This is a genomic window from Enterobacter cloacae complex sp. P12RS (assembly GCF_014895875.1).
Classification (GTDB): Bacteria; Pseudomonadota; Gammaproteobacteria; order Enterobacterales; family Enterobacteriaceae; genus Enterobacter; species Enterobacter bugandensis.
In genome coordinates, this window is record NZ_JADBQO010000007.1 from 55444 (window position 1) to 281115 (window position 225672).

At 56.1% G+C, this 225672-nt stretch carries 228 protein-coding genes, 2 tRNA genes, 1 other RNA gene, 3 pseudogenes and 1 other annotated feature (2 of these 235 cut by a window edge); of the genes and pseudogenes, 113 read left to right on the forward strand and 121 right to left on the reverse strand.

Annotation, left to right across the window (positions count from 1 at the left end; all coding sequences use genetic code 11):
• On the forward strand, nucleotides 1-196 hold the end of the coding sequence (locus IM284_RS03180) for a DNA topoisomerase III (protein ID WP_047368337.1). 1712 nt of this gene lie to the left of the window's left edge; only the last 196 of its 1908 coding nucleotides appear in the window; its start codon lies beyond the left edge, outside the window; the stop codon is at nucleotides 194-196.
• Nucleotides 197-255: 59 nt separating this feature from the next.
• On the opposite strand, the gene gdhA is transcribed toward IM284_RS03180, so the two are convergent.
• A complete protein-coding gene (gene gdhA / locus IM284_RS03185; RefSeq protein WP_047368338.1) occupies nucleotides 256-1599 on the reverse strand; it encodes an NADP-specific glutamate dehydrogenase in 1344 nt (447 codons plus the stop codon).
• Nucleotides 1600-1826: 227 nt separating this feature from the next.
• On the opposite strand from gdhA, the gene IM284_RS03190 reads away from it, so the two are divergent.
• Nucleotides 1827-2099: a YnjH family protein gene (locus IM284_RS03190; protein WP_028012780.1), complete on the forward strand. Its 273-nt coding sequence runs from the start codon at nucleotides 1827-1829 to the stop codon at nucleotides 2097-2099.
• Here the strand turns inward: IM284_RS03190 and IM284_RS03195 are convergent.
• Complete coding sequence (locus tag IM284_RS03195) at nucleotides 2059-2475, reverse strand: pyrimidine (deoxy)nucleoside triphosphate diphosphatase (RefSeq protein ID WP_047368339.1); 417 nt, start codon at nucleotides 2473-2475, stop codon at nucleotides 2059-2061. The two genes, IM284_RS03190 and IM284_RS03195, sit on opposite strands and share 41 nt — an antisense overlap.
• 75 nt (nucleotides 2476-2550) lie before the next feature.
• Here IM284_RS03195 and IM284_RS03200 point away from each other — a divergent pair, with 75 nt between their 5' ends.
• Both IM284_RS03200 and IM284_RS03205 read left to right on the forward strand, forming a co-directional pair.
• The gene (locus tag IM284_RS03200; RefSeq protein WP_047368340.1) at nucleotides 2551-3120 is read left to right on the forward strand and encodes a carboxymuconolactone decarboxylase family protein; all 570 of its coding nucleotides are present in this window, start codon (nucleotides 2551-2553) and stop codon (nucleotides 3118-3120) included.
• Nucleotides 3113-3730, forward strand: a complete 618-nt coding sequence (locus tag IM284_RS03205; RefSeq protein ID WP_045261600.1) for a CDP-alcohol phosphatidyltransferase family protein — start codon at nucleotides 3113-3115, stop codon at nucleotides 3728-3730. The genes IM284_RS03200 and IM284_RS03205 overlap by 8 nt, the downstream gene beginning before the upstream one ends.
• On the opposite strand, the gene IM284_RS03210 is transcribed toward IM284_RS03205, so the two are convergent.
• From IM284_RS03210 to xthA, 6 genes are all read right to left on the reverse strand, one after another.
• On the reverse strand, nucleotides 3727-5034 hold the full coding sequence (locus IM284_RS03210) for a sulfurtransferase (protein WP_047368341.1): 1308 nt from the start codon (nucleotides 5032-5034) through the stop codon (nucleotides 3727-3729). The genes IM284_RS03205 and IM284_RS03210 overlap by 4 nt on opposite strands.
• Before the next feature lie 73 nt (nucleotides 5035-5107).
• Nucleotides 5108-5728 carry an ATP-binding cassette domain-containing protein gene (locus IM284_RS03215; RefSeq protein WP_047368342.1) on the reverse strand — a complete coding sequence of 207 codons (621 nt, stop codon included), beginning with the start codon at nucleotides 5726-5728 and terminating at the stop codon, nucleotides 5108-5110.
• Nucleotides 5728-7257: a thiamine ABC transporter permease gene (locus IM284_RS03220; RefSeq protein WP_045261597.1), complete on the reverse strand. Its 1530-nt coding sequence runs from the start codon at nucleotides 7255-7257 to the stop codon at nucleotides 5728-5730. The genes IM284_RS03215 and IM284_RS03220 overlap by 1 nt, the downstream gene beginning before the upstream one ends.
• Nucleotides 7230-8390: an ABC transporter substrate-binding protein gene (locus tag IM284_RS03225; protein ID WP_370552114.1), complete on the reverse strand. Its 1161-nt coding sequence runs from the start codon at nucleotides 8388-8390 to the stop codon at nucleotides 7230-7232. Before IM284_RS03225 ends, IM284_RS03220 begins: the two co-directional genes overlap by 28 nt.
• A gap of 15 nt (nucleotides 8391-8405) precedes the next feature.
• Nucleotides 8406-9089, reverse strand: coding sequence for a TVP38/TMEM64 family protein (locus IM284_RS03230; RefSeq protein ID WP_028012788.1), 684 nt, complete (start codon nucleotides 9087-9089; stop codon nucleotides 8406-8408).
• 6 nt (nucleotides 9090-9095) lie between these two features.
• Nucleotides 9096-9902: an exodeoxyribonuclease III gene (gene xthA / locus IM284_RS03235; RefSeq protein WP_032644863.1), complete on the reverse strand. Its 807-nt coding sequence runs from the start codon at nucleotides 9900-9902 to the stop codon at nucleotides 9096-9098.
• A gap of 433 nt (nucleotides 9903-10335) precedes the next feature.
• On the opposite strand from xthA, the gene IM284_RS03240 reads away from it, so the two are divergent.
• The 7 genes from IM284_RS03240 to ves all read left to right on the forward strand — a co-directional run bounded on the left by IM284_RS03240 (nucleotide 10336) and on the right by ves (nucleotide 18046).
• Nucleotides 10336-11556 carry an aspartate aminotransferase family protein gene (locus tag IM284_RS03240; protein ID WP_047368344.1) on the forward strand — a complete coding sequence of 407 codons (1221 nt, stop codon included), beginning with the start codon at nucleotides 10336-10338 and terminating at the stop codon, nucleotides 11554-11556.
• Complete coding sequence (gene astA / locus IM284_RS03245; protein WP_041910463.1) at nucleotides 11553-12587, forward strand: arginine N-succinyltransferase; 1035 nt, start codon at nucleotides 11553-11555, stop codon at nucleotides 12585-12587. The genes IM284_RS03240 and astA overlap by 4 nt, the downstream gene beginning before the upstream one ends.
• The gene (gene astD, locus IM284_RS03250) at nucleotides 12584-14071 is read left to right on the forward strand and encodes a succinylglutamate-semialdehyde dehydrogenase (RefSeq protein WP_047368345.1); all 1488 of its coding nucleotides are present in this window, start codon (nucleotides 12584-12586) and stop codon (nucleotides 14069-14071) included. The genes astA and astD overlap by 4 nt, the downstream gene beginning before the upstream one ends.
• The gene (astB, locus tag IM284_RS03255; RefSeq protein ID WP_047368346.1) at nucleotides 14058-15383 is read left to right on the forward strand and encodes an N-succinylarginine dihydrolase; all 1326 of its coding nucleotides are present in this window, start codon (nucleotides 14058-14060) and stop codon (nucleotides 15381-15383) included. Before astD ends, astB begins: the two co-directional genes overlap by 14 nt.
• 10 nt (nucleotides 15384-15393) lie before the next feature.
• On the forward strand, nucleotides 15394-16359 hold the full coding sequence (gene astE, locus IM284_RS03260) for a succinylglutamate desuccinylase (RefSeq protein WP_047368347.1): 966 nt from the start codon (nucleotides 15394-15396) through the stop codon (nucleotides 16357-16359).
• 337 nt (nucleotides 16360-16696) lie between these two features.
• On the forward strand, nucleotides 16697-17191 hold the full coding sequence (spy, locus tag IM284_RS03265) for an ATP-independent periplasmic protein-refolding chaperone Spy (protein WP_028012795.1): 495 nt from the start codon (nucleotides 16697-16699) through the stop codon (nucleotides 17189-17191).
• A gap of 297 nt (nucleotides 17192-17488) precedes the next feature.
• Nucleotides 17489-18046 (forward strand): environmental stress-induced protein Ves, encoded by a 558-nt coding sequence (gene ves, locus IM284_RS03270; RefSeq protein ID WP_041910459.1) that lies wholly within the window; start codon nucleotides 17489-17491, stop codon nucleotides 18044-18046.
• Here ves and cho read toward each other — a convergent pair.
• Together cho and nadE are read right to left on the reverse strand one after the other, a co-directional pair.
• Complete coding sequence (gene cho, locus IM284_RS03275; protein WP_032644984.1) at nucleotides 18024-18902, reverse strand: excinuclease Cho; 879 nt, start codon at nucleotides 18900-18902, stop codon at nucleotides 18024-18026. The two genes, ves and cho, sit on opposite strands and share 23 nt — an antisense overlap.
• Nucleotides 18903-19023: 121 nt before the next feature.
• Entirely contained in the window at nucleotides 19024-19848 is an 825-nt protein-coding gene (gene nadE, locus IM284_RS03280) for an ammonia-dependent NAD(+) synthetase (protein ID WP_028012798.1), read from the reverse strand.
• A gap of 232 nt (nucleotides 19849-20080) precedes the next feature.
• Between nadE and osmE the strand changes: the two genes are divergently transcribed.
• From osmE to chbG, 7 genes are all read left to right on the forward strand, one after another.
• Nucleotides 20081-20425, forward strand: a complete 345-nt coding sequence (gene osmE, locus IM284_RS03285; RefSeq protein ID WP_003857836.1) for an osmotically-inducible lipoprotein OsmE — start codon at nucleotides 20081-20083, stop codon at nucleotides 20423-20425.
• A gap of 282 nt (nucleotides 20426-20707) precedes the next feature.
• Nucleotides 20708-21025: a PTS N,N'-diacetylchitobiose transporter subunit IIB gene (gene chbB, locus IM284_RS03290; RefSeq protein ID WP_014883474.1), complete on the forward strand. Its 318-nt coding sequence runs from the start codon at nucleotides 20708-20710 to the stop codon at nucleotides 21023-21025.
• 80 nt (nucleotides 21026-21105) lie between these two features.
• A complete protein-coding gene (gene chbC, locus IM284_RS03295; RefSeq protein WP_047368348.1) occupies nucleotides 21106-22464 on the forward strand; it encodes a PTS N,N'-diacetylchitobiose transporter subunit IIC in 1359 nt (452 codons plus the stop codon).
• A gap of 47 nt (nucleotides 22465-22511) precedes the next feature.
• Nucleotides 22512-22859: a PTS N,N'-diacetylchitobiose transporter subunit IIA gene (gene chbA, locus IM284_RS03300; protein WP_028012800.1), complete on the forward strand. Its 348-nt coding sequence runs from the start codon at nucleotides 22512-22514 to the stop codon at nucleotides 22857-22859.
• Between the two features lie 5 nt (nucleotides 22860-22864).
• On the forward strand, nucleotides 22865-23707 hold the full coding sequence (chbR, locus tag IM284_RS03305; RefSeq protein ID WP_028012801.1) for a transcriptional regulator ChbR: 843 nt from the start codon (nucleotides 22865-22867) through the stop codon (nucleotides 23705-23707).
• 109 nt (nucleotides 23708-23816) lie between these two features.
• Nucleotides 23817-25172 carry a 6-phospho-beta-glucosidase gene (locus IM284_RS03310; RefSeq protein ID WP_028012802.1) on the forward strand — a complete coding sequence of 452 codons (1356 nt, stop codon included), beginning with the start codon at nucleotides 23817-23819 and terminating at the stop codon, nucleotides 25170-25172.
• An 11-nt stretch (nucleotides 25173-25183) separates the two neighbouring features.
• Complete coding sequence (chbG, locus tag IM284_RS03315; protein ID WP_047368349.1) at nucleotides 25184-25933, forward strand: chitin disaccharide deacetylase; 750 nt, start codon at nucleotides 25184-25186, stop codon at nucleotides 25931-25933.
• A gap of 110 nt (nucleotides 25934-26043) precedes the next feature.
• Here the strand turns inward: chbG and katE are convergent, their stop codons facing one another.
• Nucleotides 26044-28293 carry a catalase HPII gene (katE, locus tag IM284_RS03320; protein ID WP_047368350.1) on the reverse strand — a complete coding sequence of 750 codons (2250 nt, stop codon included), beginning with the start codon at nucleotides 28291-28293 and terminating at the stop codon, nucleotides 26044-26046.
• A gap of 167 nt (nucleotides 28294-28460) precedes the next feature.
• Here katE and cedA point away from each other — a divergent pair, with 167 nt between their 5' ends.
• Nucleotides 28461-28736: a cell division activator CedA gene (gene cedA, locus IM284_RS03325; protein ID WP_223239595.1), complete on the forward strand. Its 276-nt coding sequence runs from the start codon at nucleotides 28461-28463 to the stop codon at nucleotides 28734-28736.
• Between the two features lie 48 nt (nucleotides 28737-28784).
• On the opposite strand, the gene IM284_RS03330 is transcribed toward cedA, so the two are convergent.
• The 4 genes from IM284_RS03330 to hxpB all read right to left on the reverse strand — a co-directional run bounded on the left by IM284_RS03330 (nucleotide 28785) and on the right by hxpB (nucleotide 32551).
• A complete protein-coding gene (locus IM284_RS03330) occupies nucleotides 28785-30176 on the reverse strand; it encodes an L-cystine transporter (protein ID WP_047368351.1) in 1392 nt (463 codons plus the stop codon).
• Nucleotides 30177-30305: 129 nt separating this feature from the next.
• Entirely contained in the window at nucleotides 30306-30896 is a 591-nt protein-coding gene (locus IM284_RS03335; protein ID WP_032644865.1) for a metal-dependent hydrolase, read from the reverse strand.
• 94 nt (nucleotides 30897-30990) lie between these two features.
• Nucleotides 30991-31752, reverse strand: a complete 762-nt coding sequence (kduD, locus tag IM284_RS03340) for a 2-dehydro-3-deoxy-D-gluconate 5-dehydrogenase KduD (protein ID WP_047368352.1) — start codon at nucleotides 31750-31752, stop codon at nucleotides 30991-30993.
• A gap of 127 nt (nucleotides 31753-31879) precedes the next feature.
• Complete coding sequence (gene hxpB, locus IM284_RS03345; RefSeq protein ID WP_047368353.1) at nucleotides 31880-32551, reverse strand: hexitol phosphatase HxpB; 672 nt, start codon at nucleotides 32549-32551, stop codon at nucleotides 31880-31882.
• 147 nt (nucleotides 32552-32698) lie between these two features.
• Between hxpB and IM284_RS03350 the strand changes: the two genes are divergently transcribed.
• Nucleotides 32699-33235: a YniB family protein gene (locus IM284_RS03350; protein WP_045261585.1), complete on the forward strand. Its 537-nt coding sequence runs from the start codon at nucleotides 32699-32701 to the stop codon at nucleotides 33233-33235.
• Nucleotides 33236-33271: 36 nt separating this feature from the next.
• On the opposite strand, the gene IM284_RS03355 is transcribed toward IM284_RS03350, so the two are convergent.
• The 3 genes from IM284_RS03355 to pfkB all read right to left on the reverse strand — a co-directional run bounded on the left by IM284_RS03355 (nucleotide 33272) and on the right by pfkB (nucleotide 35566).
• Entirely contained in the window at nucleotides 33272-34132 is an 861-nt protein-coding gene (locus IM284_RS03355; RefSeq protein WP_041910453.1) for a fructosamine kinase family protein, read from the reverse strand.
• Nucleotides 34133-34237: 105 nt separating this feature from the next.
• A complete protein-coding gene (ghoS, locus tag IM284_RS03360; RefSeq protein ID WP_047368354.1) occupies nucleotides 34238-34528 on the reverse strand; it encodes a type V toxin-antitoxin system endoribonuclease antitoxin GhoS in 291 nt (96 codons plus the stop codon).
• A 105-nt stretch (nucleotides 34529-34633) separates the two neighbouring features.
• The gene (gene pfkB, locus IM284_RS03365; protein ID WP_041910452.1) at nucleotides 34634-35566 is read right to left on the reverse strand and encodes a 6-phosphofructokinase II; all 933 of its coding nucleotides are present in this window, start codon (nucleotides 35564-35566) and stop codon (nucleotides 34634-34636) included.
• A gap of 296 nt (nucleotides 35567-35862) precedes the next feature.
• Between pfkB and IM284_RS03370 the strand changes: the two genes are divergently transcribed.
• Entirely contained in the window at nucleotides 35863-36621 is a 759-nt protein-coding gene (locus IM284_RS03370; protein ID WP_047368355.1) for a YdiY family protein, read from the forward strand.
• Between the two features lie 101 nt (nucleotides 36622-36722).
• Here IM284_RS03370 and yniD read toward each other — a convergent pair whose 3' ends face one another.
• Together yniD and yncL are read right to left on the reverse strand one after the other, a co-directional pair.
• Nucleotides 36723-36830: a small membrane protein YniD gene (yniD, locus tag IM284_RS03375; RefSeq protein ID WP_088205299.1), complete on the reverse strand. Its 108-nt coding sequence runs from the start codon at nucleotides 36828-36830 to the stop codon at nucleotides 36723-36725.
• A 97-nt stretch (nucleotides 36831-36927) separates the two neighbouring features.
• Nucleotides 36928-37020 (reverse strand): stress response membrane protein YncL, encoded by a 93-nt coding sequence (gene yncL, locus IM284_RS03380; protein WP_071787459.1) that lies wholly within the window; start codon nucleotides 37018-37020, stop codon nucleotides 36928-36930.
• A 322-nt stretch (nucleotides 37021-37342) separates the two neighbouring features.
• Here yncL and thrS point away from each other — a divergent pair, with 322 nt between their 5' ends.
• From thrS to selO, 14 genes are all read left to right on the forward strand, one after another.
• Entirely contained in the window at nucleotides 37343-39271 is a 1929-nt protein-coding gene (gene thrS, locus IM284_RS03385) for a threonine--tRNA ligase (RefSeq protein ID WP_047368356.1), read from the forward strand.
• A gap of 3 nt (nucleotides 39272-39274) precedes the next feature.
• A complete protein-coding gene (gene infC / locus IM284_RS03390; protein WP_023616141.1) occupies nucleotides 39275-39817 on the forward strand; it encodes a translation initiation factor IF-3 in 543 nt (180 codons plus the stop codon).
• Between the two features lie 97 nt (nucleotides 39818-39914).
• Nucleotides 39915-40112 (forward strand): 50S ribosomal protein L35, encoded by a 198-nt coding sequence (rpmI, locus tag IM284_RS03395; protein ID WP_003030583.1) that lies wholly within the window; start codon nucleotides 39915-39917, stop codon nucleotides 40110-40112.
• Nucleotides 40113-40162: 50 nt separating this feature from the next.
• Nucleotides 40163-40519, forward strand: a complete 357-nt coding sequence (gene rplT / locus IM284_RS03400; protein ID WP_000124850.1) for a 50S ribosomal protein L20 — start codon at nucleotides 40163-40165, stop codon at nucleotides 40517-40519.
• Nucleotides 40520-40636: 117 nt separating this feature from the next.
• Nucleotides 40637-40761: a sequence feature (Phe leader region), on the forward strand.
• Entirely contained in the window at nucleotides 40642-40686 is a 45-nt protein-coding gene (gene pheM / locus IM284_RS03405) for a pheST operon leader peptide PheM (protein ID WP_001386830.1), read from the forward strand. (Overlaps the previous feature by 45 nt.)
• 62 nt (nucleotides 40762-40823) lie before the next feature.
• A complete protein-coding gene (gene pheS, locus IM284_RS03410) occupies nucleotides 40824-41807 on the forward strand; it encodes a phenylalanine--tRNA ligase subunit alpha (RefSeq protein ID WP_010426091.1) in 984 nt (327 codons plus the stop codon).
• A 15-nt stretch (nucleotides 41808-41822) separates the two neighbouring features.
• Complete coding sequence (gene pheT / locus IM284_RS03415) at nucleotides 41823-44210, forward strand: phenylalanine--tRNA ligase subunit beta (protein WP_028012816.1); 2388 nt, start codon at nucleotides 41823-41825, stop codon at nucleotides 44208-44210.
• 4 nt (nucleotides 44211-44214) lie between these two features.
• Nucleotides 44215-44514, forward strand: coding sequence for an integration host factor subunit alpha (gene ihfA, locus IM284_RS03420; protein WP_003857805.1), 300 nt, complete (start codon nucleotides 44215-44217; stop codon nucleotides 44512-44514).
• 102 nt (nucleotides 44515-44616) lie between these two features.
• Entirely contained in the window at nucleotides 44617-45597 is a 981-nt protein-coding gene (btuC, locus tag IM284_RS03425; protein ID WP_045630141.1) for a vitamin B12 ABC transporter permease BtuC, read from the forward strand.
• Between the two features lie 22 nt (nucleotides 45598-45619).
• Nucleotides 45620-46171, forward strand: a complete 552-nt coding sequence (locus tag IM284_RS03430; RefSeq protein WP_047368357.1) for a glutathione peroxidase — start codon at nucleotides 45620-45622, stop codon at nucleotides 46169-46171.
• A complete protein-coding gene (gene btuD, locus IM284_RS03435; protein ID WP_047368358.1) occupies nucleotides 46171-46926 on the forward strand; it encodes a vitamin B12 ABC transporter ATP-binding protein BtuD in 756 nt (251 codons plus the stop codon). The genes IM284_RS03430 and btuD overlap by 1 nt, the downstream gene beginning before the upstream one ends.
• 74 nt (nucleotides 46927-47000) lie before the next feature.
• On the forward strand, nucleotides 47001-47465 hold the full coding sequence (locus tag IM284_RS03440; protein ID WP_028012820.1) for a C40 family peptidase: 465 nt from the start codon (nucleotides 47001-47003) through the stop codon (nucleotides 47463-47465).
• A 291-nt stretch (nucleotides 47466-47756) separates the two neighbouring features.
• Entirely contained in the window at nucleotides 47757-48473 is a 717-nt protein-coding gene (locus tag IM284_RS03445; protein WP_028012821.1) for an EAL domain-containing protein, read from the forward strand.
• 61 nt (nucleotides 48474-48534) lie between these two features.
• On the forward strand, nucleotides 48535-49977 hold the full coding sequence (gene selO, locus IM284_RS03450) for a protein adenylyltransferase SelO (RefSeq protein ID WP_047368359.1): 1443 nt from the start codon (nucleotides 48535-48537) through the stop codon (nucleotides 49975-49977).
• 43 nt (nucleotides 49978-50020) lie between these two features.
• Here selO and IM284_RS03455 read toward each other — a convergent pair whose 3' ends face one another.
• From IM284_RS03455 to IM284_RS03475, 5 genes are read right to left on the reverse strand one after another with little or no spacing between them, the layout of a single operon-like run.
• A complete protein-coding gene (locus IM284_RS03455) occupies nucleotides 50021-50791 on the reverse strand; it encodes a 3-hydroxybutyrate dehydrogenase (RefSeq protein WP_047368360.1) in 771 nt (256 codons plus the stop codon).
• Between the two features lie 10 nt (nucleotides 50792-50801).
• Nucleotides 50802-52196: a GntP family permease gene (locus IM284_RS03460; RefSeq protein ID WP_205623772.1), complete on the reverse strand. Its 1395-nt coding sequence runs from the start codon at nucleotides 52194-52196 to the stop codon at nucleotides 50802-50804.
• A gap of 41 nt (nucleotides 52197-52237) precedes the next feature.
• A complete protein-coding gene (locus IM284_RS03465) occupies nucleotides 52238-53419 on the reverse strand; it encodes an acetyl-CoA C-acetyltransferase (RefSeq protein ID WP_047368361.1) in 1182 nt (393 codons plus the stop codon).
• Between the two features lie 9 nt (nucleotides 53420-53428).
• On the reverse strand, nucleotides 53429-54085 hold the full coding sequence (locus IM284_RS03470; RefSeq protein ID WP_041910432.1) for a CoA transferase subunit B: 657 nt from the start codon (nucleotides 54083-54085) through the stop codon (nucleotides 53429-53431).
• A gap of 2 nt (nucleotides 54086-54087) precedes the next feature.
• Nucleotides 54088-54795: a CoA transferase subunit A gene (locus tag IM284_RS03475; RefSeq protein ID WP_047368362.1), complete on the reverse strand. Its 708-nt coding sequence runs from the start codon at nucleotides 54793-54795 to the stop codon at nucleotides 54088-54090.
• Nucleotides 54796-54935: 140 nt separating this feature from the next.
• Here IM284_RS03475 and IM284_RS03480 point away from each other — a divergent pair, with 140 nt between their 5' ends.
• Nucleotides 54936-55859: a LysR family transcriptional regulator gene (locus IM284_RS03480; RefSeq protein ID WP_032644866.1), complete on the forward strand. Its 924-nt coding sequence runs from the start codon at nucleotides 54936-54938 to the stop codon at nucleotides 55857-55859.
• Here IM284_RS03480 and IM284_RS03485 read toward each other — a convergent pair.
• The 8 genes from IM284_RS03485 to IM284_RS03520 form a co-directional block, all read right to left on the reverse strand.
• Nucleotides 55826-56605, reverse strand: a complete 780-nt coding sequence (locus IM284_RS03485; protein WP_041910427.1) for a heme ABC transporter ATP-binding protein — start codon at nucleotides 56603-56605, stop codon at nucleotides 55826-55828. The genes IM284_RS03480 and IM284_RS03485 overlap by 34 nt on opposite strands.
• Nucleotides 56598-57590 carry an iron ABC transporter permease gene (locus IM284_RS03490; RefSeq protein WP_047368363.1) on the reverse strand — a complete coding sequence of 331 codons (993 nt, stop codon included), beginning with the start codon at nucleotides 57588-57590 and terminating at the stop codon, nucleotides 56598-56600. Before IM284_RS03490 ends, IM284_RS03485 begins: the two co-directional genes overlap by 8 nt.
• Nucleotides 57590-58411, reverse strand: a complete 822-nt coding sequence (locus IM284_RS03495; RefSeq protein WP_047368364.1) for a hemin ABC transporter substrate-binding protein — start codon at nucleotides 58409-58411, stop codon at nucleotides 57590-57592. Before IM284_RS03495 ends, IM284_RS03490 begins: the two co-directional genes overlap by 1 nt.
• Complete coding sequence (locus IM284_RS03500) at nucleotides 58408-59436, reverse strand: hemin-degrading factor (RefSeq protein WP_047368365.1); 1029 nt, start codon at nucleotides 59434-59436, stop codon at nucleotides 58408-58410. The genes IM284_RS03495 and IM284_RS03500 overlap by 4 nt, the downstream gene beginning before the upstream one ends.
• A gap of 35 nt (nucleotides 59437-59471) precedes the next feature.
• On the reverse strand, nucleotides 59472-61454 hold the full coding sequence (locus IM284_RS03505) for a TonB-dependent hemoglobin/transferrin/lactoferrin family receptor (RefSeq protein ID WP_047368366.1): 1983 nt from the start codon (nucleotides 61452-61454) through the stop codon (nucleotides 59472-59474).
• Nucleotides 61455-61526: 72 nt separating this feature from the next.
• Nucleotides 61527-61715, reverse strand: a complete 189-nt coding sequence (gene hemP / locus IM284_RS03510) for a hemin uptake protein HemP (protein WP_028012833.1) — start codon at nucleotides 61713-61715, stop codon at nucleotides 61527-61529.
• A 212-nt stretch (nucleotides 61716-61927) separates the two neighbouring features.
• Entirely contained in the window at nucleotides 61928-62974 is a 1047-nt protein-coding gene (gene aroH / locus IM284_RS03515; protein ID WP_028012834.1) for a 3-deoxy-7-phosphoheptulonate synthase AroH, read from the reverse strand.
• A gap of 152 nt (nucleotides 62975-63126) precedes the next feature.
• Nucleotides 63127-63960 carry a pyruvate, water dikinase regulatory protein gene (locus IM284_RS03520; RefSeq protein WP_028012835.1) on the reverse strand — a complete coding sequence of 278 codons (834 nt, stop codon included), beginning with the start codon at nucleotides 63958-63960 and terminating at the stop codon, nucleotides 63127-63129.
• Between the two features lie 335 nt (nucleotides 63961-64295).
• Between IM284_RS03520 and ppsA the strand changes: the two genes are divergently transcribed.
• The 3 genes from ppsA to IM284_RS03535 all read left to right on the forward strand — a co-directional run bounded on the left by ppsA (nucleotide 64296) and on the right by IM284_RS03535 (nucleotide 70688).
• Nucleotides 64296-66674: a phosphoenolpyruvate synthase gene (gene ppsA, locus IM284_RS03525; RefSeq protein ID WP_028012836.1), complete on the forward strand. Its 2379-nt coding sequence runs from the start codon at nucleotides 64296-64298 to the stop codon at nucleotides 66672-66674.
• A gap of 234 nt (nucleotides 66675-66908) precedes the next feature.
• Nucleotides 66909-68309: an MFS transporter gene (locus tag IM284_RS03530; protein WP_045261569.1), complete on the forward strand. Its 1401-nt coding sequence runs from the start codon at nucleotides 66909-66911 to the stop codon at nucleotides 68307-68309.
• Nucleotides 68310-68312: 3 nt separating this feature from the next.
• Nucleotides 68313-70688, forward strand: coding sequence for a glycoside hydrolase family 3 N-terminal domain-containing protein (locus IM284_RS03535; protein ID WP_047368367.1), 2376 nt, complete (start codon nucleotides 68313-68315; stop codon nucleotides 70686-70688).
• 5 nt (nucleotides 70689-70693) lie between these two features.
• Here IM284_RS03535 and rprA read toward each other — a convergent pair.
• Nucleotides 70694-70801, reverse strand: an RNA gene (gene rprA / locus IM284_RS03540) — antisense sRNA RprA.
• Nucleotides 70802-71010: 209 nt separating this feature from the next.
• Nucleotides 71011-72126, reverse strand: a complete 1116-nt coding sequence (ydiK, locus tag IM284_RS03545; RefSeq protein ID WP_041910407.1) for an AI-2E family transporter YdiK — start codon at nucleotides 72124-72126, stop codon at nucleotides 71011-71013.
• Between the two features lie 198 nt (nucleotides 72127-72324).
• Between ydiK and IM284_RS03550 the strand changes: the two genes are divergently transcribed.
• From IM284_RS03550 to IM284_RS03560, 3 genes are all read left to right on the forward strand, one after another.
• Nucleotides 72325-75381, forward strand: a complete 3057-nt coding sequence (locus IM284_RS03550; RefSeq protein WP_047368368.1) for an FAD-binding and (Fe-S)-binding domain-containing protein — start codon at nucleotides 72325-72327, stop codon at nucleotides 75379-75381.
• Complete coding sequence (menI, locus tag IM284_RS03555) at nucleotides 75378-75788, forward strand: 1,4-dihydroxy-2-naphthoyl-CoA hydrolase (RefSeq protein ID WP_028012841.1); 411 nt, start codon at nucleotides 75378-75380, stop codon at nucleotides 75786-75788. Before IM284_RS03550 ends, menI begins: the two co-directional genes overlap by 4 nt.
• Nucleotides 75789-75873: 85 nt before the next feature.
• Nucleotides 75874-76068, forward strand: coding sequence for a YdiH family protein (locus IM284_RS03560; RefSeq protein WP_003857766.1), 195 nt, complete (start codon nucleotides 75874-75876; stop codon nucleotides 76066-76068).
• Between the two features lie 50 nt (nucleotides 76069-76118).
• On the opposite strand, the gene IM284_RS03565 is transcribed toward IM284_RS03560, so the two are convergent.
• Together IM284_RS03565 and IM284_RS03570 are read right to left on the reverse strand one after the other, a co-directional pair.
• Nucleotides 76119-76748, reverse strand: coding sequence for a helix-turn-helix domain-containing protein (locus IM284_RS03565; RefSeq protein WP_047368369.1), 630 nt, complete (start codon nucleotides 76746-76748; stop codon nucleotides 76119-76121).
• Nucleotides 76749-76825: 77 nt separating this feature from the next.
• Complete coding sequence (locus tag IM284_RS03570; protein ID WP_028012843.1) at nucleotides 76826-77485, reverse strand: winged helix-turn-helix transcriptional regulator; 660 nt, start codon at nucleotides 77483-77485, stop codon at nucleotides 76826-76828.
• A 422-nt stretch (nucleotides 77486-77907) separates the two neighbouring features.
• On the opposite strand from IM284_RS03570, the gene IM284_RS03575 reads away from it, so the two are divergent.
• Genes IM284_RS03575 through IM284_RS03600 form a run of 6 tightly spaced genes read left to right on the forward strand, consistent with a single transcriptional unit; the run spans nucleotide 77908 to nucleotide 83915 of the window.
• A complete protein-coding gene (locus tag IM284_RS03575; RefSeq protein WP_047368370.1) occupies nucleotides 77908-78438 on the forward strand; it encodes a fimbrial protein in 531 nt (176 codons plus the stop codon).
• 57 nt (nucleotides 78439-78495) lie between these two features.
• Nucleotides 78496-79173: a molecular chaperone gene (locus IM284_RS03580; protein WP_193055726.1), complete on the forward strand. Its 678-nt coding sequence runs from the start codon at nucleotides 78496-78498 to the stop codon at nucleotides 79171-79173.
• 42 nt (nucleotides 79174-79215) lie between these two features.
• On the forward strand, nucleotides 79216-81759 hold the full coding sequence (locus tag IM284_RS03585) for a fimbria/pilus outer membrane usher protein (protein ID WP_063438346.1): 2544 nt from the start codon (nucleotides 79216-79218) through the stop codon (nucleotides 81757-81759).
• A 1-nt stretch (nucleotide 81760) separates the two neighbouring features.
• On the forward strand, nucleotides 81761-82708 hold the full coding sequence (locus IM284_RS03590; RefSeq protein WP_047368373.1) for a fimbrial protein: 948 nt from the start codon (nucleotides 81761-81763) through the stop codon (nucleotides 82706-82708).
• 11 nt (nucleotides 82709-82719) lie between these two features.
• Complete coding sequence (locus IM284_RS03595; RefSeq protein ID WP_047368374.1) at nucleotides 82720-83232, forward strand: fimbrial protein; 513 nt, start codon at nucleotides 82720-82722, stop codon at nucleotides 83230-83232.
• Between the two features lie 41 nt (nucleotides 83233-83273).
• Nucleotides 83274-83915 (forward strand): LuxR C-terminal-related transcriptional regulator, encoded by a 642-nt coding sequence (locus IM284_RS03600; protein ID WP_047368375.1) that lies wholly within the window; start codon nucleotides 83274-83276, stop codon nucleotides 83913-83915.
• A gap of 15 nt (nucleotides 83916-83930) precedes the next feature.
• On the opposite strand, the gene IM284_RS03605 is transcribed toward IM284_RS03600, so the two are convergent.
• Together IM284_RS03605 and IM284_RS03610 are read right to left on the reverse strand one after the other, a co-directional pair.
• Nucleotides 83931-84569 (reverse strand): helix-turn-helix domain-containing protein, encoded by a 639-nt coding sequence (locus IM284_RS03605; protein ID WP_080461416.1) that lies wholly within the window; start codon nucleotides 84567-84569, stop codon nucleotides 83931-83933.
• Between the two features lie 87 nt (nucleotides 84570-84656).
• Entirely contained in the window at nucleotides 84657-85319 is a 663-nt protein-coding gene (locus IM284_RS03610; protein WP_047368376.1) for a winged helix-turn-helix transcriptional regulator, read from the reverse strand.
• A 405-nt stretch (nucleotides 85320-85724) separates the two neighbouring features.
• On the opposite strand from IM284_RS03610, the gene IM284_RS03615 reads away from it, so the two are divergent.
• The 8 genes from IM284_RS03615 (at nucleotide 85725) to IM284_RS03650 (ending at nucleotide 92918) form a co-directional block, all read left to right on the forward strand.
• Nucleotides 85725-86243, forward strand: coding sequence for a fimbrial protein (locus IM284_RS03615; protein WP_047368377.1), 519 nt, complete (start codon nucleotides 85725-85727; stop codon nucleotides 86241-86243).
• A 61-nt stretch (nucleotides 86244-86304) separates the two neighbouring features.
• Nucleotides 86305-86982 (forward strand): molecular chaperone, encoded by a 678-nt coding sequence (locus IM284_RS03620; RefSeq protein WP_028012853.1) that lies wholly within the window; start codon nucleotides 86305-86307, stop codon nucleotides 86980-86982.
• A gap of 40 nt (nucleotides 86983-87022) precedes the next feature.
• On the forward strand, nucleotides 87023-89563 hold the full coding sequence (locus IM284_RS03625) for a fimbria/pilus outer membrane usher protein (RefSeq protein ID WP_226838531.1): 2541 nt from the start codon (nucleotides 87023-87025) through the stop codon (nucleotides 89561-89563).
• A gap of 8 nt (nucleotides 89564-89571) precedes the next feature.
• Complete coding sequence (locus IM284_RS03630) at nucleotides 89572-90495, forward strand: fimbrial protein (protein WP_072058753.1); 924 nt, start codon at nucleotides 89572-89574, stop codon at nucleotides 90493-90495.
• 10 nt (nucleotides 90496-90505) lie between these two features.
• Nucleotides 90506-91015, forward strand: coding sequence for a fimbrial protein (locus IM284_RS03635; RefSeq protein ID WP_126326128.1), 510 nt, complete (start codon nucleotides 90506-90508; stop codon nucleotides 91013-91015).
• 12 nt (nucleotides 91016-91027) lie between these two features.
• Complete coding sequence (locus tag IM284_RS03640) at nucleotides 91028-91537, forward strand: fimbrial protein (RefSeq protein WP_047368379.1); 510 nt, start codon at nucleotides 91028-91030, stop codon at nucleotides 91535-91537.
• Nucleotides 91538-91579: 42 nt separating this feature from the next.
• Nucleotides 91580-92266 (forward strand): EAL domain-containing protein, encoded by a 687-nt coding sequence (locus IM284_RS03645; RefSeq protein ID WP_047368380.1) that lies wholly within the window; start codon nucleotides 91580-91582, stop codon nucleotides 92264-92266.
• A gap of 10 nt (nucleotides 92267-92276) precedes the next feature.
• Complete coding sequence (locus tag IM284_RS03650) at nucleotides 92277-92918, forward strand: LuxR C-terminal-related transcriptional regulator (protein ID WP_047368381.1); 642 nt, start codon at nucleotides 92277-92279, stop codon at nucleotides 92916-92918.
• Nucleotides 92919-92985: 67 nt separating this feature from the next.
• Here the strand turns inward: IM284_RS03650 and fdhF are convergent, their stop codons facing one another.
• From fdhF to ycgZ, 4 genes are all read right to left on the reverse strand, one after another.
• On the reverse strand, nucleotides 92986-95136 hold the full coding sequence (gene fdhF / locus IM284_RS03655) for a formate dehydrogenase subunit alpha (protein ID WP_047368382.1): 2151 nt from the start codon (nucleotides 95134-95136) through the stop codon (nucleotides 92986-92988).
• 184 nt (nucleotides 95137-95320) lie between these two features.
• Nucleotides 95321-95599 carry a biofilm development regulator YmgB/AriR family protein gene (locus IM284_RS03660; protein ID WP_047368383.1) on the reverse strand — a complete coding sequence of 93 codons (279 nt, stop codon included), beginning with the start codon at nucleotides 95597-95599 and terminating at the stop codon, nucleotides 95321-95323.
• A gap of 29 nt (nucleotides 95600-95628) precedes the next feature.
• Nucleotides 95629-95949 carry a hypothetical protein gene (locus IM284_RS03665; RefSeq protein ID WP_047368384.1) on the reverse strand — a complete coding sequence of 107 codons (321 nt, stop codon included), beginning with the start codon at nucleotides 95947-95949 and terminating at the stop codon, nucleotides 95629-95631.
• A gap of 4 nt (nucleotides 95950-95953) precedes the next feature.
• Nucleotides 95954-96193: a regulatory protein YcgZ gene (ycgZ, locus tag IM284_RS03670; protein ID WP_028012861.1), complete on the reverse strand. Its 240-nt coding sequence runs from the start codon at nucleotides 96191-96193 to the stop codon at nucleotides 95954-95956.
• Between the two features lie 340 nt (nucleotides 96194-96533).
• Here ycgZ and IM284_RS03675 point away from each other — a divergent pair, with 340 nt between their 5' ends.
• The 9 genes from IM284_RS03675 to IM284_RS03715 all read left to right on the forward strand — a co-directional run bounded on the left by IM284_RS03675 (nucleotide 96534) and on the right by IM284_RS03715 (nucleotide 105612).
• Nucleotides 96534-97754 carry a diguanylate phosphodiesterase gene (locus tag IM284_RS03675; protein WP_047368385.1) on the forward strand — a complete coding sequence of 407 codons (1221 nt, stop codon included), beginning with the start codon at nucleotides 96534-96536 and terminating at the stop codon, nucleotides 97752-97754.
• Between the two features lie 188 nt (nucleotides 97755-97942).
• Nucleotides 97943-98671: a MerR family transcriptional regulator gene (locus IM284_RS03680; RefSeq protein ID WP_047368386.1), complete on the forward strand. Its 729-nt coding sequence runs from the start codon at nucleotides 97943-97945 to the stop codon at nucleotides 98669-98671.
• Nucleotides 98672-98984: 313 nt separating this feature from the next.
• Complete coding sequence (gene sufA, locus IM284_RS03685) at nucleotides 98985-99353, forward strand: Fe-S cluster assembly scaffold SufA (RefSeq protein ID WP_041910386.1); 369 nt, start codon at nucleotides 98985-98987, stop codon at nucleotides 99351-99353.
• Between the two features lie 8 nt (nucleotides 99354-99361).
• Entirely contained in the window at nucleotides 99362-100852 is a 1491-nt protein-coding gene (gene sufB / locus IM284_RS03690) for a Fe-S cluster assembly protein SufB (protein ID WP_028012865.1), read from the forward strand.
• Nucleotides 100853-100861: 9 nt separating this feature from the next.
• A complete protein-coding gene (sufC, locus tag IM284_RS03695) occupies nucleotides 100862-101608 on the forward strand; it encodes a Fe-S cluster assembly ATPase SufC (RefSeq protein ID WP_193055727.1) in 747 nt (248 codons plus the stop codon).
• Nucleotides 101583-102854: a Fe-S cluster assembly protein SufD gene (gene sufD, locus IM284_RS03700; protein WP_047368388.1), complete on the forward strand. Its 1272-nt coding sequence runs from the start codon at nucleotides 101583-101585 to the stop codon at nucleotides 102852-102854. Before sufC ends, sufD begins: the two co-directional genes overlap by 26 nt.
• Nucleotides 102851-104071 carry a cysteine desulfurase SufS gene (sufS, locus tag IM284_RS03705; protein WP_028012868.1) on the forward strand — a complete coding sequence of 407 codons (1221 nt, stop codon included), beginning with the start codon at nucleotides 102851-102853 and terminating at the stop codon, nucleotides 104069-104071. The genes sufD and sufS overlap by 4 nt, the downstream gene beginning before the upstream one ends.
• A gap of 13 nt (nucleotides 104072-104084) precedes the next feature.
• The gene (gene sufE, locus IM284_RS03710) at nucleotides 104085-104501 is read left to right on the forward strand and encodes a cysteine desulfuration protein SufE (RefSeq protein WP_047368389.1); all 417 of its coding nucleotides are present in this window, start codon (nucleotides 104085-104087) and stop codon (nucleotides 104499-104501) included.
• 97 nt (nucleotides 104502-104598) lie between these two features.
• Nucleotides 104599-105612: a L,D-transpeptidase family protein gene (locus IM284_RS03715; protein WP_193055728.1), complete on the forward strand. Its 1014-nt coding sequence runs from the start codon at nucleotides 104599-104601 to the stop codon at nucleotides 105610-105612.
• Between the two features lie 60 nt (nucleotides 105613-105672).
• On the opposite strand, the gene lpp is transcribed toward IM284_RS03715, so the two are convergent.
• The 4 genes from lpp to IM284_RS03735 form a co-directional block, all read right to left on the reverse strand.
• Nucleotides 105673-105909, reverse strand: a complete 237-nt coding sequence (gene lpp, locus IM284_RS03720; protein ID WP_001082307.1) for a murein lipoprotein Lpp — start codon at nucleotides 105907-105909, stop codon at nucleotides 105673-105675.
• 309 nt (nucleotides 105910-106218) lie between these two features.
• Nucleotides 106219-107631, reverse strand: a complete 1413-nt coding sequence (gene pykF, locus IM284_RS03725; protein WP_047368390.1) for a pyruvate kinase PykF — start codon at nucleotides 107629-107631, stop codon at nucleotides 106219-106221.
• Nucleotides 107632-108008: 377 nt separating this feature from the next.
• Complete coding sequence (locus IM284_RS03730) at nucleotides 108009-109154, reverse strand: PLP-dependent aspartate aminotransferase family protein (RefSeq protein ID WP_047368391.1); 1146 nt, start codon at nucleotides 109152-109154, stop codon at nucleotides 108009-108011.
• An 11-nt stretch (nucleotides 109155-109165) separates the two neighbouring features.
• Entirely contained in the window at nucleotides 109166-110536 is a 1371-nt protein-coding gene (locus IM284_RS03735) for a cystathionine beta-synthase (protein WP_047368392.1), read from the reverse strand.
• 400 nt (nucleotides 110537-110936) lie between these two features.
• Between IM284_RS03735 and IM284_RS03740 the strand changes: the two genes are divergently transcribed.
• From IM284_RS03740 to fumD, 4 genes are all read left to right on the forward strand, one after another.
• Complete coding sequence (locus IM284_RS03740) at nucleotides 110937-111959, forward strand: methionine ABC transporter ATP-binding protein (protein WP_047368393.1); 1023 nt, start codon at nucleotides 110937-110939, stop codon at nucleotides 111957-111959.
• Nucleotides 111952-112620 (forward strand): methionine ABC transporter permease, encoded by a 669-nt coding sequence (locus tag IM284_RS03745; RefSeq protein ID WP_028012874.1) that lies wholly within the window; start codon nucleotides 111952-111954, stop codon nucleotides 112618-112620. The genes IM284_RS03740 and IM284_RS03745 overlap by 8 nt, the downstream gene beginning before the upstream one ends.
• 23 nt (nucleotides 112621-112643) lie before the next feature.
• Complete coding sequence (locus IM284_RS03750; protein WP_028012875.1) at nucleotides 112644-113456, forward strand: MetQ/NlpA family ABC transporter substrate-binding protein; 813 nt, start codon at nucleotides 112644-112646, stop codon at nucleotides 113454-113456.
• Between the two features lie 110 nt (nucleotides 113457-113566).
• Nucleotides 113567-113776: a fumarate hydratase FumD gene (fumD, locus tag IM284_RS03755; protein WP_028012876.1), complete on the forward strand. Its 210-nt coding sequence runs from the start codon at nucleotides 113567-113569 to the stop codon at nucleotides 113774-113776.
• Here fumD and IM284_RS03760 read toward each other — a convergent pair.
• The 4 genes from IM284_RS03760 to IM284_RS03775 are packed head-to-tail and all read right to left on the reverse strand — an operon-like array spanning nucleotide 113757 to nucleotide 116821.
• Nucleotides 113757-114443 (reverse strand): amino acid ABC transporter permease, encoded by a 687-nt coding sequence (locus IM284_RS03760; RefSeq protein WP_047368394.1) that lies wholly within the window; start codon nucleotides 114441-114443, stop codon nucleotides 113757-113759. The genes fumD and IM284_RS03760 overlap by 20 nt on opposite strands.
• Nucleotides 114427-115173: an amino acid ABC transporter permease gene (locus IM284_RS03765; protein ID WP_047368395.1), complete on the reverse strand. Its 747-nt coding sequence runs from the start codon at nucleotides 115171-115173 to the stop codon at nucleotides 114427-114429. Before IM284_RS03765 ends, IM284_RS03760 begins: the two co-directional genes overlap by 17 nt.
• On the reverse strand, nucleotides 115173-115988 hold the full coding sequence (locus tag IM284_RS03770) for an amino acid ABC transporter ATP-binding protein (RefSeq protein WP_047368396.1): 816 nt from the start codon (nucleotides 115986-115988) through the stop codon (nucleotides 115173-115175). The genes IM284_RS03765 and IM284_RS03770 overlap by 1 nt, the downstream gene beginning before the upstream one ends.
• 2 nt (nucleotides 115989-115990) lie before the next feature.
• Nucleotides 115991-116821 (reverse strand): ABC transporter substrate-binding protein, encoded by an 831-nt coding sequence (locus IM284_RS03775; RefSeq protein WP_047368757.1) that lies wholly within the window; start codon nucleotides 116819-116821, stop codon nucleotides 115991-115993.
• A gap of 241 nt (nucleotides 116822-117062) precedes the next feature.
• On the opposite strand from IM284_RS03775, the gene IM284_RS03780 reads away from it, so the two are divergent.
• From IM284_RS03780 to IM284_RS03800, 5 genes are all read left to right on the forward strand, one after another.
• Nucleotides 117063-117230: a hypothetical protein gene (locus IM284_RS03780; protein ID WP_048338863.1), complete on the forward strand. Its 168-nt coding sequence runs from the start codon at nucleotides 117063-117065 to the stop codon at nucleotides 117228-117230.
• A gap of 143 nt (nucleotides 117231-117373) precedes the next feature.
• A complete protein-coding gene (locus IM284_RS03785; protein ID WP_047368397.1) occupies nucleotides 117374-118780 on the forward strand; it encodes a DUF1996 domain-containing protein in 1407 nt (468 codons plus the stop codon).
• Nucleotides 118781-118871: 91 nt separating this feature from the next.
• Complete coding sequence (locus IM284_RS03790; protein WP_226838533.1) at nucleotides 118872-120182, forward strand: sensor histidine kinase; 1311 nt, start codon at nucleotides 118872-118874, stop codon at nucleotides 120180-120182.
• Nucleotides 120175-120786 (forward strand): response regulator transcription factor, encoded by a 612-nt coding sequence (locus tag IM284_RS03795; protein WP_047368399.1) that lies wholly within the window; start codon nucleotides 120175-120177, stop codon nucleotides 120784-120786. The genes IM284_RS03790 and IM284_RS03795 overlap by 8 nt, the downstream gene beginning before the upstream one ends.
• A gap of 90 nt (nucleotides 120787-120876) precedes the next feature.
• Complete coding sequence (locus IM284_RS03800; RefSeq protein ID WP_193055729.1) at nucleotides 120877-121356, forward strand: heme-binding protein; 480 nt, start codon at nucleotides 120877-120879, stop codon at nucleotides 121354-121356.
• Between the two features lie 36 nt (nucleotides 121357-121392).
• Here the strand turns inward: IM284_RS03800 and IM284_RS03805 are convergent, their stop codons facing one another.
• Nucleotides 121393-121533: a hypothetical protein gene (locus IM284_RS03805; protein WP_003857665.1), complete on the reverse strand. Its 141-nt coding sequence runs from the start codon at nucleotides 121531-121533 to the stop codon at nucleotides 121393-121395.
• A gap of 125 nt (nucleotides 121534-121658) precedes the next feature.
• Between IM284_RS03805 and IM284_RS03810 the strand changes: the two genes are divergently transcribed.
• Nucleotides 121659-122441, forward strand: a complete 783-nt coding sequence (locus IM284_RS03810; protein ID WP_047368401.1) for an MBL fold metallo-hydrolase — start codon at nucleotides 121659-121661, stop codon at nucleotides 122439-122441.
• Nucleotides 122442-122513: 72 nt separating this feature from the next.
• Entirely contained in the window at nucleotides 122514-123149 is a 636-nt protein-coding gene (locus IM284_RS03815) for a carbonic anhydrase (protein WP_028012884.1), read from the forward strand.
• Nucleotides 123150-123177: 28 nt separating this feature from the next.
• On the opposite strand, the gene IM284_RS03820 is transcribed toward IM284_RS03815, so the two are convergent.
• The 4 genes from IM284_RS03820 to mdtK all read right to left on the reverse strand — a co-directional run bounded on the left by IM284_RS03820 (nucleotide 123178) and on the right by mdtK (nucleotide 126577).
• Complete coding sequence (locus IM284_RS03820) at nucleotides 123178-124773, reverse strand: FAD-NAD(P)-binding protein (RefSeq protein ID WP_047368402.1); 1596 nt, start codon at nucleotides 124771-124773, stop codon at nucleotides 123178-123180.
• A gap of 119 nt (nucleotides 124774-124892) precedes the next feature.
• Nucleotides 124893-124969: transfer RNA gene (locus tag IM284_RS03825), tRNA-Val, on the reverse strand.
• 4 nt (nucleotides 124970-124973) lie between these two features.
• A tRNA-Val gene (locus IM284_RS03830) sits at nucleotides 124974-125050 on the reverse strand.
• A 153-nt stretch (nucleotides 125051-125203) separates the two neighbouring features.
• A complete protein-coding gene (mdtK, locus tag IM284_RS03835) occupies nucleotides 125204-126577 on the reverse strand; it encodes an MdtK family multidrug efflux MATE transporter (RefSeq protein ID WP_047368403.1) in 1374 nt (457 codons plus the stop codon).
• A gap of 225 nt (nucleotides 126578-126802) precedes the next feature.
• Between mdtK and IM284_RS03840 the strand changes: the two genes are divergently transcribed.
• Nucleotides 126803-127444, forward strand: a complete 642-nt coding sequence (locus IM284_RS03840; RefSeq protein WP_028012887.1) for a riboflavin synthase — start codon at nucleotides 126803-126805, stop codon at nucleotides 127442-127444.
• A gap of 31 nt (nucleotides 127445-127475) precedes the next feature.
• Here IM284_RS03840 and cfa read toward each other — a convergent pair whose 3' ends face one another.
• Together cfa and punC are read right to left on the reverse strand one after the other, a co-directional pair.
• Nucleotides 127476-128624 (reverse strand): cyclopropane fatty acyl phospholipid synthase, encoded by a 1149-nt coding sequence (gene cfa / locus IM284_RS03845; protein ID WP_028012888.1) that lies wholly within the window; start codon nucleotides 128622-128624, stop codon nucleotides 127476-127478.
• A 297-nt stretch (nucleotides 128625-128921) separates the two neighbouring features.
• Nucleotides 128922-130112, reverse strand: a complete 1191-nt coding sequence (punC, locus tag IM284_RS03850) for a purine nucleoside transporter PunC (protein WP_047368404.1) — start codon at nucleotides 130110-130112, stop codon at nucleotides 128922-128924.
• A 114-nt stretch (nucleotides 130113-130226) separates the two neighbouring features.
• Here punC and punR point away from each other — a divergent pair, with 114 nt between their 5' ends.
• Nucleotides 130227-131138, forward strand: a complete 912-nt coding sequence (gene punR / locus IM284_RS03855) for a DNA-binding transcriptional activator PunR (RefSeq protein WP_047368405.1) — start codon at nucleotides 130227-130229, stop codon at nucleotides 131136-131138.
• Between the two features lie 17 nt (nucleotides 131139-131155).
• Here the strand turns inward: punR and purR are convergent, their stop codons facing one another.
• On the reverse strand, nucleotides 131156-132181 hold the full coding sequence (purR, locus tag IM284_RS03860) for an HTH-type transcriptional repressor PurR (RefSeq protein ID WP_008500597.1): 1026 nt from the start codon (nucleotides 132179-132181) through the stop codon (nucleotides 131156-131158).
• 297 nt (nucleotides 132182-132478) lie between these two features.
• Here purR and IM284_RS03865 point away from each other — a divergent pair, with 297 nt between their 5' ends.
• Complete coding sequence (locus tag IM284_RS03865; RefSeq protein ID WP_020688313.1) at nucleotides 132479-132568, forward strand: YnhF family membrane protein; 90 nt, start codon at nucleotides 132479-132481, stop codon at nucleotides 132566-132568.
• Between the two features lie 163 nt (nucleotides 132569-132731).
• Nucleotides 132732-133898 carry an MFS transporter gene (locus IM284_RS03870; protein ID WP_047368406.1) on the forward strand — a complete coding sequence of 389 codons (1167 nt, stop codon included), beginning with the start codon at nucleotides 132732-132734 and terminating at the stop codon, nucleotides 133896-133898.
• Nucleotides 133899-133935: 37 nt separating this feature from the next.
• On the opposite strand, the gene sodB is transcribed toward IM284_RS03870, so the two are convergent.
• On the reverse strand, nucleotides 133936-134517 hold the full coding sequence (gene sodB / locus IM284_RS03875) for a superoxide dismutase [Fe] (protein ID WP_028012892.1): 582 nt from the start codon (nucleotides 134515-134517) through the stop codon (nucleotides 133936-133938).
• 121 nt (nucleotides 134518-134638) lie between these two features.
• Nucleotides 134639-135412: a C40 family peptidase gene (locus IM284_RS03880; protein WP_047368407.1), complete on the reverse strand. Its 774-nt coding sequence runs from the start codon at nucleotides 135410-135412 to the stop codon at nucleotides 134639-134641.
• 338 nt (nucleotides 135413-135750) lie between these two features.
• Between IM284_RS03880 and grxD the strand changes: the two genes are divergently transcribed.
• Nucleotides 135751-136098 (forward strand): monothiol glutaredoxin 4, encoded by a 348-nt coding sequence (gene grxD, locus IM284_RS03885; RefSeq protein ID WP_003832760.1) that lies wholly within the window; start codon nucleotides 135751-135753, stop codon nucleotides 136096-136098.
• Between the two features lie 44 nt (nucleotides 136099-136142).
• Here the strand turns inward: grxD and rnt are convergent, their stop codons facing one another.
• The 5 genes from rnt to eptA all read right to left on the reverse strand — a co-directional run bounded on the left by rnt (nucleotide 136143) and on the right by eptA (nucleotide 140814).
• Nucleotides 136143-136793: a ribonuclease T gene (gene rnt, locus IM284_RS03890; RefSeq protein ID WP_028012894.1), complete on the reverse strand. Its 651-nt coding sequence runs from the start codon at nucleotides 136791-136793 to the stop codon at nucleotides 136143-136145.
• A gap of 95 nt (nucleotides 136794-136888) precedes the next feature.
• A complete protein-coding gene (gene gloA, locus IM284_RS03895) occupies nucleotides 136889-137296 on the reverse strand; it encodes a lactoylglutathione lyase (RefSeq protein ID WP_013096923.1) in 408 nt (135 codons plus the stop codon).
• Nucleotides 137297-137396: 100 nt separating this feature from the next.
• Nucleotides 137397-138494 carry an alkene reductase gene (locus IM284_RS03900; RefSeq protein ID WP_028012895.1) on the reverse strand — a complete coding sequence of 366 codons (1098 nt, stop codon included), beginning with the start codon at nucleotides 138492-138494 and terminating at the stop codon, nucleotides 137397-137399.
• Nucleotides 138495-138547: 53 nt separating this feature from the next.
• Nucleotides 138548-139147 (reverse strand): TetR/AcrR family transcriptional regulator, encoded by a 600-nt coding sequence (locus IM284_RS03905; protein WP_047368408.1) that lies wholly within the window; start codon nucleotides 139145-139147, stop codon nucleotides 138548-138550.
• Between the two features lie 41 nt (nucleotides 139148-139188).
• On the reverse strand, nucleotides 139189-140814 hold the full coding sequence (gene eptA / locus IM284_RS03910) for a phosphoethanolamine transferase EptA (RefSeq protein ID WP_193055730.1): 1626 nt from the start codon (nucleotides 140812-140814) through the stop codon (nucleotides 139189-139191).
• A 147-nt stretch (nucleotides 140815-140961) separates the two neighbouring features.
• Here eptA and IM284_RS03915 point away from each other — a divergent pair, with 147 nt between their 5' ends.
• The 3 genes from IM284_RS03915 (at nucleotide 140962) to sodC (ending at nucleotide 142745) form a co-directional block, all read left to right on the forward strand.
• Nucleotides 140962-141201, forward strand: a complete 240-nt coding sequence (locus IM284_RS03915) for a DUF1289 domain-containing protein (RefSeq protein ID WP_047368410.1) — start codon at nucleotides 140962-140964, stop codon at nucleotides 141199-141201.
• Between the two features lie 48 nt (nucleotides 141202-141249).
• Nucleotides 141250-142146: an aldo/keto reductase family oxidoreductase gene (locus tag IM284_RS03920; RefSeq protein WP_193055731.1), complete on the forward strand. Its 897-nt coding sequence runs from the start codon at nucleotides 141250-141252 to the stop codon at nucleotides 142144-142146.
• Between the two features lie 80 nt (nucleotides 142147-142226).
• On the forward strand, nucleotides 142227-142745 hold the full coding sequence (gene sodC / locus IM284_RS03925; RefSeq protein WP_028012900.1) for a superoxide dismutase [Cu-Zn] SodC: 519 nt from the start codon (nucleotides 142227-142229) through the stop codon (nucleotides 142743-142745).
• Here sodC and IM284_RS03930 read toward each other — a convergent pair.
• From IM284_RS03930 to IM284_RS03940, 3 genes are read right to left on the reverse strand one after another with little or no spacing between them, the layout of a single operon-like run.
• Nucleotides 142724-144757 (reverse strand): FUSC family protein, encoded by a 2034-nt coding sequence (locus IM284_RS03930; RefSeq protein ID WP_047368412.1) that lies wholly within the window; start codon nucleotides 144755-144757, stop codon nucleotides 142724-142726. The two genes, sodC and IM284_RS03930, sit on opposite strands and share 22 nt — an antisense overlap.
• On the reverse strand, nucleotides 144757-145617 hold the full coding sequence (locus IM284_RS03935; RefSeq protein ID WP_047365383.1) for an HlyD family secretion protein: 861 nt from the start codon (nucleotides 145615-145617) through the stop codon (nucleotides 144757-144759). The genes IM284_RS03930 and IM284_RS03935 overlap by 1 nt, the downstream gene beginning before the upstream one ends.
• Before the next feature lie 2 nt (nucleotides 145618-145619).
• Nucleotides 145620-145856, reverse strand: coding sequence for a DUF1656 domain-containing protein (locus IM284_RS03940; protein ID WP_028012903.1), 237 nt, complete (start codon nucleotides 145854-145856; stop codon nucleotides 145620-145622).
• Nucleotides 145857-146042: 186 nt separating this feature from the next.
• Here IM284_RS03940 and slyA point away from each other — a divergent pair, with 186 nt between their 5' ends.
• On the forward strand, nucleotides 146043-146483 hold the full coding sequence (gene slyA / locus IM284_RS03945) for a transcriptional regulator SlyA (protein WP_028012904.1): 441 nt from the start codon (nucleotides 146043-146045) through the stop codon (nucleotides 146481-146483).
• Between the two features lie 37 nt (nucleotides 146484-146520).
• On the opposite strand, the gene IM284_RS03950 is transcribed toward slyA, so the two are convergent.
• Complete coding sequence (locus tag IM284_RS03950; RefSeq protein WP_047368413.1) at nucleotides 146521-147882, reverse strand: GGDEF domain-containing protein; 1362 nt, start codon at nucleotides 147880-147882, stop codon at nucleotides 146521-146523.
• A 196-nt stretch (nucleotides 147883-148078) separates the two neighbouring features.
• The gene (gene slyB / locus IM284_RS03955) at nucleotides 148079-148546 is read right to left on the reverse strand and encodes an outer membrane lipoprotein SlyB (RefSeq protein ID WP_028012906.1); all 468 of its coding nucleotides are present in this window, start codon (nucleotides 148544-148546) and stop codon (nucleotides 148079-148081) included.
• Between the two features lie 255 nt (nucleotides 148547-148801).
• Here slyB and anmK point away from each other — a divergent pair, with 255 nt between their 5' ends.
• The 5 genes from anmK to pdxY all read left to right on the forward strand — a co-directional run bounded on the left by anmK (nucleotide 148802) and on the right by pdxY (nucleotide 153384).
• Nucleotides 148802-149926 carry an anhydro-N-acetylmuramic acid kinase gene (gene anmK, locus IM284_RS03960; RefSeq protein WP_028012907.1) on the forward strand — a complete coding sequence of 375 codons (1125 nt, stop codon included), beginning with the start codon at nucleotides 148802-148804 and terminating at the stop codon, nucleotides 149924-149926.
• A 93-nt stretch (nucleotides 149927-150019) separates the two neighbouring features.
• Nucleotides 150020-150343, forward strand: coding sequence for a C-type lysozyme inhibitor (mliC, locus tag IM284_RS03965; protein ID WP_028012908.1), 324 nt, complete (start codon nucleotides 150020-150022; stop codon nucleotides 150341-150343).
• A 57-nt stretch (nucleotides 150344-150400) separates the two neighbouring features.
• Nucleotides 150401-151057 (forward strand): pyridoxamine 5'-phosphate oxidase, encoded by a 657-nt coding sequence (pdxH, locus tag IM284_RS03970; RefSeq protein ID WP_028012909.1) that lies wholly within the window; start codon nucleotides 150401-150403, stop codon nucleotides 151055-151057.
• Nucleotides 151058-151182: 125 nt separating this feature from the next.
• Complete coding sequence (gene tyrS, locus IM284_RS03975; RefSeq protein WP_047368414.1) at nucleotides 151183-152457, forward strand: tyrosine--tRNA ligase; 1275 nt, start codon at nucleotides 151183-151185, stop codon at nucleotides 152455-152457.
• Between the two features lie 66 nt (nucleotides 152458-152523).
• On the forward strand, nucleotides 152524-153384 hold the full coding sequence (pdxY, locus tag IM284_RS03980) for a pyridoxal kinase PdxY (RefSeq protein WP_041910326.1): 861 nt from the start codon (nucleotides 152524-152526) through the stop codon (nucleotides 153382-153384).
• Nucleotides 153385-153444: 60 nt separating this feature from the next.
• On the opposite strand, the gene gstA is transcribed toward pdxY, so the two are convergent.
• The 12 genes from gstA to blr all read right to left on the reverse strand — a co-directional run bounded on the left by gstA (nucleotide 153445) and on the right by blr (nucleotide 163613).
• Nucleotides 153445-154050: a glutathione transferase GstA gene (gene gstA / locus IM284_RS03985; protein ID WP_028012912.1), complete on the reverse strand. Its 606-nt coding sequence runs from the start codon at nucleotides 154048-154050 to the stop codon at nucleotides 153445-153447.
• 105 nt (nucleotides 154051-154155) lie between these two features.
• Nucleotides 154156-155664, reverse strand: coding sequence for a dipeptide/tripeptide permease DtpA (dtpA, locus tag IM284_RS03990; protein ID WP_028012913.1), 1509 nt, complete (start codon nucleotides 155662-155664; stop codon nucleotides 154156-154158).
• A gap of 592 nt (nucleotides 155665-156256) precedes the next feature.
• The gene (gene nth / locus IM284_RS03995) at nucleotides 156257-156892 is read right to left on the reverse strand and encodes an endonuclease III (protein ID WP_028012914.1); all 636 of its coding nucleotides are present in this window, start codon (nucleotides 156890-156892) and stop codon (nucleotides 156257-156259) included.
• Nucleotides 156889-157575: an electron transport complex subunit E gene (locus IM284_RS04000; protein WP_023617347.1), complete on the reverse strand. Its 687-nt coding sequence runs from the start codon at nucleotides 157573-157575 to the stop codon at nucleotides 156889-156891. The genes nth and IM284_RS04000 overlap by 4 nt, the downstream gene beginning before the upstream one ends.
• A 2-nt stretch (nucleotides 157576-157577) precedes the next feature.
• The gene (gene rsxG / locus IM284_RS04005; RefSeq protein ID WP_045261492.1) at nucleotides 157578-158198 is read right to left on the reverse strand and encodes an electron transport complex subunit RsxG; all 621 of its coding nucleotides are present in this window, start codon (nucleotides 158196-158198) and stop codon (nucleotides 157578-157580) included.
• A gap of 10 nt (nucleotides 158199-158208) precedes the next feature.
• Nucleotides 158209-159261 (reverse strand): electron transport complex subunit RsxD, encoded by a 1053-nt coding sequence (rsxD, locus tag IM284_RS04010; protein WP_028012916.1) that lies wholly within the window; start codon nucleotides 159259-159261, stop codon nucleotides 158209-158211.
• Entirely contained in the window at nucleotides 159262-161283 is a 2022-nt protein-coding gene (rsxC, locus tag IM284_RS04015; RefSeq protein WP_193055732.1) for an electron transport complex subunit RsxC, read from the reverse strand.
• Entirely contained in the window at nucleotides 161276-161854 is a 579-nt protein-coding gene (rsxB, locus tag IM284_RS04020) for an electron transport complex subunit RsxB (RefSeq protein WP_032640037.1), read from the reverse strand. Before rsxB ends, rsxC begins: the two co-directional genes overlap by 8 nt.
• The gene (gene rsxA, locus IM284_RS04025) at nucleotides 161854-162435 is read right to left on the reverse strand and encodes an electron transport complex subunit RsxA (RefSeq protein ID WP_028012919.1); all 582 of its coding nucleotides are present in this window, start codon (nucleotides 162433-162435) and stop codon (nucleotides 161854-161856) included. Before rsxA ends, rsxB begins: the two co-directional genes overlap by 1 nt.
• A gap of 76 nt (nucleotides 162436-162511) precedes the next feature.
• Complete coding sequence (locus IM284_RS04030; protein WP_025758365.1) at nucleotides 162512-162952, reverse strand: DUF2569 domain-containing protein; 441 nt, start codon at nucleotides 162950-162952, stop codon at nucleotides 162512-162514.
• 86 nt (nucleotides 162953-163038) lie between these two features.
• A complete protein-coding gene (gene ydgT, locus IM284_RS04035) occupies nucleotides 163039-163254 on the reverse strand; it encodes a transcription modulator YdgT (RefSeq protein ID WP_013096896.1) in 216 nt (71 codons plus the stop codon).
• 233 nt (nucleotides 163255-163487) lie between these two features.
• Complete coding sequence (gene blr / locus IM284_RS04040) at nucleotides 163488-163613, reverse strand: division septum protein Blr (RefSeq protein ID WP_168733269.1); 126 nt, start codon at nucleotides 163611-163613, stop codon at nucleotides 163488-163490.
• A gap of 241 nt (nucleotides 163614-163854) precedes the next feature.
• Between blr and IM284_RS04045 the strand changes: the two genes are divergently transcribed.
• Nucleotides 163855-164895 carry an oxidoreductase gene (locus IM284_RS04045; protein ID WP_047368417.1) on the forward strand — a complete coding sequence of 347 codons (1041 nt, stop codon included), beginning with the start codon at nucleotides 163855-163857 and terminating at the stop codon, nucleotides 164893-164895.
• Between the two features lie 54 nt (nucleotides 164896-164949).
• On the opposite strand, the gene add is transcribed toward IM284_RS04045, so the two are convergent.
• The 3 genes from add to malX form a co-directional block, all read right to left on the reverse strand.
• On the reverse strand, nucleotides 164950-165951 hold the full coding sequence (gene add / locus IM284_RS04050) for an adenosine deaminase (protein WP_047368418.1): 1002 nt from the start codon (nucleotides 165949-165951) through the stop codon (nucleotides 164950-164952).
• Between the two features lie 96 nt (nucleotides 165952-166047).
• Nucleotides 166048-167220: a MalY/PatB family protein gene (locus IM284_RS04055; RefSeq protein ID WP_047368419.1), complete on the reverse strand. Its 1173-nt coding sequence runs from the start codon at nucleotides 167218-167220 to the stop codon at nucleotides 166048-166050.
• A 48-nt stretch (nucleotides 167221-167268) separates the two neighbouring features.
• Nucleotides 167269-168861 carry a maltose/glucose-specific PTS transporter subunit IIBC gene (malX, locus tag IM284_RS04060; RefSeq protein ID WP_028012923.1) on the reverse strand — a complete coding sequence of 531 codons (1593 nt, stop codon included), beginning with the start codon at nucleotides 168859-168861 and terminating at the stop codon, nucleotides 167269-167271.
• Between the two features lie 177 nt (nucleotides 168862-169038).
• Here malX and IM284_RS04065 point away from each other — a divergent pair, with 177 nt between their 5' ends.
• A complete protein-coding gene (locus IM284_RS04065; RefSeq protein WP_028012924.1) occupies nucleotides 169039-170067 on the forward strand; it encodes a Mal regulon transcriptional regulator MalI in 1029 nt (342 codons plus the stop codon).
• A 1-nt stretch (nucleotide 170068) separates the two neighbouring features.
• On the opposite strand, the gene IM284_RS04070 is transcribed toward IM284_RS04065, so the two are convergent.
• Nucleotides 170069-170965, reverse strand: coding sequence for a LysR family transcriptional regulator (locus IM284_RS04070; protein ID WP_193055733.1), 897 nt, complete (start codon nucleotides 170963-170965; stop codon nucleotides 170069-170071).
• Between the two features lie 107 nt (nucleotides 170966-171072).
• On the opposite strand from IM284_RS04070, the gene IM284_RS04075 reads away from it, so the two are divergent.
• Together IM284_RS04075 and IM284_RS04080 are read left to right on the forward strand one after the other, a co-directional pair.
• Complete coding sequence (locus IM284_RS04075) at nucleotides 171073-172053, forward strand: MBL fold metallo-hydrolase (RefSeq protein WP_047368421.1); 981 nt, start codon at nucleotides 171073-171075, stop codon at nucleotides 172051-172053.
• A 15-nt stretch (nucleotides 172054-172068) separates the two neighbouring features.
• Complete coding sequence (locus tag IM284_RS04080; RefSeq protein WP_047368422.1) at nucleotides 172069-172923, forward strand: alpha/beta fold hydrolase; 855 nt, start codon at nucleotides 172069-172071, stop codon at nucleotides 172921-172923.
• 38 nt (nucleotides 172924-172961) lie between these two features.
• Here the strand turns inward: IM284_RS04080 and IM284_RS04085 are convergent, their stop codons facing one another.
• Both IM284_RS04085 and manA read right to left on the reverse strand, forming a co-directional pair.
• Nucleotides 172962-174494, reverse strand: a complete 1533-nt coding sequence (locus IM284_RS04085; RefSeq protein WP_047365362.1) for a YdgA family protein — start codon at nucleotides 174492-174494, stop codon at nucleotides 172962-172964.
• A 99-nt stretch (nucleotides 174495-174593) separates the two neighbouring features.
• The gene (manA, locus tag IM284_RS04090) at nucleotides 174594-175769 is read right to left on the reverse strand and encodes a mannose-6-phosphate isomerase (RefSeq protein WP_047368423.1); all 1176 of its coding nucleotides are present in this window, start codon (nucleotides 175767-175769) and stop codon (nucleotides 174594-174596) included.
• Between the two features lie 199 nt (nucleotides 175770-175968).
• Here manA and fumA point away from each other — a divergent pair, with 199 nt between their 5' ends.
• Entirely contained in the window at nucleotides 175969-177615 is a 1647-nt protein-coding gene (gene fumA / locus IM284_RS04095) for a class I fumarate hydratase FumA (RefSeq protein ID WP_028012930.1), read from the forward strand.
• Between the two features lie 137 nt (nucleotides 177616-177752).
• A complete protein-coding gene (gene fumC / locus IM284_RS04100; RefSeq protein WP_047368424.1) occupies nucleotides 177753-179147 on the forward strand; it encodes a class II fumarate hydratase in 1395 nt (464 codons plus the stop codon).
• Here fumC and tus read toward each other — a convergent pair whose 3' ends face one another.
• From tus to IM284_RS04115, 3 genes are all read right to left on the reverse strand, one after another.
• Nucleotides 179148-180077 (reverse strand): DNA replication terminus site-binding protein, encoded by a 930-nt coding sequence (gene tus / locus IM284_RS04105; protein ID WP_047368425.1) that lies wholly within the window; start codon nucleotides 180075-180077, stop codon nucleotides 179148-179150.
• 73 nt (nucleotides 180078-180150) lie between these two features.
• On the reverse strand, nucleotides 180151-181449 hold the full coding sequence (gene rstB / locus IM284_RS04110) for a two-component system sensor histidine kinase RstB (protein WP_028012933.1): 1299 nt from the start codon (nucleotides 181447-181449) through the stop codon (nucleotides 180151-180153).
• Nucleotides 181450-181478: 29 nt separating this feature from the next.
• Nucleotides 181479-181730: a tyrosine-type recombinase/integrase gene (locus IM284_RS04115; protein ID WP_080351196.1), complete on the reverse strand. Its 252-nt coding sequence runs from the start codon at nucleotides 181728-181730 to the stop codon at nucleotides 181479-181481.
• 35 nt (nucleotides 181731-181765) lie between these two features.
• On the opposite strand from IM284_RS04115, the pseudogene IM284_RS23710 reads away from it, so the two are divergent.
• Nucleotides 181766-181939: pseudogene (locus IM284_RS23710) on the forward strand (KilA-N domain-containing protein); the annotation flags it as partial.
• A 6-nt stretch (nucleotides 181940-181945) separates the two neighbouring features.
• On the opposite strand, the gene IM284_RS04120 reads toward IM284_RS23710, so the two are convergent.
• A complete protein-coding gene (locus IM284_RS04120) occupies nucleotides 181946-182332 on the reverse strand; it encodes a hypothetical protein (protein WP_047368427.1) in 387 nt (128 codons plus the stop codon).
• Between the two features lie 327 nt (nucleotides 182333-182659).
• Here IM284_RS04120 and IM284_RS04125 point away from each other — a divergent pair.
• Nucleotides 182660-182806: pseudogene (locus IM284_RS04125) on the forward strand (DJ-1/PfpI family protein); the annotation flags it as partial.
• A gap of 175 nt (nucleotides 182807-182981) precedes the next feature.
• Here the strand turns inward: IM284_RS04125 and IM284_RS04130 are convergent.
• Nucleotides 182982-183242 (reverse strand): hypothetical protein, encoded by a 261-nt coding sequence (locus tag IM284_RS04130; RefSeq protein WP_047368428.1) that lies wholly within the window; start codon nucleotides 183240-183242, stop codon nucleotides 182982-182984.
• Nucleotides 183243-183486: 244 nt separating this feature from the next.
• Entirely contained in the window at nucleotides 183487-184203 is a 717-nt protein-coding gene (gene rstA, locus IM284_RS04135) for a two-component system response regulator RstA (RefSeq protein WP_028012938.1), read from the reverse strand.
• A gap of 128 nt (nucleotides 184204-184331) precedes the next feature.
• Here rstA and IM284_RS04140 point away from each other — a divergent pair, with 128 nt between their 5' ends.
• Nucleotides 184332-184667, forward strand: a complete 336-nt coding sequence (locus IM284_RS04140) for a GlpM family protein (protein WP_014883596.1) — start codon at nucleotides 184332-184334, stop codon at nucleotides 184665-184667.
• Here the strand turns inward: IM284_RS04140 and folM are convergent.
• The 3 genes from folM to ydgH form a co-directional block, all read right to left on the reverse strand.
• A complete protein-coding gene (folM, locus tag IM284_RS04145) occupies nucleotides 184664-185386 on the reverse strand; it encodes a dihydromonapterin reductase (RefSeq protein WP_041910292.1) in 723 nt (240 codons plus the stop codon). The two genes, IM284_RS04140 and folM, sit on opposite strands and share 4 nt — an antisense overlap.
• 39 nt (nucleotides 185387-185425) lie before the next feature.
• Nucleotides 185426-186808 (reverse strand): amino acid permease, encoded by a 1383-nt coding sequence (locus tag IM284_RS04150; protein ID WP_047368429.1) that lies wholly within the window; start codon nucleotides 186806-186808, stop codon nucleotides 185426-185428.
• A 184-nt stretch (nucleotides 186809-186992) separates the two neighbouring features.
• Nucleotides 186993-187937: a DUF1471 family protein YdgH gene (gene ydgH / locus IM284_RS04155; RefSeq protein ID WP_028012941.1), complete on the reverse strand. Its 945-nt coding sequence runs from the start codon at nucleotides 187935-187937 to the stop codon at nucleotides 186993-186995.
• Nucleotides 187938-188472: 535 nt separating this feature from the next.
• Between ydgH and pntA the strand changes: the two genes are divergently transcribed.
• From pntA to IM284_RS04170, 3 genes are all read left to right on the forward strand, one after another.
• Nucleotides 188473-190002 carry a Re/Si-specific NAD(P)(+) transhydrogenase subunit alpha gene (gene pntA / locus IM284_RS04160; protein WP_028012942.1) on the forward strand — a complete coding sequence of 510 codons (1530 nt, stop codon included), beginning with the start codon at nucleotides 188473-188475 and terminating at the stop codon, nucleotides 190000-190002.
• Between the two features lie 10 nt (nucleotides 190003-190012).
• Nucleotides 190013-191401, forward strand: coding sequence for a Re/Si-specific NAD(P)(+) transhydrogenase subunit beta (pntB, locus tag IM284_RS04165; protein WP_047368430.1), 1389 nt, complete (start codon nucleotides 190013-190015; stop codon nucleotides 191399-191401).
• A gap of 106 nt (nucleotides 191402-191507) precedes the next feature.
• On the forward strand, nucleotides 191508-192617 hold the full coding sequence (locus tag IM284_RS04170) for a mechanosensitive ion channel family protein (RefSeq protein ID WP_047368431.1): 1110 nt from the start codon (nucleotides 191508-191510) through the stop codon (nucleotides 192615-192617).
• 40 nt (nucleotides 192618-192657) lie between these two features.
• Here IM284_RS04170 and uspE read toward each other — a convergent pair whose 3' ends face one another.
• The 7 genes from uspE to IM284_RS04205 all read right to left on the reverse strand — a co-directional run bounded on the left by uspE (nucleotide 192658) and on the right by IM284_RS04205 (nucleotide 199832).
• Nucleotides 192658-193608: a universal stress protein UspE gene (uspE, locus tag IM284_RS04175; RefSeq protein WP_028012944.1), complete on the reverse strand. Its 951-nt coding sequence runs from the start codon at nucleotides 193606-193608 to the stop codon at nucleotides 192658-192660.
• A 109-nt stretch (nucleotides 193609-193717) separates the two neighbouring features.
• Nucleotides 193718-193870, reverse strand: coding sequence for a hypothetical protein (locus IM284_RS04180; RefSeq protein WP_223824746.1), 153 nt, complete (start codon nucleotides 193868-193870; stop codon nucleotides 193718-193720).
• 176 nt (nucleotides 193871-194046) lie between these two features.
• A complete protein-coding gene (gene fnr / locus IM284_RS04185; RefSeq protein ID WP_006174991.1) occupies nucleotides 194047-194799 on the reverse strand; it encodes a fumarate/nitrate reduction transcriptional regulator Fnr in 753 nt (250 codons plus the stop codon).
• A 183-nt stretch (nucleotides 194800-194982) separates the two neighbouring features.
• Entirely contained in the window at nucleotides 194983-195498 is a 516-nt protein-coding gene (gene ogt / locus IM284_RS04190) for a methylated-DNA--[protein]-cysteine S-methyltransferase (protein ID WP_028012946.1), read from the reverse strand.
• A gap of 10 nt (nucleotides 195499-195508) precedes the next feature.
• Nucleotides 195509-197035: a p-aminobenzoyl-glutamate transporter gene (gene abgT, locus IM284_RS04195; protein WP_045261473.1), complete on the reverse strand. Its 1527-nt coding sequence runs from the start codon at nucleotides 197033-197035 to the stop codon at nucleotides 195509-195511.
• A gap of 41 nt (nucleotides 197036-197076) precedes the next feature.
• The gene (locus tag IM284_RS04200; protein ID WP_047368432.1) at nucleotides 197077-198522 is read right to left on the reverse strand and encodes a M20 family metallopeptidase; all 1446 of its coding nucleotides are present in this window, start codon (nucleotides 198520-198522) and stop codon (nucleotides 197077-197079) included.
• Nucleotides 198522-199832: a M20 family metallo-hydrolase gene (locus IM284_RS04205; protein ID WP_047368433.1), complete on the reverse strand. Its 1311-nt coding sequence runs from the start codon at nucleotides 199830-199832 to the stop codon at nucleotides 198522-198524. Before IM284_RS04205 ends, IM284_RS04200 begins: the two co-directional genes overlap by 1 nt.
• 175 nt (nucleotides 199833-200007) lie before the next feature.
• Between IM284_RS04205 and IM284_RS04210 the strand changes: the two genes are divergently transcribed.
• Both IM284_RS04210 and smrA read left to right on the forward strand, forming a co-directional pair.
• Nucleotides 200008-200919 carry a LysR family transcriptional regulator gene (locus IM284_RS04210; RefSeq protein ID WP_047368434.1) on the forward strand — a complete coding sequence of 304 codons (912 nt, stop codon included), beginning with the start codon at nucleotides 200008-200010 and terminating at the stop codon, nucleotides 200917-200919.
• A gap of 356 nt (nucleotides 200920-201275) precedes the next feature.
• The gene (gene smrA / locus IM284_RS04215; RefSeq protein WP_045630204.1) at nucleotides 201276-201839 is read left to right on the forward strand and encodes a DNA endonuclease SmrA; all 564 of its coding nucleotides are present in this window, start codon (nucleotides 201276-201278) and stop codon (nucleotides 201837-201839) included.
• A 27-nt stretch (nucleotides 201840-201866) separates the two neighbouring features.
• Here smrA and IM284_RS04220 read toward each other — a convergent pair whose 3' ends face one another.
• Nucleotides 201867-203528 (reverse strand): methyl-accepting chemotaxis protein, encoded by a 1662-nt coding sequence (locus tag IM284_RS04220; protein WP_063153904.1) that lies wholly within the window; start codon nucleotides 203526-203528, stop codon nucleotides 201867-201869.
• Nucleotides 203529-203671: 143 nt separating this feature from the next.
• On the opposite strand from IM284_RS04220, the gene IM284_RS04225 reads away from it, so the two are divergent.
• The gene (locus IM284_RS04225) at nucleotides 203672-204538 is read left to right on the forward strand and encodes an aldo/keto reductase family oxidoreductase (RefSeq protein WP_047368436.1); all 867 of its coding nucleotides are present in this window, start codon (nucleotides 203672-203674) and stop codon (nucleotides 204536-204538) included.
• A gap of 46 nt (nucleotides 204539-204584) precedes the next feature.
• Here IM284_RS04225 and IM284_RS04230 read toward each other — a convergent pair whose 3' ends face one another.
• Nucleotides 204585-204785, reverse strand: coding sequence for a hypothetical protein (locus tag IM284_RS04230; protein WP_028012954.1), 201 nt, complete (start codon nucleotides 204783-204785; stop codon nucleotides 204585-204587).
• 309 nt (nucleotides 204786-205094) lie between these two features.
• Here IM284_RS04230 and umuD point away from each other — a divergent pair, with 309 nt between their 5' ends.
• Both umuD and umuC read left to right on the forward strand, forming a co-directional pair.
• Nucleotides 205095-205529 carry a translesion error-prone DNA polymerase V autoproteolytic subunit gene (gene umuD / locus IM284_RS04235; protein WP_047368437.1) on the forward strand — a complete coding sequence of 145 codons (435 nt, stop codon included), beginning with the start codon at nucleotides 205095-205097 and terminating at the stop codon, nucleotides 205527-205529.
• A complete protein-coding gene (umuC, locus tag IM284_RS04240) occupies nucleotides 205513-206775 on the forward strand; it encodes a translesion error-prone DNA polymerase V subunit UmuC (RefSeq protein ID WP_045630206.1) in 1263 nt (420 codons plus the stop codon). Before umuD ends, umuC begins: the two co-directional genes overlap by 17 nt.
• An 83-nt stretch (nucleotides 206776-206858) precedes the next feature.
• On the opposite strand, the gene IM284_RS04245 is transcribed toward umuC, so the two are convergent.
• On the reverse strand, nucleotides 206859-207839 hold the full coding sequence (locus IM284_RS04245; protein WP_047368438.1) for a nitronate monooxygenase family protein: 981 nt from the start codon (nucleotides 207837-207839) through the stop codon (nucleotides 206859-206861).
• A 136-nt stretch (nucleotides 207840-207975) separates the two neighbouring features.
• Here IM284_RS04245 and IM284_RS04250 point away from each other — a divergent pair, with 136 nt between their 5' ends.
• The gene (locus tag IM284_RS04250) at nucleotides 207976-208860 is read left to right on the forward strand and encodes a LysR family transcriptional regulator (protein ID WP_047368439.1); all 885 of its coding nucleotides are present in this window, start codon (nucleotides 207976-207978) and stop codon (nucleotides 208858-208860) included.
• Here the strand turns inward: IM284_RS04250 and IM284_RS23715 are convergent.
• From IM284_RS23715 to IM284_RS04270, 5 genes and pseudogenes are all read right to left on the reverse strand, one after another.
• Nucleotides 208794-208976: pseudogene (locus IM284_RS23715) on the reverse strand (hypothetical protein); the annotation flags it as partial. The gene IM284_RS04250 and the pseudogene IM284_RS23715 sit on opposite strands and share 67 nt — an antisense overlap.
• Nucleotides 208977-209054: 78 nt before the next feature.
• Nucleotides 209055-212126 (reverse strand): efflux RND transporter permease subunit, encoded by a 3072-nt coding sequence (locus tag IM284_RS04255; protein ID WP_047368440.1) that lies wholly within the window; start codon nucleotides 212124-212126, stop codon nucleotides 209055-209057.
• A complete protein-coding gene (locus tag IM284_RS04260) occupies nucleotides 212123-213271 on the reverse strand; it encodes an efflux RND transporter periplasmic adaptor subunit (protein WP_047368441.1) in 1149 nt (382 codons plus the stop codon). The genes IM284_RS04255 and IM284_RS04260 overlap by 4 nt, the downstream gene beginning before the upstream one ends.
• A gap of 78 nt (nucleotides 213272-213349) precedes the next feature.
• A complete protein-coding gene (locus IM284_RS04265) occupies nucleotides 213350-214546 on the reverse strand; it encodes a cell wall metabolism sensor histidine kinase WalK (RefSeq protein WP_047368442.1) in 1197 nt (398 codons plus the stop codon).
• Nucleotides 214543-215238, reverse strand: a complete 696-nt coding sequence (locus IM284_RS04270; RefSeq protein ID WP_028012960.1) for a response regulator — start codon at nucleotides 215236-215238, stop codon at nucleotides 214543-214545. The genes IM284_RS04265 and IM284_RS04270 overlap by 4 nt, the downstream gene beginning before the upstream one ends.
• A 124-nt stretch (nucleotides 215239-215362) precedes the next feature.
• On the opposite strand from IM284_RS04270, the gene IM284_RS04275 reads away from it, so the two are divergent.
• Nucleotides 215363-216148, forward strand: a complete 786-nt coding sequence (locus tag IM284_RS04275; RefSeq protein WP_047368443.1) for a MipA/OmpV family protein — start codon at nucleotides 215363-215365, stop codon at nucleotides 216146-216148.
• 28 nt (nucleotides 216149-216176) lie between these two features.
• Here the strand turns inward: IM284_RS04275 and yajD are convergent, their stop codons facing one another.
• Nucleotides 216177-216524 carry an HNH nuclease YajD gene (gene yajD, locus IM284_RS04280; protein ID WP_003857471.1) on the reverse strand — a complete coding sequence of 116 codons (348 nt, stop codon included), beginning with the start codon at nucleotides 216522-216524 and terminating at the stop codon, nucleotides 216177-216179.
• Nucleotides 216525-216701: 177 nt separating this feature from the next.
• Here yajD and IM284_RS04285 point away from each other — a divergent pair, with 177 nt between their 5' ends.
• Together IM284_RS04285 and IM284_RS04290 are read left to right on the forward strand one after the other, a co-directional pair.
• Complete coding sequence (locus IM284_RS04285; RefSeq protein ID WP_047368444.1) at nucleotides 216702-217727, forward strand: LLM class flavin-dependent oxidoreductase; 1026 nt, start codon at nucleotides 216702-216704, stop codon at nucleotides 217725-217727.
• A 28-nt stretch (nucleotides 217728-217755) separates the two neighbouring features.
• A complete protein-coding gene (locus tag IM284_RS04290; RefSeq protein ID WP_047368758.1) occupies nucleotides 217756-218703 on the forward strand; it encodes a zinc-dependent alcohol dehydrogenase family protein in 948 nt (315 codons plus the stop codon).
• Between the two features lie 3 nt (nucleotides 218704-218706).
• Here IM284_RS04290 and IM284_RS04295 read toward each other — a convergent pair whose 3' ends face one another.
• Nucleotides 218707-219741, reverse strand: a complete 1035-nt coding sequence (locus IM284_RS04295) for an AI-2E family transporter (protein ID WP_041910260.1) — start codon at nucleotides 219739-219741, stop codon at nucleotides 218707-218709.
• A gap of 422 nt (nucleotides 219742-220163) precedes the next feature.
• Here IM284_RS04295 and mdtJ point away from each other — a divergent pair, with 422 nt between their 5' ends.
• Together mdtJ and mdtI are read left to right on the forward strand one after the other, a co-directional pair.
• Nucleotides 220164-220526, forward strand: coding sequence for a multidrug/spermidine efflux SMR transporter subunit MdtJ (gene mdtJ, locus IM284_RS04300; RefSeq protein WP_028012965.1), 363 nt, complete (start codon nucleotides 220164-220166; stop codon nucleotides 220524-220526).
• A complete protein-coding gene (mdtI, locus tag IM284_RS04305) occupies nucleotides 220513-220842 on the forward strand; it encodes a multidrug/spermidine efflux SMR transporter subunit MdtI (protein WP_028012966.1) in 330 nt (109 codons plus the stop codon). Before mdtJ ends, mdtI begins: the two co-directional genes overlap by 14 nt.
• A gap of 38 nt (nucleotides 220843-220880) precedes the next feature.
• Here the strand turns inward: mdtI and IM284_RS04310 are convergent, their stop codons facing one another.
• The 6 genes from IM284_RS04310 to IM284_RS04330 form a co-directional block, all read right to left on the reverse strand.
• Nucleotides 220881-221702, reverse strand: a complete 822-nt coding sequence (locus IM284_RS04310) for a serine protease (RefSeq protein ID WP_028012967.1) — start codon at nucleotides 221700-221702, stop codon at nucleotides 220881-220883.
• 102 nt (nucleotides 221703-221804) lie between these two features.
• Nucleotides 221805-221888, reverse strand: a complete 84-nt coding sequence (locus tag IM284_RS23720) for a hypothetical protein (RefSeq protein WP_023617729.1) — start codon at nucleotides 221886-221888, stop codon at nucleotides 221805-221807.
• A 93-nt stretch (nucleotides 221889-221981) separates the two neighbouring features.
• A complete protein-coding gene (asr, locus tag IM284_RS04315) occupies nucleotides 221982-222356 on the reverse strand; it encodes an acid resistance repetitive basic protein Asr (RefSeq protein ID WP_032642591.1) in 375 nt (124 codons plus the stop codon).
• Nucleotides 222357-222504: 148 nt separating this feature from the next.
• The gene (locus tag IM284_RS04320) at nucleotides 222505-223992 is read right to left on the reverse strand and encodes a carboxypeptidase M32 (protein ID WP_047368446.1); all 1488 of its coding nucleotides are present in this window, start codon (nucleotides 223990-223992) and stop codon (nucleotides 222505-222507) included.
• Nucleotides 223993-224142: 150 nt separating this feature from the next.
• Nucleotides 224143-225414, reverse strand: coding sequence for a 4-aminobutyrate transaminase (puuE, locus tag IM284_RS04325; RefSeq protein WP_047368447.1), 1272 nt, complete (start codon nucleotides 225412-225414; stop codon nucleotides 224143-224145).
• Between the two features lie 25 nt (nucleotides 225415-225439).
• Nucleotides 225440-225672 carry the final stretch of an FAD-binding oxidoreductase gene (locus tag IM284_RS04330; RefSeq protein ID WP_047368448.1) on the reverse strand. The gene runs 1048 nt beyond the window's last position, so only the last 233 of its 1281 coding nucleotides appear in the window; its start codon lies beyond the right edge, outside the window; it ends in the stop codon at nucleotides 225440-225442.

A 225672-nucleotide genomic window follows, 5' to 3' on the forward strand; every position in this document is an offset into this window, starting at 1 on the left:
CGCGCACTGGGAATCCGTGCTGACGCAAATCAGCGAAAAGCAGTGCCGCTATCAGGACTTTATGCAGCCGCTGGTGGGGACGCTTTACCAGCTGATCGATCAGGCGCGCAGCACGCCGGTGAAGCGGTTCAGAGGCATGGTTGCACCCGGTGGTGGCGCGAAGAAACCGTTCAAAAAGAAAAAGAGCGCGGCCTGATACGCCCGGTTTTCTCCCTCTCCCCGTGGGAGAGGGCACCCGGCCGCACGATATAAACCTTAAATCACGCCCTGCCCAATCATCGCATCCGCCACCTTCACGAACCCGGCGATATTCGCCCCGCGCACGTAGTTGGTTTGCGATGCCTCGCCGCCGTACTCGACGCAGGCATGGTGAATATCCAGCATGATGTGGTGCAAACGGGCATCCACTTTCTCCGCCTTCCAGCCGAGCCGCGCCGCGTTTTGCGCCATCTCCAGGCCGGAGGTCGCCACGCCGCCCGCGTTTGCCGCCTTGCCTGGCGCAAACAGCACGCCCGCCTCCAGGAACAGATCCGTCGCCTCGATAGTGGTCGGCATATTCGCCCCTTCCGCTACCGCCTTCACGCCGTTGCTAATTAGCGTGCGCGCGGCGTCCGCGTCCAGTTCGTTTTGCGTGGCGCACGGCAGGGCGATATCCACCGGCACGCCCCACGGCTGTTTGCCTTCCAGATACGTCAGGCCAAACTCCGCGGCATAATCGACAAGTCGGCCATCGCGGCTGGCTTTGATTTCGCACAGGCGCGCCAGTTTCTCCGCCGTAAAGCCCGCTTCGTCCACTACCGTGCCTTTAGAGTCGGAGGCCGTCACCACGCGGGCACCAAACTGCATCACTTTTTCGATAGCGTACTGCGCCACGTTACCGGAGCCGGAGACCGCCACGCGCATCCCCTCGAAACCTAAGCCGTGACGCTTGAGCATTGCCTCGGTGAAATAAACCAGGCCGTAGCCGGTCGCCTCCGGGCGGATCAGGCTGCCGCCAAACGATAGCCCTTTGCCGGTAAAGACGCAGGCGCTGTTGTTGGAGAGCTTTTTCATCATCCCGGCCATAAAGCCCACTTCGCGGGCCCCCACGCCGATATCCCCCGCCGGTACGTCGGTGTCCGGGCCGAGGTGGCGGTAGAGCTCGGTCATTAGCGCCTGACAGAAACGCATCACTTCGCCTTCGCTTTTGCCTTTCGGGTCGAAATCGCTCCCGCCTTTACCGCCGCCCATTGGCAGGGTGGTGAGCGCGTTTTTAAACGTCTGTTCAAAGCCAAGGAATTTCAGAATCGACAGGTTCACGGAAGGGTGGAAGCGCATGCCGCCCTTAAACGGGCCGATGGCGGAGTTAAACTGCACGCGCCAGGCACGGTTGACCTGTACCTGGTTGCGGTCATCCACCCAGGTCACGCGGAACTGGATCACACGCTCTGGTTCAACCAGACGTTCCAGCAGCGACAGTTGACGATAGCGCGGGTTTTCTTCAAGGAACGGCCAGAGGGTAGTCATTACTTCACGAACGGCCTGAGCAAATTCGCTTTGGTGCGGGTCGCGCTGCTGAACATAGGCAAGGAAACTTTCCAGAGAGCGTGTCTGATCCATAAATATAAGAACTTCTTATAGTCATTAATGTATGTTGCTTATGCGATTTGTGTTGTTTTTTTGACTATACCACCCGTACCGCTTTGTGAAGCAAGCAGAAATGTGGACCGAAAGGGAAATTAATGACCCGGGCCGCGTCATAACAAAAAGCGATGGCGCGCTAAATTAAAGATTCTGCCCGATTTACCGTTATAGTCATTATCAGGACACAACAGGAAGAGAAGTCTATGAACCGTTACGTGATGGCCGCGTTATCATTGATGTTGACCGCAGGCGCGCAGGCTGACCGCATTCGCCCGGATGTAGAAGTGAACGTGCCGCCGGAGGTGTTTAGCTCCAGCGGCCAGCGCGCGCAGCCGTGTAACCAATGCTGCATCTACCAGGATCAAAACTATTCTGAAGGGGCCGTCGTGAAGGCGGATGGCGTGCTGCTGCAGTGCCAGCGCGATGAACGTACCATCAGCACGAATCCGCTGGTCTGGCGTCGCGTAAAAGAATAAACGCCTCCAGCAGCGGAATATCCGCCGGAGCTAACTCATAACTGAAAGCCTCTTCCGGCGTACACCACGCCAGCGCGCTGTGGTAGTGCGCCGTTAACTCCCCGCTGAAGTGGGGTACGTGCCAGGCGTGCAGGTTGATTAACCGCTGTGATACCTCGCGCTGATGGCTCGCCACGTACTGCTCAGGCTGAGCCTCGATACCCAGCTCTTCACGCAGCTCGCGGATAAGCGCCTCAGGCTGGGTTTCTCCGGCCTCCACTTTGCCGCCAGCGAACTCCCACATTCCCGGCTGGTCGGCGTGAGCAGGGCGCTGCGCCAGTAAAATTTTGTCGTCTTTTTCGATGATGGCCGCAACGACATCGACTGTTTTTAGCATGGTCGTCAATACTTGATAGCGAAAAACGCCATATTATCGTGCCCTTTCAAAGAGTCCAGCCATCAGGAGAATCAGGTGAAAGAGACGTCCACCTGGGTAGAGCCCATCCCAACCCTTCCGGCGAGCGTAAAACCCATTGCCGCCATGCAGCAAAAACACTTCGGCGCCGTGCTGAACCCCACGCGCTGGTGGGGACGCATGCCGCGTCTGTTCTGGCTGGTCGCTTTGTTTGTGGGGTTTCTGGAGCGCAGAAAAGCGCGCCTGACGCCAGTGCTGCGCTCGCTGCTCATGACGCGCGTATCGCAGCTGTGCCACTGTGCGTTCTGTATTGACGCCAACAGCCTGCGCCTGGCCGAGCGCTGCGGCGCGCTGGATAAAGTCCAGGCCGTAAGCGGCTGGGCTGATTCTGACGTGTTCAGTGAACAGGAACGCGCGGCGCTGGCCTATGCGGAGGCGGTGACCGCCACGCCGCCCCGGGTGGATGAAGCAATCAAAACGGCGATGAAACGCCACTTTACGGATGATGCCATCACTGAAATAACGGCGCTCATTGCCTTTCAGAATCTCTCGGCCCGGTTTAATGCCGCGCTGGATATACCGGCACAGGGGCTGTGCGCCACGTTTAAAGGGAAGCCTGATGCTTGACCGTCACCTGCACCCGCGGGTAAAGCCCGCTCTGGACCGTCTGGTATCCGTGCTGGATAAGCCGGGCGTTACGCCCGACGGATTAACGCTTGCCGGGTTTGCCATCGGCCTGCTGGCGCTGCCGTTTCTGGCCCTCGGCTGGTATCCGGCGGCGCTGGCCGCCATCGTCCTGAACCGCCTGCTTGATGGTCTGGACGGCGCGCTGGCGCGTCGGAGAGGGCTGACGGATGCGGGAGGGTTTCTCGATATCGCCCTCGATTTTCTGTTCTATGCGCTGGTGCCGTTTGGTTTTGCGCTGGCTGCACCCGCAGAGAATGCGCTGGCTGCGGCCTGGCTGTTGTTTGCGTTTATCGGCACCGGCAGCAGTTTTCTCGCCTTTGCCGCGCTGGCGGCGAAGCACGATATCGACAACCCCGGCTATGCGCATAAGTCTTTTTACTATATCGGCGGGTTAACGGAAGGGACGGAGACCATCGCGCTGTTCGTGCTGTGCTGCCTGTTTCCGGCACAGTTTACGTTGTTCGCGTGGATATTCGGCGCGTTGTGCTGGCTGACCACCACAACGCGCATCTGGAGCGGCTACGTGACGCTGAAGTCACTCACCCGTTAGAGAGCACTCTCTGGTCCGCGCTCTCCGTCGGTGACCGGGTTCTGCGGGTGGCTGCTCCATTCGTACCAGCCGCCGTCATAGACGGCGATATTTTTCCAGCCCATCGCCCGGGCGTACATAAAGGTTTCGGACGCCCGCCAGCCGGTGCCGCAGTAAAACGCGACCTGCTGTTCCGGCAGAATATTCCAGCGCTTCCACTGGGCGGCGATGTCGTCAGCGCTGCGCATGGTGCCATCCGGGTTATGGAAATCCTCCATGTGGGTGGCATCGCTGCCCGCATGGCCCCAGCGGGCGCCGGCAATTTCACCTTTTGGCTTGATGTAGCTGTAGCCGCTGGTTTCGCCGATAAACTCCGGCCATGAACGAATGCTGACCAGGGAGGCATCCTGACGGTGCAGCATGCCGCGCGCCTGTTCCATATCCACCATCAGCTGCGGCTGGCCGGGGATCGGCGCGCCAAAATCAGGGGCAGGAGCCACTTTGCCGGGCGTACCGCGCTCAACCGGCAGACCGGCATCTGACCACGCCTTCCAGCCGCCATCGAGAAGGCGCACATCCTTCACGCCCGCGTAGAGCATGATCTGCGCCACGCGCGCGGCGGCGTAAACGTCGCGCCCGTACAGAATGACGGTGGTATCGTGACGGATCCCGTGCTTTGCCAGCATTGCTTTCAGCCTGTCGTCGGAGACTTTGTTCCACAGCGGCTCGCTTTCCACCTCGTTGGTGTCAATGTAGCCCGCGCCGGGAATGTGGTTAAGCAGGTAAAACTTCGGCGCGCCCCAGGCCGCCTCTATGACTTTCCATTCGCCCGCTGGCGCGGCGGTTACCGGCTTGCCCTGCTGAAGCCGGTGGATCCACTGCGGGTAGACCAGCTGTTCAAAGTGGGGCAGGCGCTGAAGGCGGTGGGGCGTCCGCAGAGCATCGCTGAGCAGCGAAACGTGGCGGTAACCAGCTTTCTCCAGACGGGCTTTCACCGCCTGGTTATCGTTCTCGTCGCCATACAGCGCGATGGACGTCGCAGGGGTAAGCTGATGCTGTTTTGCCCAAAGTGCAATCTGCTCGTCGCTCATGGCGCTAAGCCAGGCGGCTGCCAGGTTGAGCGCAGCGGGTTCGTGCCCGGAAGGACCGCTGAGGGTCTGCGGCCAGCCGTTATAGAAGGCGCTGGGGCGGGTGTCGATTGCCGCGCCGTGCTGCGCCTGAAGCTGAGACAGCGTCATCGCGTTGGCCATATCAGCAGCCTGAGAGGAAAAAGAGGCGAGGCCGCAGATCAGGGCCAGCGCGGTCAGTTGAGAAACACGTTTCATCGAATAACCTGACGTCAGTAAAAGAGGGGGGCATTGTCGTCTCTCCCGAAACGGAAAACATTGCGTTAGCACATTATTGCCAGCGAGAAATCTCCATCACCTTGCCGCCGGGCGGAATATCGTCCTCGTCATGGGTGACCAGCACCACCGGAATATTGCGCGCGCGGACGGCGTCAAATACCCATGCCCGGAACGTCGTGCGTAACGCTTTATCAAGGCGGCTGAACGGTTCGTCCAGCAGCAGCGCCTGCGGCTCTGCGAGCAGGGCGCGCAGCAGGCTCACCCGGGCGCGCTCTCCGCCGGAAAGGGTGGCCGGATCGCTGGCGTAATGACCGCCAAGCCCGGCAGAATCCAGCGCCTGCTCGACCGCTTCCCGCCGTGCGCGTCCCGCGATCCGCTCAGGCAAGGCCAGCAGCAAATTTTGCCCAACGCTGAAAGGGTCGAACAGCAGCGCGTCCTGAAAAAGAATCCCCAGACCGCGGGATTCGACGGGCAGACCGTCGCAGCGGCGTTCGCCGATCCACAGTTCGCCCCGCGCCTGAAAATCCTCTGACAACGCGCCGACCATCCAGGCAAAGAGGGTCGATTTGCCGCTGCCGGACGGCCCCATCAGGGTGACAATCTCCCCGCGGGGTACGCAAAAATTGACCTCGCGGAAAAGCGGTTCGATGGTGAGATCGTTGACCTTGAGCATTAGCGTAATCCTTGACGGTAGCGGCCCGCGAGCCGGGATAACAGCGCAGCAAGACCGAATACGACGCCCGTGACCAGCAGTAATCCCAGGGCACGGTTAGCGAGAACCGGGATGCTGCCTCCGCTGCTGAGCGCGACGGTCTCGGTGGTCAGCGTGGCGAAACGTCCCGCGCCAAGCCACAGGGTCGGCATATATTGGGCCATGCTGACGGAAAAGCCGGTGGCAAAGGCCAGCAGCGCAGGACGCACCAGCAGGGGACATTTCAGCAGGCAGAAAATTTTTGCCCGCCGCCAGCCGAGCGTTCTGGCGGTAAGGATAAGCCGGGGATCAATCCGCCGCCAGGCGGGCTGCAGCACCAGCAGCATCCACGGTAGCACCCACAGCAGATGGCTCCAGAGGACGGCGATAAAGCCTCCGTCGAGACCCAGATGCAAAGCAATCGCGTATTGCCCGGTGACGAGCGGCAGTGCCGGAAGGGCGAGCGGTAGCCACACCCACGCCGCGCCGCGCTGCGGCCCCCATTCCAGCCAGAGAAAAATGACGATCAGGGCGATAAGGCTCGAAAGCAGACCGAAGGAGAGGCTGGTTCCCACGGGACCTACGTCGTCCCGCTGCGCCAGCATCAACAGCACGGCGGCGCAAAGGAGGCCGCATGCGGGCAAAAAGCCGCTGAATGCGCGTTCAGGCAGGACGAGATGCAACCTGCGGCGCGTCCCGCTCAGGTCCGGAATCGCGCGACGCCAGACCTTCCACAGGCCGTACCCCAGCGCGGCAAGCGCGGCCAGCAAAAGAAGGAGCACCAGGCACAGCAGTGTCCCTTTCACCTGCTGCTGCGCGTCGCCCTGGCTCAGCCACTGCCAGGCCAGCACGGCCAGCGTGGGCGGGTTGCCGGGCCCAAGAACGATCGCTACGTCCACAACCGACAGCGACCACGCCAGCACCGCCAGCATCACCGCCCCGAGGACGGGCGCGATCGCCGGAAGGATCAGCCAGCTGAGCGTCTGAAAACGCCCGTAGCCAAAGGTTTGCAGGACGATCTTCTGCTGCGCGAGCCCTTTTTCCGGCAGCACGGCGTAAATGGCCCACAGCACGAATGCGCTCTCTTTGACCGCGAGCGTCAGGCCCAGCCCTACGCCGTAGCGGTCAAACGGCGGCGAACAGACGGTACAAACCTGATAAAACAGCCCGCCCTCGGCAAACAGCAGTAGCGCGCTGGTGGCGAAGGCCACGTGGGGGATCGCCAGCAGCCACGGCAGGCGCGTGCTGAGGCGCCGCCAGCGGGTGCCGGGCCAGAAAAGAGCCACGAGGGAAAGGGCGATAAACAAGGCCCCCAGCGTAGCGATAAGCGTTGAGACCAGCGTGGCAACGGCTGCCTGCGGCAGCTGAGGATCGTTTAGCAGCCGCTGCCAGTTCGTCACGGAAAAGGCCGGCGCGAACAGCACGGTGCCAGCGGGCAGGATCGGCAGATAAATCACCGTCATCGCCAGCCAGACAAGCCAGCCTAACGGGTGCCGTAACGACGCAGCCATTCCTGCTCCAGCGCGTTCACCCACGCGGACTGCGGCTCCGGGAGCACCTTCGGCAGCCCCTGAGGCGTGTGGGCCTGCAGCTGTTTCGCTTCACCTTCGGGCAGCGTTTTCGCATCCAGCACGCTCGGATCCCCCCAAATGGCCGGGTCGGCCTTGCGGATCTGCGCCTGCGGCGACAGCAGGAAATTGGCGACCACTTTCGCCCCCGCGCTCGCGCTGGCATTAGCCGGAATAGCTACAAAATGCACGTTGCCGAGCATCCCGTCCTGAAAACCAAAGCTGTAGCTGTCGGCAGGCAGTTCGCCGCTCGCCACTTTTTGCTGCGCATGCGCCGGGTTAAAGGTCAGCGACAGGTTCAGACTTCCGCTGGCGAGCAGGGCATCCATCCGGGCGGGTGAGGGAGGGAAGTCTTTTCCTTCACGCCACAGCAGCGGGTGCAGTTTATCGAGGTAGGCCCAGAGCGGCGCCGTAACCTGGGCAAACGTATCATCAGGCGCTTTTTGTAACGCCTCGGGATGCGCCGTAAGCGTCAGCAGCAGCTGCTCAAGAAAGGCCGTGCCGGTAAAATCCGGTGTGCGAGGATAGCTCACCTTGCCCGGGTGCTGCTGCGCGTACGCCAGCAGCGCCTGCGGATCCTCCGGCGGCATTGGCATGCTGGCTTTGCGGGCAATAAAAGTCAGCTGCGCGCCGCCCCACGGCGATTCCGCCCCGTCGGTTGGAATCGCAAAATCTTCCGTAACGGGTTTACGGGTATCGACATAGCGCCAGTTGGGCAGACTCTGCGCCCACCCGGTTTGCAGCAGGTTCGCCTCTTTTAGCGTGCGGAAGTTCTCGCCGTTCACCCACAGGAGGTCGACCGAGCCGTTGGTCTTACGCCCTGCGGCGGCTTCCGTCTGAATACGTTTGACCGCATCGGCGGCATCCGCCAGCGGGACGATTTTTAGGGTGATGGCATAGTGCGTTTGCATCTCACCGCTGACCCACTCAAGGTAGCGGTTAACCGCCGGATCGCCGCCCCAGGCGTTAAACCAGACGGTCTGGCCTTTGGCCTGCTGTTGAATAGCTTGCCAGCCGTCGGCGGCATAGAGGGGGGCTGCCAGCAGCAGACCGGTCAGAAACGTGCAAAAACGCACACGGCGCATAATGCCTCACTTTTTATCAGCAGGGAGATAGCGGGAAAACAGCCGGCGCGTAACCAGCGGTAATAACCCCAGTAGTGTAAAGGCGAATACCACGCCCGGCGACAAAATATCGCGCAGCGATGCCACTTTTCCCAGCTCCCGCCCGGCGTTCAGAAAGATAACCGTCGCGGGCAGCATGGCGAGCTGGCTGACCCACCAGTAGCGCCGGACCGTGATGCGGGTCAGCCCCATCAGTAAATTCACCAGGAAAAACGGGAACAGCGGCATCAGGCGCAGGGCAAAAAGATAGCCCGCGCCGTCGCGCGCCATGCCCGCATTTACCGTTGCCATCTGTCGGGCAAACCGCCGCTGCACCCAGTCGCGCAGCAGGTAACGGCTGGCGAGCATCGCCAGCGTGGCCCCGAGCGTGGAGGCAAACGAAACCAGCACGGTGCCTTCCCACAGCGTAAATAACGCCCCGCCCAGCAGGGTCAGAACCGCCGCGCCGGGTATCGAGAGAGCGGAAACCGCCACGTAAAGCGCAAAGAAGATCAGCGCGCTACGCAGCGGCGCGTGGTCGACATGGGAGAGTAGCGTCTGCTGGTGGGTTTTAATTCCTGCCAGAGAGAGCGTGTCAGGCGGCAGAATGACAAATGTCATAAGAAATGCGCCCAGAAGGGCGCACAGGAAGAGTGTTTTTCGTATGTTCACGCGCGATTACAGCTTGAATTTAGCCCACACCGGCGCGTGGTCCGACGGTTTTTCCATGCTGCGGATGTCGTAGTCGATCCCGGTTTCGATGCAGCGCTCCGCCAGCGGCGTACTCGCCAGCAGCAGATCGATACGCAGGCCGCGGTTGTCGTCAAAGCCCTTCGAGCGGTAGTCAAACCACGAGAAGCGATCCTGCGTTTCCGGGTTGGCATTGCGGAAGGTATCCACCAGGCCCCAGCCCAGCAGGCGCTCCATCCACTCACGCTCTTCCGGCAGGAAGGAGCATTTGCCGGTGCGCAGCCAGCGCTTGCGGTTCTCTTCGCCGATGCCGATATCCAGATCCGTCGGGCTGATGTTCATGTCGCCCATGATCAGCACCGGATTCTCTTTTTTCAGTTCGGTCGTCAAATAGTTCTGCAGATCCTGGTAAAACTTCGCTTTGGCCGGGAATTTTGTCTCGTGATCGCGGCTCTCACCCTGCGGGAAATAGCCGTTAATGACCGTAATATTCCCGAGCGCGGAGGGTACTTCCGCCATGATGATGCGGCGCTGGGCTTCTTCACCGTCGCCGGGGAAGCCGCGGCGCACGGAAACCGGCGTGTCTTTGGTGAGCAGCGCGACGCCATAGTGACCTTTCTGACCGTGGTAAAAGACGTTGTAGCCGAGTTTCGCCACCTCTTCGAGGGGGAACATGTCGTCGTGAACCTTGGTCTCCTGCAGGCCTATCACATCTGGCTGATGTTGCTCAACGATGGCTTCTAGCTGATGAGGGCGGGCGCGCAGGCCGTTGATATTAAAAGAGACAAATTTCATAGTCGCTGCCAGTGCAAGGTGAATAGTGCATGGATGGTAGCAGAATTTGCGTCAACTGTTACCGGGTTCGACCAATAACTGCGACAGATATTGCCGGTGGTGCAATATTTGCACCATTCTGACGCGCTTCGCCCTCAAACAGGGCGTAAAGGGCCGATAAATTTCGCGAGCGATCACAATTCCAGAATTATATTTGGCCTGTGCATACTCTTTCTGATTTTCATGCGGCAAAGCGCCGCTTGTCGTAAAAATATTCACTTTTTATGCACTAACAGTGAATAACTCCATATTGTAACCTATTGATATTCTGTTACCTCACCCCGTTTATGCATTTTTATCGCTGGCTGGCACGAAGGCTGCAATCTACATTCACAGTGCAAACACTCAATTATTTAACATTCAAATAACTTTTTATTTACCGGATGAGGTCGCTATGTCTCTGTCAATTACGCGTGAAAATTTCGATGAATGGATGATGCCGGTTTACGCTCCGGCGGCTTTTATTCCAGTTCGCGGGGAAGGCTCACGCCTGTGGGATCAGCAGGGTAAAGAGTATATCGACTTTGCCGGGGGGATTGCGGTGAATGCGCTGGGTCATGCCCACCCGGCGCTGCGTCAGGCGCTGAATGACCAGGCGGCGAAGTTCTGGCATACCGGCAACGGCTTTACCAACGAGCCCGCACTGCGCCTGGCGAAAAAGCTGATTGATGCGACCTTCGCTGAAAAAGTCTTTTTCTGTAACTCCGGCGCGGAAGCCAACGAAGCGGCGCTGAAGCTGGCGCGCAAATATGCCCACGACAATTTTGGGACGCACAAGAGCGGGATTGTGGCGTTTAAAAATGCTTTCCACGGGCGCACGCTCTTTACCGTGAGCGCGGGCGGCCAGCCTTCTTATTCGCAGGATTTCGCTCCGCTGCCGCCAGATATTCGCCACGGCATTTATAACGATCTGCAGTCCGCCAGCGAGCTGATTAACGACACCACCTGCGCGGTGATTGTCGAACCGATGCAGGGCGAGGGTGGCGTGCTTCCGGCGCAAAAGGCATTCCTGCAGGGGCTGCGCGAGCTGTGCGACCGTCACGACGCGGTCCTGATTTTCGACGAAGTGCAGACCGGCGTGGGCCGCACCGGCGAGCTGTATGCCTATATGCACTACGGCGTGACGCCGGACGTTCTCTCTACCGCCAAAGCGCTGGGCGGCGGCTTCCCGATTGGCGCGACGCTGACCACCGATAAATTCGCCAGCGTGATGACCGTGGGCACCCACGGCACCACCTACGGCGGCAACCCGCTGGCAACCGCCGTCGCCGGACAGGTTCTCGACATCATTAACACCCCTGAGGTGCTGAAGGGTGTTAAGCAGCGTCACGAGTGGTTCGTTGAGCGCCTGAACGCCATCAACGGCAAGCTTGGCCTGTTTAAAGAAATTCGCGGCCTGGGGCTGTTGATCGGCTGCGAACTCACGGCTGAGTTTGCCGGAAAAGCGAAGCTTATTTCACAGGAAGCGGCAAAAGCGGGCGTGATGGTGCTGATTGCCGGTGCCAACGTGGTGCGTTTTGCCCCTGCGCTGATCGTCAGCGAGGAAGAGGTGCAAACCGGTCTGGATCGTTTTGCGCTGGCGTGTGAGAAGGTGAAATCCGGGGTGTCATCATGATGGTCATCCGTCCCGTTGAGCGCGGCGATATTGCCGGGCTTATGCAGCTTGCCGGTAAGACGGGAGGCGGGCTGACCTCGCTTCCTGCCGATGAAAAAACGCTGTCGGCGCGCATTGAGCGCGCCCTGCAAACCTGGCAGGGGACGTTGCCAAAAAGCGAACAGGGTTACGTGTTCGTGCTGGAAGACACCGAAACGGGGAGCGTGGCCGGGATCTGCGCCATTGAAGTGGCCGTCGGGCTTAACGACCCGTGGTACAACTACCGCGTCGGCACCATGGTTCACGCCTCGAAAGAGCTGAACGTCTATAACGCGCTGCCCACGCTGTTTCTCTGTAATGACCACACGGGCGCCAGCGAGCTCTGCACGCTGTTCCTCGACCCAGCGTGGCGCAAAGAGGGCAACGGCTATCTGCTCTCCAAATCGCGCTTTATGTTTATGGCCGCTTTCCGCGATCGCTTTAACGAAAAAGTGGTGGCAGAGATGCGCGGCGTGATCGACGACAAAGGCTACTCGCCCTTCTGGGAGAGCCTGGGCGAGCGCTTCTTCTCGATGGAGTTCAGCCGGGCGGACTATCTCTGCGGCACCGGCCAGAAAGCGTTTATCGCGGAGCTGATGCCTAAACATCCTATCTATACCCATTTCTTAACACCGGAAGCGCAGGCGGTAATTGGCGAAGTGCATCCGCAAACCGCGCCTGCCCGCGCGGTGCTGGAGAAAGAGGGCTTCCGCTACCGTAACTATGTCGACATCTTTGACGGCGGGCCAACGCTTGAGTGCGATATCGACCGCGTGCGCGCCATCCGCAAAAGCCGCCTGGTTGAGGTATCCGAAGGCCAGCCCGCGCCGGGTGACTGGCCGGCATGCCTGGTAGCGAACGAAAATTACGCCAACTTCCGCGCCATGCTGGTGCGGACCAACCCGAAATGTGAACGTCTGGTGCTGACGGCTGCAGAGCTGGATGCCCTGAAATGTAACGCCGGCGATACGGTTCGCCTGGTGCGTCTCTGCCCTGAGGAGAAAACAGCATGACATTATGGATTAACGGTGACTGGGTAACGGGCGAAGGCGAACAGCGCGTAAAAACCAATCCAGTAGGAAAAGAGGTGCTGTGGAAGGGAAATGACGCCAGCGCCGCGCAGGTCGAGCAGGCCTGCCGTTCCGCACGACACGCGTTTCCCGCGTGGGCAAAACGGCCATTCGCCGAGCGGCAGGCGCTTATTGAAAAATTTGGCGGACTGCTGGAGGCCAACAAGGCCGAGCTGACGCGCATCATCGCGTCCGAAACCAGCAAACCGCGCTGGGAAGCGGCGACCGAAGTGACGGCGATGATCAATAAAATCGCTATTTCGGTTAAGGCGTACCACACCCGCACCGGCGAGCAGCATACTGAGATGCCGGAGGGCGCGGCCACGCTGCGCCACCGTCCGCACGGCGTGCTGGCGGTGTTTGGCCCGTATAACTTCCCTGGGCATCTGCCGAATGGTCACATTGTGCCCGCGCTGCTGGCGGGCAATACCGTCATCTTCAAACCGAGCGAGCTTACGCCGTTAACCGGCGAGGCGGTGGTGAAGCTGTGGGAGCAGGCCGGGATGCCGCCGGGCGTGCTGAACCTCGTGCAGGGCGGGAGGGAAACCGGTCAGGCGCTGAGCGCGCTGAGCGATATCGATGGCCTGCTGTTTACCGGCAGCGCCGGAACGGGCTATCAGCTGCACCGCCAGCTGGCGGGGCAGCCGGAGAAAATTCTGGCGCTGGAGATGGGCGGCAACAACCCGCTGATTGTCGAAGATCCTGATGATATCGACGCTGCGGTGCACCTGACGATCCAGTCCGCCTTTATTACCGCCGGACAGCGCTGCACCTGCGCCCGCCGCCTGCTGGTCAAGCGCGGCGCGCAGGGGGATGCCTTCCTGAAGCGTCTGGTAGAGGTGAGCGCGCGGCTGGTGCCTGCAGCGTGGGATGCCGATCCGCAGCCGTTTATCGGCGGGCTGATCTCCGAACAGGCCGCGCTGAACGTGCTCAACGCCTGGCAGGACCACGTAGCGCGCGGGGCGAAAACCCTGCTGGAGCCGAAGCAGGTTCAGCCGGGTACCTCGCTGCTGACGCCGGGCATCGTAGAGATGAGCGGTGCGAGCAGCGTGCCGGATGAAGAGGTGTTTGGCCCGCTGCTATGCGTCTGGCGTTACGACGATTTTGATGCGGCCATTGCGATGGCGAATAACACCCGCTACGGCCTGTCGAGCGGGCTGATATCGCCGCATCGCGAGAAGTTTGAACAACTGCTGCTGGAAGCGCGTGCCGGGATCGTGAACTGGAATAAACCGCTGACCGGGGCGGCGAGCACCGCACCGTTCGGCGGCGTGGGCGCCTCGGGCAACCATCGCGCCAGCGCCTGGTATGCCGCCGATTACTGCGCGTGGCCGATGGCGAGTCTGGAAACCCCGGCGCTGACGCTGCCGGCGACGCTTAATCCGGGGCTCGATTTTACGAAGGGAGAAGGCCATGAAAGCGCGTGAAGTCAACTTTGACGGGCTGGTGGGGCTGACGCACCACTATGCCGGTCTCTCCTTTGGTAATGAAGCCTCGACGAAGCACCGCTTTCAGGTCTCCAACCCGAAGCTGGCGGCGAAGCAGGGGCTGCTAAAAATGAAGGCGCTGGCGGATGCCGGCTTCCCGCAGGCGGTGATCCCGCCGCAGGAACGCCCTAACGTGGCGGTGCTGCGCCAGCTGGGATTTAGCGGTACGGACGAGCAGGTCGTCGAAAAAGCGGGTACGCAGACGCCGCATTTGCTCTCTGCGGCAAGCTCTGCCTCTTCAATGTGGGTGGCCAACGCGGCCACCGTCGCGCCGTCAGCCGATACGCTGGATGGTAAAGTCCATCTGACGGTGGCGAACCTGAATAATAAGTTTCATCGCGCCACCGAAGCGGACACCACCGAGCGCGTGCTGCGCGCTATTTTCAAGCATGACGCCCATTTTGAGATCCATCAGGCCCTGCCGCAGGTGGCGATGTTTGGCGACGAAGGCGCGGCCAACCATAACCGGCTGGGTGGCGATTACGGCGATCCCGCCGTGCAGCTGTTTATCTACGGGCGGGAAGAGGGCGGCCACGCCGCGCCAACCCGTTATCCAGCGCGTCAGACGCTCGCGGCCAGCCAGGCGGTTGCGCGCCTGAACCAGGTCAATCCTTCCCAGGTGATTTTTGCCCAGCAGAACCCGCACGTGATCGACCAGGGCGTGTTCCATAACGACGTGATTGCCGTGTCCAACCGCCAGGTGCTGTTCTGCCATGAGCAGGCCTTTGCCCATCAGGATAAGCTGCTCGCCACGCTGCACGAACGCGTGCCCGGCTTTATGCCGATCCAGGTGCCAACGCAGGCGGTCAGCGTGCAGGACGCGGTCGAAACCTATCTGTTCAACAGCCAGCTGCTGAGCCGCGATGACGGCAGCATGATGCTGGTGCTGCCGCAGGAGTCCCGGGATCATCGGGGTGTGTGGCGCTACCTCACCGAACTGGTGAAGGCCGATAACCCGATTGACGAGCTGCGCGTGTTTGACCTGCGCGAAAGCATGGCTAACGGCGGTGGTCCCGCCTGTCTGCGCCTGCGGGTCGTGTTAACGCCAAATGAAATACAGGCCGTTAACCCGGCAGTCATGATGAATGAGACGCTCTTTAACGCCCTGAACGACTGGGTGGACCGCTACTATCGCGACCGGTTGACGCAGGCCGATCTGGTTGACCCGCAGCTGCTGCGCGAAGGGCGCGAGGCGCTGGACGCATTATCGTCAATCCTGCAGCTGGGCTCGGTTTACCCGTTCCAGCGCTAAAGGAGTGGATATGGAAAATTTACTGGCGCTGACCCTGGCCGATGAAACGCCGGACCAGAGTGAGGGGGAAGGCCCCTCATTCCGCTGGCGGTGGCTGGGGCGCGGGGTGCTTGAGCTGACGCCGAAGGCCAGCAGCGTGTTATCGCTGCTGCTTTCCACGGGGATCCACGGGAATGAAACCGCACCCGTTGAGATCGTCGATGGGCTGCTGCGCGCGCTGTATCGCGGCGAGATCGCCCTTGCGTGCCGCGTGCTGGTGGTGCTTGGCAATCCGCCTGCGCTGGCGCAAAACAAACGGTACCTGGTCAGCGACATTAACCGCATGTTCGGCGGTCGCTGGTCGCAGTTTCCGCAGAGTGACGAAACGGCGCGCGCGCAGTGGTTGGAGAATGTCGTGACGACGTTTTTTGCCGCGGCGGGACCGGCGCGCTGGCATCTGGATCTGCATACGGCGATCCGCGCCTCTTACCATGTCAGATTCGGCGTTCTGCCGCAGCGCAATCAGCCGTGGGATGAAGCGTTTCTGAGCTGGCTGGGGGATGCCGGGCTGGAGGCGCTGGTGTTTCATCAGTCGCCGGGCGGGACCTTTACTCACTTCACTTGCGAACGGTTTGGCACGCTGTCCTGTACGCTGGAGCTGGGAAAAGCGCTACCGTTCGGACAGAACGATCTCAAGCGCTTTGCGCCAACGGAGCTCGCGCTTCGGGCGCTGCTCGGTGGGACGGCTACCGAGCACGCACACCAGCCCGTTGAGCGGTACCGGGTCGTTCAGCAGATCACCCGCCGCAGCGAGGCTTTCCAGCTTCACATGGCCGCGCACACCCTGAACTTCACACCGTTTCGCAAAGGGGCTCTACTGGCGGAAGATGGCGAAGAGCGTTACGAGGTGCAGAAAACCACCGAATATGTGCTGTTCCCCAACCCCTCCGTAGCGTTTGGCCTGCGGGCCGGTCTGATGCTGGAAAAACTCACCTGAACCTTTCCCCTCTCACCATCCGGGAGGGGAAGCAAAAATGTTTTCTTAGCGATTAAAGCGCTCTGATTTCTTTTACGGAATATTCCTGGCGAATTGCTTTATTATTCACCGTCACTTCGTTATACTTCTGCTAAATAGCTTTAAAATCATCGTATTGAATATTTCTTGTTGCAACTCTCCACGCTTTATCCTTATTTCCTCCACATTTGGCGAAAAAATGTTTTTTACACTTTCATTGTTTTACCGTTGCTCTGATTAATTGACGATAAACCCCGTAAAGTTAATCTCGTCAACACGGCATAGCGCCGAAGAATAACTGAAAGAAAGGAAATAAATTATGCGTAAGTTTACTGCACTGTTTGTTGCTTCTACCCTGGCTCTGGGCGCTACCAGCATGGCGTTCGCCGCAGATACCGCAACCACCACCGCCGCGCCAGCTGAAGGCAAAATGATGATGCATCATAAAGGCAAGCCGGGTATGCACCACGAGATGATGATGTTCAAAGATTTGAACCTGACGGACGCGCAGAAGCAGCAGATCCGCGACATCATGAAAAGCCAGCGTGACCAGATGAAGCGTCCTCCGCTGGAAGAGCGCCGCGCAATGCATGACATCATTGCCAGCGACAGCTTCGATAAGGCGAAAGCCGAAGCGCAGATCGACAAAATGGCCGAGCAGCACAAAGCCCGCATGCTGGCCCACATGGAAACCCAGAACAAGATCTACAACATTCTGACCCCGGAACAGAAAAAACAGTTTAATGCCAATTTTGAGAAGCGTCTGACAGAACGTCCGGCGATGGAAGGTAAAATGCCAGCACCAACCGAATAATCGGTTCACTCTCTTAAGACCGCCGGGATCCTGTCCACAAAAGCGAAATCGCTGTGGACAGGACCGGCGGTTTTTCTATTCTGCCCTCTTGCCTGCCGCCGCCAGCGCGGTATTCTCCTGTAGTCGCGTCAGAGAATGTCTGTAGAGTCATGGCGTTAGCATTTTTATTAACGTTCCGCTAAGGCCTGCCCGCTCTGCTGCCGATACTGTGTCTGTGAATACCTAACGATAACAAACAAGACTGCAGGGGTAGCGATATCCTTGCCCTGGCACGGGTTGTGCCATTCAGGAGTGGTGATGGAGTTCTTTGATATTCGTAAGATGCCGGTCAGCCTCTGGCGCAATGGTGCCGGCGAAACGCGAGAAATTTGCTGTATCCCTCCCGCGACGCGCGATTTTTACTGGCGTGCCAGTATCGCGACCATCGCCAGCAACGGCGAATTCTCCTCGTTTCCCGGTGTCGACCGGGTCATTACCCTGCTGGAAGGCGGGGAGGTGACGCTGGATGCCGGTCAGGCGTTCTGCCATACCCTTAAACAGCATCAGCCTTACAGTTTTGCTGGCGATTTGCCGGTGAAGGCGCTGCTTTCCGATGGCAGGATGGCGATGGATTTCAACATCATGACCCGGCGCGATTGCTGTCAGGCGAAGGTGCGGGTTGCCGATCGTACTTTTACCACCTTTGGTTCGCGCGGGGGCGTGGTGTTTGTATTAAGCGGGGCGTGGCAATTGGGTGATAAATTGCTCACGGCCGATCAGGGCGCCAGCTGGCAGGAGGGGACCCATACTCTGCGTCTGCTGGAGTCTCAGGGCACCCTGCTGTTCAGTGAAATTAACTGGCTGCCGGGTCACTGAGCGCGATGATCTCGAACTTGCCCGCTAATACGGGCTTGCAGAGGATTTTGTAGCCGTCGTGGTCGAATCCCGCGGGGGTGCGCAGCAGGGTTGCCGCGTCGCTTAAATCATCGACCGCCCCCAGCCAGAGCCAGTTATTGACGATGTGATACTGCGTCATGGTTTCACCCACTTCTTTTAGCGCAACGGCGCCGTCCCACGGCCAGCAGTTGACGCTGATCCCGGCCAGTCCCGCGAGAAGCCGGGCGTGATGCGCCTCAACGCTCTCTTTTCCGCAGCAGGCGCCCGCGCAGCGCTTCAGAGCGGAGCGGAAACAGGCGCGGCCCCGCGTGGTGCCCTCTAGCCCTAAAAGGCTATAGCAAAGCTGCAGCTCGTCCGCGAGCGCCTGCAGAGACTGCAGGGCGGCACGCTTGTTTGCGAACAGCCCGAAGAGATTCGGGGCGTGGGAGAAATCGACCTCGCGGGCATAGACGACCTGCGGCTTGCCGTCGGCGATCTGCAGGGAGCAGAGCTGGCGGTTGCGGCGCAGGCGCTTATTGAAGAGCGGCTGCTGCTCTTTTATCAGCCGGGCTTCCAGCAACAGCGCGCCCATTTCTCCCGCCGTCTGGAACCAGGTAATGCGTCGCGACTGGCGCAGCATGGCGGCCTCGTCCGGGGTGCGCAGGTGGGATAACACCCGGCTGCGAATGTTAACGCTTTTGCCGATGTAGAGCGGCAGGGTCTCGCTTTCACCGTGAAAGATGTACACACCCGGCTGTTTGGGCAGCGCCTCAAGCCAGGGGCGAAGATGTTCGGGATATTCATAGATAGCCGCCGCTTCAAACTCAAGACGCGGGGCTGATTGACGCCTGCTCACATACTGCTCCATATACTGTTCAGGTATACAGTGTAGCAGGTGTGCTGTGGTTAAAAAAGAGCCGGGTGGCCTGATGCCCTCTCCCTAAAGGGGAGAGGGAGCAAAGATTAACGTTTTGCGTTTATTTCCAGAAATCGTCAAACACCGTAATTGGCGTGTGGCGCTTGTGCTCGGTTTTCAGGTACCAGCCCTCGATAATTTTCGCGGTACCTTCATCCAGCGTTTTGCCTTCCAGATAATCATCAATGTTGTCATAGGTGACGCCAAGGGCCGCTTCATCCGGCAGGGAAGGGCGATCGTCTTCCAGATCCGCTGTTGGCGCTTTCTTGTACAGGTGCTCAGGGCAGCCCAGCGCGGCGAGCAGCTGCTTGCCCTGACGCTTGTTGAGACGGAAAATCGGGTTGATGTCGGTGCCGCCATCGCCGTATTTGGTGAAGAAACCGGTGATCGCTTCTGCCGCATGGTCGGTGCCTACCACAACGCCTTTGGTCATCCCGGCGATGCTGTACTGCGCTTTCATGCGCTCGCGCGCTTTCTCGTTGCCGCGCACAAAATCACTTAATTCAATGCCCGCTTCGCGCAGCGCCTGCTCGCTTGCCAGCACCGAGGCTTTGATATTGACGGTAAGCACGCGGTCGGGCTGGATGAACGCGATGGCGTCCTGGCAGTCCTGTTCGTCCGCCTGAACCCCGTAAGGCAGACGCACGGCGATAAACTGCAGCGCTTCGTCGCCCGTCTCTTCACGAAGCTCTGAAATCGCCATCTGGCAGAGTTTACCCGTCAGGGTAGAGTCCTGCCCGCCGCTGATGCCCAGCACCAGGGATTTCAGGAAAGCGTTCTTTTTTAAGTACGACTTTAAAAAATCCACGCTGCGGCGGATCTCTTCCTGTGCATCTATCGCAGGCTTAGCGCCCAGCGCCTGAATAATCTCTTGTTGCAGAGCCATCATGCCCTCCGTATGCAGAACATAAACAGAATGTGTTAACTGTTAAAACTAACCCTTTGGGCGGAAAACGACAAGGATCACAGTTTCGAGTGCGTTAATTTGCGGCGATTTAGCAGCTTATCGTTGTTTTATTAGAATTTTCCGAAATTCGTCTGGCGTAAATCACAAAGTTGAACAATAGTACTTTTTATCCCATGCTTAGATAACACGCTGATAAACAAGAGGACGGAATATGAACAAGAACGTAGCAGGAATTCTTAGCGCAGCGGCGGTACTGACGATGCTGGCAGGGTGTACGGCTTACGATCGCACTAAGGATCAGTTTACCCAGCCCGTGGTTAAAGACGTTAAAAAAGGGATGACACGTTCGCAGGTAGCTGCGATCGCCGGCAAGCCTTCTTCTGAAGTGACCATGATTCACGCGCGCGGTACGTGTCAGACTTATATCCTGGGTCAACGTGATGGTAAGGCAGAAACCTACTTCGTCGCGCTGGATGATACCGGACATGTGATTAACTCCGGCTATCAGACCTGTGCTGAATACGACACCGATCCGCAGGCACCTAAGGCGCAGTAACCCTGCTTGCCTGAAGATGTTAACAAACCGGCCTCTGGGCCGGTTTTTTTTATTCATACGTTAATCTTATTTCTTTGCGCGAATTATTTGCCTGAAATGTGAAGGTAGTCAACAAGCCAGGTCAATGAGAGACAATTTAGGCCTATCCAGAATTATCTCCCCTCTGTACCATTGCGTATACTCACTTCAACGATAAACAACAGTACGCAAGCTACCTGTCTGCCGGGACAGCGAGTCGAGTGATAGCGCGACGGCAGGTAGTCATACAAGAGGGAAATTATGATGGAAAAGAAACATATCTACCTGTTCTGCTCAGCGGGCATGTCAACCTCGCTTCTGGTGTCAAAGATGCGCGCGCAGGCTGAAAAGTATGAAGTTCCTGTGGTGATTGAAGCGTTTCCGGAAACGCTGGCGGGCGAAAAAGGCCAGAAAGCCGATGTTGTGTTACTGGGGCCGCAAATTGCCTATATGTTGCCCGAAATTCAACGACTGCTACCGAATAAACCGGTCGAGGTGATCGACTCGGGGCTGTACGGCAAGATCGATGGTTTAGGTGTACTTAAAGCTGCTGTGGCAGCCATTAAAAAAGCTGCTAATTAATTTTTATTTTTCCCGTCAAAGAGTTATTTCACACACAATTACGCCGTAACATGCGTTACGGCATTTAAGGGTATTTTCCTATGAGTAAAGTCATCGCTTCACTTGAAAAGGTACTCCTTCCTTTTGCTGTTAAAATAGGAAAGCAGCCTCACGTTAATGCCATCAAAAATGGTTTTATTAAATTAATGCCGTTGACGCTGGCCGGGGCCATGTTCGTTTTAATTAACAACGTTTTTCTGAGCTTTGGTGAAGGTTCCTTCTTTTATTCATTAGGAATTCGGTTAGACGCTTCCACTATTGAAACCCTTAATGGTTTTAAAGCCATCGGCGGCAACGTATATAACGGTACGTTGGGTATTATGTCGCTGATGGCGCCTTTCTTTATTGGGATGGCGCTGGCTGAAGAGCGGAAAGTGGATCCGCTGGCCGCCGGATTATTATCCGTTGCCGCGTTTATGACCGTCACGCCTTACAGCGTGGGTGAAGCCTACGCCGTTGGCGCAAACTGGCTGGGCGGAGCCAACATCATCTCCGGTATTGTTATCGGCCTGGTGGTGGCAGAAATGTTCACCTTTATTATCCGTCGCAACTGGGTTATCCGCCTGCCGGATAGCGTGCCGGCCTCCGTTTCTCGTTCATTTTCCGCGTTGATCCCAGGCTTCATTATCCTCTCCATCATGGGGATTATCGCCTGGGCGTTCTCTCACTGGGGCACGAACTTCCACCAGATCATCATGGACTCTATCTCTACGCCGCTGGCGTCGATGGGTGGCGTGGTCGGTTGGGCGTATGTGATTTTCACCTCTCTGCTGTGGTTCTTCGGCGTGCATGGTTCACTGGCACTGGCCGCGCTGGACAGCGGAATTATGACCCCATGGGCACTGGAAAACGTTGCGCTTTACCAGCAGTACGGTTCCGTTGACGCGGCGCTGGCGGCAGGTAAAACCTTCCATGTGTGGGCGAAGCCGATGCTTGACTCCTATATCTTCCTGGGTGGTACCGGGGCGACCCTGGGTCTGATCATCGCGGTCTTTATTGTCTCTCGTCGCGCTGACTATCGTCAGGTGGCGAAACTGGCCCTGCCATCAGGCATCTTCCAGATTAACGAGCCGATTCTGTTCGGTCTGCCAATTATCATGAACCCGGTAATGTTTATCCCGTTCATCCTGGTGCAGCCGCTGCTGGCAGCGATCACCCTGACGGCTTACTACATGGGTATTATTCCACCGATCACCAACATTGCTCCGTGGACCATGCCGGCAGGTCTGGGTGCCTTCTTTAACACCAACGGTAGCGTCGCGGCCTTCCTGCTGGCGATATTCAACCTCGGGATTGCCACCCTGCTGTACATGCCGTTCGTGGCGATTGCGAACAAAGCTGCCACCATCATTGATGAAGAAGAGAGCGAAGAGGAAATTGCCCTCTCACTGAAATTCTAAGATTGACCGGCGCGGGGAAGCCCGCGCCAGCCACAAGGAGCTAAAACATGTTAGATTTGGATAGTATCGTCGCAGACGAAGCCGCAGAGAACGATCTCGAAGAAGTGGTGATGGGCCTCATCATCAACTCCGGGCAGGCGCGCAGCCTGGCGTATGCCGCACTGAAGCAGGCCAAGCAGGGCGATTTCGCCGCCGCGAAAACCATGATGGAGCAGTCCCGCACGGCACTGAACGAAGCGCACCTGGTGCAGACAAAGCTGATTGAAAGCGACCAGGGCGAAGGGAAGATGAAGGTCAGCCTGGTGCTGGTACACGCTCAGGATCACCTGATGACGTCCATGCTGGCGCGTGAGCTGGTGGCGGAGTTGATTGAGCTTCACGAGAAAATGCACTAGGTCGGATTGAGCAGCAGGAGGTCAGCACGATGGAAATCAAAACCGCATTTGAACAGCAACTGTTTAATGGCAAAAATTTTCACGTGGTTATCTACAACAAGACGGAGAGCGCCAGCGGTCTGCACCAGCATGACTACTATGAGTTCACGATTGTTCTGACCGGCCGCTACTACCAGGAGATCAACGGTAAGCGCGTCCTGCTGGAGCGAGGGGATTTTGTCTTCCTGCCGATGGGTTCCTATCACCAGAGCTTTTACGAATTTGGCGCGACCCGCATTCTGAACGTGGGCGTCAGCAGACGCTTCTTTGAGAAGCACTATCTGCCGCTGGTGCCGTTCTGCTTTGTGGCGTCCCAGGTATATCGTGTGAAAAACGAGTTCATGACCTGGATTGAAACGGTCATCGCCTCGCTTAACTTCCGCGACAATGAGTTTGATGAATTTATTGAAACGGTGACCTTCTACGTGATGAACCGGTTGCGGCATCACCGTGAAGAGCAGCAGGTGACGGATGACGTTCCACAGTGGCTGCGCAGCACCGTGGAACTGATGCACGATAAAGGCCAGTTCAGCGAAAATGCGCTGGAAAATATGGTATCCCTCTCGGGGAAATCCCAGGAATATCTGACCCGCGCGACGCAGCGTTATTATCGTAAAACGCCGGTGCAAATAATTAATGAAATCCGCATTAATTTTGCCAAAAAACAGCTGGAGATTACCAACTATTCTGTCACCGATATTGCCTATGAGTCAGGATATAGCAGTCCCAGCCTGTTTATTAAAACTTTTAAGAAGTTGACCTCATTCACACCGAACAGCTACCGGAAGAATTTAACGGTAATTAATTAACTTTCGGCGGATTACCCGCCATAAATATTGCTTTAATGGCTTGCCCAAATAGCGGGAAGAGTACGCTATACCCTGCAGGCGATTAACCTGATACGCTAAGGGAGATATTATGCAAAAGAAATTAAAAGTCGTAACCATTGGTGGCGGCAGCAGCTATACCCCGGAATTACTCGAAGGTTTTCTGAAACGTTATCATGAATTACCGGTCAGCGAATTATGGCTGGTGGACGTTGAGGAAGGTCAGGAGAAGCTGGATATTATTTTCGACCTGTGCAAGCGCATGGTTGAGAAAGCGGGCGTGCCTATGACCGTGCATAAATCCCTCGATCGTCGCCTGGCGCTGAAAGATGCGGATTTCGTTACCACTCAGCTGCGCGTCGGCCAGCTAAAAGCGCGCGAGCTGGACGAGCGTATTCCGCTGAGTCACGGCTACCTGGGGCAGGAGACCAACGGCGCGGGCGGCCTGTTCAAAGGCCTGCGTACCATTCCGGTGATTTTCGACATCGTCAAAGATGTGCAAGAGATCTGCCCGAACGCGTGGGTGATTAACTTCACTAACCCGGCCGGAATGGTAACCGAGGCGGTTTATCGTCATACCAATTTCAAACGCTTTATCGGCGTCTGTAATATCCCGATCGGCATGAAGATGTTTATCCGCGACGTGCTGGAGCTGACCGACAGTGACGATCTCTCAATCGATCTGTTCGGCCTGAACCACATGGTGTTCATTAAAGACGTCATCGTGAACGGAAAATCGCGCTTTGCCGAACTGCTCGACGGCGTGGCTTCCGGTCGCCTGACCGCGGCCTCCGTGAAGAACATCTTTGACCTGCCGTTCAGCGAAGGGCTGATTCGCTCGCTGAATCTGCTGCCGTGCTCGTACCTGCTTTACTACTTCAAGCAGAAAGAGATGCTGGCTATCGAAATGGGCGAGTACTATAAGGGCGGCGCGCGTGCGCAAATCGTTCAGAAAGTTGAGAAACAGCTGTTCGATTTATATAAAGATCCGAACCTGAACGTCAAACCGAAAGCGCTTGAGCAGCGCGGTGGGGCCTATTACTCCGATGCAGCGTGTGAAGTGATCAACGCCATCTACAACGACAAGCAGGCGGAGCACTATGTTAACGTGCCGCATCACGGCCATATCGACAATATCCCGGCGGACTGGGCCGTCGAGATGACCTGCATTCTGGGGCGCGAGGGGGCTAAACCGCATCCACGTATCACCCACTTCGACGACAAAGTTATGGGCCTGATCCACACCATCAAAGGCTTTGAAGTGGCGGCGAGCAACGCGGCGCTGAGCGGTGAACTCAATGACGTGCTTCTGGCGCTGAACCTCAGCCCGCTGGTGCATTCCGACCGCGATGCGGAGCAGCTGGCCAGCGAGATGATCCTGGCGCATGAAAAATGGTTGCCGAACTTTGCCGCCACGATTGAGAAGCTGAAGTTCAAACAACACTGAGAGGACGCACAATGGAAAACCTGCTGATCGTTAATGCTGATGACTTTGGCCTTTCGAAAGGCCAGAACTACGGCATTATTGAAGCCTGTCGCCGCGGGGTAGTGACCTCTACAACGGCACTGGTGAACGGTGAAGCGGTTGAACACGCGGCGCAGTTGAGCCGCGAGGTGCCAGAGCTGGGTGTCGGCATGCATTTTGTGCTGACGCTCGGGATGCCGCTTTCGCCCATGCCGGGCCTGACGCGTGACGGTCTGCTGGGCAAATGGATTTGGGATCTGGCGGAGCAGGACGCTCTGCCGCTCGAAGAGATTGCCCGTGAGCTGGACTGCCAGTACAACCGCTTTGTTGATCTTTTTGGCAAGGTGCCGACGCACATCGACAGCCACCATCATGTGCACATGATCCCGGCGATTTTCCCGATTGTTGCGGCATTTGCCCAACGCAAAGGCGTGGCGATGCGCGTGGATCGTGAGGCGCAGGGCGTGCAGGACTGTGCCGTGACAACAACTGAGGGGTTCAGCAGCGCCTTTTACGGTGACGAGATCGACGAAGCGCTGTTCCTCAAGGTGCTGGATGATTCCGCCGCGCGGGGGGAACGGTCGCTGGAGGTCATGGCGCATCCTGCCTTTGTCGATAACACCGTGCGTAAGAGCGCCTACTGCTGGCCGCGCCTGGCGGAGCTGGATGTCCTGACGTCGCCGTCGCTGAAATACGCCATTGCCGAGCGTGGGTATCGGTTGGGGACGTTTGGGGATCTGTAAGAAGTGCCGGGTGGCGAGGTAAAAGCAAAACGGTAACCTGGGTTACCGTTTTTATTGTTTTCTCCCTCTCCCGTAGGAGAGGGGCGAGGCCGCACAACCGGGAATGGTTTTTACGCCGGAATCTGATCAATCTTACTGCTGCGCGACCAGACGCGGTGCGCGGCGAGCAAATCAAACAGCTTCGTCATAAAGGCATCGTCAACGCTATCGCCCTCGACAATGCCGTCCTCACCCTGATCGGCCACCTTCAGCTGTGCTTTAAACTGTCGTGCGTCGCCGGACAGCGCAATGGGCTTCAGGTGCTTATAGGCTTCCAGCAGATAATAGACGGCGTCGCCGTTGGTCAGCAGGCTGGCAATATCCCCGCACGGCACGATCACCGCATCGACGGTCAGCGATGGCGCACCGGCAAATGTCGCCGCGACCGGCAGCACGGAGCCGTCATCAGCCGTCACTTCACCCATGCGGGAATAGAGCAGTTTGGCGTGTACGCCCTGGGTTTTTAGCGCCTGCATAATCCCCAGCACGTCGCTGGCGCGGGTTTTGTCGTTCAGCAGGATGGCGACCACGCGGCCTTTAATTGAACCCCCCGGCACCGCATACAGGCTCAGCGATGGATCTTTCTTCACGCCGTTAACCTCTTTCGGTGGCGCAAGGTTGCGCTGTTCGTCCGTTAGTGTGATACCAAGGTTATCCGCCACGCTCTGGGCAAGCTGAATATCAATGTGCGCCAGCTGATCGACCACGCGCTCGCGGATGTAGGTGCGCACCACTTTGCTCAGTTCGAAGCTAAAGCCGCCGATGATGTGCTGTTGCTCAATCGGCGTCTGGCTGTTCCAGAACAGGCGAGGGTGGGCGTAATACTCACCGAACGAGGGGCTGCGCTCGCGAATTTTGTTGCCGTCGATACGCTCCTGGTACGATTCGAATCCGCCGCGTTTCGGCCCCGGCGGGGTTTCTCGCGGCCAGTTGTCGTTGATGGAGTTCGGCTCATAGTTTGCCGGGTTGGTATCAATATCCTGACGGTGCATCCCGTCGCGCTGGAAGTTATGGTACGGGCAGGTTGGGCGGTTAATCGGGATCTCGTGGAAGTTCGGCCCGCCAAGACGGCTAATCTGCGTATCGGTATACGAGAACAGACGTCCCTGTAAGAGTGGATCGTTGGTGAAATCCAGTCCGGGGACGATGTGGCCCGGGTGGAATGCGGCCTGCTCGTTTTCGGCAAAGAAATTATCCGGGTTGCGGTTAAGCACCATTTTCCCCACCAGCTGAACGGGCACCAGCTCCTCAGGGATGAGTTTTGTCGGGTCAAGCAGGTCGAAATCGAACTTAAACTCGTCTTCTTCCGGGATCAGCTGTAAGCCCAGTTCATATTCCGGGAAGTCACCCGCTTCAATGGATTCCCACAGTTCGCGGCGATGGAAGTCCGGATCGCGTCCGGTGAGCTTCTGCGCCTCGTCCCATACCAGCGAGGCTTTGCCCGCTACCGGCTTCCAGTGGAAGCGCACAAACGTGGCTTTTCCTTCCGCGTTGATCATGCGGAAGGTATGAATACCGAACCCTTCCATCGTGCGATAGCTGCGCGGGATCCCACGGTCGGACATCGCCCACATCACGTTGTGTAAGGTTTCAGGCTGCAGGGAGACATAGTCCCAGAAGGTATCGTGCGCACTTTGTCCCTGGGGTATGGCCCAGTGGGGCTCCGGTTTTACCGCATGGACAAAGTCAGGAAATTTATGCGCATCCTGAATGAAAAACACCGGGGTGTTATTGCCCACCAGATCGAAAATACCCTCTTCGGTATAAAACTTGGTGGCAAAGCCGCGGATATCACGCACCGTATCTGCCGAACCTGCGCCACCCTGCACGGTGGAGAAACGCACAAAGACCGGCGTGATTTTATCCGGGTCGGAGAGGAAATCCGCTTTGGTGATCGCTTTCAGGCTTTTATAGGGCTGGAAGAAGCCGTGCGCCGCAGAACCGCGCGCGTGAACGATGCGTTCCGGAATTCGCTCGTGGTCAAAATGGGTAATTTTTTCCCGCAGGATGAAATCTTCCAGCAGGGTCGGTCCGCGCGTGCCTGCGCGAAGGGAGTTTTGATCGTCAGCAATGCGCACGCCCTGATTGGTGGTGAGTGCAAAACCTTCGCCGCCTTTACGGTGTGACTCAAGTGATTTCAGCTTCTCGTTTCCGGTGTCCGGCGATTTCATGCTTCCCGGCGCGGTTGGTTGTTCGCCAGGGGCTGATGGGCCCGGCGAGGGGCGGTGAGAGCCGTCAGCAGGGGCGAGAGAGTCCATACCCGGTTGAGATTCTTCAGTGCCATGAATCGGTGATTGATGTGATTTATCTTTGTTCGACATTGCACGCTTCTCCTTTATCCATTGCTAAAAACCCTATTAAGGATAGAACAATGTCGTGAGATAGCTCGCTAACTAAGCGTTTTTCACATGACGTTATTAACGAAGGAGCCATCTCACCCACTCGGAGCGCGACGTAAGGCAGCAGGATCGGCTATCATAGAATTTTCCTGCTTCAAGAATTTGCTTTAGTGAATCCGTCGCTTATGAAACCTCTTCGTCAACAAAACCGCCAGGTTATTAGCTATGTGCCCCGCGTTGAGCCCGCGCCGCCTGACCATGCCCTGAAAGTGGATGGTTTTCGTGATGTCTGGCTGCTTCGCGGTAAATATGTGGCTTTTGTCCTGATGGGGGAACATTTCCGCCGGTCGCCGGCGTTTTCCGTGCCGGAGTCAGCCCAGCGATGGGCGACGCAAATCCGCCAGGATGAAGAGGTTGAAGAATAACAGCCATAAAAAAACCGCCATCAGGCGGTTTTTTTATTTCTATCGAGATTAACGGTGCGCCAGCTCGGCGTCGTCTTCACTTTCCAGAATGGCTTTGTCGGTCTGCTTCAGCCACTGGCTGGTCAGCGTACCGGCAGTCATGGAGCCGCTCACGTTCAGCGCGGTACGGCCCATATCGATCAGCGGTTCAACGGAGATCAGCAGGGCGACCAGCGTGACGGGCAGGCCCAGCGCGGGCAGCACAATCAGCGCGGCGAAGGTTGCACCGCCGCCGACACCTGCAACGCCGGCGGAGCTGATGGTAACAATCCCGACTAGCGTGGCGATCCAGACCGGATCCAGCGGGTTGATACCCACGGTTGGGGCAACCATCACCGCCAGCATCGCCGGGTAGAGCCCCGCACAGCCGTTCTGACCGATGGTAGCACCAAAGGAGGCAGAGAAGCTGGCGATAGATTCCGGCACGCCCAGACGACGGGTCTGTGCTTCAACGTTCAGCGGAATAGACGCTGCGCTGGAACGGCTGGTGAAGGCAAAGGTCAGTACCGGCCATACTTTGCGGAAGTATTTCAGCGGGCTGACGCCGTTCACGCCCAGCAGGATACCGTGCACCACGAACATAATGCCCAGGCCCAGATAAGAGGCGACAACGAAGCTGCCCAGCTTAATGATGTCCTGCAGGTTAGAGCCGGCTACCACTTTGGTCATCAGTGCCAGAACGCCGTATGGCGTCAGCTGCATGACCAGACGGACCAGCTTCATCACCCAGCTTTGCAGGGTATCAATCGCCATCAGCACGCGTTCGCCTTTCGGCGCGTCGTCTTTCAGCAGCTTAAGCGCAGCCACGCCCAGGAATGCCGCGAAGATCACCACGCTGATGATAGAGGTTGGGCTTGCACCGGTCAGGTCAGCAAACGGGTTCTTCGGAATGAAGGAGAGGACCATCTGCGGAACCGTCAGATCAGCCACTTTACCCACGTAGTTGGTTTGAATTGCGGTCAGACGCGCCGTTTCAGCGGTACCCTGAACCAGACCTTCGGCCGTCAGGCCAAACAGGTTGGTAACCAGCACCCCCACCAGCGCGGCAATCAGCGTGGTAAAGAGCAGCGTACCAATAGTCAGAAAGCTGATTTTACCCAGCTGAGTTGCGTTGTGCAGACGGGCTACGGCGCTCAGAATAGAGGCGAACACCAGCGGCATAACGATCATCTGCAGCAGTTGGACGTAGCCGTTACCGACAATGTTGAACCACTGAATGGACTCTTTCAGTACCGGATTATCGGAGCCGTAGACGGCGTGTAAGGCCAGACCAAACGCCACACCCATGACCAGACCGACCAGTACTTTTTTCGCCAGGCTCCACTGTTTGTGGCGCGCCTGCGCGAGAAGCAATAGTAATACGACGAACACGACTATGTTCGCGATGAGTGGAAAGTTCATCCCCGTTCTCCTGATTTATTATGTGGGATCGGTTTTTCCCGATCCTGTTGGCGGAAGGTTAGCAGAAGTGTGATGTGGCGCTTATATCCAAATGGAATGGTTTATGACAAATGGAATGATTTTGTTGGTTTACTGTTCAATCTGGTGATGAATAAAACGATTGAACTGAAATTGCAGCGAATTGATCATCTGGGAAGACCAGCGCACTGCACTGTTTTCGGGCAAGGTTTGCGGCATCCAGACGGCGTAGGCGAACAGCGCCATGCACAGCACGCGTTCAAGCTGATTCCCTTTCTGCGGCGCAAGGATCGGAAAACGGAAACGCCAGCGGCAGGGCCAAAGCAACGGCACGCCCGCGGGCGTCAGCATATCGGCGAGGATATGGCTTAAATAACCCAGCACCATGCCCTGAATGGCATCGCCCGGCACTATCCAGCTTTCAGGGACTTTTAAATAGAAAAGCGTGAGCAGGCCAAAAACGGCCAGCAGGCTGTGGGTAAACCCGCGGTGGCCGAACGCGCGGGCGATGGGCTTCGACACCCACTTCAGGCGCTGTCCGAGGAAGGATTTTGGGTGGTCAATGTCGGGCAGGAGACAGGTTAAAACGGCGGAAGGGACAATATGCCACCAGTCTCCCTGTGCAAGCACGGGAGTAAGTTCTGCGTTTTTGGCAAATACTGCGCACGCAATTGAAAAAAGCAGGTGGCCTTCCGCCGTCATGATAAAACCCACGAAACTGTCAATTTATACAGTATAGGGTTTTTATACAGTGGGCGAAAGAGGTGACGGTGTAACTGTTTGTCACAAACGCGCCTCAGCGCACCAGCCAGCCGCCGTCGACGGCTAAGGTGTGACCATTCACGTAATCTGATGCGGGGGAGGCTAAAAAGACGACCGGCCCCTGAAGGTCATCCGGTACTCCCCATCGACCCGCCGGGATGCGGTCAAGGATCTCCGCGTTACGCTGTTCGTTATCGCGCAGCTGCTGCGTGTTGTTCGTCGCCATGTAGCCCGGCGCGATGGCATTCACGTTGATGCCATGTAGCGCCCACTCATTTGCCAGCAGGCGCGTGATCCCCAGTACGCCACTTTTCGAGGCGGTATACGACGGCACGCGAATGCCGCCCTGAAAGGAGAGCATAGAGGCGATATTGATAATTTTGCCGCCCTGGCCCTGGGTGATAAATCGCTTAGCGACCGCCTGAGAGAGGAAAAAGAGCGACTTGAGATTCAGGTTCATAACGTCATCCCAGTCTTTTTCGCTGAACGTCAGAGCCTCCTCCCGGCGAATCGTCCCAGCATTGTTCACCAGAATATCAATTCGTCCCATCTCCGCCACGGCGGTGTCCACGACGTACTGAAGATTTTCCTGCTGGCTCAGATCGGCCCGAATAGCCACAAAACGTCTTCCCAGGGCGGTGACGGCGCTGGCCGTTTTCTCTGGAGCTTTGCGATTTACCCCAACGATATCGCAACCTGCCTGCGCCAGCGCAATAGCCATACCTTGCCCCAGCCCGGTATCGCACCCGGTGATGAGGGCTACTTTGCCTGAAAGAGTAAAGGTGTCCAGTATCATACGCGCCTCAGAAGCTGGTTATCGTCGTGTTGACGTTAAAGATAGGAGGCCGGGATGAGAAAAGCAAACAAAATGAAACTGTGTTTTGTTTTTATCAGGCAGCATGACGCTGCCTGTAGGAGGGGCGCTATTCGCCGCGCAGGTGTTGTACCGTCAGTTCAGCCAGCGAATTCAGCTTAACGTCGGCAAGAGCATACCGCGGATCGTGGCGGTTTTCTTCATCGGGAACCACAATGGAGCGCATACGCGCGGCTTTGGAGGCCACCATGCCGTTTACTGAATCTTCCAGCGCGACGCAGGTAAGCGGATCAAGACCCAGCTTCGCGGCACAGTCCATATAGACCTGCGGATGTGGCTTGCTGTAGGGCAGTTTTTCCGCAGACGCCAGGGCGTCAAAACTGTCGCGCAGCTCAAACATGATCAGCACTTTTTCCAGCATATGCAGCGGTGAAGCGGAAGCCAGGCCAACCTTCAGCCCCTGAGATTTGCACAGCGCGATAGCCTCATGTACGCCCGGCAAGAGCGGCTTGTTCTCCTCCACCAGCGCGATGGCGCGGCTGATAATTCGCGAGGTGACTTCGTCGCGATCGGGCCCAACCCACGGCTGTTGGGCGTACCACAGGTCAACGACCATATCAATACGCAGGCCCAGCGTGTCGGGAAGTTCATTACGGCGACTGATATCAACGCCCAGGCTGGCCATCACGTCCAGCTCGGCGCGATCCCACAACGGCTCGGAATCAATCAGTAATCCATCCATGTCAAAAATAGCGGCAAGTATCTGGCGCGGTGTCGACATCACAACGTCTCCTTATCCAGGTGTTCGACAGACGATAAGTGCTAAGCACAGTCTGCAATTTAGCATATTGCTTTTAAAGAGCGGGCGAAATTGATGTCCAGCAGGTAGACTTAGGCTCAAATCACGCGTCTTTATGAAGAGGAACTGATGACGTATCAACAAGCTGGACGCATTGCTGTCTTAAAACGTATTGCAGGCTGGGTGATTTTTATTCCTGCCGTCATTTCTACGCTGATATCCGTGCTGAAGTTTATGTACGATCACAGCGAAAAACAGCCGGGCATTAATGCGGTAATGCTTGATTTTGCGCATGTCATGATTGAGATGGTGCGGTTTAACACCCCGTTCCTGAACGTCTTCTGGTTCAACTCGCCAACGCCGGACTTTCACCAGCAGCTGAATGTTGGGTTCTGGATTATCTATGCGCTGATTTTTATTGCGATGGCGCTGCAGGCATCGGGCGCACGAATGAGTCGCCAGACCCGTTTTTTACGCGAAGGGGTGGAAGATCAGCTTATCCTTGAGAAGGCGAAAGGTCCTGAAGGAATGAGCCGGGAGCAGATTGAATCCCGCATTGTGGTGCCTCGTCACACCATTTTCCTGCAAATTTTCCCGCTCTATATCCTGCCGGTTATCATCATCGTGGCGGGATATTTCTTCTTCTCACTGCTCGGTTTTCTGTAACGAATTAGGGTGGCGGCAAGGCCACCCGTTTTGTCTTTAAGCCGCAAGCACGCGTTCAAGCGCGCGCTGGGCGTTGACCAGATGTTGCCCGCCAAAAAGAATGGCTCGGTTCATCAGCGTATAGAGCTGATACACGGGCTGGCGCTCAAGGAAGTCCGGCGGCAGGGGGGAGACAGACTGATAGCCATCGTATATTTGCGGCGGTTGTTCGGGATGCAGGGGCAACATGGCCAAATCGCACTCTCTGTCGCCCCAGTAGCAGGCCGGGTCGAAGATATACGGGCCGTTGGGGCCCAGCGCGCAGTTATCGGACCATAAATCACCGTGTAGCAAAGACGCCTGAGGCTGGTGGGAGGCCAGGCGCTGTTGCACATGCTCGACGATGGCATCAATGTTGCCAAATTCCAGCCCTTTCTCTGCTGCCAGTTCAAGCTGCCATCCGATGCGCTGCTCGGCAAAGAACGTCGACCAGCGGCGCTGCCAGGCATTGGGCTGCGGCGTGGTGGAAAGGTCGTTGTCGAAGTCGAGACCAAACTGGGGCTGGTCGCTCCACTGGTGCAGGCGCGCTAACTGTTGCCCGAGAATAAAGGCATTATGGGCGTCCAACGGGCGGGCAGGGAGATAGTCCATCACCAGAAAGCTGTAGTCCCGGTCACTGCCCACGGCCAGCACCTCAGGTACCGTCACCGTTTTACTGCGGGACAACAGTTCAAGCTGATCGGCTTCAGCGGTAAAAATCGGGAGCAGCTCTCGCTCGTCGCATTTAACGAACAGATCGCGTCCTGCGTAGCGTAAATGCCACGCGGCGTGAATTTCCCCGCCCGGCAGCTCGTTACGCAGTTCAATTTCACCTTCACCCAATTGCTCATGTAAAAGATGACTGATAGCCTGCCACATGTTGACTCTCCCATGTTGTCTGCCAGATCATAAAGTTAGCGCATAACTGCGGTAAAAAAATACGAACTAACGCACACCTGAGCGGATTAATTTCATGCAGGGCACTTATTGTTCTTTTTTCTGCCAGCGTTCCCACGTCTCCACGGTGATGTCGGCAGGCTTGTCGGTCACGCTTTCCACCAGGCTGGCGGCCAGCGCATGCACCTCTTCTTCACTCAGGGCTGCGATCAGGCCAAACGCCAGGGTGCCTAAATCATGAATATGACCTTCGTCATCCGTTAGCGTGAACAGGAAATTCGCCCGTGTAAAGGCATTGTTGAGCTCGTTAAGCTCGGTCAGCGATGCTTCATGAAGGCTGATGGTCACGACGTAGCGGGTGATATCACCACTGCTCATAATTCACCTCGTTGTTATCCTGAAAGTTTTTTTAGCATAGTCGATACGCCATATTTGGCGACTTCCACAGATATCCCCCCCTCCGTCAGGAGGGGGATATATCGGTTAGCTTCGTGACAGGTAATCGACGATTTTCTGCGTATCGGCAAGCGAACACAGGCGCGTTCCCTGATTGATGGTGGCGGCACTCCCCGCCGCGACGCCATAGCGCGTCATCTCCAGAAGTGATGCGCCCTGCGCCAGCTTCAGCGCCATCGCGCCGACCATACTGTCGCCTGCGCCGACGGTGCTCTGGCTCTTCATTGGGGGCGGAACAACCTGCACAAAGCCCGTCTTGTCGACGGCCAGCGCACCCTGAGGACCGAGAGAGACGACAACGCGGTGCGCTTTGCCGCTGCGAACCAGTTCTTCTGCGGCAGTACGCACGTCATCCGGCTGGCTAAGTTCGCGATTAACAAGCGCACTCAGTTCTTTCTGGTTAGGCTTAACGAGCTCAAGCTGTCCGGGTTCTAATGCCGCCTGCAGGGCTTCGCCTGAACTGTCGACAATGCAGCGAATGCCGCGCTGAAGTACGGCATCAACCAGTGCTGTCAGCTTTTCTGTTTTGACGCCTGGCGGCAGGCTACCGCTGATGACCAGCAGCGAGCCGCTTTCAATGGTTAGCACCTTCTCTTCCAGCTGACGAAACTCATCATCGCTCAGCCTGGCGCCTGGCATAACGAAACGATACTGTTCCCCGCTGGACTCAACGTGGACATGCAGGTTCTGCCGGGTCCAGTCTTTGGCGTCAACGGTATCCACGGCAACCTGTTCATCGGCCAGCAAGGCAACAAGATGCTCCCCCGTTGCACCACCGGCCGGAAAGATGGCAGTCGCTTTACCACCGAGGTGGGTAATCGCGCGCGCAACGTTAATCCCGCCACCGCCCGGCTCAAATACGGGTGCGCTACAGCGTAGTTTACCTTCCGGGTAAATCTGCGGCGTTATGGTCGCGGAGTCGAGGGAAGGGGAGAGCGTCAGCGTATAAATAGAAGCCATCATAACCTCCTTTTAGCATGGGTTCTTTTAAGCCTGGCACCGATCGACAGGAAGGCAATGTAAATAACAGTATGATTTTAAAAATGAATGCTGACATAAATGCGATGAGGGATATATAAAATAAAACGCGTTTTGAGATCGTTCTTATTCAAAAAATGAAATAAGAAAATATTGCTATGTTATTTGCGCCTTTTTATAATTTGTTACCTTTCTCTGGACGCCTTGTCATTGATCCTCAAGAAAGTTTCCGAGACCGTGGTGGTCTCTTTTTTTGTTGTACGGACTCCTTAAATAAAATGAAGCTTTTGAAGACAGTACCCGCAGCACTGATGCTGGCGGGTGGCGTTTTTGCATCACTGAATGCAGCCGCCGATGACACCGTTTTTACTGTCATGGACGATCCCTCCACTGCCAAAAAACCGTTTGAAGGTAACCTGAACGCCGGGTATCTCGCGCAATCGGGTAATACGAAAAGCTCTTCTCTGACGGCGGACAGCACCCTGACCTGGTACGGCAATACCACTGCATGGTCGCTGTGGGGGAATGCCAGCAACACGTCCGCTAACGATGAACGCTCATCCGAGAAATACACGGTCGGTGGACGTAGCCGTTACAACATGACCGACTATGACTACATCTTTGGTCAGGCAAGTTGGTTAACCGACCGCTTCAACGGCTATCGCCAGCGCGATGTGTTCACCGCCGGTTATGGTCGTCAGTTCCTGAATGGTCCGGTACACAGCCTCCGTTTCGAATTCGGTCCTGGTGTCCGCTATGACGAGTACACCAATGGCGAAAATGAAACCCAGCCGCTGGGCTATGCTTCCGGCACGTATGCCTGGCAGATGACCGACAACACCAAATTTACGCAGGGTGTTTCTGTGTTTGGTGCCGAGGATACGACGCTGAATTCCGAAAGTGCTTTGAATGTGGCTATCAATGAACACTTCGGTTTGAAATTGGCCTACAACGTGACCTGGAACTCTTCACCGCCAGAAACGGCACCGGATCATACCGATCGCAGAACCACGATTTCGCTGGGCTATAAAATGTAATCATAGCGGGCCGATGAAAGTGTCGGCCCGTTTTCATTATTATGGTTAACCCGCGCCAATAAATTTTCATCACGCGCAACGGCATTTATTTTTATTTGTACTTAGCCCCAAATCATTGCCGCCCACCGAAATAACAGCATTGCACCGCAGATGGCAACCAGCACCAGCACCATTTTCCAGTGTTTTACGGCAAATCGTTTTGTTGGCATAACTTAATCCTTGTTCGTTGATACGCATAGTCTATCAAACGGGGCCAAAAGATGCGCCTTCCCGGGAGCGATCGAGTTATGCCAACAAGGGGTCGGCTTAGAACCAGTGGAATCGTTCGGCGAGGATCAACACTAGACCTGTTGCGGAAAGGATGTTCAAAATCACAACCGTTCTACTGGATACATTCATGGTATGCACCTGTTGATATAAAAGGCATGTTCAAGAGTAGCCCAGCATGTCTGAAATGCGAGCGCCGGAGAGATGCAATCTGCAAATTTACGCTACGTGCCAGCCCATCATTCTGGCTGCAGAGGGTGCAATCTCCTTGCTGATAGTGTTAACATTACGTCGCTTGCCGTAAATCCGCATTAATCTGAATTCGGCAGGTGCATGATGACGAACCAATTTGACGATTGTTGGTCAGATGGTGTCGTAATCTATTGTCAAATCACGATTATTTTCTTTGTATATGCTCTTATGTGTGGGGCATCACTGCAAATAAGGATATAAAATGCCTGTAATTACTCTTCCTGATGGCAGCCAACGCCATTTCGACCACGCTGTTAGCCCTATGGATGTCGCCCTTGACATCGGTCCTGGCCTCGCGAAAGCGACCATCGCCGGCCGTGTTAACGGTGAACTGGTTGATGCGTCCGATCTGATTGAAAACGATGCGACGCTTGCAATCATCACCGCGAAAGACGAAGAAGGTCTGGAGATCATTCGTCACTCCTGCGCACACCTGTTGGGTCATGCTATCAAGCAGCTGTGGCCAAACACCAAAATGGCGATCGGTCCGGTTATCGACAACGGTTTCTACTACGACGTTGATCTTGACCACACCCTGACCCAGGAAGATATCGACGCGCTCGAAAAACGTATGCACGAGCTCGCCGAGACCAACTATGACGTCATCAAGAAGAAAGTCAGCTGGCACGAAGCGCGTGAAACCTTCGTCAAGCGTGGCGAGAGCTATAAAGTCTCTATTCTCGATGAAAACATTGCTCATGATGACAAGCCTGGCTTGTACCATCACGAAGAATACGTCGACATGTGCCGTGGACCGCACGTGCCGAACATGCGCTTCTGTCATCATTTCAAACTGATGAAGATCGCCGGCGCCTACTGGCGTGGCGACAGCAACAACAAGATGTTGCAGCGTATCTATGGTACCGCATGGGCGGATAAGAAAGCCCTGAACGCGTACCTGCAGCGCCTGGAAGAGGCCGCGAAGCGTGACCACCGTAAAATCGGTAAGCAGCTTGACCTGTACCACATGCAGGAAGAAGCGCCGGGTATGGTGTTCTGGCATAACGATGGCTGGACTATCTTCCGTGAACTGGAAACGTTCGTACGTTCCAAGCTGAAAGAGTACCAGTATCAGGAAGTGAAAGGCCCGTTCATGATGGACCGTGTGCTGTGGGAAAAAACCGGCCACTGGGACAACTACAAAGATGCGATGTTCACCACCTCGTCCGAGAACCGTGAATACTGCATCAAGCCAATGAACTGCCCGGGGCACGTTCAGATCTTCAACCAGGGTCTGAAATCCTACCGCGACCTGCCGCTGCGTATGGCGGAGTTCGGTAGCTGCCACCGTAACGAGCCATCAGGCGCGCTGCACGGTCTGATGCGCGTGCGTGGCTTTACGCAGGATGATGCGCATATCTTCTGTACTGAAGATCAGGTTCGTGATGAAGTTAACGCCTGTATTCGTATGGTCTACGATATGTACAGCACCTTTGGCTTCGAGAAGATCGTGGTCAAACTCTCAACGCGTCCGGAAAAACGTATCGGTAGCGATGAGACCTGGGATCGCGCAGAAGCGGATCTCGCCGTAGCGCTGGAAGAGAACGGTATTCCGTTCGAATACCAGCTGGGCGAGGGTGCATTCTACGGTCCGAAAATTGAATTTACCCTGTATGACTGCCTCGATCGCGCATGGCAGTGCGGTACTGTACAGCTGGACTTCTCCCTGCCGCAGCGTTTAAGCGCCTCTTATGTTGGCGAAGACAACGAGCGTCAGGTACCGGTCATGATTCACCGTGCTATTCTCGGTTCTCTGGAGCGCTTCATCGGCATCCTGACCGAAGAGTTCGCGGGCTTCTTCCCAACCTGGCTTGCGCCAGTGCAGGTCGTGGTGATGAACATTACCGATTCTCAGGCAGATTACGTTAAAGAATTGACGCAGAAACTACAAAATGCGGGCATTCGCGTAAAAGCAGACTTGAGAAATGAGAAGATTGGCTTTAAAATCCGCGAGCACACTTTACGTCGTGTCCCGTATATGTTGGTCTGTGGTGATAAAGAGGTGGAAGCAGGCAAAGTTGCCGTTCGCACCCGCCGTGGTAAAGACCTGGGCAGCCTGGACGTAAGTGAAGTGATTGAGAAGCTGCAACACGAGATTCGCAGCCGCAGTCTTCAACAACTGGAGGAATAAGGTATTAAAGGCGGAAAACGAGTTCAAACGGCACGTCCGAATCGTATCAATGGCGAGATTCGCGCCCAGGAAGTTCGCTTAACAGGTCTGGAAGGCGAGCAGCTGGGGATTGTGAGTCTGAGAGAAGCGATCGAAAAGGCTGAAGAAGCTGGAGTAGATTTAGTTGAAATCAGCCCTAACGCCGAACCGCCAGTTTGTCGTATCATGGACTACGGCAAGTTCCTTTATGAAAAGAGTAAGTCTTCTAAGGAACAGAAGAAGAAGCAAAAAGTTATCCAGGTTAAGGAAATCAAATTCCGTCCTGGTACCGACGATGGCGATTATCAGGTAAAACTCCGCAGCCTGATTCGCTTTCTGGAAGATGGCGATAAGGCCAAGATCACACTGCGTTTCCGCGGTCGTGAGATGGCCCACCAACAGATTGGTATGGAAGTGCTTAACCGCGTCCGTGACGATCTGAGTGAACTGGCAGTAGTCGAATCCTTCCCTACGAAGATCGAAGGCCGCCAGATGATCATGGTGCTCGCTCCTAAGAAGAAACAGTAAGGCCTTCAAGCAGCAAAATCTGTGGAGCCTTCGGGTTTCATAGGTTTTGTTCGCCTATGTTTCGTTTATTTAACAATGCGAAGTGGAAGTTATTAAGATGCCAAAAATTAAGACCGTACGCGGTGCTGCTAAGCGCTTCAAAAAAACCGGTGGTGGTGGATTTAAGCGTAAGCACGCAAACCTGCGTCATATTCTGACCAAAAAATCTACTAAGCGTAAACGTCACCTGCGTCCAAAAGGCCTTGTTTCTAAAGGCGATCTGGGTCTGGTTATCGCGTGCCTGCCGTACGCATAAGCCGTTAACGTTTAATTTTTTACTAAGAATATAGATACAGGAGAGCACATATGGCTCGCGTAAAACGTGGTGTAATTGCACGTGCACGTCACAAGAAAATTTTGAAACAAGCTAAAGGCTACTACGGTGCGCGTTCACGCGTATACCGCGTTGCCTTCCAGGCTGTTATCAAAGCAGGTCAGTACGCTTACCGTGACCGTCGTCAGCGTAAGCGTCAGTTCCGTCAACTGTGGATTGCGCGTATCAACGCAGCAGCACGTCAGAACGGTATTTCTTACAGCAAATTCATCAACGGCCTGAAAAAAGCCTCTGTTGAAATCGACCGTAAGATCCTGGCTGACATCGCAGTATTCGACAAAGTAGCGTTCACCGCTCTGGTCGAAAAAGCGAAAGCAGCACTGGCATAAGCCAGTTGAGAGAGGGGGCCTGGCTCCCTCTTTTCATTTAACACCATCAGAAGATTGACATTTATCCGTGCAGGCTTTTCAATAAGGTCTTACCGGTTTTTACCCAACAAGGTAACGCAAGCATGAATGCTGCTATTTTCCGCTTCTTCTTTTACTTTAGCACCTGACTCCAGGAGGCTAGCGCGTGAAAGATGAAACGAAAAACAGCGCCAGATAAGCCTCCCGATGGAGGCTTTTTTTGTGCCTGAATTTGAGAGAATAACTCCACCAAATCGGTGTCTGCACCGACATAATGAGGAAAATCATGTCACATCTCGCAGAGCTGGTTGCCAGTGCAACAGCCGCCATTAATCAGGCCTCAGATGTTGCCGCGTTAGACAATGTCCGCGTCGAATATCTTGGGAAGAAAGGGCACCTGACCCTTCAAATGACAACCCTGCGTGAACTGCCGCCAGAAGAACGCCCGGCAGCGGGTGCGGTGATTAACGAAGCCAAAGAGCAGGTTCAGCAGGCGCTGAACGCGCGTAAGGCCGAACTGGAGAGCGCGGTACTAAACGCGCGTCTTGCGGCAGAAACCATCGACGTTTCTCTGCCGGGTCGCCGTATTGAAAACGGTGGTCTGCATCCGGTTACCCGTACTATCGATCGTATTGAAAGTTTCTTCGGTGAGCTCGGCTTTACCGTGGCGACTGGCCCGGAAATCGAAGATGATTACCACAACTTCGACGCCCTGAACATTCCTGGCCATCATCCGGCACGCGCTGACCACGACACTTTCTGGTTTGACGCGACGCGTCTGCTGCGTACCCAGACCTCTGGCGTTCAGATCCGTACCATGAAGGATCAGGAACCGCCAATCCGCATCATCGCGCCGGGCCGCGTGTATCGTAACGACTACGATCAGACCCACACCCCAATGTTCCACCAGATGGAAGGTCTGATTGTTGATAAAAACATCAGCTTCACCAACCTGAAGGGCACGCTGCACGATTTCCTGAACAACTTCTTTGAGGAAGATTTGCAGGTTCGTTTCCGTCCGTCCTACTTCCCGTTCACCGAACCGTCTGCGGAAGTTGACGTGATGGGTAAAAACGGCAAATGGCTGGAAGTGCTGGGCTGCGGCATGGTGCATCCAAACGTGCTGCGCAACGTGGGCATCGATCCGGAAGTTTATTCCGGCTTTGCGTTCGGCATGGGCATGGAGCGTTTGACCATGTTGCGCTACGGCGTGACCGACTTACGTGCATTCTTCGAAAACGATCTGCGTTTCCTCAAACAGTTTAAATAAGGGCAGGACAGAACAATGAAATTCAGTGAACTGTGGTTACGCGAATGGGTTAACACCACGCTGGACAGCGAAGCGCTTTCCAACCAGATCACCATGGCGGGCCTGGAAGTTGACGGCGTTGAGCCGGTTTCCGGTGCCTTCAACGGCGTCGTGGTGGGTGAAGTAGTCGAGTGCGGCCAGCACCCTAACGCTGACAAACTGCGCGTGACAAAAGTGAACGTAGGCGGCGACCGTCTGCTGGACATCGTCTGCGGTGCGCCAAACTGCCGTCAGGGCCTGAAGGTGGCCGTGGCGACCGTCGGTGCCGTGCTGCCGGGTGATTTCAAAATCAAAGCGGCCAAGCTGCGCGGTGAGCCGTCTGAAGGCATGCTGTGCTCGTTCTCCGAGCTGGGTATTTCCGACGACCACAACGGCATCATCGAGCTGCCGCTGGATGCGCCAGTTGGCACCGATATCCGTGAATACCTGAAGCTTGATGACAATACTATCGAAATCAGCGTCACGCCAAACCGTGCCGACTGCTTAGGTATCATCGGCGTGGCGCGCGACGTTGCCGTACTGAACCAGACCGAACTCAACGCGCCGGAGATTGTGCCGGTTGAAGCGACCATCAGTGACGTGCTGCCGATTCAGGTTGACGCTGCTGATGCCTGCCCGCGCTACCTCGGTCGCGTGGTAAAAGGCATTAACGTTAAAGCGCCAACCCCGCTTTGGATGAAAGAGAAGCTGCGCCGCTGCGGTATCCGCTCAATCGACGCCGTGGTTGACGTCACTAACTACGTTCTGCTGGAGCTGGGCCAGCCGATGCACGCGTTCGATAAAGATCGTATCGACGGCGGCATCGTTGTGCGCATGGCGAAAGAGGGGGAAACCCTGGTGCTGCTGGACGGCACAGAAGCCAAACTAAACGCCGACACCCTGGTGATTGCTGACCACAGCAAAGCGCTGGCGATGGGCGGTATCTTTGGTGGCGAACACTCTGGCGTCAACGACGAAACGCAAAACGTCCTGCTGGAGTGTGCGTTCTTCAGCCCGCTCTCCATCACCGGCCGCGCGCGCCGTCACGGCCTGCACACCGACGCGTCTCACCGCTACGAGCGCGGCGTTGATCCGGCGCTGCAGTACAAAGCGATGGAGCGTGCAACCCGCCTGCTGATCGACATCTGCGGCGGCGAAGCGGGTCCGGTTATCGACGTCACCAACGAAGCGACCCTGCCGAAGCGTGCGACCATTACCCTGCGCCGCAGCAAGCTGGATCGCCTGATTGGTCACCACGTTGCCGACGCGCAGGTGACCGACATCCTGACGCGCCTGGGCTGCGAAGTGACCGAAGGTCAGGACGAGTGGAAGGCCGTTGCGCCATCATGGCGTTTCGACATGGAAATTGAAGAAGATCTGGTGGAAGAAGTGGCCCGTGTTTACGGCTACAACAACATCCCTGACGAGCCTGTGCAGGCGGGTCTGGTGATGGGCGCCCACCGTGAAGCCGACCTGTCCCTGAAGCGTGTGAAAACCATGCTGAACGACAAAGGCTACCAGGAAGTGATCACCTACAGCTTCGTTGATCCTAAGCTGCAGCAGCTGATCCACCCGGGTCAGGAAGCGCTGATCCTGCCAAGCCCAATCTCCAGCGAAATGTCTGCGATGCGTCTGTCCCTGTGGACGGGCCTGCTGGGGACTATCGTTTACAACCAGAACCGCCAGCAAAACCGCGTGCGCATTTTCGAAAGCGGTTTGCGCTTTGTGCCGGATAATCAGGCAAATTTAGGCATCCGTCAGGATCTCATGCTGGCTGGCGCCATCAGCGGTAACCGCTACGAAGAGCACTGGGACCTGGCAAAAGGCACGGTTGATTTCTACGATATGAAGGGCGATCTGGAAGCGATTCTGGATCTGACCGGTAAATTATCTGAAATTGAGTTCCGCGCGGAAGCGATTCCTGCGCTCCATCCGGGCCAGAGCGCGGCGATTTATTTAGACGGCAAACGCGTTGGTTTCATTGGCGTTGTCCACCCGGAGCTGGAGCGTAAGCTGGACCTGAACGGCCGTACCATCGTGTTCGAGCTGGAGTGGAGCCCGGTTGCAGACCGCGTCATTCCTCAGGCGCAGGACGTCTCCCGCTTCCCGGCGAACCGCCGTGATATCGCGGTTGTGGTCGCTGAAAACGTGCCCGCAGCAGATATTTTGGCCGAATGTAAGAAAGTTGGCGTAAATCAGGTAGTTGGCGTAAACTTATTTGACGTGTACCGCGGCAAGGGCGTAGCAGAAGGTTTCAAGAGCCTCGCTATCAGCCTTATCCTTCAGGATACCAGCCGTACACTCGAAGAAGAGGAGATTGCCGCTACCGTCGCCAAATGTGTAGAGGCATTAAAAGAGCGATTCCAGGCATCATTGAGGGATTGAACCTATGGCGCTTACAAAAGCTGAAATGTCAGAATATCTGTTTGATAAGCTTGGGCTTAGCAAACGGGATGCCAAAGAGCTGGTAGAGCTGTTTTTCGAAGAGATCCGTCGTGCTCTGGAAAATGGTGAGCAGGTAAAACTCTCCGGTTTTGGCAATTTTGATTTGCGAGACAAAAACCAACGTCCGGGCCGTAACCCGAAGACGGGGGAAGATATTCCCATTACAGCCCGCCGCGTGGTGACCTTCAGACCCGGCCAGAAGTTAAAGAGCCGCGTCGAAAACGCAACGCCTAAAGCAGAGTAATATGAACTAACCAAAAAGGCCGCCCACGCGGCCTTTTTTCTTTGCGCTCTCCGGCAAACACGCCGTAAAATCAATTACATCACTCGCTAACAAACCGTACACATGCTTGATTATGCTCATCGCCAGCACCGTTCCGATCGGCGTCGCCTGCTTCTGCTGGTGCTGCTGCTTATTCTTGCCGCGGGTATTAGCCTCTGCGCAGGCGACAGCTGGATCGGGCCTGAAAGCTGGCTGGGGCCTGACGGGCAGCTCTTCGTCTGGCAAATTCGCCTGCCGCGCACCGTCGCGGTGATCCTGGTCGGCGCCGCGCTGGCGCTGTCTGGCACCATTATGCAGGCGCTGTTCGAAAACCCGCTGGCGGAGCCCGGCCTGCTGGGGGTGTCGAACGGTGCAGGCGTCGGGCTGATTGCGGCGGTGATGCTGGGCGGGGGAGAACTCTCCGGCTGGAGCATTAGCCTGAGCGCCATTCTCGGCGCACTGCTGATCACAGTCATTCTTCTTCGCTTCGCCAGACGTCACCTGTCGACCAGCCGGCTGCTGCTTGCCGGCGTCGCGCTGGGGATCATCTGTAGCGCGCTGATGACCTGGGCGGTCTACTTCTCGACCTCCTTTGACCTGCGTCAGCTCATGTACTGGATGATGGGCGGCTTTGGCGGCGTTGATTGGCACCAGGGCTGGCTAATGGCGCTGCTGGTGCCGGTCATCGCGTGGGCTGCGCTGCAGGCCCAGCCGCTGAATCGGCTCGCGCTGGGGGAAATCTCTGCCCGCCAGCTCGGCATGCCGATTGGTTTCTGGCGTAACGTACTGGTCATTGCCATTGGCTGGCTGGTAGGCGTGAGCGTGGCCCTGGCGGGGGCGATTGGCTTTATCGGGCTGGTCATTCCGCACATGCTGCGTCTTTGCGGCTTCACGGATCATCGAACCTTGCTTCCGGCCTCGGCGGTTGCCGGGGCAGCCACGCTGCTGGTGGCCGACATCATCGCCCGTCTCGCCCTGACGGCCGCAGAATTGCCTGTTGGCGTGGTGACCGCAACGCTGGGCGCGCCAGTCTTTATCTGGCTACTATTAAAAGCTGGACGTTAAATCGACAACCTGAGGAAATGCTATGCAGTCAGATATCCTGAATACCGAAGTGACCACCATTGATGGGGATAACACCACGCTGGAAAGCTACAAAGGCAAGGTGTTGCTCATCGTCAACGTGGCATCGAAATGCGGCCTGACGCCGCAGTACGAGCAGTTGGAGAATATTCAGAAGGCCTGGGAGAAAGACGGTTTTACCGTGCTGGGCTTCCCGTGCAACCAGTTCCTGGGCCAGGAGCCGGGCAGCGAAGAAGAGATCAAAACCTTCTGCAGCACCACTTATGGCGTGACGTTCCCGATGTTCAGCAAAATTGACGTCAACGGTGAAGACCGCCATCCGCTGTATGCGAAGCTGATTGCCGCCGCGCCGAAGGCCGTTGCGCCGGAAGATAGCGGTTTTTACGAGCGCATGGCCAGCAAAGGCCGCGCGCCGCTCTATCCGGACGATATTCTGTGGAACTTCGAAAAATTCCTGATTGGTCGTGACGGCCAGGTCGTTCAGCGTTTTTCGCCGGATATGACGCCTGAGGACCCGATCGTCATGGAATCTATTAAGCTGGCGCTGGCGAAATAATGTCGCTGCTGATGCAGCTCACGGACGTCGCCGAGAAGGGGCGTCTGGAGCCGGTAACCTGCGACATCAATTCGGGTGAAATCCTGCATCTCGTCGGGCCAAACGGCGCGGGTAAAAGTACGCTGCTGGCGCGGATGGCGGGGCTGACCACCGGGCCAGGGCAGATTACGCTGCTGGAACATGCTTTGGTCGACTGGTCACCCGCCTCGCTGGCCCACCGGCGCAGCTACCTGGTGCAGCAGCAGGTACCGCCTTTTGCGATGCCGGTCTGGCATTATCTGATGCTGCATCTGCACGACAAACAGCATACGGCACTGCTGGAGGAAGTGGCTGCAGCGTTAGGGCTGGAAGATAAACTGTCCCGGCATGCCAGCCAGCTTTCCGGGGGGGAATGGCAGCGGGTGCGTCTGGCGGCGGTCATTCTGCAGATCCATCCCGCGGGCAATCCTCACGGGAGGATGCTGCTGCTGGATGAACCGATGAGCGGTCTGGATGTTGCCCAGCAGGCGGCGCTGGATAGCCTGCTAAGCGCTCTGAGCAGGAAAGGTATCGCCGTAGTGATGAGCAGCCACGATCTTAACCATACGTTACGTCACGCCCATCGCGTGTGGCTCCTGTCGCGCGGCAGGATGATCGCCAGCGGTACGCGGGATCGGGTCCTTACGCCGCCAAATCTTGCCCGCGCCTACAACATGTCGTTCCGCAGGCTGGATATAGAGGGACATAAGATGCTGATTTCTACCGGGCAGGAGTAACCGTTTCTTGCCTGTGAACACAATTGCACGCTAAATTACCAAAAGAACAATAAAAGCAGAGGATTCGTCTGAAAATGCGATTCTGGTTTCTCTTCGTGGCGGCACTCTTTCTTGCGGGATGCAGCAGCCATCGTGCACCGCCGCCTAATCCGCGGCTATCGGATTCTATCACTGTTATTGCCAGCCTTAACGATCAGCTGAGCAACTGGCGCGGCACGCCTTACCGCTACGGCGGCATGAGCCGCGGCGGGGTGGACTGCTCAGGCTTTGTCCTGATGACGTTTCGTGACAAGTTTGATTTACAGCTTCCGCGAGACACGCGCAAGCAGGCGGAAATAGGCACTGAAATTGATAAAGACGATCTCCTTCCCGGTGATCTGGTCTTTTTCAAAACCGGATCGGGAGAAAGCGGCCTGCATGTTGGGATATATGATACAGACAATCAGTTTATTCATGCCTCTACCAGCCGCGGCGTGATGCGCTCTTCTCTCGATAACGTGTACTGGCGTAAAAATTTCTGGCAGGCGCGACGTATTTAGACTGCCCGAACACGTTTCTTATGTCGGCATGGTAACTATTAAACCATGCCGTTTTTCTCAAATAAGCTGATTAAAGTTAAATTTACCTAAATTAGCAACATCCTTATGTGTCTGTTTTATCTAAAACTGGCTATTACTCAGTAACCAGGATAAGATTATTTTAGATTCAGGGATAAATCTGAAAATTAATACGGAACTAATGAAATTAAACTTATTAAAATCAAGACAGTGGAATTGTGTCAGCAATTGCTCCAGGATGTCCTCTCTCATCTTTAATGCGGGGCGAGTGCAATGATTATTACGCTAGATAATGCTTACCAGTCTGAACTGATGCTTCTGCCTGCCCGTAATAGCGCAGGCGAGCTAAAAGGTTTAGAAATACTGGTTAACTTTACTGGCGTCGGCACCGATGTGAGGATCCCCACTGAGCTCGTTATCCCTCGGCTTTCAGCGGCAGAGGAGTTAGCGCTGTTTAACGAAAAACTGCAATTGCTTGATACCTGTAAACTGTTTTTTATTCAGCATCAGTTAATTGCATGGATCAATATTACACCAGCAATTGTTGAATTTTTATTAAGTAATGGGAATGCTGTTTCAATTCTTGAGCGTTATCCGTTTCTTGAGTTTACTGTTAATGAGAACTATCCAGGTTTAAATAACGGAAAGGACGATCTGCAGCTGGCAAGAATGGCGATCCATTTTCCGCTGGTGCTGGCAAACTTTGGAGCCGGTGCTGCATCGCTCAAGGCCGTCTATGATGGATTATTTAAACGGGTTATTCTTGATAAAGGATTCATCCAGCAGCGTGCTTCTGAGCTTTCTTTCGAGCCTTTTATGCGCGCGATCCTCTGGCAAATAACGCCGCACTGCCAGTCGGTGATCGTCTCCGGCATTGACGACCACGGTTTGCTGCAGCGCGTTCTGTCCTTCAATTTTGGTGCCATGCAGGGTGCGCTCTGGCCAGCCGTCTCGGCGGAGCACGTCACGACGCTGGTTCAACAGCGATAACCCTGCCTTTCGCCCGTGTTTAAGTCCGGGTAAACCCTCTACACTAAAGGCAGGAGGACTTATGACCCTGTCTTTTACTGCTCACTGGCATGACGAGTTGCCTGGCTTTTACACCGCACTCAAACCAACACCGTTACATAATTCACGTCTTATCTGGCATAACGAACGGCTGGCCGATGAGCTGGCTATTCCGCCCGATCTGTTTCAGCGTTCAGACAGTGCTGGCGTCTGGGGAGGCGAGACGCTTCTCCCCGGTATGCAGCCTCTGGCCCAGGTCTATAGCGGACACCAGTTTGGCGTCTGGGCGGGGCAGCTGGGTGACGGCAGGGGGATCCTGCTCGGCGAACAACGGCTTCCCAACGGGGAGACGGTTGACTGGCATCTGAAAGGCGCAGGTCTTACCCCTTACTCACGAATGGGCGACGGGCGCGCGGTATTGCGGTCAACGATACGCGAAAGTCTGGCATCCGAAGCGATGCATGCGCTGGGGATTCCCACCACCCGCGCGCTGTCGATCGTCACCAGCGACACGCCGGTGACGCGCGAAACGGTGGAAAAGGGGGCGATGCTGATGCGCATAGCGCAAAGCCATCTCCGCTTTGGTCATTTTGAGCACTTTTACTATCGCCGCGAGCCGGACAAGGTTCGCCAGCTCGCGGACTTCGCCATTCGCCACCACTGGGCGCATCTGCAGGATGAGGCGGATAAATACGTTCTCTGGTTCCGGGACGTGGTTGCCCGTACCGCCACGATGATTGCGCGCTGGCAAACGGTGGGCTTTGCTCACGGGGTCATGAATACGGACAACATGTCGATTCTCGGCCTGACCTTTGATTACGGTCCGTTTGGTTTCCTGGACGATTATCAGCCGGGGTATATCTGCAACCATTCTGACTATCAGGGGCGTTACAGCTTTGACAATCAGCCGGCGGTTGGGCTGTGGAACCTCCAGCGGCTCGCACAAACCTTATCGCCGTTTATTGACGTTGATGCCCTGAACGATGCGCTCGACAGCTATCAGGACCTTTTGCTACGGGAATACGGCACGCTGATGCGTAACAAGCTGGGGCTGATGACCCAGGAGAAGGGCGACAACGACATCCTCAACGGCCTGTTTACCCTGATGGCGCGTGAAGGGAGCGATTACACCCGCACCTTCCGAATGCTGGGCCAGACGGAGCAGCACAGCGCCGCCTCGCCGCTGCGCGACGAGTTTATTGACCGTCAGGCGTTTGACGACTGGTTTGCACAGTACCGCACGCGGCTGCAGCAGGAGCAGGTAGACGACGCTACCCGTCAGGCGCAGATGAACGCAGCGAATCCCGCGATGGTATTACGCAACTGGCTGGCGCAGCGGGCGATTGAGCAGGCAGAGCAGGGTGAGTACGACGAGTTACACCGGCTGCATCTGGCGTTGCGCACGCCGTTTGCCGACCGGGATGATGACTACGTCAGCCGCCCGCCCGACTGGGGCAAGCGGCTGGAGGTCAGCTGCTCAAGCTAGCGATTTTAGCCGGGCGGCGACGTTGCCTTACCCGGCCTGTTCATCACTGAGCAACCCAGCCGCCATCCATATTCCACGCAGCGCCGCGAACGTTCACGGCGCCGTCGCTGCACAAAAACAGCGCCAGCTCGCCCAGCTGTTCCGGGGTAACAAACTCCCCTGAAGGCTGTTTCTCCGCCAGAAGCTGTTCGCGAGCCTGCTCCGGCGGTACGCCGTCCGCGATACGTTTGTCGATTTGCTGCTGCACCAGCGGGGTCAGTACCCAGCCGGGGCAAATAGTATTGGCGGTAATACCCGTGCGGGCGGTTTCCAGCGCCAGGGATTTGGTAAAGCCCACCACGCCGTGCTTGGCCGCAACGTAGGCCGATTTCTCTTTCGACGCGACCAGCCCGTGAACGGAGGCGATATTGATGACGCGCCCCCAGTTTTTATCCCGCATGGTCGGCAGCGCCAGCCGGCTGGTGTGAAACACCGCGGAAAGATTAATGGCGATAATGTCGTTCCATTTCTCTACCGGGAAGGCGTCAACCGGGGCCACGTGCTGGATCCCGGCGTTGTTCACAAGAATGTCCACGCCGCCAAACTGCGATTCGGCGTAGCGCATCATGGCCTCAATCTGCAATACGTCCCGCAGATCCGCATCGTGATAGCCCGGCTTTTTGCCCAGTTGCGCAATCTCTTCTCGTGCCGATCCGCTGTCGCCGAAGCCGTTGAGGATCAGCTGCGCGCCCGCCTTCGCCAGCACGCGGGCGATCCCCAGACCAATGCCGCTGGTTGAGCCGGTGACCAGGGCGGTTTTACCGTTCAGATTCATTTTTCTCTCCTTACACAATGCCGGTCAGATAGAACACGGCAATGACAAAAAGTACTGCCAGACTTTTAATGATGGTGATAGCGAAAATGCCGCCGTAGGCCTGGCGATGGCTCAGGCCGGTGATAGCCAGCAGGGTAATCACCGCGCCGTTATGGGGAAGGGTATCCATCCCGCCGCTCGCCATCGAGGCCACGCGGTGCAGCACCTCAAGCGGGATATTGGCCGCATGGGCGGCGGCGACAAACGAGTCGGACATGGCGGCAAGGGCAATACTCATCCCGCCGGACGCCGAACCGGTGATCCCCGCGAGCACGGTCACGCTGATGGCCTCATTCAGCAGCGGATTCGGAATGGCCGCCAGCGCTTTGGATAACACCAGGAACCCAGGCAGCGCCGCGATAACCGCGCCGAAACCGTATTCCGAGGCGGTATTCATCGCCGCCAGAATGGCTCCGCTCACCGCCGTTCGGCTGCCTTCAGCCAGACGCCCCCGGATATTGCGAAAGCCAAAAACCAGCACCAGCACGATACCGGCGATCAGCGCCGCCTCCACGGCCCAGATGGCGGTGATCTTGCCCACCTCGGTCACAATCGGTTTCGCCAGGCCGGGCAGGGTAAGCTCGTGACTCACGCCGTACCAGCCGGGGATCCAGCGGGTAAACAGCAGGTTCAGTATGCCCACTACCAGCAGCGGGGAGATAGCAATCAGCGGATGCGGGAGATTAATGTTATCCGGCGTCTCGGGTTCATTTTTCAGATCCGTGCCGTAACCCTCGTTGTTGCTGAGCGCCTTACGCCGCTGGCGCTCCAGCCAGAGCAGGCCAAAGACGATAATAAACAGAGAGCCGATAAGCCCCAGCCATGGGGCCGCCCAGGCGTTCGTGCCGAAGAAGCTGGTGGGGATGATATTCTGGATCTGCGGTGTGCCGGGCAGGGCGTCCATGGTAAACGAGAATGCCCCCAGCGCCACGGTGGCCGGTATCAGCCGCTTAGGGATGCCGCTCTGGCGAAACAGCTCGGCGGCAAACGGGTACACCGCAAACGCCACCACGAACAGCGAAACGCCGCCGTAGGTTAACAGCGCGCATACCAGGACAATCACCGGGATGGCGTGTCGACGCCCGAGGATCTGGATTGCGGCGGCGACGATGGAGCGTGAGAAGCCGGAAAGCTCAATCAGCTTGCCAAACACCGCACCCAGCAGGAACACCGGGAAGTAGAGCTTGACGAAGCCCACCATCTTTTCCATAAACAGGCCGGTAAACGTCGGGCCGACGGCACCCGGATCGGTCAGCAGCACGGCACCGAGCGCCGCGATCGGCGCAAACAAAATAACGCTGTATCCGCGGTAGGCCGCCAGCATCAGCAGTGCCAGCGCCGCCAGGGCTATTAACACACTCATTATGACTCCTCACTTTACTTATTATTCGGGTACCAACGAGAGGTTTAACGCTCGACGGTCAGGGCAATGCCTTGTCCGCCGCCTACGCACAGGGTGACGAGCCCTTTTTTAACGTCACGGCGCTGCATTTCGTACAGCAGGGTCACGAGAATTCGGCAGCCGGAAGCACCAATCGGATGGCCCAGGGCGATGGCACCGCCGTTAACGTTGACCTTGTGCTCATCCCAGCCGAGCTGCTGGCCCACCGCCAGCGCCTGGGCGGCAAAGGCTTCATTGGCTTCAATGAGGTCCACCTCGTCGAGCGTCCAGCCCGCCCGCGCCAGCGCCGTCCGGCAGGCGCTGACCGGGCCCATGCCCATTACTGACGGGTCAACGCCCGTCACGGCGTAACTCACGATGCGGCCAAGGACAGGCAATCCGCTCTCCCGCGCCTTTTCCTCGCTCATCAGCAGCACCGCGGCGGCACCGTCGTTGAGCGTGGAGGCATTCCCCGCCGTGACGGTGCCTTCCTCGTGCAAAAAGGCGGGACGCAACTGCGCAAGCTGCTCTGCGGTAGTGCCTGGTCGGGGCTGTTCGTCACGATCAATAACCAGCGGCGGCTTTTTACCCTGTTTCACCGTCACCGGCGCTATCTCGGCGTCAAGCCGGCCGGACTCAATGGCGGACGCCGCTTTTTGCTGCGAGCGGGCGGCGAAGGCGTCCTGCTGCTCGCGGGAAATGTCATACTCGCGGGCGACGTTTTCAGCGGTGATCCCCATGTGGTAATCGTTGAATGCATCCCACAGGCCGTCGGTAATCATGCTGTCCTTGAGGCCGGCATGCCCGAAACGCAGCCCGGCACGTGCGCCGTCCAGCAGATACGGGGCGTTGCTCATGCTCTCCTGACCGCCGGCGATAACCATCTCCGCGTCGCCGCAGCGGATCGCCTGGGCGGCGAGCTGGACCGCTTTTAAGCCCGCGCCGCACACCAGGTTGACGGTGGTCGCCGGCGTGCTGACGGGCAATCCGGCGCCGATGGCCGTCTGGCGGGCGGGGTTTTGCCCGCATCCGGCCGTCAGAACCTGGCCGAAAATCGTTTCATCTACCTGTTCGGCGCTGAGACCACTGTTCTCCAGCAGACGCCGTACCGTGACGGCCCCAAGCTCAACCGCAGAAAGGGACGAGAGCGATCCGCGAAAACTGCCAATGGGGGTTCGCGTTGCCCCGATAATCATGACCTTTTTCATGCTGACCCCTCAGGTGAAGCGCATCTCGCGCACGTCGTCCGCCACAATGATTTTCCCTGCTGTTTTACGCACGATCTCGTCAATACTGACGCCCGGGGCGTATTCCCGCAGGATGAACGCGCCGTCCTGAATTTCCAGCAGCGCGAGATCGGTCAGGACCCGACGGATACAGCCCGCGCCCGTGAGCGGCAGCGTGCAGCGCGGCAGCAGCTTCGACTCACCGCTCTTTGAGGCGTGGGTCATCACCACAATGATGTTCTGCGCCCCGGCAACGAGATCCATCGCGCCGCCCATGCCCTTCACCATCTTTCCGGGGATCATCCACGATGCGATGTTGCCCTCCACGTCCACTTCAAATGCGCCCAGCACGGTCAGGTCCACGTGGCCGCCGCGGATCATGGCAAACGACTGGGCCGAGTCGAAAATGGCCGCGCCGGTCCGCGCGGTCACGGTCTGTTTACCGGCGTTGATCATGTCAGGATCAAGGGTTTGCTCGTCGGGAAAAGCCCCCATCCCCAGCAGGCCGTTTTCCGACTGCAGCATCACGTCCATCCCGTCCGGAATGTAGTTCGCCACCAGGGTAGGGATGCCGATCCCCAGGTTGACGTAATAACCGTCGCGCAGCTCGCGGGCGACGCGCATGGCCATCTGTTCACGGGTTAACATCGTCACACTCCTTGCGCGCGCAAGGTGCGCTGCTCAATGCGTTTTTCAAACTGGCCGACAATCAGCCTGTCGACGTAAATTCCCGGGGTGTGAATGGCCGACGGGGGCAGTTCACCCGGCGGAACAATCTCTTCCACCTCCACCACCGTGATCCGGCCCGCCGTTGCCATCAGCGGATTAAAGTTTTGCGCGGTATGGCGATAGATGACGTTGCCGTACCAGTCCGCTTTCCACCCCTTGATCAGCGCGAAATCGCCGACGATCGCCTCCTCGAGGATGTAGTGCTTCCCCGCGAACTGGCGCACGTCCTTGCCGGTCGCCACGGGCGTGCCGTAGCCGGTGGCCGTATAAAACGCCGGAATACCGGCCCCGCCCGCGCGCACCTTTTCCGCCAGCGTGCCCTGCGGCGTAAGCTCAATTTCCAGCTCGCCGCTCAGCACCTGCTGCTCAAACAGCGCGTTCTCGCCGACGTAAGAGGCCACCACTTTGCGAACCTGCCGCGTTTCGAGCAGTATCCCCAGGCCGAATCCATCCACGCCGCAGTTGTTTGACACCAAGGTCAAATCTCTCACCTGACGGCGCCGGACCTCCGCAATCAGGTTCTCCGGAATGCCGCACAGGCCGAAGCCGCCCGCCAGCAAGGTCATTCCGTCCGTCAGCCCGTCCAGCGCCTGCGCATAGCTGCCGACGCGCTTATCCAGTCCTGCCATAGTCATCCCTCCCGTTAACCGTGCCGGTATCATTAGGGGCGGCGACTCATTTGTTAATTTTGAATTTGTGACCCACTCATTTGGTTTTCTTATTAATTTCCTGCTAACTAATTCTTTTCAATTAGTTAACAGGATGAAAAATGAGAATGAGTGTCAAACAGTTACGCGCGTTTTTAGCGGTAGCTCACACTCTCAATTTCGCGCACGCCAGCGAACGCTTAAATCTCTCCCAGCCGGCCCTGAGCCTGACGATTAAAAGTCTGGAAGACGCGCTCGGCGGCCCGCTGCTGCAGCGGAGCACGCGCAAGGTTGCCCTCACGCAGGAAGGGGAGACGTTTCTGCCGATGGCGCGGCAGCTGCTTGCCGACTGGGATAATGTGGAGGAGGCGATGCACCAGTGCTTTACCCTGCAGCGCGGCAAAATCTCGGTCGCGGCGATGCCGTCATTTGCCGCCAACGTTTTACCGGAGGTGCTCAAGGCGTTTCGCGATCGCCACGCCGGGATCAACGTCACCGTGCATGACGTCATTAACGAGCAGGTGATTGAGATGGTGCGGGAAGGGCGGGTTGAGATGGGGATCGCCTTTGAGCCGGCCCCCACGCACAACCTGCTGTTTACGCCGCTGGGGCTCGACAGGTTTGTAGCCATTGTGCCGAAGGACTCTGCGCTGGCGGGCAAAAAGCGGCTGGCCTGGGAAGAGCTACTGACGCTGGATTTTATTACCCTGCAGCGCCCATCGGCGGTACGTCTGATGATGGAGGAGGAGCTGGCCCGAAGCGGCAGAAAGCTGGACGTGGCGCTGGAGAGTCATCAGCTGGTGACGGTAGGTCGCATGGTCGCCAGCGGGCTGGGCGGCAGTGCCGTACCGGCGCTCTGCGAAGCGCAGATGACGGCGCTGGGCGCGGTCTGTATACCGCTCGATAATCCGCCCATTGAAAAGTGCATCGGGGCAATCCATCCGGGGCACACGCAGCTCTCTAAAGCGGCGCATGCCCTGCTGGAAACGCTGAAGGATTTTTACCAGCCCGCTCACGGGGCGAGAAATACCTGCGGTACGGGGTGATCCGGATGGCTGCCGACGCGCACCTGTGCGCCGTACCAGCGCGCCAGCGTCCCGGCCTGCAGCACGTCCTCCGGTGTGCCACTGGAGACCAGCCTGCCGTTGTGTAACAGCAGAATGCGATCCGCCCACAGCGCCGCCAGATTGAGATCGTGCAGCACCACGCACACGTGGAGATGACCCCGACGGGTCAGGGATCTCATCAGGCGCAGCAGATGCTGCTGGTGGTAGAGATCCAGCGCGGAGGTGGGCTCATCAAGAAACAGCCAGCCGCGCGGGGCTCCGTCGCACCAGAGCTGGGCCAGCGCGCGGGCGAGCTGGATCCGCTGCTGCTCGCCGCCGGAGAGCGTCGAATAGCGTCTGCCCGCCAGCGGTAGACAGCCCGTTATCGCCATCACTTCCTCAACTACCGACGCTTCAGGGGAGCGAGTCCAGGGCGCGCGTCCCATACCGACCACCGCGTCCACCGGCCAGTCGAATCCGGGCTGAGTATTCTGGCGCATCACCGCCCGGTAGCGCGCGAGGGTATCCGGCGGCCAGTCCGCAAGCGGCGTTCCGGCCAGAGTGCAGCGTCCGCTTGCGGGCTTGAGATAGCCGGTAAGCAGCCGCAATAACGTCGATTTCCCGGCACCGTTGGGGCCAATCAGGGCGACCAGCTCACCCTGAGAGAGGGTAAGCGACACATCGTCGATCAGCGTCCGCTGCCCGGCGTGAAAGAAGATTTTCTCTGCACAATAACGTTCAGCCATGCGTACCTCCGCGACGAAAGATAAGCCACAGGAACCACGGCGCGCCGAGAAGGCTGGTCAATAACCCGACGGGCATCTCCGCCGGAGAGACCAGGGTGCGCGCCAGCGTGTCGGCAACCAGCAGCAGCAGCGCACCGGCCAGCACCGAGCCGGGTACGACGGCCCGGTGGTCGGCCCCCAGCCACATGCGCATCAGGTGCGGCACCACAAGGCCAATAAAGCCGATCACGCCGCTGACGGCTACCGCCGCGGCAACCAGCAGGGCGCTGCACAGCAGCAGGATCCGCTGTACCATCGCGACATCCACCCCGAGATAGTGCGCCTCTTCATCGCCCAGCTGCAGCAGGTTGAGCGGGGCGGCCTGCCGCCAGATAATCAGCACCGCGGGCACCATCAGCGATGTTACCGCCAGCAGGGTGGACCACTGCGCCTGCCCGAGGCTGCCCATTCCCCAGAGGGAAAGCTGGCGAAGCTGGGCATCGTTGCTGAGCCATGAGAGCACCCCGACGGCCGCGCCGCACAGGGCGTTGATGGCGATCCCCACCAGCAGCAGGCGGGACAGGGAGCCGTGACGCTGCTGGCTAAGCAGGAAGATAATGACGGTTGCGGCCAGCGCGCCGAGGAACGCCGCGAGCATCGGGGCATACAGCATCAGCAGGGCAGGTAACGCGGCGGGAATGACCACCCACAGCGCCACCGCCAGCGCCGCGCCGCTGCTGATCCCCAGCAGACCCGGGTCCGCCAGCGGGTTGCGGAACAGCCCCTGCATCACACAGCCGGCCAGCGCCAGCGCTCCGCCAATCACCAGCGCCAGCAGTACGCGGGGCAGGCGAATGGTAAGCCAGATCTGACGCATGGCCTCATCGCTGCCGCTCCACAGCAGGCTGACCGGCAGGTGCAGTGCCCCAAACCCGGTCGCGGTGAGCGTCATGATGCTCAGGATCGCGGCCAGCATCCACAACGACAAGGCGATCCGCCGGGACATCAGGGCAGTTGCTCCGCTTTGGCGCGCAGCTGCTGGATGGCATCCGGCGTTCGCACGCTGAAGCCCAGCAGCGCCATATCATCAATCGCCAGCATCTGCCTGTTCCGTCCCGCCGGGGTTTGCGCCAGACCGGGCAGCTTCCACAGGTTTTCTTCGCCGCCCAGCGCGTTCACGCCGTCCTGCGAAATCACCACCAGATCGGGCTGGCTGGCAATGACCCCTTCCTGAGACAGCGGCTGATAGCGGGTGAATCCCTGCATCGCGTTCTGCAGCCCGGCGGCACGGATGGCAGCGTCTGCGCCGGTCTGCTGCCCGGCGGCCATTGCGGTCATTCCCCCGTGGTTGAGGATAAACAGCACCCGCTTGTTGAGGGGCGCGGAGGGCAGGGCCGCCAGCGCCTGACGCAGCGTGTGGCGCAGGGCTTCCCCCTCGGCTTCACGGTGCGTAGCGTTGGCAATCACCCGAACCTTTTCGTCAATGACGCTCAGGTCGTTGCGGCCGGGAACGGTTACTACCCTGACGTGACTTTGTTCGACCTGCTTCAACGCCAGAGACGGCTGCGCCTGGTCGCTGGCCAGCACCAGCGTGGGGCGCATGGACAAAATGCCTTCGGCGTTAAGCTGGCGTAAATATCCCACGTCAGGCAGATCGTTTGCCGCCTGCGGCCACTGGCTGGTGCTGTCGCGCGCGACCAGCGAAGACTGCGCGCCAAGCGCGTAGACAATCTCCGTCACGTCGCCGCCAAGGGCGACAATTTTCTCCTGCGCGGCGGCAAACGCCACCAGAGGCAGGGCGCTCAGCAGGGCTAACCACGTTTTCATGCGGCCAGCCCTTTTGGCGTCAGGGCGTCAATCTGGCTGCGCCACTGGCTCTGCTCCGGCTCACCTTCGGTACGCTGGCCGTAAAGCTGGGCGATTTGCGTGCCGTCGGCGGCAAACAGCTCCAGGCTGGTGACGTGGCCGTCAGCCGTGGGCTTGCGCGTCACCCAGCTCTCTGCGATCGTCTCCTCCAGCAGATGCAGTGTAAAGGCAGGGTTAAAGACGTTCAGCCAGCCTTTCATCGGCACGACTTTTTCCACCGCGCCGGTGAAGATCTGCACGCAGCCGCGGTTGCCGACGAAGACCATGATTTCGTTGCCGTCCCGGCGAGCCGCTTCCAGCAGCTGTGCCAGCGCGCTGTTCTCCACCTTACAGGCCAGGTCGTCGCCCACCATGCGAAACGCCTGCTGACGGCTGAGATTGTGGCGCTTGAGCAGGCTGAAGAACTGATGCACGTCGGTCATGGCGCGCCACTCTTTGTCCACGAGAGCGGCATCCGCGTTTTCGGCGTGAGCCGGGACATCCCCAGCGCTCAGCTCAAGCGGCGGGTTATCGGCAAAGATAAAGCGGGTCAGCACGTCGCCCCAGGCGGCGAGGTCGGTGTTGTCCGTGGTGTAGACCTTCAGCACCGCATCGCCCTGACGATCGAAGAACTGAATGCTCTGTCGCTCGCCGCGGGCGGTGGTTTCGCTGAGGTGAAACGCGCTCGCCCACTGGTTGAGGAACAGGCGCAGATCCAGCGCGCGCGGGTTCAGCACCAGCCCGGCGTGGCCGTTCAGGTGCTGGTTGGTGAAGCTGCCCACCTGCTCGTGAACGGCATACTCGTTGCGGCAGATGCACTTGGTTTCACCCACGGCTTCCAGCGCGCCCAGAATATCGCGGATTTCGCCGCGCAGTCGCCAGGCGTCATGGCCCACGCGGGAAAAGGTCAGCTCCGCTTCGCTGATGTTCATTAACCCTGCGATGTCTCGCGCATACTTACCCGGATTTTCTTCTTTTAGCTCAAGCCAGCGTGCGTAGTGATGCATTGTCTTATCCTTCTGAAGAGTGGCCCCGAAGGGAATTACCACTGATAGCTTACGAAAATCTTGCCGTTACGACCGTCCTGCGGAATACCCTGCGGAGACCAGTACTCCTTATCGAAGGCGTTGCCGAGCACCAGCGTGGTGGTGACGCCCTTGAGCTGCTCCTGGCCCTTATAGCTGACGTAGAAATCGTTAACCGCATAGCCCGGCTGCTTGCTGTAGCTGCTGCTGACGTGGGTTGAGCGATCGGCAAAGGTGCCGATCCAGCCCACGGAGAAACCGCTTTGCGCCACCGGAACGTCCAGCTTGCTGGTGACGGTGTCCGGGTTGATGCTGGAGATGTACTCCCCGGTATCGGTGTCTTTCCCGCGGGTGCGGTTATAGGCCACGTCGAGGCTAAACAGATCGGCCGAGTATTTTGCCATCATGTCCCAGCCCCAGATTTTGGCGTCGGGTACGTTGTACGACATGGTGGTCGCGGCGGCAAAATCGACGGTTGTGGAGATATAGTCTTTGGCTTTGGTATCGAAATAGCTGGCTTTAAACTCCAGCGCATCGTTGGCGAGCATCAGATCGTCAAAGCGCAGGCCAAAACCAAACTCCTGCGTTTCGTTGGTTTCCGGGCGCAGGTTCGGGTTCGGCACCCAGTAGTTGGTGTAGAAGCGGCCAATGGAGAAGTGTTTGGCGTCGTTGTACATTTCGCCCATGGTCGGCGCGCGGAACGCCTGCGCGTAAGAGCCAAACAGCATCAGCCAGTCGGTCGGGCTGACGGTCAACCCGGCGCGGGAGGACCATTTATCGGCGTTGACGTCATCGTAGCCATTGCTGCTGCCGCGGTAGTTGTCATACCGCGTGCCGCCCAGCAAGGTGATCGGCAGATCGCGCAGGGTGATTTCATCCTGCAGCCAGCCGGAGCTGAAGTCGATTTTCGCCTCCGGGAAGCCGGTTGTGGACCCGCCCGGACGCTGCTCCTGACGATAGTATTCTCCGCCGTAGGTCAGAAGGTGAGAGGCAAAGGAGTCGCTGAACAGGCGGGTACGGTTTTCCACCTTGCCGCCTTTGGTGGTCTGCTTGCGGAACTCGCCGGTGCTGTCGATGTTCTGGGCATTAATGCGCGCTTCGGACCAGTAAACCTTCGCATCGGCGTTCAGCCAGTCGTATCCTTCCGGCGCAATGTGGTAGCCAACCTGCGCATCGCGCTGGATGGTGGAGCGGTCTGTCATCGGGTTGCTGCTATTGGCATCAGAGGTTTGCGGGTTTTTCGGCTCCTGCGCGGCATTGTTGTAGTAGCGCAGGGCGCCGCTCAGGGTCTGGGCCTGGTCGATTTTCCAGCTGCCTTTCGCCAGCATGTTATTGATGGATTCGTCGTTCGGCGCCGTCGCACCGTCGCTCTGGCGGATATCGCCGCGGTCGCGGCTGGACCACGATACCAGGCCGTCCAGGGTATCGGTACGGCCATAGGCGCTGGCCCCCAGGCCGAGGCTGTGGTCCCCCGTTGCGCCGGTACCAAACACGCGATAACCGCTGTTTTTGCCCGGTTCCAGCAGATCTTTGGCGTCGACGGTGTCATAGGAGATGACGCCACCCAGCGCGCCGCTGCCGTAGAGCAGAGCAGACGGACCGCGCACCACTTCAATACGTTTAATCAGCGCCGGATCGAGGAACGTGCTGTTGAGGTGCCCGGTGTCGGTACCCTGGCGCACGCCGTCGACCAGCACCAGAACGCCGCGGCGGTCATAGCCGCGCAGGTTAACGTCCTGACCGTTGGTGCGGCCGGTGCCGTCCAGCGTCAGACCGGGCACGTTGCGCAGCAGGTCGGCGGCAGAGCTGGCGGTCTGTTTTTCCGGGGCGGTGGCGTCAACCACGCTCACCATCATCGGGGCTTCGAAAGCGCTACGGGCGTTGCCTGTGGCGGTGACGGTTATTTCATCTGCGGCAGCAAACGCGGCGCCCGGCAGGGTGCTGACAATCGCCAGCGTCAGAAGGGACGGGCGTAAACGTGCGGTATGCAGGTGTAGCATAGCAACTCTCCATAAAGTATCGAAAGCGCTGGCTGCCTGGGGATCACCTGGGTGGCTGGCGAAAGTTTTGGTTTATTTTGTGAGGATCAATTTTCCGGCATTCGTCTGGCGCAGCAGATACTGCTGGCCGTCATGCTCGATAATCACCCGGCCTTCCTCACCCAACAGGCTTTTGCTGTCGATGCGGCGATCGGTGGAAGCAGGGGATGGCGCTGTGTGTGTTTTTACTGGCGTTGCCGCGCTGTTATCGGTCGGTGACATAATGTTTATAAATAACAATCAATGTAACAATGATAATCATTATCAATAAACTGCAAATTCACGGCAAGCGTTTTTGTGAAAATTGTGTGACGGGATCAAATTCAGGGGGAGGCGATGCGGCCTGATGCCCTCACCCCAACCCTCTCCCACGGGGAGAGGAAGAAGGGCGCGAACCGTAGGTCGGGTAAGCGCAGCGCCACCCGACAATAACATCAGAAGCGAGAATCAACCGCAGCTGCCAGCTTCTCCAGCAGCAGCTCGCTGTCTTCCCAGCTCAGACACGGGTCGGTGATCGACTGGCCGTATACCATCTGCTGTCCGGCAACGATTTTCTGCGTGCCTTCTTTGATGAAACTTTCGGCCATGATCCCGGCAACGGCGGTCGAGCCGCTGCGGATTTGCTGACAGACCTCATCGCAGACGTCAAGCTGGCGGCGATGCTGCTTCTGGCAGTTGCCGTGGCTGAAATCCACCACCAGATGTTCCGGCAGGTCGAATTCGGCCAGCGTTTCACAGGCGGCAGCGATGTCTTGTGCATGGTAATTAGGCTTCTTCCCGCCGCGCATAATGATATGCCCATACGGGTTACCGCTGGTCTGGTAGATGGTCATATGGCCGTTCTTGTCCGGCGACAGGAACATATGGCTGGCACGCGAGGCGCGAATCGCATCGACCGCAATCCGGGTGTTGCCGTCGGTCCCGTTTTTGAAGCCGACCGGACAGGAGAGGGCTGAGGCCATCTCGCGGTGGATTTGGCTTTCGGTAGTGCGCGCGCCAATCGCGCCCCAGCTGATCAGATCGGCGATAAACTGCCCGGTCACCATGTCGAGAAACTCGGTGGCCGTCGGCACGCCCAGCTCGTTGACCTGCAACAGCAGCTTCCGCGCCAGCTCAATGCCGTGGTTTACGCGATAGCTGCCGTTAAGGTCAGGGTCGGAAATCAGCCCCTTCCAGCCCACCACGGTACGCGGTTTTTCAAAGTAGGTGCGCATCACAATCTCAAGGCGATGCTGGTATTTTTCCCTCAGCCCCTGGAGCCGTTTTGCATAATCCATCGCGGCATCCAGATCGTGGATGGAGCAGGGCCCAATCACCACCAGAAGACGCTTGTCTTCACCATTGAGGATTTTTTCAATGCGGCGGCGGGAGGCCGTCACATGTTCCGCGACCGCGGCGGAAACGGGGTGCCGCTCGGCCAGTTCAGCCGGGGTGACCAGGCTGTCTATGCGCGCCGTGCGGAGTTCATCGGTTTTATTCATGACTTGTCTCAGAAAATTTTTGCTTCATCGGCAGACTACCGGGAAGTGATGGGCATCACATTAAACCAATCCCTGCTGATTTCAAGTTCGGGGCGACACCGCCCCGCTGTTGAAAAGGATGATACATGAATCCGAGCCAATGTACTAGCTTATTAGTACATGCGGCGATTAAGCCCCATGATGTCGAGAATTTTGGTGGCGATCTCTTCTACCGAATAGTTCGTGCTGTTCAGCCACGGGATCTGGTTTTTGCGGTACAGCGCTTCCACTTCGGAAACCTCCATGCGGCACTGACGCATCGAGGCGTAGCGGCTGTTCTCGCGGCGCTCTTCGCGGATCGCCGCGAGACGTTCCGGGTTAATCGTCAGGCCGAACAGCTTGTGCTGCAGCGGCTTGAGCGCAGCGGGCAGCACCAGGTTATCCATATCGTCGGCAATAAAGGGGTAGTTTGCGGCGCGGATGCCGAACTGCATCGCCAGATAGAGGCTGGTCGGCGTTTTGCCGCAGCGCGACACGCCGAGCAAAATCACCTGCGCCTGGTCGAGGTTGCGCAGCGAGATCCCGTCGTCGTGCGCCAGGGTGTAGTCGATGGCGGCAATACGCGCGTCATATTTGGTCAGGTTGCCGGGGTTCAGCCCGTGGGTGCGGTGCGCGATAGGCGTCGGGTCAAGCTTCAGTTCGCTCTGGAGTGGGGCCACCAGCGCCTGCACGATATCCTGGCAAAAGCCTTCACTTTGCAGAATGATGTGGCGAATCTCAGGAATAACGATGGAGTAGAACACCAGCGGGCGCACGCCGGTCTGCTGGAAGATGGCGTCAATCTGGTCTTTCACCGCTTTGGCACGGCTCTCATTTTCCACAAACGGCAGCGTGATGCTGTTAATCGAAACGGGGAATTGCGACATCACCGCGTGGCCCAGCACCTCGGCGGTGATCGCCGTACCATCAGAAATATAAAAAACGTGACGATCGACAGCATTATCCATTTTACCCACCCTGAATATCATACCTAATTGTCTGAAAGCATAAATTAAAAAAGTTAATTGCACAGCAAAGAAGTTATCTGAATTTAAAATGAAATGATGTTTTTGATTTTCCTGAAAAGCGGATTTCATTTTTCAAATAGCGACTTTATTTTTGTGGTTTCTGGCTGAATATAGAGGAATCATCAGCTTATTGGCTGGTGGGAAACTATCCGAAAAGTTGAAAATTTAAATTGCTTACACGATTCACCGTTTTTTTAGCGCAAATAATTATGCCAGTATAAATACGTAGTCAGGTGTTACTTACTCCGATCAAATATCACAAAAGGATTGTTTCGATGTCCAACAATGGCTCGTCACCGCTGGTGCTTTGGTATAACCAACTCGGCATGAATGATGTAGACAGAGTTGGGGGCAAAAATGCCTCCCTGGGTGAAATGATTACAAATCTGTCCGGTATGGGTGTCTCCGTACCAAACGGGTTTGCCACGACCGCCGACGCGTTTAACCTGTTTTTAGACCAGAGCGGTGTAAACCAGCGCATTTACGACCTGCTGGATAAAACGGATATTGATGACGTCACCGAGCTTGCCAAAGCCGGGGCGCAGATCCGCCAGTGGATCATCGACACACCTTTCCAGCCGGAACTGGAAAAAGCTATCCATGACGCGTACAACCAGCTCTCCGCTGACGACGCGCAGGCCTCCTTTGCCGTACGTTCTTCCGCGACCGCAGAAGACATGCCGGACGCGTCGTTTGCCGGGCAGCAGGAAACCTTCCTGAACGTTCAGGGCTACGATGCGGTGCTGGTGGCGGTGAAGCACGTATTTGCTTCCCTGTTCAACGACCGCGCCATCTCCTATCGCGTGCACCAGGGCTATGACCATCGCGGCGTGGCGCTCTCCGCGGGCGTGCAGCGTATGGTGCGCTCGGACGTGGGTTCCTCCGGCGTGATGTTCTCCATTGATACCGAATCCGGCTTCGACCAGGTGGTGTTCATCACCTCCGCGTGGGGCCTGGGTGAGATGGTCGTGCAGGGCGCGGTGAACCCTGACGAATTCTACGTACACAAGCCTACGCTTGCCGCGGGCCGTCCGGCGGTGGTGCGCCGCACCATGGGCTCGAAAAAAATCCGCATGATTTATGCCCCAACCCAGGAGCATGGCAAGCAGGTTAAGATTGAAGATGTGCCGCAGGAGCAGCGCGACCGCTTCTCCCTGACCGACGCCGAAGTGCAGGAGCTGGCGAAGCAGGCGGTGCAGATTGAGAAACACTATGGCCGTCCGATGGATATCGAATGGGCGAAAGACGGGAACACCGGCAAGCTGTTTATCGTTCAGGCGCGCCCGGAAACCGTTCGCTCTCGCGGCCAGGTGATGGAGCGTTATACGCTGCACGCGCAGGGTAAAATCGTGGCGGAAGGCCGCGCCATCGGTCACCGCATCGGTGCCGGTCCGGTCAAAGTGATCCACGACATCAGCGAGATGAACCGTATTGAGCCAGGCGATGTGCTGGTGACCGACATGACCGACCCGGACTGGGAACCGATCATGAAGAAAGCGTCGGCCATCGTCACCAACCGCGGCGGCCGTACCTGCCACGCGGCGATCATTGCCCGCGAGCTGGGGATCCCGGCGGTTGTCGGCTGCGGTGACGCCACCGAGCGCATGAAGGACGGGCAGAACGTGACCGTCTCCTGTGCCGAAGGCGACACCGGCTACGTCTACGCCGATATCCTTGACTTCAGCGTGAAGAGCTCCAGCGTGGATACCATGCCGGATCTGCCGCTGAAGATCATGATGAACGTCGGTAACCCGGACCGCGCGTTTGACTTCGCCTGCCTGCCGAACGAAGGCGTTGGTCTGGCGCGTCTGGAATTCATCATTAACCGCATGATCGGCGTTCACCCGCGCGCGCTGCTGGAGTTTGACGACCAGGACGCGAAGCTGCAGAACGAGATCCGCGAGATGATGAAAGGTTACGACTCGCCGAAAGAGTTTTACGTCGGCCGTCTGACCGAAGGGATCGCCACGCTGGGCGCAGCGTTCTACCCGAAACGCGTGATTGTGCGTCTGTCTGACTTTAAGTCTAACGAATACGCTAACCTTGTGGGCGGCGAGCGCTACGAGCCGGAAGAAGAGAACCCGATGCTGGGCTTCCGCGGGGCCGGACGCTACGTGTCCGATAGCTTCCGCGACTGCTTCGCGTTGGAGTGCGAGGCGGTGAAACGCGTGCGCAACGACATGGGGCTGACCAACGTTGAAATCATGATCCCGTTCGTGCGTACCGTGGATCAGGCGAAAGCGGTGGTGGACGAGCTGGCGCGTCAGGGCCTGAAGCGCGGCGAAAACGGGCTGAAGATCATCATGATGTGTGAGATCCCGTCCAACGCCCTGCTGGCCGAGCAGTTCCTGGAGCACTTCGACGGCTTCTCTATCGGCTCGAACGACATGACTCAGCTGACGCTGGGCCTGGACCGCGACTCCGGCGTGGTTTCCGAGCTGTTCGACGAGCGTAACGAGGCGGTGAAAGCGCTGCTTTCCATGTCCATCCGCGCGGCGAAGAAGCAGGGTAAATACGTCGGGATTTGCGGTCAGGGTCCATCCGACCATGAAGACTTTGCCGCCTGGCTGATGGAAGAGGGGATTGACAGCCTCTCCCTGAACCCGGACACGGTAGTGCAAACCTGGCTGAGCCTGGCGGAACTGAACAAGTAACGGCAACACGATCGCAAAAAGGCGAGGATTTTATTCCTCGCCTTTTTTATTTCACCTCTAATTTGCTCCCCATCACAAATAATCTAAAAAACCAAATATCATAATTTGTCTGTTAATTAAGACAATTGTTAGTGCGCAACGCGTTGCTAATACTTGAGCCTTACTGCGCATTTCCCTTCAGATGATGCGCAACTGGTTGAAATACGTTTTAACCTGATAAAAAGGCAAATAACAATGACACTTTCCTCTGTATTGCGTACCAAAGATAAAATAGGTTATGGCTTAGGTGATATGGCCAGCGCGCTGGTCTGGCAAACGGCCACATTATTTCTTGCTTATTTCTATACCGACGTTTTTGGTTTGCCTGCCGCGATCATGGGTACCATGTTTTTAGTGGTGCGCGTGGTTGATGCGTTTGTCGACCCATGTATTGGCGCGCTGGTTGACCGCACGCAGACGCGTCACGGCCGTTTCCGGCCCTGGCTGCTGTGGTTTGCTATTCCCTTTGGCGTAAGCTGCCTTATTACCTTCTACGTACCGGACGTCGGGCCGACGGCAAAAATTGTTTATGCCTGCGCGACCTACGCGATTTTAAGTCTGATTTACTCCGCCATTAACGTGCCTTACTGCGCCATGCCGGGCGCGCTGACGCTGGATCCGCGCGAGCGTCACTCCCTGCAGTCCTGGCGCTTTGGCCTGTCATTTATTGGCGGGTTGATCGTAACGGTTATCGCTCTGCCGCTGGTCTCATTGTTGGGCCAGGGCAACGTGCAGAAAGGCTATTTCTTTGCCATGAGCCTGATGGGGCTGCTGGGAATTGTGCTGTTCTTTTGCTGTTTCCTGATGACCCGTGAGCGTTATTCCCCGCGCAATGATACCTCCGGCTCCATGCTCACCGATTTAAAACTGCTGGCCGGTAACAGCCAGTGGCGCATTGTGTTTGTGTTTAATATTTTGCTGTTAACGGCGGTGGTGACGCGCGGCTCTGCCACCATGTATTACGTCAACTATGTACTGTTGCGCCCGGAGCTGGTTTTTGCCTTTATTGTTTCTGGCATGGTGGCCTCGTTAAGCGGCGCGTTATTATCTGAACGCCTGCTGGGGAAATTTGACCGCGTGCGCGCCTATCAGTGGACGATAATGTCCTTCGTCATTTTCGGCGCGCTGATTTTCTTCCTGCCGCCTTCGCAGGTGTGGCTAATCTTTGGCCTTAACATCGTCTTTAGCTTTATTCAAAACCTCACCACGCCGCTCCAGTGGACCATGTTCTCTGATGTGGTCGACTACGAAGAGCATCGTAGCGGCCGCCGTCTGGACGGGCTGGTCTTCTCTACCGCGCTGTTCGCCATCAAGTTTGGCCTTGCGCTGGGCGGGGCGGTGGTCGGCTGGGTGCTCGGCATGGTGGATTACGCCCCGGGCCAGGCAGCCCAGGCGCCGCACGTGCTTTCCACCATCAACGCGCTGTTCACCCTTATTCCGTGCGCGCTGTTCCTCTGCATGGTGGCGCTGCTTTCCATCTACAAGCTCAACAGCCGGCTGGTGGATTCCATCGCCCGGGAGCTGGCCAGCAAGCGTGAGGTAAGACCCGACGCGGGGCAGCTCAGCCCGGCAACCCCTTCCGCACTACAGGAGTAAAATATGACTGCTATCTATAAGGACGCGGGACGTCCCGTGCACGAGCGCGTCGCTGATTTACTGGCGCGCATGACCCCGGAAGAGAAGTTCGCCCAGATGCACGCCTACTGGCTGATCCTTGATGAAAACGGCAACCACCGGGAGCGCAGCGATTTGAGCGATGAATTTGCTGGCGTCAGCGAGCAGGCGGCGCTGAGCGAACGGCTAAAACTGGGCGTCGGGCAGATCACCCGTCCGCTCGGCACCCACATCGTTGACGCGAAAACCGGGGTGCGCGCGGCTAACCGCCTGCAGCGCATGATGATGGAAGAGACGCGGCTTGGCATTCCGGCGTTGTTCCACGAGGAGTGCCTGGTGGGGCTGCTGTGCAAAGACGCCACCCTGTTCCCGTCCTCGCTCAACTACGGCTCGACCTGGGACCCGGAGCTGGTGCAGCGCGCGGCAGAGCAGATCGGTAAAGAGGCGCGTTCCGTCGGTTGCCAGCAGGGGCTGGCCCCGGTGCTGGACGTTTCCCGCGACGTCCGGTGGGGGCGAACCGAAGAGACGTTCGGGGAAGATCCCTGGCTGGTGGGCGTGATGGCAACCGCCTGGGTGAAAGGGTTACAGGGCGACAAGCGCGATCTGCTGGCGACGCTCAAGCATTACGTGGGCCACTCGTTCAGCGAAGGGGCGCGCAACCACGCCCCGGTGCATCTTGGTTTTAGCGAGCTGAACGACACCTTCCTGCTGCCGTTTGAAATGGCGGTCAAGCTGGCAAACGCCGGTTCGGTCATGCCCGCCTACCACGACATCGATAACCAGCCGGGGCACAGCGACAGCTTCCTGTTGACCACCGTTCTGCGCGAACAGTGGGGCTTCGACGGCATTATTGTGGCGGACTACGGCGGCGTCAGCCTGCTGCACCAGCACCACGGGATTTCTCACGACGCAGCGGAGTCCGCCGCGCTGGCGTTTAACGCCGGGCTGGACGTTGAGCTGCCGAAAGATGACTGCGCACGCCATCTGGCGGAAGCGGTAGAGCGCGGGCTGATCTCTATGGCGAAAGTCGATGAGATCGTGGCGCGTACGCTGACCGAAAAATTCCGTCTCGGCCTGTTTGAGAACCCGTATGCCGATGAAAACGGCATCGATCTGCAAAATGAGATGACCCGCCAGGTGGCGCGGGAGGTGGCGACAAAATCGGTCACGCTGCTGGAAAACAACGGCATTCTGCCGCTGAACGGTAAACCCCGCGTGGCGGTAGTGGGGCCGACGGCAGACGATCCGCTGGCGTTACTCAGCGGGTATAGCTTCCCGGTCCATCTGATCATCAGCGATATGGTTGAGGAGACCTCGCAGGTGACGACCCCGCGCGCGGCGCTGGAGCAGTACCTGGGTGCATCGAACGTGCGCTACGCGAAAGGGTGCCACATTATCGAAAAACGGATGGCGGGTGCGCCGGTCTTCCCGGGCGACAGCGGCGGCAAGCCAATGCAGCAGTCTCCGGTGTCGCAAAGTACCGCACTTATCCCCGAGGCGGTCAGCGCCGCACAGGAGAGTGACGTGGTGGTGGCCTGCGTGGGCGATCTCGCCGGGCTGTTCCAGAGCGGCACGGTAGGGGAAGGCTCCGATACTGACTCCCTGAATCTGCCGGGCGTGCAGCAACAGCTGCTGGAGGCGCTGGTGGCGACGGGCAAACCGGTGATCGTCGTAATGACCGGCGGGCGTCCGTACAACCTTCAGGGGCTGGAGGAGAAGATTGCCGCGCTGATGATGGCCTGGGCGCCGGGACAGGAAGGGGGCTGGGCGATTGCCGATGTGTTAACCGGTCGCGCGGAGCCGCAGGGCCGGCTGGTGGTCAGCGTGCCGAAAAGCGCCGGGGCGATGCCATTCTACTATAACCACAAGCTGAAAAGCGGCGGCACGCCGTTCGCGTTCCATTTCGGTGCGCGCTACCCGTTTGGTTTCGGCCTCGGCTGGGCGCAGTTTAGCTGGGGCACTGCCCGCGTCGCTGAAAGCAGCGTGCCGGTCGACGGTGAGGTGACGCTGAGCGTGGATATCACCAATACCGGCGAGCGCAGCGGCAGCGAGGTGGTGCAGGTCTACGTGCGGGACAAGGTCGCCACCCAGGTACGGCCGCTCCAGGAGCTGAAGGCCTTCCAGCGCGTCATGCTCTCGCCGGGCGAAACCGCCACGCTCACCTTCACGCTGCCGGTTGAGATGTTCAACTTTACCCGCCGGGACGGGAAACGCATCGTCGAGCCGGGCGAGTTTGAACTGCAGATTGGCGCATCGTCGGCAGATATCCACCAGGCGGTGACGGTCAATGTGACGGGGGAAACGCGGGTGCTGCCTGCTGAGTGGCGGATGCTCAGTACCTGTAAGGTTAAGCGCGCGTAGTCAGGATAAAAAAAAGCCCATCGTGGGAGATGGGCAAAGACTACACACAGCAATTCGTTGTTTCACTCAGGGGATTTCCATGCTTATAAATCAAGGTGTTGATTTATAACCTTGAGCTAATAGTAGGCATGTCATCTTTCAGCGTCGATCGGATTCGTCTCAATAGTTAAAGAGACGTAAAGATTTCTTGAGAATAATAGCGGACTTAATGCTGAAATGGCGGGTCTGACCAGTGTGCAGCGAATAAATACTTTAGCGGCGTTAAAGTATTGTGCGGGATAATGTAGGCCGGGTAAGCGTAAGCGCCACCCGGCAACAAGGCTTAATGGGTATTCTTTTCTTCCAGCTCTTCCAGCTCGCTCAGAATCACGTCCGGGTCGGTTCCAGGCGGCGGCACTTCATGAACCCAGGCGGAGAACAGACGCCAGGTAACGGCGAGCAGCACCGGGCCAATGAACAGACCGATCATCCCGAAAGCAATCAACCCGCCGATAACCCCGGAGAGGATCAGGATCAGCGGCAGGTCTGCGCCCATGCGGATGAGGATGGGGCGAATCACGTTATCCATGGTGCCAACCACGCAGCTCCAGACCAGCAGCACCGTTCCCCACGTGGTATCACCCGTCCAGTAAAGCCAGATAATGCTCGGAACCAGCACCAGCAGCGGCCCCAGTTGCGCAAGGCAGGTCATCAGCATGACTACGGTAAAGACGGTGGCGTACGGTACGCCGGAAATCGCCAGGCCGATACCGCCCAGCACCGCCTGCACCAGCGCCGTCACCACGACGCCCAGGGCGACCGCGCGCACGGCCTGCGCGGCCAGCAGCACCGCGGCGTCACCCCGTTTTCCCGCCAGGCGGGTGGCAAAGTGACGAACGCCTAAAGCCACCTGCTCACCGCGCCAGTAAAGCAGGGCGCTGAAGACCAGCATCAGGGTACAGTGCATCATAAAGCGGCCGATATGTGCGGCCTGACCGACAAACCAGGTGGTGGTGGTGCCAATATACGGACGTACTTTCGCCATCAGCGCGCTGCCGCCCATCTCCAGCAGGCTATGCCAGCCGCTGTAAAGTTTAGCGCCCACGACCGGAATGCTGTTCAGCCAGCCGAGGTCCGGCAGCGTCAGGTCGCCGCTTGTCACGGCGCGGATCACCGGGCCGCTGGAGTCGACAAGGCTGTTTACCAGCAGCGCAATTGGAATAATAAACAGCAGGAACAGCAGGAGCGTCATCACCAGCACGGCCAGCCCGCGGCGGCCAAACAGCAGTTTCTGCAAGCGCAGCAGCAAAGGCCACGTGGCGACGACAACGGTCGCAGCCCAGGCGAAGCCGAGAATAAAGGGTTGAACAATCCACAGACACGCAATAATCATGAGGGCCAGGAACAGCACCGACAGCAGAATTTGCGCAACATCCCTGGGCTGGCGAAGATTGACCATAAATGAAACTTTCCTTAAAAGAACGCCAGTACCACTGGCGGGAATGGAAAACCGCGTCTCTCTTATCATTAGCGATCGCAGCGGTTTTTGACAGGCGAATTCTGCCTGTAATTCAGCAGAGATTATAAGAAAAAAATGTGATAAAACTTTTAAGATACACGCAAACGATTCCCACAACTCTAATTAGGGTCGACAGTAATGATCCCACAGATTTCTCAGGCACCTGGCGTCGTTCAGCTGGTGCTTAATTTTTTGCAGGCACTGGAGCAACAGGGTTTTACAGGTGATACCGCCACGAACTATGCCGACAGGCTGACGATGGCAACCGATAACAGTATCTACCAGCTTCTTCCCGATGCGGTCGTTTTCCCTCGTTCCACGGCCGACGTGGCGCTTATCGCCCGGCTGGCAACGCAGGAGCGGTTTGCCTCTCTGGTCTTCACGCCGCGCGGCGGTGGCACCGGAACCAACGGTCAGGCGCTGAACCAGGGCATCATTATTGATATGTCGCGCTATATGAACTGCATCATTGAGATCAACCCCGAAGAGGGATGGGTGCGGGTTGAGGCGGGCGTTATCAAAGATCAGCTTAATCAGTACCTCAAGCCTTACGGCTACTTTTTTGCCCCTGAACTCTCCACCAGCAACCGCGCAACCATCGGGGGGATGATCAACACCGATGCCTCCGGGCAGGGGTCGCTGGTCTACGGTAAAACCTCCGATCACGTGCTGGGCGTGCGGGCAGTATTGTTAGGCGGCGATATCCTTGATACCCAGCCGATGCCGGTCGAACTGGCGGAAACGCTGGGTAAAGATAACACCACCAGCGGGCGCATCTACCGCACCGTGCTGGAGCGCTGCCGCGACAACCGCCAGCTTATTCTCGACAAATTCCCCAAACTGAACCGCTTCTTAACGGGCTACGACCTGCGCCACGTGTTTAACGATGACCTGACGCAGTTTGATTTAACCCGCGTGCTGACCGGCTCCGAAGGAACGCTGGCGTTTATTACCGAGGCGCGGCTGGATATCACCCGCCTGCCGAAGGTGCGTCGCCTGGTGAACGTCAAATATGACTCCTTCGACTCTGCGCTGCGCAATGCGCCGTTTATGGTGGAAGCGCAGGCGCTGTCGGTGGAAACCGTCGACTCTAAGGTGCTGAATCTGGCGCGGGAAGATATCGTCTGGCACTCCGTGCGCGAGCTGATTACCGACGTGCCGGACAAAGAGATGCTTGGCCTCAACATCGTGGAATTTGCCGGTGATGACGCGGAGCTGATTGAAAGCCAGGTGACGACGCTCTGCCAGCGCCTGGATGAGCTGATTGCTCATGGCGAAGGCGGCGTGATTGGCTGGCAGCTTTGTCACGATCTGGCCGGTATCGAGCGTATTTACGCCATGCGTAAAAAAGCCGTGGGCCTGCTTGGCAATGCGAAAGGGGCGGCGAAGCCGATTCCGTTTGCCGAGGACACCTGCGTGCCGCCCGAGCATCTGGCGGATTATATCGTCGAGTTTCGCGCCCTGCTGGATAGCCACGGCCTTAGCTATGGCATGTTCGGCCACGTGGATGCCGGGGTGCTGCACGTGCGTCCGGCGCTGGACATGTGCGACCCGCAGCAGGAGATCCTGATGAAGCAGATCTCCGACGACGTCGTGGCCTTGACCGCCAAATACGGCGGTCTGCTGTGGGGGGAGCACGGGAAAGGGTTCCGCGCGGAATACAGCCCGGCGTTCTTCGGGGAGCAGCTTTACGCGGAGCTGCGCAAGGTCAAAGCGGCGTTCGACCCGGATAACCGCCTCAATCCGGGGAAAATCTGCCCGCCTGAAGGGGTGGACGCGCCAATGCTCCAGGTGGATGCCGTTAAGCGCGGTACGTATGACAGACAGATCCCGATTGCGGTGCGCTCGTCCTGGCGCGGCGCGATGGAGTGTAACGGCAACGGCCTGTGCTTTAACTTTGACGTGAAAAGCCCGATGTGCCCGTCAATGAAAATCACCAGCAACCGCATTCACTCGCCGAAAGGGCGTGCGACGCTGGTGCGCGAATGGCTGCGTCTGCTGGCGGACCGTGGCGTCGATCCCCTGAAGCTGGAGCAGGAGCTGCCGGAAAAACGAGCCAGCCTGCGCTCGCTGATTGAGCGCACCCGCAACAGCTGGCATGCCAATAAGGGCGAGTATGATTTCTCCCATGAGGTGAAAGAGGCGATGTCCGGCTGTCTGGCCTGTAAAGCCTGCTCTACCCAGTGCCCGATTAAAATCGACGTGCCGGAATTCCGCTCGCGCTTCCTGCAGCTCTACCACACCCGCTATCTGCGCCCGGTGCGCGATCATCTGGTGGCGACGGTGGAAAGCTACGCGCCGCTGATGGCGCGCGCGCCGAAGACCTTCAACTTCTTTATCAATCAGCCGCTGGTGCGCAAGCTTTCCGAAAAGCATATCGGCATGGTCGATCTGCCGCTGCTGTCGGTGCCGTCGCTGCAGCGCCAGCTCGTCGGCCACCGCTCGGCGAACATGACCCTGGAGCAGCTCGAAGCGCTTACTCCTGAGCAAAAAGCGAAGGTGGTGCTGGTGGTCCAGGATCCGTTCACCAGCTACTACGACGCGCAGGTGGTCGCTGACTTCATCCGCCTGGTTGAAAAACTGGGCTATCAGCCGGTAGTGCTGCCGTTCTCGCCAAACGGCAAGGCGCAGCACATTAAAGGCTTCCTGAACCGCTTTGCGAAAACGGCGCAAAAAACCGCTGATTTTCTCAACCGGATCGCCGAACTTGGGATGCCGATGGTCGGCGTCGATCCGGCGCTGGTGCTTTGCTATCGCGATGAATACAAGCAGACGCTGGGTGATAAGCGCGGCGATTTCCACGTCATGCTGGTGCACGAGTGGCTGCCGGCAGCCCTGGAAGAGAAGGCCATTCAGGAGGCGGGCGGTGAACCGTGGTATCTGTTCGGACACTGTACGGAAGTGACGGCGCTGCCCGGCGCCCCGGCGCAATGGGCGTCTATTTTTGCGCGTTTCGGCGCGAAGCTGGAGAGCGTCAGCGTGGGCTGCTGCGGCATGGCGGGCACCTACGGCCACGAGGTGAAAAACCACGCCAACTCGCTCGGCATCTATGAGCTGTCGTGGCATCAGGCGATGCAGCGATTGCCAAGAAACCGCTGCCTGGCGACGGGCTACTCCTGCCGCAGCCAGGTGAAACGGGTTGAGGGTAACGGCGTACGCCACCCATTACAGGCTTTACTGGAGATAATTGGATGATCTGGAAACGTGCCGTCACGCTGCAGGCGCTAAACGCCATGGGCGAGGGGAATATGGTGGGGCTGCTGGATATCCAGTTCACCCGCATTGGGGAAGACGATCTGGAGGCGACGATGCCTGTCGATAGTCGCACCCATCAGCCGTTTGGCCTGTTGCACGGCGGGGCTTCCGTCGTACTGGCGGAAACCCTGGGCTCCGTCGCGGGATATCTCTGCACCGAAGGCGAACAGAAGGTGGTCGGGCTTGAGGTGAATGCCAACCACATTCGCTCGGTGCGCAGCGGGCGCGTGCGCGGTATCTGCCGCGCGCTGCACGCTGGCAGCCGCCACCAGGTGTGGCAGATTGATATTCTCGACGAGCAGGATCGCCTGTGCTGCTCGTCGCGTCTGACGACGGCGGTCGTGTAAAGTTTTCAGATGAATTGCCTTTGGTCAAAAACTAGCCAGCGTGTTGTGATATACTGGTCAGGATTTGTACATAAGCGAGGACATCATGGATACTGAAATAACCCCAACACAGCTGGCAATTGAATATTTACGTCGCGATAAGAGCAACCTGTCTCCGGCGCAGTACCTGAAAAAGCTGAAACAGCTTGAACTGGAGTTCACGGATCTGCTGGCGCTCTCTTCGAATGAACTGAAAGAAGAGATCTACTTTGCCTGGCGGTTGGGCGTTCACGTCCATTGAGTGAGTGTTGTTGAACAGGCCGCGAGTGCGGCCTTTTTTGTGTCTGACATTCAGTATTTAGCGGGGAGCTTGTTGATTTTAATAAGCCTGCCTTCTTCCATTTCGATAAATCCGCCGGTTTTTAAATCCGCCAGAATGCGCATTACGCCGCTGCGGGAGAGCTGGGTTTTCTCCCGAATATACCTTTCCGCCGTTACGCTGCTGCGATAACTTTCATCTTCCTCCATCAGCTTTATGAGCTGCTGGCGAATCATCTCATATGCCGTCGGTGCGCCCTGCGGCATCACGTTGTTATAAAGCCGGCTATAGACAAACATCAGTTGTCTGGAGAGCAGACCCCATAGCCCTTTTTCTTTGATAATGTCAGCCACCTGTTCAGTAGGGATACTGCCAATCAGGCAAGGGCTCACCGTGACGAGGTAATCATTGAAATAGATGTCCGTCAGGTTAGCAAGACCAAACAGGGCAGGGCTGCGGGCGGTAGAAAGCATCATGCTATCGCTGCTGCGGTAGATGGCAATCGTCCCCTCGAGGATTAAATAACAGAGCCCCTGACCGTTAACCTCAAGGTTAAGTCGTTCACCGCGGCCCGTTCGACGCACCGTGCAATAAGGCTCCAGATGCGCGATCAGTTCCTGGGCGTAAGGGGAGCCGCGAGACGATTTATCTGTAGAGGACATAGCCGTAAACCTGGAAGATAATCTTATGCTTATAGTTTCGCTCTTCTCTCGCGCTATCTCCAGATATTATTGTGCTTTCAGTACTTCCGGGGTAAATGGTTAACTTCTATCAGCACGCCACGGTCCATGGTGATGTATTTCCCCGTACGCAGTTCTGCCAGAATCCGCATAATTCCGCTGCGGGAAAGGTAGGTACGGCTTTTAATGTAAGCCGCTGCCGTGATGTTTTGTCGAATTGCCTCAGGCTCCTGCATTAATTCAACCAGCTGAAAGCGGATGATATCGTAGGCGGACATCTGTGATATTTGCGCGCAGTGCTCGTACACCCGCGATGCCGTGTAGATCAGCAATTTAGAAAAGTGTTCCCAGAGATCGTGCTGTGCAACCACATTGTTAAACGTTTCCAGCGGTACGCATGCTAATTCGGATGTCTCCAGCGCCCTAACGTAAAGATGTTCCGATGAAAACTGACTGCTGACACCCAGTATAAAAGGCGCTGATTCTGAATTTAACACAATGCCGTCGCCGCGGCGGTGCAGCGCCACGCTGCCGTGTAACAGCATAAAACATTGGCGTTCGTCATTTCGGTAATATTGTACGACTTCGCTTTTCGAAAGAATGATTTTCTCTGCACCAGGAAGGACATTATCAATTATACGCTCTATGTGCCTTAAGGGTTTTAATCCCAGCACTGACGATTTCTCATTGTCTAATACGGCTGCAATTCGCGTGTTCATAATATACCTCACTTCAACAGATGCGATCGTTTTTCAATCAGCGTGGAGAATTATCTTAAAAAGCAGCGAAGCAGGGAATAATACTCGGAAGTCTAATAATAGACCGGAAGAGTTGAGTATCTTAACGTTATGAATTTTATCGTTAAACGACGAAAGTCTAAAAGTAGACTGGCGATAAAGTGAACGATCAAAATGTTTGTTTTTTGTTAAACTCCAGTCTACAGCTAGACCTGAAAATAGATTGTCTCGCACAAAAGAGTTGTATAAATTTTGACTCGTCGACAAAAACACCCATCTGAAACGCTCGACACGATGAGAGTGATATTTTGTTTCTGATGGCCTCTAAAAAAGAATGGCAGAATGAGGAACGTCTGTTTTGCCTGAATATCAGTAATAAATAAAGTAATACAGGAAATGGCTTTATGAAAAAGAAAATTATTGTTGCCATGTTTGCGGCAGGCTCTGCATTGACAATGACTCAGGCTTTCGCGGCGGCAGGTACGGTTAATTTTAACGGTAATATTTTGGATAATGCCTGCGATGTGGATGTGGCATCCCAGAATCAGGTTGTAGTCCTCGGCGATTATTACAAAACGGAATTCCCGACAACGGGTTCGCGAACTGCAGCGACGCAGTTCAATATCGTACTGAAAAACTGCCCAGTGACCGTGACCTCCGCGAAGGTGCGTTTTGACGGCACGCCAGATTTAACCAACGCAAGCCTGCTGGCGATTGATTCCTCCGTTGTGGGAGCAGCAACGGGCGTGGCCATCAACCTGATGACGGCGGATAAGGCCGATCTGCCGCTGCATGGTAGCAACAACTATACCTATGCGCTGAGCAGCACCGCTGATAATACGCTCAACTTCTATGCCCAGTATATTTCGACTGCGGCATCAGTTACCGCAGGCCCGGCTAACTCGGTTGCTAACTTCTCTGTGGTTTATAACTAAGTCTTTTGCAGTAATCAGTATGGGGCCACCCGGCCCCTTTGTTTTATGAGGTATTCAATGCGTTTTATCACAACAATCGGTCTGGCCGCAGCAGCGTTACCGCTGACATTTTCAATCGCCAATGCCGTGGTCATTATTGGCGGCACCCGCGTTATTTTCGACGGTGCAAAAAAAGAAGCAACCATTAGCGTGGACAATGCCGATAGCGCGCCCTTTTTAATTCAGTCGTGGATTGATGCGCCGGAGGGAAAAAAAGATGCAGCGCCTTTTATCATTACGCCTCCGCTTTATCGACTGGATGGTGGTCAGAAAAATATCGAACGCATTGTTATGACTGGTTCACTCCCTCAGGAACAGGAAAGTTTATTCTGGCTCAATATAAAAGCCATTCCTTCTGCAACGAAACAGGCTAACGCACTGCAAATAGCGGTGAAAACGCGTATCAAGTTGATTTATCGCCCGGCTAATCTTCACGCGTCAACGCCTGAAGATCAGGCCGGAAAATTAACGTGGCAACGCAACGGGAATGAAATTCAGGTTACGAATCCGACACCTTATGTCATCAATTTTAATGAAATATCTGTGGGCGGAAAAAAGCTGGATGATGTTTCGTATGTATTACCTGGCGCGTCGGCCCGGTTCCCGTTATCTCATGGAACCAGCGGAAATACGTTGACGTTTAAAGTTATCAACGATTATGGAAGCCCCGGCGCGTTGCATCAAGCCAGTTTGTGATTTTGACAAACGGTAATACCCGCATTACTCAGGTTATCAGCAATGAAAAAACAGCATTATAAAGTACGTCCTCGACGTCTGGCGACACTCATCGCCCTGGCAATGACGGGGTCTTCTCCCACGCTTTATGCCAGCGAAACGTTTAATACCGAACTGGTCGAGCTGGACAACCCGGGGATGGGGAAAGCCGATTTATCCGCATTTGAATCAGGCTCTCAGGCACCGGGGACGTACCATGTTGATATTATTCTTGACGATCAGCTCATGGAGACCCGGGATATTACCTTTGCCGCAGCAAAAACGCCTGATGGAAATGACGTATTACAGCCATGCCTGAGCATTGAACAATTAAAACAGTGGGGCGTTAAGACAGCGCTCTTTCCACAGCTGGTCTCAGCGAAAAGCGACTGTGCCGATCTTAAGGCCATTCCACTGGCCTCGACGGATTTCCAGTTCAACGCGCAGCGTCTGGTTATCAGTATTCCGCAGGCGGCTATTGATATACCGGCGCGTGGCTATGTGCCACCAGAAATGTGGGACGAGGGCATCAATGCCGCCATGCTCAATTACAGCCTGAGCGGGGCCAACTCCTGGGCGAAGACCGGAGGGGCTGACAGAACGGACAGCCAGTATGCCAACCTGCGTCCGGGGATCAACATTGGGCCCTGGCGCCTGCGCAACTACACCACCTGGTCCCGGGATGCGTCGGGTCAGGATAAATGGGACACCGTTTACACCTATGCGCAGCGGGCCGTTATTCCTCTGAAAGCGCAGCTGACGCTCGGCGACAGCTCCTCCCCGGCTGACGTGTTTGACAGTATCCCTTTTCGCGGCGGCCAGCTGGCGTCCGACGATGACATGCTGCCGGATTCCCTGAAAGGCTACGCGCCCGTGGTTCGCGGTATTGCGCGCACGAATGCGCAGGTGGTGGTGCGCCAGAATGGCTATCAGATCTACCAGAGCTACGTCGCCCCGGGGGCGTTCGAGATAACCGACATGTACCCGACGGGCGGTGCCGGGGATCTGGATGTGACAATCAAAGAAGCGGATGGAAGCGAACAGCATTTCACCTTGCCTTACGCCTCTCTGCCGGTGCTGCAACGTGAAGGGGGTCTGAAGTATGCCATCACGGGCGGCCAGTATCGCGCCTATAACAGCAGCGTGGAAAAGACGCCTTTCGGGCAACTGACCGCTATTTATGGTCTCCCGCAGGGTCTGACGCTATACGGCGGCGTGCAGGGATCGGGCAAGTACCGGTCGCTCGCCGTTGGGGTGGGTAAAAACATGGGGGATTTTGGTGCGATCTCCACCGACGTAACCCAGGCCTGGTCTACGCCGGATAACACGGTCAAAACCAGCGGCCAGTCCTGGCGCGCGCGGTACAGCAAGAACTTTATTGATACCGGAACAAACTTTTCGATTGCGGGGTATCGCTATTCGACCAGCGGCTACTACGGAATGCAGGAAGTGCTGGACTCCTGGGGAGACAGTACCGCGCTGCAGGACAGGCGGCGTAACCGCGCCGAATTGACCATGAGCCAGACGCTGGGCGGGGATCTGGGGTCTCTGACCCTCAGCGCCGCGCGGGAAGACTACTGGAATTCGGGCAAATCAATGGCGTCCTGGAGCGTCGGGTATAACAACTACTGGCATAACATCAGTTATGGCGTGACCTGGACATACAGCAAAAACGCCAGCGAAGCCTCGTATGGCACCGGGAGCAGTAAAACGTACGACCACGACCAGCTTCTGGCATTTAACGTCAGCGTGCCGCTGGAGAAATTCCTCCCGCAGACGTGGGCGAACTATGGCATGAACGCCAGCAAGAATAACGGCACTACGCACAGCCTGGGCATGAACGGCGTGGCCCTGGAAAACAACGCCCTTAACTGGAACGTGCAGCAGGGCTACGGCACGGACGGCGTGGGATATACCGGCAACATGAACGGGGATTACAAAGGGACCTACGGCGAAGTGACGGCGGGCTATGGCTACGACAGGAACAGCGAGCGTCTGAACTACGGCCTGCAGGGGGGCATCTTGGCCCACGCGGACGGCATCACCTTTTCCCAGCCGCTGGGGGAAACCAATGCCCTGATTAAGGCACCCGGCGCCCACGGGGTGGATATTCGAAACCAGTCCGGTATGCGAACGGACTACCGGGGCTACACGGTGGTGAGCAACCTCTCCGTGTACCGCAAAAACGACCTCACGCTCGATCCGGAAAATATGCCTGACGACGTGGAACTGGAGATCAATACGCGCACGGTGACGCCAACGCGAGGCGCGGTGGTCAGGGCTGATTACCTCTCTAAAGTGGGGCGCAAGGTGCTGATGACCCTGATGGACGACGGTCGATTCGTTCCATTTGGGGCGATGGTGACGCTCGCCGGAGACGGTCACAGTAGTTTTATCGTCGGCGATCGCGGACAAGTCTATTTAACCGGCATGAGCGAGCAGGGGACGCTGATCGTGGCGTGGGGAAATCAGTCCGGCCAGCAGTGTCGCGCGGATTTCACGCTGCCGAAACAGGCCACCTATGGTGGCGTCACCCTCGTTAACGCCCTTTGTCGTCGGGAACATTAAGATGAAAACGATGAAATTTTTGCTGTTGCTCTGTTTATTGGCGGGCTGGAATGGTGCCTGGTCCGGGACGTGCACGACGATCGTGCCGCAAACGTCTTCGCTGTCGGTGGGCACCCTCAACGTGCAGCGCGATGCGCCTGTGGGAACGGTGATATTCTCCGGTGCGGCGTCAAATACGGGGTCCTATCTGACCGGCTGCAGCAATCCATTAATGCTGGGTTTTAGCATGCGGTATAACGGCGCCACGCTCAGCACCTATGGGAATCATGTTTACAATACCAACGTCAGCGGGATTGGGATTCGATTTTCATCGAACAACTATTTTGATAACCCGAGCAATACCTTCTCATACAACGCGCAAACCTCCTACGTCGACTGGTATGGCGGAAAAATTGAACTGGTGGTGACCGGGCCGGTTTCATCCGGGGCGCTCACGCCCGGTGTCATCGGCGTGGTAACCCTTCAGGGCAGCGACGCTATTTATCGCGATGGCCTGACAACGCAGTTGACCAGCGGCACGATCAATGCCCTGGCGTGTACGATTAATACGCCACAATTAACCTTCGCCATTGGAAATATACCCGCCTCTTCCTTTACTGGCGGTGTGGGAACGTCGCCGGCAGGCGCGCAAAATACGCAGAACCTCGGATTAAACTGCAGCGCCGGGACCAATATAAACGTCACGTTGAGCGGCATTCAAAATCCGGATAGCGGCAATACGAGCGTGATGGCCCTGACGGGGCAGGGTAATCCAGGAACGGCAAAAGGGGTGGGCGTTCAACTCATCTATAACGGTACGCCGCTGGCCATGAACAGTCGCCTGCTATTAAAACAGTCCGCGGGTGGAGTCGAAACGCTCCCGTTAACGGCCCGTTATTATCAAACGCTGGGGACCGTTCAGTCGGGAACGGCCAACGCCTCGGCCACGCTTAATATAACCTACCAGTAGCAGGTGAGAAGATGAAAATAGCGCACAAAAAAACGCTCCTGCTTGCCCTGTTGAGCTGGAAGGTGTTTTCCGGCGATGCGGTCAATATCGGCGTAACGGGGAATATCGTGGCATCGCCCTGCATATTTAATGGCGGGAATACGAATCTGGATATTAACCTCGGCAATATTCAGGCTTCCAATATGGCGACGCCAGGATCCACGTCCGATCCGGTTGCGTTCAATCTGCTCTTTACAAGCTGTCCGCTGGGAACCCGCAGCGTCACGGTGACGTTCGCAGGTAACCCGGATCCCGCAGCAGGCGCGGACTACTACATGAACAGCGGAACGGCCACTGGCGTTGCCGTCGCCATGAGTGACGCCGCGACCGGCTCGCTTAAAGGGACGGGCTCCAGTATCACAAAGGCTATTGCGGCAGACAGCACTGCCACGATGCCAATGCAGGCCTGGGTCAAATCCGCTTCAGGCGGTGTTACGCCCGGAAGCATCAGTGCCGTTGTTGTGATGACCATGCAGTACAACTAAATGACAGTGATACGTATCTCTTAAAGACATTGGTATGAACTATGTTAAATATTCTGATTCAGGAAACGGATCTGTTTTTTCAGGCTGGGCTACAGAACTTTTTAGAGAATTTTTTTAAGCAAAACTTTAATCGCGCCATCACCTTTAATCTTGACCTGACCCATGAAAACGTCAGTCAGGCTGATATTATTGTTCTGTCATTGTGTCAGGGTGAAACACTGACCTGTTTTCCCGAGTTACTGGCCCGGAAAAAAGGGATTGTGATAGGCTTCGTCGACGATGAGCTGCGATTTTCAGCGTCGTCCTCCTGCTTTCAGGACATCATTTTTCTCTCTCGCCGTGCATCGCTTGATCGTATCAGTGGTGAACTGTTTATCGCGTGGTTCAGGACGCAACTACCGGGTTACAAGTGGACTAAAAGGAACTGTTTCGACTGCCAGCATAAAGGTTTATCCCGGCAACAAATTCGCATTATGGTGAATTTTTACAGAGGGCTGTCGGTTGTGCAGATCGCGCACGCGCTGGAGATGAGCGAGAAAACGGTCTTTACCCATAAATATATGATGATGCAAAAATTTAATCTGCGCAGCGATTACGAGCTGATCGCATTGCTGAGAAGGTTGATGGAGAAAAAGAGCCAACCCAACCAGCTTCGCGATTTCCTGGAAAACGATTATGTATAACCTGGCAATGCTCTATCAAAATTTTTCAGGCAACTTAATAATATTAAGTAACACACCTCTTTGCATGTCGATATAGCCCCCTTCTTTTAATGCCGACAGTATACGCATCACGCCACTCCGGGACAGGTGGGTTTTATCTCTGATATAACTTTCAGCAGTAACACTGAGCCTGAACGAGGGTTCTTCGTTTGAGAGCGCATAAAGTTGGGCGATGACAATATCATAAGCGGAAGGGCCCGTTAAATCTTCATAACTGTGAAAGAGCTTACCTGCCAGGCTCATCAGATGATATGCAAGGGGCTCCCAAAGGTTATGACGCTTAACCGTCTCATTAACAAAATCCATTTTAAGGATGACGATGTCACAGTTATTGAATGTCTTGATATAGCCGCGCATCTGGGTCTGATACAAATTGCTGAGGCCGATCACCGCGGGCCCTTGAACCGTAGCCATCGCTAAATCGTGGTTGCTACGGTGTATCATGACACGTCCTTTGAGCAATACATAACAGAGACGATCATTGCCAACCACAAAATTTAATCGACGGCGTGGAAGCACTTTTTTCAAATCTGAACCGTGTTGAAGATAATCGATCAGCAATGTTGTCGCTGATGAAGGATCACATACCCATTTTGTGGAGAAGTCATCGAGCATACGCGCGCCTGTCCGTCAAACCTTCCAGTAGTCATGGGATTCAGTATAGCGTGGATCCTGCCGAGTCTCCCTAAGCGCCCGTTTTGTTCAGTATTTCAAAGGTAAGTGATTGATAGAAATCAAAATACCGCGTTTAAGTTCAACGCATCCGGTATCCCGAAGTTCTGCAAGGATCCGCATTATGCCGCTACGAGAAAGATACGTTCTGCTTTGGATGTAATTTGCTGCGGTAATATTGCTGCGGATACGCTCCGATTCGTTCATCAGTTCAAGCAACTGGAACCGGATTATTTCATATGAGGACATCTGTGATATCAATGTGCAGTGCTCGTAAACGCGAGAAGCGGTGTAAATCACTAATTTGCACAAACTCTCCCACAGTCCAAAACTCTCGATCAGCAGATTGAAACGTTCCAGAGAAAGGCGGCTCATCACAGCATTTTCATTCACTCTGACGTACAGGTTTTCGGTCTGTGAGAACTGATTACTGATACCCATAATGAAAGTCGCTTGTTCAGAGTTAAGCACCATACCATCCCCTCGTCGGTTCAGCGTGACACCACCTTGATGAAGTATGTAACAGGTTCTTTTTTTACCGGAATGATAGCGCAGGACTTCGCCTTTATTCGCATTAAAACGCGTGGCAAAGGGAGCGATTTGTTCAATAATTTTATTGATATCATCAACGGGCTTAAATGCATGTGCAGGAGTAACCTCAGTGATTTCTCCCGTTGACATTTTAGTATTCATATTAATCCCTCCAGACGCTCTTTATGTTTGTCAAAAGATGCGTCAGAGATTATCTATCCGATGGGAGTATAAATAAATAATAGGTTGATTTCATAATGGACTCAGCCATTAACAAATATTTAATAATTTGAAATAGACCAATTAAACAAGTTTTACGTGTTAAAGAATAGTTAAGATTAAAGTCTACTGTTGGGCTAAAAACCAATTGTCGAAAAAATTAAACTTCTGTAAATTTCGCTTCAGCAAGTGAGAGGGTGAAAACAAAGTTATCGAATAAATATCTTTGCGTTCTGCTTACTGCACGTTGGAAATGAGATGTCTGGCGCAAAAATAAATGGCCTAAATCCATCTGGATGTTGCTGCCTAAATTTCGGTAATTTATAAAGTTATTAAGGAAATTAAATCATGAAAAAGAATATTATTGCTGCTGCTTTCGCTGCGACTGCTGCTCTGACCATGTCTAATGCATTCGCTTCTGCTGGTACCGTTAATTTCACCGGTGAAATCATCGACGCAGCGTGCACCGTTGACGCGGGTTCTGTAAACCAGACCGTTGATCTGGGCCGTTACAGCAAATCTGAATTTACCGCTGCTGGCGATAAAACCGCTGCGACTAAATTCTCAATCGTGCTGACCAACTGCCCGGCAACCGTAACAGGCGCAACCATCAAGTTTGACGGTTCTGCGGACCCAGCAAACTCCAACCTGCTGGCTGTAACCGGTGGCGCAACGGGCGTTGCCATTAACCTGATGACGGCTGATAGCCAGGACCTGCCGCTGGCGGGCGTTAACTCCCACCTTTACAGCCTGGCTGAAACTGTACCAAACACGCTGGACTTCTTTGCTCAGTACGAAGCAACGTCAGCAACTGTTGGCGTAGGTCCAGCAAACGGTGTAGCTAACTTCTCCGTTAGCTACCAGTAATCTTCCTGACCGGAAAAATATATGAGGGCCGGTATACGGCCCTTTTTTATCGAGGTGTAAAATGAATTTTCTTAGCAAAACTTTAATTGCCTGCGCAGTGATTTCAGCAAGCGTATCCGCCGCCAATGCGGGTGTTATTATTGGCGGAACGCGTGTCGTCTATGATGGCAATAAAAAAGAAGCTTCCATTGATGTTAACAACCCGGATAAGACGCCGTACCTTATTCAGTCATGGGTTGAGACATTAAATGGTGGCGCTGAGAAAGCTCCTTTTATTATTACCCCTCCGTTGTATCGACTCGATGGCGGTCAGCAAAACATTGAGCGTGTCGTGGTGACTGGCAACTTGCCGCAGGATAAGGAAAGTCTCTACTGGCTGAATATTAAAGCGATACCGTCAGCGCCCAAAAAAGATAATACGCTGCAAATAGCGATTAAAACGCGCATTAAGCTGATATACCGTCCTGCAGGCTTAAAGTCTCAGCAGCCGCAGGAGTTGAGTCATCAGTTAACCTGGCGTCGAAATGGTAATCAACTTCAGGTTACCAACCCAACCAGCTATGTCATTAACTTTAATGAAATCAGTCTGGGCGGTAAAAAAATTGAAAATGTTTCGTATGTACTTCCTGGGGAATCAATGAATTTCACGCTACCTGCTGGCGCTAACTCAACCTCTGTTAATTATAAAGTCATTAATGATTATGGAGCGGTGAGTGACGTGCAAAGCGCAAGCTTGTGAAAATAATTGGTTTTGGAATGTCGTTTCCAAGGTGACGTGAATGATGATAGTAAGGGAATATAATAATTTTAAACCTGCGCGATTGGCTTTACTGATTGCATTTGCCCTTGCTGGCTCAATGCAGAATGCCATGGCGCGTGATTACTTCAACCCGGACCTGGTTGAGCTCGATAATCCGCAAAATGGAGGTAAAGCCGATCTCGCTGCGTTTGAAGCGGGCTCGCAGGCGCCGGGAACTTATCACGTCGATGTGATGCTGGATAACGAACTTGTTGATACGCGCGATATCGAATTCAAAATCTCTGGTGCTCCCAATGATGAGGGGAAATTAGAACCTTGTCTGACCGTGGAGCAGCTTAAAGAGTGGGGCGTAAAAACCGAGCTTTTTCCGGCGCTTGCGGTGAACAACGAACGTTGTGCAAACCTGCACGCGATACCTTCCGGATCCACTGAATTCCAGTTTGGCGCACAGCGTCTGCTCATCAGCATTCCGCAGGCGGCGATTTCTCGTCAGGCCCGCGGATACGTTCCACCAGAACAGTGGGATGACGGAATCACGGCTGCACTGCTCAACTACAGCCTGAGTGGCGCTAACAACCGCTCGCGCAACGGGAGCAGTGATACCAGCAACACGCAGTACGCTAATTTACGTCCGGGAATCAACATTGGGCCATGGCGTCTGCGCAATTACACGACCTGGTCACGGGATGAAGATGGCAAGGACAAATGGGACAGCGTTTATACCTACGCCCAGCGCGCGATCGTTCCGTTAAAAGCGCAGATGACCCTCGGGGACAGCACTGCGCCTGCCGATGTCTTTGACAGTATGCCGTTCCGCGGTGCGCAGCTGGCCTCAGATGATGACATGCAACCTGACTCCCTCAAGGGGTACGCACCCGTCGTCCGCGGTATCGCGCGTACCAATGCGCAGGTCATTGTCCGTCAGAATGGGTATGAGATTTACCAGACCTACGTTGCGCCTGGCGCCTTCGAGATCACGGATATGTATCCGACCGGGGGGGCGGGCGATCTGCAGGTAACAATTAAAGAGGCTGACGGTAGCATTCAACAATTCACCGTCCCTTATGCTTCACTGCCCGTACTACAGCGTGAAGGCCGATTCAAGTACGCCGTCACGGGTGGGCAATATCGTTCCTATAACGGTAGCGTAGACAAGACACCGTTTGCGCAAATTACGGGCATCTATGGCTTACCGTATGGCTTAACGGCGTACGGCGGTGGTCAAACGTCGAGTCACTACCAGTCGATCGCTGCCGGTATGGGCAAGAATATGGGTGACCTCGGCGCAGTTTCTGTCGACGTCATTCAGGCATGGTCCACCCCACAAAATCTGCCGAGCGATAGCGGCCAGTCCTGGCGAGCACGCTACAGTAAGAACTTTGTCGACACCGGCACTAACTTTGCTATTGCAGGCTACCGCTATTCGACCAAAGGCTTTTACGGTATGCAGGAAGTGCTTGATTCATATGGCGATAACGGTGTGATGCAAAACAGACGTCGTAACCGTATGGAGCTGACGATGAACCAGTCTCTGGGCGGTTCATTAGGCTCGATCATGGTGAGCGCCGTTCGCGAAGATTACTGGAACTCCGGGCGAGCCATGGAGTCCTGGAGTCTGGGGTATAACAATTTCTGGAACGGCATCAGCTACGGTTTGACGTTTACCTCAACGCGTAACGGGACGCCTGGTACCTACGGTAACCCTACGAGCTATGACAAAGACCGGATGGTGGCGTTTAACATCAGCGTGCCGCTGGATAAATTCCTGCCGCAGACGTGGGCAAACTACAGCGTTAATAACAGTAAAAATAGCGGAACGACTCATACGGTTGGCATCAACGGGACCGCGCTGGAAAACAATGCCCTGAACTGGAACGTTCAGCAGGGCTATGGCAGCGATAATGTCGGATACAGCGGCAACGTAAACGGTGATTACAAGGGTACCTATGGTGAGGTGACGGCAGGGTACAGCTACGACCAGAACAATGAGCGTCTGAACTACGGAATCCAGGGCGGGGTCATTGCGCATGCTGACGGCGTGACGTTATCGCAACCGCTGGGGGAAACGAACGTCCTGGTTAAAGTGCCTGGGGCGAAAGGTCTGATAGTGCGAAACCAAACGGGCGCGAAAACGGACTATCGGGGATATACAACGGTAAATAACGTCAACGTCTACCGTAAAAACGATATCGTAATCGACCCAGAAAGTATGTCCGATGATGTAGAACTGGATCTCACGACCCGGACCGTTGTGCCGACTCGCGGAGCTATTGTTCGCGCTGAATATACTGCCAACGTTGGTCAGCGTGCATTGTTTACGTTATTGCGCGGTAACGGACAGCCCATTCCCTTTGGGGCGATTGTCAGCGTGGGTGGTATTAAAAATAGCGGCTTTATTGTCGGCGATAATGGGCAGGTTTATCTCACAGGCTTAGGCGAGAAGGTCGACCTTATCGCGCAATGGGGTGAGGGTAGTGATAAGCAGTGTAAAGCCTCATACGTTTTAAAACCTTCCGATGTTAAAAATAACATTGCGGTTGTCAGTACTGTTTGTCGATAGGAAACAAAATGAATCTGCTTAAAATTTTTTTGCTGTTGATTTTGACGTTAATATCCGTAGAAAGCTTTGCTGGCTGCACAAACAATATCTCTGCGCAAAACTTTAATTTAAATTTTAGTAACATTACTGCGCAGCGCGATGTGGCGCCGGGAACGGTTGTTGCTGCACAATCGGGTATTTACAATGTGAATTACTCATGTACTGATTCTGCGAATACTTACCAGGAAGCGATGAGCGGTAGTTCTCTGGGGAACAGCCTCTATGATATAGGCGTGAGTGGCTATGGTGTGCGTGTTTCAGAAAATGATACAGGCGGCGGTTTCCACCACTACTTTCCAATGTCGTTCACTATTGGCAGCTATAGTGCGTCTTATATGTATAAAGTTGAGTTGGTAAGGACAACCGCTCCCGCTGTATCCGGTGCACTTCGCAGTGGACAAATTGCTAACGTATCTATTTCGAACCAATTTTTCATCGCGACATGGAATATTACTGGAGGGAGCATTACAACACTTGCTTGTAGTACTTCTTCGGGATCGCTGAGTTTCCCAATAGGTAATATCCCCGCGACAAGCTTTGGTTCAACAGTAGGTACTACGCCAGCCAATGCTCAGGTTACCCAGACTCTCGGACTAACGTGCAATCCTGGAGCAAATATCAATATTTCTTTGAGTGGACAGCAAAATCCTGATGTGGTCAATACAAGTGTTTTAGCCTTATCGGGTCAAGGGGGGCCGGGAGTAGCGCAAGGTGTCGGGGTGCAAATATTATATGGAGGTACACCTCTCAATCTTAATAATACTGTTTTCCTTAAGCAATCTGGGGGTGGGTTGGAGTCATTCCCAATCGTGGCACGTTATTATCAGACTAAATCAGCTGTTTTACCCGGAACAGCAAATGCAACAGCAACGTTGAACATTACCTATCAATAAGGGGATAAATGTGAATATTAAATGTTTAGTCCTGAGCTTGTCCGCAATGATACCGATTTTGTCTTATTCAGCAGATGCGGTAAATATTAACGTGACTGGTAATATCGTGGCGTCACCCTGTATTGTCAACGGAGGAGCAAACAGCCTTTATGTTGATTTAGGTAATATTCAGGCAACAGCACTCGCAGCTCCTGGCTCATCATCTACTGCAGTGCCGTTTACATTGACAGTCACAAACTGCCCAACAGGCACAAGTACTGTCAGAGCAGATATTGGTGGTCTTGCATCCCACGACTCACCTAACCTTTATGAGAATTCAGGTACGGCAGGGAATGCCTCTGTTGTTTTGTATGATGGCGTAACTGGTGATTATTTAGGTCCTGGCACTACAGTCTTTAAAACTGTCCAGAGTGACCGTACAGCATCGATGGCGTTTAAAGTTGGCGCATATTCTCTTCATGGTAATACAACGCCTGGTTCAATTAATACGGCGATAGTTATTACAATGAGTTATCAATAAAGACTAGATCATATGAATAATAAACTCTTTTTATTTGCCTTCCTCCTGAGTTCAGCCCCTTTAATTACCTGCGCTGATACCACTATCATTGTTACTGGCCAGGTCATTGCCAGCCCGTGTGTCGTTGACACGGGCACCGTTTCTAAAGTGGTCAATCTGGGGGAAGATACAAAGCAAAATCTCATCAATGCCGGTGACGGTGGCGTCTGGTCTGACTTTGATCTGCTGGTGCAAAATTGTCCCACAGGCACCAGCAGCGTAACGGCCAAATTTACCGGTAATGCAGATACGCAAGATCCCACGGCATGGAAAAACAGCGGAACCAGCAACAATGTTGCATTACGTATCGCCAGCAGGGATCATGCGACAACATATAGCGTAAACAGCACAATGCAGGTCAACGTCGATAACAGTACGCGCAGCTCGACATTTCCCCTGTCAGCGAGAATGTTTACGCCGCAGGGAAATTCCACTGCTGGAACTTTCCAGTCAGTAATGAACGTTGATTTTACCTATCAGTAACGGCTGAAATATCTTTTTTAAAATAATAAGTTTGAGACATCCATGTTGATTAATTCCTTGCTTGAGCATGCTATATGCGGTGTTCGGTTCCAGCCTATCTATTCTTCACAGGAAAAGAAGATAAAGGCTTGGGAGATGCTAAGTACCTTACGTCAGGGAATTGATTGCGAAACGTTTTTTGAAAAGATGTCTTTAAGTGCAAGCTCTCGTTTGCTGCGCTGGCAGTTGCGTATAATTCCTCTGTGTGAAGAGGATGGTGACTATTTTATTAACGTCCCCGCAAGATTATTATGCCAATCAGAATTGGTCAGTGAAATATTGCCCAGCCTGCGTTCTGGTATCGTTATTGAGGTACAAGATCCGTGCAATTTTATTTTGCTAACAAATGAAGAGCGAGAGAGTTTTGATATAATGCATCAGAGAATAAAAAAAACAGGTGCAAAGATATGGTTGGATGATGTTAGAAGTGAGCATTTAGCGCCGCTGGGTGAACGTATTTGCATATTTGATGGTGTTAAAGTAGATAAAAAGAGCTTGTGGGAAAACAGATTGACTCCCCGGGCCTTACAATCAATGATAGCCTACTGCGCTATGATGGTAGATCAGGTGCTTATTGAAGGCATCGAAAATAACGAACTGTTTTCTTTGGCTCAGAATACTGGATGCAATTTAATGCAGGGATTTCTTTGGCCTGAAAAAAAGTTGAGTGTCGATTATGTCTCGGTCTGATAAATGATAAATGATAAATGTTTTAATTAAAGAAGATGATTTTTTATATCACCATAGCCTCAGGTCATTTGTTGAAGATTTTTTTAACAATGAATATACAAAAAAAGTCAATTTTCTCAATGGCTATGATGTGGAGAATATTGCTCGGGCGGAAATAATCGTTTATGCGTTCAGCAAGGGCGAACATTATACCTGTTTCCCGGAATTAAAATGTGCGCGTAAATGCGTCATAATTGGTATTACCGAAGCGGAAGAGCCATCGTCATCGTTTTTACCGTTCTGCATTCAGCAGACCTTTTTTGTGTCGCGCTCAGCGTCACTCTATCTGTTGAAGAGGGTATTGCGCCAGGCCTGGAGTGCATACAGTGCGCCCGTTATCCCTGTCCTTTCAAAAGCCTGTTTAAGCTGTAAGCATAAAACGTTATCACAGCGTGAGCTCAATATTATGGCCGGTCTTTTCAAGGGGGAATCCGTCAAAAACATAGCCAGGGAGATGATGCTTACGCCAAAGACGATCTATGCCCATAAGTATGCGGTTATGCATAAGTTTAACCTGAGCAGTGAGCATGAATTGCTGGAGCTCCTGAACCGCTTGCTTGAAAAGCGCTGTAACCCCAATTTGTTTCGTGATGCATTAGATCTGTTTCATTAGGGAATTACCCGGCCAAAAAGATGATCATTCTGGTGCCGGGTAAACCTGATGCTATTTACGCTGTTCCTCAGACGTTCGCCGCGCTCATCAGCCGCGACTTCATGGACTGATACGCCGACGCCGCATAGTCCTCCGCCCAGCGCTGATCCTCAATGGCCTCCAGTTGCACCGCACAATATTTTGTCTCCGGCGTTTTTGATACGGGGTCGAGATTATCCTGCGTCAGCTCGTTGCAGGCCCCGATCCACCATTGATAGGTCATATAGACCGCCCCGGCGTTGATGCGCTCGCTAATGCTGGCGCGGGTGATCACTTTACCCCGGCGCGAACGTACCCAGACCAGTTGACCGTCGCTAATACCTAGTCTGTCCGCATCGGCAGGATTCACCTGCACCCGTCCCGGCTCATCGGCGAGGCTTTGCAGCGCGGCGCAGTTCCCGGTCATCGAGCGGCAGGAGTAGTGCCCAACTTCGCGTACCGTGCAGAGTACCAGCGGATAATCATCATCGGGCGTCTCGGCCGGCGCGCGCCACGGTGCGGCAAAGAGCTGCCCTTTACCGCTCGGGGTATCGAACTGATTATCTTTGTAGAGGTACGGCGTGCCGGGGTGATCGAGCGTCGGGCACGGCCACTGCACGTGGCCCATCTCGCCCATTTTTTCATACGTCACGCCGTAGAAGAGCGGGCACAGCTCGCGCATTTCATCCCAGATCTGCTGGTTATCGTCGTAATGCATCGGATAGCCCATCTCGGTGGCGAGCAGGCTGATGATCTCCCAGTCGCGCTTCACGTTGCCTTTGGCCTCAATAGCCTGGCCAAAACGCTGGAAACCCCGGTCGGCGCAGGTAAAGACGCCGCCGTGTTCGCCCCAGGAGGTGGCCGGGAGCAGAACGTCCGCCACTTCCGCCGTTTTGGTCATAAAGATGTCCTGAACCACCACGAAGTCAAGCGCCTCGAAACCGCTGCGGACCAGGCCGAGATCGGCTTCCGTCTGCAGCGGATCTTCCCCCATGATGTAATAGGCTTTGACCTTGCCTTCCAGCGCAAGGTGAGGCACTTCGGTAATGCGAGTTCCAACGCGATCGTCCATGTTATTCACGTCAATCCCCCAGGCATCGGCGAACTTCTGCCGGACAGCCGGATCGGTCACATCCTGATAGCCGGGGAACATATTCGGCAGAACGCCCATATCGCAGGCGCCCTGAACATTGTTTTGCCCGCGCACGGGACCGACACCGACGGCAGGGCGGCCGAGGTTGCCGGTCAGCAGTGCCAGGCTGGAAAGTCCTTTGACGACATCGACGGCCTGGCCAAACTGGGTCACGCCCATTCCCCACATTACGGTGGCGGAAGGGGCCGCCGCGAAGGTGCGCATTGCCTGACGAACGTCGCGGGCGGGGATGCCGGTGAGGTGTTCTACGCGCTCTGGGGCATACTCTTTCACCGTCTGCCGATAGGCCTCAAGTCCTTCGGTAAACCGCGCGACGTAATTCTTGTCGTACAGCTCCTCTTCCAGAAGCACATAGCCAAAGGCGTTCACCAGCGCCATGTTGCTACCGTTCTTCAATTGCAGATGCTGATCGGCAATGCGCGCCGTTTCGATGCGGCGCGGGTCGCAGACGATGATTTTCGCGCCGTTTTCACGGGCTTTTAGCACGCGCCGGGCGACGATAGGGTGGGAGTCTGCGCAGTTATAGCCAAATACCAGCAGGCATTTGGAGTGTTCAATATCGTTGATAGAGTTGCTCATTGCACCGTTGCCGAGGGTCTCCTGAAGTCCGGCGACGGAAGGACCGTGACAAACGCGCGCGCAGCAATCGACGTTGTTGGTGTGCAGCACCGCGCGGGCAAATTTTTGCATCACGTAGTTGGTTTCATTCCCGGTACCGCGCGACGACCCGGTGGTCATAATCGAACGCGGGCCGAACTGGGCTTTAATGCTGCTGAGCTTCTGGGCGGTGTAGCGGATAGCCTCTTCCCAGGTCACGGGAGTGAATGTCTCTCCCTTGCGGTAGCGGATCATCGGCTGGGTCAGGCGTGGGGTGAGCAGGCGGGTATCGTTAAGGAAATCCCATCCGTAAAATCCTTTCAGGCATAGCGTGCCCTGGTTTGTGGCCCCCTCTGCCGCTTCGGCACGGATGATACGGTTATTCTCAACGACAAGGTTTAGTTTGCAGCCTGCACCACAGTAAGGGCAGACGCTGGCGATTTTTTTCATCAATAACAGACCTGTTAAGAAATGAAGCAAAATGACTGGTAAGCCCAGTCCCGTAACAGGGAGTAAGCAGAAACCATGCCATCTTTATAACGCTTCTTTACAGGGGGTTATGAAGAGAGGGGGGTGTCATCGTCAGCATGTTCGACAATTCTGACGATGACACGATCGCTGAATGGCAGGGCGTTTAAACGTCATCCATGGTGTAGCCCACAACGATCTCAAGCGTCTTACGAATAACATCCGCCTGCACAACGTCTCTGGTCGCTTCCAGCGTCTGAATGAGCCACAGGATGATCGCTTTATTGGAAATATGACCTTCAGAGGCCAGAACACAGCGTACTGCAGTAGAAAAAATAGCGGACTCTTCAGCAAAACGATCGCCTGCGTGACGGAAATATTCCGCCAGCGCACTGTCTAAAAAAGCAGAGTGGTATTCGGGTTGAAGCTGAATATTTTGTCTCATTTGTTCTCACCGTAGCTGTTAAAATGCAGTCAATGTATTTTTTTGGGATCGGACGGCTTTCCCTTTCCAAACAACGACACTACATTGCCTCTGTTATCATTGAGAGGTCCCTCTCTGCTCATTCGTCCTTGCGCGGTTCTGCGACGTTTTAATCCGAGGCTTTTTGATCCGATATCGGCAATCGCCTTCGCCAGTGTCTCCCGCCGCCGGGGATTCTTTTCATGTGTTTTCATCTGCCGCAGACGCTGAACCAGAGCTTCAGTTGTAACGGGGCCACGCTCTCTCAAAAGAGAAAGAACGGCTTCGCCAATCAGCTGATCGGTCAGTTTGTCTGCGTCACTGCTGTTCATCACGTTATCGTTCGAAGAGCAAGCCAAGCAGCATATGGTAATGCTGTTCCTCTTCGGGGCCCTCGGCCCTTTCAAGGCGACTTAACAGTTTGGTACAGAGCGATTTGCGATTGAGATTTCGCCCGTCGCTAAGGATCTCAACAACGACCTGACCCAGCGTTTCCTGTTGGGTGGGAAGCGTGGCTTTTTCGAAGTACTGTGCGATTGCTGCTGCGGAATCTGCGACGTAACCTTTCTGCTGCATGTTTCGCTCCTGTAAAATTTTGTAATCAGTAACGTTACATTTAAGGTATACACTTTTTCTAAATTTGTACATTAAAAATGTACAAATTTTTAATAGAATCAGGATATATTTTATAAATACTCTATTTTTCAATTAGTTGTTTGTTGTTCATGAAACGGTAATGCTACAGAATATATTGTACAAATCGCACAGCCGCTGTTAAGTTGTACAACACTTGTGAGAGTGCCATTAACGGGCGTAAATGATTGAGATGTAAATTATTTGTGAGGCAATTAATGTGCTATAAGAGAAGTCTCTCCACATGTTTTTGTGGTCAAAACCCTTAACCCCCAGGAATCGCATGCTTACAACCATCATTTACCGCAGTCATATCTGCGAGGACGTTCCAGTGAAAGCACTGGAAGCTATGGTCGCTGCTGCAAATAATAAAAACCGGCAAGCCAACGTCACGGGGATCTTGTTGTTTAACGGCACACATTTTTTTCAGTTGCTTGAGGGGCCAGTGGAGCATGTTTCTGCTATTTATGAGGAGATCTGCAACGACCCGCGACACCATAACGTAGTCGAGCTGATGCGCGATCACGGGCCTGTTCGGCGTTTTGGCAAGGTGGGGATGGAGCTTTTTGATTTGCGCCAGTTCGACAGGAACGAGGTGCTGCAACAGGTGCTGAACAAGGGAACAACACGCTATCAGCTGACTTACAATGACCGTCCGCTGCAGTTTTTCCGTACCTTTGTCGAGGCCACGGAAAAAGCTAACTATTTTGAACTGCCGCCTGCGGATTCCTGGGAGTTCGTTCGCGAAGAAACACGCTTGTCAGCGCAACCCGAGGTGGTCGCGAAAGGAGCGGATTGCAGCTTTGCTTTCCAGCCGATAGTCGATCCGTTTATGCAGCAGGTCGTCTCCTGGGAGGCACTTCTCCGCACGCCTGACGGCGGCGCACCGGGGATCTACTTTGCCAATCTGCCGCGTGACGACGTGTATACCTCTGATTTGCACAGCAAGCAGGTGGCCCTCTCAATGGCCAGCGCACTCGGGTTGCAGAACCAGACGTTATCCCTCAACCTGCTGCCTATGACGCTGGTTAACATTCCTAACGCCGTTGATTTCCTGCTCACCGCGATTGGAGCAAACGGTTTTGTTCCTGAGCAAATTGTGGTGGAGTTTACCGAAAGTGAAGCCATTTCCCGTTTTGACGAGTTCACGGATTCAGTCAGACAGCTAAAAAGTGCAGGCATCAGCGTGACGATCGATCACTTTGGTGCCGGCTTTGCGGGACTACAGCTACTGGCCCAATTCCAGCCCGACAGAATTAAGATTAATCGCGATCTCGTCGCGAACGTGCATAAAAGTGGCCCTCGACAGGCCATCATTCAGGCGATTATCAAATGCTGTTCCTCGCTTGAAATTCAGTTCTGCGCGGTCGGCGTGGAGAAGGCAGAAGAGTGGATGTGGCTGGAATCTGCGGGCATTTCCCAGTTCCAGGGCCATCTGTTTGCAAGCCCCCGGCATGGCGGAATTCCGGCGATTGCATGGCCGGAGAAGAAATTCGATTTTTGATAAAGCTGTACAAAATTCGGCAGACTTAGCTGTACGAGAAGCAAACTTTAGACAACAATGTATTAACAGGTGAAGGGAGAACGACCCCTTTCACCTGTGCAAAATGCGGTCTTAGTTATACAAATGGTTTGTACAATCTGATAAGGTTGGTGTAGTTAGGTATGGAAGTTCTGAGCGTGAGGGAGTTAATGGCCTATTACAGTATCGGCGAAGTGGCCGAACGATGCGGTATCAACCCCGTTACGCTGCGTGCCTGGCAGCGACGTTATGGATTGTTGAAGCCGCAGCGCAGCGAAGGGGGTCATCGTCAGTTTGACGATGAAGATATCCTGCGTATTGAAGAGATCAAACGCCTGATGAAAAGCGGCGTTTCGGTCGGAAAAGTAAAAGCCTTGCTGGAAAATAAAGAAGTCTTGACTCAGGGTAACTGGGTCTCGTTCCAGGAAGAGATGATGACCGTTCTGCGTTATGCCAGCCCGGCAAAGCTGCGCGCCAAAATCGGTGAGTTCCGCCGGGATCACGCCATGGATGCGCTGATTGATAACATCATTTCCCCCGTCCGCCAGCGAATGAATCAGGATCAAAATACTGTACGCCACATGGCGAGCATGCTTGACGGCGTCCTGATTGAATTCGCGGTTCTAAGCCTGGCGGAGTCGCGCAAGAAAGCGGGTAAAGATGCGTTGCTTATCGGCTGGGAATGCGATGACCGTACCCATCTTTGGCTTGAAGCCGCGCGGCTGGCGCATCAAGGCTGGCACATTGACGTGCTGGCGGACCCGATTGATTCTCCGCGTCCTGAACTTTTCCCGGGGCAAAAAATCTTCGTCTGGACGGGAAAGACGCCAACACCGCGTCAGCAGGAACAGCTGGATCACTGGCGTGAGCAGGGTTTTAGCGTTTCATTTCACCAATAATAATCAGAGGCCTTGAGGGCCTTTTATTGTTTTAGACACTTCCAGAACAAAAGCTATCTCAAAAATAGGCATTTCCGATACATATTTTACTTTTCCTCTCTTCGCTGTTTTCTCCAACAGATAATCCATTAATTTTCAAAGTATTGAACAATTAAATCCATCCTGCCTGCATCCTGCCACAGGGTCTATGCTTAATAAAAGTAGACAAAAAGGGCGGTTTAGCCGAATGCCCCTGCTGACAGAGGGTTGAAGTGATAATCGTTATCACTAACATGGTGTTATGCCCTGATGGCTAATCAGATGAGGTGGACCTATGGAACTGCATTCAGAAACCTTCAATCCTGCCGATTTTGCCTGGCGAGGATTAACGCTCACGCCTGCGGCGGCAGCGCATATCCACGAGCTGGTAGCAAAAAATCCCGACATTCTCGGCGTGCGCTTAGGCGTTAAGCAGACCGGCTGCGCGGGCTTTGGCTACGTGCTGGATACCGTCACCGCACCGGAAAAAGATGACCTGGTGTTTGAAACCGACGGCGCAAAGCTGTACGTCGCGCTGCAGGCTATGCCGTTTATCGATGGAACCGAAGTGGATTACGTGCGGGAAGGTTTAAACCAGTTATTCAAATTTCATAACCCGAAAGCCCAGAACGAATGCGGCTGCGGCGAAAGCTTTGGGGTATAGGCGGTACTATGTCTCGTAATACTGAAGCAACGAGTGATGTAAACACCTGGAGCGGCGGACACCTCAACTATAAAGAGGGTTTTTTCACGCAGCTGCAGACCGACGAGCTGGCGAAAGGCATTAATGAAGATGTGGTGCGCGCCATTTCGGCCAAACGTAACGAGCCCGAGTGGATGCTCGAATTTCGCCTGAGCGCGTTCCGCGCCTGGCTGGAGATGGAAGAGCCGCACTGGCTGAAAGCCCACTACGACAAGCTGAACTATCAGGATTACAGCTACTACTCCGCGCCCTCCTGCGGCAGCTGTGACGATACCTGCGCCTCGCAGCCCGGCGCGGTCCAGCAGACCGGTGCCGAGAACAGCTTCCTGAGCAAAGAGGTTGAAGAGGCGTTTAACCAGCTGGGCGTGCCCGTGCGCGAGGGGAGAGAGGTGGCGGTAGACGCCATTTTCGACTCCGTCTCGGTGGCGACCACCTACCGTGAAAAGCTGGCCGAGCAGGGGATCATTTTCTGCTCCTTTGGCGAAGCCATTCATGACCATCCCGATCTGGTGAAAAAGTACATCGGCACCGTGGTACCGAGCAACGATAACTTCTTCGCCGCGCTGAATGCCGCGGTAGCCTCTGACGGCACCTTTATCTACGTGCCGAAAGGCGTACGCTGCCCGATGGAGCTCTCCACCTATTTCCGCATCAACGCCGAAAAAACCGGACAGTTTGAACGCACCATTCTGGTAGCGGACGAAGGCAGCTACGTCAGCTATATCGAAGGGTGCTCCGCCCCGGTGCGCGACAGCTACCAGCTGCACGCGGCGGTGGTAGAGGTCATCATTCACAAAGACGCCGAGGTGAAATACTCCACGGTGCAGAACTGGTTCCCCGGCGACGGCAATACCGGCGGTATCCTGAACTTCGTCACCAAGCGTGCGCTGTGCGAAGGCGAAAACAGCAAAATGTCCTGGACGCAGTCGGAAACCGGCTCCGCTATTACCTGGAAATACCCGAGCTGTATTCTGCGCGGGGATAACTCCATCGGTGAGTTTTACTCGGTGGCGCTGACCAGCGGGCATCAGCAGGCCGATACCGGCACCAAGATGATCCACATTGGGAAAAACACCAAATCGACGATTATCTCGAAGGGGATCTCCGCCGGGCATAGCCAGAACAGCTATCGCGGGCTGGTGAAAATCATGCCGACGGCCACCAACGCGCGTAACTTCACCCAGTGTGATTCAATGCTGATCGGTGCCGACTGCGGGGCGCATACCTTCCCGTACGTGGAGTGTCGCAACAACACGGCTCAGCTGGAGCACGAGGCGACCACGTCGCGCATTGGGGAAGATCAGCTCTTCTACTGCCTGCAGCGCGGCATCAGCGAAGAAGATGCCATTTCGATGATTGTGAACGGCTTCTGTAAGGACGTGTTCTCTGAACTGCCGCTGGAATTCGCCGTTGAAGCACAAAAACTCCTCGCCATTAGTCTTGAACACAGCGTCGGTTAAGGAAAGCACATGTTAAGTATTAAAGATTTACAGGTTAGCGTGGAAGAGAAAGCGATCCTGCGCGGTCTCAATTTTGACGTCAAGCCGGGTGAAGTTCACACCATCATGGGGCCAAACGGCTCCGGGAAAAGTACGCTTTCAGCGACGCTGGCGGGACGCGAAGATTACGAAGTGACAGGCGGCTCGGTCGAATTTAACGGCAAAGATCTTCTGGAGATGTCGCCGGAAGACCGCGCGGGTGAGGGCATCTTTATGGCCTTCCAGTACCCGGTGGAAATTCCGGGCGTCAGCAACCAGTTTTTCCTCCAGACGGCGCTGAATGCGGTGCGCAAGTATCGCGGCCAGGAGGCGCTGGATCGCTTCGACTTCCAGGATCTCATGGAAGAGAAGATCAAACTGCTGAAAATGCCGGAAGACCTGCTGGCCCGCTCGGTCAACGTCGGCTTTTCCGGCGGCGAGAAAAAGCGTAACGACATCCTGCAGATGGCGGTGCTGGAGCCCGAGCTGTGCATTCTGGATGAGACCGACTCCGGTCTGGATATCGACGCCCTGAAGATTGTCGCCGACGGGGTGAATTCCCTGCGCGACGGCAAGCGCTCGTTCATTATTGTCACCCACTACCAGCGCATTCTGGACTACATCAAGCCGGACTACGTCCACGTGCTTTACCAGGGACGTATTGTGAAATCCGGTGATTTTACGCTGGTTAAACAACTGGAGGAGCAGGGCTATGGCTGGCTTACCGAACAGCAGTAATGCGCTCCAGCAGTGGCACCGGCTGTTTGAGGAGCAGGGTAATACGCGCTCCGAGCAGGCGCAGCAGCACCTGCAGCAGATGCTGCGCCTCGGCCTGCCGACGCGGAAGCATGAGAACTGGAAATACACCCCACTCGACGGCCTGCTGAACGGCGAGTTTGTGACGCGTCTGGCGGAGATTGATCCGGCCCGGCGCGACGATCTGGCGCTGACGGTGGATGCGGTGCGTCTGGTCTTTGTCGATGGCGTCTGGCGTCCAGAACTGAGTGATGACACCCGGGATAGCGGGTTCGATATCGTCATTAACGACGACCGCCAGAGCCTGAGCGCCCCGGTTCAGCCGGAAGTCTTCCTCCACCTGACCGAGAGCCTGGCCCGCAGCGTGACGCATATTCAGGTCAAGCGTAACCAGCGTCCGGCAAAACCGCTGCTGCTGATGCACATCACACAGGGCGTGGAGGGCGATGAGATCAACACCGCGCACTATCGCCATCACCTTGAGCTGGCGGAGGGGGCGGAGGCCACGGTAATCGAACATTACGTCAGTCTCAACGAGACCCGCCACTTTACCGGGTCGCGGCTGACGATGAACGTTGCCGCCAATGCGCAGCTTCACCATATTAAGCTGGCGTTTGAGAATCCGCAGAGCCACCATTTTGCCCATAACGATCTCCTGCTGGGCCAGGATGCCGCGGCGTACAGCCACAGCTTCCTGCTCGGCGGCGCGGTGCTGCGCCACAACACCAGCACGCAGCTTAACGGTGAAAACACTACGTTGCGCATCAACAGCCTGGCGATGCCGGTGAAGGCAGAAGTGTGCGACACGCGCACCTGGCTTGAGCACAACAAAGGCTACTGCAACAGCCGACAACTGCACAAAACCATCGTCAGCGATAAAGGGCGGGCGGTGTTTAACGGCCTGATTAACGTGGCCCAGCACGCCATCAAAACCGACGGGCAGATGACCAACAACAATCTGCTGCTGGGGCGTCTGGCGGAAGTGGACACCAAGCCGCAGCTGGAGATCTACGCCGACGACGTAAAATGCAGCCACGGCGCGACGGTCGGTCGGATCGACGACGAGCAGATGTTCTACCTGCGCTCGCGCGGCATCGACCAGCAGGCGGCGCAGAAAATGATCATCTACGCCTTTGCGGCGGAGCTTACGGAAGCGCTGCACGATGGCGTATTGAAGCAGCAGGTGCTGGCCCGCATTGGTCAGCGTCTGCCCGGAGGCGAAGCATGAGTTTTCCCGTAGAGAAAGTGCGGGCCGATTTCCCGGTTCTGACCCGTGAAGTGAACGGCCTGCCGCTGGCCTATCTCGACAGCGCGGCCAGCGCGCAGAAGCCGAATCAGGTGGTGGATGCGGAAGCCGAGTTCTATCGCCACGGCTACGCCGCCGTGCATCGCGGTATTCATACCCTGAGCGCCGAGGCGACCCAGCGCATGGAAAACGTGCGCACGCAAATTGCAGCCTTCCTCAATGCACGCCTGCCGGAAGAGCTGGTATTTGTGCGCGGCACAACCGAGGGGATTAACCTCGTCGCCAACAGCTGGGGCAACGCCCAGGTGCGCGCGGGGGATAACATCATCATCACCCAGATGGAGCACCACGCCAATATTGTGCCGTGGCAGATGCTCTGCGAGCGTGTCGGCGCACAGCTGCGGGTCGTTCCGTTGAACGACGATGGCACGCTGCAGCTGGAGCAGCTTGACGCCCTGCTGGACGATAAAACGCGGCTGGTGGCGGTCACCCAGGTCTCTAACGTGCTGGGCACCGAAAACCCGGTGACAGAGATTATCGCAAAAGCCCATCAGGCCGGCGCGAAGGTGCTGATTGACGGCGCGCAGGCGGTGATGCACCACGCGGTGGACGTGCAGGCGCTGGACTGCGATTTCTACGTATTCTCCGGGCATAAGCTCTATGGCCCGACCGGGATTGGCGTGCTGTATGTGAAAGAGGACATCCTGCAGGCGATGCCGCCGTGGGAAGGAGGCGGATCGATGATCGCCACCGTCAGCCTGACGGAAGGGACGACCTACGCCCGCGCGCCCTGGCGTTTCGAGGCGGGCACCCCCAACACTGGCGGGATTATCGGCCTGGGGGCGGCGGTGTCTTACGTCTCCGCAATCGGCCTGGACGCCATCCAGGAGTACGAACAGTTGCTGATGCACTACGCGCTGCAGGAGCTTGCCAGCGTGCCTGACCTTACCCTGTATGGCCCGGCTGACAGACAGGGCGTGATTGCCTTTAACCTGGGGAAACACCACGCCTATGACGTGGGCAGCTTCCTCGATAACTACGGCGTGGCCGTCCGTACCGGGCACCACTGCGCCATGCCGCTGATGGCCTTTTATCAAGTGCCGGCAATGTGCCGCGCATCGCTGGTGATGTATAACACAATGGAAGAGGTCGACAGGCTGGTGGCGGGGCTTAAGCGCATTCACCAACTGCTGGGCTAAGAAGAGGCAAAAGATGGCAGAACTGCCGGACAGAGACAAATTGCTGCGCAACTTTGGACGCTGTGCAAACTGGGAAGAGAAGTACCTTTATATCATCGAGCTGGGGCAGCGTCTGCCGCCGCTCGGTGAAGAGGGGCATAACCCGGAAAACATTATTCAGGGCTGCCAGAGCCAGGTGTGGATTGTGATGGAGCAGTCTGACGACGGCACTATCGCCCTGCACGGCGACAGCGATGCGGCCATTGTAAAAGGGCTGATTGCGGTCGTCTTTATTCTTTACCACCGGATGTCGGCGCAGGATATCGTCGCGTTCGATGTCCGCCCGTGGTTTGAAAAAATGGCCCTGACCCAACACCTCACCCCGTCCCGCTCCCAGGGGCTGGAAGCGATGATTCGCGCCATTCGCGCCAAAGCTGCAATCCTTAGCTAGACTTACAGAACAGCATTCATTCTGTTTCGCGAGGTGGTTCCCGCCTCGCTGGTTTTTCAGCTTTCTGGCATCCTGCCAGTGAATAAGGAATCTCAGCATGAAGCGCGCGTCTCTAATAACTCTATTACTCCTCAGTTCGCTCGGTACGTTTAATTCGGCCCGCGCGATGGACTATCCGTTGCCGCCCGCAGGCAGCCGTCTGATTGGGCAAAATCAAACCTACACGATACAGGAAGGGGATAATAAGCTTCAGACTATCGCCCGTCGGTTTAATACGGCGGCGCAGGTGATCCTTGAAACGAACAATACCATTGCGCCAGTAAACCCGGCGCCGGGTACCGTTATCACGATCCCGTCGCAGATGTTGCTGCCGGATACCCCGCGCGAAGGCATTGTGGTTAACCTGGCCGAGCTTCGGCTCTACTACTTCCCACTGGGAGAAAATATTGTCCAGGTCTTCCCGCTCGGCATCGGACAGCTGGGGCTGGAAACGCCGGTGAGCACCACCCGCGTCAGCCAAAAAATCCCTAATCCAACCTGGACGCCAACGGCGGGCATCAGAGCGCGTTCCCTGGCCCAGGGAATTAAATTGCCACCCGTCGTCCCGGCGGGGCCAAATAACCCGCTGGGGCGCTATGCGCTGCGTCTGGGAATTGGTAATGGGGAATATCTTATTCACGGCACCAGCGCGCCGGACAGCGTAGGTCTGCGCGTCAGTTCCGGCTGTATGCGAATGAACGCCCCGGATATTAAAGCCCTGTTTGAACAGGTGCGGGTCGGCACGCGGGTACAGATCATCAACGAGCCGGTGAAATTCTCGGTTGAGCCGGACGGTAAGCGCTATATTGAGGTCCACCGTCCGCTGGCGCAGGTGGAGGGCGAGAACCCGCAAATTTCGCCCATTACCCACTCGGCAGACTTTGCCACCTTTGTTTCTCAGGCCGGAAGCGATAAGGCGTTAATTGATAAAGCCCTGGCGCGCCGTGCCGGGATCCCGGTTGTCGTATCCGCGGGTAGCGGCCCGTCGGCCAGCAATAGCGTGTTGTCAGTGCAGAACAGCCGGGTGTCTGCTGCGGTAGCAGAAGAGGAAGGGGAAAAGGTAACGCAGTAGCAGTTTGACGCAGGCAAAAAAAATGGCGCACAATGTGCGCCATTTTATTAACAGGTACTATTACTTACGGTATTTAGTAGCCTGGTTGTCCAGACGCTGGTTAGCGCGAGCTGCGTCGTCTTTAGCAGCCTGAACGTCGGAACGCATTGCGTTCACGTCGTTGCTCAGCTGGTCAACTTTAGCGTTCAGAGTCTGAACGTCAGAAGACAGCTGATCGATTTTAGCGTTGCTGGAGCAACCAGCCAGCAGAGTAGAACCCAGGATTACCGCGCCCAGTACCAGTTTAGTACGATTCATTATTAATACCCTCTAGATTGAGTTAATCTCCATGTAGCGTTACAAGTATTACACAAACTTTTTTGGGTTGAGAATATTTTTTTGATGGGAATACGCCTATTTTTGATCGTTCGCTCAAAGAAGCATCGAATCAGTGCGTTTTGAGTAAAAAGCTATGTAAAAAAAGGCATTTTTCATCGGATTCATCTTAGATAAATCGCATTTAAATAGAAAAACCCGATTTGCTTTTTGAATGAATTTGGCTAATGCCGGGAATAAAAAAAGCGCCCATTGGGCGCTTTTTATCAAATTTAATTCGTTCGTGAATTATTACAGCACGTGAACGGAGGCAGTATTGGTTGTTCCGCTTGGTACCAGAGCACCAGAAACCATTACAACCACGTCGCCCTTCTGCGCCAGACCGCTTTCCAGAGCCATTGCTTTACCCTGAATGTAGAAATCGTCAGTCGAGGCGATCTCTTTGACCAGGTGCGCAACCACGCCTTTGCTCAGCACCAGCTGACGTGCGGTGGTTTCGTTGGTGGTCAGGGCCAGGATGGTGGCATCCGGGAAGTATTTACGCACTGCGCGTGCAGATTTACCGCCCTGGGTCGCAACAACAATCAGTGGCGCTTCCAGTTTCTCAGCGGTTTCTACCGCACCGCGGCATACTGCTTCAGTGATGCGCAGCTTGCGGCTGTCGTTGTTGAAGTCCAGACGGCTGGTCATCACGCGGTCAGTACGTTCGCAGATGGTTGCCATGATGCCGACCGCTTCCAGAGGGTATTTCCCTTTCGCGGATTCACCGGACAGCATTACTGCATCGGTACCGTCGAGGATGGCGTTCGCCACGTCGCCTGCTTCAGCGCGGGTAGGGCGTGGGTTTTTGATCATGGAGTCCAGCATCTGCGTGGCGGTGATAACCACTTTACGCGCGCGAACACATTTCTCGATCATCATCTTCTGCGCGAAGATCACTTCTTCAACCGGGATTTCAACGCCCAGGTCGCCACGCGCAACCATGATGCCGTCAGACGCTTCGAGGATTTCGTCGAAGTTGTTCAGGCCTTCCTGGTTTTCGATTTTGGAGATGATCTGGATCTTCTCGCCGCCGTGGGCTTTCAGGTGCTCACGGATTTCAACTACGTCGGAACGCTTACGGATGAAGGACGCCGCAACGAAATCAACGCCTTGTTCGCAGCCGAAGATCAGGTCCTGTTTGTCTTTCTCCGCCAGTGCTGGCAGCGCGATAGAAACGCCCGGCAGGTTAACGCCTTTGTTTTCGCCCAGGTCGCCGTTGTTCAGCACTTTACAGATAACTTTGTTACCTTCGATAGCGGTGACTTCCATACCGATCAGACCATCGTCGACCAGCACGGTGTTACCCACGGACAGATCGCTGGTGAAGCCTTCATAGGTGACCGCAACGATTTCGCTGTTACCAACAACGGATTTGTCGGTAGTGAAGGTGAAGGTCTGGCCCGCTTTCAGAGAGACGTCGTTACCGCCTTCCAGTTTGATGGTACGGATTTCCGGACCTTTGGTATCGAGCAGGATCGCCGCTTTTTTACCGGTCTTGCTCATCACGTTGCGCAAGTTCTTGATACGCTGACCGTGTTCTGCGTAGTCACCGTGGGAAAAGTTCAGACGCATCACGTTCATGCCGGCGTCCAGCATTTTGCTCAGCATCTCTTCGGATTCGGTTTTCGGGCCGATAGTACAAACAATTTTCGTCTTTTTCATGACAGTCTTAGTCTTTAAGTTGGGAAGGATATGGAAATCTCGCTCCGGGGGCGCACCGCCGCGGAGTCAAACCTGTGTTGCAAAAGAGTATATGACACGCACTAAGGATAGGAGACATCAAATGAGCGTGCAGAAGAAAGTGTGCCTGAGTGACAGCCCGACGAAGGAGAGGAGAAGTTGTACGTTGTTTTTTGTATTCCAAGCGCTGAAACCATTCACCAGGGATTTGGCGCGCATTATACGCTAATTTTAAGATAAAAGGAAAATGGAAACGGTGTTTCAGAATTAATCAATGCCGTTTCACATAATATTGTTATCAAGGCGTTAAGCCATGATGACAACTTTTGGCGGCAGGTGAGCGACCTGCCGCCGTTTGCTTATTTTTGCAGCGCCTGGCTGAGGTCGGCAATCAGGTCTTTTGGATCTTCAATGCCTACCGACAGGCGAATCAACTGCGGCACAATGCCGTTTGCCAGCCGTTGCTCCAGCGGAATCGAGGCGTGCGTCATGCTGTAAGGCTGGCTCACCAGGCTCTCCACGCCGCCCAGGCTTTCCGCGAGGGTGAACAGCTTCAGGTTGCGAATCACCTCGCTGGCGCGTTGCGCATCGCCTTTTACCACGACGGAAATCATGCCACCGGGCAGCGCCATCTGCGTGCGGGCAAGCTGGTACTGCGGATGTGATTCCAGGCCGGGATAGAACACTTTTTCGACAAGAGGATGCTGCGCCAGCCATTGCGCAATCTCCAGCGCGTTGCTGCTGTGCTTTTCTACCCTCAGCGCAAGCGTGCGGATACCGCGCAGGGTCAGGAAGCTGCTGAACGGATCCAGGACACCACCGACCGCATTTTGCAGATAGCCAAGCTGGTCCGCCAGCGCCGGATTATCTCCAACCACTGCCAGCCCGGCCACCACGTCAGAATGTCCGTTAAGGTATTTGGTGGCGGAGTGCACCACGATATCGAAACCGGACGCCAGCGGGCGGTGGATCACCGGCGATGCGAAGGTGTTATCCGCCACGCTGATGACGTTATGACGACGGGCGATCGCCGCAATGGCCGCCAGATTCGCCAGCTTCAGCAGCGGGTTGGTCGGCGTTTCGACCCACACCATGCGGGTCTCCGGGCGAATGGCGGCCTCAAGCCCGGCTAAGTCGTCCGGCTTAACCCAGCTAACCTGCAGGCCGGTGCTGCGCTTGCGTACATTTTCGATCAGGCGATACGTCCCACCGTAAACGTCATCAATGGCGACGATATGGCTGTCTTTATCCAGCAGCTCGAGCACCGTGGAGATGGCCGCCAGACCGGAAGCAAAGGCGTAGCCGCGCGTGCCGCCTTCGAGTTCGGCGATGGCGGTTTCCAGCGCATGGCGCGTTGGGTTGCCGCTGCGGGAATACTCATAGCCGGTATGCTCGCCGGGTGACGGTTGCGCAAACGTCGACGTGGCGTAAATCGGCGGCATGACGGCGCCGTGCGGGTCGTTGAATGCGCCGCTGTGGACGCTCAGGGTTGCCAGGTTTTTCATCGTTTAATCCTTTATTGCTGTAGACGATTGCGCCACGCGGTCAGGACGTCGCTGCGCGTAATCAGACCGAGAAAACGGTCATTGTCGTTAATGACGGCTACCAGACCTCGGTCGAAGATGGCATGCAGAGCGCTCTCCGGGGCTCGTTTATCGAGAAATTCCACCTGACGGGTCATGGCCGCCGTGACCGGCAGGGCAAAGCGGTCGCCGTCGCCGCCGATATGCCGCAGCAGATCCCACTCGTCGATAATGCCCACCACCTTGTCGTTCTCCAGGACCGGCAACTGAGAGATGTCATACAGGCGCATGCGTGCCAGCACGGTGGAAAGCGTATCGTCTGGCGCGGCGGTGACGGTAGCGCCTTCATCATGGCGCAGGGCAATGTAGTCAGAGAGATCGCCCGCCTGAGGGCGCGTGATAAGCCCCTGCTGGCGCATCCAGTCGTCGTTAAACATCTTCGAGAGATACTTATTGCCGCTGTCACAGGCAAAGGTCACCACGCGCTTCGGCGTGGTCTGCGCCTGGCAATACTTCAGCGCCGCCGCCAGCAGCGTGCCGCTGGAGGAGCCCGCCAGAATGCCTTCCGTTTTCAGCAGCTCGCGCGCGGTGGCGAAGGCTTCGCGGTCGGAGATGCGCCAGGCGCGATTCACCCCTTCGATGTGAGCCAGCGGCGGAATAAAATCTTCACCAATTCCCTCTACCAGCCAGGAGCCCGCGTCGTGGTAGCGTCCGGTTTCCACCTGGTCAGCGAGAACGGATCCGGCGGGGTCAGCCAGGACAAACTCCGTGTGCGGAGAGTGCTCGGCGAACCACGCCTGCAGGCCACCGAGCGTACCTCCTGAGCCGACGCCGACCACGATGGCGTCAATTCTGCCGTCAAGCTGCTCGTACAGCTCCGGTGCCGTGGTGGTGCGGTGCGCCAGCGGGTTGGCCACGTTATTAAACTGGTCGATGTAAAACGCGCCGGGCAGCTCGTTGGCCAGACGCCGGGCGTAATCCTGGTAATAGGCGGGGTGGCCCTTATTCACGTCCGAGCGGGTTAGCACCACCTGAGCACCCAGCGCGCGCAGGTGGAAAATCTTTTCGCGGCTCATTTTGTCGGGCACTACGAGGATCAGCGAGTAGCCTTTCTGGGCGGCGATCAGCGCCAGGCCGAGGCCGGTATTGCCCGCCGTGGCCTCAATAATCGTGCCGCCCGGCTGCAGCTGGCCGGTGCGCTCCGCTTCGTTAATCATCGACAGCGCAACGCGGTCTTTAATCGAGCCGCCGGGGTTCTGGTTCTCCAGCTTCAGAAACAGTGAGCAGGGACCGGTATCAAGCTTATGCAGCTGGATCAGCGGCGTGCGGCCAATCAGTTCGGTGACAGAGTGGTAAATCGTCATGATGTTTTCCTTTCGGTATGTCATGACGGGATGATAGGGCGGTGAAATTTTCTCAATAAAGAACCATTCACTGCCGTTTAGAACAGAAAGGAATATAAATACCGTTTTTGGATGTCAGGACAGCAAGACGTAAAGTTGTCTGGATGTGGGGATGGCTATATCGGGATAAAATGCTGCAAAAATGACCGTTTTTTGCGCGCGTCCGCCAGCAGATATGCATCCGGCAGATAATCATTGCTGAAATTGGTCTAAATGCTTCCCACCCGGTAAATCCGCTATTTATTTCCGAAAGTTATAACACATTCTTTTTTGTTCATTTAAAAGCTGATAACGCCTGTTTACTATCGTTTGGACATCCATACTGCTAAACCGCCGAGGGCGGCACGGATAACGAATAAGAATGATTGTACTGAGCAATATTTCGAAGATTTTTGACAACGGAAAGGTGGCACTCACAGCCGTTGATAACGTCAATTTGACGATAGAGCAGGGACAGATTTACGGCATTATCGGTTACAGCGGCGCCGGGAAAAGCACGCTGATTCGCCTGCTGAACGGTCTGGAGAAACCCAGCGCCGGGAGCGTCACCATTAACGGACAGGATATCTCCGCCGCAAAAGGTGAAGCACTGCGCCAGGCGCGTCTGAAGATCAGCATGGTGTTTCAGCACTTCAACCTGCTGTGGTCGCGCACGGTGAGTGAGAACATTGCTTTCTCTATGCAAATTGCCGGTGTGCCAAAAGCGAAGATTAAGGCGCGCGTCGCCGAACTGGTTGAGCTGGTTGGCCTGAAGGGACGCGAAAATGCGTATCCGTCGCAGCTGAGCGGCGGGCAAAAGCAGCGCGTGGGGATTGCGCGCGCGCTGGCCAACAACCCCGACGTGCTGCTCTGCGATGAGGCTACGTCCGCGCTCGACCCGCAGACCACCGATCAGATCCTCGATCTGCTGCTGGACATTAACCGCCGCTTCAAACTCACCATCGTACTGATCACGCACGAGATGCACGTGGTGCGCAAAATCTGCGACCGCGTGGCGGTAATGGAGAACGGCAAAGTGGTAGAAGAGGGCGACGTGCTGAGCGTCTTTACCCATCCACAGCAGCCGATTACGCAGCAGTTTGTCCGCCAGGTGAGCCAGTATGCCGAGGAAGAGACCTTCAATACCGAACTGGCAAACGATCTGGAAGGCACGGTGATCAGGCTGACCTTTACAGGACACAGCACGCACAAGCCGATTGTCGGGGAACTCACCTTGCGCTACGGCCTGCCGTTTAACATCCTGCACGGAAAAATGACGCAGACCGCCCACGGTGTTTTCGGGCAGCTCTGGGTCCACGTGGCGGCATCCGATGAACAACTGAACAATATCCTCGCCGACCTGCAGCACAGCGATATTGAAGGCGAGGTAATTAAACATGTCTGAGAATCTCTTTCCACATCTCAAGTGGGATCAGCTCTGGGCTGCAACGCTGGAGACGCTGTACATGACCGCGCTGTCCGGCGTGGCGACCTTTGTTCTGGGCATCGTGCTGGGGCTGGCGCTGTTTTTAACTGCGCGCGGTGGCTTGTTCCACAACCGCACGGTCTACAGCGTCATTTCGATTGTGGTGAACGTGTTCCGCTCTATTCCGTTCATCATTCTCATCGTTCTGCTGATCCCGTTCACCAAGACCGTCGTCGGCACCATCCTTGGCGCTAACGCGGCGCTGCCGGCCCTGATTGTCGGCGCCGCGCCGTTCTATGCGCGTCTGGTGGAGATCGCCCTGCGCGAAGTGGACAAAGGGGTCATTGAAGCAACGCGCTCGATGGGCGCACGACTGAGCACGCTCGTGTTTCGGGTTTTACTGCCGGAATCATCACCTGCACTGGTATCAGGTATTACGGTGACGCTGATTGCGCTGGTGAGCTACAGCGCCATGGCGGGGGTGATTGGCGCCGGCGGTTTAGGAAATCTGGCTTATCTGGAAGGATTCCAGCGCAACCATGGTGACGTCACGCTGGTGGCAACGGTGACCATTTTAATCATCGTTTTCATTATCCAGTTCTGCGGCGATGTCATTACTTCACTGTTAGATAAACGCTAATAAATACACACAGGAACCACATCATGAAAAAGACACTGACACTGATCGCCGCCGCAACCCTGAGCGCCCTGAGCTTCGCCTCCTGGGCCGACACCCTGACCGTGGGCGCATCCAACACGCCGCACGCCGAAATTCTGGAGCAGGCAAAGCCGATTCTGGCGAAGCAGGGTATCGACCTGGAGATTAAACCGTTCCAGGACTACATTCTGCCGAACACTGCGCTGGCGGGTCATGACATCGACGCGAACTATTTCCAGCACATTCCTTACCTGAACAGCGTGCTGAAAGATCATGCGGGCGATAAAGACTACGATTTTGTCAGTGCGGGCGCGATCCACATTGAGCCAATCGGCATCTACTCAAAAAAATACAAATCCCTGAAGGACCTGCCGGAAGGCGGCAAGATCATCATGCGTGATGCGGTTTCCGAGGAAGGCCGTATTCTCTCCATCTTCGAAAAAGAGGGCGTGATCAAGCTGAAGCCGGGCATCGACAAAGTGACGGCGCGCATCAGCGATATCGTTGAGAACCCGAAAAAACTGAAGTTCACGCCGAACGTGGAAGCGTCCCTGCTGCCGCAGATGTACAACAACGACGAAGGCGACGCGGTGGTGATTAACGCCAACTATGCGATAGACGCCGGTCTGGATCCGGTTCACGACCCGATTGCGGTAGAGAGCGGTGAAAACAACCCGTACGCCAACATCATTACCGTACATCGCGGCGACGAGAAAAAGAAAGACATCGTCGCGCTGGTGAACGTGCTGCACTCCAAAGAAATTCAGGACTGGATCCGCACCAAATACAAAGGCGCGGTCATTCCAGTAAACAACTAATTATTTGATTTTACAGAAGAAGCCCGGCGAGATCCTCGCCGGGCTTCTTTTTTGTATCCGGCGGGAGAATCATTTAAGCTCAACGTTTAACAGGCAATGGAGTGATGACGATGGGTAACGTGACCAAAGATGAAGCGCTGTACCAGGAGATGTGCCGGGTGGTCGGAAAGGTGGTGCTGGAGATGCGTGATTTAGGGCAGGAGCCGAAGCATATTGTCATTGCGGGCGTGCTGCGCACGGCGCTGGCGAACCAGCGCATCAAGCGCAGCGCACTGACAACCGAAGCGATGGAAACGGTGGTTAAGGCGCTGGCCGGCTAACGCGCCAGCGTTTCGCGACCTGTTCAAGCGAGCAGCAGAGCAGGTAATAGACCGCACCCGTAAAGATAAAGATGGCCGCCGGGTAGATTTGCACCCGGTTGTTGACCTGTCCCGCCACCGTGGTTAGCTCCGGGACGTTGACGATGAATGCCAGCGACGTATCCTTCAGCAGGCTGATAAAAATTCCCACCAGCGACGGCAAAATATTTTTCAGCGTCTGCGGCAGCAGCACGCGCCACAGGGTTTGCTGCGTGCTGAACCCCTGAGACAGCGCGGCCTCATGTTGACCCGCAGGGAGCGCCCTGAGCCCGGCAAAAACCGAATGCATCACCGATGCCGCCGTAAACCAGGCCAGCGCCAGCGTCACGGTCAGCGCCCCCGGCAGATCCCCGCCGGTGATCAGCGGCAACAGGTACCACATCCAGAAAATCACAAAAATCAGGGGAATACCGCGAATCAACTCCGCCCACAGAAAAAGCCCCCTGCGCACCAGCCCAGGATAGCGCCAGGCGAGGCACGCCAGCGCCACGCCGCCGGGAAGCGCAAGCAGGGCGGCCCCTGCGGCCATCAGCAGCGAAAGCAGTACGCCGCCGGGTTCACCCGCTGCCGTTCGTCCCCACAGCAGATAATCCAGGTTTTCGACAATAACGTTAAATCCTGCAATCATCTTTCTTCCTCCCTGAATGCGGGCCGACGCGCACCAGCACCATCCCCATGACAATGCCGGTAAGCAAATAGAGCACCGTACCGACGATAAACGCCTCCATGGCGTGGGCGTTGTAACTTTCAATCTGCCGGACCTGGTAGGTTAGCTCAGCGAAGCCAATCCCGCTGGCGAGCGAGGAGAGCTTCATCAAATTGAGGTACTGGCCGACAACGGGTTGCCAGGCGTTGGCGAGCCCCTGCGGAAGAAGGATGTAGCGAAATAAACGCCATGAGGAGAACCCTTGCGCCAGCGCCGCTTCCTGCTGTCCGGCAGGAACAGAACGCAGTCCCGATGCCGCTTCCTCAATTAAGAATGCCGAGGTAAAGACGCCCAACCCCCAGGCAGAACATAAAAATTCAGGGGTAAACCACCAGACGTCGCCGGGCAGAATTGACCAGCTGTGATCCGCATTCACCGCGTCTCGAAAGCCCTGCGGTAATCCGTTCCAGGCGGCGAAATACCAGAACAGCAGCTGCACCAACAGCGGCGTATTGCGAAACAGCGATACCCAGCCGCTGACGACCGCATTCCCGATGCGTCCACCAGAAAGACGCAGGAGCAAAAAGGTCGGTGCAAGCAGGCTGGCGATCAGGCCCCCCGCCAGCGTCACCCACAGGGTGGTGAGAAAACCGGAGAGTATCCACTGCAGAGGCTGTCCGGCCAGCACGCCCTGCCAGTCGAGGGCGGACATCAGAGGTGCTCCTGGTGCAGCGGGTTCAGCACTTTTTGCAGGAAACGCTGCGCCCGGGGATGCGACGGTTGACTGAAAAATTGCCCCGGCGGCGCGGTTTCAAGAATCTGCCCGCCGTCGATAAAGACAATCCGGTCGGCAATTTCCCGGGCGAACTGCATCTCATGAGTCACGACAATCATGGTGATCCCGCTATGGGCAAGGGCTTTCATGACGAATAATACTTCGCCAATCATCTCCGGATCGAGCGCCGACGTCGGCTCGTCGAAGAGGATGATCTGCGGTGACGAGGCCAGGGCGCGGGCAATCGCCACGCGCTGCTGTTGGCCGCCGGAAAGCTCAGCGGGGAAGTGGTGAGCCTTTTCCTGCATTCCGACCTTCTCCAGCAGCGCCAGCGCGCGCTCCTGAGCTGGCTGCGGCTTCCAGCCGTGCACATGCTCCAGCGCCAGGGTGATGTTCTGGCTGGCGGTGAGGTGGGCATACAGATTGAACTGCTGAAACACAAATCCAACGCGGCTGCGCAGCTGACGCAGCCTGCTGCCGGAAAGCTGCCCGGTCGGCTTGCTGTCGACCAGGATTTCCCCGCCGCTCAGGGTTTCAAGCTGATTGATAAGACGGATCAGCGTTGACTTACCCGAACCGGAAGGGCCGAGAATAGCAACCACTTCACCGGGCGTGATGGTGAGGTTAATGTCGCGTAAAACCTGATGGTCGCCGTAGCGTTTGTCCACGTGACGAAACTCAACGCTGGCCTGTTCCAGATGTGAAAAATCCGCGGCACCGGCCGCGGAGTGGGAAAATAAACCTGAGAGCATAATTACCTGGCTTCTATTTTAAAGGCGCGAGGCTGTGGAGCGGGCGTGTTTGGGCCAAACCAGACGTCATAGATTTTTGCCGCCTGACCGTTCTTCTCGAGATTAACCAGCTCATCGTTGACGGCTTTCAGCAGCGCCGTTTCACCTTTCTTCACCCCGACGCCAATTTCTTCTTTACTGAGCAGATCGGGCAGGATTTTAAAGTTCGCTTTATCCGGGGCCTGTGCCAGCAGGCCTGCAAGAATTGTGCTGTCCTGGGTAATGGCCTGTACGTTGCCGTTGCGCAGCGCCGTCAGCGCCAGAGGAATGTCGTCATAAGCCAGCACGCGGGACTGCGGGAAACGCTGGTGGAGCGCCTGTTCACCCGTGGTGCCTTTGACCGCGCCAATGCGCGCCCGGCTGTATTCATCCAGCTTATCGGGCGATTTGGCGGGAACCAGGAACTGTTGTCCGGTCACGAAATAGGGGATGGAGAAATCAATCACTTGCGCGCGTTCCGGGGTGATGGTGATATCCGCTACGATCAGGTCTGCTTTACCGGACTGAAGCAGCGGAATTCGGTTGGCCGGATTGGTGGCAACCAGTTCAAGCTTCACGCCGAGTGATTTTGCCAGTGCTTTGGCAAAGTCCACGTCGTAACCCACGATCTCGTGCGTTTTTGCATCAATTGAGCCAAACGGTGGGTTGGCGTCAAACGTGGCGACTTTCACCACCCCCGCGGCCTTAATATCTTCCAGCCGATCGGCCAGCGCCTGCGCTGAAAACAGGCTCCCGGCGGCCAGTAATCCCAGAACTGCCGTTCCTTTTTTAAACCTTTTCATCTTTGCTGCCATAGTCATCGTTCGTCCCGTTGTTTTTGTTTTGCACCGTTACGCTCCCATAAGCAAAAGCTATCGCCAAATAAGAAAATGTTCTTTGCTCTATACAAAAAAGCATTAGTGAACAGTGTGTTACCGGCAGGTAAATGTAAGGAGCTATTTGCACTTCCTGCACATTGACTGCCGGAATTGATATTTCCGCGGCCAGGAAACGCGTGCTTAACTCAGGGCTGGTGAAGCGAGAGGGGTAAAGGCAATGAAAAAATGGATCGGCACGCTACGGCGGTTTTTTGCGACCCGGTCAGCGAATGCGGAGAACAGCGCGCAGCGTGTTCTGGAGTCAATACTGCCTGTTGCCAGCCTGTATGGCGTGGACGTCGCTAACATCGACCCGGAGTGGTTCCATGATAAAACGTCACGCTGAACTTCGCCGCACGCGCGAAACGTACTGGAATGAGCTGTGCGTGATCCGTGTAAAGCAGGGATGAACGGAAAAATACGCGGGCAAATCCTCGGTAAACCCTGGCCGTTTTGATACCAATATCTCCTTTTCAGAAGGAGATGATAATGAAACGGACAGTATTAACCCCGGCACTTTCTGCCACCGCACTACTGATTGCCATGCAGGCGGCGCACGCTGCGCCACAGGCACACGTCGTCTGCGGTTACTCCCACACGCTCGGCGACGATGCCATTATGATGCACGGCATGCCCAACGAGGCCATGCTCCACGATTTTTTTGGCAACGTGCAAACGGATGCCTTCTCCAGCCGTGAATCGCTGCGTAAAGATGAAAAGACCACCTGCGATAACAAAGCAGACAGCTCGGCCTACTGGGCACCCTCTCTGAAATTGCCTGACGGAACGGTGGTCAAACCCGCCTATCAAAAAACCTATTATCAGGCATCGAACGTGGACGCCTGGCCGCTGCACCCGTTCCCGGCGGGGCTGTCGCTGCTGGCGGGCGATCATCACGGCACCGCCCCGAATCCACATATCACCTTCCTGTGCGCTAACGGCAAGGGCTACACCACCAAAACGGGTGAGGTCTGCGGCTTACGCAAGGCGAACGATGCCGTGCAGTTTAATATCGGCATTCAGTTTCCGAACTGCTGGGACGGGGTAAATCTTAAGCCCGCTCACGGTCTGGCCAACGCCACCTACGACAACAAAGGGCAGTGCCCGTCCGACTTCCCGGTGAAAATTCCCACCGTGAACATGAACATTGCGTACGTGCTCCCGACGATTAGCTCGCTCGATACCAGCAAAGCGCAGCTTTCCCTCGACCCCATCATGCACGGCAACGAGCGTGAAGAGCGGTGGGGTAGCCTGTATACGGCGCATGCTGATTTTATGAACGGCTGGACGGAAGACGCCGCGCGCTTTATGACCGACCTGTGCATGAACCGCGGTCTGGACTGCGGCACCACCGTTCCGTATGGTTATTCAAAAGCGAAGGCCAGCGTCTGGCTCAGCAGCCTGGAGCCCACGCTTACCCAGCCAGAGCCCCAGGCCCTGCTGGTGCAGGATAACTGGCAGAACGGCGGGCGCACCAAAAACAGCGAAACGCTGTCGCTGGTGAAGTTTCACATTCCCCCGCTGCCTGCCGGACAGGATCCTTCGCAGTTTAAATACCGCGTGCGGATTTATGGCGGGAAAGTGGAAACCAACGGCGCGGATCAAATTTTCTTCTATCCGGCAAGCAACGACTGGGATCCGGCCAGCGTGAGTTGGCAGTCGCGGCCAGCCTGTAACTACCGCTCGGATGCGGTGCTTTACCTTAACCACTCCCGCGAATACCGGATGGTGGACGTGGATAAGGCGGTGCGCAAGGCGCTGGCAGAAGGGAAAACCGAGATTTCGTGGTACATCGGCGGCGATCGTCAGGGAAATCACTACCAGTTTGAGACGGCGTCTTCCCCGCAAAGCCTGATCCTGATGCTGACCGGCTTTAGCAAAACGCCGGAGATCTGATTACGCCCGCGTTTTTTTGTTCTCATCAACGTTAACTGGTAATGTCGACAGCCTGAATGACGGGCCAGTTAACGCGATGAGCATAAAAAAGATGATAAAGCGCAGCATCGCTGCGTGGGTGGTGGTCTGCCTGATAAGCGGCGTGCTGCTGTATGCGGAACAGATACGCCGCCAGTTCTGGGAGCGCGATCGCGAGTTTACAGCGCTATATTCGGGGATCGGCGCCGTGCTGACGCAAAACGAGTCGGTACTTCCGCTTCTCACCGGCGATGAAGACCTCACTGCGTTACGCAAAAAATTCCCCCACATTAAGGCTCTGGAAAAAACCACCGGTCGCACGCTGGACGCCGCCCGCGTGGAGCCTTTTCGCGGCGTTCAGTACTGGCTATACAACCCGTGGCGGCAGATCCGCATCCTGATCGACTTAAGCGCGCTGCTTGCGCCGAGCCATAGCTTTGCTGAGCTGCATCTGAATCTCTCGAATGACGATCGTCCGCGGTCAACGGGCACTTTCTGGCACTGGCAGCGCACCTTCCCGCAGCATACTCAGCCCTTTATTCTCACTGCCGCGGCAGATCCGGACTGGTTCAGGGTCTCCTGGCTGGCGTATCCGCTGCTGTTTCTGACGTGGGGGATAGTGATTGCGGGCGCGGGAACCGTGCTCTGGCAGCGCAAACAGCGCCAGCAGGCCGAACAGCGTGCGCTCTATTATCAGCACGCCAGGCTTAACACGCTGGGAGAGATCACCGCGGGCATCGTCCATGAAATCAACCAGCCGCTGACCGCCGTGCAAACCTGGATCCAGGGGGCGCAGCGACAGCAGCAGGATAATCCGCAGGCCGTGTCGCAGGCGCTCGCGGCCGCGCTGCTGCAAACGCAGCGTATAAGCGCCTTGCTGACCCGATTTCGCGAGCATGTGGTACAGGAAAAGGTGACCCTGCGCGAAACCGATCTGGTGCAGTGCTGGCAGCAGGTGGAGAATTTACTGGAGCACGAGCGTAAATCCCGGCGTATCGCGGTTATCCATGCGTTTGCTGTGGATGCTACGACCGTGATGGCGGACCGACTCTGGCTGGAGCAGATCCTGCATAATCTGCTCAGTAATGCGATTCAGGCGCAGCAGGAGAGCGCGGACGGCTGGGTGCGAATCGACAGTCAGAAAAATGAGAAGGGCATTCTGGTTACCCTGACCGACGGCGGGCCCGGGTTTAGCCCGGATGCCCTGCAGAACGCATTTATGCCATTCTTCAGCGGACGCCCCGGCGGAATTGGGCTGGGAATGACGTTAACGGAAACGCTGATGACGCGCATGAACGGCTCGATCGCCCTGGGCAATGCCCCGCAGGGTGGGGCGCAGATCCGCTTGCAGCTGGCATCAGGAAAGGAGTTAAAACATGGATAAGGTGGTCTGGCTCATTGATGACGACGAGTCCATCAGAGAATCCCTGTCGTTTTTACTGTCGGGGATGGGCTGGCAGGTTAAGACGTTTGCGAGCGTCGAGGCTTTTACTCAGGCGCAGAGCGGTGAATCGGCGCTTGTCGGCTGTCTGCTGCTGGATATGCGCATGCCGGGTAAAGGCGGGTTGGCGTGGCTGGAAGAGGGCGAATGGCCGTGGCCGCTGCTGCCGGTCGTTGTCATGACCGGACACGGAACGATCGACGCCTGCCGTCGCGCGTTTCGCAACGGCGTATTTGAGTTTTTCACCAAGCCGTTAGACGCCGATAAGCTCATCGAAACGGTTGGGCTGGCCTTTGAGGAGAGTCAGCGACGGTCTGCCGCCTGGCAGGATATTTCGCAGATCAAAGCACGCTTTGAACAGCTAACCGCGCGGGAGCACGAGGTACTGACCGTACTGATGGAAGGGTGCAGTAATAAAGAGGTGGCAGCACGCCTGAATCTTTCCCCGAGAACCGTGGAAGCGCACCGTGCGGCGGCGTTTGCCAAGCTCGGCGTCACCAGTCTGGTACAGGCGAGCCGGGCGTATGACAAATTGCAATCCGTATAACTACCAGGTGGAGTGCGTAATCAACCGAATTACGTTTCATCGCGCCGTTAAGTAACCTCCGGGATGTCTAACAACACGCGAGGAAGTGCGATGAAAAAAGTCATGATGGTTGCGGCACTGGTCGCAGGTAGCGTAAGTCTGGCCGCACAGGCCGAGACGTTGACCCAAAAAAATCTCTCTCTGACGCAGGCTAACGCACTGGCAACCTCCGCCATTCAGTCCTGTGCAGCGAAAAATTACCAGGTCGCGGTCGCGGTGGTTGACCGTGCGGGCGTGGTAAAAGCGGTGCAGCGTATGGATAACGCCGGTCCTCACACGGTTAAAGCCAGCGAAATGAAAGCGTTTACGGCGCTCAGCGCAAAGAATGCGTCAGGCAAAGTGATGGAAGCGGCGCAGAGCAATGCGGGCGCACAGAACATGCGTGATATTCCTGGCTACCTGCTGCTGGCAGGTGGTCTGCCGGTAAAAGAAGGCGATGAGGTGATTGGGGCGATCGGCATCGGCGGCGCGCCGGGCGGTCATCTTGATGAAGCCTGCGCTCAGGCGGCCATTGACGGGCTGAAAAAGTAATATAAAAAAAGCACCGGTTTACCGGTGCTTTTTTTATCAAATCTTGCAGGCATCACCGCAGTCGTCGTCGGCAACAATCGCCTGCGCTTTTTTATCCGCGTCGTCCAGACGTTCCGCGTTACGCTCTTCCGCTTCATCCAGACCGTTAAAAACTAAGTTATCGAGATCAATTTCCATGTTGCACCTGCTCTGTTCGGTTTTTGATACTGGCACAGTATAGGGTAAAAAACGTCGGCAATGTACCTCGCAGCACATAAGGATAATCCCTGCCATACTCAGTGCTTTATCACCGAGGAGCGCTCATGATTACACTCTGTAAAACCTGCGGTACCTCCTACGATGGAAAGCCGGAGAGATGTCCGATTTGCGAGGATGAACGCCAGTACGTCCCGGTCAGCGGTCAGGCGTGGATTGATTACGCGACGGTGACGGCCACGCACGTGAATAAATGGCAGCAGCTGGAGCCCGCGCTGTTCAGTATCAAAACGGTTCCCGTTTTTGCGATTAACCAGAGGGCGCTGCTTCTGCGCACCCCGCACGGCAATATTCTTTGGGACTGCATTGCCAACCTTGACCCGGCAACCCAAACGCTCATCACAGCGCTCGGTGGCCTTCACGCCATTGCGATTTCGCATCCGCACTATTACACCACGATGCAGGAGTGGGCCGCGGCTTTCGATGCGCCGGTCTACCTGCACGCCAGCGACCGCGAATGGGTGATGCGCAACAGCCCGGCGATTCATTTCTGGGAGGGGGAGGCGCTGGAGATTTGGCCGTCCGTCACGTTGCTACGTCTCGGCGGCCATTTTGCGGGCGGAACGGTGCTGCACTGGCAGGAGGGCGAGGGCGTTTTGCTGGCGGGGGATATTTTGCAGGTCACCCCGGGGAAAGATGCGGTGTCGTTTATGTGGAGCTACCCGAATATGCTCCCGCTGCCTGTCCGTACGGTTGAGGACGTTACCCGGCGCCTGGCGGGAAAATCGTTCGCTCGTCTTTACGGCGCGTTCGAAGGGCAAAACATCCCGGCGAACGCCGACAACATCGTGCAGCGGTCGGGCCAGAAATATATTGCTTGTCTCAGGTAAAGTACGGTGGGTAAACTTTACGAGTGTGATCGCGATCATACCTAAACGAAAACAGATAAAAGAGAAATTGCTATGCAACATATCATTGAAGGTTTTCTCAGCTTTCAAAAAGAGATTTTCCCGCAACGTAAAGAGCTCTTTCGCAGTTTAGCGTCCAGCCAGAATCCCAAAGCGCTGTTCATCTCCTGCTCCGACAGCCGTCTGGTTCCTGAACTGGTCACCCAGCAAGAGCCGGGACAGCTTTTTGTCATTCGTAATGCTGGCAACATTGTCCCGCCTTTCGGGCCGGAGCCGGGCGGCGTATCTGCAACTATCGAGTACGCGGTGGTGGCGCTGGGCGTGACGGATATCGTGATCTGCGGCCACTCCAACTGCGGCGCGATGAAGGCAATTGCCGATAACGCCAACCTGGAGCCAATGCCAGCCGTGTCGCACTGGCTGCGCTATTCCGACGCGGCGAAAGCCGTGGTAGAGAAGAAAAGCTGGGACAAGCCTATCGATAAAGTGAATGCGATGGTGCAGGAGAACGTGTTTGCGCAGCTGAGCAACATCAAGACCCATCCGTCCGTCGCGGTGGGCCTGCGTAATAACTCACTTCGTCTGCACGGTTGGGTGTATGACATTGAAAGCGGCAAAATCCTTGCCCTGGATAAGAACACCAAAACGTTCGTATCGCTGTCGGAAAACCCGGAGGTCTTCTTCGAGTAATCACCGATAGCAGGGCATGGAAGCCCTGTCAGTTCTCCACGTACGGTAACCGACGCCGTCTCCCCGAAGCAGGTTTTTCAGCCGCCTTCGCCATCGCCTCTGCAATCTCCGCACACTCCGCCAGCCCCTGAACGAAGGGACTATCGTGCATCAGCCACGGTATCGCACCGAAAGCAATGCGCCCGCGAACCGTTTCAGGCGCTTTAAGCGTGTAATCCTCGCCAACGTCGGGTATCTCGTCGCCCGTCTCTGCCAGCTGTTTACGCAGCGTCGGGAAAGGCAAGTCCTTTGTTTTGAGCGGCTTTTGTCCGCGCGCGTCAATAAACACGTCGAAACGATAAACGCTCTCTTTGGTGGTAATTACCGTCCGATCGCTGCCGGCATCGAGCGTGTAATCATCGCCGAGCGCCGCCACGCTAATGATGCCGGCCTCGCGAAGCGCAAGCAGCCTGCGGATAGACTGCGGCGGAATGGCGGCATAGTTGTCGATAAACACGCGGGCGAGGCCCTGCTTAAAGCGCTCTCTGTCCTCTTCGTTGAGGTGGGGCACAATCTCCTGAACCACCTCATGCAGTCGAAGGACGGTATAGCGCCAGGCCACGGTGCGCCGTTCGCGTTTGTTGCGTTCAACCTCGCTGAGGTTCTCTTCCGCCCAGGTAAAGGGCCCGTGCCGTTTACGGTCCTCAAACCATGCCTCACGAAGGCTGTCGGCATCCTGGTTACGCAGAGAAATTTTCTCGCACCACGCCGGGTCAGCGAGCTCGAGCTCTTTCACCATCAGTGAAAATATGCGGTCAAGCAGGCCGTCCGATCCTTTGGCTATCTCGTGTTCAACCACGAATTCGGTCAATACCGACAGCGGTTCGTAAGGGATTGGACAGTAAAAATCGGCTTCCGGCAGAATGCCCGTGCGGGACATCAGCGTAATGTTTAACCCTTCGCTGCCCTTGTCGAGGAGGAATTTACCGTCACGAAACTCACCGTGCTGCATTACCACCGCCATAGCCGCGTCCAGACCGCTCAACGACGTTCCCATAATGCCCACGCGAAAAGGGGGAATGCTGGCGTCCATCAACCCCGACCACGGGCTGGGGAAGAACGTGCGCGTGGCTTCCTCCTCATCTGGCCAGACGTGGCCGGTGGCGATAACCGCCAGGTCGAACCGATCGGGCAAAGTGGTGTCGTTGACGGAAAGCGTTACGCCGGTTGTCGAGGGGATGATGTCCGTTACCTTCGCGGATTCATGGACCGTAACCTGGAACCCCAGCTTTTTTGCCTCTTTCACGATTGAACGCAAGCTGTCGCGAAAATACTCTCCCAACAGGAGTCTGGGCAGGAACTGCCGGTCATGCAGGCTGGCTTTATCAACCTTAAAGTGCGCCAGATGGGCGTCGCTCTGTTCCTTGAGCCAGTCGAGGTAGGTCATAAAAATGGGCGGGATTTCTATGCTCGCAATGTTCGCCAGCATCAGCCGGGAATTATCGTCGTCGTTATAGGGCATGCCCACGCCGGCTTCATCGGCCTGTTCGAAGACGGATACGGAGAGCGGGGTGCTGTTATTAAGCAGATGATAAAAGGTGTAAATCCCTGTGGGGCCGGAGCCGATAATCGCGATATTCTTCATTGACGCGCTTCCTGTATTTATTCCATAAGAAAAGCGTAGCAGGAGAATAATGATGAAAATAAGCGATTAAGAAAATTCAGGGTAAAAGGAGAGAATTTTGCACCATTTCAGGACTGAAATGGTGCGTCCGAGTGGACTCGAACCACCGACCCCCACCATGTCAAGGTGGTGCTCTAACCAACTGAGCTACGGACGCAGAATGGTGCGTTCAATTGGACTCGAACCAACGACCCCCACCATGTCAAGGTGGTGCTCTAACCAACTGAGCTATGAACGCAACGTGTTGTCGGTGACAACGGGGACGAATATTAGCGGCACAGCATCAAGGAGGCAAGAGGGAAAACGCATTTTTCTCTCTGATTTCACGCGATTGCTTCATTACCGCGCAAAGTGAAGAGAAAGTAGCCGCCAGCTGGCGGCTACTGCGTAGTTAACGCGCAGCGCGCTGCAAAATTACCGTTGACGGCTGGCGCTGCAGGAAGCGCATGCGCATCATCATCATGATCGCCGCCGACGTCAGTCCGATGATAAAGCCCATCCAGAATCCGGCCGGCCCCATGCGATCAACGACCAGATCGGTCAGCGCCAACACGTAGCCAGTAGGCAGACCCAGCACCCAGTAGGCGATAAAGGTAATAAAGAAGATCGAACGCGTGTCTTTATAGCCGCGCAATACGCCGCTGCCAATCACCTGAATGGAGTCAGAAATCTGGTAAATCGCGGCCAGCAGCATCAGGTGCGATGCCAGCGTGACGACCTCCGGATTATCGTTATAGAGCAGGGCAATTTGCTCGCGCAGCGCCACGGTAAAAAGCGCCGTGCAAATGGCCATGCAGACGCCAACGCCTAATCCGGTGCGCGCGGCGGTTTGCGCATCAAGCGTCGAGCCTTGCCCCAGGCGGAAGCCCACGCGGATCGTCACTGCCGCGGCCAGCGACATGGGCAGAACAAACATCAGAGAGCTGAAGTTGAGCGCAATCTGGTGCCCGGCGACGTCCACAATGCCCAGCGGGGAGACCAGCAGGGCGACCACGGCAAACAGGGTCACCTCAAAGAACAGCGCAAGGGCAATCGGCAGCCCCAGCTGCACCAGGCGCGTCATGATGTTCCAGTCCGGCGTGCTGAATCTGTTCTCGTTACGAATATCGCGCATGGAGCGGGCGCGCTTCACAAAGGTAAGCATCGAGAAGAACATGACCCAGTAAACGGCGGCCGTCGCCACCCCGCAGCCGACGCCGCCCAGCTCCGGCATGCCGAAATGGCCGTAGATAAAGATGTAGTTCACCGGAATATTCACCAGCAGGCCGATAAAGCCCATCACCATGCCGGGCTTGGTTTTCGCCAGCCCTTCACACTGGTTACGGGCGACCTGGAAAAAGAGGTAGCCGGGCGCACCCCAGAGCAGGGCGCGCAGATAGCCCACGGCTTTGTCTGCCAGCGCCGGGTCAATGTTATGCATGGCGCGGATGATATGACCCGCGTTCCAGAGCACGATCATAATCAGCACGGAGACAAACCCTGCCAGCCAGAAACCCTGGCGGACCTGATGGGCAATACGCTCGCGACGACCCGAGCCATTAAGCTGAGCGATAACCGGGGTGAGGGCGAGCAGCAGACCGTGGCCGAACAGGATGGCCGGCAGCCAGATTGACGTGCCGATAGCAACGGCCGCCATATCGGTGGCGCTGTAGCCACCCGCCATTACCGTATCCACAAATCCCATTGCGGTCTGGGCCACCTGCGCGACGATCACTGGTATAGCCAGTGCCAATAGCTGGCGCGCTTCATTCATGTACTTCTGCACGTGAACACCTTTATTTTGTAGTTATATGAGAGACTAAAAAAGCCGCCGAAACGGGCAGCAAGAAGAAAATGCAGGGGGGTGCCAGCTATTGTAGCGGGCTTTAGCTATTTATCTAGTGAAAAAATCGCCAGAAAATGCGCTCCGCTGGCAACCTGTTTTTCCAACTGTTATTGTGGTGGGATTAAACGGTGTCACCACCGTCCGGAAAAAACAGGAGTTGTAAGCATGTTTACTGGTATTGTGCAGGGCACCGCCAAAGTGGTGTCCATTGATGAAAAACCTAATTTTCGTACTCATGTTGTAGAGCTGCCGGAATATATGCTCGACGGCATCGAAACCGGCGCCTCGGTTGCCCATAACGGCTGCTGCCTGACCGTCACCGAAATTAATGGCAACCAGATTAGCTTTGATTTAATGAAAGAGACGCTGCGTATTACCAACCTGGGCGAGCTGGTGGTGGGGGACACCGTCAACGTTGAGCGCGCGGCGAAGTTCAGCGACGAGATTGGCGGCCATCTGATGTCCGGGCACATCATGACCACCGCCGAAGTGGCGAAAATCGTTACATCAGAAAATAACCGTCAAATCTGGTTTAAAGTGCAGGACCCGTCATTAATGAAATACATCCTCTATAAAGGGTTTATTGGCATTGATGGGATTAGTCTGACGGTGGGAGAAGTTACTCCGACGCGTTTTTGCGTGCATTTAATTCCCGAGACGCTGCAGCGCACCACGCTGGGTTCGAAAAAGCTGGGGCATCGCGTGAATATCGAAATCGATCCGCAAACCCAGGCGGTTGTTGATACCGTTGAGCGCGTGCTGGCCGCAAAAGAAGCTGCAATAATTAAAGCTGTAGAAGAAGAATAAAAAATAACCCCGGCTGGCCGGGGTTATTTTTCTAGCGTGCGACCCGCAAGCCGTGTTCAATCCCACGGCTAAAAACAACCTGCCAGAGCTGAATATCTCGCGCGCGAAACGCCCCCGCGCAGGCATTCAGATAATAGCTAAACATCCGCTTGAATCGTTCAGAATAGTTGTCCGCAATTTCAGGCCAGGCTTCCTGAAAACGTGCATGCCACGCCATTAACGTGGTGTCGTAATCCGCGCCGAAGTTATGCCAGTCTTCCATCACGAAATGGGATTCGCTGGCGTTGGCAATCTGGCGTACGGACGGTAAACAGCCATTCGGAAAGATGTATTTGTTGATCCACGGGTCAACGTTATTGTCGGTCCGCTTAGAGCCGATGGTGTGCAGCAGGAAAATACCGTCCGGTTTCAGATTACGGTCCACCACCTCGAAATAGGTGTCGTAATTTTTCGGCCCGACGTGCTCGAACATGCCCACGGAAACGACCCGGTCAAACTGTTCGTTCAGATCCCGGTAATCCTGCAGGCGGATATCCACATCAAGCCCCAGGCACCGCTCCTGCGCCATTTTTTGCTGTTCAGCGGAAATGGTGACGCCGACCACGCTGACGCCGTAGTGCTTCGCCATAAAATACGCCAGCCCGCCCCAGCCGCAGCCGATATCCAGCACGCGCATACCGGGCTGCAACTGCAATTTCTCGCTAATCAGGCGCAGCTTGGCCTGCTGAGCCTCTTCAAGCGTCGACGCCTCTTTCCAGTAGGCGCAGGAGTATTGCATGAAGGGGTCCAGCATGCGGCTGAACAGATCGTTGCCGAGGTCGTAATGCTCTTTGCCGACGATCCAGGCACGCTTTTTACTTTGCAGGTTAAAGAGGCGGGCAGAGGCGACACGCAGGGTGTCTTTAAGATTACGGGGGAGCTGTTTTTCCAGACCAGCACGCAGCACGCTGGCGAAAAAAGTATCCAGCCGTTCGCATTCCCACCAGCCGTCCATATAGCTTTCCCCCAGGCCTAGCGACCCCTCGCGCAACACGCGTTTAAAAAAATCGGGATGTTTAACCTGAGGATCCGATGGGGATGATCCGTTGATAGTGATGCCTGCCCGACCTAACAGTTCACTGACGATCCGGGACCAGTTATCGTCCGGAACGCTGACTTCTTCTATACACGATGAACTCATAGCTTCTCCATCACCCTACTGTGATCAGAACCTTAAAACAGCGTAGACGCTTTTTTGGTTTGTGAGAAATCTCACGGTAAATACCGCGAGGCTAGTATCCGACGTAGAACAGAGGAAGGGAGATAACCCTTGCCGAAATGCCTTCCATGGTAAAACGGGAGCACTCCGGCTCCCGTTAACACATAATATTTATCGTATTTAATCGAACCAAATTTAGTATAGGCCTCAAAATTTGGTGATTCAATAGAAAATTCTTAGCAACCTAATCACTGAAAATTAACATAGTTTCTGGCGCGATTAGGCATGCGAGGTTTCTACCTGCGTGCTCTCATCCTGCGCGGAAGCCTGCATGCGATAGCCTATGACGGCCAGCGCAACGGTAGCCAGCATCACGCTGGTTGTCGTCAGCAGCGGCGTGGCAATCAGCGCGGAGACCACCAGGCTTGCCAGGAAGCACAGCCCCAGCTGCAGGGTGTTCTGCAGCGCAGCCGCGCGGCCTGTCGCCTGCGGGAACGGACGCAGTGCCTGCGCCACAACGATAGGGTAGATCGCCCCGTTCGCGATGGCCATCACGCAGAATGGAATCAATATTTCGGCCAGACCCGCGCCCGGAATAAACCCAACGGCCCAGGTGCCAATGACGCTCAGCGCATAGAGCACCAGCAGCCACGGCAGCATCTGCTGGCCTTCCCATTTTTGCAGCGCCGCGCGGCAGCCGTACCCGCCCACCAGGAACGCGATGGTCTGCGGAACGTAGCTCAGGCCAATGGCCGCAGGGCTATAGCCCATATCGTGCAGAATAAACGGCGAACCGGTCAGCCACGCGAAGAAGCTCGCCGAGCAGGCGGCATAGATCAGAACGTTGCCGCGATACGCTTTCGCGCTCAGCAGGGAGGTGAAGGTAATCGGCTTCGCGTCTGCGTGCGCCTCTTTTTTATGCGCGGGCTTGAGGGCGAACGCCGGCAGCATCAGCACCAGCGTGATGGCAAACAGCGTGGCAAAGATGGCCTGCCAGTCAAAGTGCGCGAGGATCCAGCTGCCCAGCAGCGGGGCGAGGGCCGGAGAGAGCCCCACCAGCGGCATGATGGTGGCGAAAATACGGTTAGTGCGGTTCGCCGGATAGTAATCGGTGACCAGCGCCTGCCAGGTCACGGCCGCGGCACAGACGCCGACCGCCTGAACAAACCGCAGCACCAGCAGCCAGGTAGCATCACGCACCCATAGCATCCCCAGACAGCCCACGGCAAAAATGGCCAGCCCCAGCAGCAGCACCGGTTTACGCCCAAAGCGATCCGAAAGCGGTCCCCAGAGCAACTGCGCGAAGGCAAAACCGGCCAGGAACAGGCTCAGGCTGGCGCTGATGGCGGCAGCAGGGGTTTGCAAATCTTCCTGCATGGCGGCAAACGCCGGCAGGTACATATCGGTGGCCAAAAAGCCCAGCACGCTTAAGCCGCCGAGCCAGACTAAAAAACCTTTCCTGGGTTGCACTGTTTTATTCTCCTGAGGAGGCAGGTATACGTTGGCGCTGAGTGTAGGGAGTGCAAACCCGCTTGTGAAACGCTAATATTTGGCGGGTGCATTCAAATTTTTTGCAGGCAGAAAATGTGGTCCGATTATTCTCTTGAAGTGGTCGATGCTGTCGCGCGTAACGGCAGCTTTAGCGGAGCGGCGCAGGAGTTGCACCGCGTCCCTTCAGCCATCAGCTATACGGTGCGACAGCTTGAGGAGTGGCTGGCGGTACCGCTGTTTGAACGGCGGCATCGTGATGTTGAATTAACGCCCGCAGGGGCGTGGTTTTTAAAGGAAGGGCGTTCTGTTATCAAAAAAATGCAGATCACCCGCGAGCAGTGCCAGCAGATCGCGAACGGCTGGCGGGGGCACCTTTCCATTGCGGTGGATAACATCGTTAAGCCCGAGCGCACCCGGCAGATGATTGTCGATTTTTATCGACATTTCTCTGACGTAGAACTGCGGGTCTCGCAGGAGGTGTTCAACGGCGTCTGGGATGCGCTGGCGGGCGGCAGGGTAGAGATGGCGATTGGCGCAACCCAGGCGATCCCGGTCGGGGGACGTTACGCCTTCCGCGATATGGGGATGCTGAGCTGGAAATGCGTGGTGGCAAGCGATCATCCCCTGGCGGCGACGGAAGGGCCGCTGAGCGACGATACGCTGCGCAGTTGGCCGTCGCTGGTGCTGGAAGATACCTCCCGCTCGCTGCCGAAGCGAATTACCTGGCTGCTGGACAACCAGCGGCGGGTTGTCGCCCCCGACTGGGGATCATCGGCGACGTGCCTCAGTGCCGGGCTCTGCGTAGGCATGGTGCCCGCCCATTTTGCACGTCCGCGAATCGACACCGGTGAGTGGGTTGAGCTAACGCTGGAGAATCCGTTCCCGGATGCGGCCTGCTGCCTCACCTGGCAACAAAATGATGTCTCGCCGGCGATGGCCTGGCTGCTGGACTATCTGGGGGACAGCGAAACGCTTAACCGGGAGTGGCTGCGGGAGCCAGACTGACTGGCTCCGCAATGAAATTAACGACGGTAGTCGCGGAACGGGCCATCCGCAACGGAACGGCGTTCGATGAGGCGAGGGTGAACTTCAATGGACTGCGACTCTTCACGCTTGTTGACGATCCTGTCCAGCAGCATATTGAAGGCGGTTTCACCCAGCGAATCTTTCGGCTGGTGAATGGTGGTCAACGCTGGCGTGAAGAAGCGCGCGTTGCGCACGTTGTCATACCCGATCACGGAGATGTCCTGCGGTACGCGCAGACCCAGCTCGTCGGCCGCACAGAGGGCGCCCATCGCCATGATATCGCCCCCGCAGAAGACGGCGGTTGGACGGTGCGGCTGGGAGACGATCTGCTGCATCGCGCGGTAGCCTGATTCCGGCTCAAAGTCGCCCTGCACGATCCAGTTTTCCGGCACGGTGATTAGCGCTTCTTCCATCGCTTTCATAAAACCGGCCAGGCGGCCCGCACCGGTGTTGCGTTCCAGCGGACCCGGGATCACGCCAATCTCGCGGTGGCCGCGTTCGATCAGATAACGGCCCGCCATGTAACCGCCTTCAAAGGCGTTATCGATAACGGAGTCGGTGAAGTCGGCGCGCGCTTCGCCCCAGTCCATCACCACCATAGGGATATGGCGATACTCTTCCAGCATCGACAGCACGGATTCCGGGTACTCTGAACACATCACCAGCAGGCCGTCCACGCGCTTTTGCGCCATCATCGACAGGTAGGCGCGCTGTTTTTCAATGCTGTTCCAGGCGTTGCCGAGAATCAGGGTATAGCCTTTCTGGAAGCAGTTTTTTTCTACCGCTTCAATGATCTCGGCAAAATAGGCCGCTTCGCTGCTGGTCGCCAGCAGACCAATAGACTTGGTGTGATTAACCTTGAGGCTGCGCGCAACCGCGCTTGGCGAGTAGTGCAGCTCTTTGATCGCTGCCCAGACGGCGTTGCGCGTCTCTTCCGCCACAAAACGGGTTTTGTTAATTACATGTGATACGGTTGTAGTGGAAACGTTTGCGCGTTTTGCTACGTCTTTAATTGTTGCCATTAAATGTCACTCCAGACCATATCCTAAACTCCTGAAAAACTTGAAGGTAAACGTTTGCCTTCTCTCACCCTTATCACGCAATTTTGAATTGCGGCACGCCGGGAAAACGACACGGGACGTCAGGAGGGGGTCAATGGCCGGTACGCTAATAAATTTAGCGTGGAATTTTGGCCTATCTTGATGAAAAGGGGAAGAGGTAAAGTGTTTATCAGCTTAAATCCAGGAAGATTTTTGACGTAAACTGTGCAAAAATGAGCAAGCTCACTTTTCGTGGGGGGATTAAAAGGAGAAAAATTGATGAGTTCCGATCTGAAGTTTTCGCTGTTCACCACCGTTATTGTGCTGGCGCTGATTGTGGCGGCTGGCCTGACGGCTGCGCTGCATTGATTTACGCGGGGGGAGAGCCTTCTCCCTCCCGAACGCTCCGATTGTTACTTCTCTGGCAAAAATCTTTTGCCATTTTGTTAACTTCTCATTTTTTGTGATTGATGTCATGCTTTCCGCTTCTTTGTTCTGTGTCACCACATGACACGGCATCCGGAGTTGACGCATGAAAATCAATTTTCCCCTGCTGGCCCTGGCGATTGGCGCTTTTGGGATTGGCACCACTGAATTCTCCCCGATGGGGTTACTGCCCGTTATCGCCCGGGGCGTGGACGTCTCGATCCCGGCCGCCGGGATGTTAATCAGCGCCTACGCCATCGGCGTGATGGTAGGAGCGCCGCTGATGACGCTTCTGCTTTCGCACCGTGCGCGCCGCAATGCGCTGATTTTCCTGATGGCGATTTTCACCCTGGGCAACGTGCTTTCGGCCATTTCGGCGGATTACACCACTCTGATGCTGTCGCGCATTCTGACCAGCCTCAACCACGGTGCCTTCTTTGGTCTGGGCTCGGTCGTGGCCGCAAGCGTGGTGCCAAAACACAAGCAGGCCAGCGCCGTGGCGACCATGTTTATGGGGCTGACCATCGCTAACATCGGCGGTGTTCCTGCGGCAACCTGGCTGGGCGAGGTCATTGGCTGGCGGATGTCCTTCCTGGCGACGGCCGGACTGGGCGTGGTCTCGATGGTGGCGTTATTCTTCTCCCTGCCAAAAGGCAGTGCGGGTGAACGCCCTGATGTACGCAGAGAGCTGTCGGTGCTGATGCGCCCGCAGGTACTCTCCGCGCTGCTGACCACCGTGCTGGGGGCAGGAGCGATGTTTACCCTCTACACCTATATTTCGCCGGTCTTACACGACATTACCCACGCAACGCCACTCTTTGTTACCGCGATGCTGGTGCTGATTGGCGTCGGCTTCTCGATTGGCAACTATCTCGGCGGGAAATTTGCTGACCGTTCCGTGAGCGGCACGCTGAAGGGCTTTTTAACCCTGCTGATTGTCATTATGGTCGCGATCCCGTGGCTGGCGCAGAATGAATTCGGCGCGGCGATTGCGATGGTTGTCTGGGGCGCTGCCACCTTTGCCGTGGTGCCGCCGCTGCAGATGCGCGTGATGCGTGTCGCCCATGAGGCGCCGGGTCTCTCGTCTTCCGTGAATATCGGGGCATTCAATCTCGGCAATGCGCTGGGTGCCGCCGCCGGAGGCGCCGTGATTTCAGGCGGTCTGGGGTACAGTTTTGTGCCGGTGATGGGGGCGATTATTGCCGCGCTCGGCCTGCTGCTGGTGATGATGTCCGGCCGAAAACAGCCTGAAGCGGTTTGCACGGCTGAATAAGCAAAAACGCAGAAGGGTTACCCCTTCTGCGTGTCTCTTACGCGGCGAAGTTCTTCGCGACAAAGTCCCAGTTAACCAGAGCCCAGAAGTGCTCCAGGTAGTTCGGGCGCGCATTGCGGTAATCAATGTAGTAAGCATGTTCCCACACGTCCACGGTCATCAGCGGCGTAGCGCTGGTGGTCAGCGGGGTGCCCGCGTTAGACGTGGACACGATAGCCAGTTTGCCATCCGCCTCTTTTACCAGCCACGTCCAGCCAGAACCGAAGTTCTTAATGGCGGCATCGGTAAACTTCGCTTTAAACTCTGCAAAGCTGCCAAAGGCGGCGTTGATGGCGGCTGCCAGTTCACCGGCAGGTTCGCCACCGGCATTCGGCGCCAGGCAGTGCCAGTAGAAAGTGTGGTTCCACACCTGAGCCGCGTTGTTAAAAACGCCACCCTCTGAGCTGCGAACGATCTCTTCCAGCGTTTTGCCTTCAAAATCGGTGCCCTTGATGAGGTTGTTCAGGTTAGTGACGTACGTCTGATGATGCTTGCCGTAGTGGTATTCCAGGGTTTCCGCTGAAATGTGCGGTGCCAGGGCGTCTTTTGCATACGGTAGTGCAGGTAATTCGAACGACATTGCTTCTCTCCTTATTGTATTTGTGTTGCCAATAACCCTACAGACAACAAGGACAGGATAGCAAATTGAAAGGGTATGCAAAAGAGGAACTTACCCTGCCGCAGATGCGGCAGGGCAGGGATTAACGAATGGTTTTTGGCGTCATGACGCGACGCGCGCCGACGTAATGACGTACCCAGTAATCTTCGCTGAGCGAGGTGATCTGAATGTCCTGACCGCTGCGCGGAGACTGGATGAATTTCCCGTTGCCGACGTAGACGCCCACGTGGTCAGCCGTACCGCGACCCTGCGTGCGGAAGAAGACCAGGTCGCCGTTTTCCAGCTCACCCCGGTTAACCGGTGACGCATCGCGCAGGTGATACATCTCATTGGCGGTACGTGGAATACGGAATTTAACCAGATCTTTATAGGCGTAATAGACGAGGCCGCTGCAGTCGAAACCGGTACGCGGCGAACTGCCGCCCCAACGATAAGGTTTGCCAATCTGCCCCATCAGTTTATTCATCGCGGTTTTTTGTGCTTTTTGCACACGCACTTTATGCACATCCGCCAGCTTTGTTACCTTCGTGCATTTTGCTTTATGGCCTTTACGGGTAATGCATTTTTCTGTAACGAGGTTAGCGGCGGTCTGCGAAGCTTTATTTTTGGCGGTGCGGGTAGTGCGGGAAGATTTTGTTTTCGTCTTGCTGGAAGCGGTTTGTTTAGTCTGAGCGGTGGTTTTTTTCTTGTCGTTCTTGTTGCTGGTTTTTTTCTTACGTTCTGTGGCTTTCACCAGATGGCTTTTTTGTACAGCAGATTGCCGCGCCTGCTGAGAGGCGTTTGCCGCTGGCGTTAACGTGAGTGATGTAAACAGTAAAGCACAGAGCGTGATCGAGATTTTAGTTATCCGCGCCACTGGGCAGTCCCCTGATATATGCAGGTCATCAATAATACCCGCGTGTGATTTACAAAGCCCGTCGATTCTAATCCATAAAAACCCGAGAAGTTAATAGCATTTTTCAATCTAAAAACGTGTTTCGTTAGCAAGTGCAAAAAAATTCATCGTTCTGACGCACAATTGTTCACTCCCTAAGCAAAACCCTGACGGGCGAAGGGGTAAACACCATTTGCAATGCAACTTTTGTGGAGTCGGGGTAAAATATATAAACGTGACGAAAATGTTATTTTCCGATGCCAGCCTGACCCGCTACAATGTCAGACTATTGCCGTAACAGAAGTTAAAGGAAGCAAGACATGAGCACCACTATTGAAAAAATCCAGCGCCAGATCGCTGAAAACCCGATTCTGCTGTATATGAAAGGTTCTCCGAAGCTGCCAAGCTGCGGCTTCTCCGCGCAAGCGGTTCAGGCGCTGTCAGCCTGTGGTGAGCGTTTTGCTTACGTTGATATCCTGCAGAACCCGGACATCCGCGCTGAGCTGCCAAAATACGCTAACTGGCCGACCTTCCCGCAGCTGTGGGTAGACGGCGAGCTGGTGGGCGGCTGCGATATCCTGATTGAGATGTATCAGCGCGGCGAACTGCAGCAGCTGATCAAAGAGACGGCGGCGAAGTACAAAACGGAAGAGCCGGACGCTGAATAATTTTCTGCGTTAATAAAAAAGCGACCTGAAGAGGTCGCTTTTTTTTATTCTTCACTGTCGCCCATCGGCAGCGGCCAGCCGCCCAGACGCTTCCAGCGGTTGACGATCTCACAGAACAGCTCTGCGGTGCGCTCCGTATCGTATAAGGCGGAGTGCGCCTGGGTACCGTCAAACGGTATACCCGCCGTAATGCAGGCTTTGGATAAAACCGTTTGTCCCAGCGCCAGGCCGCTTAGCGCGGCGGTGTCGAAGGTCACGAACGGGTGGAAAGGGTTGCGTTTGAGCGACGCGCGTTCGGCTGCGGCCATGGTAAAGCTGTGATCGAAGGTGGCGTTATGGGCTACCATGATGGCGCGGCTGCAGTTGCTCTCTTTCATGCCTTTACGCACCATTTTAAATATGGCGTGCAGCGCATCATATTCACTGACTGCACCACGCAGCGGGTTATGCGGATCGATACCGTTAAACGCCAGCGCCTCCGGCTGTAAGTTTGCCCCTTCGAAAGGTTCAATGTGGAAATGCAGCGTGGTGTCCGGTGTAAGCCAGCCCTGTTCATCCATCTTCAGCGTGATGGCGGCAATTTCGAGCAGCGCATCGGTTTTAGCGTTAAATCCGGCTGTTTCTACATCAATGACAACGGGATAAAAACCACGAAAACGGTCGCACAGACCGCTAAATTGAGCGTTATCGGACATCAGGGTCTCTTACAAGGGGAAAAAGCAGTGCGCATTATGGCAAATTTTGCAGGGTGATGCAGTAAAACTACGGGCGCATGTTGCGCCCTGAGGGATCAGTTGCCCAGACCGCGACCCGCGTCTTTGGCTTCAATCAGCTCGATCTTGTAACCGTCCGGATCTTCTACAAAGGCAATAACGGTGGTGCCGCCTTTTACCGGGCCGGCTTCGCGCGTGACGTTACCGCCGTTGCTGCGAATGCGTTCACACGCCTCGGCAGCGTTGTCCACTTCCAGCGCGATATGACCGTAGGCGGTGCCCAGTTCATAGCTGTCCACGCCCCAGTTGTAGGTCAGTTCAATGACCGCTTCATCCGTTTCCGGGCCGTAGCCCACGAACGCCAGCGAGTATTTGTATTCCGGGTTTTCGCTGGTGCGCAGCAGCTTCATGCCCAGGACGTTAGTGTAGAAATCGATAGAACGTTGCAGATCGCCAACGCGCAGCATGGTGTGAAGTAGGCGCATAATTTCCTCATTAACCAGTGGAATAGACTATTTTTTTGAACAGAAACGATGTTTTAGTATAGCGGCGAAGTGTCGCCGCTATCAATGAACAATGGCGAGATTACAGTGAAGGGTAGTCGGTGTAGCCTTCCGCGCCGCCGCCGTAGAAGCTCTCAGGACGTTGCGGGTTCAGGGCCGCTTTCTGCTGCAGTCGAGCAACCAGATCCGGGTTGGCAATATAGTCGCGGCCAAACGCCACGGCATCGATCAGCCCTTTATTAATCAGATCTTCGGCTTTCTCCGGGGTATAAGCACCCGCACCGATGATCACCCCGTGGAAGCGTTCGCGCACTTTCTGACGGAAGGCTTCCGTATAAGGCTTACCGCCGGCCCAGTCCGGCTCGGACATGTGCAGATAGGCAATGCCGCGCTTCGCCAGCTCTTCAATCAGATACAGCGCGTCCGCTTCTTCATTCGGACCGTTGTCGACGTTCTGGAACGTACCGATTGGGGAGACGCGGATACCGATACGGTCCGGGCTCCACTCCTGACAAACGGCGTCAACCACTTCCAGCACCAGGCGAGCGCGGTTTTCGACGCTGCCGCCGTACTGGTCGGTGCGATGGTTAGACGACGGTGACAGGAACTGGTGCAGCAGGTAACCGTGCGCGGAGTGCAGCTCAACCAGGTCAAAACCGGCTTCGCGGGCGTTGGCCACGGCCTGACGGAAATCGTTCACGATACCCGGGATCTCATCCAGCTCCAGCGCGCGTGGCGTAGAGGTGTCGACGCGGATCGCGTTGCCGTTTTCATCGCGCAGGGAGGTGCGGGTGTTCGCGTTCAGGGCAGACGCTGAAACCGGCGCCTGACCGCCAGGCTGAATGCTGCTGTGGGAGATACGACCGGTATGCCACAGCTGGACCGCAATGCGACCGTCTTCAGCGTGAACGCCCGCGGTGATTTTCTGCCATGCGGCGATCTGCTCCGGGCTGTGCAGCCCCGGCGCACCCGCATATCCCTTGGCCTGAGCAGAAATCTGCGTGGCTTCAGTGATGATCAGGCCAGAGCTGGCGCGCTGACGATAGTATTCACCCATCAGTGGGGTTGGGATATCACCCGGCTCAATGCTGCGCAGACGGGTAAGCGGAGCCATAAACACGCGGTTTGGCGCGGTGACGGCACCCACTTTTAAGGGGGTAAATAATTTTTCAGCTGACATAACGACTCCTGAGTAGACCAGTCGACTAGTAATAACGTAAATAAAAACGCCTGCTAAGCGCCAGGCGCAGTAATCGTACTTATCACATGTGCCAGCGCGCTTTCGAGCGGCACGGCACTGCGAGAAATTTTAGCCTGCAGGTTGGCGCCTAACCAGAGGGAGTAGAGCACCTGAGCCTGCGTTAAGGGATCCCCGGGGAAGGCGAGCGTATTTTCTTCGCGCCCCTTCGCCAGCGCCTGCGCCAGCAGGGCGATAACGCCGCTGGCGCCTTTATCCATTGCCGTGCGCATATCTTCTGAGAGATCGCACACTTCGGCAGAGAGTTTAACCGTCAGGCATCCGCTGATAATGCCCTGCTGACAGAACTGGTTCAGCGTTTCCTGGTAGTAGTTCAGAACACGATCCCGATAGTTACCTTCCCCCGTGGCGAAGTGGGTCGCGAGGCGCTGGTGGTAAGCAGCATAGTGCCGCTCCAGCATCGCCACGCCAAAGGCCTCTTTGGACCGAAAGTAGTGATAGAACGACCCTTTCGGTACCTCAGCGGTTTTTAATAGCTCGCTCAACCCCATACCAGTGAAGCCGCGGTGCATGCACAGCCGCTCGCCGGTCGCCAGGAGATGTTCGCGCGTGTCGTGTTCAGTATTTCTGCTCATGGATTCACTCTAATAGACCGTTCGGTCTAATGCAAGCGCTGTTACCGGCGACACGCATTCAGAATGTCCAGCTGTTGCTGATAAACGCTTGATTTAACGTCCATCATGCCCAGCACCGTCGAGAATAAATTGTCCTGCGAAACCGCATTTTTTGCTGCGTGGTCGCGTAAACACTGCGCGTTAATGCCAAAGTTTTTCGCATAGTCCGGGGACAGCCAGAACATAAACGGAATGTGCGTCTGCTGCTCCGGCGCCAGCATGTACGGCGTGCCGTGCAGATAAATACCGCTTTCACCGAGCGATTCCCCGTGATCCGAGAGGTAAATCAGCGCGGTGTTCATGTTCGCCTGACGGGCTTTCAGCGCATCAATGGTTTTGCTGACCATGCTGTCGGTATACAGGATGGTATTGTCATAGGTGTTCATCAGCGCCTGATGGTCGCAATCCTGAATTTCGTTGGTGTCGCAGGTGGGGGTAAATTTACGGAAATTATCCGGGTAACGGCGATAGTACGCCGGGCCGTGGCTGCCCATCAGGTGGATAACCAGCACCGTGTCCTGCTTCAGACCGTCCAGCACGTTGTCCAGGCGGTAGAAATTCACGTCATCAATACAGGACTGGTCTTTGCAGAACTGATCCAGCTTCCACTGCGTCATGTCGGTATGGGGAATACGATCGCAGGCACCTTTACAGCCACCGTCGTTGTCGCGCCACAGGAGGTTGATACCCGCATGGTTGAGCACGTCGAGCAGTCCTTCCTGATGGTGCGCCAGGTCGGCATCGTATTTGCTGCGCGTCATACCGGAGAACATGCACGGAACGGATACAGCGGTTTCAGTGCCGCACGAGGAGGCCTGCGGGAAGTTAATTACATCCTGCTTTTTCAGCTCCGGGTTGGTTTCACGCCCGTAGCCATTGAGGGAGTAGTTCGCCGCGCGCGACGCTTCGCCGATGACCAGCACCAGAACGGTTTTCTTCTGCTGACCCGTAATCAGCGCGCCTTTGTGCGCATCTTCGCCAATCCGCACCAGCGTTTGATCGCCGGCAAACCAGCGCATCTTGCTGTATTTCACCACGGCGCTGACGTAGTTCGCCGGAGTGACCATTTTGACGATGCTTTTGTTATTGCGGAACAGCGACGCGTAATCTTTATAAAACACTGCAGCGATAAGAATAATCACCAGCAGGGCACCGAGCATCGCGGCAACACGCGTCAGCAGGGCGTACCACCATTTGCCGGTACGAATGCGGGTCAGCGCCAGCACCAGGGATGGAACAAGACCGGCTATGACAATCCACAGAATCATCTGCGGGGTCACCAGCGCGGTGGCTTCCTGGGAGTTAGTTTCGAACACGTTCACAATCATGTTCTGATCGATGACCGCGCCGTAGGTAAACATAAAGTAAGTTGCCGCAGCGCACCCGACAGTTAAGACGATCAGCAGCGGCTTACGGATATACGGGATATTGAGCAGGCTAAATACAATGACCCAGCCACAAAACAGCACCACCGGTACGGATGCGGCGAAGAGAATATCGTGCAGATGCGCAGGGGCAATAATGGCCCAGCTGCGCTGGATAAACAGCCCGTTAAGCAGAGTAAAAAAGAGTGCACAGCCCAGAGTAAATTTTATGTCGTTACATTGTAACTTTTTACTTAACCACATCGATCGTAAAACCTGTCATTGTCATGATGTGGCGAGTATAAAGAGGGAAGATTAGTGAAACCTTAATGCCACAAAACTGTGGTAAAGCCCTTGCACGCGGCGCTTTTAGCGTCTTCACTGTAGGTTAGAGATTAACCGGAGGTGAGTGTGGCAGAGCAACTGGAGTTTTTCCCCATCCAGAGCCCGTGCCGGGGGATTTGTCAGTCAGATGAACGTGGTTATTGCCGCGGGTGCATGCGTACCCGTGACGAGCGTTTTAACTGGCAAAACTTCAGCGACACGCAAAAGCAGGATGTGCTGCGCCTCTGCAGACAGCGACTTCTGCGCAAAATCCGCGCAAACAAAGCCTCTGAGACCGAAGATCCCCAGCAACCTTCACTGTTTTAATGCGGTAATTGCGTATACTCATGACATCACGTCCTTGAGGAAAATGTTATGGTTCAGCGTATTACCCTTGCCCCCCAGGGGCCAGAATTCTCCCGTTTTGTGATGGGCTACTGGCGCCTGATGGACTGGAATATGTCCCCCCTCCAGCTGGCAAGCTTTATTGAAGAGCATATCGATTTAGGGGTAACAACCGTCGATCATGCGGATATTTACGGTGGCTATCAGTGTGAAGCCGCCTTTGGCGAGGCGCTCAAGCTGGTTCCGGCACTCCGGGAGCGCATGGAGATCGTTACCAAATGCGGTATTGCCACCACGGCCAAACCGGAGCATGCCCTCGGCCACTACATCACCGACAGCGCTCATATCATCAAGAGCGCCGAGCAGTCGCTGGTCAATCTGGCTACCGATCGTATCGACCTGCTGCTGATTCACCGTCCGGACCCGCTCATGGATGCCGACGAGGTGGCGGAAGCCTTCCTGAGTCTGCATCAGAGTGGGAAGGTGCGTCACTTCGGCGTCTCCAACTTTACCCCGGCCCAGTTTGCCCTGCTTCAGTCTCGTCTGCCGTTTACGCTCGCCACTAACCAGGTTGAGATCTCCCCGGTGCATCAGCCGCTGCTGCTGGATGGCACGCTCGACCAGCTGCAGCAGCAGCGCATTCGCCCGATGGCCTGGTCGTGCCTCGGCGGTGGACGCCTGTTTAATGATGATGCGTTCCAGCCGCTGCGCAATGAGCTGGAAACCATCGCCCGCGAGCTGAACGCCCAGAGCATAGAGCAGGTGGTTTACGCCTGGATCCTGCGTCTGCCGTCAAAACCGCTGCCGATTATTGGCTCCGGGAAAATTGAACGCGTCCGTTCCGCGCTGGCCGCCGAAGAGCTGCAGATGACCCGCCAGCAGTGGTTCCGCATCCGCAAGGCCGCGCTGGGTTACGACGTGCCTTAAACCGCAAGAAGGTGACTTTCCGGTGAAATCTGTGCCCCTGGTATACACTTAAGGGGCAAAAAATAACCAGCGGAGGTCATATGAAGCGTTTTACTCTGGCATTGGTCACGCTGGTTGTTTGCGCAGGGGCGCAGGCAGCCAGCGACGAAGTAGAAATGAATCTCGTCACCTCACAGGGTGTGGGTCAGTCCATCGGGACGGTGAAAATCACCGAGACCGATAAAGGGCTGGAATTCGCACCCGATCTTAAAGCACTCCCGCCGGGCGAACACGGCTTCCATGTTCATGCCAAAGGGAGCTGTCAGCCAGCCATGAAAGAGGGTAAACCGTCGGCAGCGGAAGCAGCAGGGGGCCACCTCGACCCGCAGAATTCAGGTAAACATGAAGGGCCTGAAGGTATGGGACACCTGGGCGACTTGCCGGTGCTGGTGGTAAACAATGACGGTAAAGCCACGGATCCGGTCGTGGCCCCGCGGCTGAAAAAGCTGGATGAGGTCAAAGGCAAAGCGCTGATGATCCATGTGGGCGGCGATAACATGTCCGATCAGCCTAAACCGCTTGGCGGCGGCGGGGCGCGCTATGCCTGCGGCGTAATCTGATCCCCAATCGTTCCTGGCGGAGGCGCCTGTTCCAGCTGCGACAGCGAGCAGTGCAGGCGCCAGATTATCGAGGCCAAATCGCGGGCTGCGGGAAGATGATGCCGGGCAAGGGTGTCGCAGATCCGCTGCAGTTCAGCCAGCGTGGCCTCCAGAGGCCGCTGCTGAACGCCGCGCTCGCTCATCACATCGCGTAGCAGAGAGATACATACATCACGTACCTGCGACAGCGGATCGGAGCGCGTTTCCCATGCGCGAAGCTGCCAGACCACGTGCGAGCAGTTCAACAGCACCACCCCCCAGCGCAGCAGCCAGCGTCGGGACAGCGCGTCCTGGCTGTTATTTAACTGGCTAACGTGGTGATAAACCAGCGATTCATATTCGCTTTCTTGCAGATGCGGCTTGCGGCTGAGCTGGTCGACAAACCCTCTGCGCAATTCACGGATATGTCGACGGCTTTTGCGTGCGTCAGAGCCGGGACGCAACACCGCGAAGGCCAGCCACGCCAGCCCGACGCCAAGAATCTTTGCCAGGTTGTCATTCAGAAAAGCGGCGTAATCATACACCGGCGGATTCGTCACGGAGATAAACGAGCCCATAAAGACAATCAGCTGCCCCCACAGACCCGCCAGTTTCGGCATTTGCAGCTTAAGGAGCTGCATCGTAGTTAACAGCGGAAACAGGAACAGCAGAAACTGCCAGAGATCGCTTATCTGCACCATCAGGCCAAACTTCACCACAAAACTGAACAGTGATAGCAAAACAAGCGTTCGCAGCAGCAGCGTAAGCGAGTTAAACGGCGAGGCCGCGACGGAGTAAAGCACGCAGCTGATAGCGGCAAGCGTTAACGCCGCCGAACCTGACTCCCACTGCGTGGTAATGCTCCACGCCCCCACCAGCATCAGTGCGCTGAAGGTGCGAAAACCGCTCCACAGCGCTTCCAGATAATCGGTGTGACGTGCGAGAGCCGGGCTGCCGGGAACGGCGAACTCCGTGACCGGGGTAGCATTCTCTACCGCCTTAATCCAGCGGCTGCTGCGCAGGTATAGCCGACAAAAGTAATTCAGCCGCTGCCAGAAGGCGCGATGGCGATAATCAAACTCATCCACCGGGGCGAGCGGGGCGATGATCTTCGCGACGGTATAGATGTCCGCATCCGGTCGCGCGAGCGCCGCGAGCAGGGTTTCGATTACCGCGCGGGTGTTTTCTGGCGGTGCCGGCCAGTTGAGCAGCATTCGGCGCAGGCTGGAGATAGCGCTGGTCATGCGCAGCTGCTGGTGCAGCAAATAGTTAAGCAGCGTGTTCTGACGGCGAAAACGGTAATGGCTCCAGAACGCCTGAATTCGCAACAGATTCATGGTCAGGATCTGCCCGATAACCTTTTCATGCGCGAGGCGGATGTCATCGCTGGTATCCGGTTGCCACAGCAGGCTCGCATGTTCCAGCAGCCGGGTATGCATGGTTTTCAGCGCAGTGATAAGCGCAGTGCCGTCAGAGGTGCTGGGCAGGATCATCATCATAAATCCGCCGCAGAGGATCCCGACAATGACTTCGCAGACGCGCGCCTGTGCGATATCCCATAGCTCGGTGGTGTCGAGCACGTTGACGACCGGGAAGGCGATAATGGCGGCGGTATAGCCCGCCAGTTGGAAAGCATAGGCTACGTTATTGGTGAAATGGGCGCAGGCCCAGGTACAGCAACCCAGCCATGCCGCCATGCTCAGCAGGAACAGCCACGGATCGTTCAGCGTGTGGCCCGCGATAATTAACGCCGCGGTGGCGCCCAGCAGGCTACCTGCGATACGGCCAAGGCTTTTGCTGATCACCCCGCCAACGGTGGGGAAGCTTACCACCGCCGCGGAGGTCATCGCCCAGTAGGGTTCATCCAGGTTCAGATAATAGGCGACAGTCAGCGCCAGGCACATGGCAATGCCGTTACGCAGCGCGTAGCGCCACTGGGGGCGCGTCGCTTTCATCCACGGCGTGTTTTGCCAGGAGAGCGCCTGCAGCTTCATTAACGGGTTCCGATAGAGACAGTGCAGGTGGTGCCGGAAACCAGCGTGATGTCCTCGGGTAAACGGTCAAACTCCACGCGCACAGGCACGCGTTGAGCCAGGCGCACCCACGGTACGTTCGGCTTGATGTCCGGCACCAGCCCGGAATCCGTTTCAACGCTTTGATCGTAAATGGCGCGGCCAATGCTGGAAACGTGACCCTGTAACTTTTGCGGGCCACTATACAGCGTTATGGCGGCGGGTGCGCCTTCACGTATATGACGAAGCTTGGTCTCTTCGAAATAGCCCACGACGTAGAACGAGTGGCTGTCGACGAGAGCAAAAACCGGCTGACCGGCGGTGGCATAATTTCCCACCCGGGTGGAGAGGTTGGTCACCCATCCGTCGACGGGGGCGGTGACCACGGTTTGGGTTAACTCCCACTGCGCCTGCTTCAGCGTGGCCTCAGCCACGTTGACGCTTGCCTGCATGGCCTTGACGTTAATATTGGCGGTATCTAAATCTTCCGCGGAGATATAGTTTTTCGACAGGTGACGGCGGCGATTGGCCTCATTATTGGCCTTAGCAAGGTCAGACTGGGCTTTTGCCAGCTGCGCCTGGGCGTTCAGAATTGCAATGTGATACGGGGTGTCGTCGATGCGGAATAACACCTCTCCTTTTTTAACGTACTGATTATCCTTAACCAGCAGCGTTGTGATACTTCCCGAGACCTGGGGGGTGATGCTGACCTGCTCAGCGCGAACTTTGCCATCACGGGTCCAGGGGGACTGCATATAATAATTCCACAACCACCATCCAGCAGCCAGGGCGAGGACAAGAACGAACAGGGTGGAAAAGTACTTCAGCGTTTTCAGAGGCATATTCACCACACGATCAGAACAGCAAGGCCCAGGCATACGGAGAGGGCAAACAGGGAGAGATCCATCAGCATGGGGTGCCAGATTTCGCCGGAGTACATCCAGTCGCGAAGCAGGCGATGCGCGATGAGCCAGAGAACAAAGCCCACCAGCACGGCTTTAAACAGGGGAGGAAAGTAGACTGACGCACCGAAGATCAGGTCCTGAAGGGGTAAACCTTCTGAGCGATGAAAAAAGATCACAGGCAGAAATCCTTTGCAGTGAACAGAATGCCGCGTTGGCTTGTCTGAGTATGAAGAAGCATCATAATTCAGTGTAAGTCATACTTTTGAGTCCGATGAATGCAGTATTGCATTTGTTTTGCCAATACAAATGCTGCACACTATTCTAAAATCAGTATAATAACTTAGCAAGCTAATTATAAGGAGATGAAATTGGAATCGCCATTAGGTTCTGATCTGGCAAGGTTGGTACGCGTCTGGCGTGCTCTGATTGACCATCGCCTGAAACCTCTGGAACTGACGCAGACGCATTGGGTCACGTTGCACAACATTCATCAGCTGCCGCCCGACCAGTCGCAAATTCAACTGGCTAAAGCGATAGGCATTGAGCAACCGTCGCTGGTGCGCACGCTTGACCAACTGGAAGAGAAGGGACTGATCTCCCGGCAAACCTGCGCCAGCGATCGTCGCGCCAAGCGCATTAAGCTGACGGAGAAAGCGGCGCCTATCATCACTGAAATGGAAGCGGTGATCACCAAAACGCGCGGTGAAATCCTTTCAGGCGTTTCACCGACGGAGCTGGAAATGCTCATCAGCCTCATTGCGCGCCTTGAGCAAAACATTCACGAGCTACAGTCTCGCGACTGACCAGACAACAGGGCCTTGCATCTGCAAGGCCTTGTTTTTACTTAAAGACAACGACGCGGTTACGGCCCGTCTCTTTCGCTTCATACATCGCCTTATCGGCACTTTCCACGCACGCTTCTGCGCTTACCGACGAAGAGGTTGCCGTAAACACCCCCATGCTGATGGTAATCGGCTCTGGTAACTGACCCTCGCTGCTAATTTTATCAAAACCGCTTAGCTTCAACCGAATGCGCTCCGCCACCTGATATGCGTCTTCTGCGGAGGTGTTTGCCAGCATCAGGACAAACTCTTCGCCGCCGATTCGCGCTGCGATATCCTGCGGACGTACGGAGTCCATCAGCAGATTGGCGACAAACTGCAGGACTTTATCTCCCTGCAGGTGACCGTAGTTGTCGTTGATACGCTTGAAACGATCGAGATCGCTGACGATAACCGAAACCGGACGGCTGGGTTTGGCGATGCCCAGCGCCTGGTTTAACGATTCATAAAAATAGCTGCGGTTATAAAGGCGCGTGAGCGGATCGCGAATCGAATTTTGATACGACTGCTGATACTTCAAATGGGAGTCACGATACAACCTGAAGACATCATAGAGCAGCACAAAAATAATAATCAGCGTCGCGACGGTTTCAAATAATCGGGCGCGATACCAGGATATATCTTCTGCATGTCCGCCTACCAACAGCATAGAGAGCGTGACGACATAGCAGACACACAGAAAATTACCGCCTACCCAGAACAGATTACGCACGCGCGTAATAAACATCAGCGTGGCTAGTGTCACGACCCAGAGAACGATTAATGAAATATTAATGCTGTGGCTCCAGAGAACCATAAACTGCCGCGTTTCATTATCAACCAGATCGAGGGATAGAAACGGGGAATGGCTGGAATACATCCAGGCCAGAATCACCATACATGCGGTAAAAAGAAATGAACCGCTAACGATGATGATATGCGCCAACCGTGAAAGGGGCAGATTGCGCGTGGGATAAAGTAATGCCGAAACGATCATCAGCACCGCCATTAAGAGGTGGCGGAACATATAGTAGATCATCGCATCGTTGTAGTTCACAACGTTGAACTGATAGAGATCCAGCCACGCCGGAAAGCTGGTCAATGTTCCGACCATCAGCAAGGCCGAACCGGCAAAGGCAAATGAGATGGCAATCAGATAGAGCCGCCGCTTATCACACCAGTATTTCATTGCCATAAAACAGGCAATAAACAGGTGAAACACGAGTAAAAAAATGGTGAGTGTGGGGAACAAAAGAGGCGAAAAGGATGGAACCCAGTCAACCAGTTTTGAAAATAAAGCCTGTAATATTCCGATGACGACAAAGCAACCGAAACAGAACGAGATATAACGACCTTTTACAGAACGACTATTCGCAAGCATATAAAGTTTTACAAATTAAAATAATTATGAAGAGATGATTGCGAAGAGTTTAATCAATTAGCACGCTAAATACTTTGCGCAGAAACAATATATGGCGCGTTTAATAATGTGTGGGATGAATGTATTCTGTAAATATATTTGTGAGGGTGATATATATTGTAAATGGATGTGGCCTGATGACCACATCCATTTTTAATTAACGCGGAGAAACGGTAACCTGGCTGCCGTTGCTCGCCAGCACGACGCGTTGACCCGCAGAGAAGCGGGTGTTGCCCTGCTTCTGAACAACCATAATGGTGCTGCCGTCGTCTTTACGAATTTCCAGCTCTACGCCCTGGGTTTTGTTCATCGCGCCCTGTACGCCCTGACCCGCGACACCACCCGCTACAGCGCCCGCTGCGGTTGCCAGAGAACGGCCCGTGCCGCCGCCAACGGTATTACCCAGGAAACCACCCAGTACAGCACCGCCGATTGCGCCCATCACGTTGTTTTCATCACCACCCTGAATTTGTACAGGACGGGCGTTAACAACGGTACCGTAAGTCACGCTCTGAACCTGTTTTGCTTCAGAAGCGCTGTAAACGTCGCCAGACAGCGAGCTGTCGTTCACACAGCCAGCCAGGGTTAAACCAATCAGCGAAACGCCCAGTACACGTACAATCATTTGAATCTCCTGTTCACCAAAAACGCCCATCTGGAGGCATCCGTTATGGCTAAATTATATGGCATAAAGAGCCATAGTTCATATCTTTGCACTAACAATAAGAAAATTGTACTTGAATTTGACTTAACGAGACATAAACAGGAGCCACTCGCCATACCGGCAAGACATTGTTAAAAAATATTATCGTCGGATGGCAAAGGAGCGCTGTTTATGGTTGAGTGGATATCCTTAGCCCACGCAACGTAAGGAAAGCGCATGAAATCGGGTCGCTACATTGGTGTGATGTCGGGCACCAGTCTGGATGGGGTAGATGTCGTTCTGGCCGCCATTGACGAACATATGGTGGCACAGCAGGCGAGCCTGACCTGGCCAATCCCCCTTTCGCTGAAAGAGGACATTCTGAGCATCTGTCAGGGGCAGCAGTTAACCCTCTCCCAGCTTGGTCAACTTGATGTTCGGCTGGGTGCGCTGTTTGCGGATGCGGTGCAGGCGTTAATGCAAAAAGAACATCTTCGTCCCCAGGATGTGGTCGCCATCGGGTGTCACGGACAAACCGTCTGGCATGAGCCGACTGGCGACGCGCCGCATACGTTGCAAATCGGCGATAACAACCAGATTGTGGCGAAGACGGGCGTAACGGTCGTCGGGGATTTTCGTCGCCGCGATATTGCCCTTGGCGGCCAGGGCGCGCCGCTGGTGCCTGCCTTCCATCAGGCGTTGCTGGCGCACCCTACAGAACGCCGCATGGTGCTCAACATAGGCGGGATTGCTAACCTCTCAATGCTTATTCCAGGGCAGCCCGTTCGCGGCTACGATACCGGCCCGGGAAATATGTTAATGGATGCCTGGATCTGGCGACAGTGCGGTCAACCTTATGATAAAAACGCCGAGTGGGCGAGCGAGGGTAAAGTGGTTCTCCCGCTGCTGCAGTCCATGCTCAGCGACCCTTATTTTGCCTTACCGGCGCCGAAAAGCACGGGACGAGAATACTTCAACTTTGGCTGGCTCGAGCGCCAGCTTGCGCTGTTCCCGGCACTCGCCCCGCAGGATGTCCAGGCGACGCTTGCCGAATTAACGGCCGTGTCGATCTCTGAGCAAGTGCTGCTCAGCGGCGGCTGCGAACGCCTGCTGGTGTGCGGCGGGGGAAGCCGAAACCCGCTGGTGATGGCGCGTCTTGCCGGGCTGCTGCCGGGCACCGAGGTGACCACGACGGACGAGGCCGGCATCAGCGGGGATGATATGGAAGCGCTGGCTTTCGCCTGGCTTGCCTGGCGCACCATCGCCGGGCTGCCAGGGAATTTGCCGTCGGTAACCGGCGCGCGTGAGGCCAGCGTCCTCGGGGCGATTTTCCCTGCAAATCCTCGTCATAATCAGAGTTAACTGAAATTCAGCGCGGCGCCTCGTCGTTAGAATGGAATAAAACAGGGGGGCAGCCATGCCCTCCAGGACCAGGAAAGTCTTCGGAATACGCCCATGAAAAAACTTCTTCTTATTGCCGCGCCTTTATTGCTGTCAGGATGCAGCGTCTATAACCAGTTCCTTGAGCGCATGCAGACCGATACGCTGGAGTATCGCTGCGATGAAAAACCGCTGACCGTGAAGCTGAATAACCCGCGTCAGGAAGCCAGCTTCGTTTACGATAACAAGCTGCTAACCCTTAAGCAGGGTATCTCGGCCTCCGGGGCGCGTTATTCGGACGGCATCTATGTATTCTGGTCGAAAGGCGACAGCGCCACGGTCTACAAACGAGACCGCATTGTGCTGAACAACTGCCAGCTTGAAAATCCGAAGCGTTGAGATTTTTACAGGGGCGGCGCACAATAGCGCCACCCAATCTCAAGATCAGCTAACGCCATGTCAGATAACGACGAACTGCAGCAAATTGCGCATCTGCGCCGTGAATACACCAAAGGCGGCCTGCGTCGCCAGGATCTTCCCGCTGAACCCCTCGTGCTTTTTGAGCGCTGGCTGAAACAGGCCTGCGACGCGAAGCTGGCCGACCCAACGGCCATGGTCGTCGCGACGGTAGATGAAAACGGTCAACCGTATCAGCGCATCGTCTTGCTTAAGCATTACGACGAGAAAGGGCTGGTGTTCTATACCAATCTGGGCAGCCGCAAGGCGCACCACTTAGAAAACAACCCGCGCATCAGCCTGCTGTTCCCGTGGCATATGCTTGAACGTCAGGTGATGGTCACCGGGAAAGCGGAACGTCTCTCGACCCTTGAGGTGGTGAAGTATTTCCACAGCCGCCCGCGCGACAGCCAGATTGGCGCCTGGGTGTCAAAACAGTCCAGCCGGATCTCTGCCCGCGGCGTGCTGGAAAGTAAATTCCTGGAGCTGAAACAGAAGTTCCAGCAGGGGGAAATTCCACTGCCAAGCTTCTGGGGCGGCTTCCGCATTCCGATTGAGCAGATGGAATTCTGGCAGGGCGGTGAGCATCGCCTGCATGACCGCTTTTTATACCAGCGCGAGAATGGCGGCTGGAAAATCGACAGACTGGCCCCGTAATCCCCGAAATTTGTTGATTTAAGCGCTAGCGCACACCGCGCTTGCGCTTTATTCTATGGTCCTTTCGCATCAGGCGAAAAGTCGTGTACCGGCAAAGGTGCAGTCGTTTATACATGGAGAATTTGATGGCAAGCAGTAACTTGATTAAACAATTGCAAGAGCGGGGCCTCGTGGCCCAGGTGACGGACGAGGAAGCGTTAGCAGAGCGACTGGCGCAAGGCCCGATCGCGCTCTATTGCGGCTTCGATCCCACCGCTGACAGCTTGCATTTGGGGCATCTTGTTCCATTGTTATGCCTGAAACGCTTCCAGATGGCGGGCCATAAGCCTGTTGCCCTGGTGGGCGGCGCGACCGGTCTGATTGGTGACCCGAGCTTTAAAGCCGCAGAGCGTAAGCTGAACACCGAAGATACCGTGCAGGAGTGGGTGGATAAGATCCGCAAACAGGTTGCACCGTTCCTCGACTTCAACTGTGGTGATAACTCTGCCATTGCTGCTAACAACTACGACTGGTTTGGCGGCATGAACGTGCTGACCTTCCTGCGTGACATCGGCAAGCACTTCTCTGTTAACCAGATGATTAACAAAGAAGCGGTCAAGCAGCGTCTGAACCGTGACGATCAGGGTATCTCCTTTACCGAGTTCTCCTACAACCTGCTGCAGGGCTATGACTTTGCCTGCCTGAACAAGCTGCACGGCGTCTCTCTGCAGATCGGCGGCTCTGACCAGTGGGGGAACATCACCTCCGGTATCGACCTGACCCGTCGTCTGCATCAGAACCAGGTCTTCGGCCTGACCGTTCCACTGATCACCAAAGCAGACGGCACCAAATTCGGTAAAACCGAAGGCGGCGCGGTGTGGCTCGATCCGAAGAAAACCAGCCCGTACAAATTCTATCAGTTCTGGATCAACACGGCGGATGCCGATGTTTACCGCTTCCTGAAGTTCTTCACCTTCATGGACATTGCAGAGATCAATGCGCTGGAAGAGGAAGATAAGAACAGCGGTAAAGCGCCGCGTGCCCAGTACGTGCTGGCGGACGAAGTGACCAAACTGGTTCATGGTGAAGAGGGCCTGGCCGCGGCAAAACGCATCACCGCAAGCCTGTTCAACGGTACGCTGAGCGATCTGAGCGAAGCGGACTTCGAACAGCTGGCGCAGGACGGCGTGCCGATGGTTGAGATGGAAAAAGGGGCTGACCTGATGCAGGCGCTGGTGGACTCTGAGCTCCAGCCTTCCCGTGGTCAGGCGCGTAAAACCATCGCCTCCAACGCTATCACCATCAACGGTGAAAAGCAGGCTGATCCGGAATACACCTTCGTTGACAGCGATCGTCTGTATGGCCGCTACACGCTGCTGCGCCGCGGTAAGAAAAACTACTGTCTGGTCTGCTGGAAGTAAGTAAAAGTCTCGAGGGGCGTGGGAAACCACGCCCTTTTTGTTTGTTCAGGGTTTGGTAAGAAAAAGATGAAGAACATCCTCGCCATTCAGTCCCACGTTGTGTTTGGACATGCTGGCAATAGCGCAGCGGAATTCCCGATGCGCCGCCTCGGTGCCAACGTCTGGCCTCTCAATACCGTGCAGTTCTCTAACCACACGCAATACGGCAAATGGACCGGCTGCGTGATGCCGCCTTCGCATCTCACAGAGGTTGTGCAGGGTATTGCGGATATCGACCAGCTCAAGCGCTGCGACGCCGTTCTGAGCGGCTACCTCGGCTCAGCGGAGCAGGGGGAACACATCCTCGGCATCGTCCGTCAGGTGAAAGCGGCAAACCCGGCGGCAAAATATTTCTGCGACCCCGTCATGGGACACCCGGAGAAAGGCTGCATTGTGGCGCCTGGCGTAGCGGAATTTCACGTTCGCCATGCGCTGCCCGCCAGCGATATCATTGCGCCCAACCTGATTGAGCTGGAGATCCTTTGCGAGCATCCGGTTAACAGCGTAGAAGAGGCTGTACGCGCGTCTCGCGAGCTGATAGCCCAGGGGCCGGAGATTGTGCTGGTAAAACATCTCGCCCGCGCAGGGCTGACCCAGGAGCGTTTTGAGATGCTGCTTGTGACGAAAGATGACGCATGGCATATCAGCCGTCCGCTGGTGGATTTCGGCACGCGTCAGCCGGTGGGCGTGGGTGATGTGACCAGCGGACTGCTGCTGGTGAAACTGTTGCAGGGTGCAACGGTGAGAGACGCGCTGGAGCACGTGACGGCAGCGGTGTACGAAATCATGATTGCGACGAAAGAGATGCAGGAATATGAACTGCAGGTGGTCGCGGCACAGGATCGTATCGCGAAGCCGGAGCACTATTTCAGCGCCACACGGCTATAATCGTCCAGAGTTCGTAGGCCGGGTGAGCGTCAGCGCCACCCGGCAACACAGACGGCTGGCTTAATTCAACCCTTCGGCTTTTAGCGCCGCGGCCACCGCTGGACGCTCCGCCACGCGCGCCATATACGATGCGATGTGGTCCAACCCTTCCAGGTTCAGCTTAACCGCACGCGCCCAGCGCAGTACGGTAAACAGGTACGCGTCGGCAATGGTGAAGCGTGAACCACAAATCCACTGATCGTCTTTCAGCGATTCGTTAACATACTGCAGCTTTTTCTCCAGCAGAGCTCGCACGGTCGGCTTGTACTCTTCCGGCGTATCCGGGCGGAAGAGGGGGGTAAAACCTTTGTGCAGCTCGGTGGCGATATAGTTCAACCACTCCAGCGTTTTATAACGTGCGACGCTGCCGGTAGGGGCAAGGAGCTGGCGATCCGGTACGTTGTCCGCCAGGAACTGCATAATCGCCACGCCTTCGGTCAGCAGAGTTCCGTCATCCAGCAGCAGGGCCGGAACCTGCCCTTTTGGGTTAATCGCAAAAAAGTCATCCCCGTTTTCCAGGCGCTTTTTCATCAGATCAACGCCATCCAGCGTGAAATCTTTGCCGCTCTCGCGCAGGGTGATATGGGAAGCAAGAGAGCACGCGCCCGGTTTGTAGAACAGTTTCATCGGTAACTCCTTTTTGCTGAGGTTTCAGCTATGTTAGTGCGCGAAGGGACAAAAAAAAAGCCGCTAATCTCTTAGCGGCTTCTGTTCTGTCGTTTCTCTCAGATATCACGCGGTAGCGGTTTTGTTCGCTTCCGCCGTCTTGTCGTCGTCCTGAGTCATTCGATTCAGTTTCGGCGCGGTCAGCAGCATCAGCGCCGCGATAACCGCCGTAGCGATACCAATCTGCATGAACACGGTACCGTAGACGTTCAGGGAGAGCAGCGGATCGGTCACGTTTTCTGGCACAGCCATCAGGTTCGCGATCTTACCGGCGATGATCGCCGCACCGGCAGTGGTCAGGAACCAACTACCCATAATGAAGCCCATCAGACGCTGTGGAACCAGCTGTGCAACCATCGCCAGACCCAGACCGGAGATCATCAGTTCGCCGATAGACTGCAGCGCGTAGCTCAGGATCAGCCAGTTAACGGACACGATACCGGCGTCGGACGCAAACTTAGTCCCCAGCGGCAGTACCAGGAACGCACCAGAACAGAGCACCATACCCACCGCGAACTTGTGCGGCATTGGCAGACGATCGCCCATCTTGTTATAGATTGCGGCCAGAATCGGGGAACCGATCATGATCCAGAAGGGGTTCAGCGCCTGGAACTGCTCGGGTTCGAATGCGATACCCAGGATAGAGTGCTCAACGTTACGAATAGCGAAGAAGTTCAGAGAGGTTGGCATCTGGCTGTACAGCACGAAGAAGATAATCGCTTCCAGCATCAGAATGAACGCCACAATCATCTTACGACGGGCTGCACCCTTCATAGCGAACGCTTCTTTCGCGAAGATGACCACGATGCCCAGCGCAACTACGCCCAGAACGGCACGAGCGATACCCTGGTTGTGCAGCAGCCAAGTGGCGATCGCCGCCAGGACGACAACGCCCACGATGGTAGCCAGCAGCTTGCCCATGTGGACAGGCTCGAAGTCAGGTTTTGAACCGTAGTCTTTCACCCAGTTGCGGCAGAACAGGAAGTTTACCACGGTGATCAGCATACCCACGAAGCTCAGCGCAAACGCCACGCTCCAGCCGAATTTCGCGGCCAGCCATGGGGTTGCCAGCATGGAAAAGAAGGAACCGATGTTGATGGACATGTAGTACATGGTAAATGCACCGTCCAGACGTGGGTCATCTTTGCTGTAGCAGGTTGAGAGCAGGGAAGACGGGTTCGCTTTGAACAGGCCGTTACCCACGGCGATGGTTGCCATGCCCATGTAGACCACAGCCGCATCATGTCCTGACCATGCAACCAGACCATAGCCAATAGCCAGAACAATGGCACCCAGCATAATGACGCGCTTAGTACCGAGAACTTTATCACCCAGCCAGCCGCCGATAGCAACCAGACCGTAAACGAGGGCACTAAAGGAGGAGAACAGCGTGATGGAATCGGCTTCGGACATACCCAGCTGTTTAACCAGGTAAACCGCCATGATCCCTTGCAGGCCGTAGTAACCAAAACGCTCCCATAACTCGATAGAGAAGATGAGATAAAACGCTTTCGGTTGTTTAAAAGCGTTCAGACTCACGCTTTCATCTGTTGGTTTATTGTTTGCAGTCGACACATATACCTCTTTTTTTACATCCCATATTAACGGGGGTGTTCATCGCGTGATGGCCGTAGCCCATCCGCCTTATAGTTATATTGGGAGGAGAAACGGCGGGTAATGTTCACTATCCTGCCCCGTCTGGCAATACGTTTGTAATAATCTGTTACATATATCTTGAACGGTATAATTGTCGGTTTCTACAAATGTTATTTAGCGTTAAATTTTATACGATAACTAAAGGTAGTTTTTTCGACTGGAATACACCCTGTGTGATGGGGTTTTGGCGATATGTTCTGCTATTTGCCGCTTGTTGTAGTGATATAGCCCACATTCTGAAAAATAGCTGGTCTTATCTTCCGGGTAAACGCATTTAAATCTTGCCCGGCAAAGGGTTTGCGATGACTTTGACTACAAAAAATCAACATGACGTTATCAGAGTGATCGCGATCACAGATGTATAGAAATTTTTGGCTATGAAAAAAGTATTAACCTGTTTGAGCGTTATAGAGCCGAACAAGCGACAAGTCAGAAGAAAGTAAGAGTGGACAAATAACGGCCAAAAGAAGAACGAACGGTAGTCCTTCTTTTGGTAGGGGGTTATGACGGGTCAGGGATAGACTTTTTCTTTATATTCGCAGAGATCTTCAATAACGCAAGAGCCGCAGCGCGGCTTTCGGGCTATGCAGGTATAACGACCGTGCAAAATCAGCCAGTGGTGGCAGTCAACCTTGAATTCGGCAGGAACCACTTTTAACAGCTTCTCTTCTACCTGCTCGACATTTTTCCCTGGGGCGAAGTTGGTCCGGTTTGAGACGCGGAATATATGCGTATCAACGGCGATGGTCGGCCAGCCAAACGCGGTATTGAGCACAACGTTCGCGGTTTTACGCCCCACGCCCGGCAAGGCTTCCAGCGCGGCGCGATCTTCCGGTACTTCGCCTCCGTGCTGTTCCAGCAGGATCCGACAGGTCTTAATCACGTTCTCGGCTTTGCTGTTAAACAGGCCGATGGTTTTGATATAGGACTTCACGCCTTCCACGCCCAGCTCCAGCATGGCCTTCGGCGTATTGGCGACCGGATAGAGCAGGGCAGTGGCTTTATTGACGCTCACGTCGGTCGCCTGCGCAGAGAGCAACACCGCGATCAGCAGCTCAAACGGGGAGGTAAAATTCAGCTCCGTCGTCGGGTGCGGGTTCTCGTCCCGCAGACGGGTCAGGATCGCAATGCGCTTTTCTTTATTCATGAGGCCTTCTCGGGTGTCCCTTCCAGAACGCTGCGCTCAGCCGCGCGGCGCTTACGTTTCTCATCAATCAGGTATTTTATCGCCAGCATCATGCCGAGGCCAATAAACGCGCCGGGCGGCAGCATCGCCAGCAGGAACGGCGTATCGGTGTGAAACACCTCAACGCGCAGCGCTTTAGCCCAGCCGCCCAGCAGCGCATCTGCGCCGTCGAACAGCGTACCGTTGCCGAGGATTTCACGCAGCGAGCCCAGCACGAACATGGCGCACGTGGCGCCCATGCCAATGGAAAAACCATCCAGCGCCGACATGGCCGGGCTGTTTTTTACCGCGAACGCTTCCGCACGCCCGACCACGATACAGTTGGTGACGATAAGAGGAATGAAGATCCCGAGCGACTGGTACAGACCAAACGCGTAGGCGTTAATCAGCATCTGGACAATACTGACCACCGACGCAATGATCATGACGTAAATCGGAATACGAATTTCCGACGGCGTCCAGCGTCTCAGGGCAGAGATGGAGAGGTTGGTCAGGGTCAATACCAGCGTGGTTGCCAGACCCAGACCGAGCGCGTTGGTGGCGGTGGATGTCACCGCCAGCAGGGGGCACATACCCAGAAGCTGTACCAGCGCGGAGTTGTTTTTCCACAATCCCTGGACAATAACCTCTTTAACCTGGCTCATGATTACTCCTCACAGGCCGGAAGATTGTTGATCTGCGCGGGCAGCGTTTCAGCGTACAGCCCGGCACGTTTTACGGCGTTTACCACCGCCCGCGGGGTGATGGTTGCGCCCGTGAACTGGTCAAACTCGCCGCCGTCTTTCTTCACCGCAAACGCGGTGTCATCTTCACCATGGATCACTTTACCGGCAAAGTGCAAAATCCAGTCGCTCAGACGGGTTTCAATTTTGTCGCCCAGGCCCGGCGTTTCATGATGTTCCGTCACGCGGGTGCCCAGGATGGTACCGGAGAAATCGCTGCCCACGAGCAGCTGAATGGCGCCGGAATAGCCGTCAGGGGCGGTCGCTTCCATCACCGCGCCGACCGGTTTATCCCCTTTGCGGGCGATAAAGAGGCGGTGCGGGCCTTTCCCAAGCTGCGGCGCGTCTACCACAAAGCAGCTTTTTTGCAGGTCATTATCGTAGAAATCGGACGGGATCACCTGATCGAACAGCGCCTTTTGCTGCTTCGAGGCCTGTTCTTCGATGGTCGTTTTGGTCAGCGCATTAACCAGTGCCGTCAGCCCCGTCAGGACCGCGGCGAAGACAGCCAGCGTGACGCCGTGTTTTTGCATCGTTTTTAACATGGCGAAACCCTTAGCGATGGCCGTACACGCGGGGGCGCGTGTAATAGTCGATGAGCGGAACGGTAATATTGGCGAGCAGGACGGCAAACGCCACGCCGTCCGGATAGCCGCCAAAGCTGCGGATGAGCCAAACCAGCAGGCCAGCCAGCGCGCCGAAGATCAGGCGTCCGCGGTTAGTCGTTGAGGCCGTCACCGGATCCGTCAGGATAAAGAAGGCACCCAGCATGGTCGCGCCGGAGAGCAGGTGCATCTGCGGGCTGGCCAGCGATTCAGGAGAGAATACCCAGCCCAGCGTAGCGCAGACCGCCAGCGTCACCAGGAAGCTGACCGGAATATGCCAGCGGATGGCTTTCTGCTGCAACAGGAACAGGCCGCCCAGCAGATACGCCAGGTTGACCCACTGCCAGCCGGCTCCCGCCAGCACGCCGCTGTAGATGGCGGACTTCATGATTTGCTCAACGCTGTGCCCGGCGTGCAGGGACGTTTTAAACGTATCGAGCGGCGTCGCCTGGCTGATACCGTCCACGCCCATACGCAGCGCGTTCATATCAGCACCCAGCGCCGTATGGCCGGTAAAGATCACCTGCAGAGCATCCATAAAGCCGGGGACCGTGGCTGCAATCTCGTGCGGTGGCAGCCAGCTGGTCATCTGTACCGGGAAGGAGATCAGCAGCACCACGTAGCCAATCATCGCCGGGTTAAACGGGTTATGACCGAGGCCGCCATAGAGCTGTTTGGCAATAATCACGGCAAACACGGTGCCGAGCACCACCATCCACCACGGGGCAAGCGGGGGAATGCTGATGGCCAGCAGCAGGCCGGTCAGCAGAGCGGAGTTGTCCGCCAGGATGCGGGAAACCGCCATCTTGCGCAGCTTCAGCACGAGGGCTTCCGCGGCGACGGCGCTGGCGCATCCAAGAGCTATCTGGAACAGAGTTCCCCAGCCGAAAAACCAGCACTGAACGGCAATGCCCGGTAGCGCCGCCAGGCAGACCAGCATCATGATGCGCGAGGTCTGGCGCTGATTGTGGGTGTAAGGGGAACTTGCGATTCTGAAAACCATTTAATCCTCGTTTACGGCTTGCTGTGCGGCTTTCTTTGCCTGAACGCGCGCAATGGCGGCGGCGACGGCGGCCTTGCGCGGGTCATCGTTGGCGGCCTGCGGCTGCTCTTCCTGCTGTGCTGCTTTGCGCGCTTTGGCGCGGGCTATCGCCGCTTCAACGGCGGCTTTGCGTGGGTCGACCGGTGCTTCAGGTTCTGCGGCTGGCGCCTGCTGCGCTGCTTTGCGCGCTTTGGCGCGGGCAATCGCCGCTTCGACGGCGGCTTTACGCGGATCGACCGGTTCCTGTTCAACCACCACTGGCTGCTCCCCGGCATTGCGCGCTTTGGCACGGGCTATTGCCGCTTCGACGGCGGCTTTGCGTGGATCGATTTCAGCTTCCGGCTGCGCCGCTTGCGCTTTTTCCGCCTGACGGGCGCGGGCCGCAGCTTTACGCGCTTCGCGGGCGGCAATCGCTTCGCTGTTATCCGGTTTTTCACCGGCCTGGATCACCAGCGTCTGGGCGGCACTGGCTTTTTTCTCGCGAACTCGCGCCAGTGCGGCGTTGATTGCATCCTGATCTTTCCCGGCAGGCTGAACGGCGGCCTGCTTATGTCGCTCCTGACGAGCCATCTTCTCACGTTCGAGACGCGCCTGACGCGCTTCGAAACGTGCCTTGGCTTCCGCGGCGCGTTTTTCTTCCATGGAGATGGCATAAATCTCGGCCTTCTCCTGGCGGAAGTACTGCACCAGCGGAATGTTGCTTGGGCAGACCCAGGCGCAGGCGCCGCATTCGATGCAGTCGGCCAGGTTATGGGCTTTGGCTTTATCGTGCAGCTGGCCTTTGCTGTACCAGTACAGCTGCTGCGGGAGGAGATCCGCCGGGCAGGCATCGGCACAGGCGCTGCAGCGGATGCAGCCTTTCTCTTCCTGCTCCTCCCCCATTTCGGTTGGAGAAGGGGCGAGCAGACAGTTGGTGATTTTCACTACCGGAACGTCGAGCCACGGCAGGGTAAAGCCCATCAGCGGACCGCCCATGATCACCATCTGGTCGCTGGCAGGGCAAAATTCAGCCTGTTCCAGCAGATGGCGCACCGGCGTGCCGAGGCGCGCCCAGACGTTACCCGGACGAGAGACAGACTCTCCGGTCAGCGTTACCACGCGCTCGGTCAACGGCTCGCCGTCAATCACCGCACGCTTGACGGCGTAAGCGGTGCCGACGTTTTGCATCAGCACGCCGATATCCGACGAGCGTCCGCCGTGCGGGACCTGCTTGCCGGTGAGGATTTGCGTCAACTGCTTTGCGCCGCCAGAGGGGTACTTGGTCGGAATGACGCGCAGGGCGATATCATGGCTACCGGCCAGCACGGCGCGCAGCATTGAGATGGCCTGCGGTTTATTGTCTTCGATACCGATCAGCACTTCCCGCGGCTGCAGAATGTGCGCAAGGATGCGGATACCTTCCACCACCTGGGCGGCGCAATCCTGCATCAGACGATCGTCGGCGGTGATGTACGGCTCGCACTCGGCGGCGTTGATAATCAGCGTCTGAATCTTATCGCCACCGCCGCGCAGCTTGACGCCGGTCGGGAAGCCCGCGCCGCCAAGCCCGGCGACGCCAAACTGATGAATACGCTCGATGAGCGCTTCGCGGCTCTGGCTGCGGTAGTCGCTCCAGCCGTCACGGTCAATCCAGCGATCTTCACCGTCGGCTTCAATAATCACGCTCAGTTCCGACAGCGCGGACGGATGCGCCACCGTATGAGGGGCAATTGCCACCACTTTCCCGGAAGTAGGGGCGTGTACCGGCAGCATACGTCCGCGTCCGAAGGTCAGCGGCTGACCGCGCAGCACCGTATCGCCTTCTTTCACGCACAGCTCGCCCTCAGCGCCAATATGCTGCTTGAGCGGCATGACGTAACGCGTCGCCAGCGGAATTTGACGCAGCGGCGTGCCGTTGGACTGGGTTTTCATCTCTGGCGGATGGATACCGCCGTCAAAGTCCCAGATCTTCTCTTTTCTGAAAGCAGAAAATAACTTAAGCATGTTGTTCCACAGGAATATTACGAACCGGAATGGTTTGAAGATCCCACTTCCAGCTTTCGGTAGTCGTTTCAACCGGGCGCAGCTCTATACATTGCGTCGGGCAGGGGGCCACGCAGAGGTTACAGCCGGTGCAGAGATCCGCCACAACGGTGTGCATGGCGCGCGTTGCGCCAACAATGGCGTCGACCGGGCAGGCCTGAATACATTTGGTGCAGCCGATGCAGTTTGCTTCGTCGATCACCGCGAGGGCACGGACCGGCTCCTGGACTTCCGCATCGCCATCAACGGGCTGCGGATCGACGTTAAGCAGGGCGGCAATTTTCAGCATCACCGCTTCGCCGCCGGGCGCACAGCGGTTAATTTTTTCACCCTGAATGCCTACCGCTTCAGCGTAAGGGCGGCAGCCTGGGTAGCCGCACTGTCCACACTGACTTTGCGGCAAAAGCTCATCAATTTTTTCAACAACAGGATCGTCCTCTACCGCGAAACGGCGGGAGGCGTAGCCCAGGATAAGGCCAAACACCAACCCCAGGACGCTGATAGAGGCGATGGCAATCCAGATAGCACTCATTACAACTTCACCAGACCACTAAAGCCCATAAAGGCCAGAGACATTAAACCCGCGGTCACCAGCGCAATGGCATTACCGCGAAATGGCGCAGGGATGTCCGCTGCTGCGAGACGTTCGCGAATCGACGCGAACAGCACCATAACAAATGAGAAACCGACAGCGGCGGAGAAACCGTACAGCGCCGACTGCATGAAGTTATGGCCAAGGTTGATGTTCAGCAGCGCCACGCCAAGCACCGCGCAGTTGGTGGTGATCAGCGGCAGGAAGATACCCAGCAGGCGATAGAGCGCCGGGCTGGTTTTGCGCACCACCATTTCGGTAAATTGCACTACAACCGCAATGACCAGAATAAACGCCAGCGTGCGAAGATAGATTAACCCCAGCGGGATGAGGATCCAGGTGTCAATCAACCACGCACAGATAGACGCCAGCGTCATGACGAAGGTCGTCGCCAGCCCCATGCCCATCGCCGTTTCCAGCTTTTTGGACACGCCCATAAACGGGCACAGGCCAAGGAACTTCACCAGAACGAAGTTGTTAACCAGCACGGTGCCGACAAAGAGCAGTAAGTAATCGGTCATTATTTAGCCTGAAATAAAAAAGCCGCCTATTATCGGACAAACCGGGGCAGGCGACAACAGGTTATCTGTAAGGTTATTACGGGTTCACGAAGGTGTTTTTCACACGCGTTGAACGTTTGAAATAGGGCACCAGCAGCGCCGCGGCCAGTAACGGGAAAAGCAGCTGGCGGACAGCAAGCGCGTCAGACACGGGCGAGAAAGCAAACGCTTTAACCGCCAGCAGGACCGAGACCAGCAGCCAGATAATGTAGTGCTTAGGCACACTCTTGCGGCGCTTAAAGAAGGCGATAGTCAGCCACAGGGTGTAGTACCACATCCCAATCGCGAAAACGAACGACACAAACCACATCGCTATATTCAACACGCTTTGCGACATCAGGGTCTGAATAGCGTGAGGGGTAATCAGTGCGGTGGTATAAAGCAGCAGCGCAAGCGATGCGCTTAATAAGGCAACCAGCAGCCATGCCAGTGGGGCGATTAACCAGCCTCCGATGCGTTCTCCAGGCGTTGCGGTCATGAACTCTCCCATTATCTGCGCGAAATGTTGTACAGCCAGTTTGCAGGGCGGAGAGTATATAACATTTCGCGCGGATGGCTACTTTCTTATAAAACGTAACGCCATACGGACTTCGGCACCTCGCCGACGTTGAACAAGCGTCCGCCGGAGACCAGCTCCGCACGGCGATGGTCAGCGGCGCGATACATATTGATAATGTCCTGATTATCCGACAGGGTGTAGTTCAGATGGTCAAACAGTTTTTCCAGGCTCTCAAGCGAATTGATCTTGCGAAATTTTAATAAATAGTCCTGAACTGTCATATTAATAATTTTCCATATAAAAGTGAGTAATACCAGTTAAGGTAATTCGGTCGAATAATAAACGGATTAATACAGACGTAAACAGCCCACTCAGATAACGCGACGAAATTAGGAGTTTTCTTTGCTGAAATTCAGGCACCGAAGGTGATGCCTGGAAGAGAAGGTTAACCGCGTTCACCAGGGCTGGCAATACGAAACTGACACATTATGTCACTCTTTAAAGCAGCAACCGGTTACTTAGGATGGGTGACGGCAGCAGGCTCCGGCGGCTGGTAGTTATCAATATGGCTGGCTACGCCGAGCAAAATGACCGAAACCCCAAGAACAATCCATCCCGCTAATTCAATGATTCGATTAATAATTGATGCCATGATTCACTGTTGTAATTTATCCATAAATACAGGTCGCAAATGTTACAGCGCTGTTTCTCTGACGGCAAGCGCTTTGGGAACGATTCCCTTAAACAAAATCAGAAGGTTAATACTATGTAACAAAAATAGCCGGTACAGCCTGCTATTTTAAGCGCCATGGCTCATTATTAATGAGGACAATGCCAGAAAAGCCAGTATGAAATAAGAAACGCAACAAGAGGACAACACGATGAGTGATAACATTCGCGTCGGGCTTATAGGCTACGGGTACGCGAGCAAAACGTTTCATGCGCCTCTGATAGCCGGAACGCCGGGAATGGCGCTGGCGGCGGTATCCAGCAGCGACGCCGCCAAAGTCCACGCTGACTGGCCCGCAGTGCCGGTTGTCTCCGAGCCTAAACACCTTTTCAACGATCCGAATATCGATTTAATTGTTATTCCCACCCCGAACGACACGCACTTCCCGCTGGCGAAAGCCGCGCTGGAAGCCGGGAAGCACGTCGTTGTTGACAAACCCTTCACCGTGACGTTGTCACAGGCGCGTGAACTGGAGGCGCTGGCAAAAAGCCTGGGCAGAGTGCTGTCCGTTTTCCATAACCGCCGCTGGGACAGCGACTTCCTGACGGTTAAAACGCTTCTCGGGGAAGGCACGTTAGGAGAGATCGTTTTTTTTGAATCGCATTTTGACCGCTTCCGTCCGCAGGTGAGAAACCGCTGGCGCGAGCAGGCCGGTCCGGGCAGCGGCATCTGGTACGATTTAGCCCCGCATCTGCTGGACCAGGCCGTGAATCTGTTTGGGCTGCCGGTGAGCCTGACGGTCGATCTGGCCCAGCTCAGGCCCGGGGCGCAGACAACGGATTACTTCCACGCGGTGTTGAGTTACCCGCAGCGGCGGATTGTGCTGCACGGCACGATGGTCGCGGCAGCGGAATCTGCCCGCTATATCATCCACGGCACGCGCGGGAGCTACGTGAAGTTTGGCCTCGATCCGCAGGAAGATCGCCTCAAAAACGGTGAACTTCTGCCGCAGGAAGACTGGGGCTATGATATGCGCGACGGCGTCGTGACACGGACGGAAGGTGAGGAGCTGGTTGAGGAAACCCTGTTAACGATCCCGGGTAACTATCCGGCTTATTATGCTGCCATCCGCGATGCGCTGAACGGCACGGGAGAGAATCCGGTTCCGGCCAGCCAGGCGATTCAGATTATGGAGCTGATTGAGCTGGGGATCGAATCTGCCAAACATCGCGCCACGCTCTGTCTGGCATAAGTTTTAAATGCTTTTGTATGCCGGGTAAGGCCTAGCCGCCACCCGGCAAAGGGTTTACGCGGTTGCCACTTTATCCCGCAGCGCCTGCTTCTCTGCAGGCGTAAGGAAGGCGATCTCCAGCCCGTTGATCTGCGCCTGGCGGATCTGCTCGCGGCTCAGGCCCGCCTGCGGTGCGGCGATGTTGTACTCGTGGATGATATCCACGCCCTGAACCGCCGGATCGTCCGTGTTCAGCGAGGCCAGCACGCCGTGCTCGAGGAACGTTTTCAGAGGGTGCTGCGCCAGCGTTGCTACGGTGCTGGTCTGAATGTTGGACGTCAGGCACGACTCAATGCCGATGCGCTGCTCCGCCAGGAAATCCATCAGCGCGCGGTCTTCTACCGCCTTCACGCCGTGGCCGATACGCTCGGCGCCCAGTTCGCGGATGGCCTGCCAGATGCTTTCCGGGCCTGCTGCTTCACCCGCATGGACGGTAATGTGCCAGCCGGCATCGCGCGCGCGGTTGAAGTGGGAGAGGAACAGGCTGCCGGGGAAGCCCAGTTCGTCGCCGGCGAGGTCGACGGCGGTGATGGCATCGCGGTGCGCCAGCAGCGCTTCCAGCTCCTGCAGGCAGGCGGCTTCGCCGAACGTACGGCTCATAATGCCGATCAGGCGGGCCTGAACGTCGAACGTTTTACACCCTTCGCGGACGCCTTCAATGACGGCTTCCACCACGCCTGCAACGGGCAGGTTGTGGGTCATCGCCATATAGCCCGGCGAGAAGCGCAGCTCAACGTAGTGCAGACCGTTGCGGGCCGCGTCTTCAATGTTCTCAAACGCCACGCGGCGGCAGGCATCCAGCGAGGCCAGCATCTTCACGCCCCAGTCGAGTTTGCTCAGGAAGCTGACCAGGTCTGGTTCATTGGAGGTAACCTGTACGTGTGGGATCAACGACTCAAGCGTCTGAGCGGGAAGCGTTAAGTTGAACTGGCGGCCAAGATCGAGGATGGTTTGGGCACGAATGTTACCGTCAAGGTGACGATGAATATCAGTTAAGGGCAGGCGTGTATCAATCATGGTCGCACTCTTTTCGGATTAAAGTGCGCCATATTATAAAAACAAAACGGGGTAAAAAGCTATTTGCGCAAGGGAATATTCCGTTGCGCAAACAAATTACAGGAGCGTGTTGATCCCGGCGATGAGGCGCTGAACCCCTTGTTCCAGCTTGCTGCGTGGGCAGCCGGCGTTAAGGCGCACGAAGCCGTTACCCTCGTTTCCGTACGTGTATCCCGGCATGATGGCGACTTTTTGCTGCGCGATCAGCACTTTTTGCAGTGCCCTGTCGTCAATGTTCAGCGGGCGCAGGTCAATCCAGGCCAGATAGGTTGCTTCCGGCGGCTGCCAGTTCAGTTTCGGAAAAGCACTGTTTAATTCCTGTGCGATATACAACAGATTCTCTTCCAGATAACGACGCAAGGCATCCAGCCACGGCTCTCCCTGCTGATAGGCGGCGATATGGGCCGTCAGCGCCAGCACGGAAGGGGAAGAGAGCCCATCTCGTCCTTTTAGCGCGCTGAGATAGCCGTTACGGCTCTCTTCATCGCCGATCAGGCCGTATGCGCCCGTCAGTGCCGGAATATTAAAGCTTTTCGAGCCGGAGGTGAGAAGCGCCCATTTGCCGCGCGCTACCGCATTCCACGGGGTGTGGCGATGTGCCCCCCAGACCATATCCATATGAATTTCATCGCTGATAACCGCCACGTCATAGCGCTCACAGAGTTCCGCCATCTGCGTCAATTCATCCCGCGTCCAGACCTTGCCAGTCGGGTTCTGCGGGCTGCACAGCAGCAGAATTTTGTTTTCCGGTTTCGCCAGGGCCGCTTCAAGCGCCGCCATATTGCCCAGCCAGCCAGCCGCCTGCTTTTCCATCTCAACGGCCACAACCTGACGCGCATTGCCTCCAATGGCGTTGTAAAACGCATCGTACGCCGGGGTGTGAACCACCACGCCGTCACCGGGCTTTGACCAGAGGCGGATCAGCTCTGACACCATGTAGATGACGGAAGGGCCATAAACGATGGTTTCTTTATCAATGCGGCTGTTAAAGCGTTGCCGAAACCAGTGCTCAACAGCGGCAAGAAACTCGTCGTTTTTCCAGCGGCTGTAGCCCAGCACGCCGTGGTTGATGCGCTGATGCAGCGCGTCGGTAATGCAGGGGGCGGTGGCGAAGTCCATATCCGAGATGGTGAAGGGCAGCAGATCCGCCGCGCCAAAGCGGTCGGCGACGTAGTCCCACTGCGTACACCAGGTGCCGTGACGATCCACGACGGTAGAAAAATCAAACATGACGTTAATCCTTAAAGTAAAACCCCCTCATGAGAGGGGGTTGAGGCATCAGGCTTCTACTGTTCGCATCAGGGTTGCCAGCTCATCTTTCACCGACTGAACCTGCGGGCCGATAACCACCTGCAAATTGTGCTGATTTAACTGTACCACGCCGATGGCCCGGTTGGCTTTCAGGGCGTTGGTATCCACTTTTGACATATCCGCCACCGACAGACGCAGGCGGGTGATGCAGTTATCCAGCGAGGTAATGTTATCCGCACCGCCCAGCGCAGCCAGAATGGCAGGGGTGTTATACCCGGATTTGCCCACGGTACCGGCCACCGCCTGCTCAACGCTGGTGGCGGTATCGGTATCGCGGCCCGGCGTTTTCAGGTTAAAGCGGGTGATGGCGAAGCGGAAGATACCGTAGTACACCGCGAACCAGATAGCCGCCACGACCGGCACCAGATACCACTTGGTTGACAGGCCGTGCAGGATCCCGAACACAACGAAGTCAATCACGTTGCCGTCGGTGTTGCCGATGGTGACGCCCAGCACCGCCATCACGGTAAAGCCCAGGCCGGTCAGCAGCGCGTGGATGAGATACAGCACTGGCGCAACAAACAGGAACAGGAATTCGATAGGCTCGGTGGTGCCGCCCACGACGCAGGCAATCACGCCGGAGATCAGCAGCCCTTTAATTTTATGTCGGTTTTCCGGGCGCGCGCAGTGGTACATCGCCAGCGCGGCACCCGGCAGGCCGCCGAGGAAGGCCGGCATTTTACCCTGAGACAGGAAGCGGGTGGCGCTTTCAGAGAAGCCGTGGGTAGTCGGACAGCTCAGCTGCGCCTGGAAGATGGTCAGCGCACCGCTCACGTCGTGACCGCACACCTCCATGGTACCGCCCGCTTCGGTGAAGCGAATCAGGGCCACCAGGATATGCTGCAGGCCGAACGGCAGCAGCAGACGCTCGCCAGTGCCGAAGATCATCGGACCAAAATCTCCCGCGCCGTTGATGATGCGGCCAATGCCGTTGATGCCCATCGCAAAGACCGGCCAGATCAGCGGAATGATCAGGCCGAACAGACCCATGACCACCAGGGTGACAATCGGCACGAAGCGGGTACCGCCGAAGAAGGCCAGGGCATCCGGCAGGCGGATATTGTGGAAGCGCTCGTGCAGCATCCAGATAATGACCCCGGCGATCACCGCTCCGAGGATCCCGGTATCAATAGACTGGATGCCAATCACGCTCTGAATGTTGTTGGCCTTCAGCACGGCAGCATCGGTCGTCGGCAGAATGCCTTTCGCGGTCAGCCAGAAGTTAACCGCCAGGTTCATCACGGCGTAACCCACAAACCCTGCAAACGCCGCGACGCCTTTATTCTCGCGGGCCAGGCCCAGCGGGATGGCGATGCAGAACATCACGGGCAGGAAGCTAAACGCGAAGGAGCCGACCTTACTCATCCAGATAAAGATCGCCTGCAGCACGGGAGTACCGAGGAACGGGATCAGCGTGATAACGTCTTTACTGCTCAGCGAGCTGCCGATCCCGAGCATGATCCCGCAGAACGAGAGGAGCGCCACGGGCAGCATAAAGGTTTTACCCAGTTGCTGGAAAAACTCCCACAGCGATATTTTTTGTGCTGTTTTCGCCGTCATAAAACGACTCCTTTATTGTTAAAATCAGTTTGCCTGCTTCAATGCTGCGAGAAGATAAAACGTTTTATCAAAGTTTAGTGCGCGCTAAATCACATTCTCAGGCTTTGACTGGTAGTATAAAGATAACGTATTGATAAAACGTTTTACCGATCTCATTTCAGGGAGTCACGCTGACACATGGCTGTAGCGAAAAAAGTCACCATCAACGATGTCGCGCTGGCGGCGGGGGTTTCTGTCAGCACCGTTTCTCTCGTGCTCAGTGGTAAAGGGCGCATCTCGCCCGCAACCGGCCAGAGGGTGAACGAGGCGGTTGAACAGCTGGGCTTTGTGCGTAACCGTCAGGCGTCGGCGCTGCGCGGCGGGCAAAGCGGGGTGATTGGCCTGATTGTCCGTGACCTGACGTCACCTTTTTATGCGGAGCTGACCGCCGGGTTAACCGAAGCGCTGGAAGCGCAGGGGCGGATGGTCTTTCTGCTGCATGGCGGGCGCGAGGCCGGGCAGCTTCTCTCCCGTCTCGATATGCTGCTGACCCAGGGGGTTGACGGAGTGATCGTCGCCGGAGCGTCGGGCGTGGGTAGCGAACTTTGCGAGCGCGCCGCCGAAAAAGGCGTGCCGCTGGTATTCGCCTCGCGCGCCAGCTATCTGGACGAGGCCGATACGCTGCGCCCGGATAACATGCAGGCCGCGCAAATGTTGACCGAACATCTCATTCGCCGTGGGCATCAGCGCATTGCCTGGCTGGGAGGGAAAAGCTCCTCCCTGACGCGCGCCGAGCGGGTCGGCGGCTACTGCGCGACGCTGATTAAATACGGCCTGCCGTTCCACAGCGAATGGGTCGTGGAGTGTGAATCCAGCCAGAAGAAAGCGGCGGAAGCGATAGGCGCGCTGCTGCGAAGCAATCCGACGATCAGCGCCGTGATTTGCTACAACGATGTGATTGCCATGGGTGCCTGGTTTGGCCTGATCCGCGCCGGGCGTCAGAGCGGCGAGGGCGGGGTGGAAACCTTCTTCGGCCATCAGGTGGCGTTAGGGGCGTTCGCCGACGTTGGTGAAAACGCGCTGGACGATCTCCCCATCGTCTGGGCTACCACCCCTGCGCGGGAGATGGGCTACACGCTGGCAGACAGAATTATGCAGCGCATCGACAACACGGATGTCCAGTCCGGGCACCAGATTGTGGCGGCGCGGCTGGTGACGGTGAAATAACTCAGCTCTGCTGCGTTAGCGGGTTGAGCGTCAGATGTGTCTCCAGGGCTTCTACAAATTTTCGTACTTTTGCCGGGATCAGCCGGGAGGTCGGGTAAACTGCCCAAATGGCCAGCGATTCCGGCTGGGCATCTTCCAGGACGATCCGCACGAGTTTACCCTCAGCAATGGCAGGCTCAACGTACCAGCGAGATAAATTTGCGATGCCGAGTCCCCCCAGACAAGCCTCGAAAATCGCCTCAATAGAGTTAGCCGAGAATCGGCCTGACACCTTTTGTTTGTAGCGCTGTTCACCCTTTTCAAATGACCAGTGTGTCGTATCTGAGGTGGTCAGGCAGCTATGTCCAGCCAGATCGTTAAGCAATTTCGGTAAACCGTACGCGGCGAGATACTCCGCGCTGGCGCAAAGCTCGCGGGGGTTATCACAGATGCGGTGTGCAACTAACCGGTTATCGCGCAGCGGTGCAATGCGTAACGCCACGTCTATGCCTTTCCCGACAATATCAATTTGCTCATCGGTTGCCAGCAGGTCGACCTGCAGGGCAGGATGTTGCTGCATAAACAGCGGCAACATCGGTGCAACGATCTTGCGTCCAAACGCCGCTGAGGCGGTAATGCGAAGGCGTCCGGACAGGTGCGTACCATCAGGAAACAGATCGGCCAGCGCGTTATTTTTATCTTCCAGCAACGCCTGCGCATGAGGCAAAAAAACGTCACCATCGCTGGTGGGTGAGAGGGATCGCGTGGTGCGATGCACCAGCCTGACCCCCAGCTCAGCCTCAAGATTGTTAAGAGAGCGTGACGCCGCCATGGCGCTCATTGAGAGCCGACGCGCGGCGCCCGCCAGGCTACCCGCCTTAATCGCTTCGACAAACACTTCAACGTCTTCCAGTTTCATTGTATCGCTTTTCGTTATGCTGCCTTATCAAAGTACATATCTACAGTATTTATCGTTACGCTGCCATAGTCTCTTCACAACCTGAAAAATATCAATCTGGAGTGAAGATGAAAAAGTTGAAAACGGTTCTGGCATTCAGCAGCCTGTTATTGGTAAGTGCCGCCTGGGCTGACGCACCTGCGCAGGTGAAGCAGCAGGTCCCCGGATATTATCGTCTGGCGGTAGGGGAATATGAGGTCACGGCGCTGTTCGACGGCTATAACGACCTTTCGCCGTCATTACTCCACGGTCTTTCAGACGACAAGGTTCGTAAACTGCTGGCTCAGCATAAAATCGATGCCGACCGCATGCCGACCGCTTTTAACGCTTTCCTGGTTAATACCGGTAAACATCTGGTCATGATTGACAGCGGAGCGGGGCACTGCGTGCCGGAAACGGCCGGCCAGCTGGTTAACAATATGAAAGCATCAGGCTATCGTCCCGAGCAGGTTGATACCATTTTCCTGACTCACCTGCATCTTGACCACGTGTGTGGCCTGAGCGATGCGAACGGTAAAGCGTTGTTCCCCAATGCCACCGTCTATGTACCGCAGGGGGAGGCCGACTACTGGCTTGATCCTGCAAAAGAAGCGAGCGCGCCGGCTAATGCGAAAGAGTATTTCGCTATCGCCCGAAAAGCATTGTCTGCTTATAAAGCCTCCGGGCATCTTAAAACCTTCGTTCCGCCAGCTTCGCCGATCCCGGAAGTCCAGACGGCCTATGCCGTTGGCCATACGCCCGGCAGTACCGTTTATCGCTTTGCGTCGCAGGGGACGGCTATTAACTTCATTGGGGATCTGATTCATGCGCCAGCCGTCCAGTTCCCGCATCCTGAAGTGTCTATTCGCTTTGATGTCGATTCGAAAAAAGCCATCTCGTCCCGGGCGCAGGAATTTAACGCCCTGGCGAAAGACGGCGAGTGGATGGCCGCTGCGCATCTGCCTTTCCCCGGTATTGGGCATATCACCGCCTGGCAGCAGGGCTATAGCTGGAACCCTGTAAATTACGGTCCTTATCAACGTGCGGCCAACGTGCCTCTGCTGAAATAAAGTGAGGTTACGACTATGAAAAGTTACACCGTAACGGCAAACGGCATTCGCCAGTTTGTGGTTGAAGAGGGTGAAGGCGCGCCGGTTATTCTTCTGCACGGTTTTCCTGAAACAAACTATGCCTGGCGCTACCAGATACCTGTATTGTCCCGGCACTACCGCGTCATCGCGCCGGATTTGCGAGGATATGGCGAAACGGATAAACCGGCTACTGGCTATGATAAACGGAACATGGCCCGGGACATCCGGGAGCTAATGCGTGCGCTGGGGTTACAGAAGGTGGTGCTGGTGGGGCACGATCGCGGGGCGCGCGTCGCGACGCGGTTCGCAAAAGATTACCCTGAGCTGGTGGATCGTCTGGTGGTCATGGATAACGTGCCAACGCGTATCGTGGCGCGCGACTTGAATGCTTCCATCGCCCGCGCATACTGGTTCTTCCTGTTCCATCTTGTGCCCGATCTGCCGGAAGCGCTGATTGCAGGACGTGAAAATATCTGGCTGCGCCACTTTTTCTCGGACTGGACCTACGATCCGTCAACCATAAGCGGCGAGGCGTTTGACACCTATGTTCGCGCGTATCAGGCGCCCGGAGCCGTGCGAGGCGCGATGGCTGACTATCGCGCCAACGCGGAAGACGTGGCGCAGGATCTTGCCGACGCAGACGTGAAAATCGCCTGTCCGGTAATGTCGCTGTGGGGCAATGATTTTCACGCGGTCGGCAAGCTTTTCGATATGCAAAGCGTCTGGGCTGAAATGGCGGATAACCTGCGGGCGCAGGGTATCGACGAGTGCGGCCATCTTCCTCAGGAGGAACAGCCTGAGAAAGTTAACGCCTTGCTGCTGGATTTCCTCCAGGGATGGAAAGGTTAAGGGCAATAAAAAACCCCTCTTGCGAGGGGTTTTGACGTTTACTGCTGCGGTGCCGCCGGTACGGCTGGCGCTGCGGGTTCAGCCGGTTCCGGCATTCCCAGCGTCGGCATACCAAACATGCCAACAAACTCTTCCAGCGGCATTTTGTCGCCATTCAGCGTTACCTGGCCGTTGGCATATTGCAGGCTGGTGGAAATGGTGTTGTCTTCCACTTTGGTGATGCGGAACATCTGACCCATCGCCGCCAGACCTTTCACCTGCTGGTTCGCCAGCTTGCCGGCATCTTCATCGCCGTAGCCTTCCAGCTTCGCAATCTGGGTCATAAACTCGGTCGCCATATCCATCGGGATGGTCAGCTTGCTGTCGAGCGACTTCACGCTGCGATCCACTTCCTGCGCCAGCGTCTGCGGTTCACCCGTGGCGGCTGCAGGATCTTTCAGGAACAGCGACAGGTTAAAGCTGGTTTCGCCTTTGCTGTTTTTCCAGCTCAGCGGCGCAACGGTGACCACCGGCTGGCCTTTCAGCAGGATTGGCAGGTTATTGAACAGCACCGCCATCGCCTGCTGCTGGTACACTTCCGGGTTCTGCTGCAGCGCGGCGTCGGTCAGCAGCGCCTGGCTCTCTTTGCTGTATTTCTGGCTAAATTCGTGCCATGCCTGGCCGTCGATATTGCCGATCTTTAGCGACAGCTTGCCGGTGCCCAGATCCTGATTCTGCACTTTCAGGCTCTTCAGCGTGTAATCCAGCTGGGTATTGATGCTTTTACCGTCTTTGGATACATCGGATTGACCGTTAACGTCCATGCCTTCCAGCACGGCCATCTCTTTTCCTTCAATTGCGATAGCAATCTTATCCACGGAGAGCTTCTGATCGCCGATACGCTCTTTAAAGTCGGTCATACGGCTGTTGCCGTCGGCTTTCAGGTTGTTGAAGGTGAGCTGAACTTTTTGGTTATATTCGTTCACGGCGTTGACCAGGCCGCTTTCCGCTTCACCCGTCATGGAGAAGACGTTGCCGTCCCGATCCGCATCAAGTTTGAAATGGCCGCCGCTGAAGGCGACTTTTTCGTTCTCTTTCTCGTAGTTCAGCGGTTTCAGCGCGATATCAGAACTGGTATCACCGGAGTAGCTAATACGGGTGTTAATGTCGAAAGGTGATTCATTCTTCGCCAGGTCAAACAGCGGTTTAGTGACGTCGTTATTCACCAGTACGGTATGAACGGACGCCATGGACGGGATCAGGTTAAACGACTTTAACTGCGCCAGCGGCAGCGGACCGTGGCTTACCACTTCATCCAGCACCACGCTCTGTCCCGGCTTCAGCCAGCCGTTTGCCGCACCGGCCACCGGCTTCACCACCAACTGCATGCGGCTGGTGAACACGCCGCGCTGATAGTTCTGGTAGCTCAGCTCCAGACCCGCCTCCGGCGCGCTGCGCTTAATTTCTCCGTTAGCCTGCGCCACCATCTCAGCCAGACGGCCTTCCAGCTGTTTCCCGGTAAACCAGGAGGCACCCGTCCAGACCACGCCTAACGCTACAATCACTCCAACCGCTACGACCGATTTTTTCATTGCGACTATCCCTAAAATGAAACCAGGCGGTAAAAACCGCCCGGAGATATTAAGCCTTCAACTAGCTTAGCAAGAGTTGTTAAAAAATTCAGTAAGTGCTTAAAGCTTATTAAAAACGCGCGCCAGGCGACCGGTGCCGCTCACGCTGACCGGGGACTCATTGGCTGCAACGAATGCTGACTCGCCAGGCTGGAGAACCAGACGCTGCTCGCCTTTGCGCAGCGTTGCTTCGCCCTCGACGCAGAACAGGATCGCCGCGCTTTCCTGTGCGATTGTCGTTTCCGTCTGATTGAGGTCGTGCAGGGAGAACGCAAAATCCTCAACCGGAATCGGGAAGTCCAGCTCTGCGCCGTTTTTCAGCGGCTGAGTCAGCAGCTCCGCGGCAGGCTTCGCTACAAACTTCACGTTGGCAACCAGCTCAGGGATGTCGATATATTTCGGCGTCAGGCCCGCGCGCAACACGTTGTCAGAGTTGGCCATCACCTCCAGCGCTACGCCCTGCAGGTAGGCGTGCGGGGTTTCCGCGAACAGGAACATCGCTTCGCCCGGGTTCAGCTTCACCACGTTCAGTAGCAGAGGGGAGAACAGGCCGCTGTCGTCAGGGTAAAACTCGGAAATCAGGCGGATGGTCTCCCACGGTTCCCCTTGTTGGCTGTTCAGGGCCGCTTTCAGCACCGCCAGCGCGTGAGATTTCTCTTCACCCTGCATATTCAGCAGGCTGGCAAACAGCTGGCTGAGCGCGTCCGCGTTTGGGTTTTCGAGGAAGTGGGCAATAGCCTTGTTGGCACCCGCGACCGGCTGCAGCAGGGAGATAATCTCTGAAAACTCGCGGAAGGCGTTCATCGCCAGGAACGGCGTCAGCGCGAACACCAGCTCCGGCTTGTGGTTAGGATCTTTGTAGTTACGCTCGGCGGCATCCAGCGGGATGCCCGCCGCGTTCTCTTTGGCAAAGCCGATTTCAGACGCTTTCTTGTTCGGGTGAACCTGGATGGAGAGCGGCTGGTCGGCGCACAGCACCTTAAACAGGAACGGCAGTTCGCCAAAGCGCTGAGCAACCTTGTCGCCCAGCAGTGCGGCTTTATCGGCATCAATCACGTCACGCAGGCTGCGTACCTGGCCGCTGGCGTCTTCAATTTTTGAGCTGCTCTTCGGGTGCGCCCCCATCCATAGTTCCGCCATCGGCAGGTTGTTCGGGTTCGCGATACCGTAGAGATCCGTTAACGCAGTTTTACTTCCCCAGGCGTAGTTTTGCACTGAGTTAATGAGTTTTTGCATTATCAAGCCCTGATTCAAATGTGGAATTAACTCCGGGTATTAAAGCAATAAACTACGTGGAAGTAACCTGTGGATGTAAAAAGTCGTACTAGTCTCAGTTTTTGTTAAAAAATTGTGTAGGATAAGCTGACTCGCTTTTAAGCCGGGCAGCGGAACATCTGCCCTGAATAAACAGACCGAAGCAGTAAGTGAGAGAACAATGTCGAATAAACCCTTCCATTATCAGGATCCTTTCCCCCTCAGTAAGGATCAGACCGAGTATTACCTGTTAACCCGCGATCACGTCTCCGTCTCTGAGTTTGAAGGACAAGAGATCCTCAAGGTGGATCCGCAGGCGCTGACGCTGCTGGCGCAGCACGCTTTCCACGATGCCTCCTTTATGCTCCGCCCCGCGCATCAGCAGCAGGTTGCCGATATTCTGAGCGACCCGGAAGCCAGCGAAAACGACAAGTACGTTGCCCTGCAGTTCCTGCGTAACTCCGATATCGCGGCGAAAGGCATTCTGCCAACGTGCCAGGATACCGGCACGGCGATCATCGTCGGTAAAAAAGGCCAGCGCGTCTGGACCGGCGGCGGTGACGAAGCGGCACTGGCTCACGGCGTCTACAACACCTACACCGAAGACAACCTGCGCTACTCGCAAAACGCGGCGCTGGACATGTACAAAGAGGTTAACACCGGCACCAACCTGCCCGCGCAGATTGACCTTTACAGCGTCGACGGTGACGAGTACAAATTCCTCTGCATCGCCAAAGGCGGCGGTTCAGCCAACAAAACCTATCTCTACCAGGAAACCAAAGCGCTGCTCACTCCGGGCAAGCTGAAAAATTACCTGGTTGAGAAGATGCGTACCCTCGGCACCGCGGCGTGCCCGCCGTACCATATCGCCTTCGTGATTGGCGGAACCTCGGCTGAAAGCACGCTGAAAACCGTCAAGCTGGCCTCGACCAAATACTACGACGGCCTGCCTACTGAAGGTAACGAGCACGGTCAGGCGTTCCGCGACGTGCAGCTTGAGCAGGAGCTGCTGGAAGAGGCGCGTAATCTGGGCCTCGGGGCGCAGTTTGGCGGCAAATACTTTGCCCATGACGTGCGCGTGATCCGTCTTCCGCGCCACGGTGCCTCCTGTCCGGTCGGGATGGGCGTCTCCTGCTCTGCGGATCGCAACATCAAGGCCAAGATCAACCGCGAAGGCGTGTGGATCGAAAAGCTGGAAAATAACCCGGGCAAATACATCCCGGAAGCGCTGCGTAAAGCGGGTGAGGGTGAAGCGGTTCGCGTTGACCTGAACCGTCCGATGAAAGAGATTCTGGCGCAGCTTTCTCAGTATCCGGTCTCGACCCGTCTCTCCCTGAACGGCACGATCATCGTGGGCCGCGACATTGCGCACGCGAAGCTGAAGGAGCGCCTGGACAACGGCGAAGGGCTGCCGCAGTACATTAAAGATCACCCGATCTACTACGCGGGCCCGGCGAAAACGCCTGAAGGCTATGCCTCCGGCTCGTTAGGCCCAACCACGGCAGGGCGTATGGACTCGTACGTTGATCAACTGCAGGCCAACGGCGGCAGCATGATCATGCTCGCTAAAGGCAACCGCAGCCAGCAGGTGACGGACGCGTGCCACAAGCACGGCGGCTTCTACCTCGGCAGCATTGGCGGCCCGGCGGCGGTTCTGGCGCAGGGCAGCATCAAGAGCCTGGAGTGCGTGGAATACCCGGAGCTGGGTATGGAAGCGATCTGGAAAATCGAAGTGGAAGACTTCCCGGCGTTTATCCTGGTGGATGACAAAGGCAACGACTTCTTCAAGCAGATCCAGTCGTCCCAGTGTTCGGCGTGCGTGAAGTAAATTGAAAAAACCGGGTGGCGCAGCCGCCACCCGACATCAAAAAGAGCGCACAAAGCGCCATACCGTTTCTCAGAAGTCATCAATACTTATCCCTTAAGCATGTGAGCAATCCCTCTTTTGTTATCAAGGAGAAAGTAATGACCACGGTACGCCATGAGAAAGACTCGATGGGCGCCATCGACGTCCCGGCCGACAAGCTATGGGGCGCGCAAACCCAGCGTTCGCTGGAGCACTTCCGTATTTCGACCGAAAAAATGCCCGTCTCGCTGATTCAGGCGCTGGCGCTGACCAAACGCGCCGCCGCGAAAGTGAACCAGGATTTGGGCCTGCTGGACACCGATAAAGCCACCGCCATTATCAACGCCGCAGACGAAGTGCTGGCGGGCAAGCATCCTGACGAATTTCCCCTTGCTATCTGGCAGACCGGTTCCGGTACCCAGAGCAACATGAACATGAACGAAGTGCTGGCGAACCGGGCGAGCGAGCTGCTGGGCGGCGTGCGCGGCATGGAACGTAAGGTCCACCCGAACGATGACGTCAACAAAAGCCAGAGCTCTAACGACGTCTTCCCGACGGCGATGCACGTGGCGGCGGTAATCGCCATTCGCGAGCAGCTTATCCCGCAGCTCAACGTGCTCAAATCCACGCTTAACGAGAAAGCGCAGGCCTTCCGCGACATCGTCAAGATTGGCCGTACGCACCTGCAGGACGCCACGCCTTTGACGCTCGGCCAGGAGATTTCCGGCTGGGTGGCGATGCTGGAACACAACCTGAAGCATATCGAGAACAGCCTGCCGCACCTGGCGGAGCTGGCGCTCGGTGGGACGGCGGTCGGTACCGGGTTAAACACCCATCCAGAATACGCGGTGCGCGTGGCGGAGGAGCTTGCTGCCATCACCGGACAGCCGTTCGTCACGGCGCCCAATAAGTTCGAAGCGCTGGCGACCTGCGATGCGCTGGTCCACACCCACGGCGCGCTGAAGGGGCTGGCGGCCTCGCTGATGAAAATTGCTAACGACGTGCGCTGGCTGGCCTCGGGCCCGCGCTGCGGCATCGGTGAAATCAGCATCCCGGAAAACGAGCCGGGCAGCTCCATCATGCCGGGTAAAGTGAACCCGACCCAGTGCGAAGCCATGACCATGCTCTGCTGCCAGGTGATGGGCAACGACGTGGCCGTCAACATGGGCGGTGCGTCCGGCAACTTCGAGCTGAACGTCTATCGCCCGATGGTGATCCACAACGTGCTGCAATCTGTTCGTCTGCTGGCGGACGGGATGGAGAGCTTTAACGAGCATTGCGCGGTGGGGATTGAGCCCAATCGCGAACGCATCAGCCAGCTGCTCAATGAATCTCTGATGCTGGTCACCGCGCTCAATACCCATATTGGCTACGACAAGGCCGCCGAGATCGCCAAAAAAGCGCATAAAGAGGGGCTGACGCTGAAAGCCTCCGCCCTGGCGCTGGGCTATCTCACGGAGGCGGAGTTTGACGCCTGGGTTCGCCCGGAAGCGATGGTCGGCAGCCTGAAATAATCATCCCGCCACGTACAGGTGCAGCCGAGGAATAATCAGCTCTAGCGGCTGCGCCTGAGGTCTGTAACGGTGCTGAACATTGTCAGCATCGTAATTCAGCAGTTCCCCAATATCGGGTACCACCGCGCCCTGATCGGCATCGTAAAGCGCAATCAGCGGCGTCGGGCAGGCATACTGTACCTGCTTTTGTTGACCGGAATACCAGACGCGAGCGATAGGCTGCACCTTCACCGGGCGCTTTATCTTCAGGCGCGCATCCATCGGCAGCGAGGCGATGCTGTGGTACTCCTGCTCCAGGCGCTCAATCCACTGCTCCCGCGACCACGGCGCGACGGTGCGCGGCGTCTTCAGGCTTTTTTCCAGCTGGGCCAGAATCTCATCCCGGGTGAAGTTTTTAATGATGTGCTTATTCGCCCAGCCGAAGCGCAGCGTAGCGGGGTGACGCAGTACCGTCAGCGTCCGATAGGCATTCAGGGTAATCAGCCCCGGAAGCTGTCGGTGCACCCACTCAAACCGCGCGGCAGGGGCGAGGCCGGACTCTTCGGTGATGATCTTTTCAAAGGCCGCTTTCAGGGTGTTGATATGCGCAATCTGGCTTTCCAGCGCTTCGCGCGATGTCGCATCGGTTTGCAGGCAGATGACCCCCGGCAGGCGCACGGCGGCCTTGCTGCTGCGGTTTTCTGACTGCTGCTGGATAAACAGGCGACGATAGTGTTTTAGCGCCAGCTCAAGAGCCGCGCTGCCGATGTGCTGTTCGACCTCGATGGTGTCCAGTGGATCGTGCTCGGCTCCCTTAGCCACATCCGGCAGGGTAAAGACGCGCGCGGCCAGCAGGCGGCAGGCCTGCAAACGCTCGGTCAGGGTCAGGAGTTCGTGTTCTATTTCCCGAAACGTGCCGTTAAGCCGTTCGATGAGATCGTAGTTCGCCATAAACACTCTCATTAGTTACAACATACTTATCATATAGCACAGCACGCCGGGTCAGGCCAGCGTGCGGTTGAGGTCAGGCAGGGACGGGAAGGGCGATGTTATGGTACACCGGCCAGCTAAAACAGAAGCGTGCGCCGCCGAGCTCGCTCTCCTCGCAATGCACCGTGCCGCCCATCGCCTGCGCGATAGAGTAGACAATCGCCAGCCCCAGGCCGCATCCGCCGGTGGCGCGATCGCGGCTGGGATCGAGGCGGACAAACGGTTCAAACACGGTTTCTCGCGCTTCCGGGGCAATTCCCGGTCCGTCGTCCTCCACCGTCAGGCTGGCCCGGTTGCCCTGCAAATCCAGGCCAATCTGGAGCGTACTTTCGCTGTAGCGCATGGCGTTGTTCATCAGGTTGTCCAGCACGCGCTCCATCAGGCGCATATCGAGCGCGCCGTAGTCACCCGGCGTGACGCGCGTCAACAGCGTGCGCTGCGGGTTTACGCTCTGAACGTCATCAATGTGGGTTTGCAGCCAGGCGGGCAGATCCGGCGTGGTGAGGTTCAGCTCGTTTTGCGGGCGGTCGAGACGCGCGTAGGTCAGCAGCTCCTCAATCAGCGCTTCAAGCTGGCCAATGTCGCGGTTAAGCGCCTGATTCTCTGCCTCGGTCAGATTTTCGCTCATCTCCAGACGGTAGCGCAGGCGAACCAGCGGCGTGCGCAGCTCGTGCGCAATTCCGTCGATCAGCTGCTTCTTACTGGCGATCAGGGCGTTGATGTTATCGGCCATCTGGTTAAAGGCCACGCCCAGACGCTCAAAGCTGGAACCGCTGTCGAAATGAATGCGTTCGGTAAAATGCCCCTCACCAAAACGCTGCGCGGCGGATTCCAGCTTCAGCATGTCCTGCCAGTGGGGCCGCATCCAGATAAAGACCGGAAATGCGAGCGAAATGGCGATAAAGGCCATCAGCGCCATGTCCAGCAGGCGCATCTGGTGCAGATAATAGAGATAGGGCACCGGCCCGACGGCCAGCACGTAATGGCTGCGCGGAATGCGCTGGATAAAGGTGTATTTTTCATCCAGCGCAACGATGTCCCCGTCGCGCAGACGCTGCATGGCGGGCGGATCCAGATCGAAATCTTTCAACGGCTCGATGCGTAAATCGAATGACAGATTGAGATCCAGCTCTTTCAGGGTTTTCGCCCAGTCGTGTGGAGGGATCTCTCTTAGCTCGCTGCGCATCAGATAGAGCGAGCTTTTCATCAGATCGTCCAGCGACTGCCGGCCCGCACGTTCGGCGGTGAATTTATAAACCAGGCCGACCAGCATGGTCATCACCAGGAAGCAGACAAACAGTAAAAGATAAAACTGCACAAACAGCTTTTTCATTAAATATCACCGGGACATCAAGTAATTAACTACTTTGTTTTGACCTTCAGGGGCACTATAGGGGCATTTGCATATCCGCCAAAGCGCTGATTCAAAAATGGTACCTGATCGCTATCGAGAACATTTATCCTCGCAGAGTATACATGGAAGACCATCTCTGCATTCTTATCACCCATCTGATTCGCTATAAAAGCAGGATTAGCACCTGCCGACAACATCCAGCACGCGTATGTATGACGCAGCTGATAGGGGCGTCTGCGGCGAATGCCCGATCGTTTTATCGTTCGGTAGGCCTGTCTTCTCGTTCAGTTTTGAAGCAATTTCTCGGCTGAACAAGCTTGATCATATTATTAATACCGAAACGAAAGAGGTTAATCATTGCGCCAGCAAAATGGCCCGGTGGGAAGCTGGTGGTAGGAAACAATTTCTTCATGTGGCTCGTGAGTGGGTGATGAGCGCAGTTCAGATTTATTTGCCAGGCTTCAAATAGATAAAATTACTTCCTGTAAAGGTCGCCTTGACCGGACCTTGCTCTTTCCCAGATTTCATCATCAGAGAGTGTAGTTTCTATGAGTTCAATCGGTGCGCCATTGTCATTAATCATGGCAACAAAGAAACCGTCAATGGGCTCATAGGGACCAAGAATTACTTCTTCATCTTCGATAGCTCTTAGCAGGTTGTCCACTTTGAAGGCGACATGAGGCACAGTTTTTATCAAATTGTGGAGTGGAGAACTATCTTTAAATCTATGCCACTGCACACGAAACTGACCTGGGTTATCAACTGTATACATCCCGGCTTTTTCGCTGTATGCACCTTCAAAAACGCCATCCTGTAACGGGATGCCGAAGTGATGAAAAGTATACTTTACATTTGATTTCATTCTTATCTCGCTAACTAATTAATGACAATGTAATTGAGCATAGGATGTAACTACTGTGGGCAATCTACTAAATATAAACAACCAAAGAATACCATACATGAAATTCTTCCAACACGAGCGCATTTGTAAGTGGATTTAAAAGGGATATCCCTACAGCGGATAAATCACCTGCTATTCCCTTGAGTGGATAAATAGACGTTCATGACTTACAGCGACAGATGCATTAAACCTGTAAGGGAATCGATTTAACTGCTGGTAATTTTGAAATGTTCAATCTGATGCGAGCGTTTGTTTCTGAATGTGTTGAATTTTTTTACAAACTTATGCAGCAAGCGGTTTGGTTCAGTTTGTACGGGGGCATTACTCCTGGCGCTCACCGGAAAGCTAAATGGAAAAAGAGTGACCACGCATTGGGCATGTGCGAAAACCCTTTCCGCCAGGCATCCCCAAATAATCGTAGAGGCAGATGCGTTGTAACGAGCCGTTAATAGCTTTGCGAACGGGAGAGAAGCTATAGCCTTTCCAGTAAATTGCAGGTTTTCTGCACACTAAACTGCACAAACAGCTTTTTCATTGGATCTCACCGAAAAAACGCTATGTGCAGAATATACATGAAAACCCTTCGGGTTTTTCACGTCTGTTGAGCGTGTTATATGGCTTTCGCGCTGTTTTTTACCTTGGCGATGAGTTTTTCGGTCACGGCCAGGCCTTCCGCAATGTGCGTATCAATCACATCCGCCCCGTATTCGCTGATGAGATCCAGCAGTATTTCGTAAGACTGGATGAGTTCCAGCAGGTCAAAGAGCGCTTTTTGATCGGTGCGTGAGGGTGAGGTGTGGTTAAGGGTTGCCTGATTAACAATCCACTCAAGATTGGTTTTTATCGCTTCTACCTGATCGTAGCTATACATAATTCATGGGCTTAAATCCTCATTTCAAGATTTCTGGGAGCGATGTCGTGAAAGCTTCACGGCGAAAATGAGTAAAACGATCGCAAGAGCGGGATGAGCTGAAGAAAGGAGAGTCGAGAAGCTAATTATGGAATAGTTTGCGTGCTTAGCAAGTTAAATGTTGCGCAAACGTAAAAATAAATGCGCGAAAGGAGGGCGTTTTCGCGCAATGCCTTCAATTCGCGCAGATTATCCTATCCGACGATCAGGTTTCCCAGGCGTGTGGGGCGAACAGATAACCCTTGTTACGCACGGTTTTAATGCGGTAGGGCTCGGTGGCGTTATCCTGCAGTTTTTTGCGTAATCGCGAAATCGCCACGTCAACGCTGCGATCCATACCGTCATAGCTCACGCCACGGAGGTTTTTCAGCAGCGCGTCGCGGTCCATGATTTGCCCGGCATGCGTGGCCAGCTCCCAGAGCAGGTCAAAGTCTGCGGTAGAAAGGGCGATAAGCTCGCCGGAAAGCAGGACCTGGCGGTTAACCGGGTCAATAGACAGCGTACCGAAGCGCAACGCTTTGTGCGGCGTCAGGGACGGCGCGGGCGCTTCGCGTTCGATGCTGGCGTGCTGGCGCAAATGCAGGCGCAGGCGGGCCAGCAGGACGGCAGGCGGTGTGGTTTTCAGAATGTAATCATTGGCGCCCATCTCCAGCGACAGAATATGGTTCATATCGCTGTCCAGTGAGGTAAGCAGAACGATAGGACCATCCCAGCGGGCGCGCAGGTCCCGGCAGAGCGTCATGCCGTCTTTGCCTGGCAGCATGATGTCCAGCAGCACTAAATCCGGGTTTTCACGGACGACCACCTCTTCGGCACGATCGCCGCGAGGCTCAACAATGACGTCCATATCATGTTTACCCAGATAGGCGGCGATCAATTGCCCGACTTCGGGTTCGTCTTCAACATATACAATCTTATTCATACAGCGTCTGTTTTCGTGAAAAAAGCCAAAATACACCGCGGAACCTTAACCTTCCATTAATCTTTCAAAATTAACGCCGCTTCCGTTATTCTGACGTTTCTTGTTATTTGATTGTTATAGGAAAAAATATGGGGCTGGTGATCAAAGCCGCGCTGGGGGCGCTGGTGGTGTTACTGATTGGCATTCTGGCAAAAACCAAAAACTACTATATTGCCGGGCTGATCCCGCTATTCCCGACCTTTGCGCTGATTGCCCACTATATTGTGGCCTCTGAGCGGGGTACGGAAGCGCTACGCACGACCATCGTGTTTGGCATGTGGTCAATCATTCCGTACTTTCTCTACCTGCTTTCCCTGTGGTATTTCACCGGTTTTCTGCGGCTTCCCCTGGCGCTGGGCGGGGCAGTGGTCTGCTGGGGGCTCAGCGCCTGGGTGTTAATCTTCTTCTGGAGCCGCTTTCACTAGCGCAGCGGGCGGCCGCCGTCCACGGCAAAGGTTCTGCCGGTGACGTAGCAGCTGGTGAGCAGGTAATCCACCAGGTCGATCACCTCTTTCTCACCGGGCGCTATTTTCATGAGCGACTTATTCAGCGCCTGCTGGCGGTATTCCGCATCATCGTGTTCGTTAAACAAAATCATCGCCGGGGCGATGGCGTTCACCTTTACCTCGGGCGCGAGCTTGCGGGCAAAGGAGCGCGTCATGTTATCCAGCGCGGCTTTGCTGGCCGCGTAGGCGATATGCTTGTCGCTGCCGCGCTCTACCACATAATCGGTAAAGTGAATAATGTCGCCCGCCGCATGCCCGTGGCCGCGCAGCAGATCCTGCAGCGCGTGGTTAAGCAGATAAGGAGCGTTAACGTGGATCTGCAGCATGGCGGAGAGCGTATCGCTGAGGGACGTGCCGGGCTTCTCGGCACACCATGCGCTGGCATTATGGATCACGGCGCGCAACCCCGTCGCGGTGGATTTAACCTGTTCGGCAAAGGCCAGAATGCCTTCGTCGGTGGAAAAATCAGCCTGAATGCAGATCGCTCCGGCTTTGCGCAGCCCCTCAATCGACGGGTATTCCGTACGGTAGCTGACAATGACCGGATGGCGAAGGTTGAGAAAGTGATGGGCGAGGGCGAGGCCGATACGGCGGCCTCCACCGGTGATCAGTATTGGGCGAAGCGGTGCATTTCCCATCGTATTCTCCTTTACAGTTCAACAATGGGAAAGACAGTGCTATCCCATTAACATCCAGGTTGCCGGTACGGCAGCAACCAGTAACAGCCCGATTAAGGCCATTTCACGGCGTTTCAGCGCGTTCTCCAGCTGATGCGTGCGGCGGGCATAGATAAACACCAGCAGACCCGGCGCATACAGCACAACCGACAGCAGTAGATGCATCGGCCCGGAAGCATACAACAACCACAGGCCGTAAATACAGGCCCCTACGCCCACAACATAGTGCGCCGGACGCGTGGCGATTTTTAACAAATACGCACCCACTAAGAAATAGGGTACCAGAATCATCTCCGAGGCGATGGTCAGCAGGGTGTTATAGTCTGAACCTGTGAGCCAGATCAGCACCAGACAGACCTGAACGCTGATGTTGGTCAGCCAGAGTGAGGCTGATGGCGCATTATTATGATTTTGACGGGCAAACAGGCGTGGAAACGCCTTGTGCGTCGCGGCCAGGAACGGCACTTCAGCCGCCATGATGGTCCAGCTCAGATAAGCGCCGCAGACGGAGACGATCAGCCCTGCGGCAATCACCACGTCGCCCCACGGGCCGAGCATTTTCACCATCAGTCCTGCCATGGACGGGTTACGCATTTCGGCCAGTTCAGGACGCGCCACCACGCCCAGCGAAAGCAGGGTCACCAGCAGATACACGCCCAGCGCCGCCAGGACGGCCAGCAGCGTGGCGCGGCCCACATCGCGCTTATTACGCGCGCGGGCAGAAACCACGACGGCACCCTCAACGCCGATAAATACCCACAGGGTAATCAGCATCGTGTTTTTCACCTGCTCCCAGACCGGAACGCCCAGCGCGATGCCGCTGAAATCAAGCGAAAACACGTCGAGACGGAACGCAATGAAGGCCAGCACGATAAACAGGCCAAGCGGCACCAGCTTCGCCAGCGTCGCCACCAGGTTGATGCTGGCGGCGGTCTGGACACCGCGCAAAATCAGCCAGTGAACAATCCACAGCAGCACCGAGGCGCCGACGATAGACTGCCAGGTATTGCCGTCGCCAAACAGGCGCAGCTCAGGGGTATCGGTAAAGAAACTGAGTGCCGAGAAGACAATCACCAGATAAGAGACGTTGGCGATGACCGCGCACAGCCAGTAGCCCCAGGCGGAACAGAAGCCGATTAGCTCGCCGAAACCTTCACGTGCATAGGTGAAAATGCCGCCGTCCAGATCCGGGCGAATGCGCGTCAGCAACAGCATGGCAAACGCCAGCAGCAATATCCCGACACCGGTAATGCCCCAGCCAATGAGCAGGGCGGCAGGGCTTGCGACGGCCGCCATGTTCTGCGGTAAACTGAATACGCCCGCGCCCAGCATTGAGCTCAATACAAGTGCAGTTAAAGCACTCAGGCCAAGTTTCTTTTCCATTGGCTTCCTGTTATGAAAAGTCCCAATCCAGAATAATTATTTCGCTAAGGCGCATAAAAATGGTGGATCACACTAAGGCGCGGGATTTTACGGAGTGTAACGAAAGCATGCAATGATGTGTGGCAGATTTTCAAAAAAAGTAACAAAAAAGGCGGCATTGCGCCGCCTTTCGTCAACGGTTTTGTTACTTGTATAGATCGGCGCTGATGGTCACGTTGTTACCACGTTCCTGCCACTGGCGGGTGATGTGGTAATACTTCGCCCCTTTCTTCGCCGCACGCTTCGCGACCTGATAAGAGACTTCCGTCATATTGCCGTAGTTGCCGGTAAACTTGATGCTGTCGAACGGCACCATCTGCGCGGCAGTGGCTTTGTTCAGCTCTTCAATTTTGGTGCCGTCCGGCAGCGTCACGGAGTAACGGCCACCTTTCGTGGACTGCGTTTCAAAGAAACGGCCCACTTCAGCGCTTGGTGCCGCAGAGGTCGCTACGCCCGGAATTTCAACTTTCTTCGCTTCTTCGCCGCCTTTGGCTATCGCCGCGCGACCCGCTTCAGAATCCGCAGGGATGGCATCCGGGCTCTGCAGAACGCGTTTTTTCGCATCTTCTTTGTAGATGAATGCGGTAATGCGCTGGTTGCCGCCCTGGTTAGCATCCACCTGACGCACGATATAGAAAGAGTAGGCACCTTTCTCTTTCGCGGCTTTGGTGATGGCATCGTTCACTTCTGGCTGGCTGCGATAGAAGCCCTGAACGGTAACGGTGTCGTAAGGTTCCAGCTCAATGGCCTGGTCTTTCGGCAGCTCAACGATACCGTTGATCACGCGGTTTTTCGGCGCGTCAGCCTTTGGTGCATTATCTTTATACAGCGCAATGGTCACGCGCTGGTTACCGCTGTTGCCGTAATCGGACTGGTCAACTACGTAAAACGAGGCCGCCCCGTTTTTATCCGCGGCTTTTGATGCGGCGGCGACGGCATCGCCAATAGAATTATAACGACCCACAATGACCGTATGGTCAAAAGGTTTTAACGCTGCCGCTTGCTCTGGCGTTAACTCTGTTGCGGCATTCGCAGACAGGGCGGTCGCACAGAGAAGTGCGGACGCCAGGAGTGTGTTCTTAAGCTTCATAAAAATAATCCTTCGCCTTGCGCAAACCATGTACTGGTATTGTTGTTTATTTGAGACGGCCCCGATTATGGCATTTAAAACCCGTCGCTGTCTGCGCCATTTTTCACTGCCTGTGCTCACTCAATTACCGAATTCGATAACATTTAGTGATATGTTGAAAAAACAGGCGTTTGACAAGCAAAACTGATAAAGCATATGACTTTTACAAGTTAATTTAATGTTAATAACTTGTTCTCTTATGGCGCTATATCATGTTTTTACCGCTTCGCTTGCGCGATTTATCGGTTCTGGCGATGAATTTAAGGTAAATATCACTGTCAGTGACGCCGATCGCTTATTTTTCACAGATAAAGTAAGAAATAGTGTTTTCTGGCGGTAGATCACAAGCGCTATTTTCAGTAGGTTATAGACAGTTTGTTACTGTTTTATTTTGCGGGGTTACTCATTTCTCGTCGCTATCATGCTGGCGAAAATTGATACAAACCGCGGGCATTTATCGACAAACCATCATCAAAAACCGATGGAAGGGAAAACTATGCGTATTGGGGTACCAAAAGAACGGTTAGCCAATGAAACCCGCGTAGCGGCAACACCGAAAACGGTGGAGCAACTGCTTAAACTGGGTTTTACCGTCGCGGTTGAAAGCGGCGCAGGCAAGCTGGCGAGTTTCGATGACGAAGCCTTTATTCAGGCTGGCGCGGAAGTGGTGGACGGTGCTGAAGTCTGGCAGTCGCCCGTGATTCTGAAGGTCAACGCGCCGGAAGAGAGTGAGATTGCGCTGCTGAATCCAGGCACCACGCTGGTGAGCTTCGTCTGGCCTGCACAAAATCCTGAACTGATGGAGAAGCTGGCGGCCCGTGGCGTGACCGTGATGGCGATGGACTCCGTGCCGCGTATTTCGCGCGCGCAGTCGCTGGATGCGCTGAGCTCCATGGCGAACATTGCCGGCTACCGCGCCATTGTTGAAGCAGCCCACGAATTTGGACGCTTCTTTACCGGCCAGATCACCGCGGCGGGGAAAGTCCCACCGGCGAAAGTGATGGTGATTGGCGCGGGTGTGGCGGGTCTTGCCGCAATCGGTGCGGCAAACAGCCTGGGCGCTATCGTGCGCGCGTTCGACACCCGTCCCGAAGTGAAGGAACAGGTTCAGAGCATGGGGGCCGAATTCCTTGAGCTGGACTTTAAGGAAGAAGCGGGCAGCGGTGATGGTTACGCGAAGGTGATGTCCGAAGCCTTTATCAAAGCCGAAATGGAACTCTTTGCCGCGCAGGCGAAAGACGTCGACATTATTGTTACCACCGCGCTTATTCCGGGTAAACCGGCGCCGAAGCTGATCACCCGCGAGATGGTCGACTCCATGAAGCCGGGCAGCGTGATTGTCGACCTGGCGGCGCAAAACGGCGGTAACTGCGAGTATACCGTTGCCAATCAGGTGACCACGACCGCTAACGGCGTGAAGGTGATCGGCTATACCGACCTGCCTGGCCGCCTGCCAACCCAGTCGTCTCAGCTGTACGGCACCAACCTGGTTAACCTGCTGAAGCTGCTCTGCAAAGAGAAAGACGGCAACATCACCGTCGATTTTGACGATGTGGTGGTGCGCGGCGTTACCGTCGTTCGCGAAGGTGAAATTACCTGGCCTGCGCCGCCTATTCAGGTTTCAGCCCAGCCCCAGGCTGCGCCAAAAGCGGCACCCGAGCCAAAAGAACCGGCAAAACCGGCTTCTCCGTGGCGCAAATACGCCATCATGGCGCTGGTCATTATTCTGTTCGGCTGGCTGGCTGACGTCGCGCCGAAAGAGTTCCTCGGCCACTTTACCGTCTTCGCACTCTCGTGCGTTGTGGGTTACTACGTGGTGTGGAACGTCTCCCATGCGCTGCATACGCCGCTGATGTCGGTGACCAACGCTATCTCCGGGATCATCGTGGTAGGGGCGTTGCTGCAGATTGGACACGGCGGCTGGATCAGCTTCCTGAGCTTTATCGCGGTGCTGATCGCCAGTATCAATATTTTCGGTGGTTTCACCGTGACTCAGCGCATGCTGAAAATGTTTCGTAAAGGCTAAGGGGTAGCATATGTCTGGAGGATTAGTGACAGCCGCATACATTGTTGCTGCAATCCTGTTTATTTTCAGTCTGGCGGGGCTTTCCAAACACGAAACGTCTCAGCAGGGAAATAACTTTGGTATCGCCGGGATGGCGATTGCGCTGATTGCGACCATCTTCGGGCCGGATACCGGCAACGTGGCGTGGATCCTGGTGGCGATGATCATCGGGGGCGCGATTGGTATTCGCCTGGCGAAGCGCGTGGAAATGACCGAGATGCCGGAACTGGTGGCGATTCTGCACAGCTTCGTGGGCCTGGCGGCGGTGGTGGTGGGCTTCAACAGCTACCTGTATCACGAACCGGGCATGGAGCCGATTCTGGTCAACATTCATCTGACCGAAGTGTTCCTCGGTATCTTCATCGGTGCAGTAACCTTCACCGGTTCTATCGTGGCGTTCGGCAAGCTGCGCGGTAAGATCTCTTCTAAACCGCTGATGCTGCCTAACCGTCACAAGCTGAATCTGGCGGCGCTGGTGGTGTCGTTTGTGCTCCTGGTGGTCTTCGTGCGTACCGAAAGCGTGGGCCTGCAGGTACTGGCGTTGCTGGTGATGACCATCATCGCGCTGGCGTTTGGCTGGCATCTGGTGGCGTCCATCGGCGGTGCGGATATGCCGGTGGTTGTCTCGATGCTGAACTCCTACTCCGGTTGGGCAGCGGCGGCTGCGGGCTTTATGCTGAGCAACGACCTGCTGATCGTCACCGGTGCGCTGGTCGGTTCTTCCGGTGCCATCCTGTCTTACATCATGTGTAAGGCGATGAACCGTTCGTTCATCAGCGTTATCGCCGGTGGCTTCGGTTCTGACGGTTCTTCTACCGGCTCTGACGAAGAAGTGGGTGAACACCGTGAGATCAGCGCGGAAGACACCGCGGAAATGCTGAAAAACTCGCATTCTGTGATCATCACCCCAGGCTACGGTATGGCGGTGGCGCAGGCGCAGTATCCGGTGGCGGAAATCACCGAGAAGCTGCGCGCGCGCGGTATCAAAGTTCGCTTTGGTATTCACCCGGTGGCCGGACGTCTGCCGGGCCACATGAACGTACTGCTGGCGGAAGCGAAGGTGCCATACGACATCGTGCTGGAGATGGACGAGATTAATGATGATTTCGCCGACACCGACACCGTGCTGGTTATTGGTGCTAACGACACCGTTAACCCGGCGGCACAGGACGATCCGCGCAGCCCAATCGCCGGGATGCCGGTTCTGGAAGTGTGGAAGGCGCAGAACGTCATTGTCTTCAAACGCTCGATGAACACCGGCTATGCTGGCGTGCAGAACCCGCTGTTCTTCAAAGAGAATACCCATATGCTGTTTGGCGACGCCAAAGCCAGCGTGGATGCGATTCTGAAAGCGCTGTAATTCGCTTTCTCCTGACAAACCGCCCTTCGGGGCGGTTTTCCTATTTCTGCGGCCAGCGTTTCTCCTCTGTCTATACTTTACCCTTTGTGTAATACGAGGAGGTGTAATGCAATTTCTGTCCCGCTTCGACATCATCGCGCTGATGATGACGCCGACATTCTGGATAGGCGCCGCCACGGTTGTCTTTGTGACGCTGCTGGTGTACTGGCTGCTAACGCGCCTGATCGCATTCGTTAAGAAAGGCATCACCACCTGGGGCGACAAGCACCCGACCACCAACCGGATGCGTTTTATCCTGACCGATATGCTTAACCGCACCAGCCGCTTCCTGCTGTTTGTGGTGGCGCTGCTCTTCAGCCTGCGTTTCGTTGACTTGCCGGATCATCTCTTTGGCACCGTGAGCCACGCCTGGTTCCTGGTTTTCGCCATCCAGGTGGCGCTGTGGATGGATCAGGGGGTGGTGTCGTGGCTTCGTCACGTCATGCTGGCGCCCGGAAGCCATAAAAACCCGGTCACGCTGGTGATCACGGGGCTTATTCTCCGGGCCATTGTCTGGTCAGTGATGCTGCTGTCTATCCTTGCTAACGCGGGCGTCAACATCACTGCTCTGGTTGCCAGCCTTGGGGTAGGGGGTATTGCCATCGCCCTCGCCGTACAAACGATCCTCAGCGACGTGTTTGCCTCGCTCTCTATCGGCTTTGATAAGCCGTTTGAAATTGGCGATTTTGTGGTGTTCAACGACGTGGCGGGGACGGTAGAGCACATTGGCCTGAAAACGACCCGTATTCGCAGCCTGAGCGGGGAGCAGATCGTCTGCGGTAACGCCATTTTGCTTCAGCAGACGCTTCACAACTACAAACGCATGCAGACGCGTCGCATCGTCTTTACCTTTGGCGTTGCCAGCGACACGCCGCCCGATAAGTTGCGCTACGTGGGGGATATGGTCAGGCAGATCATTACCGATGTCGGCGAGACAAAATTCGATCGTGCCCATTTTCTGGGATTCGACCGCGACCGCCTGACGTTTGAAGTCGTCCATATCGTTAATACCGCGGATTACAATAAATACATGGACATCCAGCAGGAGATCAATATCCGTATTCTTGAAGGGCTGAACGCCCAGGAGATTAAGCTGGCGCTGCCCAGCATGGTATTGCACGCGCCGTGGATGCAGGATGAGTCAGGTGAACAGACGAAGCCGGTAATGGAGAGCTGATGAGAAAAGCCCGCCGGAGCGGCGGGCTTTGATGTTTACGTCAATCGTCTTCCGGGTCGTCCAGCTCAATCGGCGTCTGATACTCATCCGGCTTGATGACCAGCAGGTCGCAGCGCAGATGGTCGATCACCTGTTCGGCGGTATTGCCGAGGAAGGCAGCAGAGATACCGGTCCGGCCAATGGTGCCCAGCACCACAATCCCGGCCTGCAGATGTTCGGCTAAATCCGGGATCACCTCTTCAGGCAGCCCTTTTTCCACGTGCGTCATGTTCTCGTCAATGCTGAACTTCTGGCGCAGCGCTTTCATCGCCAGCAGGTGCTGACCGCGGATCGCGTCGTTATAGACGCTTGGGTCAAATTCCGGCAGCTCAATGGCGATATTGATCGGGGTAACCGGATAGGCGCCCACCAGATGCACTTCGGTATGGTTAACCTGATCGGCAAGCTGGATGGTCTCCTTCACCAGCTTCTCGTTGAGCGAATTGTGATAATCCTCTTCGCTCGCGAGATTCACCGCCACAACGGCTTTCCCGCCTTCAGGCCACGGCTGGTCTTTCACCATCCAGACCGGGCAAGGGCATTTACGCAACAAATGCCAGTCGGTCGGAGTGAAGATTACGGACTCCAGCTTGTCGTGCTGGTGCGCCATCTTCAGCAGCAGGTCGTGCCCACCGGCAACCACTTCCTGGATAATGGCCTCAAAAGGTCGGTTATGCCAGACCACTTTAATATCAATAGGCACTCCCGCTTCCAGGTAATACTTCGCCTGTTCACGGATCCACGCGGTACGCTGGCTGATGACGCCCTGACGCATAGCGGTGCGCTCGTCAGGCGACAGAAGGGTGGTCATCTCATACGAGAAGTCATAGATCGGCAAAAACGCTTTGATTTTGCCACCAATCCGTTGATGTAAATACACAGCACGTCGTAATGCCGGCTGATCGTCCTGATTCGGATCGATAGCTACCAGCATGTTTTGATACTTGGCCATACAGGTCTCCTTACTACTGTCACCACAGTCTGTAATTAAAAGAGTAACCTATATATCCTGAATGAAACAGAGGGGAGCTTTTGCCAGATCAATAATTCATGAAAATTTATCAGAGGAAAAGCACGGTGGATGTCACCGCGATAAACGCAATGAACAGCAGCACCATCACCGCTATCGCAAAGGTCGTGGAATCCTGAACGTAGGTTTTTTCCTCCCCCTTCATCGGACCGACAAGCATGATCCAGATGAATATAAAGGTCACTGAGGCGATCACGACTGAAACGAAAAACAAACTTTCTCTCAATTCATAACCTCAACGACAACCTTTCAGGCGCTGTATGGGGACGTGCTACGATGAAAATGTCTTAAAGCGGAAGCGATGATACCAGACCAATAAATCACGTGAATTTATCAGTCTGGTTATCAACATGCGGAGAGTTACGCCACGTTGCGGGCGTGTCCGGCAAGAACGGCCAGCGCTTCGCCGTTTTCGATAGTGATGTATTTACCCTTAACGGCCAGCATTCCGCTCTTCTGGAAACGACCCAGCAGACGGCTGATGGTCTCAACGGTCAGGCCCAGGTAGTTACCGATATCGCCACGGGTCATGGTCAGACGGAACTCACGCGGCGAAAAACCGCGCTCGGCGAAGCGGCGGGAGAGGTTGTAGATAAACGCGGCCAGGCGCTCTTCTGCATTCTTTTTGGAAAGCAGCAGAATCATGTCCTGATCGCCTTTGATCTCACCGCTCATCAGACGCATCATCTGCTGACGCAGGTTAGGCATCTTACCGGACAGATCGTCCAGGGTTTCAAACGGAATTTCGCAAACCATCGAGGTTTCGAGTGCCTGAGCAAAGCTCGGGTGGTGACCAGTACCGATGGCATCAAAGCCCACCAGATCGCCTGCCAGGTGGAAGCCGGTGATCTGCTCGTCACCCTGTTCGGTGATGGTGTAGCTCTTGATGGTGCCAGAGCGGATAGCATAGAGCGATTTCAGTTCGTCTCCCGCTTTAAACAGCGTCTGCCCTTTCTGAATCGGCTTTTTGCGCTCGATGATATTATCAAGCTGATCGAGTTCATGCTCATTCAGGGTAAACGGGATACAGAGCTGGCTGATGCTGCAATCCTGGCAATGGATAGCACAACCGCCAGACTGAATGCGTCGTATAATTCGCTTTTCCGGGATCATAGGTTTGCTCAAGCCTTAATTGATATTGGTCAATTTTAACATCTTTTTGGTAAGTACGTAAGCCTGACAAACCCTCAATAAGGACAAGAGACGGCAACGTGTTGCCATCTTCTTGAAATTCCACAGCTTGATTATGGATTTTTAGCCTAACCGGTAGAAAATTAAGCACAAAAAGCCTGGGATCTACAGCAAGAGATACCCTTCGTGACGCAGTAACCACTCCTTGCGCTGCACGCCGCCGGCATAGCCGGTCATGGTGCCGTTACGGCCAATGACCCGATGGCAGGGCACCACAATGCTGACCGGATTAGAGCCATTGGCGGCACCCACCGCGCGTGCGGCGCCTGCGCGGCCTAGCTGCTCCGCGAGCTGGCCGTAATGCATGACCTGCCCGCACGGAATCGACCGCAGCGCCTGCCACACTTCGCGCTGAAAAGGGGTACCTGCCGTGGCGGTTGGCAGAGTGTCAATGATGCTGAGATCGCCTTCAAAATACGCCGCCAGCTTGTCGCTCAGCCCGCCCGGGTTGGTGGCGCTGATGCGTTCATAACCCTGTGCGCGGTAATGAATATCAAGCAGTTCCTCCATGCGGTCGCTGTGCTCTTCCCACTCAACGGCGCGCAGGCAGAACTGCTCGTCCGCGATCACCCACAGCGGCCCGAGCGGCGTCGCAATTTTATCTTCGAGTAATCTCAGCATTTTCAATCCTTTAATTTAGCCTCGGGTATATCCCCGGCCCAATCGGCAGGCCGACAAGATACCATGCCACCAGCATCACCAGCCATACCCCTAAAAAGATAAGCGGGTAGGGTAAAACCAGCGAATAGTAGGTACCCAGTCTGGCCTCGGGCTTATAGCGCTGCAGGAAACCTAAAAACAGCGGAACGAAAGGTGAGACGGGCGCCAGCGGGATCACCGAGGAGTCCGCGATGCGGAACAGAATCTGGGCAAACGCCGGGTGGAACCCGAGCATCATAAACATCGGCACGAAGATCGGCGCCAGAATTGACCAGATGGCGGAGCCGCTGGCAATAAACATGCACAGCAGGGATGACAGCAGCGCCAGCCCGACAAACGCCGGTACGCCGCTTAATCCGGCAGCCTCCAGCGCGTCGGTCAGGCCCACGGCCATAAACTTGCCCATGTTGCTCCAGTTAAACATCGCCACAAACTGCGCCAGCGGGAATACCATCACGATAAAGCCCGCCATCTCTTTCATTGGCTCGATCATCAGCTGCGGCAGATCGCCCTGACGGCGGATTTTGCCGGTAGCGATACCGTAGGCGAGCGAAACGACAAAGAAGAAGAGAATAATCAGCGGCACGATGCCCTGAATAAACGGCGACGGCAGGACGGTATGCTTAACCGGATCGCGCAGTATGCCGTTTTCCGGCACCACCATCAGCGCCACCAGCGCGATAAACGCCAGCGAAACCAGCCCGGCCACGCGCAGGCCGAAGCGCTGCTCTTTGCTCAGCGTCTCCAGCTTTTCATCGCTACGGCCTTCCCATTTGCCCAGACGCGGCTCGACGATCTTATCGGTAATCAGCCCGCCGACAATCGTCAGGACAATCACCGAGCTGGCCATAAAGTACCAGTTGTCGATCACGCTGACGTGCATGGCCGCATCAATGGTTTTCGCCGCCTCCGTGCTGATGCCCGAGAGCAGCACGTCGGTGGTGACGATCAGCAGGTTGGCGGTAAAGCCGCAGCCCACGCCCGCAATGGCCGACAGCAGACCCGCCACGGGATGGCGCCCGACGGCGAGGAAGATCAGCGCCCCCATCGGCGGCATAATCACCAGCGCGGCATCGGATGAAATGTGGCTGAAGAAGGCGATAAACAGCACCATGTAGCTGGCATAGCGCGCGCTGACGTGGGATGCCATTTTTACCATCAGCGCGGGTAACAAGCCCACGCGTTCAGCCAGCCCGGCGCCCAGCACCAGCGCCAGAATGGCCCCCAGCGGAGCGAAACCGCTGAAGTTTTTGATCACGTTCGGTAAAAACCAGTGCAGCCCGTCAACGCTGAGCAGGTTTTTCACCGCCACCAGGCTGCCGTCTGCCGGGCTGCGCACGCTGACGTCAAAGGCCGAGAGCACGGCGGTGGCAACCATCAAAATCACAATCAGATAGATAAACAGCAGGAAAGGGTGCGGCACTTTATTGCCGATCCTTTCAACCCAGCCATAGAGCTTACCGGATGGGGAATGCGAAGGTATGGATGACATACTCATGGGCGTTCCTCGGGAGTGTTGTGTTGTTGTGTTGTGTTTTTTTATTTTAAAGGTGACGGTGTCACGCCCGATGGGATCGGACACGCGTACGGTTTTTCTTCTATTTGTTGTTCGAACTCTTCACGGCATGTTTTCAGCAGGTCTGCATCCTGCAGCAGATTGAGCGCGGTTGCGCCCATCACTTTCCCGGCCAGCAGCATGCCTTTATGGGCGATGGAGGTTCGTCCCTGCGCCACCAGTTGCCAGGTGTGCAGCGGCGTGCCGACGGTAAAGCAGGGGCTGAAGCACTGGGCGACCGGCATTTTCCAGCTGACGTCACCCACGTCCGTTGAACCCGCCAGCACGTTATCGGTGATGGCATAGGGCGCGACTTCATCCACCAGCAGCGTCTCCTGATGGCGGCGGGCAAAGGCTTTGCCTGCTTCTCCCCCCGTGGCGGCAATGTTTTTCAGGCTGTTCTGCAGATCGTTTGGCGTCAGCGTGGCGCGGATTTCGCGGGCAAAGTCGCGCTCTTCATCGGTCCACTCCGGCGTGCCGTAGTGCTGCAACGCGCGGTACATCGCAGCCTCAAGCGTGCGGTTCGGCAGGTAGCTGGAGCAGGCCTTATCAAAGCGGCATTCCACGGTGGTTTCGGTCATCATTGCCGCGCCCTGGGCAATTTTTTCGATGCGTTGGTAGATCTGCTGCGCGTCGGCCATCTCCGGGGCGCGGATCAGGTACAGCACTTCAGCCTGCGCCTGCACCACGTTGGGCGAAATCCCGCCGGTGTCGGTGATGGCGTAATGGACGCGCGCTTTCTCTATGATGTGCTCGTTAAGGAAGTTGGTGCCGGTAGTCATCAGCGTCACGGCGTCCAGCGCGCTGCGCCCTAAATGGGGCGAGTTGGCTGCATGTGCCGCCACGCCGTGAAAACGCCAGGCCGCCTGAATGTTGGCGAGTGTGCTGACGTTAAACATCCCGGCAAAGGCCTCCGGGTGCCAGGTGACGGCGGCATCAACGTCATCAAACAGACCTTCACGTACCATAAAGGTTTTCCCGGAGCCGCCTTCCTCACCGGGACAGCCGTAAAAACGCACCGTTCCGCTGCCGCCGTGCTGCTCCAGCCAGCTTTTTACCGCCACCGCGCCCGCAAGCGCCGCGGTGCCCAGCAGGTTATGCCCGCAGCCGTGGCCGTTAGCCCCCGGCGTGGCGGATTGCGCCGTCGCGCAGTGCGCCTGCTGGCTTAGCCCGGCCAGCGCGTCGTACTCGCCCAGCAGAGCGATAACCGGTTTTCCGCTGCCGAAGCTGGCGATAAACGCGTTTGGGATACCGCCAGCCTCGCGGGTCAGCGTAAAGCCCTCGGCTTCCAGCTCGTCAGCGAGCCGTCTGGAGGACCAGAACTCTTCAAAGCGGGTTTCGGGATGATCCCAAATTGCGTCGGCAATATCGGTTAGCGTCTGACATCGCGTGTCGATGGCGTCGGCAATAAAAGCGTAGTTCTCCTGCATTACACACCTCGCGTCCACGGGAAATTGAGCGCAGTTCGCGCCAGCGTTTCAATGGCGACAGCCATGACCTGCTCATCGAAGTCGAATTTTTCGTTGTGATGTCCGGCGCTCAAATCCGTGCCGAACACCATATACGACGCCATGCCGCCGTTCTGCTGCACGCGGGCCATCATCAGCGTGGCGTCTTCAGAGCCTGCTGGCGCTTTCACCTTATCGATTGCGTGCACAATTCCCGATACCTGGCTCGCCTGTTCACGCAGGTAATCAACCCAGGCCGGCGTCGGCGCGCTGGAGGTGGCGGCCCCCATCAGGCGCATCTCCGCGCTCACGCCATAGAGCGCGGCCGCGCCGGTAATGACAGCCTTCGCGCGTTCAAAGACATACTGGTTTATTGCTTCGCTTTCGCCGCGGGTTTCAACCTTAATCAGTGCATTTGCGGGCACCACGTTGCGGCCGCTACCCGCCTGCATCACGCCGACGTTGACGCGGGAAGCGCCTTCGCTGTGCGGGGCGATGCTGTGCAGGGCGAGGGCGGCCTGCGCGGCGGCAAGCAGGGCGTTACGTCCATCCTCCGGTTTGCCGCCCGCGTGTGCGGCAACGCCGGTAAAGTTCACGTCGAACTTGGTGGTTGCCATAAAGTTATCGCTGCCGCAGATCGCCGTTCCGGCGGGGACGCCGGTACCAATATGGATGGCGGTAAAATAGTCCACGCCGTCCAGCGCCCCGGCGGCGACCATGGCGCGCGCGCCGCGGGTGCCTTCTTCGGCAGGCTGGAAAATCAGCTTGACGGTACCGTTGAACTGCGCTTCGTTCTGCTTAAGCACCTTTGCCAGCCCCAGGCCAATGGTGGTGTGGCCGTCGTGCGCGCAGGCGTGCATCATTCCCGCGTTGCAGGAGGCAAAACCGTCGCGGAACGGGCGATGGCTGTCGTCGAGCGCTTCGCTTAAATCAAGGGCATCCATGTCGACGCGAAACGCCAGCGTCGGGCCCGGTCGTCCGGTATTCAGGGTCGCCACAATGCCGGTAAATCCGCCTTCAAACGGTGCCAGCCATTTCTCAGGCGCGCCCTGTGACCGCGCACGGGCAAACTCTCGCGAAAGGGTGGCGTCATCGGGCAGCCCCATACGGCTTTCGGCATCGATCACGTCGCGACCCATCGCCAGTTCGTAGCCCAGGGAGTCAAGGATTTCCGCAACCTTTGCGGCGGTACGGAACTCTACCCAGCCGGATTCCGCAAAATGGTGAAAATCGCGACGCCATGCGATCAGCTGGGGGGCTAATGTCTGGATGTACTGCGCCAGTGTGTCCATATCTGTTCCTGTCATCATTAAAAAATGTGAACTGCTTCACGCTGTGATAGTTTTTACTTATCACTAACCGTTTTTTCACAGTTTTAACCGTTCAGGAATTACCCTCGCACATCCCTTTCCATTAAAGTAGATGACAGTTTCTTTACTCTGATAAACAACGGTTATCGGTTGGGCTATGTCATTTCAGATTAAATTTCATCAAATCCGGGCGTTTGTTGAAGTGGCGCGTCAGGGCAGCATTCGCGGTGCCAGCCGGACGCTGAATCTCTCGCAGCCGGCGCTGACCAAATCCATCAAAGAGCTGGAGGAGGGCATGGCGGCGCAGCTTTTTGTTCGCCGGAGTAAAGGCGTTGCGCTGACCGAGTGCGGGGAAGGGTTTTACCAGCGCGCAAGGCTGATTCTGGAAGAGCTGCGTGCGGCGCAGGATGACATTCGCCAGCGGCAGGGGGATCTGGCCGGGCAGATCAATATCGGGATGGGGGCCAGCGTGTCACGCAGCCTGATGCCCGCCGTCATCACCCGTTTTCACGCCCAGCACCCGCAGGTTAAAGTGCGAATTATGGAAGGGCAGCTGGTGTCGATGATCAATGAATTACGCCAGGGCGAACTGGACTTCACCATTAACACCTATTATCAGGGGCCTTACGACCATGAATTTACGTTTGAAAAACTCTTCGAAAAACCGTTTGCGGTATTTTGCCGGGAAGGGCATCCGGCGACAGGGGCAACATCCATTAACGATCTGCTGCATTATAACTGGACAATGCCAACGCCGCGGGGAAGTTATTATAAACAATTAGAAGATCTATTTAGCCACCGCTCGCAAATACCGCGGATTGGCGTAGTGTGCGAAACCTTTTCTTCCTGCATTAGCCTTGTTGCACAAAGTGATTTTTTAAGTATCCTTCCGCAGGAGTTAGGCTGTGATCCGCTGCTGGCGCACCGTCTGGTCATTCTTCCGGTTGCCGAGTCGCTTCCAAAAGCCGCATATTATTTAATTCAGCGCCGGGATTCTCGTCAAACTCCGCTTGCCGAATCATTAATTACGCAATTCAGAAGGGAGGCGAGGAAAATAGTTTCAGAGTGAATGTCGCATAATAAAAAAAACAGAGTCTGCCCGACATCAGACAGACCCTATAGTACACACAGCAGTGCGTCCTTTCGCAAGTCCTGGGTATTATATCCATGAGGCAGGTAAATTTAATTATAACACCTTTCCCGAAAAATGAAAGGAAGGTGAATGACTGATTTCACGAAAATTTAACGCAAATCACCTATTTTACCGTTGCTGGGGTTTTAGTTAAGTCAGGTTTAAGTGCATTTTATAATGACTATATATATTCATCGGGTTAATATTTATCTCGTGCCTCATCTTCTAAGGGTTATTGAGACACCTGTCTGGCGCAGGTATAGTACAAGCCCAGATGTAGCCGGAGGATTTCCATGAACCCTGACGACAAATCCCTTTTTCTTGACGCCATGGAGGATGTCCAGCCCCTGAAACGCTGCACCGATATCCACTGGCAGCAAAGCCGTAATACCCGGGCTCGCCAGGACATCGATACCGAACAGCTCGACAACTTTCTGACCCTGGGTTTCCTTGAGCTATTGCCGCTTGACGAGCCGCTGGCGTTCCAGCGCGAAGGCGTCCAGCAGGGCGTTATTGATAAGCTGCGTTCGGGTAAATACTCCCGACAGGCCAGCTTAAATCTGTTGCGTCAGCCCGCTGAACGCTGCCGCCAGATGCTGTATTCCTTTATTCGCCAGGCCAGTCGTGACGGATTACGTAACCTCATCATCATCCACGGGAAAGGGCGCGAGCAAAATTCGCATCCTAATGTGGTGCGTAGCTATCTGGCACGCTGGTTAACCGAGTTCGAGGAAGTGCAGGCGTTCTGCGTGGCGCTGCCGCATCACGGCGGCAGCGGGGCTTGCTATGTTTCCCTGCGAAAATCCGACGACGCGAAGCAGGAGAACTGGGAACGGCACGCCAAGCGCAGCCGTTAGCGGGCGATATCTTCGCCCGCCTGAGGCTTAGAAGGTTTCCCAGTTACTGTCGGAGGTGGCGTTAGCCGTTGCCGGACGCAGCAACTGCGGCGTTTTAACGTTGGCCGGGCGCGGGGCGGTGGCGTTTGCTTTACCGTTCAGACGAAACGCGGCCACGGCCTGACGCAGCTGTTCGGACTGATCTTCCAGCGCCGCTGCCGCCGTGGCGGACTGCTGCACCAGCGCGGCGTTTTGCTGCGTTACGCTGTCCATCTGCGACACGGCCAGGCTCACCTGCTCAATTCCGCGGCTCTGTTCATCCGATGCGGACGAAATCTCGCCCATGATATCGGTGACGCGGGTGACGGCGGCGACAATCTCCTTCATGGTCGCGCCCGCTTCGCTGACCTGCTCAGAACCGGTGTTCACCCGGCTGACGGAGTTCTCAATAAGCCCTTTGATCTCTTTGGCCGCCTGCGCGCTGCGGCTGGCCAGCGTACGAACTTCACCGGCGACAACCGCAAACCCGCGGCCTTGCTCGCCTGCGCGTGCGGCTTCCACCGCGGCGTTAAGCGCCAGAATGTTGGTCTGGAACGCAATGCTGTCAATCACGCCGGTAATATGAGCGATTTGCTGCGAACTGTCGGCAATTTCGTTCATGGTGCGCACCACGTTATCCACGACGTGGCCGCCGCGAGCCGCTGTTTCAGAGGCATTCTTCGCCAGCAGCGTCGCCTGACGGGCGTTATCGGAGTTCTGTTTAACCGTTGCGGTCAGCTCTTCCATGCTGGCGGCTGTCTCTTCGAGCGAGGAGGCCTGCTCTTCGGTGCGGGCGGAGAGATCGTTGCTCCCTGCGGCAATTTCACCCGCGCCGGTGTAGATGGAGTCGGTGCTGCCGCGTACGGCGCTGACGGTTGTCACCAGCGACTGCTGCATCTCGTGCAGGCCAGCCGCCAGTTGACCCATCTCATTGCGGCCAGAGAGGGTGATATCCTGCGTCAGATCGCCTCCCGCAATGGCGCGAATATGGTTCATGATGGCGTTGAGCGGTTTTAACAGCAGGTGCTGTAAACCCTGCCAGATCACCACCAGCACGGCGATAACGGCCAGGAAAATGGCTGCCAGCGTCCACTGCATCTGCGTGAAGCTGCTTTGGTTCTCTTCGGTTGCCGCCTTCAGCAGCGTGTTGTTCTCGGCGCGCCAGCGGTTATAGACCGCTTCCATGTCGTCCTGGGCCTGCTGAGCGTCCAGATCGCCATAGGCCTGGTAGTTGTCGGCACGCAGATACTCAATCGACAAACGCATCACCTCGTGCATCTGATTCCATGACTTCTGCATCTCGTCGGTTAACGCCGCATTCTGGCCGTTAACCTGCGGCATTTTCTGCCATTCTTTGTTATAGGCTTCAGCTTTAGCCAGCGAGTCGCCTGCGGTGCCGAGCAGTTTGTTAATCGCGGCAAGGGATGCCGGGTCGCGCTGGTTCTTCAGGTAGCGGATTGCCACGCGGGTGACGGTAACGCGCGTTTTCACCAGCGTGTTCACGCTGTCGCTCAGGCTTTCCTGCTGGGCATTCAGCACGCCGGAGTTCTGGAAGTTATGGCGATCGTTGCTGACGGCAGAGTAGAACAACCCTCCCGTGACAACTTGCAGCAGACAGAATATGGTGAGGGCAAAGATAATTCCGGTAATCACGTGCAGATTTTTCAGCATAGCGGTCGTCCGTTAGAAAAGATGCAGAGGTACACCCATACTATCGTCGTATAGAATTTAAACTTTAATTTAACTCGCGCTTAACTTAGGGCTTCGGTCAGGAACCTGTTGTAAATCCGGATCATTTTATGAGGAAGGTTAACATGAGCAGCATTGATAAAAGCGGGACGTACGTGCTCGGAACGCGAACGGTTAAACGACTGGGCTACGGGGCAATGCAGCTTGCCGGGCCGGGCGTATTTGGCCCGCCGAAGGATAAACAGGCCGCGCTGGACGTGCTGCGCGAAGCCGTGGCGGCGGGTGTGAATCATATCGATACCAGCGATTTTTACGGCCCGCATGTGACGAACCAGCTGATCCGCGAGGCGCTTCATCCTTACCGGGACGATCTTACCCTCGTCACCAAGATCGGTGCCCGTCGCGATGACAAAGGGGCCTGGCTGCCGGCCTTTTCCGCGCAGGAGCTGACCCAGGCGGTGCATGACAACCTGCGCAACCTGAAGCTGGATGTGCTGGACGTGGTGAACCTGCGGATCATGTTTAGCGCACACGGCCCGGCAGAAGGATCGATTGCTGAACCGCTTTCCACCCTCGCAGAATTACAGCAGCAGGGGCTGGTACGCCACATTGGCCTGAGCAACGTCACGGCCACGCAGGTGGCGGAAGCGCGGAAGATGGTGCAGGTCGTCTGCGTGCAGAACATGTACAACATTGTGAACCGCGGCGACGATGCGCTGGTGGATTTACTGGCGCAGCAGGGGATTGCGTATGTGCCGTTCTTCCCGTTGGGAGGCTTCACGCCACTGCAGTCCACCGGCCTGCAGGCCGTCGCGGATTCCCTGGGCGCAACGGCGATGCAGGTTGCGCTGGCATGGCTGCTGCAACGGTCGCCGAACATCCTGCTGATCCCCGGCACGTCATCCGTGGCGCATCTGCGGCAAAACCTCGCGGCGGGAGAGGTGCAATTGCCGCCTGAAGCACTTGAAAAACTGAATGCGCTGATGGGTTAATCACAGCATGGGCAAAGCCGGAAGGACACTTCCAGGCTTTGCCTGCTCAGACTCCGCATTGACTTTTCTGTCTGTGAAGCGCTAACGCTTCTGCCACAATTTCCTGCTTGCTTTTTCGCGTCTCAAAGGCGGTGATTCTGATGTATTCCATCAGGTCAGGCTCAATGCGGGCGCTCAACATCCTGAGATCGGCCTCCTTTGCTAAACCGCGGGCAACTCGCTTGTCGGGATAGTCACGGGCTGGCATAGAAAACGTCCTCCAAAAGTCTTGATAATTCGTGCCCTAAAATATGCGTCATTCTGATATTGAAGTCAATTGATAGTGTTTGTGTAGTGATTTTATGATCTTTTTTCACATAAAGTGATTTCAAAGTGTGGGCTAATGACTTTTTAATGACTTTTGGTTGACCCATCTACGATCGCCAGCAGGAGAGGTTGCTAAATTAAATCCGTTCAAACTTCAACGTGTTTGCGGTCTTTGTCGGAAATGACCTTGATCCTGTGCCGTAATCCGTAATACTGTATTTATATACAGTATCTGGCGGGAAAGGCATTTATGGACACTCTCTTTTCTTATCATCCAAAGCAACTTATTGAATTACCTTTATATCTTGAGCGTGTTGCCTGTGGCTTTCCAAGCCCTGCGCAGGATTATGTGGAGGATCGTCTCGATCTTAACCGGCTGGCGGTCAGGCACCCCAGTGCGACCTACTTTATCAAAGTGAGCGGGGACTCCATGATCGGCGCAGGGATTGGCGACGGCGATCTGCTGGTGGTAGACCGCTCGTTAAATGCCGAGCACGGGGACATTGTTGTGGCGTCGGTCGGCGGCGAGTTTACGGTGAAAGAGCTACAGACCCGCCCGGTTCTGCGGCTGCTGCCGCGTAATGCCCGCTATCAGCCGATCGCCTTTCAGTCCGAAGAGGAGCTGCAAATCTTCGGTGTCGTCACTCATACGCTCAAAACGCATAAACATGTTCGCGCTGGTTGATGTGAATAGCTTCTATGCCTCCTGCGAGAGGGTGTTTCGCCCCGATCTGGTGGGTAAGCCCATCGTGGTGGTGTCCAATAACGACGGCTGTATTATTTCGCTGTCGCGGGAGGCAAAGCAGTTCGGCATAAAAATGGGGGAGCCCTATTTTAAATTCAAAGAGAAGGGGTATCCGTCGCGGGTTTACGTCTTTAGCTCCAACTATGCGCTGTATGCCGATCTCAGCAGCCGGGTGATGCAGACGCTGACCGATCTCGCGCCGGCCATTGAGATCTACTCCATCGATGAAGCATTTGTGAACGTTTCGGGTGTCAGCAACTGCATCTCGCTGGAAGCATTCGGTCATCAGATGCGTACGCAGGTCTTTAAAAACACAGGCTTAAGTGTGGGCGTCGGGATTGCGCCGACTAAAACGCTGGCGAAGCTGGCCAACTATGCGGCGAAGCGGTGGTCAGCCACCGGTGGCGTGGTCGATCTCTCGGATCGTGGACGGCAGCGTAAGCTGCTGGCAAAGGTTCCGGTGGAGGAGGTGTGGGGCGTAGGACGACGCATCACGAAAAAACTTAACGCGATGGGGATAACCACGGCACTGGAGCTGGCGGAAGCGTCATCCTGGGTCATCCGCAAACATTTTAACGTGGTAATGGAGCGCACGGCGCGCGAGCTTCGAGGTGAGCCCTGCCTCGATCTGGAAGAGTTTACTCCCACGAAGCAGCAAATTATCTGTAGTCGTTCGTTTGGACACCGTATTACGCAGTACGAGGAGATGCATCAGGCCATTTGCGCCTATGCAGAACGTGCTGCGGAAAAACTGCGTGGCGAGCATCAGTATTGCCGCTTTATCAGCGTGTTTGTGCGCACCAGCCCGCATGCCGACAACGAAATTTATTACGGCAATCAGGCTTCCGTCACCCTGATGACGCCCACCAATGATTCGCGCGATATCATTCGTGCCGCCACTGAGGCGCTGGGTCGTATCTGGCTTGACGGATATCGCTATATGAAAGCGGGGGTGATGCTGGCAGACTTTTTCAGCAGCGGCGTTGCCCAGCTGAATTTGTTTGACGATAACCGCCCGAGCGCCAACAGCGCCGCGCTGATGGAAACCATCGACAGCTTAAATCATTCCGGCAAAGGGAAAATATGGTTTGCCGGGCAGGGGATTGAGAAAGCCTGGGCGATGAAGCGGGAGATGCTGTCACCGGCCTATACGACGCGGTACGCGGATTTACCGGTGGCGAGGTAAAAAGCGGCTATGTGTGACAAAGAGCCGAAGACGGTTTATGGACGCCGCTCCTGTGCAGCGTCCATAGCATCAGGGTTAAGGGCTTACTCAACCGTTAACGCATCGACAACCTCAGCCACGCTTCTCACGCTGCGGATACTTCCTATCCCCGTGCCGAGCGCGATATAACCTTCATCGGTGTTATCTTCCAGCATGCCCAGGCGCAGGCCCCGCAATCCTCCCATCGCCTTGCCCAGCGCTTCATTGCTTGCGCCAGCTTTATCCATCGCCGCCAGTTTTTCCGCCAGCTTGCCGGGCAGAGAACGATAGTAGTGAGGGACGGTGCGGAAAAGCAGCAGGTCCAGGCCGTTGGCGGCAACAATTTTCTCTTTGACCTCCTGCGGCACGCGGCTTTCTACGGTACTGATAAAGACCGAACCGGCAAACACGCCTTCCGCACCTAACGCATGCGCCGCTCTGGCGGTGCGGCGATCGGTAATACCGCCCGCCGCCATCACCGGAACATGCTTCACGGCATCGGCAATCAGTGGCACGATGGAAAAGGTACCCAGCGCCGTTGCGGGTAGCGTCCCGCCCTCGTCAAAACCGGTGGCGACGATAATGTCAGCCCCTGCGTCTTCCGCGAGACGGGTGTTTTCCGGGGTGGGATTAATGTCGCGGTAGATAATGGCGATACCCGCCTCTTTTAACTCATTGAACAGCGCAGGAATAATGCTGCCTTCACCATAGCCCGTATACACCACGGCCCTGACGCCTTCCTCTTTTATCACCTTAAGAATTGGCCCGGTCCAGACGTCATTAACGGCGGTGGGGATCAGGTTCACGCCGAAGGGTTTTTCGGTCAGCCGTTTGGTTTTGCGAATTTCTTCCCGCATTTTTTCGGCGGTTTCTTCCGGCGTGGAGACCGCGGTATCGGCGGTTAACCCTGCGTTGGGGCCGAGCACGCCGAGTCCTCCTGCATTGCTGACCGCGGCCACTAAACGGGCATCAGTAAGCCAGGATAACGGTCCCTGAATAACAGGCTTTTCGATCCCCAGGATCTGACAGATACGGTTATTTTTCATAGCAGAACATTCCTCACGTTTGAATGGAGGAGAGTGTAGGGCGGAAGATTGTTAGGAAAAATAGCCAAAAAGATTCATCACTGTTATAAAATAAGTAACAATCCTGACATTCCTGTGACGGCAAAAGAGACAACCAATGCAACTAAATTTCTTTGAATCAATTAGAGTTTTCATTGAAATTGTCGAGTCGGGCAGCCTGACTCAGGCGGCGGAAAATCTGCAGATCCACCGTCCGGCGGTCACCAAAGCGTTACAGCATCTGGAGCAGCACAGCGGCACGCGTTTGCTGCAGAGAACAACGCGGCGGATTAGCCTGACGCCGGACGGCGAGGCGTTTTATCGCCGAAGTAAACCCCTGCTGGCGCAGGCGGACGATTTACTGGAGTCGTTTGGCACTGGCCGGGCAATACACGGTCAGTTGCGGGTGGATATGCCCATCGCTTTTGCGGCGCTGAGGGTAATACCCAACCTGCCGGATTTTTATCGGCAGCATCCTGAAATCGACATCATACTGAGCAGCTCTGACCGCCGTCGGGATATGCTGCGCGATGGCCTGGACTGCGTGCTGCGAGTGGGGGAGCTGGACGATGGTGACTATGTCGCGCGCAAAATCGGGAACATTAAAATCACGACCTGTGCCAGCCCGGCCTGGCTGGCAAAACACGGTACGCCAGAAACGCTGGATGATTTATACAAACATCAGGCCATCAACTGGATCAATAACAACAGCAGAAAAATTCAACCCTGGACGTTTACTACGCCAGAAGGCATTGCGGAAATAACGCTGCCCGGCAAGCTGGTCGTGGATAACTCCGAAGCCTACATTGCGGCGGGCCTGGCCGGGTTAGGGTTAATACAGGGGATGAATCTTTTTCTGCAGCCCTATATTGACCGCGGCCAACTGGTTGAAGTGTTACCGGAGCATCGCTCCCCGGATCGTAAATTGTCGCTTCTCTATCCACACCGCCATCTCTCCCGCAAGGTGCGGGCCTTTACCGAGTGGCTGGAAAGTTTAGTGTAAAACCGCCACCGGAGAGGAGCCGCCAGTTCATGACACCGCGCGCCAGTCTGTTCCATGGCATTCAGCAGGCGAGGCGTGGGTTCGTTTGCGCAGTTTAGCCGCAGCAACTGACGGAGGATGAGATCCCCCGGATCCTGAGGAACCGTTTTGCGCTGACTGCTGTGTAATCTGCCGGGGAACGATTGAGCCTCAGCTCACCTTTCTTCTGCGGCTTTGCGCTGAGTCCCCCACTGTAACAGCAGGCTAAACGACGCGGGTAATACGGTCAGCGTTACCAGCGTCGCGACCAGCAGCCCGCCGATAATCGCATAGGCCATTGGCCCCCAGAATACCTGATGAGAGATCGGGATCATGCCCAGAATGGCGGCGCAGGCGGTCAGACAGATGGGTCTGGCCCGATGCTCCGCGGCCGCCACAATCGCGGCATCGTTTGCCATCCCCTGAGCAAGATTACTGTCTACCTCGCTAATCAGTATCACCGCGTTACGCACGATCATCCCCGCCAGGGCGATGACGCCCAGCAGCGCGACAAATCCCATCGGCGTGCCGCCGGGCAGCATAGCCAGCACGATCCCCGGTAAACCAAACGGGGCCATCAGAAGCGCCAGCAGCATCCGGGAATATCGGCGCAACTGAAGCATCAGCAGCATCAACATGATGACAAGCGTCACCGGAAGAACGCTAAAAACGGAGCTGTTCCCCTTATCTGATTCGGCAACCGCGCCGCCTTCTTCTATGCTGTAACCGGCAGGCAGCTCCGCGCGCAGCGTGTCGATCGCCGGACGCAGCGCCGCCGATACCGCTTCGGCCCTCAGCCCCGGCGCGAGGTCAGTTTGCACCGTAATAAAAGGCAACCGCTGTCGACGCCAGATGACCGGATCGTCCACGCTCCAGACCAGCGTCGCGACGGCGCTGAGCGGAATTTTTTTACCGTCATTCCCCTGAACGGTCAGCGAGGAGAGGGTGGCGGTGCTGTGACGTTCATTGTCCGTGGCCCGCAGCACCACGTCGACAAGGCGATCGTTATCCCTGACCGAGGTGACAACGCTGCCGGACCAGAGGGTATTCAAGGTGCGGGCGAGAGCTTCTGACGATATTCCTGCCGCCCTGGCCGCCGTCTGATTCACCTTCAGAGTAATGATCCTCTCCGGCTCTCCGGCCGTCTGGTTAACCTCGCGCGACAGCGGCGATTGGCCAATCGCGTCGGCCAGACGGTTCGCAAGCGCCCGGACCTGCAGATAATCAGGCCCGCTCACCCGGTATTTGATTGGCCAGCCGACGGGCGGCCCAAGCTCCAGGGGCGACACGCGCGTGATGATGTCGCTAAACTGCGCCGCCAGCAGCCTGTTCAACTGCTCATGCAGACGATCCCGCGTCTGAAGATCCTTCGCCACCACCACAATCTGGGCGATGTTTTCATTTTCCAGCAGCACGTCCATCGGCAGGTAAAAACGGATGGCTCCTGACCCGACGTACGTCGAGTAGCGCTCTATATTGCTGTTGCCGGCCAGCGCGTGTTCCAGCTTTTCCACCTCTCTTAACGTTTCGGGCTGCGACGCGTTGGCCGGAAGCGTCAGGCTGACCAGCAGTTCAGGCCGGTCCGACGCGGGGAAGAACTCACCCTGCATAAACGTCGTGCCGTACACGGACAGCCCCAGCGCGGAAAGCGCAATCAGCACGGTGGCGAGCCGGTGACGTAGCGCCAGCCCTAAAAGCCGCCCGTACCCGCGCGCGATCCTTCCAGGGCCTGCCGCGCGATGTCTGACCTTCTCCGGCAGCAGCCACGTGCCCGTCAGCGGCGAAAACAGGATCGCGACAACCCAGGAGCAGAGCAGGGCAATCAGCACTACCGCAAACAGGGAAAAACAATATTCACCGGCGCTGGAGGCCGCAAAACCAACGGGAATAAACCCGGCAATCATCACCAGGGTTCCGGTGAGCATCGGGAAGGCCGTCGTTTTGAATGCATGGGTGGCCGCATGCCGACGGGAATCCCCGGCTTCCAGTCGGGAGACCATCGTTTCGACGGCGATCATGGCGTCATCCACCAGCAGACCCAGCGCAATGATCAGCGCCCCAAGCGAGATACGCTGAAGCCCGATGCCGGCGAGCATCATGCCGGCAAACGTCATGGCGAGCACCAGCGGAATGGCCGCAGCCACCACCAGCCCCGCCCGCAAACCCAGCGAGACAAATGAAACCGCCAGCACGATAACAACAGCTTCAATAAGCACCCGGACAAAACCACTTACCGCGTCACTGACCACCGCCGACTGATCGGCAACTTTCACCATCTCAATACCGTGCGGCAGCCCGGCGCTGAGGACTGTCATTCTGGCGTTCAGCGCGGCGCCAAAACGCAGCATGTTGCCCGTTGGCGCCATTGACACCGCCAGCCCGATGGCCGGTTTGCCGTTTACCCGGTACGCGGGGGCTGGCGGCTCGGCGGCTTCCCGGGTGACGGTGGCGATATCGGTCAGCGGAATATAGCGATTGTTAATGTGCAGCGTGACGGCGCGTAAACTCTCTTCGGACGTGAGCGCCCCGCTGACCTTGATCGCGATGTTCTCCTGCCCGGTACGCATAACGCCAGCTGGGACAACCGCGTTTTGCGCCCGCAGCGCATCGGCGACCGCCTGAATATCCAGTCCCATACCCGCCAGACGGGCCGGAGAAAAGGCGAGAACCATCTGATCCTGATGTTCGCCCAGCAGGGTGGTTTTGCCGATATCTGGCAAGGAGGCGAGCTCACGACGTATTGTCTCAACGCGATCCCGCACTTCCCGTAAGGTGTAGCCGTCGGGAATAAAGCCGTAAATCGTGCCGAACGTATCGTCAAATTCGTCGTTCACGGCAGGGCCTTGAACGCCTTCCGGTAAAGACGGCGCGATGTCCTGCATTTTTTTGCGGATCTGATACCAGATGTCCTGCACCATTTGCGGCGGGGTATTGTCACGGAGATTCACATGGATAACCACGCTCCCGGCACGGGTTTCACTTTCGAGATAATCAAGCCAGGGCGTTTCCTGCAGCTTTTTTTCAAGCGTATCGGTCAGCAGACGGGTGGTGTCCGTTACGGACGCGCCCGGCCACTGCGCGGAGACGACCGCCGTTTTAATGGTAAAAACCGGATCTTCATTACGCGGCAGTTTTTCATAGCAGAACACGCCCATCGCCACGATCAGCAGCATGAAGAAACTGACCATCTGCTGATGGTTAAGCGCCCATGCGGACAGGTTAAATTTCGCTTGCGGTTTCGTGTTCATGGCTGAACCTCCCCGGGTACCACCGGCTCTCCGGAACGGAGTTTGCTCACGCCAGCCGTAATCACCCGGTCGCCTGGCTCAAGGCCGGAGGCGATAATCACCGAGGAGGCCGTATAGCAGGCAGGCACCACCGCACGCAGCTGCGCCTGCGAATGCGGGTTAATCACGAACACCGCCGGTCTATCTCCTGTTCGGCTCAGTGCCGATGCGGGAATGACGTAACCTCGCGGGCCAGTCGAGGGCAGGGTGACGGTGACGCTGGCACCCAGCGCTATCGCCGCTGGCGGGTTTATCAGGGTGGCTCTGACGCGCCAGGTGCGGGTCTGAGGATCGGCCTGCGGGGTGATATCCCGCAGCACGGCAGATGCCTGTACCGACGGGTCGCTGAGCAGGGAAACCCGCAATTCCGCCTTATCCAGCGGCGGTATCGCATCGGGCGTGGCGATATCAAACGCTACGTCGCGGGCTTCGCCGGTTGCCAGCGTAAGCACCGTCTGTCCCGCGCTGACAACCTGGCCCGCAGAGGCGCTCACCTCGGTGATCGTGCCGGTTTGTGGAGCGATAAGGCGCGTCCAGCCAAGGCTTTCGCGGGCGTTACGCCACGCGGCCTCGCTGCTTTTTAATCGCGCGCGGGCGACGAGCCAGTCCGCGCGGGCGCTGTCGAGTTGCGTGCGGGCTATTGCGCCCGTCGGCATGAGCTTTTGCATTCGGCTGACGTTAAGCGCGGCAACCTGCGCTGAGGCTGTGGCCCCTTCATAGTCGGCCGTTGCGCTGTCGAGCTGATTTTGTCCGGTGGTATTTTCAAGTGTGGCCAGCAGCTGTCCGGCATTAACCCGATCGCCAATATCAACGCTGCGCGTCAGTATTCGCCCCCCGGTTTGAAAGCTCAGCGTCGTTTCATCGCGGGCATGGACCTCACCGGTCCTTTCCAGCGCGGGGAGGGTTTGGGCTGTACGTACGACGACGTAGCGCACCGTACGCACTGGGGCAGGCTTATTTTCCTGTTTGTCACCGCAGCCGGTGAGCGGAAAAATCACCAGCGCGAGCAGGACCAGAGGGAGAAAATTTACCCAGGAAAGAGTACGCGCCACGCCGTACAGATGGTGCAGGCAGTGGCGGAGGGAGAGAACAAATTCGTCTGACATAACGCCGCTCCATAAAGATGAGGGCGTTATTAAATGCGCGCTACGTCGAGAAAGATTCGATGTTCTGTCAAGGGTTTATCAAGAGTGGATATTTTCATTACCGGACGGCTGCCAGGGTAACAAAATACGCACAGCAAGGCCGCCCGTTTCCGGTAATGAGGCCTCGATCGTTCCCCCATGGGCCTGACAAATCGCCCGGGCGATAGACAAACCGAGGCCGCTGCCGCCGGAATGCCGCGCGCGGGACTGCTCCTCACGGCTAAAGCGCTTAAACATGTCCGGTAAGAACTGGGGGGATACGCCCGGTCCGTCATCGTGAAATTCAATGGCGTAATGCCCGCTGGCGTAGTGCAGCGCCACCTCGAGATGGCCGCCTTCGCGCCCGTAGCGTAGTGCATTTTCCATAAGGATAGTAAATACCTGCCCCATGCGGAACGCATCGCCTCTGAACGGGAACGTACGCGGGTTACGCAGCGTAATCGTAAAATGATGCGCTTCGGCCTGCGGCATGATCCAGGCCGCCCGCTCCTGAATAAGCTCATCCAGAGAAAAGGCCTGCTCTTCCAGCACCAGATTTCCCGCGTCCGCTAACGAGAGAAGGTGAAGCTCATCGGTCAGGCGATTAAGATGCTGAAGCTGTTTCATCACCATTTCCAGCTGCATCGGGCTGGCATCAAACACACCGTCCAACATGCCCTGCAGACGACCAATGGCGGCCGTCAGGGGCGAACGCAGCTCGTGCGCCATCGCGACGTGCGAGGCGCGGAGCTCTTTTTCATAGCGGGCGAGTTGCCCCGTCATGGAGTTAAAGTCGTTTGCAAAGCTGACCATTTCCGCTGGCGCATCCTTGACCAGTTCAGCCTGACGGCCAAACTGCCCGTCGGCGACATCTTTGGCGGCATCGCGAAGACGGCTGAACTGCAGCGCCAGCGGTCGGGCGTGTTTTAACCCCATTACCACAATAAACGGGATCATCACCAGCACCAGCAGGGCCACCGTAACCCAGTCCGCAGAGGCGATGGATGGCGTGGAATAACTCAGCCCCCACCAGGTATCCACAATGCTGTGGAAGCGGGCCGGATCGGCCTGTGGGTTCTGGCTGAGCGTCAGAAATTCCTGCCGGACCGCCGCTGGCATTCTGCCCATTATCCAGTAGTTCTGTACCGCATAACGTAGCCACATGCAGGTGGCAATGACGATCACGCTGCCGATGGCCAGTGCCAGGATACGCGCGCAAATCCAGCGCCAGAGAGAGGAGTGCCGGTTTTTTATCATGGTTGTCTGAACCTGTATCCCACGCCGCGAACGTTAATCAACACGCCGGAAATACCCGCCGCTTCGAGTTTTTTACGCAGGTTATAAATATGGGTGTCCACCACGCGCTCCAGCGCCTCGCTTTCCGGCAGACAGTGTTCCAGCAGGTACTGACGGGAAAAGGGTCGAGCGGGAGAGCGCAGCAGCGTTGCCAGAAGCGAGAATTCCGTTGGCGTAAGATCGAGCATAACGGGCGCGTCGCCGCCGTTATCCACGCTCGCCACAATGGCGGCCACATCCACCTCCAGCGTTTGCCAGCGAAGGATCTCGTCGTCTGTCTCTTTTTTACTGCTGCGTCGCAGCACCGCCTGTACGCGAGCCACGACTTCTCCCGGATGATAGGGTTTCACAACATAATCATCGGCACCGTACCGCAGGGCACCAATGCGATCGGGGGTGTCGCCCATGGCGGTGACCATGATCACCGGTACATCGCTTTTACGACGCAGTCCGGCCAGCACTTCGGTGCCGTTAAGCCCGGGCAGCATCACGTCCAGCAGGATGAGGTCGGGTTTCCACCGCTGCGCCATATCCAGCCCGGAAAGACCGTCTCCGGTAATGGTGACATCGTAATTTTCACGACGTAAATAGGCTTCAAGCACGCCAGCCGCATCGGCGTCATCTTCAATAATCAGCACTCTTCTGGACAACATCCGTTCACCTTGACCGTTTCTTAACACTATCCCGACGATTCATTGATTTAGCCAAACCATACTGCGCCAACATTGTGTGGCAGACCCTGAATCAGCAGACGCCAGCGTCTGCGTGGAGAACAGTATGATAGCGATAAAAAAAAGCCTGTATATGACCGTTCCGCTTCTGATGGCCGTTGCCTCAGGTGTGCAGGCGGATGATGACGCCGCTTCCGGCTCTTTAACCGTCGGGCTGGGCGGTCACTATGCCCCCCGTTATTCAGGCTCAGACAAGCAGGTGTGGCAGGTGGTTCCTGTGCTGCAGGGGCGCAAGGGTGCTTTCTTTATTGATGCACAAAAAGGAGTGGGATATGACCTGCAAAACGACAGCGGTTGGTACCTGGAACATACGCTGGGTTACGACCTCGGGAGGGCAGAGAAAAATTCTGGCTGGCGTGAGGGCGCAAACAATCTGAAAGGGATGGGGGACATTGATGCCACCCTGAATACCGGCCTTGCCGTCGGCTGGCAGGCTGCGTCCTGGCTAAGCGTTGAGGGTAAGGCGACGCTACCGTTAACGGACAGCCAGGGCGTAAGTTATCAGGCGTCCGTTACGTTGATTCCCCTACAAAACAGCGAGGACACGATCGCCCTTCAGTCTGCGGCTCTGTTTGGCGACAGCCGTTATCTGAATACCTGGTATGGGGTCAGCGAGCAGCAGAGCCGCCGCACCGGCTATCGCCGCTATTCAGCGCCGGGGGGATTTTATGGCGTCGACACCAGCCTGACCTGGAGCCATCAGTTCGATGCTCACTGGGGAACGGTCCTGAGCGCGGACTATACCTGGCTTGGCGACCATGCGAATGAAAGCCCAATAGTGATGCGGCGCAATGAGGGGTCTGCAACCGCCGCTATCACCTGGACATTTTAAAATCGCGGAGCACGAGCGGACGAGAAGATTATTTCTTCTTATCCATCATCGCTTTTAAATCGGCAAACGGGTTAAACGTAGCGACACCCACGTCTTTTTGCGCGTCTTCACCGGCGACCACGGTGGTGCCGTACTGATCCGCTTCGGTGTATTTCGAATGCTCGTGATCGTGACAAAACAGGCACAACAGCTCCCAGTTGCTGCCATCTTCCGGGTTGTTAGTATGGTCATGATCGATATGGTGAACCGTCAATTCACGCAGGTTGGAATAGACGAACTCCCGCGAGCAGCGTCCGCAGACCCACGGATAGATTTTTAATGCTTTCTCGCGATAGCCGCTTTCCAGTCGCGCGTAGTTTTTGGGGATCAGAGCCATTGCCGGTTTTACCTGCCATGAAAAAAGTGGGGGATATTATATCCATTATGGAGCGGAATGACGAACCCCTCTATTCCGTCAATTTATTTGATGCTTTCCGTTAAATAAACGGCATTTATTCTTACCGGGTAATGCGTAAAGTGGACAGAACGCAACGCATTATCAGGACACAGGGTTATGAAAAAGATCGGGTTTTTATCGTTTGGTCACTGGACGCCTTCTCCGCAGTCCGGCACGCGCTCGGCGGCAGACACGCTGCTGCAGTCCATCGACCTGGCCGTGGCCGCTGAAGAGCTGGGCGCGGACGGCGCCTATTTCCGCGTGCACCACTTCGCCCGTCAGCTTAGCTCGCCGTTCCCTCTGCTGGCGGCAATAGGCGCGAAAACGAAAACCATTGAAATCGGTACGGGCGTGATTGATATGCGCTATGAAAACCCGATGTATATGGCCGAGGATGCGGGCGCGGCAGATCTGATCTCCGGCGGCCGTTTGCAGCTTGGCATCAGCCGCGGCTCCCCGGAGCAGGTCATTGATGGCTGGCGTCATTTCGGCTATGTCCCGCAGGAAGGGGAAAACGAATCGGATATGGCGCGCCGTCATACCGAGGTGCTGCTTGAGGTGCTGCGCGGCGAAGGGTTTGCAAAGCCGAATCCACAGCCGATGTTCCCCAATCCGCCTGGGCTGCTGCGCCTGGAACCGTATTCTGAAGGGCTGCGGGAGCGCATCTGGTGGGGCGCCGGTTCGAATGCGACGGCGGTATGGGCCGCGAAGCTCGGAATGAACCTGCAAAGCTCAACCCTGAAAGACGATGAAACCGGTGAGCCGTTCCATATTCAGCAGGCAAAACAGATCCGCGCGTACCGTCAGGCGTGGAAAGAGGCAGGGCATACGCGGCAGCCACGCGTCTCGGTCAGCCGCAGTATTTTTGCCCTGATGGACGACCGCGACCGGATGTACTTCGGTGCCAGCCGCAACGACAGCGATAGCGTGGGGTATCTTGATGAAAAAACGCGCGCGATCTTCGGGCGCAGCTATGCCGCGGAGCCTGACAGGCTGATCGAACAGCTGAAGAAGGACGAGGCGATTGCCGAGGCTGATACGTTATTACTGACCGTACCGAACCAGCTCGGTGTGGATTACAATGCGCACGTGATTGAGTCCATTCTCAAACATGTCGCACCGGCAATGGGCTGGCGCGATTAAGTATTCCGCCGTCAGCCGTGAGATCGTAATGGAAAATCTGGCCCTCTGGTATCGCCGTTTTGGCGAGCCAGAATCTGTTCTGCAACCTGAAACCGCGCCGCCGGGCGCGCTTGCGCCGGGATACCTCCGCGTGCAAATGCTGTATGCGCCGGTGAACGCGTCCGATCTCATTCCCATTACCGGCGCTTACCGCCACAGAACCCCGCTGCCCGCCGTCGCGGGGTATGAAGGCGTCGGCGTTGTCATTCAGGCGCCCGCGACTTTTGTGCATCTGCAGGGTAAACGCGTTCTGCCGCTGCGCGGGCAGGGCACCTGGCAGCGTTATGCGGATTGCCCGGCAGAGTATGCGATCCCCGTGCCGGATGATGTCGATTCACGCCTGGCCGCGCGGGCCTATATCAACCCGCTGGCGGCGCAGATGATGTTGAGCCACTATCCACCGCGGGGAAAACGGGTGCTGCTCACGGCCGCCGGTTCGGATTGCGCCATCCTGCTCGGGCAGTGGGCGCGTCTGGCGGGGGCAGAGGCGGTGTACGGTATTCATCGTTCGCCCGTTCACGCTGAACGGCTGGCGGCGATGGGGATCGTTCCTGTCGCACAGCATGACATGCAGCGGATTCTCTCCGTTGCCGCGCGTGCCGACGTCGTTTACGATGCAACCGGCGGGGCGCTGGCGGAAGCGATCCTGAGCGTGCTGCCGGAGCAGGGCATATTTGTCTGCTACGGGCTCCTCTCCGGGCAGACCTTCCGCCAGCAGCGGCCCCTGCCGCGCGTGGCGTGGTTCCATATTCGTAACTATCTGGATGGGCTCAGCGCAGAGGCGTGGCGCGCGGAGTTCGATCAAATCTGGCCCCGGATGCGCGCCAGCGCGTACAGCCCCGGAACGGTGTACCCTCTGACGGACTGGCAGAGGGCGCTCAGGGCTTACCGTGAAGGAGGAAGGGCAAGCAAGCCCCTCATGTCGATGGCGGAATGACAGCTATTGATGGCTCATATCGCTCAGCAGCACGGCGATGCTTTGCCCGCCCGCCGTCTGTTCCAGACCAATCTTCACGATGATGGTCAGCGGAACGGAGAGCAGCATGCCTACGGGACCGAGCAGCCAGCCCCAGAAAATCAGGGACAAAAAGACGACCAGCGTCGAAAGCCCCAGCCCACGCCCCATCATTCGTGGTTCAAGAATATTCCCGAATACCAGGTTAATCGCCAGATAGCCGGCCAGCAGAATCAGCGCATCATAAAATCCGCTGAACACCAGCACCTGAAGAATAGGGGGGATTGCCGCCAGCACGGAGCCGATGTTAGGAATGTAGTTGAGCGCAAATGCCAGTAACCCCCAGACGAACGCAAAGCGCACGTCCAGCGCCACCAGCATTCCCCAGACCACCACCCCGGTGACCAGGCTGATGACGGTTTTCAGTACCAGATAGCGTGAAACGCTGTCCAGCGCGCGCTGAATAGCGCCCATTCCTTCAACCGGACGAACCATGATTTGCTGTAACTTTGCGGGCAGCTGTGGCACCTCCAGCAGCATGAACACCACCGTTAAAAACAGCAGGAAAATGGAGGTCATGGCATTGGAAAGCTGCGTCAGCAGGCCTGTGACGATGGTCATGGCCGCATTAGGGTCGATATATTTAAGAAGCTCCTCAACCGAGACTTCTATTCCCGCGCGCTGAAGCCAGGGCTCAAGCTGCAGCAGCGGTATCGCCAGCGAGGAACGGTATTTCGGCAGCGTTCGCGCCAGTTCGTTCAACGAGGTACCCAGATACGCAACCAGTAACACCATGGCGAAAATAATGACGCTAATTAGCAGGGTAATTGCCAGCACGCGCGGGATGCGCAGCCGCGTCATGCGCCGGACCAGTGGGTTAAGGATCACCGCAACAAACAGGGCCAGAATAAAGGGCACAATGATGTCGGCGGCAAAACGAACGCCCGTGAGTATGATCACCAGCATGCCCAGCATGATGACAATTTTTAACCCGTTGAGGGTAATAATGGGTTTAGCCATGGTGACTCCAAAAAATGCTTTTTATTTATAATAGAGGGTAAACGCCCTGCAATAAACTAACCAAAATCAAACGGGATGGGTAAAGAATTGAAAAGACTTTGAGTAAAATCTTCAGTTATGGTACAAATTTGGCGTGTTCAACTACCGAGGACAATTTTCATCCGCAAAGACGAGAAGCAACAACGCGGATAATTGTAATTTTATGGACAATTTGTTCAGGACCTATTCTTCAAACAACGCTGCTCTATTTTCTACCTCCTTCTGCCTGATTGCTGGTGAGCAACACTGGCGCACCGCACTATAGTCACCTCTTCTGCCTGAGCTGGCGCTACGCGCTTAGCTGTCTGATTTAATTTCATATTTTTTTGGTTTGCTGCATGCGGCGGGCCACGATGGATTATATTCTCAAGCAGGAGAAAAACATGTTTTACTGGATCTTATTAGCCCTGGCTATCCTCGCTGAAATTACCGGCACGCTGTCAATGAAATGGGCAAGCGTCAGCGAGGGCAATACCGGTTTTATTTTAATGCTGGTGATGATATCCCTTTCCTATATTTTCCTCTCATTTGCGGTGAAGAAAATTGCGCTGGGTGTGGCCTATGCGCTGTGGGAAGGGATCGGTATTTTATTGATTACCCTGTTCAGCGTTCTGATATTCGACGAAACATTAACAACAATGAAGGTCGCCGGGTTAACGACGCTGGTCGCGGGTATCGTGCTGATTAAATCAGGTACCCGTAAACCGACAAAACAGCAGAAGGAGCAGAACCATGCAACAGTTTGAATGGGTTCATGCGGCCTGGCTGGGCTTCGCCATCGTGCTGGAAATTCTGGCGAACGTTCTGCTGAAATTCTCTGACGGTTTTCGCCGTAAGGTTTATGGCCTGATGTCGATTGCCGCAGTGCTGGGGGCGTTCAGCGCCCTGTCACAGGCGGTCAAAGGTATCGATCTGTCCGTGGCCTATGCGCTGTGGGGCGGTTTTGGTATCGCCGCCACCCTGGCCGCAGGGTGGGTGCTTTTCGGGCAGCGTTTAAATAATAAAGGCTGGATAGGGCTGATCTTGCTGCTGGCGGGCATGATCATGATAAAACTCGCCTGATCAATTGGTAACCCTGATTCACAGACAGCCGCGCTGGCTTACTCTTTAGCCAGCGCTTCCAGCTTATCGCGAAAACCGGTGACGGATAAGGCCCGGTTATCGGCTCGCCAGCGGTCTTTCGCCGCCGGGGCGGAGCTTTGAACCCCAATCAACTGCCAGCCGTTATCGGTTTTCAGCATCAGCGGTGAACCGCTGTCGCCCGGCAACGTATCGCACTGATGGGAAAGCACGCTGGTCTGCGCCCAGCCCGTCACGATACAGTCCGTGTGGGTGTAAAGCGCATCCAGATGATCGACCGGGTAGCCTGACTGCGTCACCTTGCGGTCGGCGGCTTTCAGCGCGGCGGTGAGCGCCGCTTTATCGCCATCAAATAACGGCAGCGGCGTAATGCCCGAAGGCGGGTAGCGCAAAATAATCAGGCCAAAATCCCACGAGGCTGCCGCGGGCGGCACAATCCAGCCGTCTCCATCCGGTTTAAGACGCTTCCCAAGAGAAGCATCAACCCGGCCTTCAATGCCGTGGATTTCATAGCGCCAGATCCCTTTTTGCGACACAAATCGTAAGACAACCGCTTTGTCTGGCTTACCGTTGGGTGGCGTCAACAGGCAGTGGCCCGCCGTCAGCGCTAATTGCGGGGTGATTAACGTCGCGGTACACAGGTTGCCGCTGGCGGTTTCCAGTTGGCCTATAGCGTCCCAGGGAGCCTGGGTAGGATCGGTGACGCGAGTACGATCGTCATGACCGAAAAAAAGCGTCTTTAGCTCTTTCGCGCTAATGGCGTTATCACCGCCATCATCCGCCTGTGAAAATCCAGAAAAAAGGCCAAACGTTCCCAGCAACAACACAACAGATTTACGCATATCACACTCTGGTGGGGGTAATTATGATTATTAAAAGTGAACCCTATGAAAATACTATAGACGGGACGGCGCTAAAGTGGGAGTAAAATCAGCGTGCTACAGTCAGGAAAGATAAAAGCGGCTTGCGATGAGCGCGCATAAAATAAGCAGGATAAGAATCAGCTCAAACCGATAGCGTCGCAGCATACGCCCTCCGGATAAAAAAAACGGCGCAGAACCTTTTCCGGTTCAGCGCCGGTTTACCAACGTGCCCCGCAGGGCACGGTTAAGCTTGTACGCTTACGCAGCTGGCTGTGCAGCTGGTTTAGCAGCTTCGTGTTTTACTGCTTTTTTGTGATGCTTTTTCGCAGCCTGGGCTTTCTGCTCTACGGCTGGTTTAGCGGCTTTCTTGTGGTGCTTTTTCGCAGCCTGGGCTTTCTGCTCTACGGCTGGTTTAGCGGCTTTTTTGTGGTGCTTTTTAGCTGCCTGCGCTTTTTGCTCTGCAGCCGGTTTAGCGGCTTTGTGGTGTTTCTTGTGATGTACGGTTTTTGCTGGCGCCGCGGTGGTCGTTGCAGCAGGCGCCGCAGCAGCTGGTGCAGCAGTGGTTTCAGCAGCAAAAGCAGCAGAAGACAGACCCATAGCAGCGGCAACAACCAGAGCTAATACTTTTTTCATGTTCATACCCTCGAATTTGGTTTTTCATTTAACCCCACTGCGGGGCCGTTGAAATAACTATATCCCTGTAAATTCGGGGTTTCCGTGAGTGATTGGTATCGGCGTGTAACCATATGTACAAGGCCGGGGAAGAACCCCGGCCTTATCATTACAGGTAGCGTGAGGTCAGGTGTTCGCGGAAGTAGCGGATATTCAGATCTTCCCCCGTCGCCTGGGTGATTAACTGCGACGTGCTAAAGCGGCTACCGTGCTGCCAGATGTTCTGACGCAGCCACTCAAAGAGGGCGGAAAAATCGCCCTCAGCGATGGAGGCCTGCAGTCCCGGAAGCGCCGTTTTGGCCGCATGGAACAGCTGCGCGGCATACATCGCGCCCAGCGTGTACGACGGGAAGTAACCAAACCCGCCGTCGGTCCAGTGGATATCCTGCATGCAGCCGTTGCGGTAGTTATCTTTGGTGGATAATCCGAGCCAGGCCTGCATTTTCTCATCCCACAGGGCGGGGATATCGTCCACCTCGATCTCGCCGTTGATCAGGGCGCGCTCAATCTCATAGCGCAGCACCACGTGTGCCGGGTAGCTCACTTCGTCGGCATCGACGCGGATATAGCCTGGCTTCACGCGCTGGTTCCAGGCGATAAAGTTCTCTTCGCTAAACGCCGCCTGACTGCCAAAGCGGGCGTGAACGGCTGGGAGGAGGTGCTTGAGGAAGGCTTCGCTGCGTCCCAGTTGCATCTCAAAGAACAGGCTCTGGGATTCGTGGATCGCGGTTGAGCGGGCCAGGGCAATAGGCTGTCCTGCCCACGCGCGCGGCAGGTTTTGTTCGTAGCGCGCGTGTCCGGTTTCGTGGATCACGCCAAACAGCGCGCTGAGCAGCTCGTCCTCATCATAGCGCGTGGTGATGCGCACATCTTCCGGTACGCCGCCGCAGAACGGGTGCGCACTTACGTCGAGGCGACCGCCGTTAAAATCGAAGCCGAGCATCTTCATGGCTTCCAGACCCAGTTCGCGCTGGGTTGCCGTCGGGAAGGGGCCCTGCGGCGGAACGAACGACCGCTGAGCCTGTTTCTCCACCGCGCTTGCCAGCAGGTCCGGCAGCCAGGTTTTCATATCACCAAACAGCACGTCCAGGCGCGCGCTGGTCATGTCCGGTTCAAAAATATCCAGCAGCGCGTCGTACGGCGTACAGCCTTTGGCTTCTGCGCGCAGGCGGGCTTCTTCACGGCTGAGTTTCACCACTTCTTTCAGGTTGGCGGAAAAGCCCTGCCAGTCGTTGGCGGGACGCTGCGTACGCCAGGCGTGCTCGCACCTGCTGCCCGCGAGAGATTTGGCTTCCACCAGCGATTCCGGCAGCAGGGTAGCCTGCTGATACTGTCGCGTCATTTCCCGCAGGTTGGCCTGTTCGACGTCATTCAGATCTTCCCCTGCTGCGGCCACTAACAGGTCGCCGACTTTTTTATCGGTCAGAATCTGGTGCTGCAGGACGCTCATCTCTGCCAGCGCTTCACCGCGCGCGGCGCTGCCGCCTGGCGGCATCATGGTGAACATGTCCCAGCTGGCGATGGAGGAGAGGTGCGAGAAGCGTGAGAGGCGCTGGAAGGTTTTCACAAGTGACTGATAGGCTGATGTTTTTTGCAATTCTTATTTCCTCATGCCGGGGATGTGTTTCAGGGAGCATACAATGAAACAGACCAAATTCCCCAACATTTCCCACACGGAGGAAATCTGTGCCGATCTCCTCCGTTGAAACCGTCCCCGGCATTCCGGGTGACGGTTTTCGGTGGGCACTCAGGACTTATCACGCATGACCTGTTGCAGGATAGCCAGCGCCTGGTTGAACTGGGCATCCGGAATGGTCAGCGGATAAAGGAAGCGGATCACGTTGCCGTACTGGCCGCAGATCAATAACAGCAGGCCCTGGGCGAGCGCCTTTTGCTGTATCGCCTGCGCAATGGCGGCCGACGGTTCACGGCTCTCGGGATCAAAAAACTCCGCCGCAATCATCGAGCCTCTTCCCCTTATCGCCACGAGCGCAGGGAAGGTGCCCTGAATCTCCTCCAGCGTGGCTTTCAGTCGATCCCCCAGATGGCAGGCGCGGGCGCACAGTGACTCGTTGTCGATAATATTCAGCACCGCGTGCGCGGCGGCAACCGCAAGCGGGTTGCCTGCATAGGTCCCCCCCAGACCGCCGGGAGCCGGCGCGTCCATGATTTCGGCGCGACCCACCACGCCAGACAGCGGCATTCCGCCTGCCAGGCTTTTCGCCATCGTCATCAGGTCGGGCTTGTCCGCGTAGTGTTCCATGGCAAACAGTTTACCCGTACGGGCGAAGCCGCTCTGCACTTCGTCTGCAATCATCACGATCCCGTGCTCATCACAGATTCGGCGGATGGCGGCCACCAGCTCTGGCGGGGCGACGTTGAATCCGCCTTCACCCTGAATGGGTTCAAAAATAATCGCCGCAACCTGTTTCGCCTCAATATCCGCTTTGAACAGGCGTTCTATCGCCGTGATGGCATCCTGCGTCGTGATGGCGTGCAGCTCGGAGGGATACGGCACGTGATAAACCGACCCCGGGAAGGGGCCAAATCCCAGCTTATAAGGCGCGACCTTGCCGGTTAAGGCCATGGTCATATAGGTTCGGCCGTGGAAGCCTCCCCCGAAGGCAATCACGCCCGGTCTGCCGGTGTGGGCCCGGGCGATTTTAATGGCGTTTTCCACCGCTTCTGCGCCCGTGGTGAAGAACGCCGTTTTGGCCGGGCTCTGGATCGGGGCCAGCTCGTTAAGTTTCTCGGCTAATGAAACGTAGCTTTCATACGGCACAATCTGGTAGGCCGTGTGGGTGAACTGGTGAAGCTGTTTTTCCACTGCGGCCACCAGTTCAGGATGACGATGGCCGGTATTCAGCACCGCGATCCCGGCGGCGAAATCAATATAGTCGTTGCCTTCCACGTCGGTAAGCGTGGCATTCTCCGCCGAGCGGGCAAAGAAATTACACATTACGCCTACGCCGCGCGGGGTGGCAGAAAGTCTGCGCTGATGAAATTCCTGGTTACTCATGTCAGATACCCTTTTGTCGAAACGATCATACGCCAAGACGATCGCGCAGGCTGTAGTACGCCGCGCCCATCGCCGTGAATGGAATCCGCAGGCTGCGACCGCCCGGGAAGGGGTAGTGCGGGAGGTTAGCAAACGCATCAAAGCGCTCAGCGTCACCGCGCAACAGTTCCGAGATCAGCCGTCCGGCCAGGTGGGTGCAGGTCACGCCGTGGCCGCTGTAGCCCTGCATGTAATAGATGTTTTTATCCAGACGACCAA

Bases quoted from the DNA above. Each gene is read 5' to 3' on its own strand.
- gdhA (WP_047368338.1), bottom strand. From the start codon at position 1,599: ATGGATCAGACACGCTCTCTGGAAAGTTTCCTTGCCTATGTTCAGCAG.
- IM284_RS03190 (WP_028012780.1), top strand. From the start codon at position 1,827: ATGAACCGTTACGTGATGGCCGCGTTATCATTGATGTTGACCGCAGGC.
- IM284_RS03195 (WP_047368339.1), bottom strand. From the start codon at position 2,475: ATGCTAAAAACAGTCGATGTCGTTGCGGCCATCATCGAAAAAGACGAC.
- IM284_RS03205 (WP_045261600.1), top strand. From the start codon at position 3,113: ATGCTTGACCGTCACCTGCACCCGCGGGTAAAGCCCGCTCTGGACCGT.
- IM284_RS03210 (WP_047368341.1), bottom strand. From the start codon at position 5,034: ATGAAACGTGTTTCTCAACTGACCGCGCTGGCCCTGATCTGCGGCCTC.
- IM284_RS03215 (WP_047368342.1), bottom strand. From the start codon at position 5,728: ATGCTCAAGGTCAACGATCTCACCATCGAACCGCTTTTCCGCGAGGTC.
- IM284_RS03220 (WP_045261597.1), bottom strand. From the start codon at position 7,257: ATGGCTGCGTCGTTACGGCACCCGTTAGGCTGGCTTGTCTGGCTGGCG.
- xthA (WP_032644863.1), bottom strand. From the start codon at position 9,902: ATGAAATTTGTCTCTTTTAATATCAACGGCCTGCGCGCCCGCCCTCAT.
- IM284_RS03240 (WP_047368344.1), top strand. From the start codon at position 10,336: ATGTCTCTGTCAATTACGCGTGAAAATTTCGATGAATGGATGATGCCG.
- astA (WP_041910463.1), top strand. From the start codon at position 11,553: ATGATGGTCATCCGTCCCGTTGAGCGCGGCGATATTGCCGGGCTTATG.
- astD (WP_047368345.1), top strand. From the start codon at position 12,584: ATGACATTATGGATTAACGGTGACTGGGTAACGGGCGAAGGCGAACAG.
- astB (WP_047368346.1), top strand. From the start codon at position 14,058: ATGAAAGCGCGTGAAGTCAACTTTGACGGGCTGGTGGGGCTGACGCAC.
- astE (WP_047368347.1), top strand. From the start codon at position 15,394: ATGGAAAATTTACTGGCGCTGACCCTGGCCGATGAAACGCCGGACCAG.
- spy (WP_028012795.1), top strand. From the start codon at position 16,697: ATGCGTAAGTTTACTGCACTGTTTGTTGCTTCTACCCTGGCTCTGGGC.
- ves (WP_041910459.1), top strand. From the start codon at position 17,489: ATGGAGTTCTTTGATATTCGTAAGATGCCGGTCAGCCTCTGGCGCAAT.
- nadE (WP_028012798.1), bottom strand. From the start codon at position 19,848: ATGGCTCTGCAACAAGAGATTATTCAGGCGCTGGGCGCTAAGCCTGCG.
- osmE (WP_003857836.1), top strand. From the start codon at position 20,081: ATGAACAAGAACGTAGCAGGAATTCTTAGCGCAGCGGCGGTACTGACG.
- chbB (WP_014883474.1), top strand. From the start codon at position 20,708: ATGGAAAAGAAACATATCTACCTGTTCTGCTCAGCGGGCATGTCAACC.
- chbC (WP_047368348.1), top strand. From the start codon at position 21,106: ATGAGTAAAGTCATCGCTTCACTTGAAAAGGTACTCCTTCCTTTTGCT.
- chbA (WP_028012800.1), top strand. From the start codon at position 22,512: ATGTTAGATTTGGATAGTATCGTCGCAGACGAAGCCGCAGAGAACGAT.
- IM284_RS03310 (WP_028012802.1), top strand. From the start codon at position 23,817: ATGCAAAAGAAATTAAAAGTCGTAACCATTGGTGGCGGCAGCAGCTAT.
- chbG (WP_047368349.1), top strand. From the start codon at position 25,184: ATGGAAAACCTGCTGATCGTTAATGCTGATGACTTTGGCCTTTCGAAA.
- katE (WP_047368350.1), bottom strand. From the start codon at position 28,293: ATGTCGAACAAAGATAAATCACATCAATCACCGATTCATGGCACTGAA.
- IM284_RS03330 (WP_047368351.1), bottom strand. From the start codon at position 30,176: ATGAACTTTCCACTCATCGCGAACATAGTCGTGTTCGTCGTATTACTA.
- IM284_RS03335 (WP_032644865.1), bottom strand. From the start codon at position 30,896: ATGACGGCGGAAGGCCACCTGCTTTTTTCAATTGCGTGCGCAGTATTT.
- kduD (WP_047368352.1), bottom strand. From the start codon at position 31,752: ATGATACTGGACACCTTTACTCTTTCAGGCAAAGTAGCCCTCATCACC.
- hxpB (WP_047368353.1), bottom strand. From the start codon at position 32,551: ATGTCGACACCGCGCCAGATACTTGCCGCTATTTTTGACATGGATGGA.
- IM284_RS03350 (WP_045261585.1), top strand. From the start codon at position 32,699: ATGACGTATCAACAAGCTGGACGCATTGCTGTCTTAAAACGTATTGCA.
- IM284_RS03355 (WP_041910453.1), bottom strand. From the start codon at position 34,132: ATGTGGCAGGCTATCAGTCATCTTTTACATGAGCAATTGGGTGAAGGT.
- ghoS (WP_047368354.1), bottom strand. From the start codon at position 34,528: ATGAGCAGTGGTGATATCACCCGCTACGTCGTGACCATCAGCCTTCAT.
- pfkB (WP_041910452.1), bottom strand. From the start codon at position 35,566: ATGGCTTCTATTTATACGCTGACGCTCTCCCCTTCCCTCGACTCCGCG.
- IM284_RS03370 (WP_047368355.1), top strand. From the start codon at position 35,863: ATGAAGCTTTTGAAGACAGTACCCGCAGCACTGATGCTGGCGGGTGGC.
- yniD (WP_088205299.1), bottom strand. From the start codon at position 36,830: ATGCCAACAAAACGATTTGCCGTAAAACACTGGAAAATGGTGCTGGTG.
- yncL (WP_071787459.1), bottom strand. From the start codon at position 37,020: ATGAATGTATCCAGTAGAACGGTTGTGATTTTGAACATCCTTTCCGCA.
- thrS (WP_047368356.1), top strand. From the start codon at position 37,343: ATGCCTGTAATTACTCTTCCTGATGGCAGCCAACGCCATTTCGACCAC.
- rpmI (WP_003030583.1), top strand. From the start codon at position 39,915: ATGCCAAAAATTAAGACCGTACGCGGTGCTGCTAAGCGCTTCAAAAAA.
- rplT (WP_000124850.1), top strand. From the start codon at position 40,163: ATGGCTCGCGTAAAACGTGGTGTAATTGCACGTGCACGTCACAAGAAA.
- pheS (WP_010426091.1), top strand. From the start codon at position 40,824: ATGTCACATCTCGCAGAGCTGGTTGCCAGTGCAACAGCCGCCATTAAT.
- pheT (WP_028012816.1), top strand. From the start codon at position 41,823: ATGAAATTCAGTGAACTGTGGTTACGCGAATGGGTTAACACCACGCTG.
- ihfA (WP_003857805.1), top strand. From the start codon at position 44,215: ATGGCGCTTACAAAAGCTGAAATGTCAGAATATCTGTTTGATAAGCTT.
- btuC (WP_045630141.1), top strand. From the start codon at position 44,617: ATGCTTGATTATGCTCATCGCCAGCACCGTTCCGATCGGCGTCGCCTG.
- IM284_RS03430 (WP_047368357.1), top strand. From the start codon at position 45,620: ATGCAGTCAGATATCCTGAATACCGAAGTGACCACCATTGATGGGGAT.
- btuD (WP_047368358.1), top strand. From the start codon at position 46,171: ATGTCGCTGCTGATGCAGCTCACGGACGTCGCCGAGAAGGGGCGTCTG.
- IM284_RS03440 (WP_028012820.1), top strand. From the start codon at position 47,001: ATGCGATTCTGGTTTCTCTTCGTGGCGGCACTCTTTCTTGCGGGATGC.
- IM284_RS03445 (WP_028012821.1), top strand. From the start codon at position 47,757: ATGATTATTACGCTAGATAATGCTTACCAGTCTGAACTGATGCTTCTG.
- selO (WP_047368359.1), top strand. From the start codon at position 48,535: ATGACCCTGTCTTTTACTGCTCACTGGCATGACGAGTTGCCTGGCTTT.
- IM284_RS03455 (WP_047368360.1), bottom strand. From the start codon at position 50,791: ATGAATCTGAACGGTAAAACCGCCCTGGTCACCGGCTCAACCAGCGGC.
- IM284_RS03465 (WP_047368361.1), bottom strand. From the start codon at position 53,419: ATGAAAAAGGTCATGATTATCGGGGCAACGCGAACCCCCATTGGCAGT.
- IM284_RS03470 (WP_041910432.1), bottom strand. From the start codon at position 54,085: ATGTTAACCCGTGAACAGATGGCCATGCGCGTCGCCCGCGAGCTGCGC.
- IM284_RS03475 (WP_047368362.1), bottom strand. From the start codon at position 54,795: ATGGCAGGACTGGATAAGCGCGTCGGCAGCTATGCGCAGGCGCTGGAC.
- IM284_RS03480 (WP_032644866.1), top strand. From the start codon at position 54,936: ATGAGAATGAGTGTCAAACAGTTACGCGCGTTTTTAGCGGTAGCTCAC.
- IM284_RS03485 (WP_041910427.1), bottom strand. From the start codon at position 56,605: ATGGCTGAACGTTATTGTGCAGAGAAAATCTTCTTTCACGCCGGGCAG.
- IM284_RS03490 (WP_047368363.1), bottom strand. From the start codon at position 57,590: ATGTCCCGGCGGATCGCCTTGTCGTTGTGGATGCTGGCCGCGATCCTG.
- IM284_RS03495 (WP_047368364.1), bottom strand. From the start codon at position 58,411: ATGAAAACGTGGTTAGCCCTGCTGAGCGCCCTGCCTCTGGTGGCGTTT.
- IM284_RS03500 (WP_047368365.1), bottom strand. From the start codon at position 59,436: ATGCATCACTACGCACGCTGGCTTGAGCTAAAAGAAGAAAATCCGGGT.
- IM284_RS03505 (WP_047368366.1), bottom strand. From the start codon at position 61,454: ATGCTACACCTGCATACCGCACGTTTACGCCCGTCCCTTCTGACGCTG.
- hemP (WP_028012833.1), bottom strand. From the start codon at position 61,715: ATGTCACCGACCGATAACAGCGCGGCAACGCCAGTAAAAACACACACA.
- aroH (WP_028012834.1), bottom strand. From the start codon at position 62,974: ATGAATAAAACCGATGAACTCCGCACGGCGCGCATAGACAGCCTGGTC.
- IM284_RS03520 (WP_028012835.1), bottom strand. From the start codon at position 63,960: ATGGATAATGCTGTCGATCGTCACGTTTTTTATATTTCTGATGGTACG.
- ppsA (WP_028012836.1), top strand. From the start codon at position 64,296: ATGTCCAACAATGGCTCGTCACCGCTGGTGCTTTGGTATAACCAACTC.
- IM284_RS03530 (WP_045261569.1), top strand. From the start codon at position 66,909: ATGACACTTTCCTCTGTATTGCGTACCAAAGATAAAATAGGTTATGGC.
- IM284_RS03535 (WP_047368367.1), top strand. From the start codon at position 68,313: ATGACTGCTATCTATAAGGACGCGGGACGTCCCGTGCACGAGCGCGTC.
- ydiK (WP_041910407.1), bottom strand. From the start codon at position 72,126: ATGGTCAATCTTCGCCAGCCCAGGGATGTTGCGCAAATTCTGCTGTCG.
- IM284_RS03550 (WP_047368368.1), top strand. From the start codon at position 72,325: ATGATCCCACAGATTTCTCAGGCACCTGGCGTCGTTCAGCTGGTGCTT.
- menI (WP_028012841.1), top strand. From the start codon at position 75,378: ATGATCTGGAAACGTGCCGTCACGCTGCAGGCGCTAAACGCCATGGGC.
- IM284_RS03560 (WP_003857766.1), top strand. From the start codon at position 75,874: ATGGATACTGAAATAACCCCAACACAGCTGGCAATTGAATATTTACGT.
- IM284_RS03565 (WP_047368369.1), bottom strand. From the start codon at position 76,748: ATGTCCTCTACAGATAAATCGTCTCGCGGCTCCCCTTACGCCCAGGAA.
- IM284_RS03570 (WP_028012843.1), bottom strand. From the start codon at position 77,485: ATGAACACGCGAATTGCAGCCGTATTAGACAATGAGAAATCGTCAGTG.
- IM284_RS03575 (WP_047368370.1), top strand. From the start codon at position 77,908: ATGAAAAAGAAAATTATTGTTGCCATGTTTGCGGCAGGCTCTGCATTG.
- IM284_RS03580 (WP_193055726.1), top strand. From the start codon at position 78,496: ATGCGTTTTATCACAACAATCGGTCTGGCCGCAGCAGCGTTACCGCTG.
- IM284_RS03585 (WP_063438346.1), top strand. From the start codon at position 79,216: ATGAAAAAACAGCATTATAAAGTACGTCCTCGACGTCTGGCGACACTC.
- IM284_RS03590 (WP_047368373.1), top strand. From the start codon at position 81,761: ATGAAAACGATGAAATTTTTGCTGTTGCTCTGTTTATTGGCGGGCTGG.
- IM284_RS03595 (WP_047368374.1), top strand. From the start codon at position 82,720: ATGAAAATAGCGCACAAAAAAACGCTCCTGCTTGCCCTGTTGAGCTGG.
- IM284_RS03600 (WP_047368375.1), top strand. From the start codon at position 83,274: ATGTTAAATATTCTGATTCAGGAAACGGATCTGTTTTTTCAGGCTGGG.
- IM284_RS03605 (WP_080461416.1), bottom strand. From the start codon at position 84,569: ATGCTCGATGACTTCTCCACAAAATGGGTATGTGATCCTTCATCAGCG.
- IM284_RS03610 (WP_047368376.1), bottom strand. From the start codon at position 85,319: ATGAATACTAAAATGTCAACGGGAGAAATCACTGAGGTTACTCCTGCA.
- IM284_RS03615 (WP_047368377.1), top strand. From the start codon at position 85,725: ATGAAAAAGAATATTATTGCTGCTGCTTTCGCTGCGACTGCTGCTCTG.
- IM284_RS03620 (WP_028012853.1), top strand. From the start codon at position 86,305: ATGAATTTTCTTAGCAAAACTTTAATTGCCTGCGCAGTGATTTCAGCA.
- IM284_RS03625 (WP_226838531.1), top strand. From the start codon at position 87,023: ATGATGATAGTAAGGGAATATAATAATTTTAAACCTGCGCGATTGGCT.
- IM284_RS03630 (WP_072058753.1), top strand. From the start codon at position 89,572: ATGAATCTGCTTAAAATTTTTTTGCTGTTGATTTTGACGTTAATATCC.
- IM284_RS03640 (WP_047368379.1), top strand. From the start codon at position 91,028: ATGAATAATAAACTCTTTTTATTTGCCTTCCTCCTGAGTTCAGCCCCT.
- IM284_RS03645 (WP_047368380.1), top strand. From the start codon at position 91,580: ATGTTGATTAATTCCTTGCTTGAGCATGCTATATGCGGTGTTCGGTTC.
- IM284_RS03650 (WP_047368381.1), top strand. From the start codon at position 92,277: ATGATAAATGTTTTAATTAAAGAAGATGATTTTTTATATCACCATAGC.
- fdhF (WP_047368382.1), bottom strand. From the start codon at position 95,136: ATGAAAAAAATCGCCAGCGTCTGCCCTTACTGTGGTGCAGGCTGCAAA.
- IM284_RS03660 (WP_047368383.1), bottom strand. From the start codon at position 95,599: ATGAGACAAAATATTCAGCTTCAACCCGAATACCACTCTGCTTTTTTA.
- IM284_RS03665 (WP_047368384.1), bottom strand. From the start codon at position 95,949: ATGAACAGCAGTGACGCAGACAAACTGACCGATCAGCTGATTGGCGAA.
- ycgZ (WP_028012861.1), bottom strand. From the start codon at position 96,193: ATGCAGCAGAAAGGTTACGTCGCAGATTCCGCAGCAGCAATCGCACAG.
- IM284_RS03675 (WP_047368385.1), top strand. From the start codon at position 96,534: ATGCTTACAACCATCATTTACCGCAGTCATATCTGCGAGGACGTTCCA.
- IM284_RS03680 (WP_047368386.1), top strand. From the start codon at position 97,943: ATGGCCTATTACAGTATCGGCGAAGTGGCCGAACGATGCGGTATCAAC.
- sufA (WP_041910386.1), top strand. From the start codon at position 98,985: ATGGAACTGCATTCAGAAACCTTCAATCCTGCCGATTTTGCCTGGCGA.
- sufB (WP_028012865.1), top strand. From the start codon at position 99,362: ATGTCTCGTAATACTGAAGCAACGAGTGATGTAAACACCTGGAGCGGC.
- sufC (WP_193055727.1), top strand. From the start codon at position 100,862: ATGTTAAGTATTAAAGATTTACAGGTTAGCGTGGAAGAGAAAGCGATC.
- sufD (WP_047368388.1), top strand. From the start codon at position 101,583: ATGGCTGGCTTACCGAACAGCAGTAATGCGCTCCAGCAGTGGCACCGG.
- sufS (WP_028012868.1), top strand. From the start codon at position 102,851: ATGAGTTTTCCCGTAGAGAAAGTGCGGGCCGATTTCCCGGTTCTGACC.
- sufE (WP_047368389.1), top strand. From the start codon at position 104,085: ATGGCAGAACTGCCGGACAGAGACAAATTGCTGCGCAACTTTGGACGC.
- IM284_RS03715 (WP_193055728.1), top strand. From the start codon at position 104,599: ATGAAGCGCGCGTCTCTAATAACTCTATTACTCCTCAGTTCGCTCGGT.
- lpp (WP_001082307.1), bottom strand. From the start codon at position 105,909: ATGAATCGTACTAAACTGGTACTGGGCGCGGTAATCCTGGGTTCTACT.
- pykF (WP_047368390.1), bottom strand. From the start codon at position 107,631: ATGAAAAAGACGAAAATTGTTTGTACTATCGGCCCGAAAACCGAATCC.
- IM284_RS03730 (WP_047368391.1), bottom strand. From the start codon at position 109,154: ATGAAAAACCTGGCAACCCTGAGCGTCCACAGCGGCGCATTCAACGAC.
- IM284_RS03735 (WP_047368392.1), bottom strand. From the start codon at position 110,536: ATGACGATTTACCACTCTGTCACCGAACTGATTGGCCGCACGCCGCTG.
- IM284_RS03740 (WP_047368393.1), top strand. From the start codon at position 110,937: ATGATTGTACTGAGCAATATTTCGAAGATTTTTGACAACGGAAAGGTG.
- IM284_RS03745 (WP_028012874.1), top strand. From the start codon at position 111,952: ATGTCTGAGAATCTCTTTCCACATCTCAAGTGGGATCAGCTCTGGGCT.
- IM284_RS03750 (WP_028012875.1), top strand. From the start codon at position 112,644: ATGAAAAAGACACTGACACTGATCGCCGCCGCAACCCTGAGCGCCCTG.
- fumD (WP_028012876.1), top strand. From the start codon at position 113,567: ATGGGTAACGTGACCAAAGATGAAGCGCTGTACCAGGAGATGTGCCGG.
- IM284_RS03760 (WP_047368394.1), bottom strand. From the start codon at position 114,443: ATGATTGCAGGATTTAACGTTATTGTCGAAAACCTGGATTATCTGCTG.
- IM284_RS03765 (WP_047368395.1), bottom strand. From the start codon at position 115,173: ATGTCCGCCCTCGACTGGCAGGGCGTGCTGGCCGGACAGCCTCTGCAG.
- IM284_RS03770 (WP_047368396.1), bottom strand. From the start codon at position 115,988: ATGCTCTCAGGTTTATTTTCCCACTCCGCGGCCGGTGCCGCGGATTTT.
- IM284_RS03775 (WP_047368757.1), bottom strand. From the start codon at position 116,821: ATGGCAGCAAAGATGAAAAGGTTTAAAAAAGGAACGGCAGTTCTGGGA.
- IM284_RS03780 (WP_048338863.1), top strand. From the start codon at position 117,063: ATGAAAAAATGGATCGGCACGCTACGGCGGTTTTTTGCGACCCGGTCA.
- IM284_RS03785 (WP_047368397.1), top strand. From the start codon at position 117,374: ATGAAACGGACAGTATTAACCCCGGCACTTTCTGCCACCGCACTACTG.
- IM284_RS03790 (WP_226838533.1), top strand. From the start codon at position 118,872: ATGATAAAGCGCAGCATCGCTGCGTGGGTGGTGGTCTGCCTGATAAGC.
- IM284_RS03795 (WP_047368399.1), top strand. From the start codon at position 120,175: ATGGATAAGGTGGTCTGGCTCATTGATGACGACGAGTCCATCAGAGAA.
- IM284_RS03800 (WP_193055729.1), top strand. From the start codon at position 120,877: ATGAAAAAAGTCATGATGGTTGCGGCACTGGTCGCAGGTAGCGTAAGT.
- IM284_RS03805 (WP_003857665.1), bottom strand. From the start codon at position 121,533: ATGGAAATTGATCTCGATAACTTAGTTTTTAACGGTCTGGATGAAGCG.
- IM284_RS03810 (WP_047368401.1), top strand. From the start codon at position 121,659: ATGATTACACTCTGTAAAACCTGCGGTACCTCCTACGATGGAAAGCCG.
- IM284_RS03815 (WP_028012884.1), top strand. From the start codon at position 122,514: ATGCAACATATCATTGAAGGTTTTCTCAGCTTTCAAAAAGAGATTTTC.
- IM284_RS03820 (WP_047368402.1), bottom strand. From the start codon at position 124,773: ATGAAGAATATCGCGATTATCGGCTCCGGCCCCACAGGGATTTACACC.
- IM284_RS03840 (WP_028012887.1), top strand. From the start codon at position 126,803: ATGTTTACTGGTATTGTGCAGGGCACCGCCAAAGTGGTGTCCATTGAT.
- cfa (WP_028012888.1), bottom strand. From the start codon at position 128,624: ATGAGTTCATCGTGTATAGAAGAAGTCAGCGTTCCGGACGATAACTGG.
- punR (WP_047368405.1), top strand. From the start codon at position 130,227: ATGTGGTCCGATTATTCTCTTGAAGTGGTCGATGCTGTCGCGCGTAAC.
- purR (WP_008500597.1), bottom strand. From the start codon at position 132,181: ATGGCAACAATTAAAGACGTAGCAAAACGCGCAAACGTTTCCACTACA.
- IM284_RS03865 (WP_020688313.1), top strand. From the start codon at position 132,479: ATGAGTTCCGATCTGAAGTTTTCGCTGTTCACCACCGTTATTGTGCTG.
- IM284_RS03870 (WP_047368406.1), top strand. From the start codon at position 132,732: ATGAAAATCAATTTTCCCCTGCTGGCCCTGGCGATTGGCGCTTTTGGG.
- sodB (WP_028012892.1), bottom strand. From the start codon at position 134,517: ATGTCGTTCGAATTACCTGCACTACCGTATGCAAAAGACGCCCTGGCA.
- grxD (WP_003832760.1), top strand. From the start codon at position 135,751: ATGAGCACCACTATTGAAAAAATCCAGCGCCAGATCGCTGAAAACCCG.
- rnt (WP_028012894.1), bottom strand. From the start codon at position 136,793: ATGTCCGATAACGCTCAATTTAGCGGTCTGTGCGACCGTTTTCGTGGT.
- gloA (WP_013096923.1), bottom strand. From the start codon at position 137,296: ATGCGCCTACTTCACACCATGCTGCGCGTTGGCGATCTGCAACGTTCT.
- IM284_RS03900 (WP_028012895.1), bottom strand. From the start codon at position 138,494: ATGTCAGCTGAAAAATTATTTACCCCCTTAAAAGTGGGTGCCGTCACC.
- IM284_RS03905 (WP_047368408.1), bottom strand. From the start codon at position 139,147: ATGAGCAGAAATACTGAACACGACACGCGCGAACATCTCCTGGCGACC.
- eptA (WP_193055730.1), bottom strand. From the start codon at position 140,814: ATGTGGTTAAGTAAAAAGTTACAATGTAACGACATAAAATTTACTCTG.
- IM284_RS03920 (WP_193055731.1), top strand. From the start codon at position 141,250: ATGGTTCAGCGTATTACCCTTGCCCCCCAGGGGCCAGAATTCTCCCGT.
- sodC (WP_028012900.1), top strand. From the start codon at position 142,227: ATGAAGCGTTTTACTCTGGCATTGGTCACGCTGGTTGTTTGCGCAGGG.
- IM284_RS03930 (WP_047368412.1), bottom strand. From the start codon at position 144,757: ATGAAGCTGCAGGCGCTCTCCTGGCAAAACACGCCGTGGATGAAAGCG.
- IM284_RS03935 (WP_047365383.1), bottom strand. From the start codon at position 145,617: ATGCCTCTGAAAACGCTGAAGTACTTTTCCACCCTGTTCGTTCTTGTC.
- slyA (WP_028012904.1), top strand. From the start codon at position 146,043: ATGAAATTGGAATCGCCATTAGGTTCTGATCTGGCAAGGTTGGTACGC.
- IM284_RS03950 (WP_047368413.1), bottom strand. From the start codon at position 147,882: ATGCTTGCGAATAGTCGTTCTGTAAAAGGTCGTTATATCTCGTTCTGT.
- slyB (WP_028012906.1), bottom strand. From the start codon at position 148,546: ATGATTGTACGTGTACTGGGCGTTTCGCTGATTGGTTTAACCCTGGCT.
- anmK (WP_028012907.1), top strand. From the start codon at position 148,802: ATGAAATCGGGTCGCTACATTGGTGTGATGTCGGGCACCAGTCTGGAT.
- mliC (WP_028012908.1), top strand. From the start codon at position 150,020: ATGAAAAAACTTCTTCTTATTGCCGCGCCTTTATTGCTGTCAGGATGC.
- pdxH (WP_028012909.1), top strand. From the start codon at position 150,401: ATGTCAGATAACGACGAACTGCAGCAAATTGCGCATCTGCGCCGTGAA.
- tyrS (WP_047368414.1), top strand. From the start codon at position 151,183: ATGGCAAGCAGTAACTTGATTAAACAATTGCAAGAGCGGGGCCTCGTG.
- pdxY (WP_041910326.1), top strand. From the start codon at position 152,524: ATGAAGAACATCCTCGCCATTCAGTCCCACGTTGTGTTTGGACATGCT.
- gstA (WP_028012912.1), bottom strand. From the start codon at position 154,050: ATGAAACTGTTCTACAAACCGGGCGCGTGCTCTCTTGCTTCCCATATC.
- nth (WP_028012914.1), bottom strand. From the start codon at position 156,892: ATGAATAAAGAAAAGCGCATTGCGATCCTGACCCGTCTGCGGGACGAG.
- IM284_RS04000 (WP_023617347.1), bottom strand. From the start codon at position 157,575: ATGAGCCAGGTTAAAGAGGTTATTGTCCAGGGATTGTGGAAAAACAAC.
- rsxG (WP_045261492.1), bottom strand. From the start codon at position 158,198: ATGTTAAAAACGATGCAAAAACACGGCGTCACGCTGGCTGTCTTCGCC.
- rsxD (WP_028012916.1), bottom strand. From the start codon at position 159,261: ATGGTTTTCAGAATCGCAAGTTCCCCTTACACCCACAATCAGCGCCAG.
- rsxC (WP_193055732.1), bottom strand. From the start codon at position 161,283: ATGCTTAAGTTATTTTCTGCTTTCAGAAAAGAGAAGATCTGGGACTTT.
- rsxB (WP_032640037.1), bottom strand. From the start codon at position 161,854: ATGAGTGCTATCTGGATTGCCATCGCCTCTATCAGCGTCCTGGGGTTG.
- rsxA (WP_028012919.1), bottom strand. From the start codon at position 162,435: ATGACCGATTACTTACTGCTCTTTGTCGGCACCGTGCTGGTTAACAAC.
- IM284_RS04030 (WP_025758365.1), bottom strand. From the start codon at position 162,952: ATGACCGCAACGCCTGGAGAACGCATCGGAGGCTGGTTAATCGCCCCA.
- ydgT (WP_013096896.1), bottom strand. From the start codon at position 163,254: ATGACAGTTCAGGACTATTTATTAAAATTTCGCAAGATCAATTCGCTT.
- IM284_RS04045 (WP_047368417.1), top strand. From the start codon at position 163,855: ATGAGTGATAACATTCGCGTCGGGCTTATAGGCTACGGGTACGCGAGC.
- add (WP_047368418.1), bottom strand. From the start codon at position 165,951: ATGATTGATACACGCCTGCCCTTAACTGATATTCATCGTCACCTTGAC.
- IM284_RS04055 (WP_047368419.1), bottom strand. From the start codon at position 167,220: ATGTTTGATTTTTCTACCGTCGTGGATCGTCACGGCACCTGGTGTACG.
- malX (WP_028012923.1), bottom strand. From the start codon at position 168,861: ATGACGGCGAAAACAGCACAAAAAATATCGCTGTGGGAGTTTTTCCAG.
- IM284_RS04065 (WP_028012924.1), top strand. From the start codon at position 169,039: ATGGCTGTAGCGAAAAAAGTCACCATCAACGATGTCGCGCTGGCGGCG.
- IM284_RS04070 (WP_193055733.1), bottom strand. From the start codon at position 170,965: ATGAAACTGGAAGACGTTGAAGTGTTTGTCGAAGCGATTAAGGCGGGT.
- IM284_RS04075 (WP_047368421.1), top strand. From the start codon at position 171,073: ATGAAAAAGTTGAAAACGGTTCTGGCATTCAGCAGCCTGTTATTGGTA.
- IM284_RS04080 (WP_047368422.1), top strand. From the start codon at position 172,069: ATGAAAAGTTACACCGTAACGGCAAACGGCATTCGCCAGTTTGTGGTT.
- IM284_RS04085 (WP_047365362.1), bottom strand. From the start codon at position 174,494: ATGAAAAAATCGGTCGTAGCGGTTGGAGTGATTGTAGCGTTAGGCGTG.
- manA (WP_047368423.1), bottom strand. From the start codon at position 175,769: ATGCAAAAACTCATTAACTCAGTGCAAAACTACGCCTGGGGAAGTAAA.
- fumA (WP_028012930.1), top strand. From the start codon at position 175,969: ATGTCGAATAAACCCTTCCATTATCAGGATCCTTTCCCCCTCAGTAAG.
- fumC (WP_047368424.1), top strand. From the start codon at position 177,753: ATGACCACGGTACGCCATGAGAAAGACTCGATGGGCGCCATCGACGTC.
- tus (WP_047368425.1), bottom strand. From the start codon at position 180,077: ATGGCGAACTACGATCTCATCGAACGGCTTAACGGCACGTTTCGGGAA.
- rstB (WP_028012933.1), bottom strand. From the start codon at position 181,449: ATGAAAAAGCTGTTTGTGCAGTTTTATCTTTTACTGTTTGTCTGCTTC.
- IM284_RS04120 (WP_047368427.1), bottom strand. From the start codon at position 182,332: ATGAAATCAAATGTAAAGTATACTTTTCATCACTTCGGCATCCCGTTA.
- IM284_RS04130 (WP_047368428.1), bottom strand. From the start codon at position 183,242: ATGTATAGCTACGATCAGGTAGAAGCGATAAAAACCAATCTTGAGTGG.
- rstA (WP_028012938.1), bottom strand. From the start codon at position 184,203: ATGAATAAGATTGTATATGTTGAAGACGAACCCGAAGTCGGGCAATTG.
- IM284_RS04140 (WP_014883596.1), top strand. From the start codon at position 184,332: ATGGGGCTGGTGATCAAAGCCGCGCTGGGGGCGCTGGTGGTGTTACTG.
- folM (WP_041910292.1), bottom strand. From the start codon at position 185,386: ATGGGAAATGCACCGCTTCGCCCAATACTGATCACCGGTGGAGGCCGC.
- IM284_RS04150 (WP_047368429.1), bottom strand. From the start codon at position 186,808: ATGGAAAAGAAACTTGGCCTGAGTGCTTTAACTGCACTTGTATTGAGC.
- ydgH (WP_028012941.1), bottom strand. From the start codon at position 187,937: ATGAAGCTTAAGAACACACTCCTGGCGTCCGCACTTCTCTGTGCGACC.
- pntA (WP_028012942.1), top strand. From the start codon at position 188,473: ATGCGTATTGGGGTACCAAAAGAACGGTTAGCCAATGAAACCCGCGTA.
- pntB (WP_047368430.1), top strand. From the start codon at position 190,013: ATGTCTGGAGGATTAGTGACAGCCGCATACATTGTTGCTGCAATCCTG.
- IM284_RS04170 (WP_047368431.1), top strand. From the start codon at position 191,508: ATGCAATTTCTGTCCCGCTTCGACATCATCGCGCTGATGATGACGCCG.
- uspE (WP_028012944.1), bottom strand. From the start codon at position 193,608: ATGGCCAAGTATCAAAACATGCTGGTAGCTATCGATCCGAATCAGGAC.
- fnr (WP_006174991.1), bottom strand. From the start codon at position 194,799: ATGATCCCGGAAAAGCGAATTATACGACGCATTCAGTCTGGCGGTTGT.
- ogt (WP_028012946.1), bottom strand. From the start codon at position 195,498: ATGCTGAGATTACTCGAAGATAAAATTGCGACGCCGCTCGGGCCGCTG.
- abgT (WP_045261473.1), bottom strand. From the start codon at position 197,035: ATGAGTATGTCATCCATACCTTCGCATTCCCCATCCGGTAAGCTCTAT.
- IM284_RS04200 (WP_047368432.1), bottom strand. From the start codon at position 198,522: ATGCAGGAGAACTACGCTTTTATTGCCGACGCCATCGACACGCGATGT.
- IM284_RS04205 (WP_047368433.1), bottom strand. From the start codon at position 199,832: ATGGACACACTGGCGCAGTACATCCAGACATTAGCCCCCCAGCTGATC.
- IM284_RS04210 (WP_047368434.1), top strand. From the start codon at position 200,008: ATGTCATTTCAGATTAAATTTCATCAAATCCGGGCGTTTGTTGAAGTG.
- smrA (WP_045630204.1), top strand. From the start codon at position 201,276: ATGAACCCTGACGACAAATCCCTTTTTCTTGACGCCATGGAGGATGTC.
- IM284_RS04220 (WP_063153904.1), bottom strand. From the start codon at position 203,528: ATGCTGAAAAATCTGCACGTGATTACCGGAATTATCTTTGCCCTCACC.
- IM284_RS04225 (WP_047368436.1), top strand. From the start codon at position 203,672: ATGAGCAGCATTGATAAAAGCGGGACGTACGTGCTCGGAACGCGAACG.
- IM284_RS04230 (WP_028012954.1), bottom strand. From the start codon at position 204,785: ATGCCAGCCCGTGACTATCCCGACAAGCGAGTTGCCCGCGGTTTAGCA.
- umuD (WP_047368437.1), top strand. From the start codon at position 205,095: ATGGACACTCTCTTTTCTTATCATCCAAAGCAACTTATTGAATTACCT.
- umuC (WP_045630206.1), top strand. From the start codon at position 205,513: ATGTTCGCGCTGGTTGATGTGAATAGCTTCTATGCCTCCTGCGAGAGG.
- IM284_RS04245 (WP_047368438.1), bottom strand. From the start codon at position 207,839: ATGAAAAATAACCGTATCTGTCAGATCCTGGGGATCGAAAAGCCTGTT.
- IM284_RS04250 (WP_047368439.1), top strand. From the start codon at position 207,976: ATGCAACTAAATTTCTTTGAATCAATTAGAGTTTTCATTGAAATTGTC.
- IM284_RS04255 (WP_047368440.1), bottom strand. From the start codon at position 212,126: ATGAACACGAAACCGCAAGCGAAATTTAACCTGTCCGCATGGGCGCTT.
- IM284_RS04260 (WP_047368441.1), bottom strand. From the start codon at position 213,271: ATGTCAGACGAATTTGTTCTCTCCCTCCGCCACTGCCTGCACCATCTG.
- IM284_RS04265 (WP_047368442.1), bottom strand. From the start codon at position 214,546: ATGATAAAAAACCGGCACTCCTCTCTCTGGCGCTGGATTTGCGCGCGT.
- IM284_RS04270 (WP_028012960.1), bottom strand. From the start codon at position 215,238: ATGTTGTCCAGAAGAGTGCTGATTATTGAAGATGACGCCGATGCGGCT.
- IM284_RS04275 (WP_047368443.1), top strand. From the start codon at position 215,363: ATGATAGCGATAAAAAAAAGCCTGTATATGACCGTTCCGCTTCTGATG.
- yajD (WP_003857471.1), bottom strand. From the start codon at position 216,524: ATGGCTCTGATCCCCAAAAACTACGCGCGACTGGAAAGCGGCTATCGC.
- IM284_RS04285 (WP_047368444.1), top strand. From the start codon at position 216,702: ATGAAAAAGATCGGGTTTTTATCGTTTGGTCACTGGACGCCTTCTCCG.
- IM284_RS04290 (WP_047368758.1), top strand. From the start codon at position 217,756: ATGGAAAATCTGGCCCTCTGGTATCGCCGTTTTGGCGAGCCAGAATCT.
- IM284_RS04295 (WP_041910260.1), bottom strand. From the start codon at position 219,741: ATGGCTAAACCCATTATTACCCTCAACGGGTTAAAAATTGTCATCATG.
- mdtJ (WP_028012965.1), top strand. From the start codon at position 220,164: ATGTTTTACTGGATCTTATTAGCCCTGGCTATCCTCGCTGAAATTACC.
- mdtI (WP_028012966.1), top strand. From the start codon at position 220,513: ATGCAACAGTTTGAATGGGTTCATGCGGCCTGGCTGGGCTTCGCCATC.
- IM284_RS04310 (WP_028012967.1), bottom strand. From the start codon at position 221,702: ATGCGTAAATCTGTTGTGTTGTTGCTGGGAACGTTTGGCCTTTTTTCT.
- IM284_RS23720 (WP_023617729.1), bottom strand. From the start codon at position 221,888: ATGCTGCGACGCTATCGGTTTGAGCTGATTCTTATCCTGCTTATTTTA.
- asr (WP_032642591.1), bottom strand. From the start codon at position 222,356: ATGAAAAAAGTATTAGCTCTGGTTGTTGCCGCTGCTATGGGTCTGTCT.
- puuE (WP_047368447.1), bottom strand. From the start codon at position 225,414: ATGAGTAACCAGGAATTTCATCAGCGCAGACTTTCTGCCACCCCGCGC.